This window comes from Mucilaginibacter dorajii, from assembly GCF_024808255.1.
Classification (GTDB): Bacteria; Bacteroidota; Bacteroidia; order Sphingobacteriales; family Sphingobacteriaceae; genus Mucilaginibacter; species Mucilaginibacter dorajii.
Map to the genome: position 1 here is coordinate 57,672 of NZ_JANTYS010000001.1, position 230,686 is coordinate 288,357.

At 43.3% G+C, this 230,686-nt stretch carries 151 protein-coding genes, 2 tRNA genes, 1 pseudogene and 1 riboswitch (2 of these 155 only partly in view); of the genes and pseudogenes, 99 read left to right on the forward strand and 55 right to left on the reverse strand.

Features of this window, described 5'->3' with window-relative positions:
• The 6 genes from metQ to FHS10_RS00220 form a co-directional block, all read right to left on the reverse strand.
• Positions 1-681: the 5' portion of a methionine ABC transporter substrate-binding lipoprotein MetQ gene (metQ, locus tag FHS10_RS00195; protein ID WP_259086609.1), read on the reverse strand. The gene continues 129 nt to the left of window position 1, outside the view; 681 of the gene's 810 nt are visible here — the first part of the coding sequence; the start codon lies at positions 679-681; its stop codon lies beyond the left edge, outside the window.
• An 8-nt stretch (positions 682-689) separates the two neighbouring features.
• Positions 690-1,346 (reverse strand): methionine ABC transporter permease MetI, encoded by a 657-nt coding sequence (gene metI, locus FHS10_RS00200; RefSeq protein WP_259086610.1) that lies wholly within the window; start codon positions 1,344-1,346, stop codon positions 690-692.
• On the reverse strand, positions 1,339-2,370 hold the full coding sequence (metN, locus tag FHS10_RS00205; RefSeq protein WP_259086611.1) for a methionine ABC transporter ATP-binding protein MetN: 1,032 nt from the start codon (positions 2,368-2,370) through the stop codon (positions 1,339-1,341). Before metN ends, metI begins: the two co-directional genes overlap by 8 nt.
• Positions 2,371-2,451: 81 nt before the next feature.
• A complete protein-coding gene (locus FHS10_RS00210) occupies positions 2,452-3,675 on the reverse strand; it encodes a peroxiredoxin family protein (protein ID WP_259086612.1) in 1,224 nt (407 codons plus the stop codon).
• Between the two features lie 7 nt (positions 3,676-3,682).
• Positions 3,683-4,099 carry a hypothetical protein gene (locus tag FHS10_RS00215; RefSeq protein WP_259086613.1) on the reverse strand — a complete coding sequence of 139 codons (417 nt, stop codon included), beginning with the start codon at positions 4,097-4,099 and terminating at the stop codon, positions 3,683-3,685.
• A 15-nt stretch (positions 4,100-4,114) separates the two neighbouring features.
• A tRNA-Cys gene (locus FHS10_RS00220) sits at positions 4,115-4,190 on the reverse strand.
• A gap of 146 nt (positions 4,191-4,336) precedes the next feature.
• Positions 4,337-4,443, reverse strand: a riboswitch (SAM riboswitch).
• Between the two features lie 519 nt (positions 4,444-4,962).
• Between FHS10_RS00220 and FHS10_RS00225 the strand changes: the two genes are divergently transcribed.
• The 24 genes from FHS10_RS00225 (at position 4,963) to FHS10_RS00340 (ending at position 39,634) form a co-directional block, all read left to right on the forward strand.
• Positions 4,963-5,036, forward strand: a tRNA-Cys gene (locus FHS10_RS00225).
• A 1,024-nt stretch (positions 5,037-6,060) separates the two neighbouring features.
• Complete coding sequence (locus tag FHS10_RS00230; protein WP_259086614.1) at positions 6,061-9,213, forward strand: SusC/RagA family TonB-linked outer membrane protein; 3,153 nt, start codon at positions 6,061-6,063, stop codon at positions 9,211-9,213.
• A gap of 18 nt (positions 9,214-9,231) precedes the next feature.
• Positions 9,232-10,671, forward strand: coding sequence for a RagB/SusD family nutrient uptake outer membrane protein (locus tag FHS10_RS00235; protein WP_259086615.1), 1,440 nt, complete (start codon positions 9,232-9,234; stop codon positions 10,669-10,671).
• Positions 10,672-10,722: 51 nt separating this feature from the next.
• Positions 10,723-12,162 (forward strand): DUF1254 domain-containing protein, encoded by a 1,440-nt coding sequence (locus FHS10_RS00240; protein WP_259086616.1) that lies wholly within the window; start codon positions 10,723-10,725, stop codon positions 12,160-12,162.
• A gap of 165 nt (positions 12,163-12,327) precedes the next feature.
• A complete protein-coding gene (locus tag FHS10_RS00245) occupies positions 12,328-12,513 on the forward strand; it encodes a hypothetical protein (RefSeq protein ID WP_259086617.1) in 186 nt (61 codons plus the stop codon).
• Entirely contained in the window at positions 12,510-13,478 is a 969-nt protein-coding gene (locus tag FHS10_RS00250) for a sterol desaturase family protein (protein ID WP_259086618.1), read from the forward strand. The genes FHS10_RS00245 and FHS10_RS00250 overlap by 4 nt, the downstream gene beginning before the upstream one ends.
• 17 nt (positions 13,479-13,495) lie before the next feature.
• Entirely contained in the window at positions 13,496-15,403 is a 1,908-nt protein-coding gene (locus FHS10_RS00255) for an arylsulfatase (protein ID WP_259086619.1), read from the forward strand.
• On the forward strand, positions 15,400-17,025 hold the full coding sequence (locus tag FHS10_RS00260; RefSeq protein ID WP_259086620.1) for an arylsulfatase: 1,626 nt from the start codon (positions 15,400-15,402) through the stop codon (positions 17,023-17,025). The genes FHS10_RS00255 and FHS10_RS00260 overlap by 4 nt, the downstream gene beginning before the upstream one ends.
• A 1-nt stretch (position 17,026) precedes the next feature.
• Positions 17,027-18,226: a formylglycine-generating enzyme family protein gene (locus FHS10_RS00265; RefSeq protein ID WP_259086621.1), complete on the forward strand. Its 1,200-nt coding sequence runs from the start codon at positions 17,027-17,029 to the stop codon at positions 18,224-18,226.
• 230 nt (positions 18,227-18,456) lie between these two features.
• Positions 18,457-18,657: a hypothetical protein gene (locus tag FHS10_RS00270; RefSeq protein ID WP_259086622.1), complete on the forward strand. Its 201-nt coding sequence runs from the start codon at positions 18,457-18,459 to the stop codon at positions 18,655-18,657.
• Between the two features lie 159 nt (positions 18,658-18,816).
• The gene (locus tag FHS10_RS00275; RefSeq protein WP_259086623.1) at positions 18,817-19,389 is read left to right on the forward strand and encodes an RNA polymerase sigma-70 factor; all 573 of its coding nucleotides are present in this window, start codon (positions 18,817-18,819) and stop codon (positions 19,387-19,389) included.
• 117 nt (positions 19,390-19,506) lie between these two features.
• Positions 19,507-19,857, forward strand: coding sequence for a hypothetical protein (locus FHS10_RS00280; protein ID WP_259086624.1), 351 nt, complete (start codon positions 19,507-19,509; stop codon positions 19,855-19,857).
• Between the two features lie 412 nt (positions 19,858-20,269).
• The gene (locus FHS10_RS00285) at positions 20,270-21,310 is read left to right on the forward strand and encodes a FecR family protein (protein ID WP_259086625.1); all 1,041 of its coding nucleotides are present in this window, start codon (positions 20,270-20,272) and stop codon (positions 21,308-21,310) included.
• Between the two features lie 280 nt (positions 21,311-21,590).
• A complete protein-coding gene (locus FHS10_RS00290; RefSeq protein WP_259086626.1) occupies positions 21,591-24,860 on the forward strand; it encodes a SusC/RagA family TonB-linked outer membrane protein in 3,270 nt (1,089 codons plus the stop codon).
• A gap of 11 nt (positions 24,861-24,871) precedes the next feature.
• Positions 24,872-26,509 (forward strand): RagB/SusD family nutrient uptake outer membrane protein, encoded by a 1,638-nt coding sequence (locus FHS10_RS00295; RefSeq protein ID WP_259086627.1) that lies wholly within the window; start codon positions 24,872-24,874, stop codon positions 26,507-26,509.
• A gap of 452 nt (positions 26,510-26,961) precedes the next feature.
• Complete coding sequence (locus FHS10_RS00300) at positions 26,962-28,938, forward strand: glycoside hydrolase family 127 protein (protein WP_259086628.1); 1,977 nt, start codon at positions 26,962-26,964, stop codon at positions 28,936-28,938.
• A complete protein-coding gene (locus FHS10_RS00305; protein WP_259086629.1) occupies positions 28,938-30,776 on the forward strand; it encodes an SGNH/GDSL hydrolase family protein in 1,839 nt (612 codons plus the stop codon). The genes FHS10_RS00300 and FHS10_RS00305 overlap by 1 nt, the downstream gene beginning before the upstream one ends.
• Positions 30,776-31,156 carry an SxtJ family membrane protein gene (locus tag FHS10_RS00310; RefSeq protein WP_259086630.1) on the forward strand — a complete coding sequence of 127 codons (381 nt, stop codon included), beginning with the start codon at positions 30,776-30,778 and terminating at the stop codon, positions 31,154-31,156. The genes FHS10_RS00305 and FHS10_RS00310 overlap by 1 nt, the downstream gene beginning before the upstream one ends.
• Positions 31,157-31,165: 9 nt before the next feature.
• Complete coding sequence (locus tag FHS10_RS00315; protein ID WP_259086631.1) at positions 31,166-31,315, forward strand: DUF5989 family protein; 150 nt, start codon at positions 31,166-31,168, stop codon at positions 31,313-31,315.
• Between the two features lie 7 nt (positions 31,316-31,322).
• Entirely contained in the window at positions 31,323-33,107 is a 1,785-nt protein-coding gene (locus FHS10_RS00320; RefSeq protein ID WP_259086632.1) for a carbamoyltransferase family protein, read from the forward strand.
• Between the two features lie 901 nt (positions 33,108-34,008).
• Positions 34,009-34,740, forward strand: coding sequence for a hypothetical protein (locus FHS10_RS00325; RefSeq protein WP_259086633.1), 732 nt, complete (start codon positions 34,009-34,011; stop codon positions 34,738-34,740).
• A 50-nt stretch (positions 34,741-34,790) separates the two neighbouring features.
• Entirely contained in the window at positions 34,791-36,239 is a 1,449-nt protein-coding gene (locus FHS10_RS00330) for a family 43 glycosylhydrolase (protein ID WP_259086634.1), read from the forward strand.
• Positions 36,240-36,570: 331 nt separating this feature from the next.
• A complete protein-coding gene (locus tag FHS10_RS00335; protein ID WP_259086635.1) occupies positions 36,571-38,148 on the forward strand; it encodes a glycoside hydrolase family 43 protein in 1,578 nt (525 codons plus the stop codon).
• 205 nt (positions 38,149-38,353) lie between these two features.
• Complete coding sequence (locus FHS10_RS00340) at positions 38,354-39,634, forward strand: family 43 glycosylhydrolase (protein ID WP_259086636.1); 1,281 nt, start codon at positions 38,354-38,356, stop codon at positions 39,632-39,634.
• Positions 39,635-39,978: 344 nt separating this feature from the next.
• Here the strand turns inward: FHS10_RS00340 and FHS10_RS00345 are convergent, their stop codons facing one another.
• Positions 39,979-44,109, reverse strand: a complete 4,131-nt coding sequence (locus tag FHS10_RS00345) for a hybrid sensor histidine kinase/response regulator transcription factor (RefSeq protein ID WP_259086637.1) — start codon at positions 44,107-44,109, stop codon at positions 39,979-39,981.
• 663 nt (positions 44,110-44,772) lie between these two features.
• Between FHS10_RS00345 and FHS10_RS00350 the strand changes: the two genes are divergently transcribed.
• The 6 genes from FHS10_RS00350 (at position 44,773) to FHS10_RS00375 (ending at position 55,208) form a co-directional block, all read left to right on the forward strand.
• Positions 44,773-46,734 carry a family 43 glycosylhydrolase gene (locus tag FHS10_RS00350; protein ID WP_259086638.1) on the forward strand — a complete coding sequence of 654 codons (1,962 nt, stop codon included), beginning with the start codon at positions 44,773-44,775 and terminating at the stop codon, positions 46,732-46,734.
• A 397-nt stretch (positions 46,735-47,131) separates the two neighbouring features.
• Positions 47,132-48,406 (forward strand): family 8 glycosyl hydrolase, encoded by a 1,275-nt coding sequence (locus FHS10_RS00355; protein WP_259086639.1) that lies wholly within the window; start codon positions 47,132-47,134, stop codon positions 48,404-48,406.
• A 31-nt stretch (positions 48,407-48,437) separates the two neighbouring features.
• A complete protein-coding gene (locus FHS10_RS00360) occupies positions 48,438-50,411 on the forward strand; it encodes an alpha/beta hydrolase-fold protein (RefSeq protein ID WP_259086640.1) in 1,974 nt (657 codons plus the stop codon).
• 13 nt (positions 50,412-50,424) lie between these two features.
• Positions 50,425-51,279, forward strand: a complete 855-nt coding sequence (locus tag FHS10_RS00365) for a sialate O-acetylesterase (protein WP_259086641.1) — start codon at positions 50,425-50,427, stop codon at positions 51,277-51,279.
• Between the two features lie 69 nt (positions 51,280-51,348).
• On the forward strand, positions 51,349-52,554 hold the full coding sequence (locus FHS10_RS00370; RefSeq protein WP_259086642.1) for an endo-1,4-beta-xylanase: 1,206 nt from the start codon (positions 51,349-51,351) through the stop codon (positions 52,552-52,554).
• Positions 52,555-53,066: 512 nt separating this feature from the next.
• Positions 53,067-55,208, forward strand: coding sequence for a CRTAC1 family protein (locus FHS10_RS00375; protein ID WP_259086643.1), 2,142 nt, complete (start codon positions 53,067-53,069; stop codon positions 55,206-55,208).
• Between the two features lie 610 nt (positions 55,209-55,818).
• Here FHS10_RS00375 and FHS10_RS00380 read toward each other — a convergent pair.
• The 13 genes from FHS10_RS00380 to FHS10_RS00440 form a co-directional block, all read right to left on the reverse strand.
• Positions 55,819-59,382 carry a VCBS repeat-containing protein gene (locus FHS10_RS00380; RefSeq protein ID WP_259086644.1) on the reverse strand — a complete coding sequence of 1,188 codons (3,564 nt, stop codon included), beginning with the start codon at positions 59,380-59,382 and terminating at the stop codon, positions 55,819-55,821.
• A gap of 69 nt (positions 59,383-59,451) precedes the next feature.
• A complete protein-coding gene (locus tag FHS10_RS00385) occupies positions 59,452-61,011 on the reverse strand; it encodes a RagB/SusD family nutrient uptake outer membrane protein (protein WP_259086645.1) in 1,560 nt (519 codons plus the stop codon).
• Positions 61,012-61,032: 21 nt separating this feature from the next.
• Entirely contained in the window at positions 61,033-64,200 is a 3,168-nt protein-coding gene (locus FHS10_RS00390) for a SusC/RagA family TonB-linked outer membrane protein (protein ID WP_259086646.1), read from the reverse strand.
• Positions 64,201-65,084: 884 nt separating this feature from the next.
• Positions 65,085-65,456 carry a family 43 glycosylhydrolase gene (locus FHS10_RS00395; RefSeq protein WP_310504175.1) on the reverse strand — a complete coding sequence of 124 codons (372 nt, stop codon included), beginning with the start codon at positions 65,454-65,456 and terminating at the stop codon, positions 65,085-65,087.
• Between the two features lie 67 nt (positions 65,457-65,523).
• On the reverse strand, positions 65,524-66,516 hold the full coding sequence (locus tag FHS10_RS00400; protein ID WP_259086647.1) for a glycoside hydrolase family 43 protein: 993 nt from the start codon (positions 66,514-66,516) through the stop codon (positions 65,524-65,526).
• Between the two features lie 165 nt (positions 66,517-66,681).
• A complete protein-coding gene (locus tag FHS10_RS00405) occupies positions 66,682-68,115 on the reverse strand; it encodes an alpha-L-fucosidase (RefSeq protein WP_259086648.1) in 1,434 nt (477 codons plus the stop codon).
• Positions 68,116-68,123: 8 nt separating this feature from the next.
• A complete protein-coding gene (locus FHS10_RS00410; protein WP_259086649.1) occupies positions 68,124-70,055 on the reverse strand; it encodes a glycoside hydrolase family 97 protein in 1,932 nt (643 codons plus the stop codon).
• A gap of 195 nt (positions 70,056-70,250) precedes the next feature.
• Positions 70,251-71,267: a zinc-binding alcohol dehydrogenase family protein gene (locus FHS10_RS00415; RefSeq protein WP_259086650.1), complete on the reverse strand. Its 1,017-nt coding sequence runs from the start codon at positions 71,265-71,267 to the stop codon at positions 70,251-70,253.
• Positions 71,268-71,271: 4 nt separating this feature from the next.
• Positions 71,272-71,607, reverse strand: coding sequence for an L-rhamnose mutarotase (locus FHS10_RS00420; RefSeq protein ID WP_259086651.1), 336 nt, complete (start codon positions 71,605-71,607; stop codon positions 71,272-71,274).
• Between the two features lie 16 nt (positions 71,608-71,623).
• Positions 71,624-72,640 (reverse strand): aldo/keto reductase, encoded by a 1,017-nt coding sequence (locus FHS10_RS00425; RefSeq protein WP_259086652.1) that lies wholly within the window; start codon positions 72,638-72,640, stop codon positions 71,624-71,626.
• 16 nt (positions 72,641-72,656) lie between these two features.
• Positions 72,657-73,925, reverse strand: a complete 1,269-nt coding sequence (gene fucP / locus FHS10_RS00430) for an L-fucose:H+ symporter permease (RefSeq protein ID WP_259086653.1) — start codon at positions 73,923-73,925, stop codon at positions 72,657-72,659.
• Between the two features lie 9 nt (positions 73,926-73,934).
• Positions 73,935-75,584, reverse strand: coding sequence for an alpha-L-fucosidase (locus FHS10_RS00435; protein ID WP_259086654.1), 1,650 nt, complete (start codon positions 75,582-75,584; stop codon positions 73,935-73,937).
• Between the two features lie 463 nt (positions 75,585-76,047).
• The gene (locus FHS10_RS00440; protein WP_259086655.1) at positions 76,048-76,611 is read right to left on the reverse strand and encodes a helix-turn-helix domain-containing protein; all 564 of its coding nucleotides are present in this window, start codon (positions 76,609-76,611) and stop codon (positions 76,048-76,050) included.
• 754 nt (positions 76,612-77,365) lie between these two features.
• Between FHS10_RS00440 and FHS10_RS00445 the strand changes: the two genes are divergently transcribed.
• Positions 77,366-78,226: a universal stress protein gene (locus tag FHS10_RS00445; protein ID WP_259086656.1), complete on the forward strand. Its 861-nt coding sequence runs from the start codon at positions 77,366-77,368 to the stop codon at positions 78,224-78,226.
• A gap of 84 nt (positions 78,227-78,310) precedes the next feature.
• Here the strand turns inward: FHS10_RS00445 and FHS10_RS00450 are convergent, their stop codons facing one another.
• Positions 78,311-80,098 carry a hypothetical protein gene (locus FHS10_RS00450; RefSeq protein WP_259086657.1) on the reverse strand — a complete coding sequence of 596 codons (1,788 nt, stop codon included), beginning with the start codon at positions 80,096-80,098 and terminating at the stop codon, positions 78,311-78,313.
• A gap of 160 nt (positions 80,099-80,258) precedes the next feature.
• Here FHS10_RS00450 and FHS10_RS00455 point away from each other — a divergent pair, with 160 nt between their 5' ends.
• The 11 genes from FHS10_RS00455 to adhP all read left to right on the forward strand — a co-directional run bounded on the left by FHS10_RS00455 (position 80,259) and on the right by adhP (position 90,842).
• On the forward strand, positions 80,259-82,649 hold the full coding sequence (locus FHS10_RS00455; protein ID WP_259086658.1) for a heavy metal translocating P-type ATPase: 2,391 nt from the start codon (positions 80,259-80,261) through the stop codon (positions 82,647-82,649).
• Entirely contained in the window at positions 82,646-82,807 is a 162-nt protein-coding gene (ccoS, locus tag FHS10_RS00460) for a cbb3-type cytochrome oxidase assembly protein CcoS (RefSeq protein WP_259086659.1), read from the forward strand. Before FHS10_RS00455 ends, ccoS begins: the two co-directional genes overlap by 4 nt.
• 81 nt (positions 82,808-82,888) lie before the next feature.
• Positions 82,889-85,015: a cytochrome-c oxidase, cbb3-type subunit I gene (gene ccoN, locus FHS10_RS00465; protein ID WP_259086660.1), complete on the forward strand. Its 2,127-nt coding sequence runs from the start codon at positions 82,889-82,891 to the stop codon at positions 85,013-85,015.
• 7 nt (positions 85,016-85,022) lie between these two features.
• Positions 85,023-85,214 carry a hypothetical protein gene (locus FHS10_RS00470; RefSeq protein WP_259086661.1) on the forward strand — a complete coding sequence of 64 codons (192 nt, stop codon included), beginning with the start codon at positions 85,023-85,025 and terminating at the stop codon, positions 85,212-85,214.
• Complete coding sequence (locus FHS10_RS00475; protein ID WP_259086662.1) at positions 85,211-86,104, forward strand: cbb3-type cytochrome c oxidase N-terminal domain-containing protein; 894 nt, start codon at positions 85,211-85,213, stop codon at positions 86,102-86,104. The genes FHS10_RS00470 and FHS10_RS00475 overlap by 4 nt, the downstream gene beginning before the upstream one ends.
• A gap of 2 nt (positions 86,105-86,106) precedes the next feature.
• Positions 86,107-87,480 (forward strand): cytochrome c oxidase accessory protein CcoG, encoded by a 1,374-nt coding sequence (gene ccoG / locus FHS10_RS00480; protein ID WP_259086663.1) that lies wholly within the window; start codon positions 86,107-86,109, stop codon positions 87,478-87,480.
• Between the two features lie 3 nt (positions 87,481-87,483).
• Entirely contained in the window at positions 87,484-87,906 is a 423-nt protein-coding gene (locus FHS10_RS00485; protein WP_259086664.1) for a FixH family protein, read from the forward strand.
• The gene (locus FHS10_RS00490; RefSeq protein ID WP_259086665.1) at positions 87,903-88,592 is read left to right on the forward strand and encodes a sulfite exporter TauE/SafE family protein; all 690 of its coding nucleotides are present in this window, start codon (positions 87,903-87,905) and stop codon (positions 88,590-88,592) included. The genes FHS10_RS00485 and FHS10_RS00490 overlap by 4 nt, the downstream gene beginning before the upstream one ends.
• 15 nt (positions 88,593-88,607) lie before the next feature.
• Positions 88,608-89,348: a YoaK family protein gene (locus FHS10_RS00495; RefSeq protein WP_259086666.1), complete on the forward strand. Its 741-nt coding sequence runs from the start codon at positions 88,608-88,610 to the stop codon at positions 89,346-89,348.
• A gap of 82 nt (positions 89,349-89,430) precedes the next feature.
• Positions 89,431-89,778 carry a hypothetical protein gene (locus FHS10_RS00500; RefSeq protein ID WP_259086667.1) on the forward strand — a complete coding sequence of 116 codons (348 nt, stop codon included), beginning with the start codon at positions 89,431-89,433 and terminating at the stop codon, positions 89,776-89,778.
• A gap of 26 nt (positions 89,779-89,804) precedes the next feature.
• A complete protein-coding gene (adhP, locus tag FHS10_RS00505) occupies positions 89,805-90,842 on the forward strand; it encodes an alcohol dehydrogenase AdhP (protein WP_259086668.1) in 1,038 nt (345 codons plus the stop codon).
• A gap of 54 nt (positions 90,843-90,896) precedes the next feature.
• Here adhP and hemN read toward each other — a convergent pair whose 3' ends face one another.
• From hemN to FHS10_RS00525, 4 genes are all read right to left on the reverse strand, one after another.
• Positions 90,897-92,270: an oxygen-independent coproporphyrinogen III oxidase gene (hemN, locus tag FHS10_RS00510; protein ID WP_259086669.1), complete on the reverse strand. Its 1,374-nt coding sequence runs from the start codon at positions 92,268-92,270 to the stop codon at positions 90,897-90,899.
• An 11-nt stretch (positions 92,271-92,281) separates the two neighbouring features.
• Positions 92,282-93,301, reverse strand: a complete 1,020-nt coding sequence (locus FHS10_RS00515; protein ID WP_259086670.1) for a 2-hydroxyacid dehydrogenase — start codon at positions 93,299-93,301, stop codon at positions 92,282-92,284.
• Between the two features lie 81 nt (positions 93,302-93,382).
• Complete coding sequence (locus FHS10_RS00520) at positions 93,383-94,435, reverse strand: response regulator (RefSeq protein WP_259086671.1); 1,053 nt, start codon at positions 94,433-94,435, stop codon at positions 93,383-93,385.
• Positions 94,432-95,619 carry a PAS domain-containing sensor histidine kinase gene (locus tag FHS10_RS00525; RefSeq protein WP_259086672.1) on the reverse strand — a complete coding sequence of 396 codons (1,188 nt, stop codon included), beginning with the start codon at positions 95,617-95,619 and terminating at the stop codon, positions 94,432-94,434. Before FHS10_RS00525 ends, FHS10_RS00520 begins: the two co-directional genes overlap by 4 nt.
• A gap of 345 nt (positions 95,620-95,964) precedes the next feature.
• On the opposite strand from FHS10_RS00525, the gene FHS10_RS00530 reads away from it, so the two are divergent.
• The 9 genes from FHS10_RS00530 (at position 95,965) to FHS10_RS00570 (ending at position 109,427) form a co-directional block, all read left to right on the forward strand.
• A complete protein-coding gene (locus tag FHS10_RS00530; protein WP_259086673.1) occupies positions 95,965-97,155 on the forward strand; it encodes an acetate/propionate family kinase in 1,191 nt (396 codons plus the stop codon).
• Entirely contained in the window at positions 97,145-99,529 is a 2,385-nt protein-coding gene (locus FHS10_RS00535) for a phosphoketolase family protein (RefSeq protein WP_259086674.1), read from the forward strand. Before FHS10_RS00530 ends, FHS10_RS00535 begins: the two co-directional genes overlap by 11 nt.
• Positions 99,517-99,927 (forward strand): hypothetical protein, encoded by a 411-nt coding sequence (locus FHS10_RS00540; RefSeq protein WP_259086675.1) that lies wholly within the window; start codon positions 99,517-99,519, stop codon positions 99,925-99,927. Before FHS10_RS00535 ends, FHS10_RS00540 begins: the two co-directional genes overlap by 13 nt.
• 1 nt (position 99,928) lies before the next feature.
• Complete coding sequence (gene glgP / locus FHS10_RS00545; protein ID WP_259086676.1) at positions 99,929-101,581, forward strand: alpha-glucan family phosphorylase; 1,653 nt, start codon at positions 99,929-99,931, stop codon at positions 101,579-101,581.
• A gap of 36 nt (positions 101,582-101,617) precedes the next feature.
• Complete coding sequence (locus FHS10_RS00550; protein WP_259086677.1) at positions 101,618-102,013, forward strand: hypothetical protein; 396 nt, start codon at positions 101,618-101,620, stop codon at positions 102,011-102,013.
• A 115-nt stretch (positions 102,014-102,128) separates the two neighbouring features.
• A complete protein-coding gene (locus FHS10_RS00555; RefSeq protein ID WP_259086678.1) occupies positions 102,129-103,292 on the forward strand; it encodes a L,D-transpeptidase scaffold domain-containing protein in 1,164 nt (387 codons plus the stop codon).
• A gap of 1,030 nt (positions 103,293-104,322) precedes the next feature.
• Positions 104,323-107,730: an ABC transporter permease gene (locus FHS10_RS00560; protein ID WP_259086679.1), complete on the forward strand. Its 3,408-nt coding sequence runs from the start codon at positions 104,323-104,325 to the stop codon at positions 107,728-107,730.
• A 162-nt stretch (positions 107,731-107,892) separates the two neighbouring features.
• Positions 107,893-108,690, forward strand: coding sequence for a carboxylesterase family protein (locus tag FHS10_RS00565; RefSeq protein ID WP_259086680.1), 798 nt, complete (start codon positions 107,893-107,895; stop codon positions 108,688-108,690).
• Between the two features lie 527 nt (positions 108,691-109,217).
• Positions 109,218-109,427, forward strand: a complete 210-nt coding sequence (locus FHS10_RS00570) for a hypothetical protein (RefSeq protein WP_259086681.1) — start codon at positions 109,218-109,220, stop codon at positions 109,425-109,427.
• A gap of 76 nt (positions 109,428-109,503) precedes the next feature.
• Here FHS10_RS00570 and FHS10_RS00575 read toward each other — a convergent pair whose 3' ends face one another.
• Entirely contained in the window at positions 109,504-112,959 is a 3,456-nt protein-coding gene (locus FHS10_RS00575) for an ABC transporter permease (RefSeq protein WP_259086682.1), read from the reverse strand.
• Positions 112,960-113,599: 640 nt separating this feature from the next.
• Here FHS10_RS00575 and FHS10_RS00580 point away from each other — a divergent pair.
• Entirely contained in the window at positions 113,600-115,027 is a 1,428-nt protein-coding gene (locus tag FHS10_RS00580) for a serine hydrolase domain-containing protein (protein ID WP_259086683.1), read from the forward strand.
• Positions 115,028-115,519: 492 nt separating this feature from the next.
• On the opposite strand, the gene FHS10_RS00585 is transcribed toward FHS10_RS00580, so the two are convergent.
• On the reverse strand, positions 115,520-116,572 hold the full coding sequence (locus tag FHS10_RS00585; protein WP_259086684.1) for a right-handed parallel beta-helix repeat-containing protein: 1,053 nt from the start codon (positions 116,570-116,572) through the stop codon (positions 115,520-115,522).
• Between the two features lie 482 nt (positions 116,573-117,054).
• Here FHS10_RS00585 and FHS10_RS00590 point away from each other — a divergent pair, with 482 nt between their 5' ends.
• The 3 genes from FHS10_RS00590 to FHS10_RS00600 all read left to right on the forward strand — a co-directional run bounded on the left by FHS10_RS00590 (position 117,055) and on the right by FHS10_RS00600 (position 122,270).
• On the forward strand, positions 117,055-118,335 hold the full coding sequence (locus tag FHS10_RS00590) for a hypothetical protein (RefSeq protein WP_259086685.1): 1,281 nt from the start codon (positions 117,055-117,057) through the stop codon (positions 118,333-118,335).
• 173 nt (positions 118,336-118,508) lie between these two features.
• The gene (locus FHS10_RS00595; protein ID WP_259086686.1) at positions 118,509-121,235 is read left to right on the forward strand and encodes an ABC transporter permease; all 2,727 of its coding nucleotides are present in this window, start codon (positions 118,509-118,511) and stop codon (positions 121,233-121,235) included.
• A gap of 399 nt (positions 121,236-121,634) precedes the next feature.
• Entirely contained in the window at positions 121,635-122,270 is a 636-nt protein-coding gene (locus FHS10_RS00600; protein WP_259086687.1) for an ABC transporter ATP-binding protein, read from the forward strand.
• Positions 122,271-123,918: 1,648 nt separating this feature from the next.
• Here FHS10_RS00600 and FHS10_RS00605 read toward each other — a convergent pair.
• Both FHS10_RS00605 and FHS10_RS00610 read right to left on the reverse strand, forming a co-directional pair.
• The gene (locus tag FHS10_RS00605; RefSeq protein ID WP_259086688.1) at positions 123,919-124,503 is read right to left on the reverse strand and encodes a TetR/AcrR family transcriptional regulator; all 585 of its coding nucleotides are present in this window, start codon (positions 124,501-124,503) and stop codon (positions 123,919-123,921) included.
• A gap of 48 nt (positions 124,504-124,551) precedes the next feature.
• The gene (locus tag FHS10_RS00610) at positions 124,552-125,163 is read right to left on the reverse strand and encodes a TetR/AcrR family transcriptional regulator (protein ID WP_259086689.1); all 612 of its coding nucleotides are present in this window, start codon (positions 125,161-125,163) and stop codon (positions 124,552-124,554) included.
• Between the two features lie 129 nt (positions 125,164-125,292).
• On the opposite strand from FHS10_RS00610, the gene FHS10_RS00615 reads away from it, so the two are divergent.
• Both FHS10_RS00615 and FHS10_RS00620 read left to right on the forward strand, forming a co-directional pair.
• A complete protein-coding gene (locus FHS10_RS00615) occupies positions 125,293-125,883 on the forward strand; it encodes a carbonic anhydrase (protein WP_259086690.1) in 591 nt (196 codons plus the stop codon).
• A gap of 30 nt (positions 125,884-125,913) precedes the next feature.
• Entirely contained in the window at positions 125,914-126,093 is a 180-nt protein-coding gene (locus FHS10_RS00620; RefSeq protein WP_259086691.1) for a hypothetical protein, read from the forward strand.
• Here FHS10_RS00620 and FHS10_RS00625 read toward each other — a convergent pair.
• The 10 genes from FHS10_RS00625 to FHS10_RS00670 all read right to left on the reverse strand — a co-directional run bounded on the left by FHS10_RS00625 (position 126,090) and on the right by FHS10_RS00670 (position 137,090).
• On the reverse strand, positions 126,090-126,776 hold the full coding sequence (locus FHS10_RS00625) for a GNAT family N-acetyltransferase (RefSeq protein ID WP_259086692.1): 687 nt from the start codon (positions 126,774-126,776) through the stop codon (positions 126,090-126,092). The two genes, FHS10_RS00620 and FHS10_RS00625, sit on opposite strands and share 4 nt — an antisense overlap.
• Positions 126,777-126,870: 94 nt before the next feature.
• On the reverse strand, positions 126,871-127,761 hold the full coding sequence (locus FHS10_RS00630; RefSeq protein ID WP_259086693.1) for a helix-turn-helix domain-containing protein: 891 nt from the start codon (positions 127,759-127,761) through the stop codon (positions 126,871-126,873).
• A gap of 32 nt (positions 127,762-127,793) precedes the next feature.
• Positions 127,794-128,336 (reverse strand): DUF1569 domain-containing protein, encoded by a 543-nt coding sequence (locus tag FHS10_RS00635; protein ID WP_259086694.1) that lies wholly within the window; start codon positions 128,334-128,336, stop codon positions 127,794-127,796.
• A gap of 10 nt (positions 128,337-128,346) precedes the next feature.
• Complete coding sequence (locus FHS10_RS00640) at positions 128,347-129,189, reverse strand: SDR family NAD(P)-dependent oxidoreductase (RefSeq protein ID WP_259086695.1); 843 nt, start codon at positions 129,187-129,189, stop codon at positions 128,347-128,349.
• A gap of 209 nt (positions 129,190-129,398) precedes the next feature.
• The gene (locus tag FHS10_RS00645) at positions 129,399-130,277 is read right to left on the reverse strand and encodes an NmrA family NAD(P)-binding protein (RefSeq protein ID WP_259086696.1); all 879 of its coding nucleotides are present in this window, start codon (positions 130,275-130,277) and stop codon (positions 129,399-129,401) included.
• 77 nt (positions 130,278-130,354) lie between these two features.
• On the reverse strand, positions 130,355-130,909 hold the full coding sequence (locus tag FHS10_RS00650; RefSeq protein WP_259086697.1) for a DUF420 domain-containing protein: 555 nt from the start codon (positions 130,907-130,909) through the stop codon (positions 130,355-130,357).
• 21 nt (positions 130,910-130,930) lie between these two features.
• Positions 130,931-131,395, reverse strand: a complete 465-nt coding sequence (locus tag FHS10_RS00655) for a hypothetical protein (protein ID WP_259086698.1) — start codon at positions 131,393-131,395, stop codon at positions 130,931-130,933.
• A 1,428-nt stretch (positions 131,396-132,823) separates the two neighbouring features.
• Positions 132,824-133,531: a DUF4198 domain-containing protein gene (locus tag FHS10_RS00660; RefSeq protein WP_259086699.1), complete on the reverse strand. Its 708-nt coding sequence runs from the start codon at positions 133,529-133,531 to the stop codon at positions 132,824-132,826.
• Positions 133,528-134,676 (reverse strand): PepSY-associated TM helix domain-containing protein, encoded by a 1,149-nt coding sequence (locus FHS10_RS00665; protein WP_259086700.1) that lies wholly within the window; start codon positions 134,674-134,676, stop codon positions 133,528-133,530. The genes FHS10_RS00660 and FHS10_RS00665 overlap by 4 nt, the downstream gene beginning before the upstream one ends.
• A gap of 11 nt (positions 134,677-134,687) precedes the next feature.
• Positions 134,688-137,090, reverse strand: coding sequence for a TonB-dependent receptor (locus tag FHS10_RS00670; RefSeq protein WP_259086701.1), 2,403 nt, complete (start codon positions 137,088-137,090; stop codon positions 134,688-134,690).
• 225 nt (positions 137,091-137,315) lie between these two features.
• Here FHS10_RS00670 and FHS10_RS29260 point away from each other — a divergent pair.
• From FHS10_RS29260 to FHS10_RS00730, 13 genes and pseudogenes are all read left to right on the forward strand, one after another.
• Positions 137,316-137,624 (forward strand): annotated as a pseudogene (locus tag FHS10_RS29260) (hypothetical protein); the annotation flags it as partial.
• 90 nt (positions 137,625-137,714) lie between these two features.
• Positions 137,715-138,062, forward strand: coding sequence for a helix-turn-helix domain-containing protein (locus tag FHS10_RS29265; RefSeq protein WP_374759818.1), 348 nt, complete (start codon positions 137,715-137,717; stop codon positions 138,060-138,062).
• Positions 138,063-139,615: 1,553 nt separating this feature from the next.
• Entirely contained in the window at positions 139,616-142,360 is a 2,745-nt protein-coding gene (locus tag FHS10_RS00680) for an exo-rhamnogalacturonan lyase family protein (protein WP_259086703.1), read from the forward strand.
• Between the two features lie 10 nt (positions 142,361-142,370).
• On the forward strand, positions 142,371-144,299 hold the full coding sequence (locus tag FHS10_RS00685; protein ID WP_259086704.1) for a rhamnogalacturonan lyase: 1,929 nt from the start codon (positions 142,371-142,373) through the stop codon (positions 144,297-144,299).
• The gene (locus FHS10_RS00690) at positions 144,296-145,015 is read left to right on the forward strand and encodes a DUF6250 domain-containing protein (protein ID WP_259086705.1); all 720 of its coding nucleotides are present in this window, start codon (positions 144,296-144,298) and stop codon (positions 145,013-145,015) included. Before FHS10_RS00685 ends, FHS10_RS00690 begins: the two co-directional genes overlap by 4 nt.
• 140 nt (positions 145,016-145,155) lie before the next feature.
• A complete protein-coding gene (locus FHS10_RS00695; protein WP_259086706.1) occupies positions 145,156-145,749 on the forward strand; it encodes an RNA polymerase sigma factor in 594 nt (197 codons plus the stop codon).
• A gap of 48 nt (positions 145,750-145,797) precedes the next feature.
• Positions 145,798-146,793: a FecR family protein gene (locus FHS10_RS00700; RefSeq protein ID WP_259086707.1), complete on the forward strand. Its 996-nt coding sequence runs from the start codon at positions 145,798-145,800 to the stop codon at positions 146,791-146,793.
• A 169-nt stretch (positions 146,794-146,962) separates the two neighbouring features.
• Positions 146,963-150,430, forward strand: coding sequence for a TonB-dependent receptor (locus tag FHS10_RS00705; protein WP_259086708.1), 3,468 nt, complete (start codon positions 146,963-146,965; stop codon positions 150,428-150,430).
• Positions 150,431-150,444: 14 nt separating this feature from the next.
• A complete protein-coding gene (locus tag FHS10_RS00710; protein ID WP_259086709.1) occupies positions 150,445-151,926 on the forward strand; it encodes a RagB/SusD family nutrient uptake outer membrane protein in 1,482 nt (493 codons plus the stop codon).
• Between the two features lie 8 nt (positions 151,927-151,934).
• Positions 151,935-152,708, forward strand: coding sequence for a rhamnogalacturonan acetylesterase (locus FHS10_RS00715; protein ID WP_259086710.1), 774 nt, complete (start codon positions 151,935-151,937; stop codon positions 152,706-152,708).
• Between the two features lie 19 nt (positions 152,709-152,727).
• Entirely contained in the window at positions 152,728-154,170 is a 1,443-nt protein-coding gene (locus tag FHS10_RS00720) for a sulfatase family protein (RefSeq protein WP_259086711.1), read from the forward strand.
• A 32-nt stretch (positions 154,171-154,202) separates the two neighbouring features.
• Complete coding sequence (locus tag FHS10_RS00725) at positions 154,203-155,582, forward strand: arylsulfatase (protein ID WP_259086712.1); 1,380 nt, start codon at positions 154,203-154,205, stop codon at positions 155,580-155,582.
• Positions 155,583-155,944: 362 nt separating this feature from the next.
• On the forward strand, positions 155,945-156,250 hold the full coding sequence (locus FHS10_RS00730; RefSeq protein ID WP_259086713.1) for a hypothetical protein: 306 nt from the start codon (positions 155,945-155,947) through the stop codon (positions 156,248-156,250).
• 294 nt (positions 156,251-156,544) lie between these two features.
• Here the strand turns inward: FHS10_RS00730 and FHS10_RS00735 are convergent, their stop codons facing one another.
• Positions 156,545-157,072, reverse strand: a complete 528-nt coding sequence (locus tag FHS10_RS00735) for a hypothetical protein (RefSeq protein ID WP_259086714.1) — start codon at positions 157,070-157,072, stop codon at positions 156,545-156,547.
• A 341-nt stretch (positions 157,073-157,413) separates the two neighbouring features.
• On the opposite strand from FHS10_RS00735, the gene FHS10_RS00740 reads away from it, so the two are divergent.
• A complete protein-coding gene (locus FHS10_RS00740) occupies positions 157,414-157,626 on the forward strand; it encodes an RNA polymerase sigma factor (RefSeq protein WP_259086715.1) in 213 nt (70 codons plus the stop codon).
• A gap of 674 nt (positions 157,627-158,300) precedes the next feature.
• On the opposite strand, the gene FHS10_RS00745 is transcribed toward FHS10_RS00740, so the two are convergent.
• Complete coding sequence (locus tag FHS10_RS00745) at positions 158,301-159,863, reverse strand: alpha/beta hydrolase-fold protein (RefSeq protein WP_259086716.1); 1,563 nt, start codon at positions 159,861-159,863, stop codon at positions 158,301-158,303.
• Positions 159,864-159,950: 87 nt separating this feature from the next.
• A complete protein-coding gene (locus tag FHS10_RS00750; RefSeq protein WP_259086717.1) occupies positions 159,951-163,502 on the reverse strand; it encodes an FtsX-like permease family protein in 3,552 nt (1,183 codons plus the stop codon).
• Between the two features lie 964 nt (positions 163,503-164,466).
• Between FHS10_RS00750 and FHS10_RS00755 the strand changes: the two genes are divergently transcribed.
• The 6 genes from FHS10_RS00755 (at position 164,467) to FHS10_RS00780 (ending at position 177,411) form a co-directional block, all read left to right on the forward strand.
• A complete protein-coding gene (locus FHS10_RS00755; RefSeq protein WP_259086718.1) occupies positions 164,467-166,128 on the forward strand; it encodes an alpha-L-fucosidase in 1,662 nt (553 codons plus the stop codon).
• Between the two features lie 96 nt (positions 166,129-166,224).
• Positions 166,225-170,418, forward strand: a complete 4,194-nt coding sequence (locus FHS10_RS00760) for a response regulator (RefSeq protein ID WP_259086719.1) — start codon at positions 166,225-166,227, stop codon at positions 170,416-170,418.
• A 215-nt stretch (positions 170,419-170,633) separates the two neighbouring features.
• A complete protein-coding gene (locus FHS10_RS00765) occupies positions 170,634-173,741 on the forward strand; it encodes a SusC/RagA family TonB-linked outer membrane protein (protein WP_259086720.1) in 3,108 nt (1,035 codons plus the stop codon).
• A 20-nt stretch (positions 173,742-173,761) separates the two neighbouring features.
• On the forward strand, positions 173,762-175,213 hold the full coding sequence (locus tag FHS10_RS00770) for a RagB/SusD family nutrient uptake outer membrane protein (RefSeq protein ID WP_259086721.1): 1,452 nt from the start codon (positions 173,762-173,764) through the stop codon (positions 175,211-175,213).
• A gap of 129 nt (positions 175,214-175,342) precedes the next feature.
• Positions 175,343-176,347, forward strand: a complete 1,005-nt coding sequence (locus FHS10_RS00775; RefSeq protein WP_259086722.1) for a glycoside hydrolase family 43 protein — start codon at positions 175,343-175,345, stop codon at positions 176,345-176,347.
• An 86-nt stretch (positions 176,348-176,433) separates the two neighbouring features.
• On the forward strand, positions 176,434-177,411 hold the full coding sequence (locus FHS10_RS00780; RefSeq protein ID WP_259086723.1) for a glycoside hydrolase family protein: 978 nt from the start codon (positions 176,434-176,436) through the stop codon (positions 177,409-177,411).
• A gap of 647 nt (positions 177,412-178,058) precedes the next feature.
• Here the strand turns inward: FHS10_RS00780 and FHS10_RS00785 are convergent.
• The 3 genes from FHS10_RS00785 to FHS10_RS00795 form a co-directional block, all read right to left on the reverse strand.
• Positions 178,059-178,265 carry a hypothetical protein gene (locus tag FHS10_RS00785; RefSeq protein WP_259086724.1) on the reverse strand — a complete coding sequence of 69 codons (207 nt, stop codon included), beginning with the start codon at positions 178,263-178,265 and terminating at the stop codon, positions 178,059-178,061.
• 76 nt (positions 178,266-178,341) lie between these two features.
• On the reverse strand, positions 178,342-178,857 hold the full coding sequence (locus tag FHS10_RS00790) for a DUF4238 domain-containing protein (protein WP_310504176.1): 516 nt from the start codon (positions 178,855-178,857) through the stop codon (positions 178,342-178,344).
• Between the two features lie 33 nt (positions 178,858-178,890).
• A complete protein-coding gene (locus FHS10_RS00795) occupies positions 178,891-179,331 on the reverse strand; it encodes a hypothetical protein (protein ID WP_259086725.1) in 441 nt (146 codons plus the stop codon).
• A gap of 125 nt (positions 179,332-179,456) precedes the next feature.
• Here FHS10_RS00795 and FHS10_RS00800 point away from each other — a divergent pair, with 125 nt between their 5' ends.
• A complete protein-coding gene (locus tag FHS10_RS00800; RefSeq protein ID WP_259086726.1) occupies positions 179,457-181,370 on the forward strand; it encodes an SIR2 family protein in 1,914 nt (637 codons plus the stop codon).
• A 604-nt stretch (positions 181,371-181,974) separates the two neighbouring features.
• On the opposite strand, the gene FHS10_RS00805 is transcribed toward FHS10_RS00800, so the two are convergent.
• From FHS10_RS00805 to FHS10_RS00850, 10 genes are all read right to left on the reverse strand, one after another.
• A complete protein-coding gene (locus tag FHS10_RS00805; protein ID WP_259086727.1) occupies positions 181,975-183,186 on the reverse strand; it encodes a S41 family peptidase in 1,212 nt (403 codons plus the stop codon).
• A gap of 76 nt (positions 183,187-183,262) precedes the next feature.
• The gene (locus FHS10_RS00810) at positions 183,263-183,433 is read right to left on the reverse strand and encodes a hypothetical protein (protein WP_259086728.1); all 171 of its coding nucleotides are present in this window, start codon (positions 183,431-183,433) and stop codon (positions 183,263-183,265) included.
• Between the two features lie 143 nt (positions 183,434-183,576).
• Positions 183,577-183,879, reverse strand: coding sequence for a hypothetical protein (locus FHS10_RS00815; RefSeq protein WP_259086729.1), 303 nt, complete (start codon positions 183,877-183,879; stop codon positions 183,577-183,579).
• A gap of 75 nt (positions 183,880-183,954) precedes the next feature.
• Positions 183,955-185,346, reverse strand: coding sequence for a serine hydrolase domain-containing protein (locus FHS10_RS00820; RefSeq protein WP_259086730.1), 1,392 nt, complete (start codon positions 185,344-185,346; stop codon positions 183,955-183,957).
• 86 nt (positions 185,347-185,432) lie between these two features.
• Positions 185,433-187,262, reverse strand: coding sequence for a M3 family metallopeptidase (locus FHS10_RS00825; RefSeq protein ID WP_259086731.1), 1,830 nt, complete (start codon positions 187,260-187,262; stop codon positions 185,433-185,435).
• 71 nt (positions 187,263-187,333) lie between these two features.
• Positions 187,334-188,134, reverse strand: coding sequence for a helix-turn-helix domain-containing protein (locus FHS10_RS00830; RefSeq protein WP_259086732.1), 801 nt, complete (start codon positions 188,132-188,134; stop codon positions 187,334-187,336).
• An 837-nt stretch (positions 188,135-188,971) separates the two neighbouring features.
• Positions 188,972-191,011 carry a kojibiose hydrolase gene (locus tag FHS10_RS00835; protein WP_259086733.1) on the reverse strand — a complete coding sequence of 680 codons (2,040 nt, stop codon included), beginning with the start codon at positions 191,009-191,011 and terminating at the stop codon, positions 188,972-188,974.
• Between the two features lie 180 nt (positions 191,012-191,191).
• The gene (locus tag FHS10_RS00840; RefSeq protein ID WP_259086734.1) at positions 191,192-192,736 is read right to left on the reverse strand and encodes a RagB/SusD family nutrient uptake outer membrane protein; all 1,545 of its coding nucleotides are present in this window, start codon (positions 192,734-192,736) and stop codon (positions 191,192-191,194) included.
• Between the two features lie 25 nt (positions 192,737-192,761).
• Positions 192,762-196,115: a TonB-dependent receptor gene (locus tag FHS10_RS00845; protein WP_259086735.1), complete on the reverse strand. Its 3,354-nt coding sequence runs from the start codon at positions 196,113-196,115 to the stop codon at positions 192,762-192,764.
• Between the two features lie 215 nt (positions 196,116-196,330).
• Positions 196,331-197,467, reverse strand: coding sequence for a FecR family protein (locus FHS10_RS00850; protein ID WP_259086736.1), 1,137 nt, complete (start codon positions 197,465-197,467; stop codon positions 196,331-196,333).
• Between the two features lie 156 nt (positions 197,468-197,623).
• Between FHS10_RS00850 and FHS10_RS00855 the strand changes: the two genes are divergently transcribed.
• The 21 genes from FHS10_RS00855 to FHS10_RS00955 form a co-directional block, all read left to right on the forward strand.
• Positions 197,624-198,211: an RNA polymerase sigma factor gene (locus FHS10_RS00855; RefSeq protein ID WP_259086737.1), complete on the forward strand. Its 588-nt coding sequence runs from the start codon at positions 197,624-197,626 to the stop codon at positions 198,209-198,211.
• Positions 198,212-198,777: 566 nt separating this feature from the next.
• Entirely contained in the window at positions 198,778-199,830 is a 1,053-nt protein-coding gene (locus tag FHS10_RS00860; protein ID WP_259086738.1) for an efflux RND transporter periplasmic adaptor subunit, read from the forward strand.
• A 125-nt stretch (positions 199,831-199,955) separates the two neighbouring features.
• A complete protein-coding gene (locus tag FHS10_RS00865; protein ID WP_259086739.1) occupies positions 199,956-203,075 on the forward strand; it encodes an efflux RND transporter permease subunit in 3,120 nt (1,039 codons plus the stop codon).
• Positions 203,065-204,408, forward strand: a complete 1,344-nt coding sequence (locus tag FHS10_RS00870) for a TolC family protein (protein WP_259086740.1) — start codon at positions 203,065-203,067, stop codon at positions 204,406-204,408. Before FHS10_RS00865 ends, FHS10_RS00870 begins: the two co-directional genes overlap by 11 nt.
• A gap of 101 nt (positions 204,409-204,509) precedes the next feature.
• On the forward strand, positions 204,510-205,175 hold the full coding sequence (locus FHS10_RS00875) for an outer membrane protein (protein WP_259086741.1): 666 nt from the start codon (positions 204,510-204,512) through the stop codon (positions 205,173-205,175).
• 41 nt (positions 205,176-205,216) lie between these two features.
• A complete protein-coding gene (locus FHS10_RS00880; protein WP_259086742.1) occupies positions 205,217-205,573 on the forward strand; it encodes a DUF2147 domain-containing protein in 357 nt (118 codons plus the stop codon).
• A 39-nt stretch (positions 205,574-205,612) separates the two neighbouring features.
• Positions 205,613-206,659 (forward strand): sensor histidine kinase, encoded by a 1,047-nt coding sequence (locus tag FHS10_RS00885; RefSeq protein WP_259086743.1) that lies wholly within the window; start codon positions 205,613-205,615, stop codon positions 206,657-206,659.
• Positions 206,660-206,673: 14 nt separating this feature from the next.
• Positions 206,674-207,441 (forward strand): LytR/AlgR family response regulator transcription factor, encoded by a 768-nt coding sequence (locus FHS10_RS00890; protein WP_259086744.1) that lies wholly within the window; start codon positions 206,674-206,676, stop codon positions 207,439-207,441.
• Positions 207,442-207,806: 365 nt separating this feature from the next.
• On the forward strand, positions 207,807-208,922 hold the full coding sequence (locus FHS10_RS00895; RefSeq protein ID WP_259086745.1) for a hypothetical protein: 1,116 nt from the start codon (positions 207,807-207,809) through the stop codon (positions 208,920-208,922).
• Between the two features lie 859 nt (positions 208,923-209,781).
• Positions 209,782-210,861, forward strand: a complete 1,080-nt coding sequence (locus tag FHS10_RS00900) for a glycoside hydrolase family 88 protein (RefSeq protein WP_259086746.1) — start codon at positions 209,782-209,784, stop codon at positions 210,859-210,861.
• Between the two features lie 29 nt (positions 210,862-210,890).
• Entirely contained in the window at positions 210,891-211,928 is a 1,038-nt protein-coding gene (locus FHS10_RS00905; RefSeq protein ID WP_259086747.1) for a family 43 glycosylhydrolase, read from the forward strand.
• 86 nt (positions 211,929-212,014) lie between these two features.
• Positions 212,015-213,844 carry a glycoside hydrolase family 97 protein gene (locus FHS10_RS00910; RefSeq protein WP_259087187.1) on the forward strand — a complete coding sequence of 610 codons (1,830 nt, stop codon included), beginning with the start codon at positions 212,015-212,017 and terminating at the stop codon, positions 213,842-213,844.
• A 12-nt stretch (positions 213,845-213,856) separates the two neighbouring features.
• Positions 213,857-214,801 carry an ROK family protein gene (locus FHS10_RS00915; protein WP_259086748.1) on the forward strand — a complete coding sequence of 315 codons (945 nt, stop codon included), beginning with the start codon at positions 213,857-213,859 and terminating at the stop codon, positions 214,799-214,801.
• Positions 214,798-216,033 (forward strand): L-fucose:H+ symporter permease, encoded by a 1,236-nt coding sequence (gene fucP / locus FHS10_RS00920; protein ID WP_259086749.1) that lies wholly within the window; start codon positions 214,798-214,800, stop codon positions 216,031-216,033. Before FHS10_RS00915 ends, fucP (FHS10_RS00920) begins: the two co-directional genes overlap by 4 nt.
• 133 nt (positions 216,034-216,166) lie before the next feature.
• Positions 216,167-218,791: a family 43 glycosylhydrolase gene (locus FHS10_RS00925; protein ID WP_259086750.1), complete on the forward strand. Its 2,625-nt coding sequence runs from the start codon at positions 216,167-216,169 to the stop codon at positions 218,789-218,791.
• Between the two features lie 130 nt (positions 218,792-218,921).
• A complete protein-coding gene (locus FHS10_RS00930) occupies positions 218,922-220,538 on the forward strand; it encodes a hypothetical protein (protein ID WP_259086751.1) in 1,617 nt (538 codons plus the stop codon).
• 10 nt (positions 220,539-220,548) lie between these two features.
• Positions 220,549-222,162, forward strand: coding sequence for an alpha/beta hydrolase family protein (locus tag FHS10_RS00935; protein ID WP_259086752.1), 1,614 nt, complete (start codon positions 220,549-220,551; stop codon positions 222,160-222,162).
• A 93-nt stretch (positions 222,163-222,255) separates the two neighbouring features.
• The gene (locus FHS10_RS00940; protein ID WP_259086753.1) at positions 222,256-224,283 is read left to right on the forward strand and encodes an alginate lyase family protein; all 2,028 of its coding nucleotides are present in this window, start codon (positions 222,256-222,258) and stop codon (positions 224,281-224,283) included.
• A 204-nt stretch (positions 224,284-224,487) separates the two neighbouring features.
• A complete protein-coding gene (locus tag FHS10_RS00945; protein ID WP_259086754.1) occupies positions 224,488-225,513 on the forward strand; it encodes a LacI family DNA-binding transcriptional regulator in 1,026 nt (341 codons plus the stop codon).
• Between the two features lie 599 nt (positions 225,514-226,112).
• A complete protein-coding gene (locus FHS10_RS00950; RefSeq protein WP_259086755.1) occupies positions 226,113-229,307 on the forward strand; it encodes a SusC/RagA family TonB-linked outer membrane protein in 3,195 nt (1,064 codons plus the stop codon).
• A 29-nt stretch (positions 229,308-229,336) separates the two neighbouring features.
• A protein-coding gene (locus tag FHS10_RS00955) for a RagB/SusD family nutrient uptake outer membrane protein (RefSeq protein WP_259086756.1) crosses the window boundary here: on the forward strand, positions 229,337-230,686 show its 5' portion. The gene runs 411 nt beyond the window's last position; 1,350 of the gene's 1,761 nt are visible here — the first part of the coding sequence; its start codon is at positions 229,337-229,339; its stop codon lies off the right edge, out of view.

The following is a 230,686-nucleotide window of genomic DNA, read 5'->3' on the forward strand; positions in this document are numbered from 1 at the left end:
ATTTACATAAGGTGATTTCTCGTCTTCCACAAATATCCCGTCGCGTTTTGCAACCAAACCTGCAGGTCCGGCAAAAGTATTGTTGATAATAGCTATGGTTACGTTCTGGTCATCGAGTGCCCGTGGTAGTTGCGGAGCCTCAAGTTCCAGTATCTTTAGGTTTTTTGGATTGCTTACTATGTCATTTATTGTGGGCAATAAACCAACACCATCTTTTAACTTAACCAACCCCGTTTTTTGTAAAAGCAGTAAAGAGCGGCCGCTGTTGGTAGGGTCGTTCGGGATAATTATGGTGCTGCCATCTTTCAACTGATCAATGGTTTTTATTTTGCGCGAATAGCCTGCCAACGGATAAACAAACGTGTTGCCTAAGATGGCGAACTTATAGCCCCGTTGCTTAGCCTGTACATCTAAATAAGGTTTATTCTGAAACACGTTCAGATCAATGTCGCCCTGGCTTAAAGCCGCGTTGGGCATTACATAGTCATTAAATTGAACCAGTTCCACGTCAAGTCCGTATTTGTCTTTGGCAACTTTTTGGGCTACTTCGGCTACTTTAAATTCCGGGCCCGATTCAACTCCCACTTTAATATGATTGGTATTGTTTGCCTGCTGTTTTCTGCCGCAGGCTGCAAGGCTTATGGATAGTATGATTATACTGCTTAATATTTTTATATTCATGTTTTAAATTATTTACGATGGTCCACCTTTTTTGCGATGAACTCACCAGAGATTTGGATCAAAAATACCAGGGCCACCAATAAAACCAATACCGTGTTCATTACCACTATATCGTAGCCCACATAGCCATATTGGTAACCAATTTGGCCTAAGCCGCCGGCACCTACCGCGCCGCCCATGGCCGAATAGCCTACCAGGGTAATCAGCGTAATTGAAGCTGCACCAATGATGGATGGCAAGGCTTCCGGCAGCAGTACTTTTAACACGATTTGTAATGGACGTGCGCCCATTGCCCTTGCGGCTTCTATTAAACCGTTTGGGATCTCTACCAGGCTGTTTTCAACCATTCGTGCTATAAATGGTGCCGCACCAATGCTTAGCGGTACCAGGGCGGCCTGTACACCAATGGATGTACCAACCAATGCTCTTGTGAAAGGAATCATCCACACGATGAGTATAATAAACGGAATTGACCGGAATATATTAACAATAACGGATACCACGCCGTTTACCAAACGGTTTTCTGATACCTGTCCCTTACGGGTCATGAACAGCAGCACGCCGGTGGGCAAGCCAATAACAAATCCAAAAAAGCCGGATACAAAGGTCATTACTATGGTTTCAAGCAAGCCTCTTAATATCATCCATACCATCGGTTCAGACATAGCCTAATACCTCCACATCAATATGTTTACTGCTATAATAAGCTAATGAATTTTTTGTGTTCCCGGGCGTGCCGCTTACTTCAATCAGCATAATGCCGTATTTAACGCCGCCTGTGTAATCCATTTGCGCACTGATAATGTTGTTATCTACCTCAAAAAGCCTGCTGGCTTCTGATAGAATAGTAGCTTCGGCCGACCGACCGGAAAATTCGAGTTTTACCACCGGGTGATTTTTGCCGGAAGGTTCTGCTGTTAAACGTTCTTCGTATTCAACGGGCAATGCCGCGTGAAGCGACGATGTAATAAACTGCTTTGCCAGGACGGTGTCGGGGTATGAAAATACATCGCTGACCGACCCGCGTTCTATCAGCCTTCCGTCACTGATCACCGCAACTTCATTACAAATGGCTTTAACAACATTCATCTCGTGGGTGATGAGCAAGATGGTAATATTAAAACGCTGGTTGATATCTTTCAATAAAGCAAGAATTGATCTTGTTGTCGCAGGGTCCAACGCACTTGTCGCTTCATCGCATAGCAATACTTTGGGGTTATTAGCCAGTGTGCGGGCTATGGCTACCCTTTGCTTTTGCCCGCCAGATAAATTTGCGGGGTACTCGTTCGCTTTTTCTTCCAGGCCAACCAATTTCAACAATTCATTTACGCGATCTTTTATCGCCGCTTTTGGGGTGTTATCCAATTCAAGCGGAAAAGCTATGTTTTCAAAAACTGTGCGCGATGACAGTAAATTAAAGTGCTGAAAGATCATACCGATGTGCCGTCTTGCCTTCGCAAGTTCTGATGCAGAGAGGTTGGTGAGGTTTTGCCCGTTAACAATCACCTGGCCACTTGTTGGTTTTTCCAGTAAATTAACACAGCGGATCAGCGTACTTTTCCCCGCCCCCGAAGCCCCTATAACACCAAGGATGCGGCCTTGCGGTACTACCAGGGACACATTTGAAAGCGCGGTTACCTGGCTATTCTTTTTCTTGAATGTTTTGGTAACATTTTTTAACTCTATCATTTGCCGCAAAAGTATTCCATAAGTCCGGTAGATTAGATAAGTTATTTCAAAACTTACATTGGGATTAATTAGGCTGTTTGATCAGGTGGTTTCTTTTTTGAGCAATTGATCTACCTCTTCGTTAAATTCTTTGATGAATTGGGTATAATATTCGCCGGTAGCGGGGCCGGTAAAGCCGGTATAAATTTTATCTACATTGCCTTTTTTGTCGATAAATAGGATGGTAGGGTAGGACAGAAAAGTGTTGAGCGCCGGGAAAGATTCTGCTACTGCTTTTTTATCGGCCAGGCCACCAAATAGCTCGGTATAGGTTACGCCAAAGCGCTTTTTAAAATTTTCCATGGCATTTTTTACATAGGCCTGGTCGGCTTTACGTTCAAACTGTACACCAACAATCTCTACACCACGGTTCTTATTTTTCTGGTACCAGGGGGCAACAAACGCGGCCTCATCCATACAGTTGGGGCACCAGGTACCACCTATGGTAAGGATCACAACTTTATTTTTGAACTTGTCATCTTTGAGGGAAACCTGCTTGCCATCCGCATCTGGTAAAGTAAAATCAAAGGTTTTATAGCCATCTTTTAAATAAGTCAGTTTATATGGGTCGGGTAGGGCCGCGCCGGCATTTTTGGTCGCGGTAAATGCGCCGCCATTGGCGGTACCGGTAATTTGGCCTTGCTCATCAAATGTGCCGGTGTAATAGGATGCGCCGCTGCCGATAAAGGAGGATAGGTAGAACTGATGTCCCTGCACCACACCCTCAAGGTAGCGCGAATCGCCGGTGATACTTAAAAAGGTTGCGGTTAATTTGTTGCCCTGTTGTTTAAAAAGTCCTACTTTTTTTTCATCTGTACCGTTACGGCCTTTGAATACTACATCATACTTACCCGAAAGATCAGCAGCAGGTTCTTCCCCATCGGTAGTAAACCGGTAAGTGTCGCCAAAAGTCGCGTCTACGGGTGTAACACGACCGCTATGATCTTTTTTACGCAGTACGCCGCTAAGCTTTTTATCGTCGATTTTAACTGCCAGTTCGTTATCAAACTGGTCAAAGGCTATAAAAGCTGAATCGCCTTTGGTTGTTATGCTGCTGGCAGCGAAGTGTTCGGGGCCGTTTACCAGGTACAATTTAGCGGTAGCGGCTGTTTTACCTTTTACCTCAAAATTAAAGGGAACTTCGGCACCATTGGCCTGGTGGAAAACACCACGCCAGGGACCTTCGGCAATAAAGGATTGGGCACTTGCGGCAGTTGCAGCAACGGATAGCGCAAAAAATAGGAGAGGGGTTAATGTTTTTTTCATGGTGAAATTAATTCAAGGGTAAAGTTTCCACGGGTACGTCCCAATGGGCTATCACAAGCTCAAATCGCTGTTGTTCAGCTTTGGTATAACTTTCCTGGTCGGGAAAAAGCTGCTTTTTATAAGGGTCAACAATGCTGTAATCCAGCGCGAGGTGTTCGGTTTTAAAGGTAAGTGTAACCTTAAAATCCCAACGGGTATCCTCGCCGCTATGTAGTATCGGTGTTTCGGCTTTGATATCCAGTACATCGCCTTTTTCCTTTAGTTTTTTGAGCAGTGGGTAATGGTTCTTTTTCCACAGTGCGATAAACTCATCCGCGTGCCCCCATTTGATCTTGTAATAGTTTTCGATGGTGAGTGGCTTTTCCTGCGCAAACAGGGCGGTGCCGAAAAATAGCAGCAGAACAACCAGTTTAATTTTTTTCATTTAATTTCTTTTCGTTGGAGGTGTGAGGACGGATTCGAACCGCCGTAAAAGGTTTTGCAGACCTCCGCCTAAGCCGCTCGGCCACTCCACCGTGTATTATTCCTGATTAGGCCGATAACATATTTGACCGTCGACAGTGTGGTGGGATAGTGGCGGTATTATCCAGGTAAATATTCATCTGTTCGTTTTTAATTTTCTTTTGCACTTATCTCCATGAAAACTGCAAGCAGCCGGGCTCTCTTATCTGTACCCCGCAAGGGGGAATGGAGTTAGCATCTTTTATGCAAGGAATATAGGTTACTAATACGTCGCCGGGCCATTCCCTCAGTCTTTCCGGATAAGTTTAAAGAACGTTTCGGCTACAAATATATGTCATATTCTATAAAATCTATGGTTTTTATAGAATTAATTTGCAATGCTTGTTTCTTTCTCTAGATTTGCTGCCATGAACACAGCAATAATTAAAAAGTCACACATTATATTCCTGACCATCCCGGGCCGGTGCCGCTGTTGTTGTTGCTAATCTTTCGCTTCCAAAACAAGCAGTATTCAATTCATCTTCATCAATCATAGGGCGCAACCGGGATTATTATATAAGTATGGCCGCTTTTTTTAATCGTTGTTTTATGATAATGCCAAATGCATGGCGAGTGTTTGTTAACCTACCTGCTTTTTAGGCTAAGTGAAAATGCCGTTGTACAATGAGGAATGCCTCTTTTTTAAATTAATTATTAACTATTAACTGATCGATAAATTAACTGAAGCATGAACATGAAAACGGAACTGAGAATTTAAAATGAAAACAGGTTAGCGCCTGTTTTTTGAATGATTGAATAGTTTGATACCCGGGTAAACCGGGTAATGGTCAGGTGGCCGAGCGGTTAGGCAAAGGTCTGCAAAACCTTCTACAGCGGTTCAAATCCGCTTCTGACCTCCACGCGTGTAGCGTTAAAACTCTTCTCATAATTTAGGTTTATAATTGGTTAGTAAATGCCCCTGCCCATCAGGGGCTTTACTTTTTTTTGGGTGATTAGGTGACGTACTCTTTTAAACCGAAGATTCTGAAAACTTAAATCACGGATATTTAAGTGAAATTTGACATCAGGCGTTAAGGATACCGGGTATACCGGAAGAGTTGAACACGCTATTTCATAACAGATTTTTAGCTATCACATTTGAAAGTAAATCGCGTTAGTTGTATCGCGCAAAGATCGCTAAGACGCAAAGTAGTTTTTTATCTTTTTTTGCGTCTTAGCGATCTTTGCGCGAACTAATTTTTCATTTTTAGTTTGGAATATTTAAAAGCGATTTCCCTGGGGCAAAGTGTAATAGGTGGTTAGTTTATTATTTCAGCATAAGTGGCAACAGCCCCCGGGGCGAGGCAATGCCTTATGCGTGTTGTACAGCTAATATCAGGCACAGCCTGAAAGTCATGAAACGGCTTAAAGCAGTGAATATGTATTCTAAATCTGCCGCATTTTACGTACTTGCTGCCATAGATTGTAAGAAATAAACAAAATAAAAAATATAATTCCTATAGAATTAGTAGTTTATGAAATTTATTCTATATTTGCGATGTAAAAATACCACCATGAATGCTTTTTTAAATCCTGCAACAGGATTAAATAAATTTAGTTCTGCTATTCTCCAACAGCCCATGTGCTGTTACTGCTGTTGTTGTTAACCCAACACAAAACCTTACGATATTTTTTGATGCTTGCTTGTTCCCCTCGGGAAGAGGTGTGCAGTATTCAAAATAAATATCAAAATATTCATTCCACAATATGCTTTAACCCCCTTAAAAAGATGAAATAAGATTTACTCCATATCCTAAAATGACACCGGCAAGGGAGCCTTGCCGGTGATTTGGATGGCAGATCAGCCTGTAACGCCAATCACTAACTGATCTTCATCCCTCCGTTTTACTAACAAATAATCATTAACATAAAACATTTAAATATATGGAAATATATCTCCATGCCAAGTTTTTATATCTTTTCCGCACCTTTAAAGTATTTAAACAATCGGCTATTTTATTGCTGATACTTGTCCCATTTGCCGCTTTTTCGCAAACAGGCAGTCAGTCTGTTATCAACTCCAAACTATATGGTAAAGTGGTTGATGCCACTAATAAACAGCCCATTCCGGGTGTTGTGGTCCGTATTAAAGGGACCACCCATGCTGTGGCAACCAATACCGATGGCGAGTTTAATTTTGTTACCGGCCAAAAATTCCCTTACACCTTACTGGTAAGCTTTATCGGTTATGATAAAGTGGAACTTATAGCAAACGGTAGCCCGGTGCAGATAGAGTTAAAGCCGGCCATAAACCAACTTACCGATGTAGTGGTAGTAGGTTACGGCACACAAAAGAAAAGCGATATTACCGGGTCCATCTCTTCGGTACCTAAAGAAAACCTTAACCAGGTATCATCATCGGTTGATAATTTGCTGCGGGGCGCGGCACCGGGAGTTAACGTAACCCAAAGTTCAGGGCAGCCGGGTGCTTCTGCCAGTATCCGTATCAGGGGCGGCAATTCCATCACCGGCGGTAATGAACCCCTGTACGTTATAGATGGCTTCCCTGTATATAATGATAATGCCAGTGTATCAACAGGTTCGGGTTCAGGCGCGGGCGTAAATGCGCTATCTACCATCAACCCTTCCGATATCGAATCTATCGAGATCCTCAAAGATGCATCGGCAACGGCCATATATGGTTCAAGAGGTGCCAACGGTGTTATCCTTATCAGCACCAAAAAGGGCCGGAAAGGCACAAGCGATGTTTCGTACGGCGCTTATTACGGTCAGCAAAGGATCACTAAAACCTTGCCGCTGCTGGATGCTACCCAATGGGCTAATTTGCGAAATGATATATTAGCCAGCACCGGCCAGGCACCATCATTCACTGCCGATCAGATAGCCGCCCTGGGTAAAGGGAGCGATTGGCAGGACGCCGCGTTTCGCCATGCACCGGTACAAAACCACGAGCTGAGCTTTACCGGCGGCGATGAGCGTTCCCGGTTTGCCATATCAGGTAATTATTTTAACCAGGATGGTATCGTATTGAATACCAATTTTAAACGGTATTCGCTCAGGGCTAATTACGAGCGTGATATATCATCTAAATTTAAGATCGGTTTAAACTCAACCACCAGTTATTCTACCTCAACAGGTGCTGCAACCAACACCGGCTCGGCCAGTTTAAGCAGCCCCAACCTGATCACCAATATTATAACCACATCTCCGGTTGTTCCTATAAAAGACCAGAGTGGTAATTATAACCTGGTTAACCCATACACCAGCGTGCCATCAAACCCAATAAATGATCTGCTGAGCGTGATCAATAAAACAAATATCAACCGCTCTTTAGGAAATTTTTATGGCGAATACACTTTACTGCCGGGTTTAAAAGCTAAAGTTAGCCTCGGTGCCGATCTGTTAAGTACCAAGCAAAACTATTTTGCCGGGCCAAATACCGCCAACGGCTATGCGGTTGTGGGAATTGCCAGTGTTGGTAATGCAACGGTAAATACCTGGCTTAACGAAAATACACTTACCTATGATAAGGTGATAAACGATAAGCACTTTATCAATATCCTTGCCGGTTATACCACCCAAAAATCTACCGGCGAAGCGGCGACAGCCGGTTCTAAAAACTTTGTGAGCAGCGCAACAACTTACAACAGCCTGCAAAGCGGATCGCAAACATCTACACCAACATCAAGCGCGTATAGCTGGGCGCTTAACTCGTACCTGGCCCGTATCAACTACTCGTTCCTGCATAAATACAATTTCACAGTTTCTGGCAGGGCCGATGGTTCATCACGTTTTGGGGCTGGTAACAAATGGGGGTATTTCCCTTCGGCAGGCTTTTCATGGAACGCGGCCGATGAGGATTTTATCAAAAATGTCAAATCCATCAGCAGTCTTAAATTGCGTTTAAGCGCGGGCGAAACCGGTAACCAGGAGATAGGCCAATACCAATCATTAGCTACGCTATCGCCCGTAAATTACGATTTCAATAGCGTGCTCATCACCGGTTTTGCTGCCAACAGGCTCTCAAACCCCGATCTGAAATGGGAAAAAACAAAGCAATATGATGCCGGTGTTGACCTGGGTTTATTAGATAACCGTATTAACCTTACGTTAGATGCTTATTATAAAAAAACCAATGATCTTTTATTGAGTATCCCTATCCCGTTATCAACGGGCTACTCAACCTCACTGCAAAATATAGGTAGTGTACAAAACAAAGGTCTGGAGGTAGGCATCAATACCGAAAACATCAGCGGCGGTGCCTTTACCTGGAAAACATCATTGGTGTATGCTTTAAACCGCAACAAAGTATTAAGCCTGGGCGCGTCACAAACTTCTTTTTTTCCGGCTGTGCCAAATAGCACCCTGGGTATTTTGCAGCCGGTTAACATAAAAGTAGGTTTGCCTTTGGGGACTTTCTGGGGCTATAAAACTGCCGGTATTTTCCAATCGGCGGCAGAAATTGCCAGTTCGCCAACATTGGATACCAAAGCCAACACCAAGCCCGGCGACCGCAAATATGTGGATGTTAACGGTGACGGCCTGATAACTGCCGCCGATAAAACAAACCTTGGCAGCTCGCAGCCTAAATTTACGGGCAGTTTTACCAATAGCTTCTCCTATCGCCATGTTGATTTGCTGGTATTTTTTCAGGGCGCTTATGGTAACAAAATTTATAATGCCTTACGTCAGCAGCTGGAAATCACCAACCTATCTACCAATGCCTATGCCAGCATAGCCGACAGATGGACACCTACCAACCCAAGCAACGACGTAGCCCGCGCAACAAATTCGCCGGTTGCGCAAATGTCTGACAGGTATATCGAGAATGGATCGTACCTGCGCCTTAAAAACGTGGTATTGGGTTACACTTTTAACGGCGAGTTGCTGAATAAAATCCGCGCCAAACAGCTACGCATTTACGTATCGGCCCAAAACCTGGCCACCATCACCAAATACAAAGGCTACGACCCGGAGGTGAACTCTTTTGAGCAAAACAACACTTCGCAAGGGATAGATTTTGGTGCCTATCCAAATTACAAAACATTTTTAGTGGGTTTAAATGTCACTTTCTAACCTAATAATCAAACACAAATGAAAAAGATATATATACTGATGGGCGTGGCAAGTATCCTTTTTTCCTGCAATAAGCTGGATGAAAAGCCCACTTCTGTAATTGTAAAAGAACAGTTTTTTAAAACACAGGCCGATGCCGTTGCCGGGGTAACTGCTGTTTATGGCGAGCTGGTGAGCGATGGAACCGAGCAGCCGCTTTACGGCAGGGAGATCAACTTTTTGACAGATATGACCACCGATGATCTTTCTGCTGGTCCATCGGCAATTAACCCCAATGTAAGGGCGCTTAGTTCTATTACTTACACTACAACCAATGATAGGGTGCAGGTTTTGTGGCGACAATTGTATACTGGCATTAGCAGGGCAAATGTGGCTATTGATCAGATACCAACTATTTCTTTTGACCCCGCAACCCGCACACGGCTGGTACTGGAAGCAAAGTTTTTACGCGCATTATTTTATTTCGACCTGGTACGTTTATGGGGCGATGTGCCCTTGGTGCTGCATGATCCTACATCCACCGATTTGAATAGTTTAAAAACTAACAGAAGCCCGGCTGCTGATGTATATAAACAGATCATAGCCGATTTAACCGATGCGCAAAGCTTGCCCGCAACCTATACCGGTGCAGATATCGGCCGCGCTACAGCTGGTGCCGCAAAAACGCTGTTATTGAAGGTTTATCTTACCCAAAAAGATTGGACTAATGCGGTAGCTAAAGCAAAAGAGATCATCAATGGACCTTATGGCTATGGCCTGGTTACCAATTACGGCGACTTGTTTAACAAGGCTACCAAAAACGGCAAAGAGCATATCTTTTCGGCCCAGTTTGATTCAAACGGTGGCCTGGGTAACAGCAGCGTATTGATGGGCGCGGCGTTTACCGGCTTTGGTGTGAGTGTGCCGGCAGATATCCCGGCCGATAGTTCGGTATACAAACAGTTTAGCGCCAATGATACCCGCAGGGCTGTTACGTTTTATACATCACTTACAAACCCATCAACCGGGGTTGTTAAAGTTTATCCAACCTTTTACTTCGGTAAGTATGTTGATAGAACCGTGTTGTTAACGTCCAATCAAAGTGGTATTAACTTCCCGGTATTAAGATATGCTGATGTACTGCTGATGTATTCTGAAGCTTTGAACGAACTGAGTGGAGCAACTGCCGATGCCTATAGCGGCATTAACCAGGTAAGAAACCGCGCTAACACCGGCGATCTTACACCAGGCCTTTCACAGGCAGCCTTCCGCGATTCGCTTTATGCCGAGCGGAGGCGCGAGTTTGTACAGGAAGCCCAGCGCTGGTTTGACCTGGCGCGTACAGGGAAACTGGTCGAAGCCGTTTCTAAAGTGGCCACAAAAACCAACGTGAGCGCTAAAAACTACCTGTTCCCAATTCCGCAAAGCGAGATCAGTATTAACGCGGGCTTAACGCAAAACACAGGCTATACCAACTAATTAATAAAAAGGCTGCTATCAAAGCCGATGGCAGCCTTAAAATTAAATTGTATGAAAAGATATTTTAAAGCTATTTCTGTGCTGGCATTCGGTGGTCTTCTCGTTTCAAACGTAAACACTTTTGCCGGTAACTCAACTGGTATCGGGGGCGTCGCTGTTAATGATAGTGTAACGCTTAATAAAGCGGCAGTATTAAAGCTGGCGGCTTCGGCATATATTTATGGGCTGCCGGCTGTTTTTACCGATTTTACCCGCCAGGCCAGCGGCGCGCCAAATAATATTTACGCGCACGGTCACAAATTTCCAGATCATACTTCGCGGTTGGTTGTAGCGCCCAATAACGATACCAATTACTCCAGCGCGTTTTTAGACCTGGGCGACGATGCCGTTGTGTTAACCCTGCCCGATACGCATGGCAGGTATTACGTAGTACCACTGATGGATGCCTGGACAAATGTTTTTGCCACTTTTGGCAAAAGAACCACCGGTACCAGGCCGCAAACCTATGTTATTACCGGCCCGCATTGGAAAGGTACACTGCCCGACGGATTAAAACAGGTAAAAGCACCTACAGACCTGGTTTGGATCATTGGCCGCATTCAGGTGAACAGCCCGGATGATCAGGCAAATTTTGTGAGCAAGATACAGGATCAGTTTAAGATCACTTTACTAAGCAACTGGGGCAAGGCCGAGGCTGTTACGCCAAAAAAGATTACTACTTATAATGTTGAGTTACCGCAGCTTAAAGCAGCGCAAACTCACCAGTTAAACGTGGTACAGGCCATTAAGCAATTAGCTGTTGAGGATTATTTTAATTACCTGAATGCGTTATTGGTGAAAAATCCGGGGCTGGCGGCGGATTCGGTTACGCTTAAATCCTTTGCAGCTATTGGTATTGGCGCAGGTAAAAAGTTTAGCCTGGATGATTTTGATGCAGAAACACAAGCCGCGTTAAAGGCTGTACCTGCAAAAATATACGATGCATTTGACGCCCAGAAACGGAATGATTTTAAACCTGCGAACGGCACCAAATTAGGCGATTATAAAACGGATTACCTTACACGCGCCGTTGTGGCCTATAAAGGCCTGGGCGCGCTAACACCCGAGGAGGCAACCTATATAGCGTATGCCGAGGATGCAGATAAGGCACCGCTGGCAGGCAATAATAAATATATAATACATTTTGAGCCTAATAAGTTACCACCGGCAAAAGCCTTCTGGTCGCTTACCATGTATGATAAAGACAGGTACCTCACCGATAACCCCATCAAACGTTATGCAATTGGCGATAGAAACCCGCTAAAATTTAATGCCGATGGATCGCTGGATATTTATGTACAGCATGAAAGCCCCGGCGCTGCAAAAGAAGCCAACTGGCTGCCCGCCCCGGCAGATGTGTTTAACGTTATCCTGCGCATTTATATCCCAACGGATACTTACCTGGCCGATAAAACTACCTGGGTAAATCCTCCCTTAAAAAAACAGCCTTAATAACCCATTAAAACTTACAGATATGACAGCACATGATTTTTCAATACTTGGCAAAAAAGTAATAATAGGCCTGTTGGTAGGCTTAATTCCGCTGGTGCTGGTTACGGGCGGTTTATGGCTTATCACTGCATTATTAAAGTAGTATCATCAATAAAAACAAAGCTTATGAAAATTGACCCGCAAACTCAAAAAAGTATCCTCAGGAACGCGTTGCTGAGCGTATTTATTTACCTGTTGCCCATAGGGCTCATGTTTGGCTCTTTTTATATCACCGGCAAACGCCCATGGAAACAACAGCAACGTACCACATCAATTAACAAAAACATTAACCCAATAAATAAAAAGCCATGATCAAGTTTTTAGAAACCATTTCGCAAAGCTTAAACGGCCTGGGCTTCCCGGCCTTAATATTACTGCTCGGTATCCTGGAGTTTTCACTCGGATTATATGAAAAACGTTGGACTAAGAACGAGCGGATATTGGACATTGTCAGTTTCATTTTTCCGCCATTGGTACTGGCGCCAGTATTGGCCTTTTTGGGTTTGAAATTTTTGCCGCATATTATACCGCAATACCATAACGCGTTTTCATGGGTACCTTTTATCTGGGGCTTTTTTATCATCGCCATTGCCGATGATCTTACCCAATATTGGTATCACCGCTTGCATCACCAAATTCCGTTTTTATGGCGGTTTCACCGTACGCATCATTCGGCACCATACATGGGTATGGCCATGGCCAGCAGGCAAAATATCATCTATACCTTCCTGTTTTCACAAATTTATCTCACTGTTATATTGGTATACCTCGGTTTGGGTTATCCGGCCTTATTTGTAAGGGCGTTAAAAACACTCATCGTAACTTTTGCCCATTCGAGCATTAAATGGGATAAGCCATTTTATAAATACAAGATATTGCATCCGGTCGCCTGGGTATTGGAGCGGCTTATTTCAACCCCCGCTACGCATCACGCGCACCACTCCAGCTCAACCGATGATGGCGTAGGATATTACAAGGGCAATTTTGGTAATATGTTTTTTCTGTGGGATGTCATCTTCGGAACGGCGCATATTTCAAGGCGATATCCAAAAGCTTATGGTATCTCTCATTACGAAGGCGACGAATGGTACGCGCAACTACTATGGCCTATTCTCAAATCGAAGAAGGAGGGCAGCGAACTATCACGCAGAGGGCCGGCTGTAAGGGAGGATATAGTAGCCGAGCCGGTTTTAAGTTCTGCAGATCAACACCAACCGGAGTTTCAAACAGCCACCATTAAGTCCTTAAATAATTTATCACCATCGGCTATAAACTAAATTTTCAACCTAAATACATGAAAACACAAATTAAATCTATCAGCCGGTTATCAAAGGCTACTTTGTTATCCGGGACATTGATTATATCGGGCATAGCATCGGCTGTTGCTCAAAGCAGTCAAACGCCCGTTTACCAGGGTAAGGTTGGCAAAACTTTGGCCGACTCAAAAGAATGGTGGCCAGCACCGGTAAAAGCGCCAAAGGGCGCGCCAAACGTAATCTGGATTTTGCTTGATGATGTTGGCTTTGGTGCTACCAGCGCTTTTGGCGGCGTAATTAGTACGCCAACTTATGATAGCCTGGCCAATAACGGTTTACGTTATACCAATTTCCATACCGCAGCTATTTGCGCGCCAACAAGGGCCGCACTGCTTACCGGCCGCAATCACCACTATGTACACATGGGCGGTTTTGCGCATACGATATTATCGGCAGGGTTTCCTGGCTATGATGGTCGCATCCCGGCAGATAAAGGTACCATTGCCGAGATCCTGCGCGAGAACGGCTACAACACCTTCGCGGTTGGTAAATATGGTTTAACACCAGATGAAGATGCTACAGATGCAGGTCCGTTTGATAGATGGCCAAGCGGTAAAGGTTTCGATCATTTCTTCGGGTTTCTTGGTTCGCAAACAGACCAATACAAACCAGACCTGGTTGAAGACAATGCGCACGTAAAACCAGATGGCAGGCACCTGAGCGAGCAGATTACAGATAAAGCTATCAGTTACATAACTCGCCAGCAAAAGGTAGCGCCCAATAAACCATTCTTTCTGTACTATGCGCCAGGTGCCACACACGCACCTCACCAGGTTGCCAAAGAGTGGAGCGATTTGTACAAAGGAAAGTTTGACGAAGGATGGGATGTTTTTCGCGAAAAAGTATTTGCCGAACAAAAACGCAAAGGGATCATCCCGCAAAATGCAGTATTACCTCCACGCAATGCGGGCATAAAAGCATGGAACACCTTATCGGCAGATGAGAAAAGATTGTATGCCCGTTTTATGGAAGTGTATGCTGGGTACCTTACCTATACCGATCATGAAACCGAGCGTTTGGTAAGCTACCTGAAACAAAGCGGCCAGCTTGATAACACGCTGATATTTGTGGTGATTGGCGATAATGGTGCCAGTAAAGAAGGATCGCAAAACGGCGATATTGACCGCTCGATATTAGTCAACAGCCAATCGGAAGCAGAAACTATTAAATACAATCTCAACAAGATAGATGAGATTGGCACACCCCAAGGTACCGAAGCCAATTATCCATTAGGTTGGGCGCAGGCTGCCAATACGCCATTTAAGTACTGGAAACAGGATGCAAATTCTGAAGGAGGCACCCGTAACCCGCTTATTGTGTTTTACCCTAAAGGTATTAAAGATAAAGGCGGCATCCGCACACAATACAGCCATGTTAATGATTTACTGCCTACCACGCTGGAGTACCTTGGCATCAAAGCGCCCGAATATATTAAAGGTATAAAACAGGATACATTACAGGGAACATCATTGGTTTATTCGTTTGATAACGCCGCTGCACCAACCAGGCATAACCTGCAGTACTATTATATTTTTGGCTCACGGTCTATTTATCATAACGGATGGAAGGCTGAAGCACTGCACAATACAGCTTTTTTTAATCCATCTCGCAATATTGCGGATACCGCCAGGAGCTATGAAAAGGATAAGTGGGAATTATATAACCTGGATAAGGATTTTAACGAACGGATAGACCTTGCCGCAAAATATCCGGAAAAATTAAAAGAGCTACAGGCTTTGTTTGATGAGCAGGCCAAAACCAACAACATCTATCCTTTTATTGATTGGGATGACGTATTTAAGCAAAGGATCCACAAAAAATCGAGCGTAGCGCAATCTACCCAACAATCTATGATCGGTACACCACCAAATCAAATAAATAAATGAAAAAACTAAGTATTGCTTTTATGGTGCTTTTTACAGCCGGTTTAAGCGTTCAGCAGGCACTGGCTCAACAAAAAAAGCCAAACATTATCCTTATTGTGGTTGATGATATGGGCTACGCCGATCTGGGAAGTTACGGTTCCGAGATTCATACACCCAATTTGGATAAGTTAGCACAGCAGGGTTTGCGTTTAAAAGAGTTTTATAATAACGCCATCTGCGCGCCAACCCGTGCCTCAATTTTAACCGGGCAGGATCAGCACAAGGCTGGCATTGGTTATTTCGACCAAAACCTGGGCCTGCCTGCTTACCAGGGTTACCTCAATAAGGAATCGTTAACTTTGGCAGAGGTGTTAAAGCAAAACGGTTATAGCACGCTCATGTCTGGCAAATGGCATGTGGGTAATGATAGCACCGGCTGGCCAAATCAGCGTGGTTTCGATCGTTTCTTTGGCATTATCGGTGGCGCGTCCAATTACTTTAATACCAGTTATATGCCGCTTGGCGGTGCCAAATACCCGGTTATTATTGAAGAAGATAACAAACGCTGGCATAAGCCCGACGATAGTTATTATATGACAGATGAGATTGGCGACCACGCTACCAAATTTTTGGATGAGCAAAGCAAAATCGGCAAGCCGTTCTTTTTATACCTGACTTTTAACGCGCCACATTGGCCCCTGCAGGCATTGCCCGAGGATATTGCCAAATACAAAGGCAGGTACAATATTGGCTGGGATTCACTCCGCAAAGAGCGCCTGGCCCGCCAGGTACAATTAGGGTTGCGAGACCCAAGCCAGCCGCTTGCCCTGCGCGATGCCGAAGTACCAAATTGGGATAACCTTACCTACGATGAGCAACAACTATGGAAAGCCAAAATGGAAGTTTACGCAGCCATGGTTGACAGGATGGATCAGAATGTTGGTAAAGTACTTGATAAATTAAAAGAGCTTAAAAAAGATGACAACACCCTTATCGTATTTATATCTGATAACGGTGCGCCGGCCGAAGATGTAGCGCACGGTAAGGTACACGCGGCCCGTAACATAGGCCCGGTTGGTACATCTGGCTCGTTTGAATCGCAGGGTAAAAACTGGTCGTTTGTTTCTAATTCGCCCTTGCGGTCCTTTAAAGGCGCATTGTATGAGGGCGGCATGAGTTCGCCGCTTATCGCCTGGTTCCCGGGTAAAATAAAGGCCAACACTATTGAGCGGGGTACCGCCCACCTGGTAGATCTTGCACCTACATTTTATGATGTAGCAGGGGCTAAATACCCTGCAGCTTATAACGGCACCAAAACTAACCCGCTGATTGGAAAAAGCCTGAGCGGTTTGTTTTTCCGGGGCGAAGAACTTAACCGTGATAAACCCTTATTCTGGGAATTATGGGGCAACCGGGCTATTCGCGAGGGGAAGTGGAAACTGGTATCGGTATTTCCGGTTAATCAGTGGGAGTTGTATGATATTGATAACGATAGGGGCGAAACCAATAACTTAGCCGCGAAGAACCCCGATGTAGTGCGTAAGCTTTCGTTAGAATACTTGCAATGGGTAAATGCAAATAATGTAGTTTTGGATTTTAATTTGATAAAACCCAAAGCTATACTTGATATTAAAGCAAATTAAGGTGTATAAAATTGAGCCGGTAATGAATGTGTTAAAAATTAAGGGCAGGCATTTGTATAGCGTGGGATTAGGCCTGGTAATAATAAGTTTAGGCTTATCGGTTTCATCCTGTAAACCTAAACCGGCTGCTGCAAGCATTGTTGTTAAACCTGTATTGCCGGCCAAAAAAGCCATCTGCTGCGAGTCTAATATCCCGGCGCGTTTTCCATCGCTGGCAGGTCAACAGGCGGTATCTTTAAATAAAGCGGATGCTGCTAATGTCGGCCATGAAGATATGGTTTTTGTAAAAGCAGGTACTTTTCAAATGGGGGGCGATAATAAACAGGCATCGCCGGATGAATATCCAAAACATCAGGTAAGTGTAAACGGTTTTTGGATTGATGTAACCGAAGTAACCAATGCGGCATTCAGCAAGTTTGTAAATGCAACGCACTACGTTACTACTGCCGAGAAAAAGCCCGACTGGAACGAACTTAAAAAGCAATTACCCCCGGGTACGCAAAAGCCGGCCGATAGTCTGCTGGTGGCGGCCTCGCTGGTGTTTAGCGCGCCAACGCACCCTGTTGATCTGAATGATTATAGCCAGTGGTGGGTTTGGAAAACAGGTGCCGATTGGAAACATCCGCATGGCCCTAAAAGCAATATCAAGGGAAAGGAAAATTACCCTGTGGTACACGTATCATGGTTTGACGCCGTTGCCTATTGTAAATGGGCAGGTAAGCGTTTACCCACCGAAGCCGAGTGGGAGTGGGCCGCACGTGGTGGCCTGCAAAATAAGGTTTATCCATGGGGTAACGAACCTGTTGATGCCGGTAAAGCCAAAGCCAATACCTGGCAGGGCCATTTTCCTGATAATAACACGGTTAAGGATAAGTTTTATGGGATAGCACCTGTTTCCAGCTTTGCGCCTAATGGTTACGGGTTATATGATATGGCCGGTAATGTTTGGGAATGGTGTGCCGACTATTATAATAACGATTATTATAAAACCATTAGCCGGCCCCAGGGTGTTAAAAACCCGGCAGGCCCGGCTAAAAGCTTCGATCCTGATGAGCCTTACGCTGTAAAAAGGGTGATTCGTGGCGGTTCGTTTTTGTGTAATGATAGTTATTGCTCTGGTTACCGCGTTGCCCGCCGGATGAAGAGTACCGAAGATAGCGGTATGGAGCATTTGGGTTTCAGGTGTGTAGCCGATAAGTAGGCCGTTTTAAACAACCGGATGTATGCCAGAAGCTGCCATGCAACGTGTTAGTAATCAAATAAACGAATAAAGCCCCGATGCAAATCCGGGGCTTTATTCGTTTATTTGAGTTTTCCTAAAGATCACATCCCTGATTTTTCAGACTGATCCAAAACTGTATTTGTTTTAGAGTTTCAAACGCTTGATTGTTCTGGCTTTTGAATGTTGCACTTCGATTAAAAAGAGTCGTTATGTTAAAAAAAAGTTTAGGCATATTATTTCATAGAAAGCCGAAAAATTACACGGATGGATTATTGCCAATTTACCTGCGAATTACAATCGAAGCTGCCGCGGAATTAAATGAGCGCTATCCCGGAATATTCAGGAGGCAGGCGACTCTTTTATTAGTGTGTAAAACACAATTATTTTTAAATTTGCGTATTGCGATTTAAAAATATGCTTATATTGCCACTGTTATAAAACCTAAGTAATAGTACTGTAGTAGTCATGGCAGGGTGTGTTGCCCTTTAATTAATTGTAAACTCAACGATTATAGTTTGGGGTTACGACAGTTTAGCTATAGCGGTGTGTGTTGGTAATTATCGTAAAGAATGAAGAAGTTTTGTGACCTTACGGATGTAGAATTGATTGAACTTTTCGAACAGGGTAATATCAGCGCGTTTGAGGAGATCTACAACCGGTATTGGCTTAAACTTTACGCTGCCGCTTATAAACGCCTTAAAGAAAGAGAAACGGCAAAAGAGATTGTACAGGATTTTTTTACCAGCCTTTGGATCAACCGGCAGCAGGTTAAAATAATTACATCGCTACAGGGGTATTTGTTTACGTCTGTCAGGTACCTGGTACTTAACTATAAACGGGCCGAGGCAGTGCGCAATTCATACAGCGAGATTTTGCTGATGGTGAACAACAGCTTCGATAACTCTACAGAAGAAAATTATTACTACAAAGAACTGCTTGAACGTGTTGAGGCCGAGGTTACCCACTTGCCGCCCAAATGCCGCAACGTATTTGAGTTAAGCCGCAATCAGTATAAAACCAATAAGGAAATAGCCCTGCTTTTAGGCATTTCTGAAAAAACAGTAGAAAACCATTTGACCAAGGCCCTGCGGTTTCTAAAGGTACACCTTAATATCCTGGTGTTGTTTTTCCTGCTGCGGTAATATTAAAAGCTGTTTACCTCCCCTGTCATCCTGAGGAAGTTTTATTTGCGCACAAATAATAGCATTGCAAATGACACTAAAAATAGCTCTAATAATCAGTAAGTTACAAATGTGTCAATGGCAGGAACGAAGGATCTATTCTACGCCATGCCTATTCGCCCTGTAAAGTTTGCGAATAGGAGCTTCGTACCTACCCATGACGTTTTGTATTTTACACAAACATTGGCTTTGAACGCCGGCGAAGACTCACCCGGCGAGGCTTCGCCCGCCACCCTCTCTTCACCTGCGGTGGAAAGAGGGGTTTTTATAGTTAATAAATTGATTACGAGCAATGTAAATACAAAAAACTTCCAAACCCCTCTTTCCGGCGAAGCCGAAGAGAGGGTGCCGCGCGTAGCGCTGGCGGGTGAGTCTTCGCCGCCATGCGATCTACGCCATTCATCTTCGTTTTGTAAAGTTCGCGAATAGATGCTTCGTTCCTACCCATGACAAGTCCACCATGTCATTGCGAGGTACGAAGCAATCTCATGCTCTACAGGGCGAATCTGCACAGTTCGCGATTGCTTCGTTCCTCGCAATGACATAGCTTTATACTGTCATTTCACCTTCAGAATTTCGCGAAATTTTACAACTCAGCATGACAGGGTGGTGAGGTCGTTTGGCACATCATTCCGCCTTCAGAATTTCGCGAAATTTTACAACTCAGAATGACAGGGTGGAGAGGACAGTTCTTTATTTGTAACGTCATTCACCATAAATACGCCTGTATTTAGTTCCATAAAAAATTGAAAATATTTTAAACAGGAGTAGGGGATGTGCCTTACTCAGGTTACATCTTATTATATAACCAATATTAACTCTTGTCCAAAACAAGTTCCTAATGAAAAAGAAATTACCTGCCGAGCTATTGGAGAAATTTTTTGCAGGCAACTGTGATGAGCACGAAAAGGATATGATCCTTGCCTGGTATGAGTCGTTTGAACTTGATCGCGACGATGTTACCGAGCTCTCGGCCCGCGAACAGGAGCTGTTTAAAATGCTGATGTGGCAAAACATCAACAGCAATATCAACGCGGCCGAAGGCGATGAGGTAGTTTCAATTAATCGTAACAGGGCGGGCAAATTCAAAACAATGCTGTACTGGCTCTCTGGTGTTGCGGCTGTTTTGATCGCGGTGTTTTTTATCAAACTAAAACAACAACCAGTAAATAATACCTTACAGGCCACAAATACACAGCAGGTTTTTAGCAATACCACTAATGCCATCAAAGATATCATCTTATCAGATGGCAGCCGGGTTTGGGTAAGCCCCGGCTCGACCTTAACTTATACCAAAACATTTGAAAAACACAGCCGTAAGGTTTCATTAACCGGCGAAGCGTTTTTTGAAGTAACTAAAGATCATTCGCGCCCCTTCTCCATTTCAACAGGTAATGTAATTACCAAGGTATGGGGTACCAGTTTCAGGATTCGTGCTTACGCGGCCGATAAAACTACCCAGGTAGATGTGGTTACCGGTAAGGTTTCGGTATCTGTAGCCGGGCAGCAAACTAAGCCCGGTGCAAATAACATGCTTGCTGCAGGCGATGGGGTTATGCTGCTGCCAAACCAGGAAGCTGTTTATGATAAAGCGGCCGATGATCTTAAAAAGAATATGGAGATCAAAGATGCCTCATTGGGCATGTGGAAAAAAGCAAGTCTCTCATTTAACAATACGCCAATAAGTGAAGTATTTAAAGCGCTTAACAAAAGCTTTAACGTAAACATAAGCTCAAAAGACGATAGTATCAATACCGATTTTTTGAAGGCCGATTTTACCAACGAAAACCTGCCCGCCATTATGGAGATCCTTAAAAAAACGCTGAATGCAACCTACAGCGTAAATGGTAACAGCTTTGTGATGGAGAGCAATAAACAATAACCAATTATACAGTTCAATAACCAATAAAACCTAAAGCAGCCCATATGGAAAAAAAAAATCATTACCTAAACCCCATCCCAATTTCCTGAAAAAAAGAATAGGAGTGCTGGAGACACCCCTATAATTTTTACCCCCCGGTGTGCAACGCCTAAAAAGGTGAACCGGGAAGCCTATGTCTCAATTTTTTTAAAAAGAAACACTTAAATGTATGAAGATTTATTTACAAAACCACTTTGACTGGTGTAAAATTATGAGGATCACTTTTAGTCAAATTATAATCATGCTTGTGTTTACAGGCATCTCCTTTGCAACTACCAGCAAAGGGCAGGGCCTGCTTGATAAGCGGGTTGATTATAATATTCAAAATACAAGCCTTACCAACGCTATACAACAACTGGAAAAAGTAACCAGCCTGAAGTTTGTATACCGCAAAAACCTTGTAGAAAATGAACTTGGCCTTTCTATCGATGCCAAACAGGAAAAGCTGGGCACCGTGCTTAGCAAGCTGTTAACGCCAAGAGGTATTACGTACGATATTATTGGCGATCAAATAGTTTTGGCAAAGGCTATAACCGTCACAAAACAACCCGATGCAGTGAATACCGATGAGCCCGAAAATGCATCACTGGCAGTCACCAAAACCATAACCGGTAAAGTAACCGATGATCATGACCAGCCTTTACCGGGTGTTACTGTAAGCATAAAGGGTACCACTATGGGCACCCAAACCGATGCAACCGGTAAATACACCCTGAACATTCCGGATGCCGAAACCGAAAAGGCTATCCTTAATTTTTCTTTTATTGGCTTTAGCTCGCAGGAAATACCTGCCGGCGGCCGTACGGTGATCAATGTGCGCCTGGTAGCATCGCCAAGCTCGCTTAATGAGGTTATTGTTATTGGTTATGGCAGCCAGCGTAAAGGTGATGTAACCAGTTCGGTAGCTACCGTTAAGGCCGAAAACTTTGTAAAAGGCCCGGTGTTAGATGCCGGCCAGTTATTGCAAGGCAAAGTGGCCGGTCTTTCGGTATCTGCGCCCAGTGGCGATCCTACATCGGGCTCCGTGATCCTGTTAAGGGGAAACACTACCTTGTTGGGTGCCAACTCCGATCCTTTGGTATTGGTGGATGGTGTCCCCGGCAGTTTAAAAACCGTAGTGCCCGAGGATATTGAAACCATCGATGTGTTGAAGGATGGATCGGCAGCAGCTATTTATGGTGTACGTGGTACCAATGGGGTTATCATCATCACTACCAAACGCGCCAGCAGCAATTTTACCAACGCGGTTGATTATAGCGGCTACGTAAGTACCCAAACCCTTGCCCGCGAACCCAAATTGTTTACCGCCGCCGATTACCGTGCCCAGATAGCGGCGGGCACCCGGGATAAATCATATGATTTGGGCAGCTCGACAGATTGGCTTAAAGCGATATCAAACAGCCTGCCGGTTACTACGGTACATACCCTTACTTTAAGGGGCGGTAACAGTAAAACCAATTATTTGGCTTCGGTTAATTACCGGTCACTGAACGGGATCTTCCTTAAATCAGATAACCGTACTTTCTCGGGCCGGGTTGATATCAATCATTATATGTTTAATGATAAATTGAAGATCAACTTTGGTTTATTGCAGCAGGATAACGCCTTTACCCAAACAGCGGATGGCGGTACGTTTAATGGTTACACCTACCGCCAGGCTATACTGCAAAATCCAACCGCGCCCGTAAAAAATGCCGATGGTACTTATTTTGAGCAACCAAGTATTTTCAATTACCAAAACCCGGTATCGATGATTTACAACAGTGACGGGAGAACATCAAACACAACAGCAAAATACAACTCAACCATTACCCTTACGCCAATTGATGGCCTTAAGCTATCGGCATTGGGTTCATACACGCGTTTTAACCAAACTGCCGGCTATTCAGAAAATAAGGAGAATATCTCCAACATCCGTGACCACTTGAATGGTTACGCCGCTGTAGGTTCTTTACAGTCAATAGATAGATTGTTGGAGTTAACCGCTGAGTATAAAAAAACAATTGGCGATCATAATTTTTCGGTTTTAGGTGGTTACAGCTACCAGGATAATGATACGTTCTCGTTTTTTGAGCAAAACCACGATTTTCCTACCGATATATTTAGCTATAACAACATTGGTTTAGGCCGTGCCGCGGCAAACGGCTTGGGTGTTGAAAGCAGTACAAGATCAGAAACCAACCTCATCAGCTTTTTTGGTCGGGCTACCTATAACTATAAAGACAGGTACCTGTTATTAGCCAGCGTACGCCGTGAGGCCGCCAGTCAGCTTTATGGTGCAAAAGAACCCTGGGGAACCTTCCCGGCTGTGCAGGTAGGATGGCGGATCACCAAGGAATCATTTATGCAGGGGCAGCAAATTTTTGATGATTTGAAGTTACGTGCAGGTTATGGTGTTACCGGTAACCAGCCGGCACAGGGCTTTTTAGGTGTAGGTTTATTAGGCTATGGCAACTATGTGTTATCAAACGGTCAATGGGTACAAACGCTTGGTCCGTCGCAAAATCCAAACCCAAACCTGCGTTGGGAAGAAAAACATGAAACCGATCTGGGATTAGACTACAGCTTGCTTAAAGGGATGATCACCGGCTCGGTTGATTTGTACAACCGTAAAATAGAAGGTTTGTTATATGATTACGCCGTGCCAAGTCCGCCAAACTTATATCCGTCTACCAGGGCAAACGTAGGTGCCATGCAAAATAAAGGTATCGAGGTTTTGTTAAACATTACCCCAATACGTAAGGCTGATTTTCAATGGACAACCAGCTTCAATTTTTCAACCAATACCAATAAACTCATCAGCTTATCAAACGAAACCTATAAAACAACCAGTAATTATTTTACAACAGGTAGCACCGGCGAGCCGATTCAAACCTTTACCAACATCGTAACCGTAGGTAAAAACATCGGTGATTTTTACGGCTTTAAAGTTACTGGTGTATCATCAGACGGACAATGGATTTATGAGGATAAAGACGGTAAGTCAGTAGCGTATAAAGATTTTACCCACTCGTTTGAAGACAAAAGAGTATTGGGTAACGGTTTGCCTAAATATTATGCCGGCTGGAACAACAACATCCGCTATAAAGATTGGGATTTTAGTGTAACCATGCGCGGTGCTTTTGGCTACCAGATCTTAAACTTTCAACGCATGTATTATGAAAACACCTCTATTCAATATTATAACCGCCTAAAATCGGCCAATGATAAAGTTTTTGGTACCGCGGTGCTTAATAAAACAATGCCGTTGGAGTTTAACAGCTATTATATTGAAAACGGCGATTTCTGGAAAATTGACAACATCAACCTGGGTTATACCTTCAACAGTTTAAAATCAAAGTATATCCACGCCCCACGCATTTATGTATCTACGCTTAACACATTTGTAATAACCGGTTACAAGGGGATTGATCCTGAGGTGAGCCGCAGCGGATTGGATCCCGGTAATGATAACCGTGACAAGTATCCAACCACCAGGACATTTACATTGGGCTTAAGCGCAAACTTTTAATCATTAACATCATGAAAAAGATACATTATATATTAAGCAGCGCGGTAGTTTTAACAGCAGCTGCAATTACATTTTCCTGCACCAAATTAAAAGATAAGGACTACGCCACCATTGTGGCCAGCAATTTTACACCCGGCACAGAAGATATAGCCTCGTTACTTGGGGCAGGGTATACCTATTGGCGCCCGCTGGAGCTTGGGCGCAGTGCCAACTCTGTTTTCAGAACAAACGAAATTTCGGCAGATGAACTGGTAATTCCCGAACGCCCTAATGGCTGGGTAGATGGTGGTATTTATCGCCGGGTTCATGAACATAAATGGACATCTGACGAGGATAACTGCTACCAGATATGGAACAACGCCTACGCCGGTATCACTACCTGTAACCGGGTTATTTACCAGATAGAAAATGGCCTTATTCCTATTACAACAGGCAAAGACGCCGCCCTGGCCGAACTGAAGGTTTTGCGTGCATCGTTTTATTACCCGCTTTGCGATTTTTTTGGCAGCGTGCCCATCATCACCAAATTTGATTTACCTGCGGGCTTTTTACCAACGCAGAGCAGCAGGCAGGAGGTTTATAATTTCATCGTTTCAGAAATTACCACCAATTTACCGCTGTTAAGCAAGGCCAATGATCAAACAACCTATGGTAAGTTTAACCAATGGGCCGCGCATGCATTGCTGGCTAAAGTGTACCTTAATGCAGGCGTTTATACTGGTACAGCCGCATGGGATAAATGCATCATCGAGTGCGATGCCATTATCAATTCGGGCGTTGGTTTTGGTTTGGAAGCAAGCCAGAGTTCGGTTTTCGCTACCGAAAATCAAAACTCAAAAGAGATCATTTTCGCCATTCCTTTTGATGAGAAATTTACTGCTGATGGTGCCAACGCTTTTGCTTTACACATGGAAAGCCTTGAGCCCGAAAACCAGGCTACGTATAACTTCCAATATTCGCCATGGGGCGGTATTTGCGCTATACCACAATTTATCAACACGTTTGATCCGGACGACAGCAGATTAAAAAGTAACTGGATACAGGGGCAGCAATACACCCTGGCCGGTGTGCCTATCAATGGCTCATTGGGCGCTTATACGGGTAAACCGCTTAATTATATTAACGTGGTGCCGGGTGTTGATTCAACCGAAGAAGTACACGGTTTCAGGCTTGGTAAGTTTGAGTACAAGCAAGGTGCTTTGCTGGGCTTAAGCAATGACTTCCCGCTGTTTCGTTATGCCGATGTGTTGATGATGAAGGCCGAAAGTATGCTCCGTTCTGGCGATGCCAACGGCGCGGCTTTGTTAGTTACCCAGGTAAGGCAGCGTAATTTTACAGCTAACCCCGCAAAAGCTACCGTTACCGGTGCCGATTTGCAAAAAGGGAGCACGTATGATTACGGCCTGAGAAATCACCTGAATACTACGCACGAAGGTGGTGCCGATATTCAATACGGCAGGTTTTTAGATGAACTGGCCTGGGAATTTAATACCGAAGGGCGCCGCCGGCAGGATTTGATCCGTTTTGGGGTTTATACCAAAAAATCATGGCTGTCGCACTCGCCCAATGGCGATTACCGCGCTTTGCTGCCATTACCAAGGCAGGAAGTTGTTAAAAATACCAACCTTAAACAAAATACCGGTTATTAATAAATGGAAAGCACAGGGCGTTTTACCAGGTTAAATCGCTTTGGGAATATAAACAAGTGAGTTTTAGGCTAAAGCCATTTTGTTGGTTGCTTTATGAACCGTTGACTAAAGTCAAACGGCAATGAATATAAAATCGGTTAGAAATTCATTGCCGTCCCATTTATGGGGCGGAAAAGTAACAATCGAAAGGTGGCTTTAGCCCAATGTGATTAGGTTAAAGGCCTGAAGGGTTGCTCCATAGGAGCAAAAGCTTTGTAGCATATAAAAATTAAGATTTTGCGTGCCGTTAGGTACGCTACACAGCGTTCCGTACCTACGGCACGGAGCTTCGTTTCTTATTATATGCTACAAAGCTTTACCCCCTACGGGGGATGAAACGCTTTACATAATCACATCGGGCTTAGCCTGATAATCCTGTATTTTATGCCTTGTGCTTTTATAATATAAAAAAGATGAAGAGAATACTAATTGTTTTATCGTTTTACTGTGTGGGTGCTTACGCGCAAAACAAAGATTATCCTATTAAACCGGTATCATTTACCAATGTAAAGTTAGATGATCATTTTTGGTCGCCACGGATTGAAACCAACCGTACGGTAACCATACCGGCATCATTTGCCCGTTGCGAAAACACCGGCCGGGTAAAAAACTTTGAAATGGCTGCTGCCAGGAGCGGTAAGTTTTGTACCAAGTTCCCTTTTGACGATACCGATATTTATAAAACCATCGAAGGCGCATCGTATTCCATGGCCGTTCATCCCGATGCAAGGCTGAACGCTTATGTCGATTCGCTGATCACCATAGTGGGTAAAGCCCAGGAGCCAGATGGTTATTTATATACCGCCCGTACCATCGATCCATTGCACCCGCACCCATGGTCGGGGCCGGAGCGTTGGGTTAAAGAGAACGAGCTGAGCCATGAACTATACAACTCGGGCCATATGTTTGAGGCTGCCACAGCACATTACCTGGCCACCAATAAGCGTAACTTTTTAGATATCGCTTTGCGCAATGCCGATCTGTTGGTTAAAACCTTCGGCCCCGGTAAAAGGCACGTGGCCCCGGGGCACGAAATTGTAGAAATGGGCCTGGTGCGCCTGTACCGCATCACCGGGAAAAAAGAATACCTAAACCTTGCTAAGTTTTTTATTGACGAACGCGGTCATCGTGCCTATGATAAAACCAGTACCGACGAGTGGAAAAATGGGATGTACTGGCAGGATAACTTGCCGGTTGTTGACCAGGACGATGCCGAAGGTCACGCCGTAAGGGCCATGTACCTGTACTCGGGCATGGCCGATGTAGCAGCCTTAACAGGTGATAAGGAATACCTTACCGCTATTGATAAGATCTGGAATAACATGGTGAGCAAGAAAATTTATGTTCAGGGCGGAATTGGGGCCGTACCGGGCGGTGAGCGTTTTGGGGCAGACTATGAGCTGCCCAACGCCACGGCTTATAACGAAACCTGTGCCGCCATTGGCGATGTATATTGGAACCAGCGCATGTTTTTGCTGCATGGCGAGGCTAAATACATTGATGTACTGGAAAAGGTGTTATATAATGGCCTGATCTCGGGTGTGGGCCTTGATGGGCAATCATTTTTTTATACCAATGCCATGCAGGTAACCAACGGCTTTACGCATCCGGCGTTGGAGGCCGGCAGGTCGGGCTGGTTTGAATGTTCCTGCTGCCCAACCAATATGGCGCGTTTCCTGCCATCGCTATCGGGTTATATTTATGCCCAAAAAGATAAAGATGTGTTTGTAAACCTGTTTATAGCGGGCAATGCCGCGCTTGAGGTGGAAGGCAAAAAAGTAAACATAGTACAACGCAACAATTACCCCTGGAATGGCACGCTTGCATTTGAGGTATCGCCAGAGGAACCCGCTACTTTTGCCCTGCGTGTAAGGTTACCAGGTTGGGCCAGGGCCGAGGCTATTCCGTCCGATCTGTATTCATTTCAAAATAAAGCCGCTACCCGTATCAGCATAAAATTAAATGGCAAACCAGTAAGCTATAAAATTGAAAATGGCTATGCTATAATAAATAGGCAATGGAAAAAAGGCGATAACATTCAAATGGATTTGCCTATGCAGGTGAAAAAGGTGGTTGCCAACAAGGCACTGGCCGATGATAAAGGCAAAACAGCTTTACAACGTGGTCCGATCATGTATTGTGCCGAGTGGCCGGATAATAAAGCAAGTGTAAGCAGTATCGTGATCCCTGCTAATGCCACTTTTAAACCGGTAGCTGAGGCTGGCTTATTGAATGGTATAACTGTTTTAAAAGGCGAGGTATTGAGTAAAGGCGTTAATGGCGCGGCGGCCAAAAAGGTTGAGCTTACCGCCATTCCGTATTACTCATGGGCCAACCGGGGTAAAGGCGAAATGACAGTTTGGTTTCCTGAAGCAAATAGCGGTAAATAATGGAGAACGGGAAGCTATCCGGTAAAAAATTAAAATGGTTTAGGGCTGTTGCTTTTTGCCTGCCCCTGGTTATTTTAGTTTTTGCCGAGCTTTTTTTACGCTTTTTTAATTACGGGCATAATACCAGTCTGTTTATCCGCTACCCGGATAACCCCGATTATTGGGTGATCAATAAATACGCGTCTGAGCGGTATTTTACCGATACGGCTAATGCTACCAAGGGGAGCATTGAGCCTTTTAAAGTTGTAAAAGCTAAAAATACTTTCCGGATTTTTGTACTGGGCGAATCGACAACGGCGGGATACCCTTACCTGCATAATGGTTCCTTTCACCGCTGGCTGCAATACCGGCTCATGCATACTTACCCGGGCTTGCAATTTGAGGTGATCAACGTTTCGCTTACGGCAGTAAACTCCTATACCGTGCTTGACTTTGGCAGGCAGGTGGTAAAATACCAGCCCGACGCGGTGTTGGTATACACCGGTCATAACGAATATTATGGGGCTTTGGGGATAGGGTCAACCAGTCACATCGCCAATAACCGCTTGCTGGTAAAAACAGTACTTGCGCTAAAAGAACTGCGTTTAATACAGCTTATAAATAACACAATGAGCAGTTTTAAGCCGGCATCCGCGGATATTGACCAGCGTAATAACCTGATGGAGCGTATGGCCCGGCAGCAGGAAATAGGCTATCAGTCTGACGCGTACAAAGCGGGGATTGATCAGTTTAAAAACAACATGGATGAACTGTGCAGTTTTATGCAGCAGCAAAAGGTGCCGGTATTTTTAAGCACGCTGGTGAGCAATCAAAAAGATCTGAAACCATTTATCAGCGGACAGGGTAAACCGGCAGTTTCTGCCGATAATCAGTTCGCGCTGGCAACGGCATCTTACCAGGCTGGCAATTATGCAGCCGCCAAACAACAGTATATTAAAGCAAAAGAGCTTGATTTATTACGATTCAGGGCGCCCGAGGCCATGAACCAGGCAATCATCGGCCTTGCCAAAAAATACAGTAATGTTCATTTGGTTAACGCGCTTGAGGTTTTTGAACAACATTCGCCCCACGGTATTTTGGGAAACGAAACTTTGCTGGAGCATGTGCACCCCAATTTATATGGTTATGCCTTGCTTTCTGAAGCTTTTTATCAGTCGATCAAAGATTCGCGCCTGGTAAAAGCACATCCAGAAAAGGAGATGAGCCTTGCCGAGCTAATTGACAAAATGCCGGTGACTAAAGTTGATTCGCTTTATGGGGCCTATACCATAATGATGCTGCAGGCTGGCTGGCCGTTCAATAAACCCATCCCCGCCGGGTTTAAACGCGGTAGCAGTATGGATGAGCAGCTTGCAGGGGCACTATCCGTAAACCGCATAAGCTGGCTGGATGCCATGAATCAGCTTTTTAAATACAGCATGCAGGTTAATGATAAAAGAACGGCCCTTAAGGCGGTGGAGGCGGTGATGCTTGAAAAGCCTCAAAATACCACTTACCCGGTTTATGCAGGCAGATTAAGTTTTGAATTGGGCGATACGGCCGGCGCGGTTTATTACTTTAAAAAGGCCTATGAATTGGAGCCGTCATTTGCCAATATCCAGAATATTTACCTGGTGTATTTAAAAAGTGATATGTCTGCCGAGGCGATGCCTTACATCGATATGGCTTTAAAGCAAAACCCGGCCTATGCTGGGCTTGCCAATATGCGGGCTATGGTATTAGATATCATCAGGCTAAAGAAGGCAACAGCCCAAACGCCTGATAAGGCATCAACCCAGCGGATAGCCGCGAACTACCATGCTATGGGGGCCGATGAAGCTGCGCAGAAATATAACTGATGGAACATAAAGTGCTAAATCGAAAATTTGGATTAATAACCGGCGGGGCCTGCCTGTTTATAGCAGGATACCAGCAGGTTGGGCACCATCATTTTTCTATGGTACTTGCTATCGTAGGGATAGTACTTGTGCTCGTTGCTTTGACGGTGCCAGTCGTGCTAAATCGATTAAGAATGGTGTGGACTAAAATTGGCGACATTTTAGGGGTGATCAATACCTCCATCATTTTGTTCCTGGTGTTCTTTTTAGTGATAAGCCCGATAGGCTTAATCATGAGGTTGTTAGGTAAACAAGGCCTGGAGCTAAAAACCAAACCCGGTGATACCTATTGGAAACCAACAAAGCCAGCGGCAAACAGCAGCCTGGAGCAGCAATTTTAAACAGATGTTATGGAAATTATAGGCGAGTTTTTGATGTTCTTATGGTCGCGAAAGCGACTTTGGCTTTGGCCGCTATTTGTTTTTCTGTTTATCCTGAGCCTGTTTTTGTTTTTAGCCCAGGGATCGGTGTTGGCCCCTTTTATCTACAGCATATTTTAAGCCGGGTATGTACACGCTTGGGATCTCGGCATATTTTCATGACAGCGCGGCCTGCTTATTAAGAGATGATCACATTGTAGCCGCTGTACAGGAAGAACGCTTCACCCGCAAAAAGAACGACGAATGCTTTCCGTTAAATTCAATCCTGTATTGCCTGCGGGAAGCTAAAATCACCCTTAGCCAGGTAGATCATATTGTTTTTTACGAAAAACCATTCCTGAAATTTGAAAGACTGTTAGAAACTTACCTAACGTTTGCCCCGGCAGGTTTTGTATCATTTATAAAAGCCATGCCTGTATGGCTAAAGGACAAGCTGTTTTTAAAGAAAAACCTGATTAAGCAGTTCAAAAGCATCGACTGTAACTGGAACCCCAAAACAAACAAGCTGCTTTTTACTACGCACCACCAGTCGCATGCGGCCTCGGCCTTTTATCCCTCGCCATTTACCAAAGCGGTTATATTGACCGCAGATGGTGTAGGGGAGTGGACAACCACCTCGGTAGCTATTGGCACCAATAACCGGATTGAACAGGTAAAGGAGATCAATTTTCCGCACTCCATCGGTTTGCTATATTCGGCCTTTACCTATTACCTGGGCTTTAAAGTAAATTGCGATGAATACAAAGTAATGGGCCTGGCACCTTACGGTGAACCATTGTACATTGACCAGATTTTTAAACACCTGGTAGATTTAAAGGAGGATGGTTCCTTTCGCCTCAGCATGCAATATTTTAACTATTGCACCGGTCTTACCATGACTTCATTCCGCTTTAACCAATTGTTTGGTCAGTCGCCAAGGCAAGCCGGAGCAGAGATTAGTCAGTTCCATATGAATATGGCCAGCTCCATCCAGGCGGCCACCGAAAAGATCATGCTTACCCTTACATCAGCTTTGTACCGGGAATATCAAATTGATGATTTGTGCATGGCCGGTGGAGTGGCCCTAAACTGTGTAGCGAACGGGAAAATATTGGAACAATCTGGTTTTAAACGAATCTGGATTCAACCCGCCGCGGGGGATGCCGGCGGGGCATTGGGAGCGGCGTACGCGGTGTATTACAAGTACTCGCAGGATGCGCGAAAGGATACCGGAGGGAGTGATAAAATGCAGAATTCGCTGTTAGGTCCGTCTTTTTCTAACGATGAAATCAGGAAATGCCTGATAGTAAACGGTATCAGTTTTGAAGAGCTATCAACAGAAAAACTCAATGAAAAAGTAGCCACCTTTTTGGCCGATGGAAAAGTAGTAGGCTACTTTAGGGGACGTATGGAATTTGGCCCGCGTGCCCTGGGTGCCCGTAGTATTCTCGCCGATCCACGGAATGCAGGTATGCAAAGTGTTTTAAACCAGAAGATTAAATTCAGGGAGTCTTTCCGGCCCTTTGCGCCTGCTGTGATGGAAGAACAGGCTGCCGATTATTTTGAATTGGCGGCTAAGAGCCCGTATATGTTGCTGGTAACGCGCATTAAACCCGAACATCGTGTACACATTCCGGAAAACGACGCTGTATTAAAAGGCTTTGACAGATTGAAAAACAGCAGATCGGTGATCCCGGCTGTAACCCATATCGGCTATACTGCTCGTTTACAAACTGTTAATTCAAAGGAAAACCCTGGTTTTTACAACCTGCTTCAGGCTTTTTACAAGCTAACAGGTTGCCCATGCCTGGTGAATACTTCCTTTAACCGTATGGACGAACCGATAGTAAATACTCCCCAAGAAGCCCTTGACTGTTTTATGCTGACTGGTATGGATATTTTAGTATTGGAAGATTTTTTGTTGCGAAAATAGGTATCAGTAGTTTGATGATAATCTTCTTGATCGGGATCTTATAGTTAAGTATCGGTCTTGTGCTTCCCTCCCTGCTGAACCTCGCCTTAAATGGAGTCTCCACAAAATTTGCGGGTGCGGCGGTTGGCGTTTACACTACCTTCCAGCAAACAGCTTTGATATTAGATGTCTATATCATTGGCGGGATTTTTTATACCGTAGCACGGACAGATCCTGGTAGCTGGGATTAATTAAAGGCTATAGCTATCAGGACAATATTTTGATACTATTATTGTCCTGAAACGAAATGAATAGTGTTTTTCATCTAATCGCCTCATTTTCAAGTACACTTAACGATACAGCTATACAATCACTTTTGGGAGGATATTCAGCTTTTAGTGCGTTTAGTCGCATAAAATCAGATAAGGGGACGATACAATTATCCGGACGTGTCCAAAGACTTAGGAAGATATTCAATCGCCGTTGATTATTATTTTATTCCGCCCTTTTGATTATTGGTTGGACATTTTGTGTGCGTTGACCATACAATTCAGTACCAAACGTTTACCCACAAGTTGTGATTTGCTTTCATTCTTTGAACAACTGATAAATGATGGTAAAATTGTTTCTAACGCTGTATTTTATACCACATTATTGACAAAAGTTGACTTTTATTGCTGAATAGTGTCACGCAGTCCTTTTCTGAAGGCATAGTTTTGGGTCAATAATTTATAAGCCATTTTTAAAAATTGGGGAAACATTTTAATGTTGACGCAAAATATCATCAATAATACTTGAAGGTATTAGGCTATCGATGTATTGTAGGTAAAAGATTTCTATGCAATTCACCAACAAGCCAAACTTCAATGTATTTCTGAAAATTCATTAATTATCAAAATTGACTTAAGTTAAAGTATCTACTATGAATATTAAACGCAGTGCATCGTTGTTGGCGGCGGCCTTTGTAATTTTGGCAGGATTAAGGTCACAGGGACAGTCTGCAACTTCAGGCAAGATCGATGTTATAACCGAAAATGATACCGCACGAAGCCTGATACCATTCTTTATCCCAGCGACCGCATCAAAAAAGAACCCGGATTCTGAGGGGTTTATTCGGCGTTGGTTGCTTTTAGAGCCCATTAACAAATCAATACGTAGTAATCTTGTTTTTACAGATAGCTATCTGCAAAAACAATTTGAAACCGATTATTTCCCAAACCAGTTTACCGCTATCCCGAAGGATGGGGAAAAAGTAAAAGTTGGGGAGCAGGAATTGTTATGGCATGCATTGGAAAGCCCCAATTTCAATGTCAAATTATTTCGTTTTGCCTATGGGTTAAGGAAACAGACCTACGCCGTATTGTTTTGGGCAGTAACTATAGTGAACAGTCCGCGCGAAATAAAAAACGTAAGATTGGCCGTAGGCTCAAACGGAGGATCAACGTGGTGGCTAAACGAAAAAGAAGCAGTGGTACTTGATGGCGATAGACGCATGGTGATGGATGATTGTGTCTCAACCCGGTTGACACTTAATAAAGGAAAAAATATAATACGGGGAGCCCTAATCAACGGGCCGGGGCTAAGTGATTTTTGTGTTAGACTGTTGGATGAAAAAGGAGCGCCGGTAAAAGATCTCACCATCACACTGCAATAAATTAACCTATCACCCATTTAACATCGAATTTGAAAAGCAATTGATTCATTATGAAATTAATAGTAAAGGTAATAAGTACTATAGCCCTGTTTTCGTTATTATCAACCAGGCAGGCCAATGCACAAGTTGGCAAACCATTTATACATGACCCCTCCACGATTGCAGAATGCGATGGAAAGTATTACACATTCGGAACATTTGGAGGCGGATTAATATCCGATGATGGCTGGACATGGAATGGGGGCGCGGTAAGACCCGGCGGCGGAGCCGCCCCTGATGTATTAAAAATTGGTGATCGCTACCTTATTGTTTATGGTGCCACCGGCGGTGGCCTGGCCGGCGGTCATAATGGGAAAATATTGACCATGTGGAATAAATCGCTCGACCCGAAATCTCCTGATTTTAAATATTCGGAGCCAGTTGAAGTTGCCTCGTCCGATGGTATAGAGGATAATGACGCGATAGATCCCGGGCTTCTTTTGGACCCAACCGATGGAAGATTATGGTTATCCTACGGCACTTATTTTGGATATATCCGTCTTGTGGAGCTTGACCCCAAAACAGGTAAACGTGTGGAAGGTAATAAAGCATTAAACATAGCCATCGATTGTGAGGCCACAGATCTGTTATATCGGGATGGATGGTACTATTTGCTTGGAACACACGGAACATGCTGTGACGGCCCAAACTCAACCTATAATATTGTTGTTGGCCGCTCCAGGAAGGTAACCGGCCCATATATTGATAACATAGGAAGAGGTATGTTGAAAGGAGGTGGCAAAATGGTAGTTGCAGCCGGCGATAGGCTGATTGGGCCAGGGCATTTCGGCCGTATAGTAATTGCCGACGGCGTTGAAAAGATGTCTTGTCACTACGAGGCAGATTTGGATCAAAGTGGTCGTAGCGTATTAGGCATCCGCCCATTACTGTGGAAAAATGGATGGCCTGTAGCTGGCGATAACCTTAAAGAAGGAACTTATGAGATTGAGTCTGAACGTAGGGGATACGCTCTGGAATTAAGAGTTGATTTTACAAGAATGCCAGGTGGAATGCGATTTAATCGAAATAATGATGAACCGGTAAAACCGGTGCCATCCCAGGAATTGGCAGATGTAGTTAAAAGCTGGCCGACCGGAAACATTGGTGTAAGAATAAATGATTATATGTTTCGTCCGCATCAAAAATGGGCAATTTTACAAGTTCCCGGCGCAGGAGGATACCTGGGCGGACCATATTATAAAATTGTAATTGCCGGAACAGATCGTGCATTAGCGGCAACGGCAGAAAGCGAGCTTATTAGCGTTCCAACGTTTACTGGTGCGCCTGAACAATTATGGCGAATCGATCAACTGACTGATGGAACTTATAGGATTATGCCAAAGGTGGTTCCAAATTCGAAAGAACAGCTGGCTTTAGTGTCGTCTGGAGACAGCACACCGACGCTCGCAAAGTTTGATATGAATAGTGATAATTCCAAGTGGAATTTTAGGGTTCATTAACTTATTAAGTACACTCCCTGAAAGTTTTGTTTATGACTGATGATGCTATTGATTAAAGTTTTGAATATCCTCTTTGTTTTTATTGATTGTGTTTGCAATAAATATAATCAGGAGAAGGTGAAAGCGGCCTGAAAGAACTTGCACCGCTACTGTTTAAACACTGAGCGGTCTTGTAGTGTTAATATATTTTAAGTGCGCTTAATTGTGATTAAAGCAATTAAGCGTGTTTTTTTAACATCTATGCAGATCGTAAAACACTCAAAACATAAAAACGATGTAGTTACCGAATTGTAAATAGAAACAGCTATCCATATAACAGCGCAAACCTACTATGAGTAAAATATTTATTAACCTTTTTTGGGGATCAGCATTTTTTTTATTGGGTTTATCCGCGCCTTTGGCACAAACAGCTCATAATCCCCTTATTTATGCAGATGTGCCTGATATTTCAATAATCAGGGTAGGTAATACTTATTACATGAGTAGCACTACTATGCATATGAGCCCCGGGGTGCCGATAATGAAATCTAAAGATTTAGTCAATTGGAAACTTGTTAACTATGCGTATGATATTTTGGATGATACCGATGACCTTAACCTCAATAATGGCCAAAGTAGTTATGGGCGGGGTTCATGGGCAAGTAGTTTGCGTTATCACAAAGGCCTGTACTATGTATCTACCTTTGCAGGCAATACCGGCAAAACGTATATTTATACCACTCATAATATTGAAAAAGGCCCATGGAAAGCTTTATCCTTTAAACCAAGCCTGCATGATCATTCATTGTTTTTTGACGATGATGGTAAAGTTTATATGATTTATGGAAGCGGGCGCATCATGTTAGCCCAATTGAAGGATGATCTTTCGGGAATAAAGCCCGACACAAAGCCACAGGTGTTGATAGAGAACGCCAGCCTTGCAGCAGGGCCTAATTTAGGGTTGCCCGCAGAAGGCTCCCAGATGTTCAAAGTCAACGGGAAATATTACTTATTCAATATTTCATGGCCGCGTGGTGGAATGCGAAGTGTTCTTATTCACCGGGCAGATAATATTGCAGGCCCCTACCAGGGCCGGTTGGCATTACAGGACAAAGGTGTAGCTCAGGGTGGTTTGGTAAATACACCAAACGGCCAGTGGTTTGCGTATCTTTTCCGCGATTTTGGTTCGGTTGGCCGCGTGCCCTATATGGTTCCAGTAAAGTGGGAAGATGGCTGGCCTGTATTGGGCATAGATCATCATGCCCCCGATACCGTAGCATTACCGGCAAATAAATCATTAATACCAGGTATAATCTCGTCGGATGAATTTAACCGTAGTCGCGGTGAGCGCGAGTTGCCCCTGGTTTGGCAATGGAACCATAACCCGGTTAACCAATTATGGTCGGTGAGGCAGCGTAAAGGATACCTCAGGCTAACTACAGGGAGGCTTGATACTACTTTAATCACAGCGAGAAATACGCTTACACAACGCACGTTCGGCCCCGAATGCTCTGCTATAACTGCTCTTGATGTTTCTGGACTTAAAGACGGCGATTATGCCGGCCTTGCATTGTTACAGCAAAAATTTGGATGGGTAGGGGTAAAGGTCGAAAATGGTAATAAGTTTATCGTTATGGTAAATGCACAGGGTGCTTCTCCAACAGAGTCGGCAAGTATTCCGCTATCCCAAAGCCTGGTGTATTTAAAGGCGGCGTGTGATTTTAAAGACAGGACTGACAAAGCGTATTTTTATTATAGCATCGACGGAAATAACTGGATAGCAATTGGCAGTACGCTTCAAATGGCTTATACCATTCCACACTTTATGGGTTATAGGTTTGGCCTGTTTAACTATGCCACAAAAATCACGGGAGGCTATGCCGACTTCGATTATTTTAGGTTAGGCGATAAGATTGCCACCCCACATTAATCTGCTTGTTTAAAGCAGACAGGGTTTTCATGTTAAATAAAACACCTTATTTTATCTGATTATAAACACCAGTGTTGCAATTGGATGAATCAGTGCTATTCTGAAATTGTTAATCGCTCTACCTTGCAGCACTATTTTGCAGATGATGAAAATTTTTAAGAAATGCTCAGCGCTAATTGCATCAATCTTGTGGTTCAATTGCTTAATGGCACAAAACCCGCTTATACAAAACCAGTTTACAGCCGATCCCTCCGTTCGTGTTTTTAATGGAAAGATATACCTTTATCCCTCGCACGATATCCCTGCAACGCCAGGACATGGCCGGGCTGGATGGTTTTGTATGCAGGATTATCACGTGTTCTCATCGCCCAACCTAACCGATTGGACCGATCACGGCGTAATTGTTAGCCAAAATACGGTACCCTGGGCCGACTCTGCCGCGTATAGCATGTGGGCACCTGACTGTATTGAGCGCGGGGGGAAATACTATTTTTATTTCCCTGCACCAGCAAAATCCGGTGGCCCCAAGGGGTTTTCAGTGGGGGTTGCAATAGCCAATGAACCTTACGGCCCCTTCATACCGCAACCCTTGCCCATAGCCGGGATTCATGGCATAGATCCGAATGTACAAATTGATAAAGACGGACAGGCGTATATTTATTGGGCGCAGGGAAACCTGTACGGGGCCAAGCTTAAAGCAAACATGCTTGAACTGGCATCAGAGCCGGTAAAGCTTGAAGGTTTCCCGGATAAGGGCTTAAAAGAGGGGCCTTATTTATTTGAACGAAAAGGTATTTACTATATGACCTATCCCCATGTAGCTGATAAAATAGAGCGACTTGAATATGCCATGTCGGATAGCCCCCTCGGGCCTTTTAAATATGCCGGCGTGCTTATGGATGAATCGCTTTCCGGCTGCTGGACAAACCATCAATCGGTTATCGAATTTAAAAATCAATGGTATTTATTTTATCATAACGACGATTTGTCTCCAAACTTTGATAAAAACCGTTCAGTAAGGGCCGATAGCTTGTTTTTTAATGAAGATGGCACTATTCGCAAGGTTATCCCAACATTACGTGGCGTTGGCGTAACCGCCTCATCAAAAAAAATACAGATAGACAGGTTTAGTGCTAAAAGCGCGGATGGAGTAGGGGTGGAGTTTCTCGATACGCTCAACAAATTCAGGGGTTGGAAAACGATTTTTAATAAAACCAACTCATGGATAAAATATAACGGTGTGTTTTTTGGTAAAAAAACAGCCGGGCGCGTTAATGTAAATGCCTGTTCGGCAACCGGGGGAACTTTATTAATAAGTACTGAAGATAAACCGGGCAAGGTTATAGCAAAACTTGTTATACCCAAAGGAAATAACTGGAGTGTTGTTAAAAAAGCAGTTTCATTTATGCCTGGCGGAGTCAGAAACCTTGTTGTACAATTAAAAGGCAGCGGCCATGTAGAAGTTGACTGGATAAGCTTCGAATAAGCTTTCCATATAGTAAGTATCTGACAAAACTACCTCTGATTTAAAATCTATTGATATACACCTGTATATACAGGACCTAAATTTGAGTTGTCGAAAAAAAATATCTGCCTGCGGTTTATAGTTTTTTCACTATGCTTGTTTGCTCAAATAAGAAGCTAAAGATCTATTTAAACAAAACTATTGGTCAAATCATCGATGCTGAAACATATGGGGGATGGAAGCCAGGTAGTCAAGCAAAAAAAAGAATGACCGCCGCCCTATGTTATAAGGTACAAGCTTTCAGCGGATAGGGTGTCATCGCCTGGCCTGGGCAAGCACTATAGAAATAGTATAAAAGCCTTTTTCTATACCATTACACTGTTATGCTCTACTTTCCTATAATCGGATGGAAGCATATTAAACTTCTCTCTAAAAGATCGTGAAAAATAATGAGGTGTAGCAAAGCCTGCTTCATAGGCAATTTGTGTAACGGTTAGATCACTTTTCAAAAGCAATATTGCCGCCCTGTCAAGTTTATAGGATCGGATAAATTCAACGGGGGGTAGACCGGTAAGGTCAAATATTTTTGTGTAAAGCGCTCCCCGGCTCATTGACAAATGCTCACTGAGATCTACAACAGAAAACTTTGGATTATTTAAGTTATTATCTATGTAATTGATCACCCTGTTTAAAAATTTTTCCCCGCTTGATTCAACCTCTATGTCGGGGTGGATAACCGTTAATTGCTTCTTATAGGTATTTTTAAGCAAGGTGTTAAGTAGCAATAGATTTTTAATTTTGATATTTAAAATTTCAAAATTAAAGGGTTTGGTCAGATAATCGTTTGCCCCTGATTCAAGCCCTCTAAGCTCCTCTTCTTCGCCTGTGCAGGCGGTAAGCATTATAAATGGAATGTGGCTGGTACGTTTATCGGCTTTTATTTTCTTGCTCAGCGTAATGCCATTCATAAATGGCATGGTTATATCGCTAATGATCAAATCAGGATGGCATGATAGCGCCTTGTCCCAACCTTCTGCGCCATTTGATGCTTCCACAATTTTATATTGCGTCATTAAATGATCTTTAATATAGTAGCGAAACTCATCATTATCTTCCACAATAAGTAGCAAGGGCATGTCTGTAATTGCCTGGGCAATATTTCTTTTTGTACGGGGATCTTTTTCTTTAATATCTGTTTTTACCGGCGGTTGAACTTCAATTGATTGATTGGCAAAAACTTCAAGAGGAATTAACACGCTGAAATCTGATCCTTTTCCTAATTCGCTTTTAACAACAATGCTACCACCATGCATTTCAACAAACTCTTTTGTTATTGACAAACCTATTCCACTTCCCGGGTTTATATTTCCAATGTTCGTATCCTGCGCCTGGTAAAACCGCTTAAATATTAAATCTTTTCTATCCGGCTCTATACCAATGCCGGTGTCAATTATTTTAAATTCCAACATCGTCTTATCTGTTTGGGATGTGGGATGTTGAGTAATATAAACTGATACGGTCCCTCCGGGTAATGTAAATTTAAAGGCGTTGGAGAGTAGGTTAAATAAAATGCGCTCCACTTTGTCGTGATCAAAGCGTACAAATATTTTTTCCTTGGGCGCTTTAAAATTGAAGGTGATGCTTCGCGATTCTGACAGGTCATGAAAAGAATCTACAACGTCACTTGTGAATGAAATTATTTCACCATCGGCCACGCAAAGCTTTAGTTCTTGCTCTTCTAATTTACGGAAATCCAAAAGTTGGTTTACCAAATTCAACAACCTTCGCGCATTTCGTCGTATAACTGCTAATTGGCTTGTAGTTTGCTCGTCCTTATGTTCTGCTAATAGTTTATCTGCAGGTGCCATGATCAGAGAGATTGGTGTGCGAAACTCATGGCTCAGGTTAGTAAGAAATTTAATTTTAAGCGCATCAAGTTCATGCAATCGTTCTGCTTCCCTTCTTTCCTGTTCCAACGCCAGTTTTCCTTTTAGTTTTTTTATACCCCTATAACGGATGAGTAGAAGTGCGCCCGAAGCCATCAGTACATATAGCAAGTACGCGTACCAGGTCATCCATATCGGTGGATGAATTACGATGCGGATTTGTGTCCCAGAGTTGTTCCATATCCCATCGTTGTTGCAAGCCCTAACTACAAACAGGTACTCGCCCGGATCTAAATTGGTATAATACGCAGTAGTAGCCGAACCTACATAATTCCAGCTTTTATTGAACGATTTAAGAATATAGGCGTATCTGTTTTGCTGGGGAAGCGTAAAATTAATTGCAGAATAACTGATTGAAAAGTTTTCCTTATAATCCAGGTCAATCTGCTTTGCTACCGAAATATCTTGTTTAAGCGGCGAGCGACTGCCGGATAATACAATGTTATTATTAACTTTAAGGGTGGTTAAAAACACCGGGGGGGCATTATTGTTATGTTTTACCTCCTGCTGCGGGTCAATATAATTAAAGCCCTTGGCTCCGCCGAAGAATAGAAATCCTTTCTTTGTGCGGATACCGGATCCATCTATAAAAGCATCGTTTTGCAGGCCATTGCAGGCATTATAGCGAGTGAACTTTTTAGATACCGCGTTAAGTGTACATATTCCTTTATCGGTACTTAACCATATGTTACCACTATAGTCCTCCAGCAGTTTGTGTACTACGCCATCGGGCAGTTCGTCTGATGCCGAGTAATTGATGATTTTTTTTTGTTTGGAATCAAAGCAATATAACCCATCTCCGGCAGTGCCAATCCATATGTTGCCATTATGATCCTGCAACAGCGAAAAGGTTCTATCAATTGCCATTCCGGTATTCTTATTATTATACACCCGAAACTTTTGAGTAGCAGGATTTAATACTGCTATTCCACTGCCATAAGTGCCAATCCATATATTCCCCTCACGATCTTCTTCAATAGCTCTGATAAAACCATTAACAGGCAACAGTTTTTCCCCGGCAGAAGCAGGAGTTGATACGTATTTAAAAAAGGTTTTTTTATCGGGGTCAAATATATTAACGCCGCCGCCATTGGTACCTATCCATATCTTTCCCTTGCTGCTTTCCTTTAAACAAAAAATTTCGTTGTGGTTTATATGCGCATTATCTTTTCCAGCATTTAACTGTTGGTACTCACCTGTTTTTGTATTGTAAATGAACAAACCATCCTGAAAAGTGCCGATCCAAAGCTGTTGGCGACGGTCAAGCATCATACTTAATATCGGAAGACCTGCAGAATTACTTCTTGTTTTGGATTTTATAGCAATATGGCTGAACAAACCGCTCCTGATATGAAAAAGATTTAAGCCTCCGCCGTCTGTGCCAACAAACAGATCTCCATCCTTGTTCTCAGCGAATGATGAAACGAAAGCCGCGCTTAGGCCGGCGGGGTCATAGGCATTATTTTGCTTTGAATTAAATAAGGTAAGGTTTTTGTCGTACTTATCTACACCTCCCTGGTAGGTGCCAAGCCAATAAATCCCATCGGGATCATTATAAATGCAGCGGATAGATTTGCTGCTTATGCTAAATTTATCCCGGTCGTCATGATTGTAGCGTTTAAACTTTCCGGACACCGGATCTAAAATATTCAAACCGCCTTCGGTGCCTACCCAAATTTTATCACCGTTTGCGGCTATGCTATAAATCAGATTGCCGCTGATTGTAGTATCGTCATTGGGACTGTATTTGAAATTTCTAAATGTTTTTAAATCCGGCGATAAACAACTTAATCCATCATTAGTTCCTATCCATAACCTGTGCTGGCATTCGGCTATGGTATTTATCCCCTCATTTGGGATACTTGAGGCATCGTTGTTTTCATGCCGAAAGGCAATGAAGCTGTTTGATCCTTCATCATAAAGGTAGAGGCCTTTATCCGTACCAATCCACATTCGTCCCTGGCTATCCCCGAAGATTGATAATATGATGGTCGAGTGAAGTTGCCCAGGTTTATGTTCGTCGGCCTTGTAAAATATTTCTTTTTTTGTTTTAGGGTCAAGTACGCACAGGCCTCCTATCATACCAATCCAGAGACGGCCCCGGGTATCTCCGTAAATAGATTTTATATAGCTGTTTGTGAGGTGGTTATAGGCAGCGCTCTCCGGGTAGGTTTTAAAACGATCGAGGGAACGGTCGAGGTAATACAATCCGCCCCCCATTGTAGCTACCCACAGCTGCCCTGCCTTATCCTCATATATGCTTGTTACCTCTTTAGAGCGATAACCTGATTTGTCCGCCGGATCAAAACGATATGGCTTATGTTCCATGCCGTCAAACCTGTCAAGCCCATCGGCAGTTGCAAACCATAAAAATCCGTAATGGTCTTTGATGATTGCATTAACCGTATTCGAGAGCAAACCGTCGTGCGATGTCATCACAGTAAACCGTATAGCCTGCCCACGGCATTGGATAGTGATACCAAGCGATACCGTTAATACAATTAAAAATAATCGATTAGCTCTGAGTAGTTTATGTGATAGACGTAACATGCCAGGTGTCATTTTTTTTAATTATACAGCCGCCCCGCTTTAACGGCAGGTGGGCGTACTGATAAATACATTTTCGAAAACGTGTGGTTTATAATGGTACGACTTCAAATATTCATAAATATCGTACAACGTAAATCTAAACTATAAATTTATAAAAAACAATCGATTGCGTAAATAAAAAAACTTTATCAGCCCGGATATTTTCGTAGTGGACGATGCATATTTCCGGTTATGTTAGTGATGCCTGGTAATGGGGGAACTTATTTATGGCAATGAGAGGTTGGCAACCTTATTATAATTGATATACGGCGGTAGTATAACGATGTAACCTGCGGCATTGGAAAAGGAGGGCTTAAATTAGTAGTTGATTTACGCGATATAAAATTGTTTGCCTAAGCAAGACATTTGTTGTGCCAAAAACTACTTATTTCAACCAAAGTGTTAATTTCTTCAACATTTGTGGCACGTCGGGTTCTGTTTTAAAAATACTTTTGGTCGAAGTTGTTTTAACAATTGTTGGTTTCACCATTGTCCCATTTTTTATTCAGTATACTAAATTCTGGGGCTTTGGATGATTAATACTTATTCGTATGGTGAACCACCAATTTTTGAACTAACACTTCGATTTAAAACGCCCGGCACAACCTGAAATAACTAAATATCATGAACCAATTCATCCGGCTTACGAGCCTTATTACAATATTCGTGTTCGTCGTTTTATTTGTAAACGGCCAGGAAAAAATACCGGATTCTTCCTTGTTTTATCAAACAGTTAACACCTATGTGAACCCCGTGTTACCTGGCGACCATCCGGACCCCACCTTGCTTAAAGTGGGCGATGATTTTTATCACTGCGGGTCTTCTTTTCATTTTAACCCTTATCTGCCCGTTTACCATTCCAAAGATCTTGTCCATTGGGAGGTAATCAGCAGGGTGCTGCCATCATCAAAGGCCGCCTGGGTTAATGACCGGCCGTCAACCGGTATCTGGCAGGGTGCCATAACCTATTTTTATGGTTCTTACTGGATATATTTTTCGGCCGGAGGGCAGTGGTTTTGTAAGGCAAGTTCCCCTAAAGGGCCGTGGTCCGCTCCTGTACAAGTAAAGTCAAATGCTGAAACAGGTGATCTTGGTTATGACAACTCCATTTTTGTTGATGATGATGGAAAACCTTATATGGTGATAAAAAATGGCCAAAAAATTAATCGTTTGCAAGCCTTGGGCAGGGATGGGCAATTGACGGGTCATGTGATAAACCTTGACTGGGTAAACGCCAGGTTACAATATAGCTGGGCGGAAGGGCCGGTAATGTGTAAACGCAATGGCTATTATTATTACTTCCCAGCGGGTGATGTTACAGGCGGGCAATATGTTTTAAGAGGAAGATCATTAACCGGCGATTCGACAAAATGGGAAAGACTGGGTGATTTTTTTAAACCGGTTACCGATGATAAGGCAGGTTTCCGTCGTCCTAACCACATTTCAGCTCCCGTTCAATTAGCCGATGGAACCTGGTGGACAATAGGACAAAGTTATGAGAAATATAATGGCGACGATTGGTCAGGTACCGGACGCCAAACGTCTCTATACCCGGTGACCTGGGAGGGCGACAGGCCATGGGGTATGGCCCCAACCATCTTGCCGATCCGGAAACCGGAGCTGCCACGGTCAGGTATATCATGGACAAGTGTAAAAACCGATTATTTTGACGGCAGTGAATTAAGCCTGAACTGGCATTTTCTTACCAAAAAAGCTTCTGCCTCTTACTCACTTACCAGCCGGAAGGGATGGATAATACTTGCACCCGATTCTGCCCGTACCCACCTTGTTCAAAAAGAAACAGACCACTATTATTCCGCTGTTACGAAGGTTGACCTGAGTGCAACAAATGACGGGGCCAAGGCCGGTATTTACCTTACTAACGGGAACCAGGCAGTAGTGGCGAGGCTTTACAGCGGCTACAATAACGGTAAGAAAATTGTTTTTACCATGGATACCGCGAGTAGGAGTATGCCGAACATCTTCGGAAACGTGGTTTGGCTGAAACTGGAAAGGTATGGCCACGAGCTAACCGGATATTATAGCGGCGACGGAAAAGCCTGGGTTTCCTTAGGCAGGCCAATTGACGCGGTTAAACTTGATGAAACCCAGCCAAATTTTAATTCGTGGGTGGGGACAAGTGTAGGTTTATTTGCAGAGGGCAAGCCGGCAGACTTCGATTGTTTTATTTGTAAAGACGGAGCCTCGCCGTTGCCCGCAGCAGGCTATCGTAATTACTATGGAACAGCAACTGTAAATAAAGGGAAGTGGAAAACCGTAACCAATACATCCTTGTATGGCGGATGGTTTATGATATCAGGTGTGGAAATTGGGCGCCAATCGCCGTCTTCAGTCCAGGTAGTTGCTTCGTCAAAACGCAAAGGCATGCTTCAAATATGGCTTGATGATCTTCGGGACGGTAAATTGATAGCAACAATACCGTTAAACGCCACAGGCAACGGTATTTATAAAACATTCAGCAAGCAACTTAAAAATGTTATCGGGCAACATGACATTTTTGTGCGATATCCTGCCGGTGTTCCACAAAGCATCTTTGTTAAAAGCATCCAATTTTCTGCTAAGTAAGGTGCCTTTTTTATGAACCCCAAAAAAATACTAGAGCCTGTTTAAAAATAAATAAAAAGATAGTCATTGAGGAGGTACGACGAAGACAACCGATCGAAAAGAGTTCATTAATTCCTATAAAAAACAAATTATCATATGGAGAGCCCAGGGCAAATGGATCTAAAGTGGGTTAACATAACTTAACATATTTCAGATAAAATACGTTATAATTATCTTATAATCAATGTGTTGTATTTTAACAAGGTTAACACTAAACTGATGCATAGCGCAATTTAGGCACATCCAAATACTTGACTGATTGAGCGCTGAATATTCGCCTCATAGATCATATAAAATATTCTTCAAAGAAATTTAAACAGGCTCTAAGACTAAATCTTTATTAAACTACGATGTGAGTATGAAAAAAATAGTGTTATTGTATATAATGATTGCCCTGCTGCCTGCTTTGGCAAATAGTCAAAGTAAGAAAGTTCTTAAAAAAATGCAGGGTAAAGGGGCTTTTGCTTCTGGCTTTTATCCAAATGTTTTTAAGCAGGCCGGATATGGCAAAGAGGATATTGACACCAAAGTGGCAAAGGCTTACCATGATGTGTTTGAAGGCCCCAATAAGGTATACTTCGAGGTGGGCGATTCAATGGCCTATGTATCTGATGTGAAAAACCATGATGCCAGAACCGAAGGCCTTTCCTATGGTATGATGATCGCTGTGCAGCTTAACAAAAAAGATGTTTTTGACCGCATATGGCGGTGGTCAAAAAAATATGCTCAACACCAGGACGGACCAAGTGAAGGATATTTTGCCTGGAGTATTAATCCCGAAACAATGAAGCGTAATTCGGAAGGCTCTGCATCTGATGGGGAATTATACTACGTCACCGATTTGCTTTTTGCCTCCAATAAGTGGGGAAATAACACAGGCATTAATTATTATGGAGAGGCCAGGAGAATACTGGATGCTATGTGGAAAAAAGACGGTACCGGGAATGTTCATCCGTTAATAAATATGGCGGCAAAACAAATTTCTTTTGTGCCCGAAGGTGGCGGGTATGAATGGACCGATCCTTCCTATCATTTGCCTGCATTTTACGAAGTATGGGCGCTTTATGCAAAAGACGGCCATGAACAATTTTACCGGGATTGTGCAGATACCGCAAGAATGTTTTTACACAGGGCCTGTGATCCCGTTACGGCACTTAACCCCGACAATGCCGATTTTAATGGTAAGGCACTTGGTGGGAAGCGAATGCCGTCGGCTTTTCGTTTCGACTCCTGGCGCGTACCAATGAATATCGCGATGGATTATGTGTGGTTCGGGAAGGATAAGAAATGGCAGCAAGATTATGCCAGGCGCTTTCAAAACTTTTTAAGATCAAAGGGAATAAATGATTTTGAGGATCAGTTTAATACAGATGGATCTACGCCTGCCTTTGTTCTTCCAGCAGGGGGAGTCAAAAAGTTACGGCATTCTTTGGGATTGGTGGCCACATCTGCCGCCGCCTCGCTCATGATAGCCGATAATACAAAATTTGATTTTGTGAGGCCTCTTTGGAACGCAAAACTTGAACCCTATACAGATGGATATTTCGATCCGTATTATGACGGCTTGTTGTATTTATTCAGCCTGATGCATCTTAGTGGCAAATACCAGCTTATACAACCACAAACCAATTGACAAATTAATTTACCTATCAACAATATTAACAATGAACAAACTACAACATATTAAACAATTTTTGTTTGCGGCATTTGCCTTTCTTTTGTTTAACATACCTGCTTATTCACAAAACATAATTCACCAGGCGCGAGTGGGTTTTGATGTATTTCGTGCAGATATTCCGCATGGCAAGATTGATACCATCACTTATCAATCAAAAACCGTGGGCAATACCCGCCGCGCGCTTATTTACACACCTCCAGGATATTCTAAAAGCAAAAAATACCCCGTGTTGTACCTTTTGCACGGTATTGGTGGCGATGAAAAAGAATGGTATAATGGCGGCAGTCCCCAGGTGATATTGGATAACCTGTATGCCGAAGGTAAAATTGTGCCCATGATAGTAGTGTTGCCGAACGGCAGGGCTATAAAGGACGACCGCGCGACGGGAAACATTATGGCACCTGATAAAGTGCAGGGCTTTGCCGTTTTTGAAAAAGATTTGCTGAACGATCTGATACCATTTGTTGATAGCAAATACCGCGTATATACCGATAAGGACCACAGGGCAGTGGCGGGCCTATCGATGGGCGGCGGGCAATCATTAAATTTTGGTTTGGGAAACCTCGACGTATTTTCATGGGTAGGTGGCTTTTCCTCAGCTCCCAATACAAAAAAACCTGAAGAATTGCTTCCCAATCCCGAAGCGGCAAAAAGTAAGCTGAAATTGCTTTGGATATCATGCGGATCAAGCGACGGGCTAATTGTATTTAGCAAACGTACGCATGATTACCTGGCAGAGAAAAGCGTGCCGCATATCTATTATATCGAGCCCGGCGTTCATAATTTTAAGGTTTGGAAAAACGGTTTATATATGTTTTCACAACTGCTTTTTAAGCCGGTAGATGTCTCAACATTTCCCCAATATTCTTATAATGAAATTGGTTTACCGGCATCAACTAATATTCCGGGTGTAAAGTACCCTCAGATATTTCCTGATAATACAGTTTTCTTTCGTGTGAAGGCCCCGGAGGCAAAAAGTGTTCAAATAGACCTTTTGAAAAAGTACCCAATGACCAAAGATACCGGGGGATATTGGACTTTAACTACCGACCCAATTGTATTAGGATTTCACTACTATTCCCTGATAATTGACGACGTAGCTGTTGCCGATCCGTCAAGTCAAACATTTTATGGTATGGGAAGAATGGCCAGCGGTATTGATATTCCCGATCCGGAAGGTGATTTTTATACCATTAAAGATGTTCCTCACGGCGAGGTACGCTCAGTGAACTATTACTCAAACATAACCAAGGCATGGAGGCGGGCCAATGTGTACACACCTCCAGGTTATGATACACAAACCGACCAAAGATACCCGGTACTTTATTTACAACATGGCTCGGGCGAAGACGAAACCGGCTGGCCCGCACAAGGCAAAATGAACTTTATATTGGATAATCTCATTGCCGGGAAACAGGCAACGCCTATGATAGTTGTTATGGATAGGGGGTATGCTACAGATCCAACGCAACCGGTAACTACCAGCGCCCGTGGAATGAGCATGGCAGGAAATGTTTTTCCGGATGTGCTTGTGAAAGAAATTGTTCCAATGGTTGATGCAAAATTCAGGACACTTGCCAGCCGCGATCACCGTGCTATGGCAGGGCTTTCAATGGGAGGGTTTCAAACATTCCAAACTACAATGACCAATCTTGATAAATTTGCCTATATAGGAGGTTTTAGCGGTGCCGGTTTTATGCAGCCAGGTACCGATATAACCAAAATGTATAACGACGTATTTGCCGATGCAAATGCTTTTAACCAAAAGGTTAAAGTACTTTACTTAAGTGTTGGAACTACCGAGCAGGAAAGAATGCAAACTATGGTGAAAGGCTTTCACGAGGCACTTGAAAAGGCAGGCATCAAACATGTGTTTTACCAATCGCCGGGCACGGCGCACGAATGGCAATCCTGGAGACGCTCCTTAAATCAGTTCGCGGGCCTGATATTCAAGAATTGAGAGATACATGAAAATGAAGCTTAGATTCATAGTCCTGACATGCCTTACGTTGTTGAGCCTGAAATGTTTTTCGCAAGACAAGAAATTTTACATATTTATTTGTTTTGGCCAATCAAATATGGAAGGTAATGCAAAAGTTGAAGCCCGGGATACTACAGCTGTTGATAGCAGATTTCAGGTGTTGCAGGCTGTTGATTGTGGCGACAAAGGCAGGATAAAAGATAATTGGTATACGGCCGTGCCGCCATTGGCGCGGTGTACTACAGGCTTAACCCCGGCAGATTATTTCGGGCGTACTTTGGTGGCTAACCTTCCCGAAAATATAAAGGTCGGCATTATAAATGTCTCTGTCGCCGGTGCCAGAATCGAAATTTTTGAAAAGGATAGTTATCAATCATACCTTGCAACGGCCCCAGGCTGGATGAAAGGTATAGCCGGTGAATATGGCGGAAACCCATACGCAAGATTGATAGAACTGGCCCGGTTAGCCCAAAAGTCGGGTGTGATTAAGGGCATTTTGTTACATCAAGGAGAATCGAATCCTAATGATACATTATGGACAAAAAAGGTAAAAGGAATTTATGATAATTTGATCAGGGATTTAAACCTGAAGCCTAAAAAGGTGCCTTTACTTGCAGGTGAGGTGGTAAATGCTGATCAGGGCGGGGTTTGCGCTGCGATGAATAAAATTATTGCAACGTTACCTCAGGCCGTTAACAATTCATACGTTATTTCTTCAGCAGGGTGCACCTGTTCGCCCGATCACCTGCATTTTACAGCCGAAGGATACAGGTTATTAGGCAAACGATATGGCGTACAGATGCTTTACCTGTTGGGTTACAAGCCTAAGGAAACCATTAAACTTTAACCGGTTAAAGATGAACATCGCTTAGCGAAATGGATACGTATTATCAATCAATAAAAACATTAATGATCTATGAATTTTTCTACTGTCAATAAAAAAACAGATCGGGGCTTCCTATTGCTGGCTATAGCGTTTATCATTTTATCGTTTGTTCAATGTACACCCAAACACCAGGTGGCCTCATCAGTGCAGGCAGGTACTGCGGCCGATCATGCAGATAAGGGTTTAAAAGATTATTATAAAAAGTATTTCCCAATTGGTGTAGCGGTTAGTATGGCTTCCTTGCATGGCCTTGATTCTGCATTAATTGTAAAAGAATTTAACAGTGTAACGCCCGAGAACGATATGAAGATGGGGCCGATACATCCGTCAGAAAATATCTATAATTGGAAAAATGCCGACAAAATTGTTGATTTCGGCTTGAGTCATCACATAAAAATACGCGGGCACAACTTATGCTGGCATAACCAGGAAGCAGCGTGGATGTTTAAAGGAATCGACGGAAAGCCGGTTACCAAAGAATTATTGTTGCAGCGTTTAAAGGATCATATTTTTGCCGTTGCAGGAAGGTACAAAGGTAAAATTTACGCCTGGGATGTAGTTAACGAGGCGGTTGACGATAGCGATGATACAACGCAGATATATCGTAAAAGCAATTGGTACAACATATGCAATGGCCCCGATTTTATTGAGGCGGCCTTTAGATATGCGCATGAAGCAGATCCGCAGGCCAAGCTATACTACAATGATTATAACAGCGAGCACCCGGTAAAGAGGGAAAAGATATATAAATTATTGAAAAAATTGATTGAGGATCACGTACCTGTTGATGGGGTGGGCATGCAGGCGCATTGGAAGTTGAATGAGCCAGCACCCGACGAATTACGTAAAGCTTTGGATGAAGTAACCTCGTTAGGTTTAAAGGTACAATTTACTGAACTGGATATTACTATACGCTTGCCACAACAAAAAACTGCGACCGCGGCCACAGCCCAACCTACACCTGACCCGGGTTATACGCCAGAATTGGAGGCCCAACAAATAGCGCAATACAAAATGGCGTTTGATATCTTCCGCCAATATAAAAAGTTTATAACAGGTGTTACATTCTGGAATGTATCTGACCGATACAGTTGGCTGGACGGGAGAGGAGGTGGACTAATGGGCGGAGCAGCCGCAGGCTTGAACGCACCCCGCGCGGTTATTAAAGCCTATCCCTTATTGTTTGACGAAAACCGGGAACGCAAAAAGGCCTATTGGTCTGTAGTGAACTTTTAATGGTGGATAGTAGTGTTTACTGACTAACGGAATTAAGGAGCCACCTGAAGTGGAAATAAAGACCTTGCCGAGATCGATAATGCAGAATAGCAATAAATTTTGCGGACAAAACTAATTACGAATCACGACTTACGGTTGTCAATATCAGGTTGCATTAGTCTGATGGTTTTACAAGTTCAAAACAATTTTAAATTCTATCGAAAGAGGGTTTCAGAAAATTTATACAGATGTTATATGAATATAAACAAACGTTGTGTTTGCAGTTATCGTTGCTTTTTATCTTTGCTATTCGCTTTTTAACGATGGTTGTTGGATAAAATAGTATGTTAGCTTTTGGTCCGTTTTACGGGTGAAGCTTGTTATTATATCTGATAGCTTTCCATAGGTTAGGGAACATAAATCCATATCGCTTTTTTTAACAAATTATCATGTTATCACGATTTGCAAAAATGACCATGTTTTTTGCTGCAGCTACTTGCGGTTTAATAATATCATGTAAACCGAATTCTCCGATGAAGATGGCAGACTTGTTGCAACAGCTAAAAAAGCGAAATTATAATCCCCAAAACATCTTTAGCTCAGATGCCCGCCTTGCCGCCTGCGATTCGCTGTTAAAAGTTGATTCTCCAAATTATGATGTTCAATTGCTGGCAAAAAAAGCTTTACTTGAATTGCAGGAAGGGCATGAACAGCAGGCTGTTGACATATATTCAAAAATTTCAAAACTTCCCCGTTATATGAACCCGGTAAACGTTATGCCTGATCAGGCAGTCGCATTTATGCGTTTAGGTGAACGTGCCAATTGCATGCTCGGCCATAACGGATCATCGTGCATATTTCCTATTAAAGGAGCGGGGATACACCAGGTTCAAACAGGATCGCAGCAAGCAATTGCAACACTGGAAAATGTTTTGAAAAGTAATGCCCGCGATCTCCAGTCCAGATGGCTGTTGAATATAGCTTATATGACATTAGGCCGGTATCCAACTCAAGTTCCTGCCCAATATTTGATCCCTAATTTAAATGCCGACGACGGGGCGTACAAAGTGAAGCCATTTACAGATGTAGCAGCAAATGTTGGTATTAACCTGAATAGCAGGGCAGGCGGCTCCATAGCCGACGATTTTGATGGTGACGGTTACATAGACATTATTACCTCAGGGATGGATCTTCAGGACCACATGCATTATTTTCATAACAACGGCGACGGTACTTTTAGCGACCGCACCGCTAAAAGTGGCTTACAAGATGTGGTAGGTGGCCTTAATATTGAACAAACCGACTATAACAACGATGGCCATCCCGATATTTTTGTAATGCGGGGAGGCTGGCTTCGTGATGGTTTTGGCAACCAGCCAAGTTCGTTGCTTAAAAACAACGGCAACGGTACGTTTACCGACGTTACCATTGCGGCCGGCCTTAAATTTATGCATCCTACGCAAACTGCCGTGTGGGCCGATTTTAATAACGATGGCTGGCTTGATGTTTTTATCGGGATGGAGAGTCATGGCGGAACCAACCCTAATAATAACCATCCATCGGCACTTTATATGAATAACCATGATGGTACTTTTAGCGAAATGGCTCAAAAAGCACATTGCGGGATTAACGATTTTGTAAAAGGTGTAACCTCGGCAGACTATAATAACGACGGTTGGCCCGACATTTTTGTTTCTACCATGAGCGGAAGAAAATATTTACTGAAAAATAAATGTAAAGGAGGGAAGAATGTAGATTTTGAAGATGTTACCGAAAAAGCGGGTATCAATATTACACAAAATACATTTACTACCTGGTTTTATGATTACAATAATGATGGATGGCCTGATATTTTGATTGGCAGTTACAATTTTACTACAACGTTGGGTTATTATGCCGCGTTGGAGGCTTTGGGGACCCCTGTGGCAGATAATGGTAATATTTTTCTTTTTAAAAACAACCGCGACGGTACATTTACAAATGTAACCCTTGATGTAGGGTTAAACAAAGCAGTGTTCAGCATGGGCGGTAATTTTGGTGATATTGATAATGACGGCTATCCGGATATTTATTTTGGAACCGGCAATCCGGATTTTGGATCGCTTATACCAAATAAACTTTTCAGAAATATAGGGGGTAAAAAATTTGCCGATGTAACCAGTTCGTCACGTACCGGCAATTTGCAAAAAGGCCATGGTGTAGCGTTTGCCGATTTTAGGAATAATGGCCTGCAGGATATTTTCATAGAAATGGGCGGCGCGTATATAGGGGATGCTTACCCAAGCGCGTTATACCTTAATCCGGGCCAGAATAATAATAACTGGATAGGCTTGAAACTGATTGGTAAAAAGTCAAACAGATCGGCCATTGGCTCACGTATCAAGGTAACCTTTATAGAAAATGGCTTACAAAAAAGCGTTTTTAAAGACGTAAATTCCGGTGGAAGTTTTGGTTCCTCGCCGTTAAGGCAAGAAATAGGGATAGGACAGGCTGGTATCATTGATGATATCGAGATTCGATGGGCAGGGAGTGGCACAGTGCAGCATCTTCAAAAAATAAAGCCTAACCAGTTCCTGGAAATAACAGAAGATGGCAAGGTAGCGCCACTTAATTTGAAGATACTTAAATTTAATACCAGCACGCGGCCGATGTCAATGCCCATGGCTGATATGTAGAAGGCAAAACATGTATTTAAGTTAACGTGAGTTCGATATAAGAAATGGCTATCGTAAATCAAGAAAAGTATGTCATTTCGACTGAGCAACGGCTGGATTGAGCGGTTGTGCGAAAGAGAAATCTTATACGAGCGACAAGCAAACGTGGCCAGGGAAATCGCTTTTAAATTTCAAACACAAAAGGAGGCACCTACGGAGCCTTGTTTTAAGAACTAATTTGGACTATAAACACGCGACTCCGCTGGAGTCTGTTTTAATGCAGTTCAAAACTCCGTTAGGAGTATCGTGTTTATAGGTTTAAAATCATCTGTCTTTTTGACTCCGCAGGCGTCTCCTTTTTAAAAGTGATTTCCTTGCAAACGTGGCCTGTCGCATAAGATTTCTCCACACCCTCCACTCAGCCCACACGCCGTTCGTTGAAATGACATTTGGGAGTTCTTATATCAAACTCGCGTTAAGTTAAGGACATTGTGCGTTTGAATATAAAAAATGCAAATCTAAATCATCGGCCATGACATCATGTATGATGATTTAGATTTGCACTAATAGAACCCCATTTGTTTAGCCCCCCCCCAAAAAAAAATTATATTACCAACAACGATATTTAAGCTTAAAATTTGATAAGCCGGGTTATCCCCGAGTTATTTTTTATTGATACCTGTGCTATTTTATCATTGATAAGGATAAATCTGGAGGATTGCGAAAGAAACGAGCTGCCATAGTAGAATTCCTGTTTGGTATGGCTGCCGTTTTTATAGGTAATAACAGCACTTTGATCGGTATCATCTATTTTTAACATGGATACGTTAGCATTTAATTGAAAAATTTGTAGAGGCCCTAAGTGTTCGCTTGCTGCCATCAAATAGTTATTAGCTGCGCCCCTTAATTTTACAAGTGCCTTTCCATCGCCAGGTAAATATATCCCGCTGCGTGCAATTGATAAAGGGGCAAACTCGCCTTTGCCGTTACCTTTTAGCAACAAACCATTTAAAGCATCATATCTGCCGATTGAAACATCTGTGCCAAAATCATTTCCATTAATCAATAAATCGAGATTGCCGTCGGCATCAAAATCGTCGGCCACCATCCCATTTAATGCTGATACCTGTGCCTCAATAGGCAAGGGAACCATCGTGAACTTACCTTCGCCATCGTTTCTGAAATAGCAGGACTTCAACTCGGTGGCCTTAACGCGTAGCGCATTTTTCATCTGGTCGGCACTAAGTACATCCTGCATAGTAGCCTCCGCATAGGAATGATAGTTAGTGAATTTTACCCGTAAGCTAATCATCTGCTTGAAAGCATCATCTCTCACATTTGCAGGATATTCCCGTTGTATACCATCTTTGCCAGGAAGAAATAATGATGTAAATGCGTCGTACCTGTTTCTTTTATCGAAATCATTTGCTGTTATAAAAGCCGGGAACTCGTCGCTGGCCTGGTAAAGGGTGTTTAATCCAACATTTCCAACTATGTAATCCATTCTGCCTGTATGCCTGAAATCACCTGCAATTATGGAGTTCCACCACCCGGTTTTATTGCCAACGCCACTTTTTGTTGTAACGTTTACAAACTTTCCACCTGTGTTTTTTAAGAAAGTTAGCGGCATCCATTCTCCTGCTAATATCAGGTCTGTTTTACCATCGTTGTCAAAATCACTAAAAATGGCATCGCAAACCAATCCAATCTTTTTTAGGTCGGGGGCAACTTCACTGGTCACATCTGTGAACTTTACCTCCCCGTTTTTTGTGTCATTTCTTAAAATATAGCTATTAACTGGTTCCGGATATCTCCATGGTTCTACCCGTCCCGAAATAAACAGATCTAATTTGCCGTCGTTATTGTAATCAAAAGCCCTTACACATAACTTACTTTTAAAACATACCGGTAAGGCATTTTCTGCAAGCGTAAAATGGCCTTTGCCATCATTAATATACAAGCGATCCTGATATGCCGGATCATTTGCAGGTGTTTTATAACCGCTGCCGGTAATTAATACATCCGGAAATTTATCGCCGTTTGCGTCAAAAATGAGAATCCCACCGTCAAGGTAGGGGTGGTCGTACTTCTTTTCTTGTAAAAGGCCCCGTTGTATAAATGCGCCGTTCTTTTGTTGAAAAAAGATCTGTGCCGGCTCGGTCAAATTCCCACCCACAACGATATCATCTAAGCCATCACTGTTAATATCGCCGACTGATAGCGCTGGATTGTACGCTGAAAGTTTATGTGGCAAAAGTTTTTGGATATTAAAGTCTGTATAATCCGTGTCGCGATGAATGTATTTAACGTCGCTTTTGCTTGTGATATTGGTAAATAACGGGGCTTTTAATTGTAGCGGATTTGGCCATGTATAGGTTTGGCGAGCATTTTTAATGTTTGCAGACAAAGTTTGATCTGCATTTACATTTAAAAATGTTTGCCTGTATTTGTTTGGCCACTTAACAACTACCGAGTCTATGGTTTTGCAGGCACCTAAACCAAAATGTGCTATTGGTTGAATGCTGGTAAGATATCCCCTGTAAGGATTGTTCTCGTAAACCTGGTGTAAACCGTGCTGGTAATATATATCCACAAAAGCGCCAACCCCTTCGTGGTTTTGATTAGGTCCTTCAAACTTTACGTTAAGGTAATGGTGTACATTTTCTTTATCCTCCCCGGCAGTATTTTTATAAATCAGTGCTTCGTCATTAATATTATTAATTACAAGGTCCAACGCACCGTCGTTATTTAGATCGACATATACTGCACCATTCGAAAAGGAGGGAATACCAAGGCCCCAATCCATGCTCACATCCTTAAATTCTAAACCGCCATGGTTGCGAAACGCGTAATTGTGAATTTTGACCGACGGTATCTGCTTGAGAACTTCTTTCTTTGGTGTTATCATAAATGCATTGGATCTGTAAGCAATAAAATCATGGTCTGTAACGTCGCGGGGATAACCGTTTGTGACTATAATATCGCGGTAACCGTCATTGTCAAAATCGGTTACCATCGGTGTCCAGCTCCAATCTGTTTGTGCCACACCACTTAAAAAGCCAATTTCGCTAAAGGCAGGATGACCCAGCTGGTTATTTTCTCCAACAGATGGCCCTTGATTTAGCTGAAGTGTATTTCGAACATATTGATATTGATAACCGTAGTGATCAAAATTTTGAATAGTATTATAGCTGCTCGGTCCCGACATCATTTTTTTTCGGTAATTATCAGCCGGATTCATATCCAGCTCAAATATATCGGCCAGTCCGTCGTTATTGATGTCCTCAATATCCTGCCCCATGGCATTGAAGGAGGTATGCTTAAAATACTCCTTAGATTTGTCGGTAAAAGTGCCGTCATGGTTGTTGATATACAGTATATTATTCGACAGGAAATCGTTTGTGACGTATATGTCTTTCCAGCCATCAAGGTTAATATCAGCAATAGTAGCGGCATGTCCGTATCCCTCTATTTTGATCCCTGCTGCTAATGATACATCTTTAAATACCGGGTGTTTAAGTTTAGGGTCCCAGTCGTTTCTATATAATCGTCCCATGCTTCTGCCCGTACCTGTGATATTAATGGGCCTGAACTGGTTTGGAAATTCGGCGGGGTTTGGCTCATTTACGGTTAAATACATATCAAGGTCGCCGTCATTATCATAATCAAAAAAGCTGGCCATGGTAGAGAATAACTGACTATCAAGACCGTATTCCTTCGCTTCTTCCTTAAATACGGGTACACCGTTTTTATTAACGCCCTGGTTTATATACAGGAGGTTTTGCCTTTTTTGGGGATCATTTGCAAATGAATTACATACATATATATCGGGCAAACCATCGTTGTTAATGTCAATAACAGATACACCTTTTCCCCAGCGTCCTTTGCCATTTACCCCTGCCTGATTGGTAACATCTTCAAACTTGAAATTACCTTTGTTAAGATATAGCTTATTAGGCACCATATTGCCTGTAAAATAAATATCGGGTAAGCCATCGTTATTAAAATCACCTATGCCAACACCTCCGCCATTATACACAGTGGCATTATCGATAGGATTAATCGAATCATTTTCTGTAATCAGGTTATTAAACGTAACGGCGGAAGCAGAAGATGGTATTTGCTCAAATAGCGTATGTTTTTTACAGGAAGAAATTAGTATAGCTACAGTAAAACCAATAAGAAGCCTTTTCATAATTTAACATAAATATAAAGAAAAGCAGGCGGCCTGTAGGCCGCCTGCTTTAAAAATTGGTATAATAAATTAATAGCCGGGGTTTTGGTGCCCCGAAACAAGAGGGTTATTATCCAATTCAGCTTGAGGTATAGGTAATAATTCGTCTCTGTTGGCGTGGAAACCAGCAATTGGCTCGGTAGTGAAATACCCTTTTTTGCGCCATCTTAAAATGTCAATGTTGCGTACTTCTTCATCGCCTAATTCTACCATTCTTTCGTGCATGATGGCTTTAACCACGTCGTTTTTAGAAGTAACCGGAAATTGAACCGTTGGATAAGGGGGCATAGCAACATCTGGCCTTGCACGCACCATATTAAGGTAGGCCACAGCTCCGGCAATGTCACCGGTTTCATTAGCACATTCAGCAAGGTTAAGTAATACTTCCGAATAGCGTATAATACGTTGGTTGTTACCGCCTGGGTGGAAACTTGCGGTAGACGCACTTTCCTGGTATATGATCATAAATTTGCGCCAGCTAATCTTTTTGGTAACACCGTTCAATACCGAAGAGTTTCCGTTTTGATCGGCATCTTTCAAAGTGCTTTGACCATTGTTATAAACGTCGCCGGTTTGATAAACGCTATATGAAAAACGCGGATCTGTTTTTACCGCACCTGTAGCTGTACTTTCAAATTCATTCAGAAATTTGTTTGAAGGAATAAGGTTTCTCCAGGCAACAGGGCAATATTCCTGATTCCTAACTGTCGATTGATCCTCAGTGGCGCTTTCACCGCCCCAGTTGTAACCGTTAGTTCCTTTATCAACAAACACAACTTCAAAAATTGATTCTTTGTTAAATTCGGTGGCTAACTCAAAATTATCAAGATAACGGGCAGTTAATGAATATCCATCGGCCCCGCTGGTAGGTATCTTAAGAAACGCGGCTTTAGCATCGGCATAATTGCCTTGCTGCATTAATACCCTGCCAAGCATTGCATAGGCGGCAGATGCAGTGGCACGCCCCTTATCAGTAGCTGATTTTCCGGGCAATACTGCCGCGGCATCTGTAAGGTCCTTAATTATTTGCGCATAAACGGCGGCAACATCGGCCCGTGGTTTAAAGTCGGTAACGGTTTTAGGAACCGATGTTACCAGCGGCACGCCGCCCCACATGCTAACCAGGTCGAAATAAGCCCAGGCACGTAGAAATTTTGCCTCGCCCACTGATTCTTTGGCATCAGCTGCATTGTCGGTAACATTTGGCGCGTTATCTGTTACCACATTCGCACGGAAAATTACCGTATACCAGCCATTCCATACAGAATTCATTACCGAGTTGGTAGGATCGTCGGTATTGTTAATCAATTGAAGCCTTGGCGCTTCCAATTGCCCGCCGCCAGGTGCTACTTCATCGCTCCTTGTATCATGCAGGTAATACCACTCCCTGGATACAAGATTGTTTTGATGCATAACCGCGTAAATAGCATTAACCGCCGACTTTAGTTGTGCTGCTGTTTTATAATAGTTGCCCGTGGTAAGGTTATTAGGATCAGACGTGTTTAACGCTGTTTTTTTACAGGACAATACGATCATCGTTATCGTTAGTAAGATAATGGTTGACAATAAATAAATTTTTCTATGTTTCATAATATATCAATTTAATGATTGTTAAAATGTTGCCTGTAAACCAACCTGGAACACTCTTGCCGAAGGATATTGACCATAGTCTATACCATTTGTAAGCGTTCCGTTTTTGGAGCCGACCTCTGGATCAAGCCCGGTGTACTTTGTAATAGTGAACAGGTTTGTTGATGATAAATAAATCCTCACTTTGCTTACCAGGTTGTTAGTGGACGTTTTAAGCCATGGCATTGGTAAATTGTAACCTAACTGGAGATTTTTAAGGCGCAGGTATGAGCCGCTTTCCACCCAGCGGGTTGAAGGCCTTACATTTGAGTTGGGATCTCCTGAAATAGCTCTCGGGATATTGGTGTTGGTATTACTGGGAGTCCAGGCGTTTAGCACATTAACATCTGAGTTGAATAACCTCGACATGCCTTCGGCGATAATTCTTTCGGCGTTAAATATTTTATTGCCATATACTCCCTGGAAAAATAAAGCAACGTCGAAATTCTTGTAACTGGCAGAATAATTTAATGAATAAGTGAATTTAGGGAGGTAACTGCCCAGATTAACCCTGTCGTTGGCATCAATTACGCCGTCATGATTAATATCCTTGAATTTTAAATCGCCTGGCGCTGCACCTGTTTGAGTAGCATGACTGCTTACATCTGTAGCATTTTGGAATATACCTTCTACCACATAACCGTAGAAGTATTGGATAGGTTGACCAAGCGAAGTGTTGGTAATTGGACCGCCACCACCAAAATCTGCATCGCCGCCGGCTGTGATGGTACCGTTTGCGGCTCCGGTTAATGAGGTAACTTTATTTCTGGTTAAACCAAACACTGCCGATACATCATATTTAAAGTCGCCATTGGTTTTATGGTAACCTGCGGTCAATTCAATACCGGTGTTTTGCATCGCTCCAACATTAGCAAGTGGGGCGCCAACACCAAAGCTTGGCGGAGACGGTACAGTTAAGATAAGATTCTCGGTCTTTCTTTTATAAACCTCGGCCGATAGCGTAAATGCGTTTTGAAATAGGCCCAGGTCAAAACCAATGTTTGTTGATTTGGTTATTTCCCAATGAAGAAAATAATTACTTAACGAACTGTAGAAAGACCCATTGCCAGAGTTATTACCCGTTGCCAGGTTGTCAAACGGATATGTTGTGCCACCCGCAGAAACATTGGAAACATAAGGGTAATTTCCCAATACAGTTCCGTTTATACCGGTAACGCCATATCCGGCCCGTATTTTCAATTCACTTACCGATTTAAGATCGCGCATGAAACTTTCCTGGTCAACCTTCCAGCCTATTGAGGCGGCAGGGAAGTTTTGATATTTGTGACCCGGGGCCCAAACAGACAAGCCATCGCGGCGTATTGAACCGGAAATTAAATATTTCCCTTCAAAATCATACCCCACCCGCGCTACTAACGATTGCAGAACGTTAGTGCCATAAGTGTAATTGGTAGTTGTATTTGTAGCGTTGTTTAACGTGCGTATAGTGTTGTTATTTTGATTGCCAAAAGAGTTTTGACTGTCACTGCGGTTGGTTTGCACTTCATAAACTGCTAAAGCCGATACGTGGTGTTTGCTGGCGAAAGTGTGGTCGAAAGTTAATTGTTGTGTGTAAAGTGTGGTGGTACCCGATCCGGTATTTTCGGTTATTGAAGCAATCGGGGCACTTGAAGTACCACCATCATTATAAATAGGGGTATATTGTTCCTGCCTGTTTGTTCCGTAATCAAGTCCGTAAGTAGAATTGAATTTGAGCCAGGGTGTAAACTTTACTGTTAAATAAGCATTGCCGCGTATTCCAACACCATAATTACGGTTTTCGTTAATTAGCGCCTGTTCAATCGGATTTACCGGGTCGGCACCATCAAAACTGCTTTGAGGGCCAAAATAACCGCCTTGGTTGTTCGGATTGTAAACAGGTATATATGGCTGCATTCTTATCACATTGGTAATTGGCGTTCTATTGCCCGGGGGAATACCAAAGCGTTGGCGGGTTGACGAAACATTGAATGTTTCTCCAATTGTGATAAACTTGTTTAGATTATGATCAGAATTGATTCGGTAACTTTTACGGCTGAAGCTTGTTCCTACAGTAATACCATCCTGATCAAAGTAACTGGCTGATGTAAATATGCGTGAATTCTCATTTCCGCCGCTTAGCGAAACCGCATGCTGTTGCACTGGTCCTTTTTTGAAGTAGGCGCTCTGCCAGTCGGTGTTGGTTTGAGCGAAGGTTTGCGAGGAGCCCGCGTAGATAGGCTGATTAAAATTTGCCGGTTGTAAGCGCGGTGGTATGCCAATACCCGCGGCTCCGTTTAAAGCCCTTTCATATTGTACATATTGATTGGTATTAAGAAGATCATACCTTTTAGTAGCTTCCTGAAATCCTGCGTACGAATCAAAGCTTAACACAACTTTACCACCAGAACCCTTTTTGGTTGTGATGATAATAACGCCGTTAGTTGCTCTTGAACCATAGATTGCCGCTGCACTTGCATCCTTAAGTACGTCAACTGATTGTATATCTCTGGGGTCGAGACTGCCGATGGAGCCCGGAAAACCATCAATAATATACAATGGGTCGCCTCCGTAACCGATAGAACTTACACCGCGTATCTGTACAATTGGTGCTGTACCCGGCGAACCATTGTTGGTAACAGTTAAGCCGGCCACGCGGCCCTGCAAGGCCTGATCGACACCGCCAACCGGTAAAGCTGATAATGTTTTACCGCTTACTGATGAAACAGCACCGGTTACATTGGCGCGCTTTTGCGTTCCGTAACCCACAACTACTACCTCATTTAGCGATTTAGAATCGCTGCTTAGCGATACATTAATAACAGATTTACCCGAAACTGATACTTCTTTTGAAGCGTAGCCTATAAAAGTAAAAACAAGAACCGACTGATCATTAGGTACCTCAATGCGGAACGCACCGCTGACATCGGTTCCTACCGCAGTAGTTGTGCCTTTTAATGTAACAGTTACACCAGGTAGTCCAGTGCCGTTCTCATCGGTCACTTTACCCGTTATAACCTTACTGGCCTCTGAGTTGATTACACCAGAATTTGTATGCTGCAAATGAGTAAGGCCATTAGCCGCAAACGCGCAGTTTATAATAGTAGCACTTATAAATACTATTATAACCGTCATTCTCATGAAAGTGCTTAGTAAATATCTTTTTTTCATATTTTGGTTTATTAATTGAAAACATTGGTTGGGAAATTGCTAAGATTTACCACTTATTTGCGAATCAGGCTTCCGTATTACATAGTCGTTAGGGGATGAATGAATTAAACTCATTCATAATTATTGACTATACCGTATAAGGAATACTTGATTTACTAAAAGGCGGTTTACTTAAATTGGCCGCTTAGCCGGTAACCTCTATCAGGATTGAATTTATTAGTTATTGAATCCATAATATTGATACCGGTGTAGTTTACCGCGGGGCACAAACTGTGACCGGCAAAACAAGGTCTTAGGGTTTATTCTCTCATAAATATAGCTTATAAAAGGTTTGCAATCGATTGTAGAGCCAGACCGGTTTGTGCTTTTCCTGAATACAACTAACTGTAGTATACAGGTCGATCAAGTTTTAAAAACTTAAATCGCATTTTTGATAAAACTCGCCGGTTGGCCTTATTGGTTTATAATGCAACAGCTATTTGATGATAATTATAGCAGCTTTGCAACGGTAAAATTACTTTTGAAGCAGATTCATGTAACCAATTTTTTACCATAAAAACACAACATTTGTCAATTTATGCCACATTCTGAATCAATCACCCTCGCTGCAAGCTTTAAGACGTGGTTCATCTTTTGAATTAACCTTATTTTTTTGACGGTAAAAAAATGGCCGATTTAAAGACAATAAAAGTTTTTACTATAAATATTTGTTATAATATTACGGTAATGTTTACCATCGAAATGTTTCAATATTGTTGTGGCACGTTTTTATTTAATGTCAATTTTGCCATCAGGTGAAAGTCTCCATTTGAAATAAGCATTTAGTACCTTTAGTGATGCATTGCTTGGAACAGTACCGGTATGCGCGGTTTGTGAAAAGTACATCACAACGGGGGCAGCAGCGCTAAAATGCCAGTACCATACCGGTTCATTCTATCCCAGTTCATTTCTGAAGATATTTGTGTAATATCAGGCACCGCGTGGCTTTTTATCGTCCAGTTTACCAGATCTTTTGAATGAAGGATGATTATTCCAGGAGAATATTGAAAAGTAGATGATATGGCGTAATAATCGTCTCCTACACGGATACAATCAAGATCGCTGTAGTCTGCAGGCAATATAGGGTTCCGATAAGTACCATTGTTCTGATCTCCCCAGGTAGCCCAGGTGTTCCATTTTGGATTTTGATTATCCTGCCCTCTTACCGATTTAAGCGTAGCGATCAGGATGATTACAATAAGAAATTGCTTATACATAAATTAAGATACTTTGATGAATCAAATTCCGGTTTATCATAAGCAACCCCAACCAATTAGCTCTTCATTAATAAATTTCTATTTTATCATTAATTATATGAACCGGGAGCCATAAATAAGTTGATTTCTCAAGGTCGGTTTTATTCCATCTGTCACCCATAAAAATAAATGACCCTGGTTTGTTTGCTACAGGCAGTACAAACCCGCCCTGTGAAAAAAAAGACACTTCGGCATTTACTCCTTTACATGGATTTTCACGTTCTAACCATGGCCCCATTACATGATCGGCAACTGCATAAGAAGCCGCATTAGGCGACCAACCCGAACAGCCGGAAGTAATTAAAAAGTATTTGCCCTGGTTTTTAAAAATAGCCGGACTTTCTCTCCCTTCATTTACCAATATTCGGGTATAAGCTTTTGTTGGCGTCAAATAATCACTGCTTAGCAAACAAATGTGCATAGTGTTATTATTCTCGGACGAATAAATAAGATAAGCCTTTCCGTCATCGTCTTTAAACAAAGTCATATCTCTTAACATTTGATTGTTAGGCTTCACACTGCCCAGGTATTTATAAGGCCCGAAAGGTTTATCGCTTATAGCAACACCTCCCCGTGAATAACTATAGTCATTCTTGTCTATATGCATCCACATAATGAACTTTTTTGTATGCTCATTATAAATCACCTTGGGCCTTTCAATAACCCTGCTGGTATCCAGGTCGTAATCGGGATTGTTTGTAGTAGGCTTTAAAACCACACCCCTGTTTTTCCAATGTTTAAGATCTGTAGAAGAATAGCATGAAACCCCTCCGGCCGGAACCCGGAAGTCTTCCCAATTCTGCTTCGGTACAAGCCAGGTTTTACCTTGCTTCACTTCACCAAAAAGATAATAAACACCCTTGTGATATAATACGCCTGCCCCATGAGCATTAACTGGCTTTCCGTCCGTATCTATCAATTCATCGTCAGTAAAACGCGTGTCATTTTCAGCATGTATGCTATTTGAAAACCAAAAACTGTTATAGGTTATCAACAACGCAATAAGTAGGGTGTGTTTCATTTATTATTAATTTATAAGATGTTTTTGTTATTTTAATAAATTATAAACTAAATGATTATCAATATATTAAGTATTTTCTTAAATGAAAATCACCAAGGGACTCCTAAATTTCAGTGTGCCTGCTGAAGAGGTACGGCTTATTTTAATTCGAAATACCCGTGACCGCTATCTGCCTTTTGTTTTTAACACCAGGGTGGTTACCAGTGAATCTAATTGTACTGTAGCCAGATCAATTGTGATGCCCGCCATATCCTGATGAAATTTAACTTTTTTACCGTTTAGTACCTTACATGCTGTAACAGTCTGCCTGGTTGGCGGTAATTTGACAACCGCAGCCCCAGCCGGAATTTTCAGCAGGTGGATGTATATATTATTACCCCGGTAGGTAGCTCCATAAAAATCATCAACAGGTTGAAAAGGACCAGGACGCGTTTGATATATACCTTCGCCATTTTTCGCTAACCAGTTCCCTACTTCTTTCAGGCGCTCCACATGAGTAGGGGGGATGACACCATCCGGGTCTGGTCCTACGTTTAATAACATATTTCCCCCGCGGTCAACTGTATTGACGAGCATATTTATAATCTGTTTCAAGGGCATCAAGTTCTGAGCCCTATTATATCCCCAGCTTGTTGCATTAAGGTTCAGGCATTTTTCCCAGGGGAAAGGAATAATGGGCCCCTTAACATCAGCACCACCTTCGTCGGTCTGGAAATCTCCAACCATTCCCGACCTTGGGTTAATCACAACATCCGGGTTATAGCTACGTACCATCGCGTTAAGTTTTAACGGTTCCCAAAACCAAGCCGCGTCGGCATCACTACCCTTATGGGCTAACCAGCCGCCATCGTACCACAAAATATCTATTTTACCATAATTTTTCATTAGTTCTTCTACCTGCCCATAAGTTTGTTTTTTGAGCAGCGCGGCATTATCAGGAAGTCCCTTGGGGTCGAAATAACCCGGGAAGCGCCAATCCAGCGGAGAGTAATAAATGCCTACAGAGAGACCTGCCTTACGGCATGCATCGGTGTACTCTTTTACAAAATCGCGATGAGCTGCAGTTTCCCAGCTATCAAAATGCCTATAACTTGAGGGGCTGTTCCAAAGGGCAAAACCATCATGGTGCCTGGCAACCATTACCATATATTTCATACCGGCTTCTTTCGCTACCCTGGCCCATTCTGCAGCACTGAAATGCTTCGGATTAAACTGATCAGCGAGTTTGGCATATTCCTCTGCAGGTATTTTTTGATTAAACATGGTCCATTCGCCCGAAGCCGGGATAGCATATAACCCCCAATGGATGAACATTCCAAATTTCTGATCTTCCCAGTCTTGCATCTTTTCGGGCGGAAGATTGGAACCCGGACCCGATACACCTTGCCCTGCACCTTTTAATGCAGGGTAGATTGATCCTTTCTCCATTGATTTTTTTTCCGCATCGCCCATTTGCTGGCTCTTTGCGGCAAATGAATAACTCATGAGAACTAATACAAGCCCGGCTGCCGTACTATTTATTTTTTGTTTGAACATAAGTTTGGGTTTCATTGCCGGAACTGAAGCTGCCAGATGCTTTAAAAGTTGTCTGCGTTTCATAATATTTTTTATTTAAGTGTGCTTGAGCCCTTCTCGCTAATTACTCCAGCGAAACCACCTCTGGGCAGGCATTGGATTTGCAGCGTATTTGATTTTTTGATACTTCTGGTTTCGCTTGTGATAGCTTTTGTATCTATTCCGTCTTTGAATATTTGGAAAGAATAGCCTGAATTTCCTAAAAAGTTAAACGTAAGATTGAGTGTTTGCTCGGTATCTTTTCCATTAAGCCCGGCAACATACCAGAGTTTACCTTTTCTTCGTGCTATAACAATCATTTCGCCCGGGTAACCATTTATCAGCTTTGTTTCATCCCAGGTTGTAGGAAAGTTTTTTAGAAACCCGCGGGGTTCTTCAGGTAAGTCATAATAGGCAGAAGGCCTGTCTGCAAAATGCTGTAATCCGGATTCAAATACCACTGCCAAAGCCAATTCATGAGCAAAAGAAGTTTTATGTTCATGTTGCGAATTGGAAAAGGTTACGGGCGTGTAGTCCATAGAGCCTACTATATTCCTGGTAAATGGAAGAGTGGTATTATGTGAAGCTGCCTTATCTGTTAAAATGCCGTTGTTATTATACCATTCTGCACCATACACCGCTTCGGTACTCATCAAATTGGGATAGGTACGCGCCCACCCACGGGGTATGGTAGCTCCGTGAAAGTTTACCAGTAGATTGTGTTTTGCAGCATCTTCCAGAATATCAATATAATATTGCATCATAGCCTGCTGGTCGCCCGCAAAAAAATCGACCTTGATCCCTGATACTCCAATCTCTCTCAGCCATGAAAATTCCTTTTCTCTTTTCTCGTGTGTCAGAAGCCTGTCAACCGGTGTCGCGCCAAGCCACTCGGTACCAGAGTTATACCATAAAAGCGTTTTGATGCCTTTGCTCCTGGCATAATTCAACGCGTCTTTTAGCGTACCGCCGTTTGTCATTGTATCCCATTCCCAGTCAATAAGCACATACGGCCATTTCATTTTTACGGCCAGGTCAATGTATTCAATCACCCTTTGATAATCTTTTGAACCGTGATTGTATGCCCAATACACCCAAGCTGCGCTTCCGGGTTCAATCCATTTGGTGTCTTTAAAGGCGGTAGGTTCGCTCACATCAGTAATTAGTGTACTTTCTACCAAATCGGCCAGCTTTCCTACTATCATCACATGCCATTGCGATTTCCATGGTAAAGCGGAAACAACTCCACCATGCATGTCTTTTTTTGCTACAGGATAACTCACCTTATACAGGTTTGTATTTTGTTTATTGTTAAGTTTTGCCCCGCAATTTTGCCTGGTTATACCTGCCTCAGAAATGAGCACCCATAATGACTGGTCATTAACCTTATACAAAGCCGGATATCCCCATTCGCCGCTATTTTTCTCATTAGATCCACTGGTACTAAGCGGATAAAAATTTTCATAAGATTGTTCAAATGGCTGCATCCACCTTGCTGTACCTTCGGGGATAACGTAACCCGTCGCTTCATCTTTAATAGATAAGCTGGAGTCTGAGCGATTGGGAAAAGTATACCTGAAAGCAACCCCATCGTTATAAACCCTGAAAGTGATATTCAGGGGCTGTTTTGAGTCATTCTGATAGTTAAATGTTTTTTCGGTACCAAAGTTTTCGCAAAGCTTCCGCTTTCCGGTCAGCATTTCGTATTTGTCATGAACCGATACAGGTTTGCCTTCACCAATGAGTTTTAGATTTGATGTGAATTGCTGATCCTCTCTTAAAATGCCTAAGGGTGAAGCCGGCAACACTTCAATATAAGCCTCCTTGCTTTTATACAGCACTTTAAAATAGACCTGGCTTAACCCTTTCTGGCCTGCCGGCTGCATTTCTACAACTAACTTAATTTTTTTATTGGGCGATAAAATTTGTTGGGCATAACCAACGGAGCTTAAAAAAAAGCTCAGAACAAAAAAAACGCTTTTCATCTTAATTTTTTATAAAAATTTAATCCTGCAGTTGAAATGTTTTATCCATTACCACCAATTTCTCACGGTCTGTAGTCTGGAGAAGGGGATTCTGAAATTTTATAACGGTTTTATTCTATGTAAAGTGAGGTTCATTATTAATTGGCTTATCATCACTCTGCCGCTACCTTTTTGCTCACCTTACAATGGTTAGCATTAATCAACTTCTACCATAGCCTTAATTACACCATTCGCCGGATCAAGCCATCCTTCAAATTCATCAATAACCTGGTTAAACGATACACGGTGGGTGATATAATTAGCAGGTTGTACCAACCCTTTTTTCATCGACGCAATAACATGTTCAAAATCGGCCCGGGTAGCATTACGACTGCTCATTAACGTAGCCTCGCGCTTATGAAACTCTGGATGACTAAAACTAATATCTCCTTTTTGCAAGCCTACAAGCACATACCTGGCCCCATGCGCCATATATTGAAATCCATTGTTTATCGCTCTCAAACTGCCGGTGGCATCTATAACTACGCTGGGCATATCGCCATTAGTTATGGAAGTTAACCGCGCCAATACATCTTCGGTGGATCCGTTAATAATATGATCTACCTTTAATCTATCCCTGCAAAATTCCAGGCGCTTAGCATTTAGGTCCATTGCAATAACTTTTCCCCCTGCAATACGTGCAAACTCCATAATGCCCAGGCCTATTGGGCCTGCACCAATAACCAATACAAATTCACCAGGTTGTACATCTGCACGCCTGATACCGTGCGCTCCTATTGCCAGGGGTTCTACCAGCGCCAGCTCATCATAACTTAAACCATCGCCATGCACCAGTGAATATTCCGGCACATTCAGGTATTCTGTCATTCCGCCATCCACATGTACACCACAAACATTAATTTGTGTGCAGCAATTAGGTTTCCCAGATCTGCAGGCAATACATAAACCGCAATTAAAATAGGGGATAAATGTCACGGCTTCGCCTTTTTGGAAACCTTGTGCGCCATTAGGCTCAACCAATTCGCCCGAAAGTTCATGTCCCAGGATACGGGGGTAATTAAAATAAGGCTGTGTACCTTCAAAAGCGTGCAAATCTGTTCCGCAGATGCCTATCCTCTTGATCCTTATCTGGGCATAGCCCTCTTTTATCCCAGGTTTTTCCTGCTCTTTGAAAGCCAATTTTCCTGGTTCCTCACAAACTATTACCTGCATATTTTTATAACTGAAAAATCTGTTCCATGATCACCCATTTTTCCCCTTCTTTTGCCCAGGGCAGGGGTTGTTGAAATATCCACATTAGTTTTTCCCACTCCTGTACTTTGGGATTGAGGGCATCCATTTGCTCTTTTTTCTTAGCTTCGTATAGATCGCTTGTTTCCATGATCATAAACAGGCGATTACCCGTACGATAGATCTGCATATCCTGAATTTCTGCATCGAGTATACTTTTTCGTATTTCCGGCCAGCTATTTTCTGTTTTATGCCAGTGTTCATATTCTGCTATTAATTGTGGGTCATCCTTTAAATCAAGCGCCAAACAGTACCTTTTCATAGTGATATTTAATTTTTTACAGATAAATGGAAGCGTATGATTCGTCAACTAAACCATATTGTTTCATTTCTTTCCAAAATTGTGTTGGGATCTTTAAAGAAGCCAACGCAACATTTTGTGAAACCTTGGCGGGATTTGTGGTATTCATGGCTATACTTTTAACGCCTGGTCCATTTAGTCCAAAAGCCACACATGCTTCCGCCGGTTTTATTTTATAATCGGTACATAAGCCATAAAACAACTCCCGCCAACGGTATAAATGCTTGTCTTTTACCGGATCAGTCAACCGGTAATTATAATAAGCCGATCCCGTTAAAAAACCTCCGTTAAAAACCGCGGAATTGATAATAAGGGTACCCTGTTTTTCAAGCTCCTGCATAAATTCAACCAATTCTCCGGGATGGCTGTGAACCGTCATGCTATTGGCTATCATTACCCAATCGAGTTTCACATCATGAGTTATTTTTTTGATGATCCGCCAATCCTTTGACCCAACACCGATGGCCTTCACTTTACCATCCCGTTTTAATTCATTCAACGCACGGTAAGCCTCCAGTATGTCCCGGTAGCGCTGGGCTTGGTCCTGTTCACTTTTTGCTTTGGCAAGGTATTCATCGGGGTCGTGTACAGATACCAGTTCTGCCCGGTAATTGCCCAGCAATTCATTCCCCTGTTCATAACATTCCAGGATACCATGATAACTTATGCGCTGAATGGCATCATATTTCAAATCGCGCCATACACCAGGTTCAAAAGTAGGTTCGGTGGTTTTTAATGCTGTGCGCAGCCACCCTAATTTATTGCTGATCAGTACATCTGAAGGTTTTACGTTCAATTGCGTTAAACACAGCCCCAGCGATTCAAGCGCCAGTCCGGCACCGTATTTACCGGCAGAATCAAATACGGCTGGTTTTGGAGAGCACCTGACGCTTTCGGCAACAATAGCACGTTTAGCATCGTCAGGAAGAGCCACGTATAAATTTCCTAAGCCACTGGTTCCAAAAATTATTTGGGGTAAACTAATTTCTTTCATGTAAAAATGGATTATTTTAAAGGATAGCTGAAACCAGTAAATCTTTAGGTTGCACTTTTACGCGGTAGCCTTTAAATCCGAAAAATGCTACCACCGCAAAACAGACTAATGGCACCACATAGCCGTATTGAATATTACCGGTTATATCGCTGATGTAACCAAATATTCTCGGCAAAATGGCACCACCGACGATGGACATAATGATGAGGCTGCTGCCAAATTCGGTATCAGCTTTTAAATCTTTTATACCCAGCGCAAAAATAGTTGGGAACATAATGGACATGAAAAAGCAGATTCCGATAACCGCGTAAACGGTAATCATGCCATGGCCTAAAATAGCCACAACGCAAAGTAAGATATTGATGCCCGCATAAGCTGCCAGCAAACTTGCCGCGCTGTAGTACCTCATTAAAAATGTACCGATAAACCGGCCTGTCAAAAATGCAGCGCCGCATACCCCCAGGTAGTAGGTAGCCTTTACTTCTGTAAGGTCTGCAGATTTTGGCGCATAAAGGATAAACAAACTAAATACACAGACCTGCGCACCCACATAAAAAAACTGGGCGGCTACACCCCATGCTAAATGGCGGTGTTTTAGGGCATGAAAAATATTTTTACTGGCTGCATGCCCTTCATGCTGCTGAATCCTGGGTAGCCGGGTGAAGGCAAAAATGATAGCGATGATTACCAGTACAGTGCCAAGTATAAAGTAGGGTATTTTCACAGAAGAGGCTTCGGCGGCAAGCGCCAGCTTGCGGCCCTGTTCTGTCATTACGCTCAATTGCGCCGTTGTATAACCTTTGGTAAGTATAATACGCCCACCAATTATAGGTGCCAGGGTTGTAGCCAGTCCATTAAACGATTGTGCAAAATTAAGCCGTTGTGTAGAAGTTGCAGGGTCGCCCAATGACGAAGCATACGGATTGGCAGCTGTTTCTAAAATAGTTAATCCGCAGGCAATAATGAACAAGGCAACCAGGAAAAATGAGTACTGCTGCATGTTGGCTGCAGGTATAAATAAATAGGAGCCAAGCGCAAAAATAAGCAGCCCTGTTATAATGCCTGTTTTATAACCATATTTTTTCATAATAAAGCCCGCTGGCAAAGCCATCAAAAAATAGGCTATGAACACAGCCGAATCCACCAGGGTAGCCTGAACGGTTGTAAGCGTAAATGATTTTTTTAAGTGAGGTATCAATATAGGGTCGAGGTTATGAGCAAAACCCCATAAAAAGAACAAACTGGTAATCAATATAAATGGGAAAAGACTCTTATTTGTTTTCATGACCGGATATTATACAATAGCACCTTCAATTTTAAAAACAAACGCGTCTTTACACGGCGCTTGTTCCGGTAATTTTACTTTTAGGCCTGTTGAGGTTTGCTCAAAACTCAATTTTTCGTTTCCAAGCAGGCTTACGCTGTTTACCTTACCTGTCTCATTGCCTGTGGCCAACTTTTTAATCAGGGCTTCGTTGCCGGTTGGCCAACCTAACATTACCGCATAAAGCGTTTTACCCTTAGTTGTATAACGGATATCTTCGGCTCCAAATGGTTTACCTTTGCCTTCATTAAAGCCCTGCGCATTGATAGGTGCCGCCGAATCTGTTGCCGGGCCTTCACCAAAAACTTTCCAGGGGCGGGTGCCATAAATTGCCTCACTGTTAACATGCATCCAGGAACCTATGCCTTCAACTACAACACGTTCCTCGCTATCAAGGGTTCCATCGCCTCGTAATGGTATGTTTAAGAGTAGATTACCATTTTTACTTACAATATCAACCAGAGTATGCACTACCGTTTTGGCGCTTTTGTAGCCTTTATTATCAAATATGCGTCTATCATAGTGCCATGCACCAATACAGGTATCCGTTTGCCATGGTAAGGGCTCTATCTGGTTGCTCTGTCCACGCTCTATATCCCATATCATGCATTTGCGCTGTTGCTCATTCAATACTTTGCCAAATAGTGCTGCTTGTAGTTTACCATGTTTTTTAATACTGGTATTGTACATATGTGCCGCTATTTTTAAGCCGGCATCACTTACCGGCCAAAGAGGTAAGGCGGTATCGTCAAAATAAATTAATTCGGGACCGTATTTGTCAATTAATTCTATGGTACGATTCAAAAGTTTATCGCAGTAGGCTTTATTTGGTACGCTGGCACCATTGCCCCAGTCCCAGTGCCGGCCCATGCTATCGTCATTAAGACTATCCTGGCTCAAGGGGTGGTTTTGGGCATATAATTCCTGCGGATCATAGCCGTCCCACCACTTGCCAGCGCCATCAGCTTTGGTAAGCTTACCATCATAAGGTATACCCGCGTATGGTCCGGTTTTATCCGCGCGTTGGGCAACCTCGTACCACGTCCATGGGTGCGATGCATGCACCGTTACACCAAAAGGCAGGTTGTGCTCTTTAGCAGCCTTGGCCCAGCCGCCAACCAGGTCTTTTTTAGGCCCCAGTTTAGTAGCGTTCCAGCTTTGGTATTTACTGTCGTAAAGGTCAAAATTATCGTGGTGGTTGGCTAATGCCATAAAATATTTAGCGCCAGCACTTTTATATAATCCAACCAATTCATCGGGGTTCCAGTTCTCGGCTTTCCATTCGTTTATAACATCTTTGAAACCAAATTTTGAAGGATGCCCATATTTTTGCACGTGATATTGATATTGGTCGCTCCCTTCCTGATACATGCCACGGGCATACCAATCTCCGCGTTCGGGCTGGCATTGCGGCCCCCAGTGCGCCCATATGCCAAATTTGGCATCACGAAACCAATCAGGCACCTGGTATTGCGCAAGTGAATCCCAGTCGGGTTTAAAAGGGCCCGAGTTAATTCCGGCGTTTGAATATGGGTGTAACAAGCTGCTTCCATAAAGCTTAGACAGGTATAAGGACGATACCCCTGTGGCTAAACCTTTTATTAATGTTCTTCTTTTCATAATTGGTTTGGTGATTTAATAAATAGTTATGCCTGTTTGCAATAAATAGCGGGAAACGCTATAAATCACCCTATTGTTATAATTGGTTAATCGGCAACTCGCATTTACAATTGATTAACCAAATTTCTTTGAAATAACATCTAAATAATTGACCTAATGGGACTTTTTTTTGTAAAAAACCGACTTTTTGCGTATTATTTCAATAACAGAAATTCGAATTAGTAAAAGGAATCGATTAAGCCACAAGGCTTATATGGAATTAATCATAAATGGGTCATATAATGTATGTTATTATTTTGATAAAGCCGAGCGGCTATTGGTAGCGCCGCGTGTTAATGGGATAGGGGCCTTACATTGAAAAGAAATTATTAAAACGTTTTCTGGGCTTGTTTCAGACTATGATGTGCTCAATGTTGTATCATAGTTGATGATGAAAACGTGCTACTATTGCTGCATTTGGCGACTAATGATTAAAGCCAACCTGATATATCTGTTTTTTATATTCGCTGGGCGACATGCCAGTCAGTTTTTTGAAGGTTTTAGAAAAATAAGAAAGGTTGTCAAATCCGGTTTGAGTGCAAATTTCCGAATAAGACATTCTACTTGTCGCCATCAGATATTGCGCACGCTCAACACGTTTTTGATTTATATAATTTAATGGCCTGGTTCCGGTGTGCTGCATAAACTGCCTTGAAAAGTAATCTACATTTTGATTAGCCCGGGAGGCGAGTAGGTGCACAGAAAGATTTATGTGTAAATTAACAAGGATATAATTTAGGGCTTCTGCAATTTTTACCGGGATAGGCTTATGTTCGGGATGTTTGAATAATTGGGGGTTCAGGAACTTGGCGGTCAGCATCATCAGGATACCCTGGGTTTCCAGGTATGTTGAAATGTTTTGCTGATTGTTAAGTTCTTGATATTCTTTATAATAAATGTCTTTTTCATACACCTTGGGGTTGTCAGACCGGTTAATTCCTCTTCCTGGATTAATTTCAAGAAGTCTGTTAAAAAGGTTAATATCCATTTCGGTAGCTTTTGTTTTCAATACAGCCCTGTTATTAGCAAACAGAGAGCTTCCATCTATTGAATCCTCAAAAAACTGAACAAAAAACTGGCCCAGGTAATTACTGCAGTTTAAATTGCATAAGGTAAAGCTCGGAATAATGTACAAATAGCCTGGTTCAAGCTTCAATGAACAGGCCGCATCTGATATATCACCTTCTCCATCATCTATATAATATATACGGTAATATGGGCTGATCACATTGCTGTAATTCCATTTTGCGTTAAGCCTCACATAGTCAACGTTTAGGAGCGAGAAAGTATGTTTTAAATTTCTTTTAATCATCTGAATCACAAATATGCAAATTGCTTTGATATACCAGGGTGTATATGAATGCTTTAAATATAACAAAGTCGGGTTTTTACAAAACAAAAGTCCATTTCAATCAGATTTTCAGATGGTGGTTTACTGTAGTGGAAAAACCAATTCCGTTGACCCCACTCCGCCAATTTACTACCCTCGACTAAGGCCCTGAACTTAAGCACTAATGGTGGTCATTTTAAAATTGGCCAACTGGGGTCAATCATGTGTGGTTAATCCAATTAATCGTTGTACAACGATAAGAAAATGACTAATCTTAGAGAAATTTGGTAGGTGATTTATTTACAAAGATAACGGAGACGTCTAACTTAATATCATCCCACATAATGACCATCGTCATTATTCTCTCCCAGCGTTTTCCCCAACTTTACAGCAACAAATAAATACTCAAATCATGAAAACCTTACTTGTTGCTACCGACTTTTCGGCCAATGCCAGGCATGCTGCCGAATACGCCTATAAACTTGCCAAGCAGATCAAAGCTGGCATCATATTATGCAATGCCGTTATTATTCCTGCCGAAGTTCCGCAGGCGGGGCTGGTGGTGTGGCCAATGGAAGAAACAGACACCTTGTTGGAGGATAGTTCTGATGAACTTGAAAAGTTAAAAATCCATCTCGAAAAAACGGATCATGGGCATGACTTTAAACCTGCTATCAGCTTTAAAAACGGGCCGGGGACTGTTACCGATGTGGTGCAAAGTTATGTAAGCAACAGCGTGGTTGACCTGGTGGTAATGGGTACCCATGGCAGTAGCGGCTTAAGCCAGTTTTTATTAGGTAACCACAGCAGTAATATGATCAATAATACCACCAAACCACTGATGCTGATATCGCCGGAAACCGAAATCGCGCCTGTTCAGAAAATAGCCTTTGCCACAGATTTTGCAGACCCGGAAAGCGACCTGAAGAGTTTATATCACCTCATTCCCCTCGCTAAACTATTAGGTGCCGATATTTTGCTCACCCACATTTATAGTGAAGACATACAATCGCCGGCAATTAAAAAAACTATTGAGCATTTCATGACAGAGATCTCTAACAAAGCCAATTATCCTCATATCTATTACCGTAGCGTAAAAAACAGCCACATGGAAACAGGCCTGGGCTGGTTATGCGAGCACGGGCAGGTAGATATGCTGGTAATGGTACATCGCCCGCATAGCTTTTTTTATAAATTATTGAAAAGCAGTCATTGCGAAAAAATGGCCGGTCATATCGCCGTTCCTTTACTGGTGTTCCCAGCCGCCGAATAAGTAAAGACAAGTTTTGTTCTAAATAAAAATGGCACCTTTATCGGGTGCCATTTTTTTGTGAGATAGTTTAGCTGACGAACGGCATTAAATAAGTGTGCAGTGCAATTTATGCTCCGCTACCCCAAGTTCGGCATAAAGTGTTTGCATCAGGACCGATGTCTGGTCGTCGGGTAGTAATTCGTTAAAAAGTTGTTTGTAATAGGCTATACCGCTTATCAGCTGCTCTTTAAATTTGCCAAACTGTTTTGTTTTCTTATCTGTTAGTTCCTTCAGGTGTTTTTGCATATCTGTTTGTAAATAATCAATATACAGGTTTAATTCTTTGATAAACATGTGCGGCCGTTTAACCTGGTCAAGTAAATCAAGTTTTCCGTAAATGTGTTTTACCATTTCATCCAGCGAATAGGTGCGGTTAAAATAAGCGAGGTTAGGGCCTGGGCAAACGGCTACCGCTTTATTTTCTTTGGGTTTGCTGATGTTATATTTGATATACGCTGATGCGCACAAACCCTCGCACAGGCAAATTTTTTCGGTAACGGCATCATATTGTTGTTGATATTCGCCGGCTTCAAGTTGAAGCGTTTGTAACTGGTTGATCTTTAAATGCTGATATTCCCTGGAGGCAGTGCAAATGGGCTGTGCCGTAAATTCGGTATTGGTGCACAGGTATTTTTTTACGCAGGGGCTGCCGGGCCTGCCGGCTTCAATTCTGGCTATCCTTTGGGTTTCGGCGCTTGCCGGTTTAAAATTATTAAACAGGATGCCTAATGGAGATGACGCGCTCAGGTAATAATCTGATTCGGCCGCGCCGGTTAAAGCCATTATGGTGTCATCATCAACATTAGTTGTTTCTGGTACCAATAAAAACGGGCTGCCCCAACCAGTTGCATCCACCTGGTAATGCTTTAATAAAAAATCATTTTCGGCAGCCGTGCCTATGCCGCCCTGAACGCTCAGTTTTTGTTTAGGCACCATTACACAGGTGATGCCTTTTTGTAATAACACAGGTTCATATAACTGGAATAGTTCAAGCACCATGTCATCGCGTTTTTGTTTAAACTCTTCCAGTATGGGCCCCAGCAGATAACCTTCGGTTGCAAAAGCATGCCCGCCGCAGTTCAGACCCGATTCAACCCGGAACTCGGATACCCACAAGCCTTTTTTTGCCAGGAACTTGGCCTGGATTAATGCCGACCGGAAATCGCTTACTTTTAAAACGATCTTTTTTTTCAGGATACCTTGTTCATCCGGAAAAAAACTATCAAAAGTTTCCAGGTAGCTGTACAATTTGGGATTCATACCTGCCGATAGTATAACCGAGGAATGCAGGCTACTATTGGCAAATCCGCGCAAGGCCGCCTGGGCATCGGTGTTTTCATCACCCATATAGTCGCCATTGGCGCTAAAATTCATCCGGTCTACTTTCGACATGATATTTACATCGATAGCGCCCTTGGTCATCATGCGTCGCAGAATCAGTTGAAACAATTCTTTATTTTCACCTTCGGGATAATCCATCATCAAATCATAACCGGCCTTTAACTGCGAACCTTCGGGCAATAGTTCAAAGTACCTGCAAATGTCACTGCCTTTTTCGAATGGCTGGCTGAGCAGGTAATCAAATTGTTTGTCCACCAAATCGGCTACCAGGTCAAGATAGGCCGTGATCCGTTTCGCACGCGCATCCGGTGCCGACTTTAGTATCGGCATAAACGGCCTCTCATTTTCTAACGAATGGTATTCGCGCATGCGCTCTATCAGTTCATCATCAACAATGGATACTACGGAAGCTATGCCGTAACGGGATACTTTAAGCGGGGTATCAATAGAATAGCCCAAACCTAAAACAGGGATATGAAAAGTATGGCTCATAAATAATATTAATTGAGTACCTGCTTTTATCGGCAGATACCATTGCCAAAGCTATGTGGTACCACGGCTTCTAAAATTGACGAAGATCACTTTCTGAAGTATTGATGGTCACGCATTGATAGGTTATAAACCGGCAGCTTTGGATATTAAAATCCAAAAGATGACCGAAAGCAAGACTCTGGAAAAAGTTGCCTGTTACCATTGCGGCGATGATTGTTTAACGAGCAGTTATATTATTGAGGATAAAACCTTTTGTTGCCATGGATGTAAAACCGTTTTTGAGGTACTCGCTTCCAGTAAACTGGCCAATTATTATAGTTATAATGAACATCCTGGCGCTACCAGGGCACGTACAGATAAACGCTTTGATTATTTAAGCTCGGCAGATATCATCACCGAACTGGTAGATTATACCGATAGCCAGATCACCATTGTAACCTTTTTTATCCCGCATATCCATTGCAGTTCATGCCTTTGGTTGTTAGAGCAATTGAACACCATCAATCCGGCTATTCATTACTGCCGGGTTGATTTTTTGAAAAAGCAACTCAACATTCGTTTTGATAACCAAAAAATAAACCTGCAGGAGGTGGTTGAATTGTTGTACGATATAGGCTACGAACCGCTCATCAGCCTGCAGGATATCATCAAAAAGCAAAACGGGCTTATTAAGGATAATCTGGTGCAAAAAATTGCTGTTGCAGGTTTCTGTTTTGGTAATGTGATGTTGCTGAGCTTCCCTGAGTATTTTGGGCTATCAGATTACGAAACCACTTTTAAACACTTTTTTGGCTGGCTCAATATTTTGTTTACGTTACCTGTTGTGTTTTATAGCGGAAGGGGATATTTCATAGCAGCCTGGCAAAACCTGAAGCAAAAAATAGTAGGGATTGATTTTCCGCTGGCATTGGGCATTGGGGTATTGTTTATCCGTACCTGTGCCGAAGTTATTACACGCAGTGGTGCCGGTTTTGCTGATACCCTTTGTGGGCTGGTTTTCTTTTTATTGGTAGGCAAACTGGTACAGAGAAAAACATATCACCACATTTCTTTTGAGCGGGATTACCGGTCATTTTTTCCGGTGGCGGTTCATATTATTGAAGATAACGTAGATAAGCCTGTTTCGTTGGCTCAACTAAAAACCGGTCACCGGATGCTTATCCGTCATAACGAGATCATACCTGCCGATGCTATATTATTAAAAGGAGAGGCCCTTATTGATTTTAGTTTTGTAACCGGTGAAAGCATCCCGGTAAAGAAAACCTGGGGCGAAGTAGTTTATGCAGGAGGAAGGCAAACCGGCGAGGCAATTGAACTGGAAGTAGTAAAGCCCGTTTACCAAAGTTATCTTACCCAACTGTGGAACAATGAAGCCTTTACACGGCAAAAAGATAACCGGATGCAAACTTTTAATGAAAAGGTTAGTCGGTATTTTACGGTGGTGTTGCTGGCAATCGCCTTTGGCTCGCTGTTTTTTTGGCTGCCAACGGATGTACGACGAGGCTTTGCTGCTTTTACAGCGGTGCTCATAGTAGCCTGCCCATGCGCGCTTGCCCTTAGTACACCTTTTACCATGTCGGCGGCGCTGTCCATATTTGATCGTAATTTCTTTTACCTTAAAAATGTGGCCGTGGTGGAGCAAATGGCGGCAATTGATACCATTGTTTTTGACAAAACGGGCACCATCACCACTGGAGGGAGCCAGGAAATAAAAATAGACGGGCTTTTATCGGCAAAAGAACAGTTGCTTATTTACAGCGCCTGTATCAATTCCACCCATCCCTTAAGCCGTATAATTTGCCAGTATCTGGGTAACCAGCAAAGGCTTGCTATAACCCGCTATGCCGAAATTCCTAACCTGGGCATCCTGGCGACTATAGAGGGTCACCGGCTGCGCATAGGCAGTTCAAAATTGGTTTTAGGTTATAAAGAAATAGAAGACAAGGTTAGTAAAGTTTACCTGATGCTGGACGAAGAAATGCTTGGCTTTTTTGAATTTACGCATCAATACCGCGATGGTATGGATAATATAAGAAAACTTGAACCAGCCTATCACACCTTTTTACTTTCGGGCGATCAGGATCATGAACGCGAAGAGTTGACTCGTTTTTTTAAAACGCCCAACACTATGCTTTTCAGCCAATCGCCGCAAAGTAAGCTTGACTTTGTACAAACCCTGCAACAACAGGGGAGGCAGTTGATGATGGTAGGAGATGGCCTAAACGATGCCGGCGCTTTAAAACAAAGCGATTTGGGAATTGCCGTTACCGACGATGTTAACAATTTTTCGCCAGGTAGTGATGCTATTATGGACGGACGGTCCTTTCATAAATTACCGGCATTCCTAAGGTTCTCTAAAGATACTGTGAACATCATCCGCTTTTCATTCCTGATATCCCTCACTTATAACCTTATCGGGCTGAGTTACGCGGTAACGGGTAAGCTTTCGCCCTTAACAGCGGCTATACTAATGCCTTTAAGTACGGTAACTATTATAGCATTCACCAGCCTGGCAACGCATTTGGCGGCCAGAAAAAGGAAACTGGCATGAGCATTATTTACTTACTCATTGGCTGCAGCGTATTGCTGGCCCTGGTTTTTTTAGCTGCCTTTTTTTGGGCGCAGCGCAGCGGGCAAAACGATGACCTGTACACACCATCTATGCGCATCCTGTTGGATGACGAGGAAGAACCGCCCGCAGAAAAGTGACCGCTATCATGTTTCCAGGCAATGCCTGTCATTCGTAACCAACGCAGCTCCATCTAATTTTACAACATCATAAAAACAACTATGCAGCCCGAAAAATTTTACTACGATAATAAGATCGTCCGCAATTTTGGTATTGCAACCGTGATCTGGGGGATCATCGGCATGACGGTAGGTCTCATCATTGCCATACAACTGTATGCCCCCGGCATGAACATGAATAATCAATATACTACCTATGGCCGCATCCGCCCGTTGCACACCAACGCTGTGATTTTTGCTTTTGTAGGTAATGCCATTTTCATGGGCGTTTATTATTCATTGCAGCGCCTTTTAAAGGCCCGCATGTATAGCGACTGGTTAAGCAAAATTCATTTCTGGGGCTGGCAGCTTATTATTGTATCGGCAGTAATAACACTGCCCTTAGGCTTTACTACCTCCCATGAATACGCCGAACTGGAATGGCCCATAGATATCGCCATCACCCTCATTTGGGTAGTGTTTGGCGTAAATATGTTTGGTACCATATTTAAACGGCGCGAGCGGCATTTGTATGTAGCTATCTGGTTTTACATCGCCACATTTGTAACCATTGCCGTTTTACACATCGTTAACTCGATGGAGCTGCCCATATCGGCCTTTAAAAGTTATTATATCTATGCGGGTGTGCAGGATGCCCTGGTACAGTGGTGGTACGGCCATAACGCGGTAGCCTTTTTCCTAACTACGCCTTACCTGGGCATGATGTATTACTTTTTGCCCAAAATGGCCAACAGGCCCATCTATTCTTATAAGTTAAGTATCCTGCATTTTTGGGCGCTGATATTCATTTATATCTGGGCCGGGCCGCACCATTTGCTGTATACCACTTTACCGGGTTGGGCGCAATCATTAGGCATCGCTTTTTCTATTATGCTGATAGCGCCAAGCTGGGGGGGCATGATCAATGGCTTACTAACCCTGCGTGGTGCATGGGATAAGGTACGTGATGATGTGGTACTGAAATTTATGGTGGTTGGTTTAACCGCTTACGGTATGGCCACCTTTGAAGGCCCCATGTTATCGTTAAAACAGGTAAACGGTTTTGCCCACTTTAGCGACTGGATCATTGCGCACGTACACGTAGGTGCACTGGGATGGAACGGGTTTTTAACTTTTGCAATCCTGTACTGGGTTATTCCACGCATTTATAAAACGGAATTATTCTCTAAAAAGCTATCTGCTTTTCACTTTTGGATTGGCACGCTGGGGATCTTGTTTTATGCCATACCCATGTACTGGGCAGGTTTTACGCAAAGCCTGATGCTGAAGGAATTTACTCCCGAAGGCATGCTGAAGTATCCTAACTTTTTAGAAACTACTTTGCAGATTTTGCCCATGCACATGATGCGGTCTGCAGGTGGGGCTATGTATCTGTTAGGAGTTATTGTGATGGCCTATAACCTGGCCCGCACCATGATGCAGGGAAGTTTGGTTGCCAATGAGGCGGCGCAGGCCATGCCATTAGCACCTGCAAACACCGTGGTAAAAGAACATAGCTGGCATCGCACACTGGAGCGTAAACCTATCCAACTGATGATTGCGGCACTGGTGGTGATATTGGTAGGCACCTTTGTGGAGCTAATGCCAACACTTACCATCAAATCCAATATCCCAACTATAGCAAGTGTTAAATCTTATACTCCGCTGGAACTACAGGGGAGGGATCTATACATCCGCGAAGGTTGTTCTAATTGCCACTCGCAAACTGTAAGGCCGTTCCGGTCAGAAACAGAGCGGTATGGCGAATACAGTAAAGCCGGTGAATTTGTGTACGACCACCCATTTTTATGGGGATCTAAACGTACCGGCCCCGATTTAGCCAGGGAGGGACAAAAATATGGCAACGCATGGCATTATAATCACCTGATGGATCCAAGGCTGATGTCGCCTGGTAGTATTATGCCTAATTATGATTGGCTGATCTCGCAAAAACTGGATACTACAACAACACGGTCAAAAATCAATGCCATGCGCACGCTGGGCGTTCCGTATGCCTTAGGGTATGAAGATAAGGCCAATGCAGATTTAGATAAACAAGCCAAAGGTATCTCTGATAACCTGGCGACAGACCATATTAAGGTAAAAAGCAATAAAGAGATCATTGCCATTATAGCCTACCTGCAAAGGTTAGGGGTTGATATTAAAGCCAATAAAACCAACAATAAATAACCACATCATGTTTAAGCAATTCACAGAAAACATTACCGCGAACCAGGGATACCTGCTTTTTTCCCTTGGTATATTCTTTGTATTTTTTGTTGTAGTAACCATAATGCTTATCAGGCTGCGTAAAGAACATGTTGCCCATATGAGCGATATGCCGCTGCACGACGGAATTAATGAACCTAAAAAGCACGGCAGGTTATGAAGCGTTATAGTATAGGTTTAATATTTACACTGATGGGGGTAACAGGCACTGCATCAGCTGATAACCTTATCCCCGGCGATCTTCAGAATTATATCGCCTATGGCGCTATCATCATCATGCTGTTACTTATCGTAATTGCTATGCTGGTATTATTGCGTGCATTTAAGGTAATCACTATGGTGATCCTTAAGTCCCAGGGATATACCAAAGCCGAGATTGAGGCAGAAATGCATCCGCCTAAAAAGGAGAAAAAGCCCAAGGGAGAGGTTTGGAACAAACTGCTTTCGTTACGGCCCCTGGCCGAAGAAAAGGAATTGTTGATTGCGCATGATTATGACGGTATACAGGAGTTGGATAATCCTATCCCGGGCTGGTTTATGTACCTGTTTTATGCAACCATCATTTTTGCCGGGGGGTATTTGCTCAATTACCATGTTTTTCATACCGGGCAGTTACAATACGATGAGTATAAAACAGAAATGGCACAGGCTGATATTGCCAAAAAATTGTACCTGAGCAAGGCAGCCAACCAGGTTGATGAAAATACGGTAAAGCTTGTAAATGATCCGGCTGTAATAAGCGCCGGGCAGGCAATTTTTATTCAAAATTGCAAACCCTGCCATGGTGAACATGCCGAAGGTAATGTGGGGCCAAACCTTACGGACGATTATTGGCTGCATGGCGGTAAAATTAACGATCTCTTCAAGACTATTAAATACGGTGTATTGGCCAAAGGCATGCCTACCTGGGAAAAGCAATTATCGCCAAAGCAAATAGCCGATGTGGCTAATTACGTAAAATCATTGCATGGTACTAACCCTGCCGGGGCAAAAGAACCGCAGGGTACCAAAGAAGCACCGGCAAATGATCAGCTTGTCGCAATCAAATAATTATGGACGGATTACTGGCAGCAAAGGAAACAGGAGAACGGAAGTGGATGTACCCGCTGCTGCGTAAAGGTATTTTATATAAATGGCGCAGTTGGGTAAGTTATTTTTACCTGGTGACTTTTTTTGCCGGTCCGTTTATACGCATCAACGGGCAGCCTTTGCTGTTGCTCAATTTTATGGATCGGCAGTTTGTGATACTGGGACAGGTTTTTTGGCCGCAGGATATTTTTCTTTTTGTGCTGGCCACGCTGGTGTTCCTGGTTTGTATTGTGTTGTTCACCATCGTGTTTGGACGGATATTTTGTGGGTGGATTTGTCCGCAAACTATTTTTATGGAGATGGTTTTCCGCAAGATTGAATTTTGGATAGAAGGGGATGCCGGGAAACGCAGAGCCTTGGATGCAAAACCATGGGATAAGGAAAAAGTAATGAAGAAAACCGGTAAACACCTCTTGTTCCTGTTTTTTTCATTCCTCATTGCAAATACCTTTCTGGCTTATCTTATCGGGAGCGAAAGCCTGTTAAAGATCATTACAGAACCAATCACTTTGCATTGGTCGGGCTTTATCAGTATCTGGGTGTTTACTATCATCTTTTATTTGGTATACAGCCAGGTGCGCGAATTAGTATGCACGGTGATTTGTCCGTATGGCCGTTTACAAGGGGTGTTGCTTGATCAAAATACTTTAGTGGTTGCCTATAATGAGGTACGTGGTGAGCCGCGTGGCAAATTATCCAGGGATGCCGGGCTAAATGCCTCCAAAGGGGATTGCGTTGATTGCGGCTTATGCGTATCCGTTTGCCCCACAGGCATCGATATTCGCAATGGCACGCAGATGGAATGCATCAATTGTACCGCCTGTATCGATGTATGTAACGAGGTGATGATCAAAATTAAAAAGCCGGCTAACCTGGTTGGCTTTTTTTCAGAAAACATGATCCAAAACCGGGTGAAACCCGCGTTTACCGGCAGGATGAAGGCATACACGGCAGTGATAACCGTACTCATCACCATACTGTGCTACTTCATCTTCAGCCGCAGCGATTTGAATATCACAGTTATGCGCGGTGCCGGAATGCTTTATCAGGAACAGCCGGGCGGTTATGTAAGTAACATATACAACGCCGAGGTCATTAACAAAACCAAGACTAATAAACTCGTTACCATACAGCCGGTTGATCCTGCTGTTAAAGTAAAATATATACAGGCACCGGGTGCCATCAATGGAGGTACAGCCGTAAAAACGGTCTTCTTTCTGTTGATCCCGGTAAGCCATATTCATGAAGCAAAAACAATGGTAGGCTTACAGCTTATTCAAAACCACCAGGTTATACAAACGGTAAATACAGCGTTTGTAGGGCCTGTAAACGATTAACATATGAACTGGGGAAAAGGAATTATTGGCGGAATGGTACTTTTTATGCTGTTTATCATCAGCATGTGCGTATATATGTTTATGATACCCGAAGATGGTTACGATCATGAGTATTATGAAAAAGGTTTAAATTTCGACAAAGATTTTAATAAGGAGCGGCGGGTTGAAACCGATCATGCCCGCCCGTTAATTGAGGTAACCGGTAAAACGGTTAAGGTCATTTTTGTAAAGCCTGCATCAGGGTCTATCAGGTTTGTAAGGCCATCAAATGAAGCGTTAGACAATACTGTTAAAGTTGATAGTGCAAACGGGAAAAATATCATCGTTCCTGTTCAAACAATGGTGGCAGGCAAATGGCAGGTAGTATTGAATTGGGAAAGTAACCATAAGGAATATTTGTATCAGCAGGAGATCTACATCAAATGAGCACCAACAGCATCGCTTTTTTTATAGGTTTATTTGGCAGCGTACATTGTATAGGTATGTGCGGGCCGCTTGCGTTGGCTATCCCATCCTTCCAAACCAAATGGTGGTTTATTGTTAGTGATAAATTGCTATACAATATTGGCCGGGTTATTACCTATTCTTTTTTAGGATTGCTTATAGGGTTAATGGGCAGGCAACTCTGGATGGCGGGGCTGCAGCAAGGTGTAAGTCTGTTTAGTGGAATGCTGATCATTATGGCTGGTTTTAGCCGTTTATTCAAGATCAGGTTGGGGCAAAGCATCATGATGAATAAATTATTATCGCCAATTAACCGCTTGCTTGGCTATGCACTGCAACACAAGGCCGGGCATCTGATCATTGGTTTACTTAATGGTTTTTTGCCCTGTGGTTTTGTTTACCTGGCGCTGGTTGGCGCTATTAATACGTCATCATCGTTGGCTGCCGCTCAATATATGTTTTGGTTTGGCATGGGTACTTTTCCGCTTATGTTATTGGCTACCATCAGCTCAGGCTTTATCGGGCCATCCATTCGCCGCCGTATTAACCGTACCATGCCTTACCTTATGGTTTGCCTTGGTTTTTGGTTTGTCCTGCGTGGGTTAAACCTGGATATTCCATACCTTAGCCCAAAGGTGCATTCGACGGGTATTGGCGTTTGTCATTAATAAATTTTAACTTTTATGTTACGGCACCTGGGTACCAAAAGAACTTACGGGCACAATTTTAAACTGGCTTCTCTGCTGGGTTTAACAGCCGGGTTTGTTAACGCAGCGGGCTTTTTAGGGTTTGCGGTTTTAACCACCAATGTAACCGGCCACGTCGCGCTTTTTGCCGAACGTATTGCCTTGCAGGATTGGAAAGCGGCGCGCGTCATCGCGTTGTGGATGTTCCTGTTTTTAGCCGGTGCTTTTGTATCTGGCTCTATTGTTTCCCGTATCGGCCGCAACCAGCGCTTTTCCTACGTTGTGCCAATCCTTATAGAAATTATCATATTACTTGCAGTAGCCTTATTGGGTTACCGGTATAACCATAGTTTGGTGGCAAAAGAGATTTTTGCAGGGAGTTTGCTTTTTGCCATGGGCCTGCAAAATTCACTGGTATCTATGGTGTCGGGTTCGGTTGTACGAACAACCCATTTAACCGGTACCTTTACCGACCTTGGTATTGAGCTGGCACAACTGCTTCAAAAAAATGCTGATGATCGTGCCGCGTTGATATCGCGGGTCAAGCTTCGCTCGGCTATCATTTTGTTTTTTATGGGTGGTGCGCTTGGTGGTGCTTATTTGTTCCGTTTTATTCAGTTTTTTTCTTTTTTTATACCTGCTTTTTTACTGATTTTTACCTTATTGTACGATGTTTTTCGCATAGCAATTAAACGTTACTACCAACAATTACACCACCCGCTGAAAATCGAAAAGTGATGAAGGTCACTTTGTAGTCAGATGCCCGTCATGGTGCAAAACTGCTTTAAAAGCCATCTTTGATCATTAAAACATATCAATCATGGCAACTTTTAAATTGAACGCCCCAACCTGGGAAGTAACAACAACCAATCAAAACAATAATACTACTTTATGGAACAAATGGCTGGCTTTTGCTGATAGCCAGGCGGGTAGCAAAACCGCATGGTTCCTGGTTTCATTGATGATTCAGGGTGTGCTATTTCTGCCTATCCCCGCGGTGCTGATGTATTATTATGATGCACCTATTATTGTATTGGGCATTACGATGATCCTGTTTTTCGCCAATATTATTGCAGGTATGGGTGGCTCCGGTATCAGAACCGTATTGAATTTCTTTGCTGCAAGTGTGCTTATTCACCTGGTAATGCTGGCCTTATTTATATTGTAAATCAATTACATCCCTAACAAAAACATATGCTCCCTAAAAAAATGAAGGCGGCGGTGATCCATGAATTTGGACAGCCGCTGCACATCGAAGAAATGCTGGTAAAAGAACCCGGCGAAAATCAAATAGTAGTGAAAGTGATCGCTTGTGGAGTTTGCCATACCGACCTGCACGCCTGCCAGGGCGATTGGCCCGCCAAGCCTAAACTACCGCTGATACCCGGGCATGAAGCCCTGGGCTATGTAGTAGCCCTTGGCCAGGGAGTTAAAAATGTAAAGGAAGGCGATATTGTAGGTGTGCCCTGGCTGTTTAGCGCCTGCGGTTGCTGCGAATTTTGTATTACTGGCTGGGAAACACTTTGCGATACCCAGCAAAATGGTGGTTACAGTGTAGATGGTGGCTTTGCAGAATACGTTACGGCCGATTCACGTTATGTAGCGCATTTTCCGGCAAATATTAACTTTACGCAAATGGCGCCTATCATTTGCGCTGGTGTTACTGTTTATAAAGGCATTAAAGAAACCGAAGCCAAACCGGGTGAATGGATAGCCATTTCCGGTATCGGTGGTTTAGGTCACCTGGCCGTTCAGTATGCCAAAGCGATGGGGCTGCATGTGGCGGCTATTGATATTGCCGGTGATAAGCTGAATTTGGCAAAGAATTTAGGTGCCGATTTAACTGTTAATGCACTGGAGCAGGATCCTGGCGAATTTTTAAAGAAAGAAACCGGTGGGATGCACGGCGTATTAGTTACGGCGGTTTCGCCTATTGCTTTTAAACAAGGGATCTCGACCTTACGACGAAAAGGTACCATTGCTTTAAACGGATTGCCTAAGGGGAGTTTCGACCTGCCAATTTTTGATACCGTGATTAACCGCTACACTGTTCGTGGTTCCATAGTAGGTACGCGGAAAGATATGCAGGAAGCAATTGAATTTGCATTAGATGGCAAAGTAAAAGCTACTATTCATACAGCTAAACTGGAAGATATCAATTCGGTATTTGACGAGATGAAAAAAGGAGAGATAGAGGGTAGGGTAGTATTGGAAATTGCCCAACCTGATTGATAATGTCAGCTATGTTAATGAAAAGGAGAATCTAAAACAGGTTCTCCTTTTTAATTATATGGCCATGCTAAAAAGCTGCGTGGCTGGTTTATCCGCCCAAAGCCTTGCATCAAGAGCCATGCAGATATTTCTTAAATATCCCTGGCCTAATGGGGTAACTTTTAATCCCCAGGAGTTGAGTTCTATCAACCCGTCATCTACCAGTGGTTGTAAACGTTCCAGACCTTCAAATAGTGAGGGGCAAGGCTCCTGGTGGTGATTCCATGTTGTATTTCCTTTACACATGATATTTTGGATATGCTTGCGGATAATGAGGTCATCAGGTGTTAACAAGTGACCTTTAAACACCGGTAATTCTCCCTGTTTTACCAACTGCAGGTACTCCTCTACATTTTTTACATTTTGAGCAAACGCATATGCCGAATCGCTGATAGCAGATACCCCAAGCCCAATCAATAGTTGGGTGTGCTGGTCTGTATAGCCCATAAAGTTGCGGTACAGTTGGCCATTTTTCATGGCTGTAAACAATTGATCACCAGCCAGTGCAAAATGATCCATGCCTATCTCAAGGTACCTATAGCTATGCAATAAGGCCCGCCCCGTTTCGTGTAATTTTTTTTTGGCTTCGGCATTAGGCAGGTCGTTCTCTGTAAAATGACGCTGGCCAGGTTTTATCCAGGGTACGTGCGCATAACTGTAAAAAGCTATCCTATCGGGCGTTAACTCCGCAACCTGTTGTATAGTAGTGGCTAAACCATGCAACGTTTGTAGCGGAAGGCCGTAGATGAGATCATAATTAACAGATGTGTAACCAATGCGGCGCGCCTGACTGGTTACAGCCTGCACCTGCGCAAAGCTTTGCTGGCGATTAATAATTGCCTGTACCTTTGGGTCAAAATCCTGGATGCCAAGGCTTAATCGCCTGAATCCAAGATCATATAATACCTGTAAATGGTTTACTGTGGTATTAGCGGGATGGGCTTCAAAGCTGAATGCTGCTTCGGGATGAATATCTGCATAAAGAAGGATTGCGCTAATCAGCATTTTCAAGTTTGCTGCACTAAAAAATGTCGGCGTTCCGCCGCCAAGATGAATTTCGCGGATAAGGGGTTTGTGGCCAAAAATATTCTTGTACATAGCCCACTCCAATAGCAGCGCATTAATGTATGGCTCTTCAACACGGTGGTTTTTGGTGATGCGGATATTGCACCCGCAATAGGTGCACAGATTTTCGCAAAAGGGGAGGTGTATGTAAAGACTTATCCCTTCTTTAGGGTTGCTTTCTTTAAAGGATCGTTTTACTGTTTTTTTCCAGTCATTTTTGTTAAACCGGGCAATATCCCAATAAGGCATGGTTGGATAACTGGTATACCGCGGCAAAGCCACATTGTATTTTGCGGTTAGGTTATTGTTTTCAGGAACAGGCATCGCGTAGTGTTTTACAATTGTACTTTATCAACCGCGTTGCAGTCTTTTTGGCAAATGCAGGCTTTACCTACACATTTATTTTGCTGCCATAGGTCGAGGTTTTTGATAGTTTGGTCGGCTATTTCCTGCAGTGCTTCTTTGGTCAAATAGGCCTGGTGTGGGGTAATCAGCACGTTTGGGTAGTTCAGTAAACTGTGCAGCAAAGGATCTTTAACCATGTCGCCTTCATGGTCTTCAAAAAACAGGCCTTTTTCAAATTCATACACATCCAAACCCAAATAACCTATTTTGCCGCTTTTTAATGCCGCTATTGCATCTGTTGTTCGAATGAGTGCTCCCCTGGAGGTATTGATCAGCATCACACCGTTTTTCATTTTCTCTATCGTTTCTCTTTTTACGATATGTTTTGTGGCTGGTGTAAGCGGCAAATGCAAAGAGATAATATCGGCGGTGATTAGCAGCACATCTAAACTCACAGGTTCTACATTCGGTATATCTTCAGGAAAGTCAGGATCGCAGGCAATTACCTTACAGCCCAAACCATTAAATATTTTAGCCACAGCTTTACCTGTATTACCAAGGCCAATAAGGCCTATTGTTTTACCAGAAAAATTAAAACCGATGAGTTCATCGTTCCTGAAATCAAAGTTATGGCTATGTTGGTCTGCGGTTACCAGGTGACGGTTTAGCGCAAAGGCTATGGCAGCCGCGTGTTCGGCAATGGCCTGTGGCGAATAGGATGGTACGTTGGCTATTTTAATACCAAACTGAGCAGCGGCTTCTTTATTGATATGATCGGTGCCGGTAGAACGGGTTACGATATATTTTACACCCGATTTGGCCAGTTTTTCTATCACAACAGCCGATACATCATCATTAGTAAATACAATGACTGCATCTTTGCCTTCCGCGTAAATAGCTGTATCCGGGCTCAGTGCGTTGGATATCAGCGTGATGTCGTGCTTTTTTTCGTTGGCTTTGGCCAGGTACTCTTTTTCAAAAGGTTTGATACTATAAGCTACCGCTTTCATCCTGTTCTGTTTTATTAAACAAAATTAGCGCTTAGATTATACTCTGCCCATGTTCCAAATCAGGCAAAAATATGATACTGGTCAGTTTTTCATCTTTTCCAGCTTAACCAGGTCCAATATACTTATGGTGCCTCCCTTTTTATCAATCAGGCCTTCATCTTTAAAATCGGCCAGGGTGCGACTTACAGTTTCAGTAGCCATGCCGGCCATAGCTGCCAGGTCTTCGCGGGCTATTTTAAAGCTCATGTCTGCTGCATTCTGCTGGCGGTAAATACGTAATATCGCTTCGGCCATTTTTTTCCTTACCGAATGATAAGCCAGTTGCAGCAATTGCGTTTCCTTTTCGCGGATATCATTGGCCAGTAATTTGATAAACGCGCGGGCTACTTCGGGGTACTGGTTCAATAATTCATCTAACTGATCTTTGGGAATCAGGCAAAGCAGGGAGTCTTCTAACGCGGTTGCGGTATCGGGATAAGGTTCGTTGCTCAATATCGCATGAATCCCCAGGTAATCATCTGCTGTGTACATGCCGGTCATTAATTCCCGGCCGTCGTTGGCCTGTTTGATGGTTTTTACCTTTCCGCTGATCACCAGGTAAAGCCCGTAACCTTTATCACTTTCGTAATAAATGACCTGCCCTTTTTTAAATTGCCGGGTTTTGCGTTCGGTAATTATTTTTTTCAGCTCGACCAGTCCATCATTCCTGGCGACCAGGCTTTGCAGGCGGTCCAGGCTTTTGCTGTATAACTGGTGAACGCTATCTTGTTTTTTTAGCCTTGTTTCAATAGCGTTCAGCAACTCCATATCATCAAATGGTTTGGTAAGATAGTCATCCGCACCCATTTCCATTCCTTTGCGCAGGTCAAGCCGCTCTGCTTTAGCTGTTAAAAAAATAAAAGGTACGGCAGCCATTTCGGGATGCTTGTTTAGCATAAAAAGCACGCCATAGCCATCCAATTCCGGCATCATAATGTCGCACAGGATAATATCGGGTTTGCTTTTCAGGGCGATGTCAATGCCAGTTTTACCATTGTCGGCTTCAAATACGGTATAGCCCGCCAGTTGCAAAATCTCGGCTATGTTTTCGCGGATATCGTGGTTATCTTCAATAACCAGTACTTTTTTGCTCATAGTATAGGGAATGAAATGGTGAATAAAGTACCCTTGTTCACATTGCTTTTAAAGTCGATGATGCCATTCATCAGGCTGGCATATCGCGCTACGATGTTCAAGCCCAGCCCGGTCCCCGGGATATTACCAGTGTTGTGCGCCCGGAAAAATGCTTCAAACAAATGCTTTTGATCGGCTTCGGGAATACCGATACCGTTGTCTTTAACCGTGATATGGCAGCCGGCTGCGTTGATCTCGGTATTAAACTCAATGAAGGTATTTTCGCCAGAATATTTGATGGCGTTAGCAATGAGGTTGATGATGCAGTTTTTTAGCAGGTTAGCGTCCAAATTGGCTACGTGGCTAATGCCGGTATGCTGGTAAATAATATTTTGATTTTGTTTGGCCAGCATTTGCATTTCCTCTGTTATTTCTTCTGCCAGCTTAACCAGGTCGAAGTTATTAAAGGAGGGCTCAACGCGTCCAGCTTCCAATTTTTCTAATGAAAGGAAATCATTGAGGATGCCGGTTAAGTTGCCAACCGCGTGTTTAATGCGGGCAACGTGTTTTGTTATATTTGAGTTATCAAATGGTTGCGCATACTTATCAATCAAACTGGCCGAAAGCTGTACCGCGCTTAAAGGGGTCCGAAACTCATGGGAAGCCATGGATACAAATCGGCTTTTTAACTGGCCCAGTTCTTTTTCTTTTTCGAGCGATAGACTCACCTCTTCTTTAGCCTGGCTCAAAGCTTCTACAGTTTGCCGGAGCGATTGCGTTCTGTCTGCAACCAGTTCTTCCAGGTGGGCGGCGTAATCTTTAAGCTGATGCTCGGCTTCTTTTTCCCGGCTCAGGTCATGGATGAACCCTGCGTAGATTTGTCGTCCCGAATACTTAACCTCGCTAACAGCAAGCCGAAACGGAAAGTGAGTGCCGTCTTTTCTTAACCCGGTAACCTCGCGGCCTATGCCTATAATATGGGCATGCCCGGTACGCTGGTAACGGCCAAGATATTCGTCATGTTGCTCCTTATCTGGCGGGGGCATCAATACGGATACATTTTTGCCGATAACATCTTCCGGCGAGTATTGGAACAATTTACAGGCCGCCGGGTTGATCGATTCTATTTGGCCGCGTGCATCAATGGTGATAATACCGTCAATGGCATTGTCAATTATCGCTCGTAAAAGGGCTGCATTCTCCATAAGTAGATTTGGCCGAATGGCCATTGCCCAAATATCAGCATAAGCGATCACTCCACAAGTAATTACTTTCAGGCAAAAAAGTGACGAAGGTCATTTTTTTTGCATCCTGGATTTTTATTGCCTGGAGGACAAAACAAAAGCTATCCCTACTCCTTGGTAGGGTATATTCTTTACACTTCTCCTACAGCGGCTTGGCCGTTTACATGTCCTGTTACAGTTTTACACACCAATAGGTGCAGGCAATTAATGATTGATATCATTTGCTATCGCACCTGCGGTCATTTTTCACAAGCGGTATGGCCGGTAGTTTTGTTGCCGGTTCAGCTGCTATAGATTGCTATTAACATGACAGAAAAACAAACCTCCTATATCTTAAGCATCAACTGTGGCTCGTCAAGCCTGAAATTCAGTTTGTACCAATCCGGTTCGCTGTTGCAGGAATGTAGCGGCAATGTTGATACTATTGGCAGCACCGGCAGCAGTTTAACTATTTATAAAGACGGAAAGTCCGTTTTGCAACAGTCATCTGGCTTCAAAAATCTGGATGGAGCAGTAAAGGCAGTTATCAATTGGTTAAAAACCAGCGAATATAAAAACAGCTTGCTGGCCATTGGGCATCGCCTGGTACAAGGCGGGCCGGATCATCGCGAACCCGAACTAATCACAGATGAGTTAATAAACAACCTACAGGCTTTTGTTTACCTGGCACCCAATCATTTGCCAGACGAAGTCAGAACAATTAAAACATTTGGGCGCGCTTTTCCTGGATTGCAACAGGTAGCCTGTTTCGATACCGCCTTCCATCGCAATATGCCCGACGAAGCTAAATACTATCCACTACCGGCCAAATACCGCGAGCAAGGGTTACTGCATTACGGTTTTCACGGCCTTTCTTATGAGTACATTATGCATCAGATTGATAGAAAGCATATTAAAGTGAGTAAAATCATTATTGCTCACTTGGGCAACGGTGCCAGTATGGCCGCTGTGAAAAACGGCATCTGCATCGAAACAACCATGGGCCTTAGCCCGATAGGTGGCTTGGTAATGGGTACCCGTTCGGGCGATCTGGACCCGGGTGTAATATTATTTCTGCTGAAACAGGGAAAACTTACAACAGCACAACTCGATAAATTGCTCAGTAAAGAATCCGGTTTAAAAGCAATCGCGGGTAAAAGTGACGTGCAGGAATTGCTGCAGCTGGAAGCTGAAGATCCCAAAGCCAGGGTTGCCATTACCGTATTCTGTTACCAGGCCCGGAAGTTTATCGGCTCTTTGACCGCCGCCATGGGCGGGATGGATATGCTTGTTTTTACAGGTGGCATCGGCGAAAATTCTGAAATCATCCGCGAACGCATTTGCGGGGAGTTGGGTTTTTTGGGAGTCAATCTCGATAAAAAATCAAATCACGATAACAAAGAAAATATTTCATCAGCTACAAGCCGTGTAAAGGTACTGGCGATGAAAACTAATGAAGAAGTAATGATAGCACAACATACACAAACCATTATTAAACATCAAACCCATGAAAACTGAATTATCAACTATAGAAGCAGAGGAGTTATCCGCCGAACTATTGCAAAAGATGCACGCTTACTGGCGTGCGGCAAATTACCTGAGTGTAGGGCAATTGTACCTGCGGCAGAACCCCTTGCTTAAAGAGCCCCTAAAGCTGGAGCATGTGAAAAATATGCTGCTTGGGCATTGGGGAACCACGCCGGGGCAGAATTTTATTTATACCCACCTCAACCGCATCATCAATAAGTACGATCTGAATATGATCTATGTTTCCGGTCCGGGTCACGGTGGTCCTGCCGTAGTTGCCGGTACTTACCTGGAAGGAACCTATACGGAGGTATACCCCAATGTTACTGAGGACGAAGAAGGCTTGCGTAAATTGTTCACCCAGTTTTCTTACCCGGGCGGTATTCCCAGCCACGCATCACCTCAAACACCGGGATCCATTCACGAAGGTGGCGAACTGGGTTATTCGCTAAGCCATTCATTCGGCGCTGTGTTTGATAACCCCGATTTGATAGTAGCTTGCGTAGTGGGTGACGGTGAAGCCGAAACCGGTCCGCTGGCTACGGCCTGGCATTCCAATAAATTTTTGAACCCATTAACTGATGGTACTGTTTTGCCTATCCTGCATTTAAATGGTTACAAAATCTCTAACCCAACGGTTTTGGCCCGTATTACGCACGAAGAATTGGAACAATTATTTCGCGGTTATGGCTGGAACCCCATCTTTGTAGAGGGTGATGAACCCGAACAGATGCACCGGGATATGGCCGCTGCGCTTGATTATGCCATCGACCGCATTAAACAGGTAAAATATGATGCTGAACACTCGAATGGCGACCGCCCGCGCTGGCCGATGATCATCCTCCGGTCGCCCAAAGGCTGGACCGGCCCTAAAGAGGTGGATGGTTATAAAATTGAAGGTAACTTCAGGGCGCATCAGATCCCGCTGGCGGTTTCTGCATCGGCACCGCCCCAGCATTTGCAAATGCTGGAGGATTGGATGAAAAGTTATCGCCCCGAAGAATTATTTGATGAGCAAGGTAAACTGATCGCCGAACTGGCCGAACTGGCACCAAAAGGCGAACGCCGAATGGGGGCCAACCCACATACTAATGGCGGCAATTTATTGCGCGACCTGCGCCTGCCTGATTTTAGGGATTATGCTACCGTAGTGGCAAGCCCCGGCGCAGATGGGGAAGGAGATACTTACGTTAGTGGCCGTTTCCTGCGGGATGTGATCAAAGAGAACCAGGAGCAACGAAATTTCAGAATTTTTGGGCCTGATGAAACTGTATCTAACAGGTTGGATGCCGTGTTTGAAGCAACTAATCGCCAATGGGATGCACCTGTGGAATTGCATGATGAGTTTTTGGCAGCAGACGGCAGTGTAATGGAAATGCTGAGCGAGCATCAATGCGAGGGTTGGTTAGAGGGTTACCTGTTAACCGGCAGGCATGGACTGTTTAATTGCTACGAAGCGTTTATTCATATTGTCGATTCGATGTTTAACCAGCATGCCAAATGGCTTAAGGCCAGTTTAGAACTTCCATGGCGCAGGCGGATAGCTTCATTGAACATCTTACTAACCTCAACCGTTTGGCGGCAGGATCATAACGGCTTTACACACCAGGACCCCGGCTTCCTGGATCATGTGGTGAATAAAAAAGCCACCATTGTAAGGGTGTATTTACCGCCCGATGCCAATTGTTTGTTATCGGTGATGGATCATTGTCTGCGCAGCTACCATTACGTAAACGTGATTGTAGCCGGCAAACACCCCGCGCCGCAATGGCTCAATATGGAGCAGGCGGTTGAACATTGTACCCGCGGCATAGGCATCTGGAATTTTGCCAGTAATGACCAGGAGGCCGAACCGGATGTGATCATGGGCTGCAGCGGTGACGTGCCAACTTTAGAAACACTGGCAGCAGTATCTATTTTGCGTGAACATTTACCCGAACTAAGGATTAGAGTGGTTAACGTGGTTGACCTGTTCAAGCTGCAAAAAAGCACCGAACATACCCACGGATTAACAGATAAAGATTATGATGCGCTATTCACAACCAACAAACCCGTGGTATTCGCTTTCCATGGTTACCCGTGGCTGGTACACCGCCTTACCTACAACCGCGCTAATAACGTGAATATGCATGTGCGTGGCTATAAAGAGGAGGGAACCATTACCACATCTTTCGATATGACGGTACTGAACGAGATGGATAGATTTCACCTGGTTATCGATGTGATAAACCGCCTGCCGCAAACCGGTAGCAAGGGCGTTTACCTGAAACAATTATTGTTGGATAAACTGATCGAGCATAAACATTACATCAACACTAACGGCAAGGATATGCCCGAAATACTCGACTGGAAATGGAAAGCATAATTAACAACGGCAGCCCGCAACTAAAACACCGTTATTACTACCGTTACTACAGGGTGGTTAAAAACGATACGGCGCTACAGGCGTTCTCGGCAAATGATTTTCGGCCCCGGCCCGCGGTTATAGCCGGGATTAATTATTCGCTTTTACCCGGCTGGGAAGGTTACGATCAATATGCAGATATAGGCCAGGCCATGGAAAAGGCCAAAGCGGGAGCCTTGAACTATATTGAACAGTTGATAAGTGGGGGAGAGGCGAGCCTGCCAAAACTGTTGCAGTACCGGATGGATCATTACGAGGATCTGCATATCAATCTGGTATACAGTAATATTCAACTGGTAGAGGCGGCCGCTATCAGCAATACACAATTTACATGGCATCCATACCGCATACACAACTAATATGTTTGATACAAAAACACTGTTTGGCTATGAGCCGGACTCTAAATATAATACCCCGGTTGCCTACTTCTCCATGGAGTTTGCTATTGACCAGGCCTTAAAGATCTACAGCGGCGGCCTGGGCTTTTTATCCGGATCGCACCTGAGGAGCGCCTATGAACTGAAACAAAATTTGGTAGGCATCGGCATGCTTTGGAAATATGGGTACTATGACCAGGTACGGGACAGCAATGGTTTTATGAAACCCGAATTTATTGAAAAGCGATACGCTTTTTTGCACGATACCAGAATTGTATTTACCGTACAGGTGCATGATGCGCCTGTACATGTCAAAGCGTGGTTGCTTAAGCCGGAAACCTTTGGCTCGGCACCTTTATTTTTGCTGAGTACTGATCTCCCGGAGAATGACGAGCTCTCCAAATCGATCACGCATAGTTTGTATGATCCCAACGAATCCACCCGCATAGCCCAGACCATTGTTTTAGGAATTGGTGGTGCCATGCTGCTGGATATTTTAGGCATCGAACCGGAGGTTTACCATATGAACGAAGGGCATTCAGTATCGCTGAACTTTTACCTGCATGCCAAATATAAAAGCCTTGCCGAAGTAAAGAAAAGGGTAGTATTTACTACCCACACGCCAGAAATGGCAGGCAATGAGTCGCATAGTTACAGGCTACTGAAAGAGATGTCGTTTTTCTATCATCTGCAGGAGCACGAAGTGAAATCATTGCTTGGCTTGGATGGGGATTATTTTAATTATACACTGGCGGCACTCAAGTTTTCGCATAAAGCTAATGGCGTATCCAAATTGCACGGCGAGGTTGCCCGGCAAATGTGGGGAAATTACCCAGGTGTATGCGAGATTACTGCTATTACTAATGCGCAAAATAAGTTGTATTGGGTTGATCCTGTCATCGACAAGGCTATTACCAAAGGTAATAATGAAGATATCATCAGTCGGAAAAAGGCTATGAAACGCGAGTTGTTTAAAGTGGTGGCCGATCAATGTGGTAAATTATTTGACCAAAACGTGCTCACTATTGTTTGGGCCCGGCGCTTCGCCGGCTACAAGCGGGCCGACCTAATGATGCAGGACTGGGGCAGGTTTATCAGCCTTGTTGAAAATTCCAAATTCCCGGTGCAGATTATCTGGGCAGGGAAACCCTACCCGGAAGACGGCGAGGGGATTGGTTTGTTTAACCAGATTATCAGTCGTGCCCTACCTTTTAAAAACTGCGCTGTTTTAACAGGTTATGAGCTGGAGTTATCGGCACTGCTAAAAAAAGGATCGGATGTATGGTTAAATAACCCAAGGATGTATCATGAAGCATCAGGAACCAGTGGTATGACAGCGGCCATGAATGGGAGTATCAACCTCTCGCTGCCCGATGGATGGGTGCCGGAATTTGCAGTTGACCAGGAGAACTGTTTCCTGATTCCTAATGCGCTGGATAGTCTTTCTGTAGTGGAGCAAGATAAGCTGGAAGGTGAAAGCCTGATGGATGTACTGGAGAACGCGGTAATACCAATGTATTATAATAACTCCGGCAATTGGTTAAATATTATCAAACGTGCGGCGGTGGATATCGTCCCTGGTTTTGCATCGGGGCGTTTGGCTAAGGAATACTACGATCAAATGTATAAGCCATAAACCTGGATGGAAACAAGATATCAAAAAATAAATAAAATGGAAACCCCCGATCAAACAGAACTGATTACAGAAGACTACTCCATTGTGAACGAATGGGCGGCCGACAATACATTTTTCAGAATTGAAACCGTTTTTCTGCATCACATGATGGATGACTACATAGCGCGATGCCTGAAACCTGAGCAGGTTAAAAAAGTCAAACAAGTAAAGATCGACCTATATCAGTTGGAAGCACACGAATTGTACATCGGGGAGGTCCTGAAACAGCAAATGAAAAATCTTGCCGAAATGAGTAAAGAAGGGGCAACAGTGATTGAAAACGACATTGTTGCAAAACACTTACAGCTCAAAAAATTGATACATGGTATAACTTTGGAATACCGGGCATTTAGGCAGGTGTTATATGCGCTTTTAACAGAGAAATGCAAATGAAGGCTTGAATGGACCGCGGTTGAATTCTTTTTCGCTGATCATCAGTATTTTAAATGACGGGCATCATTTATTACGGCGGCTGTAAAGGGGATATTTACAATAAATCCCAATATCGATGAAAAGCCTTTTAAGATCAAGTATATATACTTTCGTTTTTGCTGTTTCCTTCATAGTGCCGGCGTTTGGGGCAACTGTGCCACCCAATAATACAGGAATGGCAGCGGTTATCGACTTGCAAATAAAAAAGCATCAAAAAGAATTGTATTACCCGCTTTCTGTGATGCGTTTTTATAATAGCAACGGCAATAAATTGGCATGGATTGCGCCAGATACTGTTAAAAACCACGCCACTGATGCTATGCTATTGTTGGATTGTGTGCTTCAATATGGTTTAAATCATGCAAATTATCATCCTGGTAAGCTTTTATATGATGAACTCCGTTTGCTTAGATCAAGCACTGCCAGCGTAAGTGATGAGCGAAAAGCGGTGTTTGATATCTGGCTAACAGATGCTATGCTTGCGTTTGAAAATAACCTGCATTATGGCAGGTTTAACCCCAATTATCCGGCGGGGAAGATCGATGTAGACGGGGGAGACGGTTTTAACTCGACTGCAATGTTGAAGGCTGCTCTTATAAGTGAAGAATTTACTACTGCTATCACATCAGCGCAACCTAAATCCAAAATCTACCTCGACCTAAAACGTCAGATGTACCTGGAAACCGGGTTATACACCAATGATTGCTATGAATTCCCGCAGAAAGGGATTCAAAACATGGCCATTAATATGGAGCGTTTGCGCTGGTATAGTGTTGGTGAAAAAACGCCGGTAGAAATCAACATCCCATCACATATATTAACTGCTCACGTGCAGGATAGTGACATTTATTTTAATTTGAAAATGACTAAAGCAACACTTATTGCTTTGGAAAAACTTTTGGGTAGTTCAGCACCAATAACATTGTCGGTTTTACGTGGGCAGGTTATACTCTATAGTTTACCTCTCATCAATGACCATCTAAAGGATTTAAGCGGCATTTCACTGATTGGAGGAGCGAAAGATCTACCTCTTCATATTTCTGTATTGAAGAGTAAAAAATTGGCCAAACTTTTATCGCGCCGGGATTTTCCCCAAATTATCGTAAACGATATTCCTTTAAAACTTACTTATATCACCGGTGAAATTAAAGGAGGCGTTCTTATTAGTTACAACGATATCTACGGTTTAGACAGAGATTTAACACAAACTTTATATCAAACGGTAAAAAAGATAAAATAAAACAATAATTTAAAATCTTATGAAAGAATTAGATTCAATTATGGCGGAAGTCTGCTTGATCCCATAAAATGTTGTGCTATTATTGTCCTGAAACGAAATGAGGCGATTAGTGTCTTTCACCTAATCGCCTCACTTTCAAGTACTCAGAGCGGGAATCGAACATCGCCTGTAAGTCATTGATTGTCAATATGTTATAAAGTATAAATTAGACTACTCAATGAATCGTTCAATAAACACATATCGACCGTTGCCGATAGTCTGACGAAGGTAGTAAAAAGGTCTTTATGGTGAATTAATTCCTCATAATTTATTTTACACACTTATTGCCAACACCTGATCTGGAGAAATGAAATATAAGACAAGAATGGGAGAATACTTGTCTGTGTCCAATTAGTATGTACGAGGGATAGCATCTGGAGAGCTAGGGTTCAGAACCATATGCGTTTCCGTCTTACTGAGACCATTTTTGGTGCTTTTTGAACTTGAACGCTACGAATAGCGCTTTTTTTTTTTTTTCACCTTTGGCGGAGAGTTAGGTTTGTGAACCTTGACTCTTGTATATTGGTAATCAGTATTTTACATTTTCAAAAGTCCTTTACTCTACGAATAACGCAATAGCAAGTGACTCTAATTGTTAATTCAAATATAGAAATAATATTAAAAAAGTAAAAGTCTATTTTCTTTTATCAGCGGGTTGGTTCGAGCCCAGCCTCAGGACTTAAACTTAGGTACTACCGAAAAGTACTTAAGAAAATTAAAAGATGTTTTTAAAGAGGCTACCTTTTCGAGACAGCCTCTTTTTGTTGATTTTATGCACGGGTAGACTAACACTTTGACCACCTCAACTTCTTCAGTGTTAATTGCTATTTCCCTTCTTGTCAAATACAAATCGGGGCACTCCAAACTTTTGTTGTTCAAAACTGAACATTCTGTTGTTCGCTTTTGTTACACCGATCCACTAACGCAGTCGTTAACTCCTTATCTGTTAATATTTTATAAATTTGGAACAGCAATTGACCGGAATGCTTAATTGAGCACAAATAATTTCCATATCAACCCGTATGACATCGTCTCATTAGGAACGCTGTTTGTGGGAATGACGATGGCGCTACTTTTAGGAATCGCCAAAAAAACCGGCCAAAAAACCAACCTGCTATTAAGCTCAGCTTTAAGCGTAGCCGTACTACGGGCCTGCGGATTTACACCTCTTTTTTTACCGATGTTGGGCCCGCTACTGTATTTTTATGTACGACAGCTTACAAGCCCGGACCGGCGGTTCCGCCGGACAGACATGCTGCATTTTTGTTTATTACTTGCAGGGTATTGGATGCCGGCCTGGTTGATTTTAATTTCGGTCAACATTTATTTGTACCTGTCGCGCCGACTGATCGGCCGTTTTTATGATCGTTTACGGCCTGTACTCATGGACCGTCCCCGCTTTGCTTTCCGGCGACTGGATAACAACTTGTTGCTGCTGGGCACATTGTGTCTGGCGTGGTTGTTGGATGATATCTTCTCCTTTGCCGTTGCCTTTGTATTAATCGGAATGGCTGTTGAGGAGATGCTGAAACCAGATAGTAGCGTTACACTGGCAATGCCAATAAATGACCGGTCTGATGCAAGGAAAAAAGGCCGGAGGCTGAAGGAAGCCGTGGCAACAAACCGAATTTACGAGGACGCCGAACTCACGTTGACGACCCTGGCGCTGAAACTAATGATTCATCCGCATGACTTATCCCGGATTATTAATGTTGGGCTGGAAAAAAATTTCAGCGATTTTATTAATGAATTTCGGGTTCGCGAAATTACCAGGAAAATGCAGGATCCAGCCTATGAAAGGCTTACGTTGCTGGGTATCGCTTACGAGTCAGGGTTCAACTCCGAAAGAACCTTCCATCGCGTTTTCAAGGAGATAACCGGCAAAACACCCTTGGCATACAAAAATAGCCTGAGAAAAGAACTGCCAATTGATAAGTTGGCAATCCAGGCACGAATACGCCCGGTAATATTGCGTTCGGAAAGCCCGCCAATTTGGGCTTCAGCAACATTAAAACGCAATGTTATGTTAAAGAATTATTTAAAGATTGCCTGGCGCAACATTAAAGGGAACAAAGTTTACAGCGCACTCAATATTACCGGACTGGCAGCAGGAATTGCTGTAACTTTACTGATCGCATTATGGGCCTGGCACGAATATTCTTATGATCGTTTTCTCCCTGATTACACCCAGCTTTACCAGATCAAACTTAACTTCGACCAAAATGGAGATATCCAAACGCAAAGCGGCGGCTGCCTGCCAATTGCCGGTGCCCTGCGCAGCAGTTTTCCGGAAGTAAAATACGTTGCCGAGACCGGCTGGACTTCAAGGCACAGCCTGACAGTCGGGGATAAAAAACTGTACCAGCAGGGCATGATCGTGGGGAGCGATTTTTTAAAGATGTTTCAGTTTCGTTTGCTTTCTGGCAGTCCCGCTACCGTGCTGAATGAGCCGTTTTCTATCATCCTTACCCAATCCGCCGCTAAAGCCTTGTTTGGCAATGATGATCCGATTGGTAAAGTTTTGCGGATCGATAACGCGCACGATGTAAAAGTGGCCGGTTTGATGGATAATGTGCCGGATAATTCCACCCTGCAGTTCAGCTATTTGTTGCCGTTTGGTTATTGGGAGCAGACGGTACCCTTTGTAAAAGCAGACAGGACGAACTGGACACATTACCCCTTTAATCAGTACGTCGAATTGCAGCCGGGGGTAACTGAAGCGCAATTTGCGCCAAAGATCAAAAACCTGCTGCAAGGACATGATCCCATCCACAAAGTCGAAATCGTTTTGCAGCCGGTAAAAAACTGGCACCTCTATTCCGAGTTTAAAAATGGAAAGGTCTCCGGCGGCTTTATTGTCTATGTGCGTATGTTTTGCATTATCGGTGCGCTGGTCCTGCTTATCGCCTGTATCAATTTTGTTAACTTGTTTACCGCGCGTTCGGAGAAAAAGGCAAGGGAGGTGGGTGTGAGAAAAGCGATCGGTTCCACCAGGGCCAGCCTGATTTTTCAGTTCCTGACTGAATCTGTCCTGGTTACTTTTATGGCCGCTCTTTTTGCTATCGCCATTGTGCAGGTGTCGTTGCCCGCCTTTAATTCGCTAACCGGCAATACGCTGAAGATACCTTACGCTGAACCTCTTTTCTGGATAGTACTCCTGGTGTTTGTTTTATTTACCGGTGTAACGGCCGGCAGCAGGCCGGCTTTTTACCTTTCTTCTTTTAACCCGGTAAAAGTGCTGCGCGGGACACTCCAGGTTGGTAAAGCGGCGGCCTTACCCCGTAAGATCCTGGTCGTCATTCAATTTTCCTGTTCCATCGCATTGATCATCGGTACCATCATCATTTACAAGCAGATCAGCCATGTTAAAAGCAGACCGACTGGCTATGATGCCGACCGCCTCGTAATGACCACCACCACCCCCGACCTTAACCGCAATTATACCGCCCTTAAAAATGACTTATTACAAAGCGGATTTGTAGTAAATGTCACCAGGGCATCCAGCCCTGTCCCCGTGATTGATTTCCAGGCTGGTTGTAACCTCTTAAACTGGCCGGGTAAAAACGGCGGAGAATCCCTCGGCATTTCCTACGCTGCGGTTTCAGAGGATTTTTTTAAAACCGCAGGTATGAAAATGGCAGAAGGGCGGGAATTTACGGGAATGCCTGGTGATACACTCCATGTGATCCTCAACGAAGCCGCCGTCGGAAAATTGCGGCTGAAAGCCCCTGTGGGCCAAATGCTAAGCACGGAATTGTCGAAAGAGCCTGTGCGGATCATCGGTGTGGCTAAGAACGCAGTCATCGGCTCGCCATTTTCGGCGATACAACCCGCCTTGTTTGTTTATAAGCCGGATCAGTCAGGTACAGTGATCTACCGTCTTAAGCCTGATGTGAATGTGCAGGATGCGATAAGCAAACTCGCGCCGATCTTTAACAAATATAATCCTGCCTATCCCTACGATTACCAATTTGCCGATGCAGCTTATGACAGCAAATTTAAACAGGCACAACTGGTCGGTAAGCTGGCTGGTGTTTTTGCGGGCTTAACGATACTGATCTCCTGCCTGGGCCTGTTCGGCCTGGCTGCCTATATGGCGGAACAAAGAACCAAAGAAATCGGCATCCGCAAAGTTTTAGGAGCTTCGGTCAGCAGTATCTGGTTATTATTGTCCAAAGACTTTATGGTGCTGGTATTCATCGGTTGTGTAATTGCCGTCCCCCTGGCACTTTATTTCATGACGGGCTGGCTTCAGCAATATGATTACCGGATCAGCATCGGGCCGGGCGTGTTTATCATATCAGGTATTATGGCGCTTATCATCACTTTATTTACGATCAGTTTCCAGGCAGTCAGGGCGGCCCTGGCAAATCCTGTCAAAAGTTTAAGAAGTGAATGATTGGTGTGGCATTATCCATATTGCTTGTAATCAATTTATTATAGGTGTTTCAGAATAATTGCGAGACTAAAGGGATTTGAATGCAGATTTATTCATCAAACATTGGCCGGGCGGTGAGCAGAAATTAGTTGTTAATTCATAACTCAATTAAAAATAATCCTTATGAAAAAAATCCTATTTCTTATTTTGTTGTTATTTAGTGGTCTTTTTTTGCAGGCGCAGGACACAAGTGCTTACAAGAAAGCGCTATTTATTTCGGGTCATGACACCTTGCGTTACAGGATAATGTATCCTTCAAACTATGAAGCCGGACATTCCTATCCTTTAGTCGTGTTCCTGCACGGTGCAGGAGAAAGGGGGAACGATAATGAGAAACAGCTTTGGCATGGTGCCGATTTGTTTTTAGGGGACTCCGTACGAAAAAAATTCCCGGCCATCGTAGTTTTTCCACAATGTCCTACAGATAGTTCCTGGAGCAGGTTTACGAAAATGACGGATACCACAACTGCGGATGTGCGGAATCGCGCATTAAATACCTATGCCCTTACTACGCCCGAACGTTTGGTGAAGCTATTAATAAACAAGCTGGTCCGGCGTAGGGTGGCTGACAAAAATAGAATTTATCTCGGGGGACTATCATTAGGTGGTTTTGGCGTCTACGATTTGGTGATTCATTATCCAAAATATTTTGCAGCTGCATTTACGATTAGTGCCCAGGCCAATGTAAAACTGTATACACAGAAAGCACGTTACTTTCCGATATGGATTTTCCACGGTGACTCGGATAATACCATTTCCGTACAACCTGACAGGGATTTATACAAAGCCATGCAAGGCGTAGGTGCGAAGAACGTGAAGTACACAGAATACCCGGGCGTACAACACAATAGCTGGGATAACGCTTTCGCGGAACCGAAACTTCTTCCCTGGCTGTTTTCGTTCCGGAAAGGCAATCAATGAGAGCTTCGACCTAACCTTCTTAACTGATTGGAATATATATACACTTCATATCACGCTTTATAACCTGTTTTTCTTCGGAATGATTAGCATACCTGTAATGCAACTGTTGTCCAGCACATACCGGTGCAAAGTTCGCAGGCGGACCGTATCCTGCCCGCCTGCGACCAGCTGGCTACACGTTACTTTGAAGTATTTTTCGGTTTATCAGAAAGTGTATTTCTCTAATTATCGCCAAAATCACAAAAAGGTGTTCAAACCAGATCCCCTTATCCCCCATAAAGAAAGGATATAGGCGACTAAACCCGCCATATGTTTGTTTTTTCAAATTCTCAATAAAACGATAGCTTTATTTGAAAATTTTTAAAGTGTCCTCACCGATATTTCCAATTCGTCTTACTTTTTCTATAAATTGGTTCGAAAACAGCCCACTGTGGGGAAAGCCAGTTTCCTACAGTAATTTTGTAACCATCAAATTTTATATTGTAGACCCGATATTATGTATAGACTTACATAGCAGAAAAATAAAAATGGATTACAAATATTATTTACAAAAGTTTCAGCAGGCGGCTGACCAACTGGACAAAGACCTGCTAGGTCAGTACCAGCTGGAAGTGGCCGTAGGCGTTGTTTTGGATTCCGTTTATCTGAAGCTGTATAAAAAGTCCTGGGCGACGGCGTTACAAGACCCGCTGACTGCCGAATCCCGGATCTTCTTTTCTATCTGGGTCAATGCCTAATTGATATTTGCCTGTTTTGAGTAGCAAGCCCGCAGTATCGGCCGAAGGCCTTGCTGGCTCAAAATCGGATTAAAAATCAGTCATTCCTCAAACTATCCGCCGGGTTAGCGAGGGCCACTTTGATGGATTGAAAGCTTACCGTCAGGATAGCGATCATCATGGCCGTTATACCCGCAGCGAAAAACATCCACCAGCTGATATCAATCCGGTAAGCAAAGGTTTGCAGCCATTTTTGCACCATCCACCAGGTAAAAGGCGTAACGATGAGCACGGACAAGAGTACCAGGTAAATGAAATCTTTGCTTAATAAAGTAGCCAGCTGCGTTACGGTGGCGCCCAGTACTTTTCGAACACTTACTTCCTTCGTGCGTTGCCGGGTAAAGAATGCCGTGAGTGCAAACAAACCCATCACCGAGATGGTAATTGCCACGAGCCCGAAAAACGTAATGATCTTTTCCAGGCGTGCGTATGAAATAAATAAAGCTTCAAAATTCTGATCAACGAAAGAGTAGCGAAGCGGAAAGGCAGGTTCTATCTTTTTCCAGACCTGGCTGATTCCGGCAATAGTTTGCTGAACATGCCGGCTATCCAATTTAACAAGCATGGTGCTCCCAAATTGCATCAGGCAGGGTTGATGGTTACCAATGGTAAACACCACAGGCTGCACCTCGCTTTCAAATCCCTGCACATTAAAATCTTTGACCACTCCTACGATCCGTACCGATGTACTGTCACAACCAGGGAAGGCGATGAGCTCTCCGACAGGATCGGGCAGTCCTAGTTTTTGGGCTGCTGCCTCGTTAATAACAGCTGAACGTGTTTGCTGATCCTGCACCTCATTAGTAAAAAGGCGGCCCTTTTTTAAAGACACCCCGAGGGTTTTGAAATAATCGGCACTGACTTTAACCGACCGCATACGATAGGCTGCACCCTTGTTTTTGAATGGGATCGTCGAGGTGTCAACGCCAAAATTATCGCCCGGTACGCTTGTTGTTTTGGCGACGCCAATAACTCCCGGTACCGAAAGCAGCAAGTTGCGGGTATTATCAAAACCTTGTTCACGGGTTTCCGGCCTCGTTTCCAGGCGCATCAATTGATCAGCCGAAAAACCCCTGTCCCTGTTTTGCATAAAGCTCAGCTGGCTTTTGATGACAATGATGCCGGTGATAAAAAACACCGATACCATAAACTGCACTACGATGAGACTGTTGCGGAATAGTGTTCCTTTACTACCTGTAGAATAAATACCTTTTAAAACTTTGACGGCATTGAATTTCGAGAGATAGACCGCGGGATATAATCCCGACAGCAAGATAATTCCCAATAAACAACTTATTAATTGAAGGACAACACGCAGCATTTCGTGCGGTTGCAAAAAACCGATGTTGATATTGAACGAACGGTTGATATAGGGTATGCCCAAAGCCAGCAGCACAACAGCTAAAATCAAACTTGCCAGACATTGCAGTGAAGTTTCGGCCATGAACTGGAGAATCAATGGTATACGGCCCGCTCCCATTACTTTGCGTATACCAACCTCCTTTGCCCGGCTGATCGATTGCGCGATGGCCAGGTTGCTGAAATTGATGGCTCCGGCCAGCAGCAGCAGTATAGCTAAAACCAAGAGAATGGTTACCGTTGAAAAATTACTGCTGCCATGTTTCGGGAAATTGTGTAAACGTGGCACCTGGTCAACAAAAAGGTTGGTTTTAGCGCCGGCTTTAGTATAGTTTTCGAAAGATACGCCACCGGCTTTGATGCGCTCATTGTAATAAAGCCGGTTGATGGCTGTTTCAATCGTTGTATCGTTTTCCGCCCGCCCGAGCTTAATATAGGTTTGACAAGAATAGTTATCCCAGGTATTATCGTGCCGCCCGAAAGGATCGTGGATCAGCATGCCAACTGGCAAATGGGTTGCCCCCGGCTGATCTTCCAATACACCGGTCACCATCAGGTCAGCACGATCGTTTAGTTTTATCGATCTGCCCATGGGGTCTTCACTGCCAAATAATTTACGGCCCAGGTCCCTGGTCAGTATTACCGTTTTGGGTTCGTTCAGTGCGGTAGCCGCATTACCGGCTGCCAGCTTATAAGGAAAAACCTTTAGGAAATTCGAATCGACCGTAACCAGGTTTTTTTGATAAATTTTACGTTCACCGACAGCAAGCAGACTTTCGCGGTCACCCGACGATTGTAACATGGTTGCCGCTTCGGCATTTTGATATTTTTGTGCCAGGAGACCGGCCAGCGGGGTAGGTGTATTATTTAAAAAGTCTTCGTTTTGGCGTAATGAAACATGATAGACCTTATTCAGTTCCGGGCTCCACTGGTCGTAGCTCAGTTCATAGTTCATATACAGCAGGATGACAATAAAGCTGCACAAACCGGCCGCCAGGCCGATCATGTTAATGGAACTGTAGGTGATGCTGCGTACAGTATTGCGCCAGGCGATTTTCAGGTAATTGCGAAACATAGTCAAACGGTTAATTTTTTGATGCAAAACTACCGGCCTGTTTATCGCAAAACGTTCCAATTTAGAAAATGGTCGCTCTTTTTTATACTCCACCGGGCTTTTCCCGGTCATTTGTTTGAAAGTTCGGTTAAAGGTCGTTTTAGAATTAAATCCCGATTCATAAGCAATGCCGAGCAGGGTGAGATGTTCATAAGCCGGGTCCTGCATTTTTGCCATAACATCCCTGACCCGGTATTCATTAATAAAATCGCTGAAGTTTTTTTTGAGGCCAATGTTAATGATCCGTGATAACTCATGGGCGGGCATATCCAGTTGCTCCGCAAGGGAGTTCACACTGAGTTCCGGATCCTGGTACAGGAGACCGGCCTCGATCTTTTTCTTTAATAAATTACCTTTTTGTTTTAAGCCTGTCGAAAGGGAGGCCCGGGTAAGCAACGCTGTTTCGATAGATCTGAAAAACACCACTACGCCCATTCGGATGACCATCCCGATCAGGAGCAGACACAATGGGTAATAAATTGATGGAGCTAACAGGAAGTGAAAAACCCAATAGTCAATGGCAACAAACGGCAGCCATAATAACAGCATGATGCCTAAACTTACTAATTGTCGATCCAACCAGCGCCATTCATACCGGTAACGATCACCTTCCTTAAATTTCTGACCGGCATAAAAACGTTCGATCAGCCGGTGAGACAGGTATAAGTAAGTGCCAGCTGATAGCCATAGCAATGGTTTGATGACAAGCGTGACGCCTGGTAAAAGAACAGGGAAAAAATGCAGCAGGTCTTTCCAATGGAACCGGCGTTCCGGCCGTGTAGCTTTTCGAACATAAAAATAGATAAATGGCCCAAAGGACAGTGAAAATCGCAGTGGAAAAATGCCTGATAAACCGGCGATTCCTGATACCATGGCCACCAGCGCCAGGGCGAGGAAACGGTTAGCAGCGCGGTTGCTATCTTTTTTGAACCATAGCTGCAGGGCGAAATTCAGGCCGATCAATAGCATCCCGGAGAAGGCCAGGTCATAAAGGGTGATATGAAATGTATAGATTTTCAAGCGTGTTAATTACTCAATCGTTGTTCCAAATTTACAAAACATTAAGTGACAGGCAGTTAATAGACAGCTTGCCTGGCAAGTGTAACGGAAACGGACGAAGGCATGTTCGGTTTTGAAATTTAAATGAGGAAAATATCAAAGGCGTATGGTACCTAAGGTTTGTAAATCAATCACAAAACTTGCAGATAACGAAACCGTCAAGTGTATGATTACCTATGAATAAAATGTATGATAGGTAATGAACAATGACATATGCGTTCAAAATACCAGGACGGGCCATAAGATCAGCAAAAGACCGAATTTCTTCACGGCCTTAAAGATAGGTCCTCTCTGGCCGGTCGAATAGAACAGGATTAGCGCCGGAACCGTGCAGATACGGTCGCTTACCTGTATCGTTAACGAACGTCTGGCCTATGGAATAATTTGTAAGTACTTGAAATGGAGTAATTTATGCAAGTGGCACAAAAATGGATTAGGGTTCCACCATGCAGGGACTCGGCAAAGGACAATATTCGGGAAAAGTAACCGCCATTTATTATGGGCAGAGGGTGGCCTCCTGTATCACAGGTTAATCTCATTCTATTTACCTGTTGCGAATTCCCTGTATGTTTGCAGCTTCCTATTAATAGTAAAACCATAAATGAAACATCTAAAGCTAACTATAGCCTGCCTCTTCCTTTGTAGCGCGATACATGCGCAGACGCCACAAAGCCTGAACGATACCCTTACCGCACGGTTTAACCGGGGCGACTACAAAGGTTTTTATGCACTTGGCTCCGTCCAATGGCAGCAAAACAATAAAGAAGAAGGCATTGAGGGTTGGCTGAATTATATACAGGCCCTGTGCGGCTCCATCAAGACCGCTCATTTTGACCATGCTGCGCATGACACCAGCTATTTCACCTGGGACGGGCAAAAGAAAATGATGAGCTTTCTGTTAAAAACTTCCGGCAGCGGTCATTTCGACAGCTTCGATTTCAGGGACTATCATTTGCCTGCGACGGCAATTGCGCTACAGCCTATCCCGACCGATAATCCCCGAAAGACCCGCCTGGACATGGCTGTCCATAACAGCACAGTTGATTTTATGGTCACACATAAACTGATCGGACTCTCTATTGGCATCGTCAGGGATGGCAAAAAGTACACGTACAATTATGGCACCGTTGAAAAAGGCAAAGCGCAATTACCGGGCTCCACCACAACATTTGAACTCGCCTCGGTCACCAAAACTTTTACCGGAATACTGCTGGCCCAGGCCATATTGGATAAAAAGCTGCAACTGACAGACGATATCCGGAAATATATGAACGGTGATTTCCCCAACCTGCAATACCAGGATCATCCTATCCGCATCGTGGACCTGTCCAACCACACTTCGGGCCTTCCGGTGGAATTGCCCAACCTGGATACTTTTAAAAACGCCTTTGATGTACTCAGGATGTACGACAGTTACACCAACGCTCAATTTTTAGCCGATATCCGCAAGGTAAAGATCGATACCTTACCTGGCACACGCTACGGTTATTCCAACGCCGGGGTAAAACTGCTCGGCATCATATTGGAAAAGGTCTACGGGCAAACCTATGCCGGGCTGCTCAAAAAATACATCACCGGCCCCATGCAGATGAAGCATACCCGTATCGCATCAGCCATCAGCGATACCACCAGTTATACCAAAGGTTACGACGGGCTGAGCAACCCAATGCCTCACGTTAATTTCAACATGTTTGGAGGGGCCGGAAGCATCTTGTCGACGGCTAAAGAAATGCTGAATTACGTCGAACAAAACATCAGCGAACAAATCCCGGCAGTAAAACTAGCCCACCGGCAAACCTTTGCCAGCGCAGACGGCGCGATGGGCCTGTGCTGGCAGATCAACCGGAAAACCGTTAACGGAACCCGTATCTGGAAAAGCGGTGGTGCGCTGGGGTTCAGGAGTTATTTAGCGGTTGTACCTGAAAAAAAAATCGGCATCATCTGGCTTTCAAACCGCTCGGACCTACCGGAAGAAGAACTGAGTGATATGGTGGACAAACTTTTACAGGAGGCGTTAAAAGAAGAATAATAAGAAAGCTTAGCTAAAACGGCATGATAGTGCCATTAATCGATGTAAAAAAGTGTCAATCTAAAGATGTTGATTACACATTTCGATAATGTCAACAGGTTCATTGGCACGATATTCTAACAAATTGTAAATATCAACGTAAGTTTTTGATTATTTCATCTTCGTCGTCGTCAGATGATCAGCAATTTTCGTCTTGGTCTTCGTGGGTGGAGTAGATTTTCGAACTGCACACCGGGCTAAAACACGGTTTCTTATTTCGCCCATTGCCGGATTGGATAACGCCTTCAGCGCTATGAGCCCAACAGCGTTACGGAGAGGTTTGCATCAGCAAATAAATTTTCTGCTTGTCGCCGCTACTTTTATCGCCGTTATAGCAAAAAAACATTCGTTTTAGGATGCTTTGGGATATCGAAGGCGGTTTAACCCGGTCTATCCTGTTCATGTAAAAATCACATGATAGACCGGGCTGCCAGGATCGGCTTCGCCAAACCGTTATTTATTTTTTGAATTCAAAAAAATACCGGCATCAATATCTTTCCCGGCCGAGGCGGGCGAAAGGTTCAGGTAATCCCCTGGTATTCCCTTAGCCGTTACTTCATTCAGCAGCACTGTCCCGGATTTGCGGATACCTTTTTCCACGGGTTTATTCAGCCGGTCGGGTATGATTTCATCTTCATTAAAGCCCATATAAGAGGCATTTCCCGCGATGACCGAATTGCTGAACTGATAATTGGGATGCACACCTCGGTAACCTACCCAGAAATAATTCCCGTCTGCGACAATATTATCATGGAAGGTAAAGGGGCTGTAGGAACTCTGTCCGTAGCCATACCAGACCGCGCCTTCATAAGCGCCATAGATGATCGAATGGGTCAGTGAAAAATCCTTGAGGCCGCTAAATACCATAACGGCGTTTTTGATACCGTAAAAGATGCAGTGGTCAACAGTTATGCCTGCGCCCTGGGCAAAAACGCCCCCTTGCATGGGTGCCGAATTCTTATCCCCGACAAAATAGCACTGGGAAATTTCCAGTCCCGTCAGGGTGCTGTCCCTTCTTTGGATGACATAATAATAGAGCGATGCGGGATTGGGGTTGCCGGTAAATTTCAACCCTTTGATCACAACATCGTTCCGCTCCACTTGGAAAGCAATGCTGGCATGCTTTAATTTACCGGTCCTGTTGGAGTCGGCCACGCATTGAATGACCGGCATTTTAGCAGGTGTCCAGGTTTTGTCACCGGGCATATCCATCGCTTCGAAGGTAAATTTGGTATTGGCCGGTAGGTTGCTTCCGGGGCGGACCACCAATGGATTGACCAGTGTATAAAGGCCCGGCGCGATCTTAATGGTGATCGGTTCTTTACCGCTAAAGGTATTCGCCCTGCTTACCGCTTTGTCCAGGCTGGCCAGTGGTGCACGGAGTGTCCCGGAAGCATCATCCTTGCCTTCGGTTGCATTGACAAAGAGTGTTTGCGCCCTTAAAGGAACGCTCAAAATCAATAAAATCGCAAAAGTTAATAATTTCAATTCGGTGGTTTTCATCATTTAATTTATAATGGTAATTAATGGTTTATTGGCCAAATGTAGAAAGGGCTCCCGGATATGCTTGTTCAATCGGCCTTCAAGTTCGTTCAAAAGCACGCCAAGTTTTATCACGCTGATAATCAAAGCTATTGACAATAAATTCAATCCTGCCATTTTTGAATATTCACCCGTCTATCCAGGCAATTCCAACCCCGCCCAGTCATTCAAGTGCAACGTTCCTGTCTTCCTATTCCTGTGGATACCAGCGTTAATCGTCCTGCAATTGTCTATTAAATCCTGTAAGGGAAGCTTTTTCGCCCGGCCATATTAGCACTGCTGATCAGTCACCGAACAACTGTGGTAAATATTTCTGTTTTTGTCATGATTAGTCTATTTTTAATTGAATAAGTTCGCCCATATGAAAGACAAATTAACAGCCTTTTTTTCCAAGGTTCACTCCACCCGCTCAAGTGCGTACAAGTTTCCCCTTTGATGAATAGAACATGCGAAATAGCCAGGAAATACAAGATATTCAAAAGTGCCTCGAACTGATAGAAACCCGGCTTAACTGGGGACCAAGCCAGGAATGGACCGGTTATGATTTTGAAAAGCTAAGTGTAGAGATCCAGGCGGTTACCAGCGTCATCCTGAGCGTCACCACACTGAAAAGGCTCTGGGGGAAATTGACATATACTTCTATGCCGACCGGCACCACCTTGAATACGCTGGCGCAGTTTGCGGGCTTTAAGGACTGGCGGGAATTTAAACATCAGATACGTTTGGACCAATCACCGGCTGCGGGTTTCGGGGTTCCACCGTTAAACGTGCCGCTAAAGCCTATCAGAACGAAAAAGACCTATTGGCTCACAGCATTGTTGTTGATGCTGATTGCCGGCTGTGCCCTGTTTTTATTCCAGGGCAAAACGACTGCCCCCGTCGACACTAAAGCCTATCAATTCAGCAGTAATAAAATAAAAACGGAAGGGGTCCCTAACTCCGTCATTTTCAATTATGATGCCGCTGCCGCCGGTACCAATGCCGTATTTATTGCCCAGTCCTGGGACCTGCGGCGGAAAGTAGCGGTACCACAACAGGGCCACGTCTATTCTACTCTCTATTATCAGCCGGGTTATTACCGGGCAAAACTCCTCGTTGGTAATCAAATCGTCAAAGAACACGACCTGATGATTTCATCCGGCGGATGGGTGGCCATGATCGCTAAAGATGGCGGCGCTCCGCTTTATTTTAAAAAAGATGAGGTGCTGAAAAATAAAGTCGCAGCCGTTAATCAAGCCATTCTTTCAAAGTATAATGTGCCCCTGCAACCATCATTGCCGGCCTTGCACTTTTTCAATGTCCGGGATATGGGCGGCATTCGGAATGACCGCTTTATTTTTGAAACCACCCTGAAGAGTGATTTCCATCAAGGCTCTGCTGCCTGTCAGCGTGTGGAAGTGCTTATCTTGTGCAAGAATGACGTCATCAATATCCCGCTGAGTTCCAGCGGCTGCGTAGGTGATCTTTCCCTATATGCAGCCGGCACCAAGATAACGAGCAAAAGTGCAGACATGTCCAAGTTTGGCTGCGACCTGGACCAATGGGTGAAGCTGAGGGTGGAAAGCCAAAACGGAAAAATACGTTTTTTCATCAATGGCCGGGAGGCTTATTCCCTTCACGCTACCCCTTTGCCTACGGCTATCGTAGGGGTGGAATATCGTTTCAACGGCACGGGTGCCATAAAAGATACCCGCTTCCTCAAAGACAGGCAGGTCATTAACTTTTAAAGCAAACGACACACTTTTAGAGCCACAACCGTCCCGGCCAGAAGCGAACACCGGCTGTAACGTTTTCGTACAGTTAGTTCAAAAATTTGTTTTTAAATTATTGAAAATCAATTTATTATACAGGTGGCACGATTTTAATAAACTGAAAGTTATAACTAAGGTATACCACAGATATGCATGATCAATTCTGGAACCTTGCATCAAAAAAACTGGATAATGAAGCGACGGAGGAAGAAGAGCTCGAACTGGAGCGGCTGCTGAAAAGTTACCCGCTTTTAAAAGTCACCTACTTCCTATTGTCCGAACATTGGAAGTTAAAGCTGCAACATACAGAAGAAGATAGTGCCAGGCTTTTTGAGGGCATATTAAAAAAAATAGAAGTTAACCCACCAGCAGCTGAACTAAAACCTCGCTTGCAGGAGCAAAACACTGCGAAAAGCCCCTATGCTTTAGCAAACTACAATAAAGTTTACCAATTAATCAATATGGGCATGATCAAGAACTATATCAAAGTACTCCTGCGGCAAATCATCAATCAAAAAGCCTATGCTGCCATCAACATCGGCGGCTTAGCCATCGGGATGGCCTGCGCAGGCCTGATTTTTTTATGGGTGGGTAACGAACTGACCTATGACCATAGCCATAAGCAGCGCGAAAACCTGTATAGTATCCAGGTTAACCAAACCACAGCCGGCAATACCTTCACCATGGCATCTACGCCGCGATTGATGGCGGCCGCTATCAAATCAGAAATCCCTGGGATCGTGAATACCTGCCGCATTTCGGACCAGGATGAACGTTCGCTGTTTACCATCGGGGATAACGGCATATACGCCTCGGGGAAATATGCTGACCCGGCGCTGTTCAGCATGTTCACTTTACCATTTGTTGAAGGTAATGCCAATACGGTATTTTCAAACACCTATTCCGTGGTGCTTACTGAAAAAGCAGCAATCAAATTTTTCGGGCATACCACCAATATTGTCGGAAAAACAGTGAAGATGAATAATCAACATGATTATGTAGTCACCGGGGTGTTGAAAGACCTCCCTGAAAACAGCAGCCTGCAATTTGAATGGCTCGCGCCTTATCAGGCGAATCTCCGGCAGGAACAGATCACCTACGGCCCCCATGAAGAAACCTGGGATAGTTATGGACCGTTTACTTATGTGCAATTAGCCCCTTCCGCAAGCTTGCCCTCGGTCAATAAGCAACTGGCCGCTTTTATACATCAGCGGGACCCTAAACAGACAGCGGCGGCTTTCCTGTTCCCCATGCGCGACTGGCATTTGTACAGCGAATTTGCCAATGGCAAGCAAACCGGCGGAGGCCGGATCAGTCAGGTGCGTATGCTGACAGGGATCGCCTGGATCATTCTGCTGGTAGCCTGCATCAATTTCATGAACCTCTCCACGGCCAGGAGTGAAAAACGTGCCAAGGAGATCGGCGTGCGTAAAGTACTGGGATCGGGCAGGAAGAAGTTGATCTTTCAATTTATTGCCGAGTCATTGATCTTGTCTTTCATCGCAGCGTTATGCGCTTTATTTTTGATGGCTTTGGCATTACCCGCGTTTAATAACCTGGTCCAGGAAAACCTCGTTCTGGGCTTAACTGAACCGATGCACTGGATCGCCTTGTTGTTGATCGTTATGATCTGCGGATTTGTAGCGGGCAGCTATCCCGCGCTTTACCTTTCCTCCTTTGATCCCCTGAAAGTATTAAAAGGGTTGAGGCTGAAAACCGGAAATGCGGCCCTGATCAGGCAAGGCCTGGTTGTCGTTCAATTTGCCATCTCGGTGATCTTTATTATCAGCACCTACGTCGTTTATTTACAATTGCAACATGTAAAAAACCGCAACCTTGGTTTCAATAAAGATAATTTGCTGGAAATAGATATGCAGCACACATTTGCCAGGGATTTCCAGGTGGTCAAATCAGAGTTGCTAAAATCCGGCGCTGTTGCCAATGTCGCTATGGCAGATCATACCACCATTGATGGCGGCAATACCCGCGACGACCTCATGTGGCCGGGTAAGCCTGCGGATAGCAAAATAGCCGTGTCCAGAAGGAACATCAGTGCGGAATTTATTTCCACATCCGGTATGCGGCTGTTAAGCGGTAAAGATTTCAACAGCAATGTCACAGCAGACAACGTTAACGTGGTGATCAGCGCGTCTTTTGCCAAACTGATCGGCAAGGATAGCCCGGTCGGACAAATTATCCGGATGCCGGATAACAATAACCAGGCGGTGATCAAAAATTACACGGTGATAGGTGTTGTAGCCGACTACATCTATGGCAATATGTATGGTAAACCGATGCCGGTCATATTTTTTTGTCAGCCGCCATCGGCGTTTGACGCCAACCTGCTTTACGTTCGCATTAAAGAAGGCCGTAATTCCCAACAGACTTTAGCAGACATTGGCGCAGCGATCAGGAAGATCAATCCGGCCTATCCTTTCCAGTATAAATTTGTGGATGACCAGTTCAACGCGATGTTTGTGGGTGAAATGCTGACCAGTAAATTATCCGGCGTTTTCGCCATACTGGCCATCCTGATCTCCTGTCTTGGTTTATTCAGCCTCGCTGCTTATACCGCCGAAAGAAGGTTGAAAGAAATAGGGATCCGCAAGGTGCTGGGAGCCAGTGTCACCGGTATCGTGGGTATGCTTTCTACAGGCCTGATGCAGTTAGTTGCTATTTCCTGTGTGATTGCATTTCCCATCGCCTGGTGGATCATGCACGGCTGGCTGCAGGGATATGAATACCGGATCAGTGTGGACTGGTGGATCTTCGCCTTGGCTGGTTTATCCGCAACGCTGATCGCCTTAGCGACCATTAGCTTTCAGGCCGTTAAGGCAGCTATTGCCAATCCGGTTAAGAGTCTGAGAAGCGAATGAGTTTGCGGGTTATCATAAAGAGATAAGAGCAATCGAAAAGGGAGCTATCTTGGCGATTTACAGGGAATCGGGCAAGATGGCCTTATATGTCCTATGGTGAAAGACACGAAAAAGAGGTCTGGGCCGCCTTTCAAAAAGAGATATACAGCACCCATAATGATAATTGGGTAAGTACCGGCAATAAGCCGGATCTGCCCGATCAACCTGGATTATGCTGATGGAAACGAGATCAGGGACTTTTTAAAACAATCGGGGTACACAAAGAAATAGCCGCGCTGTATCAGTCTATTTGTTAACCGTAGGCTATCAAACTATTAAAGCGGGCTTTACCGCACCTATAAAAAGTCAAGGATCGAGGTAACAAAAGCGTAATTTAAAAACAGAAACAAATTATTCCGAATGCTGCAATTTCATAAATTTCAAAAGTTCTATGGCCGTTATCTGGCGTTGAAAATTGGTGATGTTCTTATCGAACCAGGCGTTTACTGGGTAAAGGGTGTGAATGGTTCGGGGAAAAGCACGCTTTTGAAAACCATTGCCGGAATATTGTGGTTCGATGGTGACATCTTGATTGATGGAAAATATAGTGTTAAAAAAACGCCGGTTGCCTACCGCAAACTGGTGAACTTTGCAGATGCGGAGCCACTTTTTCCGGAATTTTTAACCGGTAAAGAAATGGTTGATTTATTTCTATACGCCAAGGGCGCATTAGCCGGCCAGGAGAAATATTTTATTGAAAGTATGCAAATGCAGTCATTTATCGACCAGCCAATAGGTGCCTATTCAAGCGGAATGTTAAAGAAGTTATCTTTGATACTGGCTTTCATTGGCAACCCAAAACTGATTTTACTGGATGAGCCTTTAATTACACTGGATACGGATTCGTTAGGTATCCTTTATCAGTGGATCCTTTTCATGAAACAACAAAATGGAACCAGTTTCATTTTATCTTCCCACCAGGATTTGGACAGCAGTAAATTGAGCGGCGCGAAGGAAATTTTAGTTGAAACGCAAATATTAAAAATAACGTCTTGATGCTTTCTCCGTTAACCCGATCTTTAATAAAAATTTTTGCGTATGGCTTTTTCAGGATAAACTCTGGTTTTTTGGTATTTCTTTTTGGAATGCTGATCAGCTACTGCTTTTTTATGAATACGGTTGGCGATGTAAAACTCATCCCTCCTGAACAATTAACCTACTATCATTTTATCATCGTTATTAATTTCATCAGCAGTCCGTTGGTAACACTTATCGTGGGTTTGGCATGGCTTATTTATGCGGTCAAAAGCTGGATTTATGTGACTAAACAGCTATCAGCGCCCGGGAATCAATTTTTATTTTATAGTATAACATCATTAAGTAAAATAAAAGTTTTGAAAAGCTGGTTTTTGACACAATCAGTCATTTTCGCGCCGCTTATCTTTTATTGGATTTTTGCCTTTGCGTTCGGCATTGCTTTTCATCATTATTTTATACCGTTCCTCATCCTGTTGTATCTATTGCTGCTTACACTTGTGAGTGCAGTTATTTATAACCTGTCCATTAATTCCCTGCAAAATGAGCATGCGAGATCTTATTTGATAAACCTGGTCCGGGATTTTAGAAAGCCCTATTATACGTTGTTTATCTATCAGATAGCCGATAAAATGAAGATCGGCTTCATCCTGGTCAAAATAATATCCTATCTTATAATTGCCGTTTCAATTTCTTCGTTTGCCGAACCCTATAGTGATTTACGCGTAGCCGGTTTAGTCATGCTGGCGATCATAACGGGCCATAGCTTTATGATTTACCAGCACCATCGTTTTGACGAAACACGTTTGAGTTTTTTGAGAAATTTACCTTTTAAACGTTACCGGCTTTTTTTTAATCAGACCTTAGTTTACCTATGGCTTATTTTACCGGAAATCGTCTGGCTTTTTAGTAAATTCAATTTTTTTATGTCAATAATCGCATTATTTCTGGGGATAAGCACGGCTCTGTTATTTCGCAGTATTTTATATTGGACAGGGCTTAGAATGAACCGGTATCTCCCATTGGTTTTCTTGCTGTTCATTTTAGAATTTTATACCGTGATGTTTAAATTGAGTGTCCCGTTATTGATTTTCAATTTTGTTCTTTCCTGGATAATATTTTTAAAAAAATACTATAATTCCAACGTTACTATTTCCTAGAAACGCTTTGGCAGCCGCGCTCACCGATGCCGCATACCGGGTAGGTCACCTAAGAAAACTCCGGTTATCCCATAAGGGAGCGGTAACGATAGGTATTTGAAACAGTTATCAAAGCTTTTAGAGGTTTTGGCTGAGATTTCTAAAAACAATGAAAAGAATTGTAGTTCCCGAAAATCATAAGGCATTGAGGGTCAAATAGTTATCGATAATGGCATTTTGCATCCTCCTGATAATGAGATCAAAACGAAATAATAGCAAGTCCGTGCTATTGGGGGAAAGTCTTTTTGGGTTGCTGTAATTTTGAACAGGTGTTGTATTATGGTCATAACAATTAGGTGGTAACCATGGAACGGCCATACTAATGTTATATTCGTATTATTATAATCATACGCCTATCACTACGCATTATGTCTAAGTTACAGAAAAACGACTATGGGTATCTTACATACCAATGTTTACCCGTCATTTTATAATAGAGTTAGCATTCAGTTCATGGATGGCACGATGATCTAAAGGCTGTTTAGGTACTTTTTAAATTCCTGCAAAAACGAAGTATAAGAAGATCTGCCAAGTACTTTGCCCATATAGCGTGCTCCACCGTAGCCGGAGATCACATAGCTTGCGATGTTTTCAGCATGATGTTCCTTTGCCAGTTGCTGCTGGTCCTGGGCTGCACGGATAGCGTTTTCAAGTTCTGCCTGCCAGGCCATGATCACACGGGTCAGCGCCTTATGAAAGTTGGCATTCAGTGAGGCCATTTCTTCGATCAAGTTAACCACCGGGCACCCGAACTCCACCTTAAAGAATTGATGGTTGGATAATAGCGCTTTCATCATCCCGTAGATATTCTCGCGGATATCCCCCGGCTTTTTCAGCGAGTCCCCTAATAGCGGGATCATATTGGGATACATGATCTCATTGATCACTGCCAGGCCCATTTCTTCCTTGTTCTTAAAATGATAGAAAAAAGCACCCTTGGTAACTTGTGTCGTGGCAATGATCTCATCAATGCTGGTAGCCTGGTAACCTCTTTCGTAAATCAGATCAAACGCCTTTTGCACAATCGCCAGACGTGTAGCCGCTGCCTTTGCCATAAAATACTAATTAGTACGTTTGCAAACATAGAAAATTTAACCGCCGGATTAACAACCCGTTAAAATACTTTCGGCTATACGTTTATTTAAAGCGGCTACCTTGACATCGCCGAGGCCCTGCGCCACGATGACCGATCCGGTGATCAGACTTAACAATTGCGGAAAAAGTATCTTTACTTCATCCGGTTCTACAAGTGCTTTGAGACGCGTTTTAATAAAATCTCCCCAATGCTCAAAATAAAGATCGACCTTGCCCCTAAGCTCCTTTACATCCCCCTGGTTAAAATCATTTAAACCACGGGCAAAAGCGCAGCCATTAAAATCATCTTCAGAGAACCATTGTTCCAGGAAATCAAATATTGCCAAAATCTCCGCTTTAGCCCCGCCTTTCACACGCGAAACGTGCTTATCAAGCTCTGAAAACCGGAGCCAGTCCTTAGATTCAAGATAGGCAGCGATAACTTCGTTCTTTGACGGGAAGTGATTATAAAAAGTTCTTTTTGACACGCTGCTTTCTGCAATGAGCCGGTCAATTCCAATGTTATTAACGCCATATTCATTAAAAAGCGCACTCGCTGTTTTCAAAATTCGGTCCCGGGGTTTGAGTGATTCAATTGTATCTGCGCGCAGATCTTTAAGATTTGATGCTTCAGCTTTCATAGATCATCTATTTGTCAATTTATAAAAAGCACACTAATCTGTCTACTTTTTATTGGGAAAGTACACAAATCTGTCTACTTTTGTCAAAGATAATATTAAAATACATTTTCAATAAAGGAGGGAAAAAAAATGACAAATTTCAGCGAACACGAATTCAGGAAACAACCCTGGTTCGATCAAAACAACTTCCCCGGTTTCGATCAGGCTATCCCGATGAAATCTATTGTGATCTATTGCTTTGATCCGCGCGCAGCCAATATTCCGAACGCAATTGCAGCCTACTTTGGGGATGAGGTCTATCCCGGCGAAAACATCCTGGACGAAGCCGGCAACAATGTAGGTTCGACACAAACCTTGTTTACGCTATCAAACGCCGGCGGCCGGGCTATCGGCGCTTTGCAGTCAGTTGCTACGATGAACCACCTGTTCAACAACTTAGAAAGGTTAATTGTGGTGCACCATTCATTTTGCGGGGCGACGTCATTTGAGCCGAACCAGCTTATTGAGAAATTTCATGATCACTATCATGCAGATATCTCGAACATGTGGAATCATGATGACCTGGCGATTCTGGATTACGACAAATCGATCAGGCATGATGTAGAACTGCTAAGATCAAGCCCGGCAACACCGAAAAAAATGAAGATCTATGGTTTCTTCTACGATATCAATTCCGGCAAATTAACCGAGCTGCTGAGCGATATTCCGGTAGCAGCATAAAAATAATAAAACAGAAAGGCTCCCGCCTTCATGACGGGAGCTTTTCTGTTTTTAACAGCCGAAGATTTTGTTATTCGTTTCCCTCTAACAAAACCGCCATGTGATGCCTTTTTTACCAGGCCGCTTTATGAGCACAGGGATAGCGAAGATACGCTCATCAGCTCATTGTTTGGTAATCCCGATGTCCGTTCGCTGTTTCTGCTCAATTAAGCCGGTCGTTGTTTCTGAAGAATATAGAAATACATATCGCTGCGCACTTCAAACCCGATCTTTTTATACACTTCATAAGCCCGGTCGTTGCCGTCAGCGACGTGCAATATCGGGATATTCCCGGCTTGCAGGATCTGGTTGATCTGAAACTCCACCAATTGCTTCGCATAACCCCGCCCGGTATAGTCAGGATGGGTACATACGGCGCTGATCTCGACATATGGCAACGGCTTCATGCGGTGCCCCGCCATGGCAATAAGCCTATCGCCGTCAAATATGCCGTAATAATTACCAAAGTCAATAGTACGGTCATCAAATGGGCCGGGATGGGTCAGTTTGGTTAACACGATCATCTGCGGAATATGCTCATTGCTCAATCTGACCAGGTTGGAGGTATTCACCGCTTTGATATCACCATCATAGATCATTTGACGGCCTTTGATCGGGCTAAGCAATTTCCACATTTCAGGTATTGCTGTTTCAACAGGGGTAACATAGCCGATCGGGCCGTCAAAAGGCAACAAATCAAAAAGCTGCTGAAAACTATCCGGTTGCAGTTCCTTAAATCCAATAAAAGGAGATACTTCCGGAGAGAAATATTTGATGTGGCGGGTACCGTTGGCAAGCTTTGCGTTTCCGGTTGCCAAAGCATTAAATGCGGGATTATCCAATATATGTTTCACTTTTTTGATCGCTTGGTTAACAAATGTAAATTAAAACATACTATTTAGTATGTTTCTTGGTAAAATGGCTCTCATCTAAAGAATGTATGTCAGCTTAATTTAAAAGTTGTTTCTTAAAGTCTTTCGGGGTTTTACCGACTTCTTTCCTGAAAAGTTTGGAGAAATAGGACATATTTTCAAAACCCAATGAAAAGGCGATCTCTGAAACATTTTCCTCTGATTCCCTCAATTTATTCTTAGCCACGGTAATGAGCGCAATATGGATGAGTTCCTGCGCTGTTTTTCCAGTTTCGATCTTTAACGCATTGCTGAGATAGCGCGGTGACATATTCAGCGCTGAGGCCAAATAGGCGACCGACGGCAGGCCTTCTTTCATAAATTTATCTTCGCGTATATAGTTATCCAATAACTTATTGAAGGCGGTAACCGTTTTGCCGTTCAGCGCCTGGCGGTTGATAAATTGTCTTTTATAAAAGCGTTCCGCATATTTGAGTATCGATGATACATTCACCAGGATAATATTCTTGCTGAACTCGTCCTGGTTATTGCCGTATTCGCTATCTATCGACTCAAATAAACGCACAATGGTCTTTTCTTCCTTTGGCGAAAGATGCAGCGCCTCATCAGTTTCATAGTCAAAAAAAGCATAGTGCTGGATCTCTTTCTGTAAGGCGTTACCGAGCAGGAAGTCTTCGTGGAATAACAGGATATAGCCCCCTTCTTCCAGTTCCAGGTTTTCGATTTCGATTACCTGCCGGGGCTTCCAAAACACCATCGATCCTTTTTCATGATCAAACTTCGTACGACCGTAGAGCCAGTGACCTGCTTTGATATGCTTTATCCCAACAAGGTAGCAGTCGCAGGTGAATTCTGAAAAGTTTAAAACCAGGCCTGGCGTGATGCGCAACAGGCTTAACATCGGATGCTCAGGATCCGGCAGGCCGTTCTCGCGGTGCAACTCACTTAAGGATTTAAAATGTCTCATCTTTTTATCTATTAAAAGTAATCATTTTTTGCTTAGGCGCTGAACTGTCTTAAATGATAATCCAGGTGGATCTGCGCTAGTTTGCCCCATTGTTTACGGGTAAGTTTGCCCATCATAGGGTGCGGCCCCCAACCCACTGTTGGGGTATCCCAGGCTTTTTCAAGAATCTCCTGCAAGAGCTTCTTCTCTTCGTCGAAGTCAAATACCTGATCATGCGGTATAACGAAACTTAGGGGCAATCGTAAACCTTTGGGTTGAGCGGGAAAGAAGTCCACCAGGATCCATTTAAAGAGCGCGCGGCTCAGCCAGTAACTTTCATCCGGCAGTGTAAAATAGCCCAGTGCACCGCCGAGTGATAGGGAAAGATGGTGCAGCATCTGCGCTGCACTCATTGTTCCCCATGCTCGTTTCGAATCAGGGGTAATACTTTGTACTCTTGCCCTGAATTCTGCCTGTTTTTCGGGCGTATAAAATAACATCCCATCAACCTGCGGCGTGATGATCGCCCTGGGAATGTATTTGACGATGGCGATAAAGGAATACCATAATTCCTTGTTTAAGATCGAGCGTTTCATGGCGGCAGGTTTAGGCAGTAACTTCAGTTGGTGTAAACTTGTCGGCCCAGGCCTCGATTTCTGCGCTGGTTTTGGCGCTGTTAGTCCGGTAGGTTTGCAGGGAATCCAGGCCTACCGGCAAATGAAGTGGCGGGTTTTCTACATTCGCTAATTCAACGACTACTTTTGCCAATTTGGCCGGATCGCCCGGTTGGTTACCATGCAAAGCATCAGGAACACTTTTCATCTGTCCAACTGCTGTATCATTATAATCCGAAATAGCGTTGGCAGCTGAAGAATATGATTGGGAGTTTAAGAACTGTGTGCGGAACAAGCCCGGTGCAAGCGAAGTAACTTTGATATTGAAGGGCGCAAGTTCAACGGCAAGGCCTTCCGAGATTCCTTCCACGGCGTATTTGGTAGAACCATATAAAGCCCAGGCCGGTAAGGCTCCATAACCAAACAGGGAAGAAATATTGATGATGTGTCCGGATTTCCTTTCCCGTAAATGCGGCAATACGTTGCGTACCACGTTCAGCAAACCAAATACGTTGGTATCATACTGTCTTCTTGCTTCCTCATCCGATGCTTCTTCAATGGCGGCTACGATACCGAATCCGGCATTGTTGACCACCACATCGAGCTGCCCGAAGCGGTCCAGGCCATCTTTAATGGCACGTTTAACTTCTGCTTCGTTGACCACATCCATGGTGACTACCAATAAATTTTCGGGGTTGCCCAGTTCTTTTTGGAGACCGGCTGCGTTATTACGGACAGTAGCTACTACTTTGTCGCCGGAGGCAAGCACTGTTTTTACAATTTCAAGGCCAAATCCTTTGCTGGCACCTGTTACAAACCAAACTTTTGTTTTCATGATTAAAATTTTTTAGTGATTAATTTATACTCAAAGGTAGGCCGCGTGCGAAGGTGAGTGCTAACGCATATTTCCGAATTAATAGCACTTATTTACCTCATCGCATTTGTCGCAAAGATTTCAGACAAAAGGATTTAAAAAAGCAAAGCCCAAGCCGGTTTGCACTTTTCAGCAAACAGACTTGGGCCTATCTTCAATTGCAAGCGAAATTATTGAAACAAAGCGCTGTTCCTCGTAAAGAAATCAGCTAGTGACGCCGGTTTCTTGCCGGTGATCGTTTCAATCAGGTCATTAGTTCCAGCGAATATGCCATTCACACAATCTTCGGCCACATGGGTAACGTGCTGTACAAAGTGTTCACTTGCCGCTCTTTCGGAATTAATTTCAAAGAACTGCTCAATAGATACCGGTTCGTAATTAATTGTCCTGCCTAACGTATTTGAAATAATTTCGCTCATTTCAAATACATCATATTCCTCCGGGCCGTAAAGTTTAAGCACCTGGCCGCCATATTCATCTATCGAGGTGGCAATTCTGGCAACCACGCGGCCCAGGTCAGCCGAATCGACAGGTGCCCAGCGTCCATTGCCAAAAGGCAATACGATGGAATTGTCTTGCCGGATGCCGTCGCGGATATAAAGGAACCAGTCATCAAAAAAGGTAGGTCTTAAATGAACGGTCGGAATGCCGGTCATATTTAAAATTTGTTCTCCAACCCAATGATCCTGCGCTGCATTACTTTTAGCTTCCCGCCTTGCCGATATCTGGGACATATTAACGATGCCTTTTAAGCCGTTTTCTACAGCGGCCTGGGCAAAATAAGCAGTGGCCTGCAGCACACCGGGCACAAGCACCGGGTAACAAAAGTAGGCCGTATCAATTCCCTGCATAGCTTCGGAGATATCGTCCAGATTGAGCAGGTCGCCTACGACTACCTCCACACCTTTGGCAGTAAGCTTTGCTGAGCGGTCGTCCTTGCTATGAACGAGTGCCCGAACCGGGTAGCCCATTGCTAAAAGCTCGTCTATTGCGGCTCCGCCGCTTTTACCGGTCGCGCCGGTTATTAAAATTTTCAATTGCTTTTCCATATCTGAAATATTTATTACACCAAAGGTAGGCCGGGTCCAGAACGCTGCGCTAACGTGAATTTCAGAATTACTGGCACTTATTTACCGTAATAGGGCGATATCAATAAATAGACAACTACGCCGGTTAAGCTTACATACAACCAGATCGGCATCGTCCAGCGGGTGATCTTTTTATGTAAAGCGACTTCCATATTTAGACCCCGCCCGATTGATATAAGGGCTAATGGAACAGTAATTATCGCCAGTGCGATATGCGTAATTAGTATCAAATAATAAACATACCGGATAGCGCCCTGCCCGCCAAATTTTGTGGATGGTGTGGTAAAATGATACAGCAGGTAAGACAGTAAAAACACGGAGGTGCATACAAAGGCGGCAAATATGAAGTTACGGTGCCTTTTGATGTTTTTCTGTTTGATAGCATATAATGCCAGTAAAAGAAAAATGAAGGTTGAGCCGTTCATCACCGCATTCAGTAAGGGCAGATATGAAAAACTGTAGTTTTTAAAACTCTCCTTATTCGGCAGGAAGAAAGCGAAGATGATCAGGCCGTTGATGGCCAGGGTCAGTGCCCATACAAGCGGCTTGTAGTTTTTAGCTTTCGCTGTGTTCTTGTTTAAAGTATATTCCATGATTAGTAGTTTGAATTATGATCAGAACGGTCTGAAGTTAGGGCGGCTGATCAACGGTGAGAAAGACCAGGGCACCGAGCTTAATATGACCAATAGGGCCAGGGTGAACCAGATCGCCATGGTTTTAAATTTCTCCCTGTCAGTTGTTTTACGTTTGGCTTTAGCCGAGCCGATGGTAATTAGTATGATTCCGATAAGCATCATGGTAATATGTTCCATCCCGAAAAATCGTATGGCCCGTTCATGCATAGCCGTGCTAAAGTGTTGCAGAAAATAAGCGACTATCGGACTGATGAAATAAAGCCATAGGCCTAAAATCAACTGAATATGCGTGATAGTGGCGGTCCAGTGCCTTACGTTGTTATCAAAGCCAGAGAAACCACTCTTTAGCAACCAGCCATAGTAGGCGCGGAAAATGGCAAACAATAAACTGGTCAATAAAAGCCATCGAACCAAAGAATGTATAGTTAAAAGGGTTGGGTACATGGTGTGATTATTAATGATCTTCCCGACTTTGCAAAAGTAAATAAAAACATACCAAGTAGTATGTTTTGCGGCAAAAAACCTAAAATGCAGCTTCCGTTTCTTGATAAGTTGCTTTAAACCTTCTACATAACGTCCGAACCATGATTGCTCTCCGGTTCGATCATTCTCCAGATAATCGTATTTACACAGCGATTTTCAGGCTTAGTCCGTAATCAGCATATTTGATTTTATATGAACTTATAAAATAGGCATGTTCAGCTTCAGGATCAATTCGGTGGCCTGGATGTGCTGATCCAATAATGCAGGATCTGCGGTTGTTTACACACTGGGTATAAATGCTGATGCTGCGAGTAAAGCGATAGGTGAATTTGATACTAAATTTCTTCTCGGCAATTTCGTCTGATCGACGAATTGTTACCACTATTATCGGAAACTATTGAGGGGGCATTATCCATCAAAATTCTCCGCCTGATTTTAAAAGGCTGCTTATATATCTTCAACCATTAAAAGGTAACTCTATAAGCTTTTGTAGCACGTAATTGTTAACTCAAAGCCTTTGAATCTCAATAGAATTTTTCTGAAATAATTTTCACACTATGATAACACAGTGTGAAAATTTGTAGCCTTTAGGGGAATCGAACCGATTTAGATAACTTGTAAATCGTTCAAAATCTTCAGTTGCTCGACTAAATGGTTCGAATTATGTCCAAGCCGGGGATATGTAAACCGCTTTACACAGGTAGATAAAGTATGGCGCGTGGGAATAACAGCAATTGGCGAACATGAAAAAAATATCATTATAGCAAATCCCGAAAAGGTATCAGACTCGATATACCTAACCGTTGATATGTATAAAGGGGCCTGGCGCAATGTTGTGCTGAATCAATACACACTCAAACCGGTTCCGGGTGGTAACACGCCTGCAGGATATGAACGCTGTCGACTGGCTGTAGAGAGCCAACTACGGCTTGCTTGTGGGTGCAATAGGCGAGATGACCACCAAGGTCATTTATTTTATGGCCAGCTTGATATACGCCAGTTTACCGGTAACAGGTTTCTTATATGGTATAATTGGAGATGGGGTAAAATGAAAAAGAAGACGTCCCAGATACTTAGCAGGCCGCCGTAATTATTTAACCTGCGAATTGTCTGTATTATGCAGTGGAAGCAAAAAAGATCTCGTAAGCCCCGCCATTGCACTGAAAGCGATTATGGGATGAACCTGCATTTGCTGACAATGAGCTATCGAAAGACGAAGATTTTGCCTCAATCTTTGCTGGATTGGTTAAAGCCGATAATCCCACTTTTTGAAAATAGCAGCTAATTAGATAATAATTCGGTGAGTATCGGCTGCGAATTTTCCTGCATAAGTAGTGCCTGCCCAGCCTGCCCGGATAAAACTCCGAAGCAGGAAAGCAGGGCTTTATTTTATTTATTTACTTCAAAGCTATAAGTAGCGCCTTGCCAGAAAGTTTTATAATTAATTGCACCTACGCTACCGGGAACGTTGTTGAAATTCGTGGCTTCCACTACATATTTGCCGGGCCATAACGGTGTGAAGGTTACGCTGCCATCACCATCGGTGGTTAGTTCCTGAGCCCACTTGTTGGGTGAAAAAACAAGAACAGTACCACCGGCCTTGTTCTCGCCTTTAACCCAAACTTTGATCTTTAGCGGCGAATTTACCTTTGTAGCACCAACGGGTAAGGCTTTGATTTCATTCGTATTCAGGTTTGCTTCCGGCGCAACTGTCGTGCCTACGCTTACATTGGTACTGGCGGAAAACTCCAGTAGCCCCGTCCCGCCTGATAGATCTTTTAGTTTATGACTCACCAATAAGGTATATACGCCATCCTTTTGCGGCGTAAAAGCAGATTCTACTACATTGCCGCCTTGTTTGGTCTCCAATTGCGTTTTCTGGCCATCCGGTGCAATCAGCCATAAGGTTAATGACGGGAGATCCGAACGCCATTTGCTGAGTTCGTCACGCTCATCCTGGGCAAACTCACCGAAATAAAGTTTCACAGATTGGGATTGGCCGATTTTGCCTTTTGCGGCTGTTTCAATCCATAAAGAATGTGCGAACAACAAGCTGGTGCTCAGCGTCAATAAAAATGTTAAAGTTATTGTTTTCATGATTTTTGTTTTAAAGTTCTTTTCCTCTTTTTGCGTTTGCCCCACCAAATGATAAAACCGGTGACCGGCAGGCTGGCCGTAATCAAACTGGTCAGGAAGGCAATGATCTTGGTAGCAATCCCGCCAATGGTGCCCATGTGAATACTCACATTCATGCGCCGCAGTTTATCAGCCATACCGGATTTGTCATAAGTACCGTAAAAGGAACTTTGCACGGATATATCGCGCAGCGTATATTGATCGTAATACCGGAACTCTCTTTTATAGTCTTTCTCCGGATCTGTATTCAGCAGCACCAGCAATGCAGCTTTTTTAGTGGCTGGCCAGATATAATAAGCGCTGGCATATTGACGCTGATGCAAACGAAATAAACTATCTACGCGCTGTGTTGTGAGCGGCGTAGGGTTAGCCATCGTAGTATCCGAAAGAGCCGGCTTAAATGGTTTGGCTGCTTTACCACCGGATGTTAGCCAGTAGATACCTCCCTGAAACCAAGGTAAACTAATGCAAAGACCGGTAATTACGATGATCAGCGCTACAAGGCTCATGTAAAAGCCCAATACATTATGCAGGTCGTAGTTCAGGCGCTTGGTACCTTTTTGCGTTTCAATAGTCAAGCTTTGCCTGCGTTCTCTTGTGGTCCAGCGTTTGGGCCACCATAGGATGATGCCGCTGATCAGCAGCACAAAAAATGCCAGTATAAAACTGCTTTGTATCGGGCGACCGATAGTGAAGGGGAACCATAGCCAGCGGTGCCCATGTTCCGCAAACTCAAAAAAATCGAATCCCGGCTTGCCGGATTTCAGGGCTTTACCGGTGTAAGGATCAAGGTAAGCCTGTCCCGATTGTTTTTTGCCGATGCGGTAATTAACGATCAGCGCATGCCCAGGTCCGGGATACTGCAGGCTGCTTAACATTATCGAATCGGGAATGATCCCTGGCAAATGTTTTACCTGATCTTCCACAGCGGAGGGTAATAGCAAAGGTGCAGATTTAACCTTAGCAAATAAATAGGGCTTGGTGTTAGCTTCTATCTCTTCACGAAAGGCCAGGATACACCCGGTCAGGCCGACAATCAGTACCACCAGCCCGGAGATTAATCCGAGCCAGCGGTGAATGAATAGGGTGGTCTTTTTAAAGGTCATCAGGCCAATAATTATTTAATGCTGCCGAATTTCAGCGCGAACTCTGCGATAAAGGTTCTTGGCAATTGCGGGATGGTTGTACCCCAACCAATAAAGTATTTTTTGCTGGTCAGGTTGTTTACTTTTAACCCAAGACGGTATTTAGGTTTATCATAGGATACAGAAGCGTTAAGGATCGTGTACGAAGGCAGGATGAACGAACTGGTCGTACTCAACGCTGTAATGTTCTCGCTGGCATAATTCCCGCCAAAGCCCAGGCCCAGGCCTTTCAGATCGCCGTTGGTCAAACGGTAACTGGCCCAGGTGTTCACCAGATTTTTCGGCCCGGCACTTGGCGGACGAAGACCGTCCACACTTGGCGCGGATAAGGTATATTTACTATCGTTGTAAGCATAGCCCGCGATCAGGTTAAAACCCTGAAATGGATTAAAATTAACATCTGCTTCGATCCCCTTGCTTAACTGGCTGCCGTTCTGAATACTGAAGCCAGCATGATCAGGATCCTGGCGCACGATATTACTTACTTTGATATCGTAATAGCTCACCGTACCGGCTAATTTGCCGTCCATGGCGCTGAATTTGACACCGCCCTCCAACTGGTAAGCTTTTTGTGGCTGAAATACACTGATACTCTGATCGGGCTGGGTTACCGGCGCGACGTTCTGGAAGCCATTCATATAATTACCGAACAGCGATACCTTATCCTGGATCACCTGGTAAACCAAACCGAATTTTGGCGAATAGGCAGTCTGTGCATATTTACCCGCAGTTGCACGGGTGGTCAGGTTGAAGGTTCCCATGCTGGAGAAACGGTCCAGGCGGATCGCCGCCAGTACACTCAAACGATCAGTAAGGCTCAACACGTCCTGTACATAAGTACTGTAAATATTTTGCTCGCTGCTTGTTTTGTTAAAGGTACTACCTGCAAAAAAGGCCGTCAGCGCCGCACGGGTCATTTTGTTGTAATTGGCTCCCGGATTAACGGCATCCAGCGGCGGCACATCAAATACGCCCGAAGCGGTGCTTGCCCTGGCTTCCACATGGTAGTAATCCAAACCAATCAATAAACGGTTGCGTAAGCCGCCGGTCTTAAAATCTCCGTTGAAGTTTTGCTGTACATCCGTCATGGCGTTACGGGCATACTCGGTCATACTCACATTGCGCACTAATGTTTTGTTACCAAGTCCCATACTCATATAAGCGGAAGGACCGGTGCTGTTGATTGCGTAATAAGAAAAATTGGTCTGCGACTTCCACTGACTGGACAACTGGCGGTCTAGCTGACCGTAGATACCGCCGTTATTAGTTTCGGTAACGATATCATCCAGCACAAAACGACGGTTGAAATCAAAGTCCAGATCTTTAATGCTGTGTACACCGGTAGCATTTGATGCGTCCACGAACAAGCGGTAAAAGCTGTTGTATTTACCGCTCATGTATTCCCCGTCCACATAAAGCGTTGTTTTATCATCAAGCTTATAAGTCAGTGCCGGCGCTACAAACGTATAGTTGGAAAACCCTGCGTCCTGGAAGCTGCCTTCATAATGCTTGGCGGCATTGACACGGAATAAGAGCGTTTTGTCCTCATTTAAAGGCGTATTCACATCCGCCGTTAAGCGGCTCAGGCCATAATTACCGGCAGAATAAGAGATCGTACCGCCAAGATTGTCAAAAGGCCTTTTAGTTACCCGGTTAAATAAACCGCCAAAAGAGCTCAAAGGACCGCCAAATAATGTGCCCGATGGGCCTTTGATGGCCTCCAGCGTTTCGATATTGCTAGGGTCGATTAATCCGGCCGCCATTGCCGGTACGCCGTTCCGTAAAGTGGCAGCAGAGGAGAAACCCCTCGAAGCGACTGTTCCACCTGGTCCGTTAGCGTTATTAGGTAATTGCAGGCTTACGCCCGGTACGTTCTTGATGATATCGGAATACATCGTGATCTGCTGTTGCTGGATCAGTTCTTTAGTGACAGCAGTATAAACCTGTGGGTTTTCCAGGTTTGACAGCGGCATTTTGGCTACGGTAGTACTTGACTGACGGGTGAACTTACTGCCCTTGCTGCCTTTAACCAGTACTTCCTGAAGTTGCTCGTTGTTTTCAGAAAGCATAAAATCCACGGTAGCGGTTTCACCAGCCTTTACTTCCACTTGTTTACTTTGCGGCACGAGACCGATAAAACTTGCGGTTAAAGTATAAGTGCCCGTCGTTACCTTATTGAGTGAATAATTGCCTTTTTGATTAACAACGGTACCTTTGCTCGTGCCTTGCAGGCCGATGGTCACGAACTCGGCAGGCTTGCCGTCGGAGGTTTTAACCGTTCCCCTGATGGTACCGGTCTGGGCGAACAGGATCGCCGAACTAAATAAAAAAAGAAATGTAAAGTAAAATTTTTTACTGCATAGTAAAGAATTCATAAGTTTGTTCAAATGTTTAATGGGTTGAAGGATCTGTTAACTTTAGCCGGTGTGAAGTTTGGCGATGGATCACCGGCTTTTTTATGTGGGAGAAATTGTTACATAGGCGATTAGATTAACATGCGCCGCAAATAACGACATTATTTAGAATCAATCCAAATAAAAAACGAATGCTTTAATAGCTCGTTTGATGTATAATCATTCGGATTTAGTGCGGATGGAAACGCAATAATCAAAGAGAGCTCCATCGTATTTGTGAGAAAGAATCAGTTGATACGAACCATTAAATATCCTTCCAAATCCGGGAAATACCAGTTTGTTTCCATCACTTTGGATAATGAAACACTGCGTCGATATGCGCTCGAAAATAAGATTGTATTGGAAAAGCATCAGCAAATAAAACATAAATTGTTTTTTGAAGCCGATGATTTTCTGAATTCCTATTTTTTTTCACTAAGTCCCTATATCAATAAAATAAAAGAAGCGACCCCAAAATCAGCAAATTTAAAAATCAGGGAAGCGGTTGGGCTTTTGCTTCAAAGCAACCCTGATTTGAAATACATTTTGTTTGATTTTTCAGAACCATACAAGATAAATCTTGAAGAATTTATGAATCAGAACTATATGTTTAATGTATCGGTGGAAGCATTTGCAAAGCTGACTGGAAGGAGTGTTTCCAGCTTTAAGCGGGATTTTGCAAAAACTTTCCAAACAACGCCCAAAAATTGGCTAAGGGAAAAACGTTTGGACGAAGCAATGTACCGCATTAGGCAAAAGCAAGAAAGGCCCGCGGATTTTTATCTTGACCTGGGTTTTGAAAATCTATCACATTTTTATTACGCTTTTAAGCAAAAGTTTGGGTCATATATTAGCTATTTACGATCAAGCTGTTTTAGAGGCAAAAAGCGACAAAGGCAAAGCGTTTTTAATAAAAATGTTTGGAAAAAGCTTTGGTTATCAAATGGCCGATGACCGTTATACGGCATTAATCGAACCACATCTTAGAGCGTTTTCGTTAAAAGAGTTGGAAGCAATTGTTGAAGAGGTGAACGGCAATAGCCAGGTCAACGGTCGAAGACGTGCAAGAACCGATAATTATAATGTTAAAGAACGAATATTAGAGTTGAACAAAAATTTCAGTTTCGCGAAATATCAAAATTTTGTTTAGGCCAGCCGCATGCGGCAAAAGGCATGATATTTTAATTATTAGTGGCAAACCATAAAAGGCCACCATTGTTGGCAGCCTTTTATCCCAAATACAGTTGTTAGATAGGGAGAGTTCTGAACAACGCCTCTTATTTATTGATTATTAGCGATTTACATTAATTGTTGCTCCTTGCTCTACGAATGACGCAATAGCAAAATGACTCTAATTGTTAATTCAAGTATATAAATAATATTAAAAAAGTCTATTTTCTTTTATCAGCGGGTTGGTTCGAGCCTAGCCTCAGGATACTGAAAATCAATTATTTAACCCCACTCGCCAGAGTGGGTTTTTTTTATTTGCACAAAATTTGCACAAAAATGAAGTTTAAATTTTTTTCAAATTTGAATTTTCGTAGATATTCCGCTTGTAATGGTACCTGTCCTTTAAACAATGAGAACCAATTTTACCTTTCAAGAAGCAAATAGTAACATCAAAAAGTATATAATCCGGGTCGGAGCTAATCGGACTATTTCTATGATCGAATTAATGAGATTTGACTCAAACATCTTTATTGAATCGTATGGAAGCGTTGACATTTGAAGAGTTGCCTGGACTCTAACCTGCAACCTTTTAATTGAACGTCCGAATCAACATCAAATCTATTCTAATCGCTTATTGTAGCAATGCTCCTGTATTTGCAGTACGTACAAACTTACAGCTTCCTTAATCTTTTTGATATAAGTATCGAACATTGCATACCAAAATTGAGCACTTTATCTGTTATATAAATTACTGGCCCTGGGTTTAATGTCGTATAGTACACATAAGTCTGAAAAATATTCCCCCATCCTTGTAAAGATAAACGCACGAAACAACGTCCAAGGAAATAAAAGGGTATTGTCCTTACTTGGCATCTTATCTTTAAAGTGATTGGTCTTGTAAACTTTACTTGTTTCAATTGAATAAGTATGGACAGTTACATTTCCTTCGGAATAACTGCCATATATTACGTTGATTGGTTTTAATATATCAATGTCCGAAATCTCAACATAATAAAAGATATAAGTTGCCTCATTAAGATGCTTGAATTTGTCATCCTGAAAATAAATAATGTCAAATCCACCGTCCGAGCTGCTGCGCAAATTCCTTATACTTCTCCTTTCAAAATTGAGAAAAGCCATACAATTTAACAGCGCGCTCTGTTTGCTCTCAGTTATAAGTCAACATGCTGTGGTTTATCTACTCTGGGGGTAAAATACTCTGAAAACATCGGATCAGGCTGACAAATATTAAGAAAGTTTCAACTCTTTTGGGGGCTGGCATAGCTTGAGAACACTATAACTGTAAAAGCTTACAGCTGATACTAACATCTCGTTCAATGAAAAGCAACTACATCCTGTCAAGGAGAGCATTTTTAAAAGATTCCATAATCCTGTCCGGCACCCCATTTGTGTTCAATAAAGATTTTCTAAATGAACTGTTGTTAGATGCACATGTGATTGAGGCGCCTTTGACATGGCTTCAAAAAGCAACTTTTCCATCGTCTTCCGGTTTAACCTGGGGTGTTCCCTGGCCTCAAGGTAAATTAAAAGCTGGTAATTCATTTTACTTAAAAGATGGGCAGGGCAATAAAAAAACGATTCAATCCTGGCCTCTTGCCTACTGGCCCGATGGTTCGCTTAAATGGACAGCCCATGCGGCTACGGGCCTGGTATCCGATACCGATTATTCTGTAGTAGCTGGCAAATTTGCAGGTAATGTTTCAGGCTTGAATGTTGATTCCCTAGCCACGGTGCTAACAGTTGATACCGGGACTATTAAAGCTATTATTCCTAAAACCGGCGATGTGCTTATTCAAAGTTTATCAATTAAGAATAAGGTTATTGCAACAAACGGAAAGTTAATCTCTATTATACAAAATGGTCCCGATGACGAAAACGCTATATCGCTTATTAGGAAGAAACTAACCGGCAGAATTAACCAGGTAGAATTAGAACAGAACGGTCCTGTTAGGGCTGTAATAAAGATTACGGGAACGCACAGCGATGGTGAGATTAACTTTCTTCCGTTTATTGTTCGTCTCTATTTTTTTGGGGGGAGCGATGAGGTGAGGATCATACATACTTTAATCTATAATGCCGATGAGCAAACACAGTTCATCAAAGGTTTAGGGCTTGATTTTAATGTCCCGCTTAGCGGCGAACTGCATAACCGTCATGTACGTTTTGTTAATAGCGAAGGAAAGGGCTTGTTCGCCGAAGCGGTGAGGGGACTTACCGGACTGCGCCGAAACCCGGGTAAAGATATAACCGACGCCCAGCTTGCCGGTAGGGCGACCCCATCTTTTGAACAATTCCCGGCCGAAGTAAAAAACAACCTTAAATATATACCGGCTTTTGGCGACTATACTTTACTTCAAGGAAGTTCATCCGGTTTTACCATCCGTAAACGCACCAAACCTGGGCATGGCTGGCTCGATGCGGGTGCTGGCTCCCGCGCGTTGGGAACGGTTTATTTGGGCTCCCCTAACGGTGGCCTGATAGCGGGCATCCGGAACTTCTGGCAAAGTTTTCCCGCCCAATTGGATATCCGCGATGCGGCCAGCAACACCGGAAAGATTAATCTATGGCTTTGGTCGCCGGAAGTGCCTGCAATGGACCTTCGTTTTTACCATGATGGTATGGGCGAAGATACCTATGAAAAACAGCGGGACGCACTCGATATCACTTACGAAGATTACGAACCCGGTTTCGGAACTTCACATGGAGTTGCCCGCACAAACGAACTGGTTTTAAAAGCAGTCGAGGTAAACTCCGAAAGGGAAAAACTGCTTCAAATAGCCCAGGCTATTGAAAATCCGCCAAGACTTATCTGTGATCATGCCTATTTAATGAAGCAAGGAGTTTTTGGCGCAAACTGGGCAGTGGAAGACCGGTCAACCCCGGAAAAGGCATCTTTAGAGCTTCAGCTTCAGCAATACTTTGAATACTACAAAAAACAGGTTGATGAGCACCATTGGTACGGTTTCTGGAACTATGGCGATTTCATGCATACTTATGATACCGACAGGCACACCTGGCGGTATGACGTAGGAGGTTTCGGTTGGGACAATTCAGAACTATCAACCGATCTTTGGCTTTGGTATTACTATCTCAAAACCCAGCGGGCCGATGTTTTTCATATTGCGGAAGCCATGACCAGGCATACCGGCGAGGTTGATGTTCATCATATCGGAAAATTTGCGCCCTTAGGCTCAAGGCATAACGTGATGCATTGGGGAGATAGCGCCAAGCAGCTCCGCATTAGCACGGCTGCAAACCGTAGGTTTTATTACTACCTCACTGCTGATGAACGGGTGGGTGATTTGCTCAGGGAACAGGTTAATGCTGCTAAAACACTGAGCCGGATCCAGCCCAACCGCAAGTTGGAAGGGATAAGGGACCAGCCGCAACCCGAGTTTTCTGAAAATAAGATCCCCGCAGGCTTCGGTACCGATTACGGGGCCATTGCCGCCGCCTGGCTTACTGAGTGGGAGCGTACGGGTAGCCCGCAGATCAAACAAAAGCTTGTAAATAGTTTACAAACTATTGCCGCACAGCCACACGGTTTTTTTACCGGGCATGGGATACTGCACCTTGATACCGGTAAATTTGATATCACTGCCAGTCAGGAACTCAGCGTTTCTCACCTGAACGCTGTATTTGGCCTTACCGAAATTATTGAAGAATTACTGCCACTGGTTAATGTGCGCGCTTTTGAAAAAACATGGCTGCAATACTGCCGCCTTTACAATGCATCGACACAGGAACAGGGGCAAGAGCTGGGGCAGTCGCTTACAAAACTTAACCTTGGGCAGGGGCATTCGCGCCTCACCGCTTACGCGGCCTATAAAACAAAAGACCCTAAGTTGGCCGCGCGTGCCTGGGCCGAGTTTTATAGTGGCAAAGCAGGTATCAAACCAGGGCATGTTAAAGTACAACAAATAAAAGGACCTGCTGTGCTTAATCCTGTGGAAGAAGATGCAGAGTTATCAACCAATGCGGTAGCACAGTGGGGGCTTGCGGCTATTCAATGCCTCGCCTATGTTGGCGGCGATATCCCGGAGCAGGCAACAAACAAATAAGCTTTTAATCATGAAACATCCCTACATAAAAATACTCTTCTTCTTGTTTTTCATTTGTATTGGTACCCGCGTTCTCGGACAAAAGCAAGTGGAGTACCTTAAACGCGGGTTGATAGCCATGAAATATGATGACAAACACGTGTTCCTGAGCTGGCGTTTACTCACCAGTGAATCTGAGGGTATAGGGTTTAACATTTTCAGAGAGCAGAAAGGACAGCGTATCATTAAGCTGAACAAGCTGCCGCTAACACAAGGAACTAACTACACCGATAGTACGGCTAATTTAGCCACAGACAATACCTGGTATGTAGAGCCGGTTAATAAGCCAGCATCAGCAAGATCAAAGCCGGCAACCATCCTGGCAGGCGCTGCACCAAAACAATATTTTTCTGTACCGATACAGCAGCCTGCAGGCGGCACCCTGGATGGCAGGGCTTACACCTATAATGCCAATGATGCTACCGTTGCCGATCTGGATGGCGATGGGGAATATGAGATCATTTTAAAATGGGACCCCACAAACGCACAAAACCCGCCTCAAACCGGGTTCACCGCCAATCAGATCATTGATGCCTATAAAATGGACGGCACAAGGTTATGGCGTATCGACCTGGGTAAAAATATCAGGTCGGGAGCAGCCTATACGCAAGTGCTGGTTTATGATTTTGATGGTGATGGCAAAGCCGAGTTGATCACTAAAACTGCCGATGGTACGATTGATGGCAAGGGTAAAGTAATCGGTAACGCTGATAAGGACTGGCGTACCTATGATAAAACTTCGGGTTGTTACGGTAAAATTGTTGACGGCCCGGAGTATTTGACGGTGTTTGAGGGGAAAACTGGTGCGGCTTTAGCCACTAAAAGTTATATTCCCGACAGATATCCGCTTAATGGCTGGGGAGGTACAGGAGGTAATGGTGGGAATGATAGTACCGGTGGCCGCCCTGACCGCTTTACTGCCGGCGTTGCTTATCTTGACGGGAAACATCCAAACGCCTTTTTTGTGCGCGGCTGGTACGGCCGTACAGTAATTGCTGCGTGGGATTGGAATGCTGGAAAACTCAGCCAACGTTGGGTGTTCGATTCAAAGAACAGGGAAAATCCTTATTCGGGCATGGCTAACCATAGCGTTAGTGTTGCAGATGTAGATGGCGACGGAAAAGATGAAATTTGCGTGGGCGCTATGACCGTTGACGATAATGGCAAGGGTTTGTATTCTACAGGCTTTGGCCATGGCGATGCGCTTCATGTAGCCAAAATGGATCCGGAAAGTAATAGCGTGCAGGTTTTCGGTATTCATGAAATAGAAGATACGCTGAAAACTCCGCCAAGGCCTGGTGTAGCTTTATTTGACGCGGGCACAGGCAAAGTAAGGTTTGCTATTGGTCGTAACGTTGATGTGGGCAGGGGAGTAGCGGCTGATATCGACCCCACGCATCCGGGTTTTGAAAACTGGGGTGGCCCGGGAGGCCTGCGCGATCTCAACGGCAAAACCATAAGTGATGTGGTACCATCTTCAACCAATTTTGTGGTATGGTGGGATGCCGACCTCACCCGCGAACTGCTGGATAAAAACCGCATTGATAAATGGGATTGGAATAACAACCGCACTGTAAACCTGCTTACAGCTACCGATTGCGTAGCAAATAACGGAACCAAAGCAACGCCATGCCTCAGTGCCGACTTGTTTGGAGATTGGCGGGAAGAAGTGATATGGCGAACAAAGGATAATAAAGAACTCCGTATTTATTCAACAGTAATACCAACAGCGTACAGATTTGCAACCCTGATGCAGGATCCGCAATACCGTACCGCTGTTGCCGGGCAAAATGTTGGATATAATCAGCCGCCGCATCCCGGTTTTTATTTGGGAGCAGGTATGCATAAAGTTGTTAAAGAGCCGGTAACCATAGTTAAACAAAAGCAGGAAAAGAAATGAAGCAATTAATTTATGGTTTAGCAATATTGGTGGTAATCCAAATAACTCAGGCACAAGCTCAGATAGGTTTTAAGCGGCACAAGGTTGATAGTAAGGTAAATGAAACACTAATATTTGAAGATGATTTTTCAAAACCGCTTGATACTACCTTATGGAGAGTAGAACTGGAAAACTCGCCAGGATCATCGGTTAACACTCAAAACGATAAATTGGTGCTCAATACAGGAGCAGGCGTGACGGTATGGCTTAAAAACAAGCTAACAGGTGATTTGCTGATTAGCTATGACCGGAAAATTATCGTTGGGAATGGCGTATTTGACAGGCTTTCTGATCTTAACCAATTTTTCATGGCTTCAGAACCTCATGCTGATAGCCTGGCCCAAAGGAACGGGCAACTTGACGAATATAATTCCTTGAAACTGTATTACGTTGGCATGGGTGGTAACTCAAACACTACCACCCGTTTCAGAAAATATGATGGATTGGGTAACCGAAATCTTCTGGCCGAATACAACGACCAGGAGCACTTGCTAACTGCTGATAAAATTTATCACATTGAAATTAAAGTGCATAACGGCGAATTGAGTTACACCATAAACGGAAAGCTGTTTTTTAGCTTCAAGGATAAGGAGCCGTTAACGGAAGGTTATTTCGGCTTCCGGTCTACAAAATCTCATCAGGAGATCAGTAACCTGAAAATTTACACCATCAATTAGCAGCCTACCAGGGGTTAATTGCCATTATGAAATTGTAAATAAAAGGTCATTTAAATAATAAATCCATAAAAATTAAGTGTTGATAATACAATTGTCTATAAAATCTATAGACTTTGTTATATTTGACCAAAATTACCCCGATGTTACTACAGAAAATTCAGGATCGCACGGATAAGGAGCTGCTTGAACTGCTGAGGCAGGATGATTCTGAAGCATTTGAAGTGATCTACAAAAAGTACTTTAACCGTTTGTATGGTCATGCTTTTAAAATGCTAAGGGATAAAGCTGTTTGTAAAGATATCGTTCAGGAAATTTTCGTTCAGTTGTGGGCAAAAAGGCACACCCAGGATATTCAGGCATTAGATGCTTATTTGAATGCCATTACCCGGTTCCAGGTTTTTAAAACTATTCGTTCATCACGCGTACACGAAGATTTGTTTGATTCGGAACACGAACTGCCTGTCTGTTGTAACACCGAAAACAACGTTACCGAGAAAGAGATCTCGATGGTATTATCCAGCGGTGTTGCGCAGCTTCCTGAAAAATGCCAGGCAATATTCACGATGAGCAGGATGCAGCATCTATCAACAAAGGAGATTGCTTTAAAACTGGCTATAGCCCCCAAAACAGTAGAAAATCAGCTTACCATAGCGCTTAGAAAGCTAAGGGTAAACTTTGCCGATTTTTTACCTGCGCTTATTTTAGTAATCCATTATTCTCTTCGTCAATTTTAATTGATCTGGCTTTGGGGGTAAGGGCTATTCTCAAACACTTACCTACAAATGACCAGGAAAGATTTTCAGGAATTATTAAGAAAAGTAAATTCAGGTAAGGCCAGTCCCGAAGAGGAAAAGGCTTTGTTTGACTGGTATGCGGCTTTTGAACAGGAACCACTCCCCCCGGAGGCGCTGTTAACAGCCTGGGAACAGAAGGAACTACTTGCAGACCTTCGTTCTAAAACCACATCTGCCCATGGTGTCAACAGAAGCTTATCGGTTGTTTACAAAATCGCGGCTACTATAGTGCTTGGTGGTTGTATGTTGTTAACCTGGCAATTCTATAACGGCCGTCAAAAAACAGTAGCGCTCGACTATGCTACGGTCCCAAAGGGAGCAAGGCGCAAGCTTGTACTTTCAGATAGCAGCATAGTTTGGCTTAATGCCGATAGCAAGCTGAGTTATCCGGAACATTTTGGTAATCACAGCAGGGAGATCACGCTTTCGGGCGAGGCTTACTTTGAGATTAAACATGATGCTTCACGCCCTTTTACCGTGCATACCAACAATATTGATATCAGGGTATTAGGAACCGTATTTGATGTTAAAGCTTACCCAAGTGATCCGCAGGTGGAGGCATCACTGATTCGTGGATCTGTACGGGTAACAATCAATAACGGCAGCCGGAGCGGGCAACAGGTGATGTTGCGCCCAAATCAAAAATTTGTTTTGTCGGATGTTTCTCAGGCAGACGGCAAAAAAGAAAATACCGCTGTTGATCCGCAAAATATGGTGAAGGAAACAGCTGCATCACAGTTAGTAAAAGAAACAGGTTGGCGAAACAATAGCCTGAGTTTTGAAAATGAGCGGCTTGCTGACCTGGCCCCCCGGTTGGAGCGGTGGTTTGATATAAAGTTTGTTATACAAAAACCTGAAATGAATAATTTAAGATTTACCGGTACGCTGGATAATGCCAGCCTTGAAACCGTTATGCAGGCTTTAATGCTAAGCGGGCATTTTAATTACAGGAAGGAGGGCGATAATACCATCGTAATTTACTAATACAAAAAGAGGGAAATACCTTGAAGTACTTCCCCTGATTTTAATCAACAGGACCAGAGATCAATTGGCGTTGGAACCGGTCCCCTTTTTAACAAATCATTACAATATTATGCAAAAAATCCGAAAGCCAGGCCGGAGTAGGTCCGCTATGGCTTCTAAAGTTCTTTTAATGACAAAATTGACGTTCGTGTTGATACTGGCCACCTATATGGAGGTATCGGCTAAAGTGTATGCTCAGGATAGTAAAATTACGATCTCTGTAGAAAATGCCAGCCTGGACAAGGCCCTCAAACTGATCGAGTCAAAATCAAAATATAAGTTTTTTTATAGTAACAACCTTTTTCCTTCCGATAAAAAAATAACGGTGAAGGCGCAGGATATTACCGTGGCCGAAGTATTGAAGCAGATGTTGAATAATACAACATTGCATTACAAGCTATTAAATGATAACCTAATTGTGATTGCCGGTGCCGGCGACGCGGTAAACCCGGTTACTGTAAAAGGGCGCGTAACAGATGAAAAAGGAGCGCCTTTGCCCGGGGTAAGCATACGGATAAAGGGGAATACCGCAGGCGTATCCACTAATGCCGACGGTGATTTTCAATTAACTGCTAATGAAAATGCTACGCTTGTATTCAGCTTTATTGGTTTTAAAACCCAGGAGGTTAACATTGGCCAAAATCAGCTAGTAAACGTTAAATTGATACCCGATCAAAGCAGCCTGAATGAAGTATTGGTTGTAGGTTATGGCACCCAAAAACGCAGCGACATTACAGGAGCGGTAGCTTCGTTCAATGCTAAAAACGTAGAGGAAAAGCCTATTGACCGTGTGGAGCAAGCGCTGATAGGACAGATGCCCGGCGTACAGGTACGCCAGCAAACGGGGATGCCCGGAGCCGGTTTAAGTATCCTGGTGCGTGGTTCGGGTTCAATTACAGCTGGAAACGAACCGCTTTACGTGCTCGACGGTTTTCCGTTGGATGTGGCCAGCCAAAGTTCAAACGGCGGATTCAGCAATAACCCCCTGGATGACCTTAACCCCAATGATATTGAAAGCATCCAGGTATTGAAGGATGCATCGGCAGCCGCTATTTACGGTTCAAGGGCTGCTAATGGCGTGGTGATCATCACCACGAAAAGAGGGCAGTCTGGCAAAGTGAAAATAAACCTTAACGCCAAATCGGGCATCAGCAAAGTGGCAAAAAAACTGGACTTGCTTAGCGCCAATGAATGGGTGGATATGGCGACTACCGTAGCCAATACAGCATGGGTAAATTCAGGTGCAGGTCGCACGGCAGATCAAACCAATGATCAACGTGCGGCGATATTAGGGCTGGCCGCTGGTACGGTTAACACCAGTTACATGACCGATCCGAGGTGGGCGCAGGCCGGTCATCCTGGCTTAACTTATGTAGATTGGCAGGATGAAGTGTACCGCAATGCTCCTTATCAAAACTATGAGCTGTCGGCAAGCGGCGGAAACGAAAATGTGAAGTACTTTATATCCGGCAATTATCTTAACCAAAATGGCACGCTGATCAATTCTAACTATGTCAATTACGGTTTAAGGGCAAATGTAGAAGCTAATGCCAGCAAAAAGCTGAAGTTTGGGATAAACCTTGCCCCAACCTATTCTATAAACAACTCACCACCTGCCGAAGGCAAGGATAACCAGCTGATGAAACTGGCGCAAATGGTGCCCGTTGTTGAAAGTTCAACGGGGCTTAATACCGGTGCTTATGGTAATGCAACTTATACCTGGGCCAGCCCTAAGCTGATCAGCCCTTATGCATTTCTTAACACCGCCATTAATGAGGTTAAAACTTCAAGGCTTTTGGCATCGCTGTACGGCGAATACCAGATCATACCGGGCCTCGCTTTAAAGTCGACCGTAAATTATGATGGTGTAGACAGGAACAACAAGAAATACACATCTGACCAGGTTACCGTTGGGGCGGCGTCTTCGTTGCTTACCAATCCCGGCCTGTACTCAACAGGATCTTACGCTACGGTAAAAAAACAAAATTTCCTGAATGAGAATACCCTGAGTTTTGATAAAACTATAGCGCAGGATCATCACATATCAGCACTTGCAGGGGTATCATACAACATCGTTCACTACGAAACGGTAAGCCTTGCAACAGCAGGCGGTTTTGCAAACGACAATATTACCACGTTAAATAACGCTATTGCCAATGCTGCCGGCGTTACCTACACAGGTACCAATACCGAAAGTAACAATACCCTGTTCTCCTATTACAGCCGTTTGCAATATACTTATAAAGATAGGTACCTGTTATCAGGAACAGTAAGGCGCGACGCATCATCAAAATTCGGTTCTGCCAGCCGTTGGGGAACTTTCCCGTCGGCATCTGTGGGCTGGAGGGTATCGCAGGAATCTTTTTTACAAGATGTAAAACCGATCAATGATCTGAAACTCCGCTTTAGCTGGGGCAAATCGGGCAATAACAATATAGGCGATTATAATTCTATCCCAACACTAACCAATGGCAATTACAGCTTTGGCGGCAACACGCCTGTGGCTGCTACAGGGCAGGTTGTTTCGGGCCTTGCCAACCCTAACCTGAAATGGGAAACCTCATCCACCTATAATGCCGGTTTGGACTTAAGCCTGCTAAACAGCCGCATCAATTTAACGGTGGATGCTTATCATAAAAAGAATAGCGACTTGCTGCTTAACCTGCCGGTATTGTCGGCCAGTGGTTTTAGTTCCAGCTTGCAAAACATTGGTGCGGTGGTTAATAAAGGCCTGGAGATTAGCTTGACTACCATTAATATTAAATCGGCGGCTTTTCAATGGTCAATGAATGCCAATATCGCCTTTAACAAAAATACCGTGACTGCTTTAGGGGCAGATCATGCGCCGATTGAGATAGCATCCGCCTATAGCGGCAGCAATGCGCCTTATTTGCTTAAGGAAGGTTTGCCTGCTTTTAGTTACTACGTAACCAAAGTAACCGGCATCCTTACAGCAGCTGATATTGCTAACCCGCAGGTGGCTAAGGTTAAGAATGAAACCGTTGGCGATCCCAAGTTCTTCGATGCCAATAACGACGGCGTGATCAGCGCTGCAGATAGGGTGGTGTACGGGCATCCAACGCCTAATTACACTTGGGGCTGGACCAATACTTTCAAATATCATGATTTTGATCTGAGCGTACTGGTATATGGTCAGCAAGGCGGTTCCATGTTATCGTACCTCGGCAGGGCTATCGATTTTTCGGGCAGTACAACCGCAAACGTTTTAGGTATCTGGCGCGACAGATGGACACCCGATAACCAAAACTACAATGCTCCGCGCGGCAAATTTGGCTCAACCTATACGGTTCCTTACGTAACTTCCGATTGGATCTACTCTACCGATTTTATCCGTGTTCAGAATATCACTTTAGGTTACAATCTTAAAAAGTTGTTTAAGGATACGAAAGGGATAAGTGCCGCCAGAATCTATGTGTCGCTTGAAAATTATTTCGGACATGATAAATACAAAGGCGGTGTAAACCCAGAGGCACAAAATACCAATGTAAGCGGCAACAGCAGCTACGCACTACCCGGCGATTACGGCGCTATGCCCTTAAGTAAAACCGCATCCTTAGGCGTTAACTTCAGCTTTTAACAAAGAACAGAACAATGAAAAATAAGATATATATCCTGTTATTATTAGTAGCTGTGATAAGCAGCTGCAGTAAGCAACTGGACCAGCAGCCGGTATCAAACCTGGCCACAACAAACTTTTTTACCAGTAACAACGATTTTCTACAGGGAGTGAATGGCGTTTATTCGCAGTTAAAATCCGTGCCTGATCAATTGCTTTGGCTCGGAGAGATGCGTAGCGATAATATCAATGCCGTATCTGACGGTAACCGCGATTGGGACGGCATCAATAACTTTTCGCCCAATATCACAACGGTTGCTTTTGTAACCAACGCCTGGAAAACCAATTTTAACGGAATTTTTAATGCCAATACCGTTTTGCAGGCATTAACTGATAAGGGTAGCGTGATAAACAACACCGCCCTCGTAACCCGTTACACGGCCGAATGCCGCTACCTGCGTGCTTTTTATTATTTCCAGTTACTGCGTTTGTTTGGTAAGGTTCCTGTTATTTCCACACCGCTAACAGCTACCGAAGTAAACAGCGTGGCCCGTGGTTCAATAACCGAAGTATATCAGCTGATACTTGATGACCTGCAATATGCTGTTGCCAATCTGCCTGCTTCTTATACCAGTGCCGATGTAGGCAGGGCAACTTCATATGCAGCAAAGGGGTTATTAGGTTTGGTTTACCTTACCCGTTCGGGGCCAAACTATGGTGTAGAAGGTCCCGGTTTAGCCAGTAATGAATATGATAAAGCATTAACACAGTTCAATGATATTATTGCCAGCAACCAATACAGTTTCCTGAGTGATTACACCTCTATATTTTCATATAGTAATGAAGATAATAAAGAAGTGATTTTTGATGTGCAATATGCCAGCAGCATTAACGGGGCTGGTTTCCCGAGCGATCTGGCCCCGGTAGCTTACTGGACCAGTCTTGGCATTTCCAACACCTACGGTAACGGTTATGGTGCCAGCAGCTTTGGTGTCACCAATAATTTAAAAACATCGTACACCGCAAGCGGAACGGATAAACGTTATGCGTTTAACGTGGCAACAACTTATACAAGCAGCCCTTTTATCAAAAAGTATATCGATATCACTAAAAAAGGCACCAGCGGTACCGACTGGCCTATCAATTTTATCCTGCTTCGTTACACCGATATCCTGCTGATGAAAGCCGAGTGTATTCTGCATGGTGCTTCAGGCTCGCAGGTTGATGTGGATGGTATTGTGAACAAGGTGAGGGACAGGGCCGGTTTATCAGCGGTTTCTAATGTAACACTAAGCACTTTAATGGAAGAGCGCAGGCGAGAGTTTGCAGGCGAGGGTTCGCGCTGGAACGATCTGGTGAGGGAAGGGTTGGCAGTTGATGTGATGAATGCCTGGATCAAATCTGACGCGATAACTACCATTAATCCTGTAGTGGCCAATTACGTTATTTACCCGGTTCCCGCATCTGAAATACAGACCAAGGCTGGTTTATATACACAAAACCCAGGGTATAATTGATTTGAGCTATGCTTGTCAAAAACATCACAAAAGCATTATTGCTGATGGTGGTTGCCGGGCTGGTAATGGAATTTTCCTTACCGGCGCGGCCGACCTTATACATCATCGGGGATTCTACGGTGAAGAACACTAACCAGGTTAAATGGGGCTGGGGAACGCTGATCAGCGATTTTCTGGACACTACAAAGATTGAAATCAGCAACCTGGCTATTCCCGGTAGAAGTACACGCACTTTTTTAAAAGAAGGCCGCTGGGCACATATTGATTCGCTTTTAAAGCCTGGGGATTATGTCATGATGCAGTTTGGCCATAATGAAGGCGCTGTTCCTGATACCTCGAAAGCAGGTTATCGTGGAGTGCTTAAAGGAACAGGTAAAGACAGCGTTTTGCTTAACTGGACTGATGGAACCCATGAAATAGTGCATACCTATGGTTGGTACTTACGGAAATTTGTAAGAGCGGCAAAAGCCCATAAAGCAAACCCTATTATACTATCCATGATCCCACGAAATGAGTGGGCTGAAGGTAAAGTGATATTAGCTAATAAGGATTATGGCAAATGGGCTGCAGAGATAGCAAGGGAAGAGCAAATCCCTTTTATTGACCTGAACGGGATAACCGCACGAAAGTACGATGCATTTGGCCCGGAACAGGTTAAAACATATTTCCCGGCAGATCATACCCATACCAACAGGGAAGGAGCGAGGATCAACGCCGAATCGATAGCAGATGGCATCCGGTTAATTCCTGGTCTCAAATTAAACGAGTTCCTAAAAAAGTGAAGAACTTTAAAATCTATCTATGAAAAATAGCATATCAGCGATTTTAAAAAAGCTATTCATTGTTATCGGCTTATTTACAGGTAGCCTGTCCTCCTTCGCCCAAAATAGCGCGCAACGGCCTAATGTGGTGCTGATCCTTTCGGATGATCATAGTTCGATTTTTATGGGCGCTTATGGAAATAAGGATGTGAAAACGCCGCATCTGGATCAGCTGGCCCAGGAGGGTATGCGGTTTACCAATGCATTTACCACTTCCCCGCAATGCACGCCGTCAAGAGCTTCGTTGATGACGGGCAGGGCACCGGTAGATATCCGGATGTCGAGATTTGCCAATACGTTGCCAAGGGATATCATCACTTATCCCGAAATATTAAGGAAAGCGGGTTATTATACCGGCATCTGCGGTCGTAATTATCATTTGGACGGTTCCGGTACCTCGCCCGAAACAGAGGCCGTTTTTAAAAAATACAATCTTCGTACGTTTAAGGATAGGGTAGATTATGTAAAGATAGGGGGCAATTTTACCGCCTTACCCGAAATGAAGGAGATCCTGGATCAGAAACCGCCAGATAAGCCTTTCTTTATCCAGGTAAGTTATAATGATCCGCATTATCCCTACAATGCTTACACTTTTGAACCTGATTCATCTAAGATCAAAATGCCCGCGGGTATGGTTGATCTGCCGGAGGTACGCAAGCATGTTGCCGGACATATGGGTGAGATCTCGAGAATGGATTCCTTAGCAGGCCAAGTAATAGCTGAGCTAAAAGCAAGGAAACTATATCAAAATACCATCATCATTTTTATGGGCGATAACGGCAGCGCAGTATTGAGAGGTAAAGGCACTCTGTATGATCTGGGTCTGCATGTGCCGCTTATTATTAAATGGGATGGGCATATTAAAGGTGGTTCGGTTTCCAATACTTTGATCTCAGGCGAAGACATCGCGCCAACCATTTTGGATATGACCGGTGCTGCTGTTCCCCCGACATTTACGGGGAAAAGTTTCAAAGGTGCTTTCAACAATCCGTCTTTTGAAAACTATGATCACATTTATGCCGAGCGAGGCGCACATGGCACACGGCTTCCAAACTCTACTTTTGATTTCGACTTAAGTCGTACTGTATTCTCCAAAAAATATAAACTTATCTATAACGCGTTATGGCAGCTTCCCTATACCCCGGTTGATTTTGATGAGGGCCCGGCATGGAAAAAGATCAAAGCACTTCACCAGGCTGGAAAGTTGGAGCAACCATATGAGCGGCTTTATTTTAACAATGGCAACGAGCGCCCCATGTTTGAGTTTTATGATCTTGAAAAAGATCCGCTCGAAATGAATAATCTCAACGATGACCCTGCCTATAAAGATGCGGAACATACCTACAAAACGTATCTGAACGAATGGATGATCCTCCAGCAGGACTATATTCCATTGCCATTGCCTCCCGCGCCTGTTAAATAAAATATCTACTGATCAATGAAAAAATCATCCTTATGAAAATTATAAAATACTTGTTGTTATTGCTGCTGCTTGGCCGCTTTAACGCGATAGCCCAAACAACCCAACGCCCCAATATTGTTTTTATCCTGGCCGATGATTTAGGCTACGGCGATGTAGGAGCTTACGGGCAAACAAAAATACTGACCCCTAATATTGACCTGCTTGCAAAAGAAGGTACAAAATTCACCGATTTTTACGCCGGTGCGCCGGTTTGCTCTCCGTCAAGGGGCGTTTTACTTACCGGTAAACATACCGGCCATGCTACTATTCGCGGTAATATGACCATCAAAGGTGGCTTGCCGGGCGGTAAGGAAGGCAAAACTATTTACCGTGCAGGTTTACTGCCGCAGGAGCAGACGATAGGAAATGTACTTAGTAATGCCGGGTACACCACCGGGCTTGTGGGCAAATGGCATGTGGACGGCTTTGATACACTTGCAACTCCATTAGCCCACGGGTTCGATTATTTTTATGGGTGGCTGGTTGCCTATCCCCAAACTTACACCAGCACCTACTGGCCTGACCAATGGTACCGCAATGGGAAAGTAGTTCCCGTACCTGAAAATCAAAATGGACAGCATAAATATTATACAAGTGAGATCATTACCGACGATGCCATTAAATTTATAGATGGGCATAAGAATAATAAGAAGCCTTTTTTTGTTATGGTTAACCATTCCAACCCGCATTCGCCACTTGATGTACCACATAATACAATATATGAAGGGAAGGATTGGACAACTGACGAGAAAACTTATGCGGCCATGGTATCTTATCTCGATAATTCGGTAGGTAAGATCAGGAAGTACCTAATAGATAATGGGCTTGACAAGAATACCATCGTGATATTTACATCAGATAATGGCCCCCGTTCTGAACCAACCAAATCACTAACTGCAGTAGCCGACTTTTTCCAGTCGAGTGGTCCGTTAAAAGGGTATAAGCGGGATGTTACCGAAGGAGGTATCCGGGAACCTTTCATTGTTTGGGGCAGTAAGCTGATCCAACAAGGTGCAACTTCGGCAACCCCAGGGTATTTTACAGATATTATGGCTACACTTGGAGGTATAGCCAAGGCTAAACCTGTGCTTAAAACAGATGGCATCGATCTTTTTCCATACATACAAAACCCACAGTCCCAGCCAAAAGACAGGTTTTTATATTGGGAGTTTTTTGAAGGAGGATATGTTCAGGCTGTACGTTACGGCAAATGGAAAGCCATTATAAAAGATGGTAAGCTATCGCTTTTTAATTTAAGTAAGGATATACATGAAGATGCTGATGTAGCCGCACAGCATCCGGAAATTGTAAAGCAGGTTAAGGGATACCTGCAGACTTGCAGAACTGAATCGCCCTATTGGCCGTTGAAGTAAACTAAAAGGTTTTTGTTGATGCCCAATGACGACTATCCGGACGGAAGTGTATTGAACGCGGTAATTTGTTATGAGTTTAAATAATATATTATAGAGACGTCAGGATTATCGACCAGGGTTAACCTTACATAAGATGTAGCTAGCCAACGCAAACTTGTAAAAAAGTGTTTCAGAAATATTTTATTGGATATTTAGATATGTCACCCCTTACCGGTCTTGATCTTTCTAAATAGAGTTGCTTCTGTAGATATTTGGTTGGAAAATCGCACAATTAGTATTGGGCAATAGCGCTCTAAATCACTCAAAACACGCATTTGGTCATAAGGTGGTTCGAATTCCGCACAGTCAGGGGGATCTAATAAATGAAAAGCGAAGGCCCACTTGATGATTTTTTCAATAGGACTGATTATGCTCCCCCCGCTTTAATACAGATTACCAGGGATAACGGTCGGATGGAAACGGCCGATATCTTCCCCGTTTACCGTCAGGAAAGCGAAGTGTATGTGGCGACGCAGGCCCTTCGCTTATACCAGGGCTATCTGGATAACGATAGCGAAGATTTTGAGGAAAGGCTGGAACGTTACCTGGAATATGTGGATCTGGAGGGCGAAGCCAATCCTGGTTTTTGGGGCGAACTGCATTTTCATGGCATAACCCTGTATGAATGAAATATACCAGGCAGCGCCTGAGCGAAGCGGAAGTATTGCAGGTGCTTGATTTATTACAGGATAAGCAGCCGGTGTTCCTCTTCGGTAATGATCCCGATACAGTGCAATCCTTTACCTATGACCGGTTCTATGAACGCAAATATATCCAGCTGATGGGCAATGATGGCAGTTTCCTGGTTTTCATTAATGGCGGTTTTTCCGCCGAGATCGAACTGGTGGAAACCGAATGGGAAATTACCGGCGGGGATATTTCTGACAACCGACTGGAATGGGAGATCCTGCGCCGATCAAGGCCTATACATCCTGATGGCCAGGTAAGGCCTCAAACGGCACCAGGCTTTCCTCCACGATCAACCCGCTCTTACAGAACCCCAATAAATGCGGCCCCTCCAACAAGGCGTACAATTCTGCCAGGTCTTCATCCGAACCGGTCTTGGAGATCACTAGGCTGTTTTCGCCCATACTGCTCAGGGTTGCTCCGTACTTTGCCATTAATGCCCAAAGCTGCACATTCAGCGCAGCAGCCCGTAAGCGATAAAAGCCGGTCTTTTTCAAACCCTCACCAGCCGGGTAAACTGTCACGGCGTACACTTCAACGATCTTTTTTAGCTTTTCACGGAATGGGATAAGTACCCTTTCCGGCAACTCCGCCTCCAGCGTCACCATTACCAGGTCGCTGATATCAGTACGGGAAACATTCAGGCTCTGCACGTCGTAGCTGGCGCGGTTAAAATAGATTAGGATCTGCCCGATCAGGCCTTTTTTGTCCTCGGCGTAGATGGAAAAGATAAACTGGTTTTCGGATGTTGCTGGCTTTTTCATGATTTTTGAATTAAAAAAAAGCCTCCCGGATTTCCGGGAGGCTCAATATCGTTTTTAAATTTCGGTTACGATCAGGACACTCCCGGTAAAATCGGAACGATAATAATGACAGCTATATTAATCACGTTCAGCAGGCTGGTAGCCGGCTGTGTTTTGGCAATGATATGTTGGTAAGCGTTTGTCATTAAGCGTGCAAGATAGGAATTATTCCATAAAATGATAGCGCAATGATTTTTATAATATTCGATATCAAAATCGTAAAATAGGTTTGATTAATTCATGCCACTGAGTCAATTTTATTTAGCGTGAAATTTTACTATTTTTGAATTTGAGGCATAGCAATGACAGTCTATACGAACCTTAATGATCAACAAATAGTCGCCCTGGTTAAACAGAGTGATGAAATAGCCTATCAAGACGTTTACCTGCGGTATAATAAACTGCTTTTTCTCTTTGCATACCGCAAATTAAGAGATAAAGAGGAAGCCAGGGAAGTGGTACAGGGTATATTTGTTTGGTTATGGAACAAAGAGGGATTCGAACTTTCGCCCTAAAACCCCACTCTACAGCCACTTTTACCCTTGAAAACCTAAAAGTGCCACGATTCTACCACGAATCCGTGTTTTTAAGTTAAAAATGTACCTGGCGGAGAGGGAGATTTCCGAGCCTAAGTTCTATTGTATTAATTATTAAATTTCTAATTTATATTTTCTTCGTAATTCTATGCATGACGCATAAAGTCAACAAAAAATGTCGTTCCCTTGCCTGGTTCACTTTTCGGCGAAATCGGTGCACTATTCATTATCGTTTTGCAAAATCGGCGCCAAAGCCTTCACCAAGGCCAATAAGTGTTCTGAATATTAATCGCCTCCGCTACCTTAAAGGAAGCTTAGTCGGAATTACAAACTCACAGATCGTTATGTTGATAAGCGAATAAACCTCATTTTAAAAATCGCAGATAAATAGCTTAGTGGTTCAAATAATTTAAAAATCATCCCCTAAATTTCCAATTCGTCTTAATTTTTCAATGAATTGGTTTAAAAAAACGCCACTCTGGGGAACCATTTTATTGAAGACTTGAAAAAATTGCCGGAGATTGACTGAGCTCCCAAAGGAGACTTATTGATATGATGCTCACTGCCGCGCTGCGATCTATACAGGCAGCCGTTAAAAAAACAAGGTTTGCAAAGTCAACTATTGATATGTCATCTCCCGCGACTGCCTATTCTTACTTTTTGTTATATTCCAAGTTGGCCGGAATGAGTATCGTGTTTTGGCTCTCCATGATACCTGGGGTCAAATATTGTTGCCAGTCTAATTTATACTCCTCGTGCTGATGAAGGTATTCTATCCGGAATGGGTAAAATCCTTTGGATAAGGGCACTATGGATGTCTTGTAATCACCATCGCAGGTAATGACTAACTTATTATCAATAAATAGCTTGCCTTTATCGCCACCTACTCCAAAAATGTAATATCCTTCTTCCTTCGTTTCGAGTAAGCCGTCGATCACCAGCGCGTAATGATTCTTCCGCGGTAGCTTATCAGGATCAAAATCATTGTCGGTTATACCCGTTTTTGCAGGTTTCAGCTTTGTAAGATCTGGCCATTTATCCCAGGTTCCTTCGTAATAAGCGTAGTTAAATCCACCATGCTGCCAATGCTTAGCGTTCGAGAGCGGCTTCGGCATTTTCTCATCAGTAAAAAGGCCCGTAGTAATTCTATCATACCTGCTTCGGTTAGTCAGGGCCTTATAGGTGACCATAGCCGGGCCGTTAATTGTGGTCGCCTGCTGAATTTTTGGAGAGTTGCGTGTTGGGACCGTTCCGTCAACCGTGTAGTGTATGCGGGTTGTATCCTCATAATAGGAAAGCTTAAAAGGCTTATCTTTTATTACAATGCCGTTCATTGGAGAAAAAAGCATGTTCTTGATATACCCCTCATAGATAAACTTCAGGCCGTCATAGGTGCCTTTAAATTTTACGGACCCGTGTGTTTCGCCTGAATAAACATCGAGCTTCCATTTCAGACTTGCAGGCGCGTTATTTTTTAAGATAGTTTCCAGCGTATCTATTTTCATACTGTTCAAATCACTTTCCCTGCCTGCGATAAAGAACGTTGTATTTTGAAATGGTAGCGTTGACAGTTTAGCTGCAGCCATTTTTAACACATAATTATTATCCCACCAGACACTCGGGTCGATCGCGATAAAAGATTTGAATAGAGTGGGCTCAGTGACCAGTGCGTAAAGTACAAACATACCACTCAAAGAATGCCCCCAAAGGGTGTTGTCCCCGTTGGAGGGATACTGCTTATTAATATATGGGATCAATTCATTCTTGAGGAACCCGAGGAACTTATCGGCTCCGCCTGAATTTTTCCAGGTGTCCAAATGCGTAGGTGCGAGGTCGGCGTTCCGGTCAGGTTCAACGATGCTGACAATAATGGTTGGCGGCATGAAGCCCTGATCCTCGACAAAATGCTGCACCTGTGCGATCGTTCCTGTGTTCCAGTCACTTCCATCCAATACATACATTACATCATATTTTTCAGCACTTCCGGGCTTATAGCCGGGTGGTAGGATCACTTTAAACTGGCGCTCCTGGTTGAGTATGGACGAATGGAGAGAATCCGGCAGACCGTGCTCGCGGATATTGACGTCTGTACCTTGTGCCGTAGCAGAGTTATTCAGACTGCCGGTCGTTATGAACGACATTAAAAAAAACAGGACCGGTGTTACCTTAGTCTTAGCAAGATAAAGTCTTGAAATTATTAGATATTTTTTGAACATTATGTGTTTTTATTAGCGATCTTTTACTTTTATAAATCTCAAATGGCACTTCTTATTTTACCTTACGATTTATTATTTGGCTTAAAACTATTCTGCTCTCAGGCTCTTTACAGGGTTACTTGTTGCCGCCCTTATCGTCAGGAAGCTCACCGTCCCCAGCGCTATCAGCAGCGCAGCTATCCCTGCCAGCACGAACACCCACCAGCTGAAAGCAACCCGGTACGCGTACCCTTGTATCCATCGATGGAGCGCCAGCCAGGCCAGCGGCCAGGCGATCAAATTCCCGATCAGTACCAACCCGATAAAATGTTTGGACAGCAGGAAGACGACATCCTTTACAGAGGCACCCATGACCTTACGGATGCCGATCTCCTTGGCCCGCTTCTCCATGGAAAAAGAAGCCAACCCGTAAAGCCCTAAACAGGAGATGAAGATCGCCAGACCGGTCATGATCGCCACCATTTGGGAGACCTGGGTATCGGTCCTGTATATTTCCTTAAAATGATCGTCCAGGAACTGGTATTCAAAAGGATACTCCGGCAGAACTTTTTTCCAGGTAGATTCGATAAACGCGAGGGCCTGGCGGGCCTGCTGACCGTTTATTTTCACCGACATTGTACTGAATCCCCCGCCTACCGGTTGATTTAGATCGCCCAGGAACATGGGTTCGATCTTATGGTGGAGGGAATTGAAATTAAAGTCTCTGGAAATACCTACAATACTCGACAAAGTATCACCCCCGAAATGTTTTCCGATCAGCGATGACAACGGCATTCCTGGCTGATCTTTGAGCAGTTCCCTGCCCAGGGTCTCGTTGATGATGAATTCTTTCGCGAGCGCGGACTTTTCGTTGGAGAAATTCCTGCCCGCCACCAGGTGTATCTTATAAAGGCTCAGATAATCGTGATCAACGAACAGCCCAGGGGTGAACACCACCCGCATAGGTCCGTTGCCAGGCCAGAATCCGAAACCCAGCTGTCCCACATCACTCCCCAGCTGGTCCTGCGCCCCGGTCACACCTATCACGAGCAAACCGGCTGACAATTCTTCCTTCAGCAAAGCATATTTACCGGAGGTGATGCCATGTAGCCGTATAGTGACAACCTGGTCGCGGTCAAAGCCCGGATCCCGTTTTTCCATATAATTTAACTGACGAAACACGAGAATGGTAGCTACTGTCAGAAAGATGGCGCTGGCAAACTGTCCTACCACAAGGGCACTCCTAAAAGTGCTTTTTTTTCTGCCTAACTCACCGACACCTTTTAACACCTTTACCGGCTGAAAGGAAGATAGGTAAATGGCCGGATATAAACCCGATAACACGCCAAGCAGGATCGTTCCCAAGAACAAAGCCAGCAGCAGTCCGGGGTGCACGAAGAAAATTGCGCTCAGATCGCGCCCGCTTAGTCTATTGATATAGGGCAGCGCCAGGCTCACCAATCCGAGGGCAATAATCAGCGCGATCAGGGATAACAGGACCGCCTCGCCCAAGAATTGGAGGGCCAGTTGTGAACGCATGGCGCCAATGGTTTTACGGATGCCCACCTCTTTGGCCCGTTCTGCCGACTGGGCGGTGGACAGGTTCATGAAATTAATGCAGGCGATGAGCAAAACGAGCAGCCCGATGGCCATGAAAATATTGATATAGCGCTTATCAAATTTCTGGAAATTGATATCGTCATAGATGATATCGACGGCGCCTGCATGAACGTCCCTTAACGGTAGCAGGAACATCCCGTAATGTATATCCTTGCCCGACAGGTGATGTTTTTTCAGGTAGGAGGGGAATTTTTTTTCCAGCGCAGCCACATCGGTATGAGGTGCAAGCTCCACGTAAGTGTTTACCCAATGATCACTCCATTTATCCATCCACTTCGGTTTGTAGATGGTATTAAAAGATTGCAGGGCGTCGAATTGGAATTGGGAGTTGGCAGGCACATCTTTCAATATGCCCGTTACTGTATAAACAAGGGTGTCCTCCCCAAAATGCTGAACCGTCTTGCCAATGGGATCCACAGCGCCGAATAATTTCCGGGCCGCCGATTCCGTTAGCACAATGCTATTTGGTTTTTGCAGGGCAGTTTTCCGGTCTCCTTCCAACAGCGGAAAATCGAACATCCGAAGAAAGGAGGTATCCACAAAGAAGGCCTGCGGAAAGAACACTCTTTTCTCTCCATAAGTCATCTCGTATTGGCTTTTACCATCCACGCGGCTGTAGTTCAGGATTTCGGGGAATTCATCTTTCAGCGTCGGCCCCATCGGGAACATGGTTATGGCTGTCTTTTGGGAAGTTGCTGTGCTGGTAAATGTCTCCACGTCATTAAGCCGGTAAATATTACGGTGGTGTATGCTATCGAAACTCTTTTCGTAAAATACGAATAGCAGGATCACGATGCATGCAGCCATGCCGGTGCCAAGCCCGATGATATTGATCGCAGCATACACCTTGTTCCGGGTCAGGTGGCGCCAGGTGAGTTTTAAATAATTTTTGATCATGAAATTGCGGTTTAATTTCTCAGAAGACCATATTTGGATCGCTTCGTGAGACGAATTTACCGTCGCGAAATGGGGATCGCGCCTCAAGTTATAAAATGGGCGCTCTTTTTTCAGCACTTGTTTATACTCCGCCGGGCTCTTCCCGGTCATTTGCCGGAAAGCGCGGTTAAAAGTGGATTTGGAATTGAATCCCGATTCAAATGCCATGCCCAGCAGGGTAATGTGATCATAAGCGGGGTCCTGCATTTTGTGGGCTACCTCTGCAACGCGAAATTCATTGATAAAATCATTAAAGCTTTTTTTGAGCACCGTATTGACGATCCGGGACAGCTCATGGGTTGTCAGGTCAAGCTTTTCAGCCAGCGCGCTTAAATTGAGTTCCGGGTTCCGATAATACAGACCTGCTTTCACGGCCTTTTTCAGCCAGGTACCCTTTTGCTTCAACTCCACCGGGAGCAGTGGTTTTTGAAACCAAGGCGCTCCGACCGGTACGCCAACTTCCGGTCTTAAGTATGCCACAATTGCTACCCGGGTGAAGCTTACCGCTAAAAGGAAATACAAAGGATAATAAACGTGTATGCTTAATTGACCATGGTAATAAAAATAATCCACGGCAGTATAGGGTATCCACAATAACCACAACAGGCCGAACCTCCTCAGTAAGCGATGCAGCCACCGCAGTTCGTACCGGTACCGATCCCCGCCGTTAAATTTCAGGCCCCGGTAAAAGCGTTCTATCAGCCAATGAGATGCGTACAGGTAGGTGCTGACCGAAATAAACGCCAGCAATTGCAATACCGGGTTTAGTTGCTGAAAGGTCGGCGTATCATAAGTAGCGGCGCCTGTCCTTATGCTCTCCTTAATCTCCAATACCAGGGCCCCTTGTTCCAGTAACAAGGGGCTAAAATGCAGCATATCCTTCCAACGGAATTGGTATTTTGGCCGTGTTATTTTAAGCACATAAAAAAAGATCAGCGGGCCAAGTGCAAGTGAAAATTGCAGTGGCAGCCAGTTCCAATGAGAAAAATAGGCTTCAAGGCCGATGTCCCTGCCCAGTACCCAAAGCAGCCACAGCACAATCGTAATCAGGGCCAAACTCAAAAAGCGGTTTGCAGCCCGGTTGATCCTTTTGGCGAATCCCAACTGCAGCGCAAAAGAAAGCCCGATAAATATCACTCCCAGGAAGGCCAGGTCATAAGGGGTGATATGGAAGATATATGCATTCAGGTTTTTTTTACTTCAATCCCCGTTCCAAATCGTTAACTTACTAATATAAAGCAAATTGTATTTTGCTTGTACGTATTAATGTAACGATAGCGGACATGGGATCGTACGGTTTTGAATTTCTTTAAAAATATGTGACCCGGTTTGTTGTATTGTTGCGAATAAATATACCAAACAAAAAGCCGCTCTACTTTCGTAAAGCGACTTTGTAGCTCAAAGGAATCGAACCCTTTTACGCAACTTGTAAATCGTTTAAAATTTTCAACTGCTCTAACATTTGGTTCGAATTATGTCCAGTTAGGGGAAGCTGAAATAGTTCGGTAGTACCCAAGATTACTGTAAAATCCTCCCTGATTTTTTAAAGAGGCATTGCTATTTACAACTTCATTCACCTTAAATGAATTAACCGCAAGACGAACTATTGATTGTTGAATTGTATTTGCAACTTAAAAATCTCAATATCCAATTGCTTTACTCACCACCAATTTATTTTTCTTCCATGGGCGCTGACAAGGGCACAGATGGTGGTTATTTTAAAATTGGCCAACAGGGATCAATCAAACGTGATTTATCCAATCATGCGGCTTTAGCCATTTGAAAAGTCTTTTAAGTGCAAAAAAAAGTCGTTAAATGTAAAAGTTATCCATTTCAATACCAATATCTTCGAAACGTTAAAATACTAATCAGCAGTAACGATTTACATATAAACCGAACTTTACTGTAAAAAGCCATCAGATGGGAACAATTGATGTGGAAGTATCAACAACCATAGCCTTGGGGTAAGAAGGGGTAACAGTAGAGTTTAAATAAATAAGATTTTTCAATTATAATAATAAAGCTGATCTCGCCCGGCGGGCTTCTATAAACCGATATAATTTCAAAAATGAAACGCAGAACATTAATTAAAGGGCTCGCTGCCACTTTGCCATCGTTATGGTTATCGCGGGCATTAGGCAATAGCTTTTTTGAAGATCAGCTTTTGAATGAGCCAATTGCAAACGGCCCGTTCAAACCTACATGGGAATCGTTGCAAAATTATAAAACACCCGAATGGTTTCGTGACGCCAAGTTTGGCATATGGGCACACTGGGGTCCTCAATGCCAGCCTGAAGCCGGCGACTGGTATGCGAGAAACATGTACCAGGAAGGGTCACCGCAATATAAATTCCATCTTGAAAAATATGGACACCCTTCAAAATTTGGATTTAAAGATGTGATCAATAAATGGAGGGCCGAGAACTGGGATCCTGAAGCACTGGTGAGCTTATATAAAAGCGCAGGTGCACAATATTTTATGGCACTTGCCAATCATCACGACAATTTTGATTTATACGATAGTAAATATCAAAAGTATTGGAACTCGACTAAAATTGGTCCAAAGAAAGATTTGATTGGCGGCTGGGCAAAGGCAGCGCGAAATAACGGGCTCCCATTTGGAGTAAGTGTCCACGCCTCACATGCGTGGCGCTGGTACGAAGTGGCACAACGCTCGGATAAAGCCGGCCCCTACCAGGGCATTCCTTATGATGGAAAGCTCACAAAGGCAAGCGGAAAAGGAAAATGGTGGGATGGACTGGATCCGCAAGAGCTGTATGCACAAAATCACCCGTTGAGCAAGAACAGCTTAGATGATAATTTCGACGTAGAGCAATGGAATTGGAGCAATGGCGTATGTCCGCCGTCCAATGCATACATCGACAAATTTTATAACCGCACTATAGAGCTCATCAACAAATACAACCCGGATGTTGTTTATTTTGACGATGACCGGCTTCCGCTTTGGCCGGCCAGTGATGCAGGTTTACGCATTGCCGCTCATCTTTACAATAAGAGCATTAAAGAACACGGAGACCTGCGGGTAGTACTCAATGGAAAAAAGCTAAATGAAAAACAACGCAAAGCAATGGTATGGGATATTGAAAGAGGGCAAGCCAACCAAATTCAACCACTCCCCTGGCAAACTGACACCTGCATTGGCGGCTGGCATTATGACCGGGCATTGTATGAACGTGATGGATACAAATCAGCGAAAACAATCATTCAAACATTAGTTGATATTGTAAGTAAAAATGGGAACCTTATGCTAAACATTCCGGTACGGGGCGATGGTACCATTGATGAAAAGGAAAGAAAAATAGTTGAAGATATTGGTCGGTGGATGAAAGCAAACAGTGAAAGCATTTTTGCTACAAGACCATGGAAAATATTTGGTGAAGGGCCGGCGCAGGAAGCGGCCACTCACCTGAGCGAACAAGGGTTCAATGAGGGCAAGGGGAAAGAGTTTACCTATGAAGATATCCGCTTCGCAACAAAAGACGGTATACTTTATGCTACCGCGATGGGCTGGCCGGAAGACGGAAAACTAATTATTAAAAGCCTGGCAAAAAACAGTAAATATTTGACAAAAGAAATTCAAAAGATAGAATGGCTGCCAACAAAACAATCTTTAAACTTTGAAAGAAATGAAAGTGGCCTGCGTATTTCTTTACCCGAAAAAACATCTGATGACTTAACTTATGCGAATGCGGTAAAGATTTTTTCATAAAGTATTTTAAACTAATTGCATAGAATAAAAATCTTTAAATTCACTGAACGAGTTGCCTCTGCTAACTGCAGATAAGGATAAAAAAATTTTATGATGATGAGCAGGAGATTAGTAGTTCAGGCCTTTGTAAGATTTAGTGTCATCTTTCTTCTTATTCTTTTTGGAGAAACTGTAGTGCGTGCACAGCAAAACCCGCTAAAGTTCTCTTATCTTACTGTTGATGACGGGCTATCACATACAGATGTGAAAGAGATTAAGCAGGATAAACAGGGATTTATCTGGATTGCTACTTTATTTGGATTAGACCGCTATGACGGTCATACAATAAGGAAATTTTATAATACCAACGTACCTAAAAAAAGCTCCTTCAGAAACAGGATCAGGAGCATGTGCCTGGATGAAAATGATAAAATTTGGTTAGGTTCAGAAGATGGTATCCAGTTTTTCGACCCCCGATCTGAGAAGTATACCGATGTTGATAACGCCCGGCACGACACCGGAAATAAGACCTATACCCGGCTGCTTGCTTTAAAAGGCAACTTGTTAGGTACACTTGCCGAAAATCAATTTCGATTATTTAGGGTTAGTGGTAAAGCCTTAATAGATATTTCATTAAGCTATCCGGCTGGCGTCAAATTTACAGATATGGCGCCCGATAATGCAGGCAACATCTGGTTATCAAGTAACGAGGGTGTCTGGATATTGGATCGTTCTTTTTGTTTCAGGCATGTTGATATTATTGACGGTTTAGGGCATTATTTTAATAATTTAAGTAAAGTATTCCTTAACCGGAAAAACCAGGTATTGGTGGTGGAAGGAACCACCGTTATTTTAGCTAAGGAAAATAGTCTGGAGCTATCGTCGCCTAAAAATGCTTCGGCTATAAAATTAAATTCCGTTCAGCATCTGGTGACCCCGGGTGGCTCACTCATCAAAGACATCATACAGGACAAAAAGCTGAATTACTGGGTTAGTACCGATGCCGGGTTAATTTTATTGGATCAAGCGTTTAATTTAAAGCAGACCATTACCACGCAAAGCTTTGTCAATAGCTTGAACACTAATTACCTGGATAAAATCTTTATTGACCGCTCGGAATGTTTGTGGGTAAGTACTTTTGGCGGCGGAGTTGATTTTTGTGATCTGAATGCTAAACAGTTCTACGCCTTTCAACATAACCCGGAGGTTCCTAATACCCTATCCGGAAACCACATCAGGTCGATCATTGAAGAGGCGGGTGAGAAGGTTTGGATAGGTACCAATGCCAGCGGTTTGAATGAGTATGGTCTTCATACGGGGAAATTTACCCGTTATAACACAAATAGCACTAACATTAGGTTAAAAAGCAATGAAATTGATGCTTTGGAATTGGACAATGATCGTAATTTATGGATAGGTACAGATAAAGGCCTGGAGATCATCAACCAAAAGCTAAATAGCATCTGGTATCCTGCAGGTCATGAAAAATTTCCTGTTCATTCCATTACAAGCATCACAAAAGATTGTTACGGTAATATGTGGTTTGGCAGCTATTATAATGGTTTTGGCTGTATCACACTTGATGAAAAAAAGCTTTACCATGTTAAATATTGGGGATTGGGTTCGGGCTACCAGATTTGGGCCGATAAAAATAAACCTGAGTTACTTATTTCGAGTATACATGGGCTTACCCGGCTGGTTATTGACAGTTCCAGCCGTATTGTCAAAACTTTTCATTACCAGGTCAATAATCGCCCCAATTCTTTAAGTTCTAATTATATTTTCCCCATACAGAAACAAAGTGACAGCACCTACTGGGTGGGTACTATAGGCGGCGGTTTGGATTATCTGACGCTAAAAAGTGATAATACCTATAGCGTAAAAACCTACGGTAGCCAATATGGTGTATTTAATGATGTAGAAACCATGGAACTGGATGATAAAGGCAGGATCTGGATGGGGGGGAATGGCCTGGAGTGTTTAGACGTACGCAATAATAAATTGACCCGGTTTGATAAAAATGATGGTTTGCAGGGCAACAGTTTTAAAGTAGGCGCATCCTATAAAGGCAAAGACGGCAGATTATATTTTGGTGGCATCAATGGTCTCAATTATTTTTTTCCGGATAGCATCAAGATAAACAAAATAGCGGCACATCCTGTATTTACTGACTTGATCATTAATAGTAAAAGGGTAATTGCGGGAGAGACCAGATTTTCAGAAAACCCCTTAGAGGAAACGATCAACTACAGTAGTAAAATCCGCTTAAATTACCTTCAGAATAATTTTGTGATCTCCTTCTCTGCTATGCATTATGCCAATCCGCAAAAGTGCCGGTACAGGTATAAATTGGTTGGCTTTGACAAAAATTGGAGGTTTACGGACGGCAGCAACCCTATAGCCGCATATAATAACCTTGATTATGAAGATTATTCTTTAATGGTGGAGGCAACTAATAATGATGGAATTTGGAGTAAGGATAAAGCAACTATTTTAATAACAATTACGCCTCCCTGGTGGAAATCAAGCATAGCCAAGATAATATACTTCGTACTATTTCTTTCAGTATTGGTTGGCATATATATTTACCAGGCGCGGTGGTACAGGTTAAAAAGAGAGTTTGCCGTACGTGATGTGGAAGAGAAGAAACGTGAAGAGATGCACCTGCAAAAGGAAGAACTTTACCAACAGCAGCTGCAGTTTTTTACCAATATATCGCACGAGTTTAGGACCCCGCTAACACTCATAATTGGCCCGTTAGAAAGTTTAATCAAGGAAAATGCCTATTCGGCATATCAGCATACCTACCAGGTCATGTACCGGAATGCTAAAAGGTTGATCAACCTGATCAATGAGCTGATGAATTTTCGCAAGGTGGCCGACAGTGTTATTAAGCTCCAGGTAAAACAGATCAGTCTAAGCGGGTTTATCAATGCGCTGTTTGATGACTTTGAGAATTTGGCCGGGAATAAACAGATAGTTTATACCTTAAAGCTTCCGGAGCAGCGTACAACAATCTGGCTTGATCAGCAGATCGTTGAAAAGATATTATTTAACCTGCTGAATAACTCATTTAAATATACGGCTGCCGGGGGACAAATTACCCTGGATGTGTTTTTTGCTTTTGATGATTTCAGGCCGGCTTATGGTGCCGAATATCGTTTATTAAGCAAGCACCGGGCTGCATCATATATATACTTCAGGGTTATTGATACAGGTATTGGTATTTCAAAAGAATCCATTAGTGAGATATTTGATCGTTATTACCGCATCAGTAATAATCACCTGGGGTCAGGTGTAGGGCTTGCACTTGTAAAAAGCCTAACCTTGCTGCATAAAGGTGATATATACGTTTACAGTGAGCGTCATAAAGGAACCGAGATCATTATTGCGCTTCCACTTGAAGAGACAAATTATTCATTGACTGAAAGAAACGACCATAACCCTGAGCAACCGGCAACTATGCTGGAAAAAATTGAACATGCGGATGTTCTAATGGCGGCCAAACCTGAACCTTTGCCACAGGAAACCAAGGCGACAACTGCTGCTAAGCAACATATTTTGCTGGTTGAGGATAATGATGAGCTCAGGTCTTTTTTAAAGGATGTGTTACAGCCGCATTATTTAGTGTACGAAGCCGTTGACGGAAAACAGGGCCTTGACCTGGCTGTTGAAACAGTTCCGGATTTAATAATCAGCGATGTGATGATGCCGGTTATGAATGGCGTTGAACTGTGTAAACAAGTAAAAGAGAAATTTGAAACAAGTCATATCCCCTTTTTGATCTTATCAGCAAAGGATGCTTTGGAAGCCAAGCTTGAAGGGCTTGAATCAGGTGCCGATTATTATTTTTCCAAACCGCTAAGCACCGACTTGCTATTATTAACTATACATAACCTGTTTGAGCAAAAACAAAAGCTGAAAATAAAGTACACTAAAGATTATTATGCAGAGGCTACCGAATTAGTGCATTCGGCTAAAGACAAAGAATTTTTAGATAAATTAATTAAGCTTATTGAAACCAATATTCAAACGCCCGAATTGGATGTGGATTACATTTGCAGGCACATGTTCACCAGCCGTTCCAAGCTTTATCAGAAAATAAAAAGTATCTCGGGCCAGTCCATCAACGAATTTGTGAGGACTATCCGATTAAAAAAAGCGGCCCATATCATGACCCATGAAGATGTAACCCAAATTGAGCTCGTCGAACGGATCGGGATCCTGAGTGTTTCTTACTTTCAAAAAGCATTCAGAAAGGAATTTGGGAAAACCCCATCTCAATTTATAAAAGAAGTTAAAGGTAGTTAATTAACCAACAATAACTAAAAAGCCCCATAACGCCCGTTATGGGGCTTTTTTTTAACTATTTGAGCGCATAATATGGACGTTAGAGCGCACTCACCGGCTTGTTTTTTCTATTCATTTGTATCAACCAACTGTTACATCCCGCTTCCTTTAATTGACTGATTTAGCTGGCAGGCATAGTAACATTCGATAACCCAATTATTTACAAATTATTTATTATGAGTAAAAATTTACATTCCATTAATGGGGCTTTACCCATTACATTACCGTTGATTGCCGGTTCCGGGCAAACGTTTCGGCGGAGAAAGCTGACAGCTTTGTGCATCCTGTTATTTGTATTCCATTCATTCATCGCCGGCGCACAAACAGCGGGCGTATCCGGTATTGTAAAAGATGAAAAAGGAATTGCGTTGCCTGGGGTTAGTGTGGGGATAAAAGGCACTACTGTAGGGCAAATCACGGATAACAATGGCCATTATTCGTTGAATGTACCGAAAGAAAGCAGGACACTGGTATTTTCCTATATCGGTTTTTTAAAGCAGGAAGTACAGATCAATGGCCGCTCTACCATTAATGTTGTACTGGTTCCTGATAGCAAAAATCTGTCGGAGGTGGTTGTTATAGGTTACGGTACACAAAAAAAATCAGATGTAACAGGTTCCTTGTCCAGCCTGTCGTCAAAAGATTTTAAAGACCAGCCTGTTACCCGTGTTGACCAGGCCTTGCAAGGCAGGGTTGCCGGTGTGCAGGTGGTTAGCAATTCCGGCGCACCCGGCGGTGATGTTAAGATCAGGGTGAGGGGTTCCAATTCTATACTGGGAGATAACAATCCGCTTTATGTTATTGATGGTTTTATAGGCGGCGATTTCAATAACCTTAACCCTGATGATATTGCCAATATCGAAGTTTTGAAAGATGCATCGAGCACAGCAATTTACGGTAGCAGGGGAGCAAACGGTGTTGTTTTAATTACAACAAAGAAAGGAAATGCAGAAAAGCAGGAAATAACCCTTACACCCATTTTTTATACATCGAGGGTTATCAAGAAAATGGACCTGCTAAGTGCAGCCGACTTTGCTGCCACGGTAAATACACGAAATACAGCTCTTGGGTTGGCACCTTATTTTACCCAGGCGCAGATAGACAATTTCAAGGCCAATGGTGGAACTAACTGGCAGGATCAGGTTTTCAGGACTGCGCCCGGGCAGGAATATAAATTAGGTTACTCCGGTGGCAATGCCAAAACACAATTCTATATTTCCGGTGATTATCTCAATCAAAATGGTATCGTTATCAACTCCAACTATAAACGTTACGCCCTCAGGTCAAATATTAATTCAAAGTTCTCTGATAAACTGAGCACCCGGCTTAATATTTCGGCTATAAGGAGAGAAAACCTGAATACAAATAATCAGGGTACTGGGGGCTCTGTAAATCAGGCTTTGGCATGGGCACCCACTACGCCGGTAAGGACAGCTGCGGGCACATATACCCTTGTAGATCCGCTGGGCTCTATTCGTTATAACCCGGTAGCTTTGGCCAATGACGTAGAAAACATCGTTGACAATTCCAACATAACCTTAAATGGAGGCGCAAATTACCATTTCTTCAAAGACCTGTCGTTGGATGTAAGCTTTGGTGTTGATTATCAAAACATACAGGGTAAAAATTATTCCGGCCCCTCTGTAACCAATAATATTCCAAATGCCAGCCGCACATCTACAGAGCTGTTCAATCTGCAAAATACCAATACGTTAAACTACTCGCATATATTCAACAATGTGCATAGCTTAAATGTTACTGCTGTATTTGAACAGCAAAAGTATACTTCAACAGGTTTTAGCGCCAACGCTAATAGCCTTACATTTGCTAACCTGGGGTTTGATAACCTTGCCTTGTCGACGACGCAGTCGGCTGGTTCAACTTATTCGGGGTCGGCTTTGATTTCCTATTTAGGCCGGGTAAACTATGCTTATAAGGACAAATATTTGCTGACAGTTTCAGTGAGGAGGGATGGGTCTTCAAAATTCCAACCCACTAACCAGGAAAGTACCTTTCCGTCCGTTGCTTTAGGCTGGAAGCTTTCCGAAGAGCCCTTTATTAAAAAACTAAACGTTTTCGACACATTTAAGATCAGGGGCAGCTGGGGTTTAACAGGGAGCCAGGCTATTAACCCATACGCTACGCTGTCCACTTATCTCAGCGATGCCTTTTCGGCCGCCAATAGCTTTAACAATACGTCGGTTTCTTCAGGGATCGTGCTTGGTAATGCCGCCAACCCTTTCCTGAAATGGGAAACAACACAGGCAGAAGACCTGGGCTTAGACCTGTCCTTATTTAATAATCGGTTAAGTTTTACTGCTGATGCCTATATGAAAAACACCAGGGACCTGCTTTTATCCCTTCCGTTGCCGGCTTATGCAGGCGGAGGTAACATTATTAGTAATGTCGGGAAAATGAAAAACAGCGGGCTTGAATTTAACATTGGGGGTACGCCTGTTCAATCGGGTAAGTTTACCTGGTCAAGCTCCTTTAATATAACATTTCAAAAAAACCTTGTTAAAAGCTTAGGGTCGTTAGCCAGCGTGTTTTCAGACAAAAGCGTAGCAAACGCGGGTGCGGGCCTGTCTACCCAACCCGAATTTATAATTAAACCAGGCTATGCGCTCGGATCATATTGGGGGCTCAAATATTTGGGCACCTGGAAACCCAGCGAAGCGGCTGAAGCAGCAAAATATGGCAATAAGCCAGGTGATTCACATTACCAGGACCTGAACGGCGACAACGCGATAAATGGCAGTGATTTTCAGATCATCGGCAACGGTACGCCTAAGCAATCGCTGGGCTGGAATAACACCTTTACCTATGGCGATTTCTCGGTAAATATTTTCGTACAATCCTTATTGGGCTTTAGTAAGCTGGATTATACTTACGCCAGTTCTATAACCGCTAATGCTGATGCCAAGCAAGCTACCAACGTAGGGGTTTTGAACAGGTATATACCCGGTGTTAATGAAACTTCAAACATCCCTGCATTCAGTTCTACCAATAAGGACTATTTTGAATCAAGCCGTTTTTTGGAGAACGGAAATTTTGTTAGGCTTAAGAACTTGAACGTTTCTTATCACTTGCCAAAGGGCACCATTAAAGGTGTTGACCTTAAGTTATTTGTAGGTGCCACCAATCTGTTTACCATAACCAAGTATAAAGGATTTGATCCGGAATCAACCAATGCCGGTTCGGGATCGGATGTTACCCAAAGTATTGATTTTGGCTCATATCCCAACTCTAAGACATTTAATGCAGGCGCGGTATTCAAGTTTTAAAACATATTGAAAAGTTAATTATGAAAAAGATTTTAATTATATCAATGATCCTTTCTGTGCTTGGTTGTAAAAAAGCGCTGAAAGAAGATCCCAAAGGGCAGGTTGTAGGAGCACAGGCCTTAAGTACGGTAGCCGGTTTAAATGCAGCATTGGTGGGGGCTTATAAGCCATTATCAACTACCTGGGTAAGCGGCTTTACCACGGCAGCGGTGTCTGCTGTGTTAATGGGTTCGGATGATCTGACCACTCATCCGGCCAGTAATAAAGCCGATCTGAGGGAGTTTGATCAATATCATGTTTCCAGTTTAAATGGCAGGATGCTTAATATCTGGAACGGGTGTTACAAATCTATACAGGGCTCCAATAACATCATCAACAATTATAAGTCAACAACAGGCGATGTTGCCTCTATAAATCAGATCCTGGGCGAAGCTTATTACCTGCGTGCGCTTGATTATTACTGGCTTATCAGGTTATGGGGAAAAATCCCGCTGATCACTTCAGAAGTTTACAGCCCAGAAGTTTTAAAGGTTGCCACATCCGCTCCGGCCGAAGTATATAAGCTGATTGAAAGTGATCTTTTGAATGCTGAAAAACTGATGCAAAATAAAAAACTGGATGCAGGCAGGGCTTCCAAAGGTGCCGCATCGGCACTGCTTGCTGATGTTTACCTTACAGAAGGCGGCTGGCCCATTAATGATAATTCAAAATATGCACTGGCCGCTGCAAAAGCAAAGGAAGTAATAGATAATAAAGCTGCTTATGGTTTCGATCTGGTGTCTGACCTGAACACCTTATGGCAGAATACCAGGTTAGGAACAACAACCGCCGAAGAGGTTTTTGCTATTCATAATTGCGGTACCTGTAATTGGTTTAATTCAAACGCGCTTTATGGTTCTTCTGCAATGCCGGGAGAAGAAAACGGCTGGGATGACTATTTTACTGAGATCAAATTTTTCAATGATTTTCCGGCCGGCCCAAGAAAGGATGCCACTTTTCATACGGTTATTAAAAAGTCTGATGGTACTACCATACCATGGCAGAACGATGCAGTAAAACATCCTTATTTTGAGAAATTCAGGGCTCCTGTTGAGGGAAGTACCGATGGCTCAAGCGGTACCGTTCAAATGATGCGGTATGCTCATGTTTTATTGATATATGCTGAGGCCCAAGCCCGGACCGGGGCTGTTAATGACCAGGCATATGCAAGTGTTAACGCCATACGGTCGCGCGCGGGCTTAGCTCCCCTGGTAGGTTTATCAAGTACCGATTTTGTAAAAGCGGTAATTAGTGAAAGAGCATGGGAATTTGCGGGTGAATATACCAGGTGGTTTGATATAACCCGCTTGCAGCTATTAGCACAGGTTATTGCGAGCAGAGACCCGTCAGAAAATGCGGTGATCGGAACGCCGCAATATTATTTACCTATCCCTGCCGGCGACCTTCAGTTAAATCCTAACTTAGGAAATTAACAAAAATGTCAACCAGGGAACAGGGTTTACGCCTTGCCTGAAAAGAAAAATAATAAAAGTTAAATAAAATGACTGGAGCCAACGTACCGGTGGTTCCAGTCATTTTATATCCTGATAACATCAACCTTAATGAAAAAGAAACACATCTCACTTATTGCATTATTAATAGTTATTAAAAGTTTAGCCTTTGCAAATACAAACAGCCTCATTGCTGATACGCTTGTACACGGTAAGGTATTATCTGATACAGATGGGAAACCTGTTAACGCCCACGGGCCGGGTGTAATGTATCACCAGGGTGTTTATTACCTTTTTGGTGAAATAAAAAATGGAAAGACCTGGCTTGTTCCAGGTCAAAACTGGGAAGATTACCGCGTTCCGGCGGGAGGGATATCCTGTTATTCATCTGTTGATCTTAAACATTGGAAATATAGGGGTGTGGCTTTAAAGCCCACAGTCAATGACCCGGGCAGCGATCTGGATACCGGCAGGGTGATAGAAAGGCCTAAAGTGATCTATAACGAACGTACAAAGAAGTTTGTGATGTGGATGCACATAGATAAAAATGATTATAACTACTCGCGGGGCGGCGTTGCCATAAGTGATAGCCCTGTTGGGCCATACCGGTACCTGGGCAGTGTTAAGCCGAATGATCAAATGTTAAGGGACATGACCTTGTATAAAGATGATGACGGGAAAGCCTACCTCGTTTATTCATCCGAAGATAACAACACAATGCATGTTTGCCTGTTGAGCGATGATTATTTAAAACCAACAAAAACATATTCAAGAATATTTGAGAACCAAAAAAGAGAGAGCCCTGCTATTTTTAAGAATGAAGGGAAATACTATTTAATTACTTCTGGTTGTACGGGCTGGTCGCCGAATGCAGCATCATACGCAGTTGCTGATAAAGTAACGGGTCCCTGGACGCAGCAGGGTAATCCATGCAAGGGATTAAATGCAGAGGTAACTTTCTTTTCGCAGGGCGCGTTTGTTCTGCCTGTTATTGATAAGCCGGGAAGGTTTATTTTTATGGGAGATGTCTGGAATAAAACTGATCTGGAGAGATCTACCTATCTGTGGTTGCCTCTCCATGTAAATAATGGGAAAATAGAAATTTATAACCCTTAGCTTATTGTATGGCTTTTCAGAACTAAGCTTCCCGAAAACAAAAGAATGTTAATATGAACCCGATCAATAAAATTGTCAGGCCATGTATGGTGATATTATTTATCGCAATGGTTAGCAGCCTGCATGCGCAAACAAGAGCAGTGTCGAAACCTTTGTTTGATGATCCTCTTGAGCATGGAGCTGCGGACCCCGTAGTGATCTATAATAAACAGCAAAAAATGTGGTGGATGTTTTACACCAATCGTCGCGCCATGTTAAATGACTCAACCGGGGTTCAATGGGTGCATGGCACTAAAATTGGGATAGCCGAATCAAAAGATGGCAGGGTGTGGAAATACAGGGATACGGCAAATATGAATTACCGCGTTAACGCTGGTTATACATTCTGGGCCCCGGATATTATTGAAAATAAAGGTTTGTATCATATGTATTTAACCTATGTGCCGGGCATATTTACTGATTGGGACCATCCCCGGGAAATTGTTCATTTAACCAGTGCCGACCTGATCAATTGGAGGTTTGAAACCATTTTACCATTAGGTACCCATCACGTAATTGACGCTTCTATTGTTAAAGTTTCAGATGGTTTATGGCGGTTGTGGTATAATGACGAAAAGAAAGGCAAAGCAATATCATATGCCGAAAGTACCGATCTGTATAACTGGACAGATAAAGGCATCGCCATTCCGGCACATGGTGAGGGCCCCAAAATTTTCAGGTGGCAAAATAAGTATTTCATGATCGTGGATGTGTGGAAAGGGATGGAGGTTTACAGCTCTGATGATTTATTGAAGTGGACCAAACAGGAGGGCCGTATTTTAGAGCAACCGGGTAAGGGTATGGACGAGCAGGCCATTGGCGGCCATTGCGATGTAGTGGTAAATAATAACAGGGCATATATTTTCTATTTTACCCATCCTGGCCGAGCAAAAGATAAACCGGCTGCTAAAGGCTCGTTCGGGGATAAGCGGAGTGTAATCCAGCTAGCCGAGTTACATTATAGTAATGGCGTAGTATCCTGTAATCGTGATGAGCAGGTTGTTATCCATTTAGTTAATAAATAATTGCATAATTTTTAATGTCCTTGAATTTTTTGGCTGATAGTGTTGTTTTTCATAGATTTTCTTTAATAAAATTATAATTGTTTATTCATTTATTAAATAAAGAGAGTATTTTTTGCTTTGGCTGTGCCGGTAAGGGTAATGCAGCCTGCTCGTGAGATAATCTTTTTAAACCGCGAAAGATCTACCTTAGTTTGATTAGCTAAATGTCCTACATTTACAAGCTTCACTATAATGTCTCCTATTTTGCTATCCTTGATTGGGATAAAATAGATATGATCAATACTCTTGCTTAAAAAAAATACGATTTTTACAAAATGTTGATCTCAATGTTTAAATATTTAAATTGGTTCGAAAAAATGCCATTGTCGGGACAAAATTTATGCCTGAATTTTAGTGTAGTTACATATTGGAGAGAGTAGGTGGAAAGATGCAGCATAAGCATTCAGACCTTATTTTACTGTAACAATAATATCGGAGTACTGAAAGTGATAGCTGCAAAGCAGTAATTTTAGTAAAATGAAATCAGACTGGAAAAACCATTTTGATTGACCCTCTTCGCCAATTTCGTCCGCATTCTTAACTACTTGGTTACTTTGATAGTAAGTGGTCAAAGTTAAATAGGCCGAGAGGGGGCAATAGGATGTGGTTTATCCATCTTTCAGCCAGAGCAGATAGTCTTTAGCTACATAGCAAACATACTCCTGGGCCTGCATCAACTGCAGCATATCGATATAAAATTTAATATTCGGCGCGAATATTTCCTTCATGTCCCGTATGCGGAACAGCTCTTTATTCGGAGCCAGCGGAAAGATGACATCGTCCGGAAAAGGGTCGGCCTTTTCCGGGTGGCGCAAAATGACCGGGTTGTCACCACAGATGGGCGGAAAGGCCCCCGGAAAGTTTTAACCGTAGCCGGCCAAGTGCAATCCTTCAGGTTCCAGTAAGTGGTTGCGGTATAACATTCCGCAGCCTCTGAAAATAGGATGGATCAGCTTTAACCCACTCTGCAAATTGCTCCGGCTTGACTTGCTTAAGCGTCTTTCTGTCAATGACAGCGACGTATAGTTCGTTCAGTCGCTGTAGATCGGTAACCTCATTGATCACCGGCCGTTGCGAAGGGACCCTCCAGAACAATTCTCCTGCAAGGTAATTCAGCCATACCACATCCTGGTTATCAAGCCCGAAACCCTGGTCGACTGCCCGGATCTTTTTAAGAATCTGCGTATACCTGCTTTCGTTTTCGCTGTAGATCCTTTCCAGGTAATCATCCGGCATCCCATCTGTCTGCACCGTGTTATCATTCGGCAAAAAGAAGTGACTGGCTGGCGAAAAGTATTTGGCGTTTCCTTTGAACCTGCGGTCTTTGACCGACCAGATCAAGAAACGCCCCTCATTATTGGTAAAACCCTTTAGATAAAATTGTGGCAGGTAATAGTGTTTGCTTATGGTAGAAAATGCAGTACCGTTTTTCCCATTTTACTATAGCTCATCTAATTTTCGCTGTTCATCTTCCGAAAACCGCACATGCTGCGATAAGTCTTTCACCATTTTTCTGGCAAAGACAGCGCCGGGATCATCGCTTTTCATCACATCATCCTTTCCAAGATCGGCATCAGGTCCATAAATAGCCCGTTTCAGGTCGCGCCGCTGCTCCATTTCCTTTACCTTGCTGTCCGCCTTTTCTATCATTGAGTGATCAGGTATGCCATTTTTCGTCAGGTCTTTAAAATCCCGGTAGGGCTGCAGGTTTACTTTCATCACCTTTTGCATGACCTCGCCCCATTGCAGCAATTCTTCCATACTGTATTCCGGGTTATTCTTCCCGGCCATGTATTGTACCATAGCCAAATACTGCTCCGGCGTACCACTGAACCTGCGGCCCTGGCCAAGTAACTTGCTGATGAAAGACAGGAATCCCATAGGCGTAATTGTTGATTTAAGTAAAATTAAGGATTTTTTCCTTTGGGTACTTTTGTGAAGAATTAATCCGGATTTGCGTAAACAAGCTTATCTGTATACCTTTAGGATTCTTGTCAATTGATAACTTGGAATTAGCTGAAGTATTTGACCTTATCCGTAAAGAGCCTGTATGCCTGTTTATTGGCTCGGGCTTTTCCCTGTATACCGGCATGCCGTCTGCCCACCGGCTGATTGGACTGTTACATGATTCACTTTCTTTGCAACACCAAAAAAAGATCACCAAAAGTGACGATTTGCGAAAATACACGCAGGATTTTCAAACCTTATTTGGCCGGGCAAAACTTATCAAAATACTACAAGAACATTTTGACGTAAAACCAGAGGATACCCATATCCATGATTTGTTTGGCAAAATCGCGTACTTTAGGTCGGTGATCACCACGAATTATGATCGCTTGATCGAGGATGGTTTTGGGGAACGGGCGACAGTCATCGTCAATAATCAGCAGGTCTTCGGCACCAAGCGCGCTAAAACCCGTATCCTGAAAGTCCACGGCGATATCAGGGACGGTAAAAGTATCGTGATTACCACAGAGGATTACAGTAACCAGTACAACCGGCTGTTCAAGGACCCATTCTGGGCTACCGTGATCTCCGAAATTTCTGCCCAGCATATCATTTTCCTGGGCTTTGGCTACGAGGATGAAAATATTCAGGCTGATTTTGATTACATTGAGAAGAAACTCAAAAATAAGTTCAAAAAGAGGATACTCATTTCTCCGGGCACCGACCCCATCAAACTTAAGCGGTATAGGCAATTGGGCATGCAACATATCCCTGCCACCGGTGAAATATTTATCAACGGCCTGATAAAAGTATTGAAGGCACATGTGAAAAGCGACATGGAGGACGGGATCGTAGAACAGCAAACGGCAATGGATTTTATTACAGCGTTTGACATGGAAGTCAATATCAAGGCCACCCAGAATGCCACACAATTGATTGACATTAAAAAGTCCAGCGGGCCTACCCAGCACTCCCTGAACATCACTACCTCGGACGAGGAACTGAAGTTAGCGCTGGAGAAATTCACCACTGGGTATACACTTCGTGAATTGCAGATCCTTCCCGAGCAGCTCGAAAGCTTTGCCTTTTTGATCGAAGGCTTCCGTATTCTGGACAAGGCATCGCTTGGAATGCTTAATGTGTCCCTCCATCCTAAATATGAGGGTATGGTCAGGGTCAGGTTCCCGGCAAAACTATTCACATTACATAAAGTGAATTGCCGGGTTTTCAATAATATTCCGGGCAAAGCCCGAATCGAGGTCGAAGTGACAGGGTTTGAAGCCGCCTTCAACCTGGAAATTAGGGAAGGTCATGTCGAATTGAACTTTACAGCGCGGGAACCGGAATTTCCTATGGCGGTGAATAAGTCGTACGAGGTGTTTCGGGCATTTTATTTGCTATTCACCGGGGAACTGATGGAAATTGTGGCAAAAGACGGTTCGGTATATCAGCAACGATTGACTGCCCAGGCGCAGGCTGCGGAGTTTAAAAAACAAATGGAGTTTTTCCATACCCTTAAAAAGATAGAAAAATCCTTTGCTGTGAAATTTGACCCGGTGAAGATTGGCGATGTGACCGATGACGACCGGGAGAAGATTGAAAAGCTACGCGCCTTGATGGATCATGGCTATTATGCATTCAAGCGTGATGACGGCATAATCATTGAACAAATGCCGGATTCAAAAGAAGTCTTTGAAAGCTTTGGCAACCTGGTACCCGGCACCTATGTCAGCCTGGTAACTAAAAGTCATACTAGTTTGGATCTGTTTGGTAAAACACTCTTTATGGGTAATGAGCAGATAACGCTCAGGGACCCTGCCGTACCTGTTCTGGATTACGAGGCGCTGCGCATGCAGCTTATTCCTTCAGATGATATCCTGATTTATCACTACAAAAAATTCGGTCTGAGCAAATTGAAGGGCGCGCAAAGCGTTTGGCCGCTTGGTGAGGATGACGAAGAACCCCTTATTTGACGACTTCCCCGCTGGTATTTACAAGTCTTTGATCCTGAAGTGGATAAATCAATTGCACTGACCCTTCTTCGCCAATTTTCTTTCTTTTCCTAAAAGCCTGAATTTAAGTACTAAAGATGGTCGTTTTGAAATTGGCCAAACGGGGTCAATTAAGTGTGGTTTATCCACTACAGGGAAAATTCGCAATTTCAGTCGCGATATTATCGCCCTTCAGGGAGGCTATAACCAGGTGTTGGCTACACAAAATAAAAAGCCACTTCTCGAAATAAACGTCGCGGCCGAAATCGATTGGGCAACTAATTGGGCAACTAAGGGATATATTATAAAAACCGATGATAAACGTTTTTATTTAGACGCTTATTTTCGCGCTCGGCTGCCAACTACTCCCTGGCTGAAATTTAGCCTGAAATATGATCCAAAGGGGGGAATGTCTTTGGCTTTTTCGACTTAACTTACAATTTGGATAAGTAATAAAGGACTTATCGTCATGCAGCACTATCCTGCCTGCCGGAAAATATTAAATAATAAATGACAGTTCGATACAACATGGAGTAAGTGCAACGATTGCTAAATATGGCGCATTCGCTGATATTTTGGGCAGACTTTACCATGTTTTATCAGTATAAACCAGTGCCTCATCAATTCCTTTCGAATAGTTTTTTACCGAATAGGCAATGGTTACATCCGGCGTCAGCGGTCCGTTATGTCCTTGCCAGTTTTCCCAGTACCGGGTAGAATAGCCAATAACAATTTTGGTATGGGGCAGTCTGAAGCCCCTTACTTCTCCATAGTGATTTACGCTGCCACTAGTTGGTTGACCTACTAAGGTGGCGTATGTGCCCCGCTTAAGTTCAATCGCATTCATCAAGGCTGATGAAAAGGTTTCCCGGCCAATAAGCACAAACAACTTTCCTTTGCTGTTCAGGTAACTTCGTTTGATGCGTTCGATAAAGGGGCCTAAAATAGTAGAGTTGCCTCCACTGTTATCACGCAGATCAATGACAAGACGCTGGGGCTTACTTTTTATGATCATGGCAAGGAGCTCATCGTTAAACACGGAAAACGGATGCCCGTCCTGCTCCTGGCAATTGTTGTAATTAAAATAAAGCGTACCACTCCCGGGATCAAAGGCATACCAATAATTTTTGTGTTCCTTTGGGGAAAGCTGCCTGTTTTTTACACCGACAAGAGGCAGGCTGCCGGCGTCTTTGCCGGTTACAGACCTGATGGCGCGTTTAATCGTTTTACCATCAGGAGCGGTTAGCTCGAACCTGGTTTCCTCCGTGTTGCCGGTGATCCCCAACCCTTTCAAAATGACCGGATTATTAAGAAAATTCAGGAGCCTCGCATCAAAAAAGGACGGGTTCCCGCTTTGAATAATCTCCTTAAAACGGTTGATCACCTCCGTGATCGCATGTCCATTGATGCCGGTTAGCTGATAGAGTAGCACATCCGTGTTGGTTGTATCCGTTGCCGTTACATATATCCCCTCGGCAAACTTGTTAAACCTGATAGGTATCACCTTCGTGAAAATCGGTTCAATGTGGGTATGCTCGTCGCCAATCGCAACCGTAAGTTTAAAAAGTTCTGTGGTGAATGTCTCATAGTCCGGCTCAATCAGACGAGATTCAATTGCTGCAATGTTTTTATCGAAATCAGCTTTACTGATTCTGGCAAACAGATTAATATGCCTTTTCGGGAGCGTATCTTTTAAATATTGCAGATCTTCCAGATAATCTGCTTTCGATAGCTGCTGGCAAAAAACCAAACCGCTGTGAAGGAGCATAAAGCAAAGGCCAATTGTTCTTTTTGTCATATACCTCTATAAGATATCAGATATGCGCTAAACGTTGCAGCATATTCAATTTTAATAGCTGGATTGTGTGATCGTTTCACTGCCTCACCCCGTTCCGCTCATCTTCCGCGCCATTCGCTTCGTGTTGCCGCTGACCGGCTATTACCTTGCCAAAACGGTAGCTGAAAGAAATGACCGCGGTAACTTTTTTATTTACTTCATCAATATGTATAGGATTGTCAAAATCATCGGACTCAATTTTTAGCATACTCCCTGTTTCTTCATCATCGGTACGAATGACTAATTTTTTATCAGCGGATTTATAAGTCGGTACCCATTCTTTTGTTTTTCTGGCACTAAGGCTGCGGGGCGCCCCTATAAAATTAGCCAGGTCAGTTTCATAGTAACTAATTAAGTGGTTGCAGGTATCTCATTCGAAGTCGGACACCAGTGGGCTTCTTCCCAATAGTTCAGGAATAACGTGGGCTTTTTTCTGAATGTAACTTCCGGATAAGATTTCTTGCAGAACGGCACACTCGTTCGCGCCTTGGTTTCAACAACCACTTTTTGAAGCTTATTCGGTTGCATGTTCGCGATCTGGTATAAGCCGAAGAAATGGTTGTATTGTTCTTTATACTTTTCAAGCAAGGTCATCACAAAATTGATGTCGTAAACACCTGTTTCTTCATTTAACGAGTTGATAATTTTAAACATGCTTTATAATATAGTATGGCCTACTTTTTTCTCTTTGGAACATAGCTTGAGATGGAATCGAATTTGGGAACAGTATCAGCGCTGTACCTTTTGAAGCGTTGCCAGTATACCTTCCGCGTTCTTATTTGCAGGATCAATCTCCAGCGCCTTTGCATAGTTTTCTGTAGCATGGGGCCTGTCGCCTTTTTTGAAATAACATTCGCCGATCAGTTCATAGCCATACGAAATATCCGAAGGTTTGCCATTTAAAGCAACAGCTACCGAGAATACTTTAACCGCATCATCCAGTTTATTCCGCCGCTCCAAATATTTACCGGTGCTGATCAGGTCGGGGATCTCGGATGAAAAATCATATTTGTCCTGGTGGTTAGCTTTCAGATCCCGGTAAAAAGCAAGCCCCTGGTTAGGATCGGCCAATACCTTAGCCCTCATTTCCAGGTAAAGAGATTTTTTTGGCACCATAACGGGTTCGCCTTTCAGGGCAGCTAAAATGGCCGATTTAATTCCATGCACTTTCATTTGCTGGTTGTTGGTCATCATCATAATGGTCACCTGGTCTTTTAAATTACTGTAAAAAAGGGCTTCGTAATTGTTATTGGACCCCTGGTGCTGATGCCATATTAATTCACCGTTTTCAAATCCAGACGTTCCCAGGCTGCTTTCGCCACCCGGAAAGTTAGCCGCCAGTTCGTTCACCGATGCTTTGGAGATCACTTTATAACTGTCCAGGCATGCTGTCCATTTGTACAGGTCGGTTATTGGTAAGCGCACCCAACCAGTCATGCCCGGGGGGTAAGGGGTGTCCTTGTATTCGCTGTCAAAGGCTTTCGCTGCATCTTCCGCAGTTAAAGGATAATCAATTGCTGATGAAGTCATGCCGCAGGGGATCAGGATATGCGCTTTAATAAAATCTGCATAAGGCATCCCGCTTACTTTTTCAATGATCCGCATCTGGAGGTATACATTGTAGTGGTTATAGATATAGGCAGAGCCCGGTTCAAAACTCAGCGCTTTTAACCACATCAGTTTAGCCAGGATCACGCTGTCAACTTCCGGTGAGCTGCCTTCAATGGGAGGGATACCGCTCGTGTAATTGATCAGGTTCCTGATCTTCACTTTGGCCGACCAGGCGGGTAGCCCCTGTAAAAATTTATTGATCGGGTCATCCAGGCTGAGCAGGCCGCGTTCCTTTAAGATCATGATCGCGGTACCGTTGAACTCTTTACTTATTGAACCGATATCAAAACGAAGACCGGGTGTCAGCATTTTTGTCCTGCTGCCATCCGCATAGCCCCAGGATTGCTGGTAAATAACCTTGCCCTTTTGGGCCACCAGGATATTGCCATTGAATATACCCCGCTCATTGGCAGTTCGCATAATGGAGTCGATTTGTTTATAAGTGCCCGACTGGGCCCGGGATAGCTGAACAGCAACACAAAAATTGAATAAGAGGAAAAGGTAGCGCATGACAGTTTTTTTTACAAGACACCCAAAAGACGGTTTGGTTACTCTTATTTCGAATTTTGATCGGACCATACCATAGACCTTTAGCACTAGAACGATTGGTAAAGTGTTTGAAGAAGAGCAGTTTTACTTTTCATAAGCCCGAGGGCGCCCTTCAGTAAAGCCTCGTGATCCAGCCCAAAGCCCATGATTTTTTTCAGCAAGTCTGTAGCCGGGGCATCAAAGCCATTTTTAAGCAAGGCTGTATATTTTAGGGCAAAGCCCTGTTGATCCTGATGCACCATCGTATATAATTTACAGGATACCAATATCGCATACAGGTAATTGACGTTATAAATGGGATCATCATAAAGCAGGCGTTTATTGGTCCATTCGCTGCGCCTTTCGGGCTCGCCTGCAAAATAAATGTCATATGGATTCATGATACTGGCATAGAGGTTGTCTATATCTTCCCGGTTATGAATGTTTCCGTCAGCAACCCCATCATAAAGCCCCTGTTCAAAAGTGCCTTCTTCGACCGATGTGAATAATTCCAGCGAAAGCTTATCCAGGAACATTTTGGTATAATAAGCTTTGTTTATGGGCGTTTTTGCACGCTTTTCCAGCTCATCCATCAGCAACAATTCATTGAATATGGCATAGGCCTCGAATAAAAAGCCTGGCCCCTTGCTATAGGAAGGTACAGCCAGGTGATCACCCATGAGCTGTTCATGAACGGCGTGGCCACCTTCGTGGGCGAGGCGCGAAACCTCCCTTTCGCTGCCGCTGAAGCTTTTCATATAAAGGCTTTCCGGCACGCCGGGGAAACCGACCGAAGTAAACTCGGTCACCCGGTCAGGGCCTCCGGCAATATCCAGTTTGCCATTAGCCGGGTCAAGTAAATGGGCAAAAGCCTGTGCATACTCGCTGCCCAACGGAGCCAGCGCCGCTAAAATCAAGGTTTTAGCCTGTTCGTAGGACATGGGCTGTGTGACCAAGCCGGTGGGCAAGAAGGTATCCCAGCTATGCACCTGCCCGAGCCCGGTTACCCGTTTTACCTGGCCGCTTTGCAGCCGCTGGTAATCCTGTAGTACGCCGGCATGTTCGGTGATCTCGACAAGCAATTGTTTAACGCTGGCCTCCGGCAGCTGCAAACTCCGCTGGTATGCCCTTTCGGTAGCGCTTTTAAATCCTCTTAATTTTGCCTGTGCTGTTTTTTGCAGGGCGATATCGATCAGCGTAGCCGCAAATAACTCGCCGTGATCATCGTAGGCTTTATAATAAGCAGCCATGCCCGTTCTCCGCGATACGCTATCCGGGCTTTTTAAAATGGCTGACCGGTTGCCTGCCTTGATCTGGTCCATCAGGTCATCGTAACGGTCGGTCAGATGGCCGGTCATGGCATCAGAAAGCCGGTTGATGACCGCTTCTTCCTGATCCGTCAGGTTATGTGTTGCTTCCCGGGCGGACTGTTCGAGGAGGTACCGGTATTTTGTTTCGGTACCCGTAACTTTAACAATATTAGGCCTCAGCAACATGCGGCTCACCATTCCCTGTAAGGAACCGATGGAATCACCCAGTTGGCTATAAACCTGTTTGGATAGCGTGTCTTTGTTATTGACATAACACTTGAGTGTAAAATATTGATAATGCCTTTCTATGGATACCAGCAGCTTTTCATATGCATCCAGATGCGACCGGAGGTTACCCGGTGCCCAGGCCGAATCACGTTTAAAACGGGATACACTGTCTATCACTATGATTCGTGAGGCTTTTTCATCGACACCGCTTTTAAAATACCGGCTGAATTGCACATGAAACTCCACTGCTTTACCATTGAACGGATCAAACTGCTGGGCGAAGGCATGAAAGGAGAGGCATAACAGGCTTAATATGAACGTTGCGCTATATTTTCTGTTAACAATTTTGAAAACCCGCATATGATCTTTTTTCCAAAATTAGTTTATGGATCAATGATAAAATTGAATGAAATTAACCCAGTCCATAAATATTATAGCTTCCGGAATGCTTTTGGTAAACAGCCGGTAATGGATTTAAAGGTACGGGTAAAGTGCGCCTGGTCGGCAAAACCGCATTTATAAGCAATGGCTGTTAAGGGTAATGGTGTGCTTTTGATCAGCCCCAGGGCCTTATCCACCTTAATCTGGTTCAGGTAAATACCCAGGGTCGATGAAAAATACAACGGGAAGTAACGCGATATGGTTACCGGGTGAACGCCCAGCCTTACCGACAGATCGTCCAGATGGAAAGGCTTGTCCCACTCATCATGCAGCAGTTCCTTTAACCTTGTCGCCCATTCCGGGGCGGCTTTTCCGGCTTTTACAGCCGAAGTCGATACGGGGCTAAACAAGGTATACAGCAATAATTCTGCGGATGCATCAGTATGTATCGGATTATCATCCAGCTCACGATAAAGCTTTAACAAGGTAAATTTAGTAGTGATGGTGTTCGGTACGATATGAGCCAATTGTTCCTCGGTCACGGCCATTCGGCGGATAAAGCTTTCATTAAAATCAACATTGATCTTACGGGTACCGGCCGCATAGTTGCTACAGCGGTGCAGCTCGCCTGCGGGTATAAATTTAAGATCACCCGGTACCCTTTTATGTTTCTTACCCAGCAGGTCTTCGCCGTGCGTGCCGCTTAGCAGGAAGCTGATACCGGAGTTTTCGTGTGCGTGCCATGCTTCAAAAGCAGTGTTACCGGCGTAGCTGGTGAGGGCAATGTTGCAACCATTCAGCAGCCTGCTTTGCCTGTTATCCCCCAAAAAAGTACTTATCTGTTTCATCATCTGCCTTTGTTAAATAAGCGCACTCTTTAAAAGACCTAATTTATTAAATAGTGTTACAGCAAATAAAGAACTTAATTAAGTTAAACTCAATTTCAATTACTTGTGATTTTCAAGGCAATTACTGTCTAAATAGTCGCCTAAATTAAAAAAGGTGGTACTAATGTGGAAAAACTATTTTGGTTGATCCCTCATCGCCAATTTCGTCTGCATTCCTAACTACTTGGTTACAATAATAGAGAGTGTTCAAAGTTAAATCGGCCCACTACAACAAGTTTAAATCACTAACGAGTTGATTGTTAATGATTTACTTGTTTTTTAGCTAAGATGTTTTTCTGTCAAGCTTTTCCAGAATTAAAGTAATGTCCTGTTAATAAGCCACTTGAATTGTTTTTCAAGTGTTCTAATCCCTTTTGGGGATTTGGTTCGAATACTCTTTAAATTTCCGAGTCTAAATCTTTATCATTTTCATCGTCATCCATTATTATTTCTACTATAAGTTGGGCGATTAGATCTATTAAGTCAGTTTCGTTGTTATCATGCTTCGATTCTCCTTTTTTTACAATTCTTTTGGCTGGTCTTTTTTTGACATTTTAAATAATATTAGTTAAAGGCTAATATAGCTAAGCCAAAGAAATAATTCTATTTTATACAAACTGATTATAAGTGTATTAATTAACCCTGTATTGAAAATACCCCACTATACAAAAAAGGCGTTCCGTATCTCACCCCGGAACGCCATCAACTAAATCCAGATCAACCTCATTATTGATCTTTTGCTTACCATCTTTCTCAAGGATGGGAGATCTTAAATCCACCTAAACTCACTGTTCAGACTGTTTATTTTACTAAATAAGTTTTCTTATCAATTCCTATTCCAGTCAGCTTTAAGGACTTCCACAGGTCAGGCAATTTCGATTTTACCTGGATAATTCCGTTGGGAGTAATCTCCAGTCCTCCAAAACCGTTGAGCATTGCCTGTATCAATCCACCCGCTCCCGTAGCAAAGTATGGGTTGGTTGCTCCCGCTGATTCAGCGAGCACCCCAAACGGCGGCAAAGCGTTGGGTTTGTATCCATTTTTAAAAGCGAGGAACGCTTTCTCCCCATCGCCAAGTCTTGAATACAATATGGAAAAGATTGCATGCGTCATAGCCGGGCCATTACCCACTTTGGATTCATAATATTCAAGGTCTTTTCTGATACCAGCAGGGTCGGTGATCTCATGGAGCGGATAAGCAAGCAGGTTAACGTCTGCCTGCTTAATATTTTCACCTTTGTAGGTATCGAATTCCTTAGTTACTCCATCAGGGAATTTTGATAGCGGGATGTTTAACGCGACTGCTTCCCAGTCGGGATCATAGTTTATACCTAATATTTTTGCAGCAGCCGCAGCGTCTCGCAGGTTGGCTTTTGCGGCAGCATTAGTAAAGGCATTATTATCTATATTTTCTGCATATTCATCAGCAGCAACAACATTTTTAATATCATAATGGCCCGGACCATTTCTTTCTACCCTGCTTGCCCAAAAATCGGCAGTTGCCGACAGTATCGGCCAGCCTTTTTCCCGCAACCATTGCTTATCCTGCGTAACGCAATAATAATTCCAGGCGGCAATGGCAACGTCGGCAGTAATGTGGTGTTCAAACGGGCCGGTTAATGCCCAAACCGGTGTTTCTTCTACACCGCTATCGGCACTTTCCCAGGCAAACATGGCCCCTTTATAGCCATGCGCAAAGGCATTTTGTTTCGCTGCAGCCAAACGCTGATAACGGTATTCAACAAAAGATTTGGCTATCTCCGGATGCAATAGTAACAAGCCGGGATACATCCACAGATCAGCATCCCAAAATACGTGGCCATTGTAGCCAAGCCCCGACAGCCCCATTGGCGAAGGCGCATAAGCGCTGCCGGCGCGGGAAAAGGAATACAAATGATATAGCATGCTATGTACATCCTCCTGCGCCTGCGGATCTCCCTCAATTTTGATATCACTCTTCCACAAGTCGTCCCAGGCTTTTTCATGAAATTTGATCAGACGGTTCCGGCCTTCCAGTTTGGCAAAGATGGTTAAACGTTCGGCCTGGTTCAGCGGGTCGGCATCATGCGCCGACGTAATTGATGACCCGGCAACTGCATACTGATAAGTTTGTCCTGCGGCGATAGCTTTGCTGAATTTCATCTGGTGCAGATTATTGTCCCACATTTCGTGTGTCACCCGTGGTTCCTGCCCGCGTTCTTCATCAAACAAAAAAGTATTCGAGGCGCAGAGCAGCAACTTGCCGGTCGGGCTTTTTGCTGTTGAAGTAAGCAGACTAATAGGTCCAACCTCGTTATAATAGTTTTGAACATCGCGCAAAGCATCCGGTGTTTCCAGGGCACTGGTAGCATTGATCGTAATATTTTTTTTAGCAGTGATATAAATATCCATCAAAACCGTAAAGGGCAGTTGTCTTAGCGCATAATAAGTGTATTTTACCGAAGCTTCATCTCCAAGGTCAAACGTTGCGGTAAAGCAGCCGTGCTGCATATCAAGTTCCTGCTTATAGTTGCTGACGCTCCTGGCCTCGGCACGTTTGCCATTGATGTCGAGCGACATGTTCAATAAATTAAAACTATTCAGAAAATTGCTTACCCTTCCCCGGCCATATAAATCATAGGCACCGGCAAGTGTTACATTTTTGATCTTAAACACTTCCGGCGACGAAACCATACCAATCATTCCGTTGGCAACGGTAACCCCATAATAGTTTGACGGGTCGATGTTTGTCGCGGTTATTTTCCATGGGTCTGGCGTTTGCGCGAAGCAAATTGTATTAACTAAAGTTAAAAAAATAATATAGAGGAGCCGTTGTTTACTTGTCAGGCCTGTTGTTTTCATATTTTATGATTTAGTCTTTCAAATTGGCTAGTATAAGCATACGCCAACTGCCCCGCTGTTTAAAGTGCGGTTACTATTCTGGAATTAAAATTTATGCTGAAAATCTATACCATGGATCGTTATTCATAAGACTGCCGGCATTCCTCCGGCAGTCTTGTATAACAAACTATCCATTAGCCATTATTTGGCATAACCAGGATTCTGAACCAGCTTGGTATTGGCAAGCTCAGTAAGCGGGATAGGCAAAATTTCGTTTTTACCAGCTATGAAACCCTTAAAGGCAAGCGTCGAGGCTGCATCGCCCCACCTTACCAGGTCAAACCAACGGTGCCCTTCGGTAGCAAGTTCTAAACGGCGCTCAGCTTTAATGTTAGCCATTGTTGCTGCTACAGGAGTCAAGCCAACGCGGGCACGCACCGCATTTAACAAAGCTGCGGCCCTTGTTGCATCGCCTCCACCTTGTATTAAAGCTTCAGCTTCCATCAGGTAAGTATCGGCTAAACGGATCTCAATATAGTTGTTTGGATAGTTAAGGTCAATCACGCCTTGAGTTGCTTTATACTTATTAAGCGGCGCATACTTTAATGTAAAGTAGCCGGTATTCTGGTAACTTGGCGTGTAGCTGGTGTTTTGTACTTTGACCAGGCTGTCCATATTCAGTATAGTGTAACCATACCTTGGGTCTTTAACGCTGCCATAGTAAGGTGCAGTAAATGCAGACACCAACTGCGTAGTAACCGGGTTAAAGCCCCAGCCGCTTCCATATACAGGGCCACTATAATCTCTTGCGCCCACCATCTGAACGTAAACATCACCTTTAACAGTACTCCAGTGGTCCCAGTCATAAGCCTGGTTTGGCGTAAAATTCCACTCAAAAATAGATTCGCTGTTGAACTTATTATCCGGGTTGAATATCTGGCCATAATTTGCTTGCAAATGATAACCATAAATAGCTGTTGTGCCACCCGGTGTACCATTGACAATGGCCAGTTGAGTTGCTGCCTGGGTATATTTTTTATCATACAAATAAACTTTGCCAAGTAACGCAATTGCAGCCCCTTGTGTAATGCGGCCCAGTTCGCTACCGCTCACTGTCGCAGGCAGGTTAGGGATTGCTGCCTGCAAATCAGCCTCAATTGAAGTGTAGACAGTTGCGGGATCAGCTTGTGGTTGCATGTAAATATCCGCAGGTGCCAGGGTTTTGGTTATTAACGGGATATTTTTAAATAACCTAACCAGATCGAAATAGTAGTGCGCACGCAAGAAGGTGGCTTCGGCAATGTACCTGTTTTTGGTAGCGTCGGCCAGGCCTGCAATCGTAGTAGTTTGCAATACATCAATAATGGTGTTGGCCCTGCTCACTCCCAGAAAATCGATACCCCAGAAGGCTAGTTGTGGCCCTGCACCTGCAGTCATTTGGTAATTGTTAAACAATTGCCAGTTAGCGATGTCGCCTGAACCTCCGCCGCCTGCGTAGCAATCGTCTGAACCCGAGTTTAACAGTCCACGCGGATCAGAATAACTCGCATCCATGCCGCCTATTTCGGTTACCAGAGGGCTATACGCTGCTGCCAGGCCTGCAAACGCTTCATCGGGTGTAGAATAATAGTTCGCCTGTTGAAATTGTCCCTTAGGTTCAGTTTCCAGGAATGATTTTTTGCAGGAAATGAGTGTGGATAAGCCCAGCAAAAAAACAGCTATATATTTAACATCAATTTTTTTCATGATAATATTTTTAATAATTTAATAATTATAATGCCACATCTAAACCAAACCGAATAGTTCTAGCTTTTGGATACACTCCCTGATCAACACCGCCTGATATTTCAGGATCGTAACCGTTATACTTTGTTACAGTAAACAGGTTATCGCCGCCTATATAAATATGTACGCGATTAACATCCCATTTGCCGGTAAGAGATTTTGGTAATGTATAACCAAGCTGTAATGTTTTTACACGCAGATAAGCACCGCTTTGCAGATCGAAGCTCGAAGGAACATGGTAGTTGCCGTTTGGATCAGAATCTGTCAGCCTCGGATAGCTTGTATTGGTATTGCCTGGTGTCCAGGCGTTCAGGGCCGCTATCGGATAATTGGCAGCGGTTACATCCAGGCGGCGGTATTGCTGGAATATTTTATTGCCCCACACACCCTGGCCAAATACATTAAGGTCGAATTGTTTGTAGTTTACAACAAAATTAAAGCCGTATTGCCAGGTGGGGATCGGACTGCCCAGGTTTTGACGGTCACTTGGGCCGATCGGGCCTGCGCCTGTGGTGCTGGCATAGATCAGATCGCCGGATTTCGCATTAGGCTGTAGCAGGTTGCCGCTGGCGTCTTTATACGCGTTTACCTGAGCTTGTGACTGGAATATGCCCAATACCTTGTAACCGTAGAAATAGTTAAGAGGCTGGCCGACTGAAATGCGCTGGATGGTGGAAGGATTAGCACTATGCCAGTCGCCCGTGTTGATAAATGGAAGCACATTCAGATTAGTAACCGTGTTTTTGTTATAGGAAATATTTCCGTTTAATTTTAAAGTGAAGTCACCAAATTTATGATTATAGCCTAACTGCAGTTCGACACCCTCATTGGTGATGCCACCTGCATTTGAATAGGGGGCACTGCTAACACCTACATACGAAGGAAGCGGTACCTGCATCAGCAATTGGTCGCTAACTTTTTTATAATAGTCAAGTGTTATGGTAAGATCCTGAAACATCGTCATATCAATTGCCAGATCGGTTGATTTGTCCCGTTCCCACTGCAAATTCGGATTAGCCAATGTTTGCGGGCCATAACCTGTAACCAATGTCTGGCTGCCAGCAGGGCCAAAAACATAACTGCCGATACCACTTACAATTGGCGAATACTGGAAAGGGGCCAATGCCAGTTCATTACCTAATACACCATAAGAAGCACGGACTTTCAAATAGTCAATAAAAGTATTTTTAGGGAACCAGTTTTCTTTGGTAACAACCCAACCTGCCGATACTGAAGGAAAATTACCATAGATGTTATCAGTGCCGAATTTTGAAGAGCCATCGCGGCGAAAGCCAGCCTGGATGAGGTATTTCTGATCGTAATCATAAGTAACACGACTGAAATAGGAAGCATGTTTGATGGGTTGGTTATCACCGGCAGAGCCAAATCGTTGTGACTGCGGCAAGCTAAAATTGAATGAAGCCTGTTGATAGGTAGAAATAGGCTCCCCATAGTAGGTAGTGCCAACCGACCCGCCGCTTTCCTGTTCAGCACTTGTACCCGCTAACACCGTAAAATTATGTTTACCGATTAAACGGGTATATGTTGCTGTGTTGTCCCAATTCCATTCGAGGTTTTGGTTAGATGAGCGCGACTGGCTGTTTTGCGCCAGGTTACTGTTGGTGGGAGTTAAATAATAAATCGGCTTGAATGATTCCGTACCATAAAATGCCTGCCTGGCGGCAATTTGTGTTTTTATTGACAAACCTTTTATCGGGCTAAGTTCAGCATACACATCGCCAATCAGGCTATGCGACCAGTTATAATTACCATCGAATAGTTTCACTTCTGCCAATGGATTAAGTAAAGGCGCATAGTTTGATATGCCATAAGGCAAGCCTTGTGCATTTCTTAAAAGGTACGCCGCATTGTTGTTATATATGGCAGCATTAGGCTGTGAATTGATATCGGTAACCACTGCAGGGGTAATTGGGTCAAGATTGATCGCATCGTTCAGCGGGCCGCTGCTCCAGTAGTTGGTATTAAAGAATGTTGTGCTCCTGGTATAACTATAGTTAAAGTTTTCACCAAACTTAATATACTTTTTGGGCTGGAAACTGGTGTTTACCCGGAAGTTCATCCGCTTATAATCAGATTGATCGGTCGCAACAATACCTTTCTGATCCAGGTAGGCTACCGATGTAAAATAGTTTGATGTTTCGGTACCGCCACTTACCGACAAATTATGGCTCATCATAGGCGCTGTTCCAAATATTTCGTCTTGCCAGTTTGTACCGGTACCAAATTGCGATGGATTTGCAAATGGCGCAGTACCGCCGTCATTAGTAACAGCTTGGTTTCTTAGTTGGGCATACTGGGTAGCATTAGCTAATTTGAGCTTATTAGCAACTGTTTGAGAACCGTAATAAAAATTATAGTTAAGCTTTGGTGTACCAGGTTTGCCTTTTTTAGTGGTGATCAGGATAACGCCATTTGCTGAGCGCGAACCATAAATGCCAGCAGAAGCATCTTTCAATACCTGGATCGATTCAATATCATTTGGATTAACGGAATCATAACCACCATTATCCCATATCTGTCCGTCAATTACGTACAAAGGACTGGAGTTGGTTAGTGAGTTAACACCCCTTATGATAACGCTTGGGCTAGCCCCCGGAGCGCCTGAATTTTGCGTAACCGCAACGCCCGCTGCACGGCCTTGCAGCGCATCATCAACGCGGGTGATCTGCTGGCCCTTCATGTCATCTGAGCTAACGCTCGAAATGGCACCGGTTAATGTAGCTTTCTTTTGCGTACCGTATCCAATAACAACCAATTCATTTAGCCCGCTGGTGAGCGTTGTCAACCTAATTTCAATATTTGTTTGAGAGCTAATTTTAATCTCCTGGGTTTGAAATCCGATGAAAGACACAACCAGTACATCACCCGGTTGGGTATCAATCGAAAATTCTCCGTTGTTATTGGTAATGACGCCTTTCGATGTACCTTTTATAGTAACGGATGCACCGGGCAAAGGTGCGCCCTTATCGTCGGTAACTGTTCCCTTTATGGGGGTGGCCTGCTCGACCGATACCTTTACAACTTCGGTTTTTCTTTTAATAATAACAGTATTGCCGTTAATCAAAAAGGTAAAAGGCTGGTTAAAAAAACACTTTTCCAACACATCATTAAGCTCTGCATCTTTTACAGAGATGCTTACAAGTTTTGCCGTATTAAGTATATCTGAACTATAAATAAAATTGTAATTGGTTTGCCGGGTAATTTGATCTAAAACATCAATAAGGGGTTTGTTTTTGACATTTAAACTGGTTTTTTGGGCATATGTTGAAGCGCTTACCTGCATAAAGGCAACTACCCATAAAATAACAGTTAATTTCATTACTCTCAAAAATTTGGATAACGCGCAGGAAGTACTCCCGCAAGTAATTCCGGTAAAAATTTTATACATTTGAATGTTAGGTTAAATTAGTTGTACGAAACGATTAATATTAGTTACCTGGCCCGGCTTCTCATTGCCGGAGATCATCAGGAGCGGTACCAACGCTTCTGGTGATTTATTTGATAACCATAATTGTTGTTATTTTTAGTATTTTTTTATTTCAACACAGTTATCCTCCTTCCTTCAATTTTAAAGTGAATAGTTCCGGTTAATTCCATGTTTTTCAGCAGTTCGGAGATGTTTTTATATTTTGAAACCCGCCCGCCGAATTTTTTATTCTTAATATCGGCATCATAGGCAACGTCAACATCGTACCATCTTGCTGCAGTTTTCATTACACTTTCAATACTGGCATCATGGAATATAAAATAACCATTTTTCCAGGCAAGTGCTTCATCCATGTTCGCCGGTGAGACTTCCAAATTACCAGCCGATTTTGATACAACAACCTGCTGGCCCGGCACCAACATCTTTTGCTGGCTGTTTTTGCTGATTTTTATTGACCCTTCTGCTAATGTGGCTTTGGTTTCTTCATCATCGTAAGCCTTTATATCAAAATGGGTTCCTAAAACCTCAATACTGGCATTGTTAAATTTTACGATAAAAGGCATTCCCTTATTTTTTGTAACTTCAAAATAAGCTTCGCCTGTTAATTCAACGGTGCGGTTTCGGCCAACAAAGGATGACGGGAATTTTAAGGACGATGCGGCATTGAGCCATACTTTTGTTCCATCGGAAAGTACCAACTGATACTGCCCGCCACGAGGAGTGGATATTGAATTTGTTACCGGATTTTTATCTTCAGCTGAAGCAACATACTCCACTATCCTGCCCTGTTGTTTTTTTACAGTAAGATCTTTCCGTTTGCTGATTATTCCGTTAGCAACATCGTTTAATGAAATTACCTTTCCGCTTGCCAGTGTGAGTATCGCTTTGTTTGATCCGGGTGCAACATCATGAACCGCAATAGCTGGCTTATTATTTTTTAAAGGCTTTACCGACTGATTATTTTTTAGAAAAAGCAGCCCGACAGTACCAAAAATTAAAATAGCCGCTGCCGAAGACCACCACTTTATTCTTTGGAGCTTAACAATCATCGGTTGACCAGTGCTTTTATTAAGTTTGTTGAATATCCTTCTTTTTGTTTCACTATACTCATTGGCTTCATCATCCTTTACAACCACATACATTTCAAATTCATCACGGTAAAGCAACACCTCTTTTATTTCATCGGGTGTTGCCTCTCCGGCAATGTATTTTTCATACAGCAACAGGTATTCTGCTTGGGTCATTTTATAATGGTTTATTAATTGGCTTATATTAATATAGAGGTACTTTCGTGCCATGCACACACTTTATTTTTGAAAAAAAATCACGCAACATCTATATATTGATTTCAATATCTACCTTTAAATCTTATAATTGTATTTTTATTGTTACAACCAATTATGGCAAAAAGCTTCCCAAGCGACGCCGATCTGTGGGAAAAGATCGTTAACGATGATTATCGTGCTTTTACAGCGCTCTTTGAACGCCATTGGTATATACTATATAAAACTGCGAATAAATATATTAAAGACCCTGATACCTGCGAGGAACTAGTTCACGACCTGTTCCTTAATATCTGGAACAGAAGAAAATATCTAAACATCGCCGATTTTAAAAGCTACTTAAAAACCTCTACCCGTTACCTGGTCTATAGTTCTTTAAAGAAAAGTGAAAATCTGTCTGTTGTGTACCTGGAATCCTACCCGGAGGAGACAAAACTAACCCAGGAAAACAGTGGCCAGGAAAATATGATCTACCACGACCTAGAAAATGAAATGGAGGCCTGTTTAAAACAACTGCCCAAGCGTAGTTGTGAAATATTTTTATTAAGCCGGAAACACCACCTCACCAATAATGAAATTGCTGAACGGCTTGGAATATCAAAGCGTTCTGTAGAAAACCAAATCACTCAAGCCTTAAAACATTTAAGATTACACTTTAAGGATATAGCGATATTCATTCTGTGCAATGCTTTTTTTAGGCGATGAAAGGATAGGAAATAACTTTCAATTTCCGCCGATATGTTTTAGGTCGTGAAAGATGGATCTTTCTAACACAGAATGGTTTTTGAATTTAAATGTTTGGAATGGAGATTTTAATCTCTTTCAAAATTGGCTCAACAGCCTCCAAAAACTCAAATAAGCGTTCTAAGAATTTCCCTTTTTGGCTACTATGGTCAATATGTTGTAGTTTATCCAATATGGCTAAAGTTCATTCAATCTTTGGGCGCAATAGCATCAAAATTCATAGGGTTAAAGCAAATCAACAAGGGCTATATAGTTTTGCGGAGTCAGAAATTGGAACTGCTTTTTTTAGCTGTTCGGACGAGTTGGTATCGGTAACCTGGCCGGGTATCTCTTCTAATAGAAATAGGGGGACGCATTTTATTCTCTTTGGTTGTTAAGCAAATGTCTCTATTTTGAACTTTTTTCCCGTCAATTCAGCTGCGAGTCTAGCATTTTCAGTCTTCATTTTCGTCAACTCAGTCAGTTTTAAATAAATAGACCTTTCATCAGCTACATTTTTGCATCAAAATAATTGCAAGATGGAACTGATGACAACAAAAAAACATGCTGCGCTGAATATATTGATAGGCCTAACCGTAGTGCTATTTTTTGCGGCTTGCGCCGGCAAAACACACGAAACCGATAGTGGAGCTGATAGTACTATATCGGTAAAAACAGAAACTGTTACCACTACCCCTATTACTAACGAGATAACGCTCAGCGGCAATATTGAAGGAACCACCACTGTAAAACTTGGTTTTATGGTGCCAGGTAAAATCAACCTTATATCAAGCAAGGTCGGGGAGTTTGTATCCAAAGGTCAGTTGATAGCAAGCCTTGAGGCAACTAACTATGCCCTAAACAAGCAGCTTGCCGATGTACAGATGAATGAGGTGAAAGATGAATACAACCGCTTAAAGCTTCTACATGGCAGGGGTAGTCTTAGCGAAAGCGATTTTTCAAAAATGAATGCCTCGCTGCAAAAGGCACAGGTACAACAGAAGTTAGAAATGAAAAATCTGAACGATACCAGGCTATACACCCCCATCAGTGGGGTACTGCTAAGCAAGCAGGCAGAAGCAGGTGAGATCATCGGCGCAGGTACCCAACTGTTCGTTGTCTCGGACATTAGGAAAGTAACTGTGCTGGCATTTGTACCTGAAGGGGAACTTGGCGGATTGCATATTGGGCAGGAGGCAAGCATCAGTATTACGGCGCTGGGCAAAACCTTTGCCGGCAAGATAACAGAAGTTGGCGCTGTAGCCGATGCTGCATCCAGGGCATTTACCGTAAAAATAGGGGTAGACAATGTCGGATTGCATATACGCCCCGGCATGATTGCGGAAGCCAGAATTTCTGCCAGTGGTCAAAAAGAAGGTATTCTGCTGTCAGCCGAAAGTATTATAAACGATTCAGGTAACCAAAGCTATGTTTACGTAACTGATAAAGCCGGCCGGAAAGCTTTCAAACGTAAAGTAAGCCTGGGTAAAATGTCAGCAAACAAAATCGAAATACTGTCCGGCCTGTCTATCGGCGAATCGGTCGTTGTATCGGGTCAAAGCAAGCTCTCCGATGGCTCTTCAATAACTATTATGAAATAAACGGTTCGGTAAGATCGACAGATCGCACGGATCCGGTTTTTGCAGCAGTCTCCTTTTATTTTTAGTATCAAACCGGTTATCATTTGTGATCCCCTCAGCTATTGAAAAACAAAAAAATTAAGAATATGAATTTTATAGAAGCAGCACTTAAATATAAACAGGTTACGCTGGCCGTTTTGCTGATGCTATTTGCGGTGGGGGTCAACTCGCTGTTGAATATGCCGCGTCGTGAAGATCCTAAGATAACGATTAGAACAGGCCTGGTCATCGCTTCATTTCCCGGCGCATCATCTGCTCAGGTAGAAGAACAGGTTACCCAAAAACTGGAACAGTATCTTTTTCAGTATGAAGAGGTGGATAAAACGAAAACCTACTCTACCTCAAAAGACGGTAATGTGGTCATCAATGTAGAGCTAACCGAAAATGTAAAACAGCCGGATATCTTCTGGAACAAACTAAGACACCAGCTCCTGATTGCCAAAGAAGTAGATCTGCCTGCAGGAGTGCAGGGCCCGATTGTTGACTCAGACTTCGGCGACACCGAAGCAATGGTCATTGCGCTGGAGAGTAAGGATGCCAGTTATGAACAACTGAAAAGCTATACCCAGAAAGTAGAAGAGCAGATACGCACGCTGACACAGGCTTCAAAGGTTAAGCGGATCGGTGAACAAAAAGAAGAAGTCGTGGTTTCCTCAACGTCAGGTAAATTAGTGCAATACGATGTCAATGTGATGCAGGTGGCACAGTCACTGAAAGCCCAGAACAGTATTAATGCCTCCGGCGAAATCAAAACCGAGGGTAACAAGGCTCCACTCTACACCAATGGTTATTTCCATACCGAAACTGAGATGGCCGGCCTGATCGTGGGCACTTCGCCTACCGGTTCACCTGTGAAACTCAGCGATATAGCTACCCTTAAAAGGGGGTACGCAGAACCCGAAAGCGCCATTACAGTTAATAGCAACAGAGCCATGCTGTTATCCATACAAATGTACGAAGGAAACAACATTGTGGATTTCGGGAAAGATGTAGAAAAAAAGATAGCAGAAGCAAGAAAACTGATCCCCGCAAATGTAAAAATCGTTACACTCGTATCACAGCCAACGCTGGTAGATGAAAGTATATCGCATTTCATCAAAGAATTTTTTCTCGCTATCGTATCGGTTATTGTAGTGGTTATTTTGCTGCTCCCCCTGCGCATAGCATCAGTAGCGGCCATGGCCATTCCGATGACGGTGGCCTTAACGTTTGCCATCCTAAATGCCTTGGGCGTTGAGTTACATCAGGTATCGCTTGCCGGGCTTATACTGGTGCTGGGTATGGTAGTGGATGATGCGATAGTAATTGCTGATAACTATGTAGAGCTGCTGGATGAAGGTGTAGAGCGCTGGACAGCAGCATGGCGCAGCGCACATGATCTGCTGATACCTGTACTTGCCGCTACTGTTACCATTATTGCTTCGTTCATGCCTTTGGTGCTTATTAAAGGCTCTACAGGGGAGTTTATATTTACTTTGCCCATTACAGTAGCTGTTGCCCTTGTTTCATCTTACTTCGTGGCCTTGTTCCTTACACCCCTGCTTTGTTATACTTTTATTAGAAAAGGTTTACATCAGCACAGTACCCAACCGGGCGGGCATTCCCCAAAAAAGGAGAAGAAATCGGTGCTAACCTATATGCAGGATGGTTACAATGCAGCATTGAGTTGGTGTGTAGGGCACCCTAAACTTACAATTCTTACCAGCATTGTATTTGTGTTGCTGACGGGTGCCGTGTTTAAGATAGGGGTTCGTGAATTGTTTTTTCCGCCTGCTGAACGCAACCAGTTTGTCGTAGAACTATGGATGCCCACTGGTACTAAACTGGAGAAAACCAATGCAACTATTTTAAAGGCAGAGCAGTTGATAAAAGGTGATAAAAGGGTACTATCCTACGCCACATTTACCGGCACATCAGCACCGAGGTTCTATTACAACTTTACGCCGGAGGTACCTACAAGTAATTACGCATTGATCCTGGTAAACACTACTGATGCTCAAACCACCGAAGAAATGGCAGAAGAGCTCAGCGGGAAAGTGAAGGAGCTGGCGCCTGACGGAACATTTTTTGTAAAACTGATGCAGCAGGGGACGGATTTAAAAGCCCCGGTAGAAGTGCGCATCATTGGTGATGATGTTACCCGGTTAAAAACCATAGCGGAACGGGTAGAAGACATCATGAAGAAAGCTAAGGGGAGTCGCCTGGTGCGAAATGATTTTGGCGAAGACCACTATGGTATACAGATTACTCCTAAAGAGGAAGGCAGACGCCTGGGCTTTACCACAGCCAGTATAGCAGAATCGGTATACATGGGCTTTACAGGTGCGCCCATATCTACTATGTACGAGGGGGACAGCCCTATAAATATCTTGTTTCGGCTAAACCCGGATGTTCGCAAAAGTACAGGTGATTTGCAAAACGTGTACATCACCTCGCCGGTAAGCAATGCGACTGTACCGTTAAGACAGATAGCCGATTTGGCCCCCCAGTGGCAAAGCGGTAAAATCATTCACCGCAACGGTGTGAAGACACTAACCGTCCAAAGTGAAACCAAGCCCCATGTATTACCGGCCGAATTGCTTGAGGAAATAAGACCGGCCGTAGACAGTCTGAAATTGCCCAACGGTTATCGCATAGAATATGCGGGCGAAGAGGGCGGAAAAGCAGAGGTGGAAAACGACCTGGTCACTGCATTATCAATAAGCATGTTATTGATATTTTTTATCCTTTTGTTCCAGTTCAGAAACCTAAAAGAGGTATTCATTATTATGGCAACCATTCCGCTGAGTTTGTTTGGCGCCATTCTCGGTCTTGCAGTTACCGGCAATAATTTCAGCTTTACCGCATTTATAGGACTTGTATCACTATCGGGTATTGTGGTGCGCAACGCCATTATATTGATAGATTATACCAATGTACTGCTCAAACAGGGGCTGGATATAAAAACCGCAGCCATCGAGGCAGCCAAACGGCGATTGCGCCCTATTTTTCTTACTGCCATGGCAGCAGCAGTCGGCGTACTCCCCATGATCATTTCTAAATCGCCCATGTGGGCACCACTGGCCAGTGTGCTATCCTTTGGGGTGGTCTGGAGCATGATAATGGCTTTGCTTACTGTACCTGTGATGTACATAGGCATGATCAACACCGGTGATAAAAAAGACATTTTACAGGACAATAAAACAAATACAGCACATGAAGCATAATATAAAACCTCGCCTGCTGCTATTGATGGTATTACTTTTCGGTTCTTTCCGATTATCTGCTCAGTCAGGGTATTCACTGCAACAGCTGATAGAAGCTGCCAACAAGAACAACCACCTGCTTGCTATAAAGGATTACCAGGTGCAGGAAAAAGTCAGCAAGCTAAAGGAAGACGAAATAAAAAAATATCCTTCACCTACGCTTGACGGAAATTATCAATACAATTTTACCCTGCCAGATATAACTATACCGGCGGGAGCATTGGGTGCTGTAAGTACTGGGAATGGGAGCAGCCAGCTTTTGCCTGCCCAGGCCAGTAAATTCAGCGTTGGCCAAAAGGGAAGCTATAATGTAGGGCTTAATTTTTATCAGCCCATATTGCAGCAATTTAAGATCAATACGGGCCTTGCCATTGATAAAACCGACATCAAACTATTGCAAAAAGAAAAGGAAAAAACAGCGCTCCAATTGCAGCTGGCAATTGAGCAACTATACTACGGGACACTCATTGCCCAAAAACAGACAGAAGGCGAAACGGCGAAACTGGAACTGGCAAAAGCCAAACTGTATGACACAGAAGGTGCATTGGCAGCGGGGAAAACCACAAAAGTAAACATTGCCGGCCTGCGGGCGGACATTGCCGGCCAGGAGCAGAACCTGCTAAAACTTAGTATACAGATCCAGGATTATTTAGGTGAATTGAGCAGGCTTACCAACCTGAGTATTGATGGGTTAAAATTACAGGAGGCTGAGCCGGATAAGACATCACTTAATCCAATAGATGAATACAAGAGTGCGGCCTCCGGCAATCCCGATATGGAGATAGCCAGACTGAACAAAGAAAAGGCGCTATTGGGAATAAAGGCGGCCAGACAAAGCAATCTGCCCGATTTCGGGATTGTAACGGGCTACTATGTGCAACAAGGAAACCCAATATTGCCAACCAGCAGCCCATATGTTGGCATCAGCCTAAAATGGAACCTGCAGGACCTTTTCTCCAATAAACAAGTGCAGAACCAAAGGCTTTTCCAGCTAAAGCAGGCGGAGGAAACTATGGCTTATACAAAGAGGCAGGTTGACAGCGACATAGACAAAGCCTGGCGTAAGATAAAACAGTCGGACGCGCTAATTCTGTCAGCAGAAAAACTGGTAGGCTACCGTAAAGATGCGCTAAAAGAGCAATTGGACAAGCAAGCTGCCGGACTTGACATCAAAACCACTACCCTGGAAATAAAATCGCAGCTGGCAGAGGCTGAAGTGAACTTGTATGCCGCACAATTATCGAATGCGATAGCCATTGCAGAGCTCGAAAATTTAACCGGGCAAACAAAGTAATGCTGGTCGCCACATCGATGAAGCCAGGACGATCACTTAAAAACGGAGTACTAAAAAAAGCAACTACAAAATAAATACTTTTTAAATTTTATATAGGACTAATGAAAATCAGGAAACAGCATTCAATAACCGGACAAAAAATAAGAACTAAATTTTTTATTACACTGGTATGTATTGGCGCATTAACCTCCGCCGCCCGTGCACAAAATAATGATGACCCGACAGCACGGAAATTGTACCTGGATTTTGGAGGTTCGGTGGGCGTGTTTATACCTTATGATCAGGTAAAAGGCCAGAAGACGCTGACCGGCTCCAACGCAATGACTTCACTGCAACTTAATTACCATCAAAATTATTTTATCAAATTGCAATTCGGCCAAACCACGGTCAATTTCAAGTCCCAAAACGCTTTTGGAACGTTAAGCTCGTTGATCGACGCAAAAACAAATAGTACCAACCTCGGTTTAAACATTGGTTACCAGCGAAGTTTTGGTCGCTGGCAGCCATTTGTCCTGGCCGGTGCCGGTGCCTCCTTCATTGACGTTCCGGCCACCTCCTTTGATAAGGTTTCCAACACTGTCAATTATACCACCTTTTCCGGTACTTACCTCTATATCAACGCAGGTGCCGGTATCAATTACAAAGTATCCAGATCCTTTACATTTTACCTGGAAGGGCAGGGATCTACTATACCCAATCTTCCTAATAAATCAAGTACCCATTTGAGCGGAATCAGCGCGATGATCGGTATCAAAGCGCCTTTATAATTCACCATTTTAAATTTATAGCCGTGTACAAACAAATTATTATGAGCACCGTATTCTCCGTGTTTTTTGGTTTAATTTCCCATGCGCAGCAGGTAGCCATCATCGGTAAATGGGAAACCCCGGATAAAGATATTATCGAGTTTTATCCAGAAGGACAGGTGTTAACCGCTAAACAGATCAGTTCTGAAACGGAGAAAGATAAAATTAATAACAATAAAATTATTGCGAAAGAGCTTAAATCGATGACTACAAAGGTTTTTGAGGGTATTGTGATCGACCCGAAAGACAATAAGACCTATCGAGGTCGTTTCACGATCAACGATTCGGGTACACAGTTGAATCTTAAAGTAAAGTGGGGTTTTTTGAGCTTTAATGAGACCTGGAAACGGGTAAATTGATCGTTTACCGTATTTATAGGTTTATATCTATTTTAGCATATGCATAAACACAGTTATCGGTTATACAGGATATATGGTTATCCGGGCTTCGGGTTGGTTTTGTACCTGATCCTTACATTAATCAATCCTTTTGACCGTACTTTTAACAGCTGGCGATATTATGCGTTCGGCGATTTTATCCTGGAGTTTCTATTTAGTGTAGCTTATGCAACTGCCCTGTTTGAGACAGGTATCCAGCTGACCTCATGGCTTAATAAATGGTATCCCTGGGAAGGTCGTATCAAAATCAGGTTTGGTATACAGTTTTTTTTACATGTCATCATTGTTTACCTGGTGCTTACCTTGTTTTTTAAGATCAACTTTCCTCATTATTTTGGTTATGATGAGTTGATGTTCAGACAAACGCTTATTGTCGGTGTAATCTTCTCTTTGCTGATCACTGCTGTTTTTGCAGCAGAGTATTTCTTTTATCGTTGGAACGACGCAAAATTGAAGTCACTGGAAATGGAGCAGCTTACTACACAAGCGCAGCTCGATGCATTAAAATTACAGCTGGATCCACACTTCCTGTTTAATAACCTGAGCATCGTAACTGCATTAATCGATGATCGGCCATCAACGGCTGTTTCCTACATCGCCAAATTGTCGTCCATTTACCGATATATGCTGACCAACCGGATACAGAACCTGATACCCCTAAAAGAAGAACTGGAATTTATTAAAGCTTATTTGTTTTTGTATCAGATCCGGTATGGGAACGGTATCAACGTCAGAATCGATGAGGTAAGAGTAGCTGAATTATCCTGCCTGCCTCCTTTGACATTACAATTGCTGATAGAAAATGCGATCAAGCACAATGTATTCAGTACAGATGCACCATTGAATATTCACATTTATTTTCCGGAGGGCAAATTCCTTGTAGTGGAGAACAATAAAATGCCCAAATTGATACCGGAGCCAAGTACAAATATGGGCATTAAAAACATCAGGGAAAGATACCGTCTGCTGAACGCCCCTGCACCTGTCATCACGGATGGTGATCTCCTTTTCCAGGTGAAGATACCATTGATCAATTTAAATAAGTAAAAAATAAAATTCCTATGCCCAATGTTTTAATCATCGAGGATGAGCTCCCGAATATACAAAGACTTGAAAAGATGCTTCATGCCTTAGACATGGACATTAGTATTGCAGGAACTCTCCAAACGGTTGAGGCAAGTGTCAAATGGCTGAAGACGCATGGGCAGCCGGATATTATCTTTATGGATATCCGGCTTACTGACGGCTTAAGTTTTGAGATCTTTAACCATGTAAAGATCACAGCTCCCGTGATATTTATCACCGCTTATGACGAATATGCGCTCAAAGCCTTTGAAGTAAACGGTGTAGATTATTTGCTAAAACCTTTGGAAGCCGATAAACTGGAAAATAGTTTATCCAAAGCAAAGGCGATTGCTGGATTAGAAAGCAACGAAAGTATATTGAGCCTTGTCAAAAGTATGCAGACCAAACAGCCGATATATCGCTCCCGGTTTTTAATCGCTTATAGAGACAAATACATATTGGTGATGGCAAATGATTTCGCTTATTTCACTTCGGAAAATAAAGCAACGTTCCTAATCACACATGATGCACAACGGTATATGATCGATCAAACTTTGGAAATCCTGGAGAAAGAACTTGACCCTGATGTATTTTTCAGGATAAGCCGCCAGTTTATTGTTTCCCTAAAATCTATCCATAAGATCCATCAATCCTTTAACGGCCAGTTAAAAATTGAACTTGTCCCTCCCTCAAATGAAGCTATCCTGATAAGTCGTGAAAAGTCAACCCAGTTAAAAAAATGGTTAGATCAATCAGATTTGTAAGCTAGGAGGCTTCGCAGTTGAGATGGGGTCTTTGCACGTTCAGTGCCCAATTTAGGCACTTCAGTCACTTAAAAAGAAGAATACCGACTATCCATTACATTTTTGCATCAAATAAATGCAAAATGTACCCGCAGTCTGTAGATAGATTATATAAGAAAGCGCTATTGATAGGCCTTTCCGCGCTGGTAGTAGTTGCCCTGATGCGCACTTTACACAGCAAGCAACATCCCGTTCAACATACTATTAAAGTAAGGTCTAAAGTAAAGTCCGGTATTTCAAAAGACTCCGTGTATCCTCAGCATAATAATTGAATTAGAACCCTGACATTCCTATTGTTTAAGAAGTGCTAATATTTTAACACGAAAATGATTAAGATAAAATCCATAACCCCCCAGGAAGGACTAAGCGCCTTTATTGATTTTCCACATGATCTGTATAAAGGTGATCCTAATTATGTACCTGAACTTTTTATTGCCCAGCGAGAGCTGTTTACAAAACATCCTTTCCACGAACATTCAAATGTACAATGCTTTTTGGCCTATGAAGGAAATAAAGTTGTTGGAAGAATTGCGGCTATTCTTAACAATCGGCATAATCAATATAATCAGGCCACCGATGGCTTTTTCGGTTTTTTTGACTGTATCAATGATCAAATAGTTGCTGGTCTTCTTTTTGATGCTGTCGTCGAATGGTTGAGGGAAAGAAACGTAAGCCAGGTTATCGGCCCAACTAACTTTTCGTTCAATGAAACATGCGGGTTGCTGGTAGAAGGCTTTCAATTCCCGCCGATAGTCATGATGCCTTATAATGCTCCCTATTACCCGGTTTTGATTGAAAACATAGGCTTCGTCAAAAAGCTGGATTTACTTGCTTTTCGTTTTGGAGAAGACGGCTATGATGACAAGTCGTTAAGGCTACTTGACCAGTTGCGTGAGCGCCTGAAACGTAACCGGATTTCTTTGCGCAAGATCAATATGAAAAACTTTAAGCAGGAAGCTGTCAGCATCCGCGAAGTATATAATAAAGCGTGGGATAAAAACACGGGGTTTGTACCCATGACGGATCATGAATTTGATCATATAGGGAAGGAAATGAAAATGATTCTTGACCCTGACTTTTGTCAGTTAGCTGAGCAGGATGGTAAGATTGTTGGATTTGCATTAGCCATACCAGACTTTAACCAGGTGCTGAAAAAGGTAAAAAGAGGGCGGTTGCTTCCAACTGGCCTCTTTAAGATCCTGCTCAACAGGAAGAAAGTTTCCGGTATAAGGATTATTTTACTGGGGGTGATTGATGGTTACCGAAAAATGGGGATCGAAGCCTGCTTATACGGAACAATCATTAAAGAATACCGTAAGAAGAGACTAAAGTATGCGGAGGCGTCCTGGACATTGGAGGATAATTTCCTCATCAACAACGCAATCACGGCAATAAAAGGTGAACCGTACAAAAAGTACCGTATATATAAAAAAGATATCTGAGCAATGTACTGCTTTCGATATAGAAAGATTGTGTGACTATGATATCTTTTTGAAAAAAAATCAATTCAATGAAATGCCTTCCAGTTTTTGAATAGTGCCAGCAAAAGATTAGATTTTTATTTAACTATTCTTATATTTTGTCAATCTAAGTTCATTAGAATCTTCAGCTAACGTGGCGTTTGGGATTTACTCCGGAATAAATGGCTACTATCTTATTCTGGGAGGCATGTTTTTTGAAGGCCCAACAGCCGAATCATGTACTTTCATTACCTGAAAATTCCTTATTCAGGCAAAGGCAGCCACGTACCATCCAAATGTGCCCTCTCCGGATTGAATACCATTCTGTCCATTGATGGAAATACATGACTTTAAGGCTGTACAGGTATTCCATAATCAAGATTAGGTCTACCATAGAAAAGCCATCAAGCTTGGACTATATGGGTGGGCATTGAGGTAATTTGGGGTATTTTATTAAAATATAATTGAATTTCTATATAATTCATTTCTTCTCCCCCTTGTTTGACCTGTTTACCTACCGTGTAAATCTTTGTTTTGCTCTACTTTCGAAACGCAATTATAAATGATTTTTCCGGATGTGCTTTTGCGCGTATCATTAAATCAATTTAGTAACCATTAATCCACCTGTTATTAGGCAAACGCCTTTATATAATATTAATTAAATGGGTGCATGCATGGGAATATGGCGAGGAGAAATGATAGTAATATTATGAAAGATAATTATTTGAAAACCCATTCTAATATCATTAGGTCAGCCGCAGTATTCATTTTTGTGAGTGCAGGATTTAAGGCGAATGCTCAAAGCAGTTTGAAGATATTACCCAATATAAATTATTGTGCAGTGCAGGCGCAAAAAACATTAAATGCTATTCCTGCAAACAATAATAACCTGCCTCGTAATATAGACAAAGGTAAAACAGACTGGCGCTATGTAAACTATAAAGATTGGTGCAGCGGTTTCTGGCCCGGGGTTTTATGGTATTTGTATGAAGGCACCCAGGATGAAAAATGGAAAATAGCTGCAGATAAATTCACACAGGAGTTAAAGCCACTTGCTGAGCATAGCGGGTTTGATCATGATTTGGGTTTTATGGTCTTTAACAGCTTCGGCAACGGATACCGGCTAATTAAAGATCCGGCATATAAACAGGTGATACTAAAATCGGCAGATTCACTGGCTACATTGTTTAACCCTAAGGTGGGTACTATTTTATCATGGCCGGGAATGGTGAAAAAGATGAACTGGCCCCATAATACCATTATTGATAATATGATTAACTTGGAGTTGTTATTCTGGGCTTCAAATAATGGCGGTAGCAGGCGTTTATATGATATTGCTGTTAAACACGCGGAAACTACGATGCACAACCATTTCAGGCCCGATTATACTTCTTATCACGTAGTAGTGTATGATACTGTTACCGGTAAAAAATTAAAAGGGATAACCCATCAGGGTTATGCAGATAACAGTATGTGGGCCAGGGGACAGTCATGGGCAATATATGGCTTCACCATGTGCTACCGCGAAACCCGGAAAGCGGAATTCTTAAATTTTGCACAAAAGGTGGCCGATGTGTATCTAAACCGTTTACCAACTGATCTGATACCCTATTGGGACTTTGACGACCCGGCTATCCCAAATGCTGTTAAAGATGCTTCGGCTGCATGTGTAACAGCTTCTGCATTGCTGGAACTATCGACCTTTATAAAAAATAAACCCAAGGCCCGGATTTACCGGCAAAAGGCAGAAGCTATGCTGCAAACACTTTCCACATCAGCATACCAGAGCCGTGGTGTAAATGATGCCTTTTTGCTGCACTCTACCGGGCATCACCCAGCGGGAACCGAAATAGACGCATCGATTATTTATGCTGACTATTATTACCTAGAAGCTTTAGTGCGGCTGGAGAAAATGAAATAACCTAACAAAATCATTCAGACAATTCAACTATGAAAAAAATAATTTGGTTAATAATCCTGCTTTGCTCCACAAAGTATTTGTGGGCTCAAACCGACACCATTAAGCCCAGCGCAATCTGGCCCGATACCCATGGTGGACATATTCAAGCCCACGGCGGTGGTGTTATTAAAGTAAAAGACACCTACTTGTGGTATGGTGAGCAACGAACAAGGGATCTAGATACGGCTTACCGCTACGTAAGCTGTTATGCTTCAAAAAACTTGGTTAACTGGACATTTAAGGGCAATGCGCTGATCCTGACGCGACCTGATCAAAATTTGCGCAATTGGGTATTAGAACGCCCCAAAGTTTTTTACAATAAAAAGAATAAGCAATATGTGATGTATATGCACATAGATGGTCAGATGGTGGATGCCAACGGGCAGGTGAATACAGCATCTGGCTACAGCTATGCCCGCGTAGGTGTAGCTGTAAGTAACCGAGCCGAAGGTCCATTTAAATTTATACGCACTTTCAGGCCGTTGGGCTATCAAAGCCGGGATATCGGTCAATTTATTGATGATGATGGCAGTGCCTACCTTATTTTCGAAGACCGTCCGAATGGCTTCCACATAGCCAGGCTATCAGACGACTACCTGGATGTTGAAAAGGATGTTTGCCTGATACCAGAGCATATGGAAGGCGGAGCCATTGTACATTATAAGGGCTTGTATTATTGCATTGGTTCCCTGCTTACGGGATGGACGCCTAATCCCAACAAGTATGCAACCGCTATTAGCCTGGCGGGGCCGTGGAGCGATTTTAAAGATATTGCCCCTCCTGAACAAAGAACCTACGGATCGCAATCTACTATGCTTTTAAAAGTTGAAGGTGCCAAGCAAACTACAATAATCTATATGGGCGATATCTGGAAACCCAGCGCCCAATGGGATTCCAGATACCTGTGGATGCCGCTACATATAGGTGACGGACAATTAGCACTTCCCCAACCACGACCCTGGACAATCAATGTGAAAACCGGCCAAACCAATACGTCCCAACCAGCGGGTAATACCATTCAACATTAGACTTTGAGATGTACATGAAACGCTTGCCTTATATCATTTTTTTTGTTACTATAACTCTGCCACAACTGCTTTGGGCTGGAGAGACGATTCCTGGTACTGTAGTTCGCGTCAGTTCTCCTGACCGACAATTGGTACTTACCTTTTATCAGAAACAGCTACAGCCTCAAAAAAGGGCTATGTATTACCATCTTGAACGCAATGGTAAGCCGCTGGTACTGGAATCTCTGCTCGATGTAAGGATGGACAACCGGTTGTCGGAAAACGCTATGGCCTTAAAAGTTGATGAACATGCTGATTGGTGCGAAAATTTGGTCGTGGAAGGAATAAGGACCGGCGCACATGATTCTACCTGGACGCCGCTAAACGGCGAAAGCGCTACTGTCAGAGACCAATACAACTATGCTAATGTAGAACTTAAGAAAGATGATAACCCAATCTACGAAATGCATGTGCAGATTAGGGTTTATAATCAGGGCGCGGCTATCAGGTATTATCTGCCGGAGAATCCTAAAGGTACTTATTATAACATTACAGACGAAAAAACTGAGTTTTCACTACCTGAGGGAACCATGGCCTGGGTAGCCAATTGGGCGCAGGCTCCTTATCAGAAACTGCCCTTGCACAATTGGCCAGGTGAGAGCGAAAGACCGCTGACCGTAGAACTACCGGGCCAGCAATACCTCTGCCTGGCAGAAGCCGGATTGGTAGATTATGCCCGTACCAAATATAAACTCAGTGATAAGCCCAGTACTATAGTTACATCTATGTTTGGAGAGGCGCAACTCATCTCGCCTATTGCCACACCTTGGCGAGCCATAATTGTTGCTGACCACCCAGGTGGACTGATTGAAAACAATTCACTATTGCTCAATCTGAATGAGGCTTGCCGGATCAAAGATACCGGTTGGATACAGCCTGGCAAAATTATGCGTGTGATGACCCAGACAACTGTTGATGCTCGTGCCAATATAGACTTTGCTGCACAGCAAAAACTGCAATATATTCTATTTGACTGGAAATGGTACGGCCCGGCCTTCAGTTTTCAGTCAGATGCTACACATGTGGCTATTCCGGACTTTAATCTGCCAGATATTATTGATTATGCCCGCCAAAAAGGCATAGGAGTATGGTTGTATGTTAATCAGCAAGCCTTGCTAGCCCAGAGCGATAGTCTTTTCAGGATTTATCAGCGCTGGGGCGTAAAAGGCGTAAAGTTTGGCTTTGTGCAGTCCGGTTCCCACAGGTGGACAACTTGGATTGAAAAGGCCATAAGACAAGCAGCAGACAGCCACGTGATGGTAAATATACATGATGACTGGAGACCTACTGGCGAGCAGCGCACCTGGCCTAACTTAATGACAGCCGAAGGCATCAAGGGCAACGAAGAAATGCCGGATGCTACACACAATACTATTTTACCCTTTACCCGGTATATAGCTGGTCCGGCTGATTATACGATTTGTTACTTTGATCACCGGATAAAAACTACCCATGCTCATCAATTGGCATTGGCAGCCATCTACTATAGCCCGATTCAAACCTTGTTTTGGTACGATCATCCCTCGCAGTATCATCAGGAGCCTGAATTGGAGTTCTGGAGCGAGATCCCTACTACCTGGGATGAAACAAGGATAATACAAGGTATGCCCGGTGAGTATATCACTACTGCAAGACGGAAAGGAACGGAGTGGTTTGTAGGTACCATTACCAATAACGAGGCCAGATCACTTAAAGTCGCTCTTAGCTTTCTGACGCCAGGAAAAAAATATAAGGCTAAAATATATAGTGATGATTCCAGTATTGCTACAGCTACACATGTGCGTGTGGGTAACATGTTGGTTAATAGCAAAACGGTTTTAAGCATTAGTCTGCAACCATCAGGAGGTGAGGCAATGCAGTTAGAAGAAATTAAATAAGCCTATTCAATAATGGATTTAACAATAGAAAATAATCTGGACATGCCAATTAAAAACATATTTACCCCATATATTCTAAGCGCGGATATAGGTGGTTCACATGTAACAGCTGCAATATGTAATTATAAAGAAAACAAGATCATAGAGCAAAGTCTGATCCGGGTTGATATCAACAGCCGGGCTCCGGCAGAGGATATTTTATTTACCTGGAGTAATGTGTTAAAACAGACCATGGAAAGAGCCAATGTTCATATATCGGGTTTATCGATGGCTATGCCCGGGCCCTTTGACTATGAGAATGGAATTTCTTATATCAAAGGCTTGAACAAATATGAATCTATCTACGGTGCTAACATTAAACACCTCCTGTCCGAAACCCTGCAAATTCATCATAACCGTATTAAATTCAGAAATGACGCAGAAGCTACCATCGCTGGTGAATGTATTGTTGGGGCCGGAAAGGAATATAGTAACGTAATGGGTGTTACCCTTGGAACGGGGTTTGGTTCCGCTCATTTTATAAATAGAGAAACGTGGGACTTGAATTTAGGTAGTTTACCGTTCAAGGAAACTATTTCCGATGATTATTTATCAACAAGGGGGTTCGTAAAACGATATAACGAATTATCTGGCAAAACCGTCGAGAATGTAAAGGAACTTGCTGTCAGGGCTGTTAATAAGGACCAGGATGCAGCCCAGGTATTTGAGGATTTTGCTCAAAACTTAAGTGATTTTCTAAAACCACATGTCCTTACGATATCTCCAGAATGCTTAATCCTATGCGGAAACATCGCACTTGCCGCTGACCTTTTTTTACCATCCTTGAAGAGCTATTTAAGTGGTGTAAAAATAGAATTGGCCCAAGTGGGGGAGCATGCTGCACTCTTGGGAGCAGCCGACCTTTTTAGACCATTTGATAAAACAGAGGCTCCAACAAAGAAAAATAAAATCCGATGACCAATAAACCAGCTTTTACCGAGAAGAAATTTATCGTGACCTTTGTTTTCGTCACCTCTCTTTTTTTAATGTGGGGATTGCTCCATTCCATGAGCGATGTGTTGAACAAACATTTCCAGAATGTATTGAGCGTTTCCAAATCACAGTCAGGGCTGATACAACTATCTGTTTTTGGCGCCTATTTTATCATGAGTATCCCGGCGGGATATTTCTTAAAGAAATTCGGCTATAAACCTGGCGTTATTTTAGGTCTGATTCTGTTTGCCACTGGCACCTTTTTATTTGTGCCTGCGGCAAACGCGGCGTCGTTCAATTTTTTCCGGATCGCCCTGTTCATTTTAGGATGCGGTATGGCAACGCTTGAAACCGTGGCACACCCTTTTGCCGCATCTTTAGGCGATCAGCGAACCAGTGATCAGCGTATTAACTTTTCGCAATCATTTAACGCAGTAGGCACTATCATCGGCCCGGCGCTTGGGTCATATTTTCTGCTGCGTACCGCAGGTGAACATTCTACCGATCTGGCCTCTGTTAAATCGTTATATGTTGGCATAGGGTGTGTGATTGTGTGTATAGCTATCGCTTTCCTGTTTTTAAAAGTTCCAGTATTAACAGATCATCATGTTGCCGTATCAGAAACTAATGCCGATGCCATAAATGTAAATGTTGCCCCAACAAAAAAACTATACGAGCACAAGCATTTTGTATGGGCAGTAGTGGCCCAGTTCTTTAATGTAGCAGCACAAGGCGGAACCTGGGCCTATTTTATTAATTACGGGCACGATGTAATGGGTTTCAGTAATGAAACTGCTGGCGGATATATGAGCGTTTTTATGGCCATGATGGCTGCCGGTCGTTTTGCAGGTACTTACCTCATGAGGTTTGTAGCTCCTAATAAATTATTGGCTGCATTTGCATCAGGAAGTGCTGTAATGTGTGTTATTGTGGCCCAGGGCTGGGGATGGACATCATATGTTGCCTTAATGATGATCAACTTTTTTTTCAGCATCATGTTCCCAACTATTTTTAGTTTAGGTCTGAAAAACCTGGGTAAACATACCCAGCAGGCCTCTTCCTTTATTTCTATGGGGGTGGTTGGGGGTGCATTCTTCCCGCTGCTGATGGGCCAGATCGCCAACCATGATGTGGCTAAAGCTTATTATTTGCCGATTGTTTGTTATGTGATAATCTTTTTGTTTGGCATTAAGTTTTATAAAGTGAGATTTCAATAAATGAAATCAGCGCTTTACTTTATAAAGGTATTCGTTGTTTTTGTAAATGTGTGCATTATATTTTATGGTATAATAAATTGGTTTCGTGACGATAATTAGAGAAAAATATAGTTTTAGCCATCTTATGATAATTATGCAGATATTATCATTAATGGTGATGAGCATAAGCCTTTTTGCCCAAAGCAATGAAAACTCTCCAAAATATAATTTTTCATATCTCGATAGGAAAGTTCAAGCTTGGGTAGATAGTGGATATTATACCGGAGCGTCCATCCTCATAGCAAAAAATAATCTGGTAATTCATGAAAAATATTTTGGCAGCTATACGCCCGGATCGGCTGCTTATATAGCATCAGCAGGTAAATGGCTGGCTGCAGCAACCATAGCGGCTGTAGTTGATGAAGGTAAGCTTTCATGGGATGACAAGGTGAGTAAATGGCTACCGGAGTTTAAGGATATCAAAGGCAAAGCTACTTTACGACAACTATTGTCGCACACAGCCGGATATCCGGATTATCAACCTGAAGGGCGACATCGCGATAACTACCAGACTTTAAAAGAATCAGTTGCTCATATTGTGAATTTACCGGCAGACACGCTACCCGGAACTAAATTTAAATATGGCGGGCTGGCGATGCAGGTAGCGGGTCGTATAGCTGAGCTTGCAACCGGAAAAGACTGGGAAACAATATTTCAGGAAAAGATAGCCCGGCCGCTACAAATGAAATTAACCCATTTTACACCTGTGAGTGAGGTTGATGGGCAAAGTCCTATGCTTGGCGGCGGAGCCAGGGCGGGTTTGGAAGATTATGGGAATTTTTTAAACATGATCATTAACGATGGTGTTTTTAAAGGCAAAAGAATATTATCTGTAAAGTCGATATATGAAATGCAGGCCAATCAGGTTGGCGAAGCGAAGGTGGCACCTGGTGAATTTGTTGAGAAGGCACGTGCCTCAAAACGTAAAGATATTTATGGCTTGGGTGAATGGCGCGAAGAAGTGGATGTCCAAGGGAACCCTGTATTGATTAGCAGTCCAAGCTGGGCTGGTGCGTATCCCTGGATTGATAAAAAGAATCATGTTTATGGCTTCTTTCTGGCCCGCGTAGCAACTAATAAAAACGGTTTTAATCCGTTTTTGGCAAGTCCGGTGCTACCGTTGTTGGTACGGGATGTATTAGATGTAGATTACAACCCAATATCCAAAGTATGGGTTGCAGATCAGGGTAATGGCACATATAAGAACCCTGTTTTATATGCAGACTATTCTGATCCCGATGCAATAAGAGTAGGAGATAATTATTACCTGGTATCTTCCAGCTTTAATTGTATGCCCGGATTGCCCGTTTTGCAGTCGAAGGACCTGGTTAACTGGAAGCTGATCAATTATGCGTTGAACAGGCAGGAACCAGCTGCGGTATATGATCAGCCTCAGCATGGTAAGGGAGTTTGGGCTCCGTGTATCCGATACCACAAGGGAGAGTTTTATATTTATTACCCCGACCCTGATTTTGGGATTTATATGGTTAAAGCCAAAGACCCGGCAGGGAAATGGTCAAAACCAATACTGGTGCTTCAGGGTAAGGGTATCATAGATCCAACCCCTATCTGGGATGAAGATGGCAAAGCATACCTGGGCATTGGTTGGGCCGGAAGCAGGGCAGGGGTAAATAGTTTAATTACAGTTTTTACCATGAACAGCGAAGGCACAAAAGTTACCGATGATGGTAAGCATGTTTACGATGGTCATGATCATAACCACACTATTGAGGGGCCCAAGTTTTATAAACGTAAGGGTTATTATTATATACTGGCACCTGCAGGTGGTGTAACTACCGGTTGGCAGCTTGCACTGCGATCAAAGCATATATATGGCCCGTACGAAGCTAAAGTAGTGATGAACCAGGGCAGTACCACGGTAAATGGTCCACATCAGGGTGCGCTGGTGGAGACACAAACAGGTGAGCCCTGGTTTATTCACTTTCAGGATAAAGGCGCTTATGGCAGAATTGTTTACCTGGAACCCGTAAAATGGGTAAATAACTGGCCGGTAATAGGAAAAGACGATGATGGTGATGGAACAGGAGAGCCGGTATCTGTTTATAAAAAGCCCAGCACTGGTAAAAACCACCCCATTGAAACACCGGCTGAAAGCGACGAGTTTAATACTGATAAGCCTGGTTTGCAATGGCAATGGAACGCGAATCCCAAAATTCAGTGGGGTGCACAAATAAAAGGATCAGGTTTTTTAAGGTTGTTTGCGTATCCGCAAGATAAGAATACGGTAAACCTTTGGACTACACCAAACTTGTTACTGCAAAAATTGTCTGCACCTGATTTTACCGCAACTACCAAAGTCGATTATAAAGTGGAGTGGGGGATATGGCAGGGGAAAAAGGCAGGCTTGCTCATCATGGGAAATGATTATTCATATCTGGCTATTGCCAAAGATGAAAAGGGATTTAAAGTAAGTCAGGTTATTTGTAAAGGAGTATTAAACGGGAATGCGGAGGAAATCATAGCCGAAGACCGGATTGGTCAGTCTACAGTTTACCTTCGGGTTTATGTGAGTGGGCCCGATGCGCGGTGTAGTTTTACTTACAGCGAAGACGGCATGAATTTTAAAAAGATTGGAGTACCATTTATCGCACAGCCCGATAAATGGATAGGGGCGAAGGTGGGCCTGTTTTGCATCAGTAAACCTGATGTACGTACGGGAGGATATGCTGATTTTGATTGGTTTAGGATAACGCCATAAATCTAATCAGGATGAATTTATGAATTAATGGGAAAGTACTGAATAGGCTTGTTAAAGACTCGATAAATCAGTTAATGGATAGTCCGAAATGAAAAAGCATCAGATATATGCCTTTCTATGTATATTACATATGTGTTTATTGTCTACAGCTGCTATTGCACAAAATGCGGTATGGCAATGGTCAGTACCGGTAAAGGGGGCTAAAGACAATACAGGTAAAGCAAGGGCATTCTTATGGATACCGCCTGATTGCAAAAAGGTTAAAGCCTTCATATTCGCACAAAATAATATGGAGGAGCAATCCATATTGGAAAACCCGGGTTTCAGAATGGAAATGGGAAAACTGGGTATTGCCGAAGTTTGGGTAAGTCCGGCTTATGATCTTTTGTTTCATTTTGACCAGGGTGCCGGCGAAACTTTTAATAGTATCATGATTGAGTTGGCCAAAGTATCCGGCTATTCCGAACTTGCATATATTCCTTTTGCCGGTATGGGGCATTCGGCCGCAGCAAGCAACCCCTATTATATGGCTGCATGGCACCCTGAAAGAGCGTTGGCGGCCATTTCGGTTAGTGGGCAATGGCCATATTTCAGGCATGCTTCTTTTGCTCCAGACATATGGGGAAACAGAAATATTGATTACATCCCATGTCTGGAAACGATGGGTGAATATGAGGCTGCCAATAGCTGGTCTGAAGAAGGACTAAAAGAAAAGCAAGCCCACCCCTTGATGCCTTTGAGTATGCTGGCTTGCCCGGCGGAGTTCCATTTTGCAAGTACTGACAGTAAGGCCGCTTATATTGCGTTTTACCTAAAAAAAGCCTTGCAATACCGGATGCCTAAAAATACCCCTAACGGACAAGCACCTAAACTAATACCAATTGATCCCACAAAAAGCGGCTGGCTGGTTGATAAATGGCGCTTTGATCAGGCCCCGATGGCAAAATCGGCCCCTATCGATCAATATCTGGGTGATCGTGCGCAGGCTTTCTGGTACTTTGATGAGGAACTGGCTAATGCGACTGCTGATTACCAGGCTCGCTTTCGCAATCAAAAGGCACAACTGATCGGTTATGTGCAGGACGGTAAATTATTGGAGCAGTATAATGTGCATCAGCAGTTTAACCTGAAATTTGAACCAGAAGCTGATGGCATTACCTTTAAAGTGCATACTGCTTTCTGTGATACGGTACCTGGCGGTAGCCCAAGACCTGCCGTATGGACGCATATGCTGATTGGTTCTCGGATTGGCCATGCTAAAAACAATTTGCCCATAGCTGTTGATCGCATTACCGGGCCATTCATTAAAGTTAATGATTCCACATTCAGGGTTCATCCTCAAAGAGGGTTTTATGAATCACCCCATAGCTATGAACTATGGTTTTCGGCCACTCACCCGGGTGATGGTGAATATAAACCGGCGGTGCAGCAGGCTTTAATGGCTATCCTACCAAGAAATACACAAGGAAAAGAACAGCACATTAGCTTTTCGGCTATACCCAATCAACACCCGGATAAAAAGAGGATAAAACTAGATGCCTCGTCAGATGCCAATGTTCCTGTTAAGTTTTATGTACTTGATGGCCCTGCAGAAATAATGGGTGACCGTTTAAACCTTACTGCAATACCGCCAAGGAGTAAATTTCCGGTAAAAGTAACGGTAATTGCCTGGCAATACGGTAATAGCAATAAACCAAAACTACAAACAGCAGAGTCCGTCGAGCGTATATTTTGGATTAATAAATAACATAATTGTAATGACCTTTAAGATCACATTTCTATTGCCGGTTATTTTTATTTTGATGAGTAACTGTAAAGCTCATGATAGATCTGAAGACCATGTTTACCAGTATAGCCTAAAGGTCGGTACCCGGAATGCTTATTTATGGATCCCACCAGATTGCAAGCAGGTTAGAGGCGTAATCATATCCCTGGCCAACTTATTGGAACGTAACTGGCTGGAAGATCCGTTAATACGTCGTACCGCCGCAGAAATAGGTCTGGGCATCATATGGGTTGGCGCTGCAGAAAAAGGTGATCAATTTTTTACTGCAGATATGAAACCAGGGATGAAACCCATTTTTCAGCAGATGATGGATGATCTGGCGCAGGAATCGGGCTACCAGGAATTAAAAAATGCTCCCGTTATCCCTATGGGACATTCAGCTAACGGGCAGTTTGCCTGGACATTTGCCAATGCTATGCCTGAGCGTACCATTGCCTGTATTCCTGTTAAAACCATGCCGTTTCCAGACTCGTTAAAGTTTAAAAACATTCCGATTTGTTATGTTGTGGGACAAACCACCGAGTGGCCGCAATACCGTGTTCCTGATCCGGCGACGAAACCCGGCGACCGTGACTTTTACTGGCCCGTGGTAAAGCAAAGCGCTTTAGCTTTACGTGCACTTGATGCCGATAACCTGGTCAGTGTAGTGACTGATCCGGGAGGGGGGCATTTCGATTGGTCGAATTATTTGGCAAAATTCATTGCGCTGTATATCCGTAAGGCATGTGACTACCGCCTGCCGAAACAGGGGCAATCTGCTTTAAGACCAATTGAAAGATTTTCAGGTTGGTTAACAGGTACAGGTGGGATGGAAAAAGATGACTTTAAGCCCGTGCCCTATAGATTATTTAAGGGGATGGATGCAACCAGTTATTGGTTTTTTGATAGGGAAACGGCAATGGCTGCAATGAAGTTTGAAGGAGATCGAGTAAGACGCAAAAAACAAATGCTTACGTTTATACAGGACGGTAAGCTATTGCCTGTAGCTAAACTGGGTTATGCTGCTTTAAAGTTTCAACCGGAACAAGATGGTGTTTCTTTTCGGTTGAAAGGAGGTTTTTTGTCCGAGATGCCTCCAGAACTTATTGATGCAGGTCAAAAGCTTGGCCATGCATCAAGCCCCATTAGCTTTAGGGTGATTGCCGGCCCGGCCATACAAACCGGTCTCTCTTCGTTTAGGCTGAAGTTTGACCGGGCAGGAATGGGCGGCGAACTTTGGATACAGGAAGAAAACGCAGGCGACGCGGAATATCGTCATGCAGTGCAGCCAGGCAAGATGACCATACCCGCTAAACTAACTGCGGGAAAGCCTCAGAGAATAACCTTCAACAAGCTAAAGAATGTAAAAGATGGCATAAAAGAACTGGCTTTACATGCCAAATCAGATGCACGATTACCTATCGATTATTATATTATTTCGGGACCGGCATATATAGAAAATGGTACGATTAAATTTACAACTACCCCGGTTAAAAGTAGGTACCCCGTCAAAGTTAAGATCGTAGCCTATCAATGGGGAAGAATGACAGAACCCTTGTTCCAATCCGCGGAACCTATTGAACAAGTTTTTTATATCACCAGATAATGAACCTAACTGTTATTAATAGAAAATAAAAAATAGAAGGTTTTTAGCTGCTTAAAATCGTCTAATGACCATCTCCAATAGCATAAATAAACCATGAACTATATAAAAAGAATATGTTTACTTCTATGCAGCTTTTTATCAATGTGCTTAGCAGATCTTGTCCACGCACAGCCGTTCATGCACCCTGGATTGTTGCAAAATGTGCGGGATATAGCGCGAATGAAAACCGCAATAAAAGAAAAACAGGATCCTATATATAGCGATTTTCTGTTTTTTCAAGAGCATCCGCAGTCACAAAGTACCTATCACATGCAAGGCCCTATGAAAATGGTGGGCAGAAATCCAACTGTTGGGCAAGGGATATATGATGCAGATGCCAATGCTGCTTACCAAAATGCATTGATGTGGGCGCTTACTGGTGAGCAAAGTTATGCAGATAAGGCTATTGAAATTATTGATGCATGGTCGTCAACATTAAAATCAATTACAGGGCGAGACGCGGTATTAATGGCCGGACTTGGTCCGTTTAAAATGGTGAACGCTGCCGAAATTCTGCGATATACCCATTCGGGCTGGTCCTCATCATCTATCGAAAATACAGAGAAACATTTTCGGGAAGTGATCTATCCGGTTATCAAAGATTTTGCTCCTTTTGCCAATGGCAACTGGGATGCTGCCGCCATGAAAACCATGATGGCGATAGGTGTTTTTTGCAATGACCGACCCATATTTGAGCGGGCTTTACACTATTACATCAATGGCGCAGGTGATGGCAGTTTGTTGAATTATATCATTAATGAAACCGGGCAATGCCAGGAAAGCGGACGGGACCAAAGTCACACCCAACTGGGGATAGCTCATTTAGGCGATTGTGCTGAAATGGCCTGGCATCAAGGATTGAATTTGTATGCTTATGCAGACAATCGCCTATTAAAGGGGTTTGAATATACGGCGAAATATAATCTGGGATATGATGTGCCCTATACCCCGGCAATAGATATGACCGGTAAATATTTGTATCAGCAACTGTCAACAGAAGGTCGTGGAAGACTCCGGGCTGTGTACGAGCAGATCTATAATCATTACGTAAATCGTGTGGGTTTAACTGCACCCTATACTCAGCAGGCTGCAGAAAAGGTCAGGCCTGAGCAGCAGGGTTCACCAGGCGCCGATCATATGGGCTTTGGCACCCTTCTTTATTCCAGAGTAGCGGCAATGGGAGACGAAGATAATATCAGATCTATTCCCGCTGCGCCGGCGGGTTTATTAGCCAAGACATCCTCAACAAATGGTAATATTATAACATGGATAGCATCAATAGGAGTTAAATATTATACCGTAAAGCGAGCAGAACGGAAAAATGGACCATATTCTGTTTTAGCCAGACAGATACCTCATTCATTATATCGTGACAACAATGTAGTAGCGGGGCGGACTTATTACTATACTGTTTCTGCATTCAATAAATCAGGTAAAAGCGCAAACGCGTATCCGGTCAGCATTACATCGGGTTTCAGAATTAACTGGAAACAATCAGTTTTTGGAGGCGAAGAAGGATTGAAAGATACAGCGGTTTTCGATGGTCGGCAATTTACCATTATTGCTAAAGGAATAGGGATTGATAGTTTACATAATCAATTTAAATTTATCTATACCCCTTTAAATGGTGATGGCGCGATCACATTTCGTTACATTCCGCAAATCAGTTCACAGTTTACTGGTTTTGGCCTGGTTATACGCGAAGGGCTACTGGATTCTGCTCCACAAATAGCCCTGATAATAAAGCCTGAATCGTCAGGACAGGCAGAGGCTCCACGCTGGCACACCGTGCTCCTTTTTCGGGGGGGGGCAGGGAATAAAGTGAAAACTATCGCGTCAGGTTCGATACTTTCTGAACCGGTAGTTACCTTTAGTCGCCTAACGGGTTATTATTGGCTCCGTTTGCAGCGAAAAGGGGAGGAATTCGTCGGTTACTCATCGGTCGATGGAAAAAACTGGGCGAAAATAGGTTCAGTAACCGACCGAATAAAAAAACGGGTATTAGCCGGCTTAGCTGTTTCTTCCGGTTTATCAGGGAACGCTACTATTGTTAGTTTTGATCAGGTTAATCTAGAGGAATAAATAATCCCCCTTTTAATTGACCAGATAACCCCCTTTGTGACCATTTATATAGAATTATTTTTGGTCACATTTTTATAAGTCTTTAGTATAAGTCGCATTTGCTTTTTGAAGTGTACGTTTTGTTCCCTTACAAGTTTATAACATAAGGTGTTGACGCTGCATAATATTTAGGAGAACCATGTTATTAATAACCTATTGGTAATTATGAAGAGGAAAATAACGATCAATGATATAGCACGGGACCTGAATATATCTAAAACGACAATCTCCTTTGTTTTGAATGGTAAGGGTGCGGAAAAGGGAATCAGTGAATCATCTCAAACCCGGATACTTGATCATGTAAAAAAAATCAGCTACATGCCCAATTTTTCAGCGCAAGGATTGAGGACCGGTAAAACAAAAACAATTTGTATGATGGTGGAAGATATAGCCGATCCTTTTTTTTCTTCGATTGCCAGGGCGATGGAAGAAATTGCTTATATGAAAGGCTATAAAATTTTATATAGCAGCACTGAAAATAATACGCAGAAAGCTAAGGATCTGATCCAGTTTTATCGCCGCAGGCAGGTTGATGGTTATATTCTTGCACCGCCTCCCGGCATTGAGGAAGATATCAATGAATTAATAGATGATAATCTGGCTGTTGTATTATTTGATAGAACCTTAATTGGCATTGAGGCCGATAATGTGCTGGTTGATAATTTCGATATCAGCTATAAGGCGGTTAAACACCTGATTGAAAATGGTTACCGTAATATAGCCATGATCACATTATATTCAGAACAGATACAAATGACGGAACGCGAGCGCGGCTACAAGGAAGCCGTCGATGAAATCAAAAATACATATTTTATAAAAAATATAGGTTTTTATGATCATCCTGCCAGCAATGTTCAGGAGATTCAGCGGTTTATTGACCTCAACAATAATATAGATGCTGTATTTTTCACTACCAATTATTTAGCGGAAATGGGACTCGAGGCAATTCGAAATTTAAAGCTGCGTATTCCTGAGGACCTGGGAATTGTAGTTTTCGATGATGATAAACTTTTTAGATTATTTAGTCCGACCATTACTGCAATTGCCCAGCCCATCGGTGAAATCTCAGAACACGTTATTAAGTTAATGTTGATGCTGTTATCCGGTAAAGGAGTAAAAAAAGCGAAAAAAAGTATTGTCCTTCCTGCCATCTTGCAAATCAGGGAATCATCCAGGCCAAAGTCAGATTAAGTTTGGTGCCGGGCAGGGAATGTTTTGATCAGTACGTTAAACAGAATAATTGCATACATAAGCATCATTGTAACTCCTTGTCAGGATAGCAACTACAAAGTTATTGGGGCCAATTTAATTTATCGTTGCCCAATGAATGTTTTTATCGTCTCTTCTTATAGTTGGTTTATGGCCCTTGACTGTCTCTCCGGCAGTGGGGCCATATTTATTTAGTCTTTAATTTTCTAAATCAAGTTCGGATTTAAGTTTATTAGAACACCGTTGGGATACCGCTAAAGGATATTGACAAAGCCAGCAAATAGTCTGAAAAACGAAGGTTGAAAGAGGAATTCTGCTTTCGTTATAAAAAGAAAGGTAATCGAATTATAACACGAAGTCATTTCAAAAGCAGAATGAATTGATCAAGATAAAAAAACATAAAATTTTAAAAAAAAGCAAGTAATCTCCCCCCTGTTTGACCAGCTATTCCCCCTCTTAATTTTTGCGACACTATACCTTTGATGCCAATTATAGCCATTAATTAAGGACTTGTTTGGATGGCGTCGGTTTATAAACCGTTTTAGTAACCAATTATTATTTATACACTAATTATTTAAATTATGGAAAATTCTACTCTTCAATCTGGGGTCAAGATCAGGGCCCTTATGCTTTTTCTATCCTTGTTGTTTTCGCTTAATTCCATGGCACAAACCATATCGGTTACAGGTAAGGTACTTGACGCTAAAACCGGGGAGGCAATCATCGGTGCTACTGTGAAGGAAAAGGGAACACAAAAAGGTGCGGTTACTGATGTTAATGGGACGTTTAATTTAAACGTTGCCAGCTCAGCAGTCCTGCAGGTAAGCTACATCGGATATGCCACTATGGAAACGCCGGCAACCGGCGGCAAACCTTTAATCATTAAACTAATTCGTGGTAATAATGATCTTAACGAGGTAATCGTTGTTGGATATGGTACGCAGAAAAAGCCCACAATAACAGGAGCGGTAGAAGTAGTAACTGCCAAAGCCTTTGAAGACAGAGCGGTGACCAATGTTGGCTTATCACTTCAGGGACAAACTCCCGGGCTGCTTGTGACCAGATCTTCCCCAAGGCCTGGTAACGAAGGTTTGGCCTTTCAGATACGCGGTGCCACATCTGTAAACGGTGGCTCGCCGCTTATTGTTGTGGATGGTGTTCCGGTTATTAATTATCAATCATTTCAAAATATGAACCCTGATGATATTGAAAGTATCAGTGTATTGAAAGATGCATCAGCGTCAATTTATGGAGCAAATGGGGCAAACGGGGTTATTTTGGTAACTACAAAAAAAGGGAAGGGCCGGAATGGTAGTCCCAAAGTGGATTATACCGGAAACCTTCGTTTTACCACCGATGGCATTAAAGGTTATTCTGCCTCTGCTCAGCAATATGCGCAGATCTGGCTTGATGCGAACAAAGAGGAAACCACACCGAATTGGTGGGGCTGGGATACCCAAGCTAATATGCAAAAATTGGCTAACGGTTACGAAGGTATTATCACTACACGATATTGGGGAGATGCCTATGTGGGAAAAGGCAATCGCATTGATGAAATGTTTGCTCGCAGGTACTCTTATCAACATAACTTAAGTATTGCCAATAACACAGATAGGACCAGTTACCGTATTTCAGCGGGCTATGCAGATAATCAGGCTACACTGGCTACAGCCTATGATGGTCAGAAGCAATATAACTTTCGTCTTAACTATGAATATAAATTATCTGACAGAATTAAGTTAACGACGGATTACAGCTTTATCGATGCGAAAACCTCAAGCCCCTCTGTTGGCCTTGGCTCGAACCTGTATGCCAATGATATGCCATTTTGGCCAGCCAAGAATCCATATGGCGAATGGAATGCAAATTTTGGCAACGTAGGCAATCGTAATGCGGCGGCTACCACGGCTGATGGCGGACGAAACAATATTAATGATTTTACAAACAGGTTGGATCTGGCTGCAACGATAGGAATCGTAAAAAATCTGGACTTTATAGGTACAGTAAATTTTCAGGACGAACAGTATCGTCAGGAAATTTATCATACACCAGTTCAACTCTATGATTGGTATGGGAATAAGTCGCAGGAAGCTAACCAGGAAACTACGCAGAGTACAGGTAATCCCGGTTATGTTACCACGTCGAACCATGTGTTTTCCCAATACTACTCGGCATTGTTAAAGTATGGCAAAAGTATTGGATCGCACAATTTTTCTGCTACAGGTGGTATCGAGGCCAAAAAATATAACTATCAAAATCTATCGGCCAGACGTATATATTTTACAGATAATGGAGTAGAGGACTTAAACCTCGCCGACCCTACTGTACAGGACAACTCTGGAGGAAAAGGACATAGCGGGACATATTCATACCTCTTAAGGGCAAACTATAATTACGCGGAAAAATACTTGTTAGAATTATTGGGACGCGATGATGGCGCATCAAATTTTGCTCCAGGCTACCAATTTATAAAATATGGGGGAGGTTCGCTTGGTTGGGCGTTTACAAAAGAGGACTTTCTAAAAGGCATTACGTCAATAGTTAATTTTGGTAAAGTTCGTGCCAGCTACGGTATTTCCGGCAATAATGCCGGTGTTGGAGCCTATAATTACCTTGTTGGAGTTAATAACGGTACCGCTGTTTTGGGTAACCCGCCGGCCAAACAAACCACCTCATACTTATCGAATAACGATATATTTAGCAATACCACAACCTGGGAAAGCGTTTCCCAAAAAGATATCGGTATTGATCTTAATTTTTTAAATAATCGCCTTTCCACCACTTACGATTATTATATAAAGGAAAATAACCATATGCTCCAGTCCACCCAAAGACCGGCGCTGTTAGGAGGGAGTTCGCCTTTGACAAATTCCGGACAATTGAGTGTTAAAGGCTGGGAATTTACCATAGGCTGGAATGATCATGCCGGGGATTTCAATTATAATGTCAGATTGAATATAGGAAACAGCAAGTCGCTGTTGAAAAAACTCGAAAACGCTGATGCCTATAGCGCAGGTAAGAACAATTTTGTAAACGGCTATCCATTACATTCCTGGTTTCTGCAAAAAACCGGTGGATATTTTCAAAGCCAGGCTGAAGTTGATGCCTACTATGCAAAATATGGTGCAGGCGGTGGCCTCATTTCCAGGGTACCGCCCAGCGGTAGTTCAGCACTTCGTCCTGGCGATACCAAGATCATAGATGTAAACGGCGATGGGATACTAAGTAACGGCGGTGGAAATGTCAATGGCAACACCAGTGACCTGGTTTACATGGGAGATGGGGATGCACATTATCAATTTGGAATTAATTTAGGCGGTTCATGGAAGGGCCTTGATTTTAATGCTTTCTTCCAGGGCGTAGGGAAACAATTAATTATGCGTCAGGGCTATCTGGCCTACCCGTTTGCCACGATATATACCAACCAGCCTACCAGCTTTGAAGGTAAAACGTGGACAACGGATCATACCGATGCGCCTTTCCCTCGCCTCACAGTCGATCAGAACCGTGCCGCATGGAATTACCAGAATAATGATTTTATGTTACAGAACAGCAGATATATCCGGCTGAAATCATTAGTAGTAGGGTATACCTTGCCCTCAAATTGGACAAAAAGAGCAAAACTGAATAGAGTGCGTATTTATTTCTCAGGGAATGATTTATGGGAGTCTACCAGTATTAAGGACGGCTACGATCCGGAAATGGGTGAGACTTCACAAAACGTGGGTTATCCGTTCTACAGGACCTGGTCTTTCGGTTTGAATGTAGGTCTTTAAATAGTATGACAATGTTAATTTTTAATCACATGAAAAAATATATATATATAATTTTGTTGGGTGGCCTTGCTTTGGGATCAGCTTCATGCAAAAAAGATTTTATAGACCTCAAACCCCAGGACCAGCTGACCGATGCAGCCTATTTCAAACAGCCATCTGACTTTCGGGCTTATGCAACCGGGTTCTATGGCCAGTTGATGGGTTGGGCATCTCCTTACGGTGGCAATGATGTGTTTAATCATATGGATGTCTCATCCGACCTATCCACCTACTATGCGTTTTCATCAGATGTCGGCCGCGGAACAATCGTAGTTCCGGCAACTGACCCGGCATATTCGAACGCCTATTCATGGATCCGTTCGCAAAATATTCTGCTAAAACAGGCTGCTGTATATAGTGGTAATGCGGCTGACATTAAACAATATGTTGGTGAAGCCTATTTTTTCAGGGCCAATGCACATTATAGCTTATTAAAGAGATTCGGCGGTGTTCCGATTGTTACTACTGTTCTCGATGTAAACGATTTAACTCCTGCCCGAAACAGTCGTTATGAGGTTGTAACCCAAATTTTATCCGATTTAGATAATGCTATTGCCGATTTGCCCATTGAGCAGGCAATTTCTTCCGCAGATAAAGGACGTATCAGTAAATGGGCGGCAGAATCATTAAAAGCTGAGGTTGAGTTATATGAAGCAACCTGGCGGAAATACAACGGTGCGGTTACTGACTTTGCTGGCTCCGGAAAACCCTCATCTGATCAAACAGCCCAGTTTTTCAGCGAAGCTGCCTCACTGGCTAAAGATGTGATGGACAATGGCGGTTATACATTATGGAATTATAATACCTCACTTTCGAATCAGAGCTCATTTTATTTATTTAACCTCGAGGATGCTGGCAGTAATCCGGCTGGGTTAACCAAAGCAAGCAATAACGAGTTTATTTTATATAGCGTTTATGACTATGTACTTAAACAAGGAGGAGTAAATCTATCATTCACCTCTTACATGATGACCCCAAGCCGGAAAATGATGGATATGTATTTGTGTACGGATGGTTTACCGGCATCAAAATCTCCGTTGTTTCAGGGCTATCATAACCCTGGGGATGAATATAAAAACCGAGATTTTAGAATGACGAGTTATGCAGGTGGTATACCAACTACCGTTGACTTGACTAAGGGCGGTCCTGGATATGCTAATGTGAAATTTGCCAGTTATAACTATGGTTCTTACCGTAATGCCAACCAGGAATCACCGAACTTCCCGATTATTCGACTTGCTGAAGTGTATTTGATTTATGCAGAAGCGTTATATGAAAAAAATGGGAGTATAACTGATGCCCAGTTGGACGAATCAATTAACAAAATCCGTGACCGAGCC

Bases quoted from the DNA above. Each gene is read 5' to 3' on its own strand.
- FHS10_RS00880 (WP_259086742.1), top strand. From the start codon at position 205,217: ATGAGCACCGTATTCTCCGTGTTTTTTGGTTTAATTTCCCATGCGCAG.
- FHS10_RS00210 (WP_259086612.1), bottom strand. From the start codon at position 3,675: ATGAAAAAAACATTAACCCCTCTCCTATTTTTTGCGCTATCCGTTGCT.
- FHS10_RS00825 (WP_259086731.1), bottom strand. From the start codon at position 187,262: ATGCGGGTTTTCAAAATTGTTAACAGAAAATATAGCGCAACGTTCATA.
- FHS10_RS00295 (WP_259086627.1), top strand. From the start codon at position 24,872: ATGAAAAAGATACATTATATATTAAGCAGCGCGGTAGTTTTAACAGCA.
- FHS10_RS00875 (WP_259086741.1), top strand. From the start codon at position 204,510: ATGAAAATCAGGAAACAGCATTCAATAACCGGACAAAAAATAAGAACT.
- FHS10_RS00620 (WP_259086691.1), top strand. From the start codon at position 125,914: ATGACGGGAGCTTTTCTGTTTTTAACAGCCGAAGATTTTGTTATTCGT.
- metN (WP_259086611.1), bottom strand. From the start codon at position 2,370: ATGATAGAGTTAAAAAATGTTACCAAAACATTCAAGAAAAAGAATAGC.
- adhP (WP_259086668.1), top strand. From the start codon at position 89,805: ATGCTCCCTAAAAAAATGAAGGCGGCGGTGATCCATGAATTTGGACAG.
- FHS10_RS00855 (WP_259086737.1), top strand. From the start codon at position 197,624: ATGGCAAAAAGCTTCCCAAGCGACGCCGATCTGTGGGAAAAGATCGTT.
- FHS10_RS00405 (WP_259086648.1), bottom strand. From the start codon at position 68,115: ATGAAACGCAGACAACTTTTAAAGCATCTGGCAGCTTCAGTTCCGGCA.
- FHS10_RS00945 (WP_259086754.1), top strand. From the start codon at position 224,488: ATGAAGAGGAAAATAACGATCAATGATATAGCACGGGACCTGAATATA.
- FHS10_RS00860 (WP_259086738.1), top strand. From the start codon at position 198,778: ATGACAACAAAAAAACATGCTGCGCTGAATATATTGATAGGCCTAACC.
- FHS10_RS00330 (WP_259086634.1), top strand. From the start codon at position 34,791: ATGAAATTAATAGTAAAGGTAATAAGTACTATAGCCCTGTTTTCGTTA.
- FHS10_RS00885 (WP_259086743.1), top strand. From the start codon at position 205,613: ATGCATAAACACAGTTATCGGTTATACAGGATATATGGTTATCCGGGC.
- FHS10_RS00420 (WP_259086651.1), bottom strand. From the start codon at position 71,607: ATGAAAAGGTACTGTTTGGCGCTTGATTTAAAGGATGACCCACAATTA.
- FHS10_RS00570 (WP_259086681.1), top strand. From the start codon at position 109,218: ATGGATTACAAATATTATTTACAAAAGTTTCAGCAGGCGGCTGACCAA.
- FHS10_RS00745 (WP_259086716.1), bottom strand. From the start codon at position 159,863: ATGTTCAAAAAATATCTAATAATTTCAAGACTTTATCTTGCTAAGACT.
- FHS10_RS00845 (WP_259086735.1), bottom strand. From the start codon at position 196,115: ATGAAATTAACTGTTATTTTATGGGTAGTTGCCTTTATGCAGGTAAGC.
- FHS10_RS00350 (WP_259086638.1), top strand. From the start codon at position 44,773: ATGAACCAATTCATCCGGCTTACGAGCCTTATTACAATATTCGTGTTC.
- FHS10_RS29265 (WP_374759818.1), top strand. From the start codon at position 137,715: ATGTTTAATGTATCGGTGGAAGCATTTGCAAAGCTGACTGGAAGGAGT.
- FHS10_RS00255 (WP_259086619.1), top strand. From the start codon at position 13,496: ATGAAAACACAAATTAAATCTATCAGCCGGTTATCAAAGGCTACTTTG.
- FHS10_RS00290 (WP_259086626.1), top strand. From the start codon at position 21,591: ATGCTTGTGTTTACAGGCATCTCCTTTGCAACTACCAGCAAAGGGCAG.
- FHS10_RS00765 (WP_259086720.1), top strand. From the start codon at position 170,634: ATGAGTAAAAATTTACATTCCATTAATGGGGCTTTACCCATTACATTA.
- FHS10_RS00935 (WP_259086752.1), top strand. From the start codon at position 220,549: ATGACCTTTAAGATCACATTTCTATTGCCGGTTATTTTTATTTTGATG.
- FHS10_RS00475 (WP_259086662.1), top strand. From the start codon at position 85,211: ATGAAGCGTTATAGTATAGGTTTAATATTTACACTGATGGGGGTAACA.
- FHS10_RS00755 (WP_259086718.1), top strand. From the start codon at position 164,467: ATGAAACGCAGAACATTAATTAAAGGGCTCGCTGCCACTTTGCCATCG.
- FHS10_RS00360 (WP_259086640.1), top strand. From the start codon at position 48,438: ATGAACAAACTACAACATATTAAACAATTTTTGTTTGCGGCATTTGCC.
- FHS10_RS00810 (WP_259086728.1), bottom strand. From the start codon at position 183,433: ATGCTAAAAATTGAGTCCGATGATTTTGACAATCCTATACATATTGAT.
- FHS10_RS00665 (WP_259086700.1), bottom strand. From the start codon at position 134,676: ATGACCTTTAAAAAGACCACCCTATTCATTCACCGCTGGCTCGGATTA.
- FHS10_RS00720 (WP_259086711.1), top strand. From the start codon at position 152,728: ATGAAAAATAGCATATCAGCGATTTTAAAAAAGCTATTCATTGTTATC.
- FHS10_RS00690 (WP_259086705.1), top strand. From the start codon at position 144,296: ATGAAGCAATTAATTTATGGTTTAGCAATATTGGTGGTAATCCAAATA.
- FHS10_RS00585 (WP_259086684.1), bottom strand. From the start codon at position 116,572: ATGATGAAAACCACCGAATTGAAATTATTAACTTTTGCGATTTTATTG.
- FHS10_RS00355 (WP_259086639.1), top strand. From the start codon at position 47,132: ATGAAAAAAATAGTGTTATTGTATATAATGATTGCCCTGCTGCCTGCT.
- FHS10_RS00605 (WP_259086688.1), bottom strand. From the start codon at position 124,503: ATGGCAAAGGCAGCGGCTACACGTCTGGCGATTGTGCAAAAGGCGTTT.
- FHS10_RS00655 (WP_259086698.1), bottom strand. From the start codon at position 131,395: ATGTACCCAACCCTTTTAACTATACATTCTTTGGTTCGATGGCTTTTA.
- FHS10_RS00640 (WP_259086695.1), bottom strand. From the start codon at position 129,189: ATGAAAACAAAAGTTTGGTTTGTAACAGGTGCCAGCAAAGGATTTGGC.
- ccoN (WP_259086660.1), top strand. From the start codon at position 82,889: ATGCAGCCCGAAAAATTTTACTACGATAATAAGATCGTCCGCAATTTT.
- FHS10_RS00450 (WP_259086657.1), bottom strand. From the start codon at position 80,098: ATGAGCCATACTTTTCATATCCCTGTTTTAGGTTTGGGCTATTCTATT.
- FHS10_RS00780 (WP_259086723.1), top strand. From the start codon at position 176,434: ATGGTGATATTATTTATCGCAATGGTTAGCAGCCTGCATGCGCAAACA.
- FHS10_RS00930 (WP_259086751.1), top strand. From the start codon at position 218,922: ATGTGTTTATTGTCTACAGCTGCTATTGCACAAAATGCGGTATGGCAA.
- FHS10_RS00715 (WP_259086710.1), top strand. From the start codon at position 151,935: ATGCTTGTCAAAAACATCACAAAAGCATTATTGCTGATGGTGGTTGCC.
- FHS10_RS00525 (WP_259086672.1), bottom strand. From the start codon at position 95,619: ATGGAGAATGCAGCCCTTTTACGAGCGATAATTGACAATGCCATTGAC.
- FHS10_RS00590 (WP_259086685.1), top strand. From the start codon at position 117,055: ATGCGAAATAGCCAGGAAATACAAGATATTCAAAAGTGCCTCGAACTG.
- FHS10_RS00415 (WP_259086650.1), bottom strand. From the start codon at position 71,267: ATGCAGGTAATAGTTTGTGAGGAACCAGGAAAATTGGCTTTCAAAGAG.
- FHS10_RS00485 (WP_259086664.1), top strand. From the start codon at position 87,484: ATGAACTGGGGAAAAGGAATTATTGGCGGAATGGTACTTTTTATGCTG.
- hemN (WP_259086669.1), bottom strand. From the start codon at position 92,270: ATGCCTGTTCCTGAAAACAATAACCTAACCGCAAAATACAATGTGGCT.
- FHS10_RS00260 (WP_259086620.1), top strand. From the start codon at position 15,400: ATGAAAAAACTAAGTATTGCTTTTATGGTGCTTTTTACAGCCGGTTTA.
- FHS10_RS00555 (WP_259086678.1), top strand. From the start codon at position 102,129: ATGAAAAGCCTTTTAAGATCAAGTATATATACTTTCGTTTTTGCTGTT.
- FHS10_RS00270 (WP_259086622.1), top strand. From the start codon at position 18,457: ATGTTAAAAAAAAGTTTAGGCATATTATTTCATAGAAAGCCGAAAAAT.
- FHS10_RS00425 (WP_259086652.1), bottom strand. From the start codon at position 72,640: ATGAAAGAAATTAGTTTACCCCAAATAATTTTTGGAACCAGTGGCTTA.
- FHS10_RS00305 (WP_259086629.1), top strand. From the start codon at position 28,938: ATGGAGAACGGGAAGCTATCCGGTAAAAAATTAAAATGGTTTAGGGCT.
- FHS10_RS00245 (WP_259086617.1), top strand. From the start codon at position 12,328: ATGAAAATTGACCCGCAAACTCAAAAAAGTATCCTCAGGAACGCGTTG.
- FHS10_RS00840 (WP_259086734.1), bottom strand. From the start codon at position 192,736: ATGAAAAAAATTGATGTTAAATATATAGCTGTTTTTTTGCTGGGCTTA.
- FHS10_RS00770 (WP_259086721.1), top strand. From the start codon at position 173,762: ATGAAAAAGATTTTAATTATATCAATGATCCTTTCTGTGCTTGGTTGT.
- FHS10_RS00805 (WP_259086727.1), bottom strand. From the start codon at position 183,186: ATGACAAAAAGAACAATTGGCCTTTGCTTTATGCTCCTTCACAGCGGT.
- FHS10_RS00925 (WP_259086750.1), top strand. From the start codon at position 216,167: ATGCAGATATTATCATTAATGGTGATGAGCATAAGCCTTTTTGCCCAA.
- FHS10_RS00710 (WP_259086709.1), top strand. From the start codon at position 150,445: ATGAAAAATAAGATATATATCCTGTTATTATTAGTAGCTGTGATAAGC.
- FHS10_RS00775 (WP_259086722.1), top strand. From the start codon at position 175,343: ATGAAAAAGAAACACATCTCACTTATTGCATTATTAATAGTTATTAAA.
- FHS10_RS00340 (WP_259086636.1), top strand. From the start codon at position 38,354: ATGGCACAAAACCCGCTTATACAAAACCAGTTTACAGCCGATCCCTCC.
- FHS10_RS00650 (WP_259086697.1), bottom strand. From the start codon at position 130,909: ATGGAATATACTTTAAACAAGAACACAGCGAAAGCTAAAAACTACAAG.
- FHS10_RS00325 (WP_259086633.1), top strand. From the start codon at position 34,009: ATGAATATTAAACGCAGTGCATCGTTGTTGGCGGCGGCCTTTGTAATT.
- FHS10_RS00535 (WP_259086674.1), top strand. From the start codon at position 97,145: ATGAAAACTGAATTATCAACTATAGAAGCAGAGGAGTTATCCGCCGAA.
- FHS10_RS00240 (WP_259086616.1), top strand. From the start codon at position 10,723: ATGAAAAGATATTTTAAAGCTATTTCTGTGCTGGCATTCGGTGGTCTT.
- FHS10_RS00230 (WP_259086614.1), top strand. From the start codon at position 6,061: ATGGAAATATATCTCCATGCCAAGTTTTTATATCTTTTCCGCACCTTT.
- FHS10_RS00455 (WP_259086658.1), top strand. From the start codon at position 80,259: ATGACCGAAAGCAAGACTCTGGAAAAAGTTGCCTGTTACCATTGCGGC.
- FHS10_RS00495 (WP_259086666.1), top strand. From the start codon at position 88,608: ATGTTACGGCACCTGGGTACCAAAAGAACTTACGGGCACAATTTTAAA.
- FHS10_RS00870 (WP_259086740.1), top strand. From the start codon at position 203,065: ATGAAGCATAATATAAAACCTCGCCTGCTGCTATTGATGGTATTACTT.
- FHS10_RS00250 (WP_259086618.1), top strand. From the start codon at position 12,510: ATGATCAAGTTTTTAGAAACCATTTCGCAAAGCTTAAACGGCCTGGGC.
- FHS10_RS00705 (WP_259086708.1), top strand. From the start codon at position 146,963: ATGACAAAATTGACGTTCGTGTTGATACTGGCCACCTATATGGAGGTA.
- FHS10_RS00645 (WP_259086696.1), bottom strand. From the start codon at position 130,277: ATGGAAAAGCAATTGAAAATTTTAATAACCGGCGCGACCGGTAAAAGC.
- FHS10_RS00320 (WP_259086632.1), top strand. From the start codon at position 31,323: ATGTACACGCTTGGGATCTCGGCATATTTTCATGACAGCGCGGCCTGC.
- FHS10_RS00285 (WP_259086625.1), top strand. From the start codon at position 20,270: ATGAAAAAGAAATTACCTGCCGAGCTATTGGAGAAATTTTTTGCAGGC.
- FHS10_RS00905 (WP_259086747.1), top strand. From the start codon at position 210,891: ATGAAAAAAATAATTTGGTTAATAATCCTGCTTTGCTCCACAAAGTAT.
- FHS10_RS00345 (WP_259086637.1), bottom strand. From the start codon at position 44,109: ATGTTACGTCTATCACATAAACTACTCAGAGCTAATCGATTATTTTTA.
- FHS10_RS00615 (WP_259086690.1), top strand. From the start codon at position 125,293: ATGACAAATTTCAGCGAACACGAATTCAGGAAACAACCCTGGTTCGAT.
- FHS10_RS00435 (WP_259086654.1), bottom strand. From the start codon at position 75,584: ATGAAAAGAAGAACATTAATAAAAGGTTTAGCCACAGGGGTATCGTCC.
- FHS10_RS00940 (WP_259086753.1), top strand. From the start codon at position 222,256: ATGAACTATATAAAAAGAATATGTTTACTTCTATGCAGCTTTTTATCA.
- FHS10_RS00280 (WP_259086624.1), top strand. From the start codon at position 19,507: ATGGCAGGAACGAAGGATCTATTCTACGCCATGCCTATTCGCCCTGTA.
- FHS10_RS00735 (WP_259086714.1), bottom strand. From the start codon at position 157,072: ATGAAAAAGCCAGCAACATCCGAAAACCAGTTTATCTTTTCCATCTAC.
- FHS10_RS00915 (WP_259086748.1), top strand. From the start codon at position 213,857: ATGGATTTAACAATAGAAAATAATCTGGACATGCCAATTAAAAACATA.
- FHS10_RS00310 (WP_259086630.1), top strand. From the start codon at position 30,776: ATGGAACATAAAGTGCTAAATCGAAAATTTGGATTAATAACCGGCGGG.
- FHS10_RS00410 (WP_259086649.1), bottom strand. From the start codon at position 70,055: ATGAAAAGCGTTTTTTTTGTTCTGAGCTTTTTTTTAAGCTCCGTTGGT.
- FHS10_RS00530 (WP_259086673.1), top strand. From the start codon at position 95,965: ATGACAGAAAAACAAACCTCCTATATCTTAAGCATCAACTGTGGCTCG.
- FHS10_RS00600 (WP_259086687.1), top strand. From the start codon at position 121,635: ATGCTGCAATTTCATAAATTTCAAAAGTTCTATGGCCGTTATCTGGCG.
- FHS10_RS00580 (WP_259086683.1), top strand. From the start codon at position 113,600: ATGAAACATCTAAAGCTAACTATAGCCTGCCTCTTCCTTTGTAGCGCG.
- metI (WP_259086610.1), bottom strand. From the start codon at position 1,346: ATGTCTGAACCGATGGTATGGATGATATTAAGAGGCTTGCTTGAAACC.
- FHS10_RS00395 (WP_310504175.1), bottom strand. From the start codon at position 65,456: ATGTATAAGCAATTTCTTATTGTAATCATCCTGATCGCTACGCTTAAA.
- FHS10_RS00835 (WP_259086733.1), bottom strand. From the start codon at position 191,011: ATGAAAACAACAGGCCTGACAAGTAAACAACGGCTCCTCTATATTATT.
- FHS10_RS00815 (WP_259086729.1), bottom strand. From the start codon at position 183,879: ATGTTTAAAATTATCAACTCGTTAAATGAAGAAACAGGTGTTTACGAC.
- fucP (WP_259086749.1), top strand. From the start codon at position 214,798: ATGACCAATAAACCAGCTTTTACCGAGAAGAAATTTATCGTGACCTTT.
- FHS10_RS00850 (WP_259086736.1), bottom strand. From the start codon at position 197,467: ATGACCCAAGCAGAATACCTGTTGCTGTATGAAAAATACATTGCCGGA.
- FHS10_RS00390 (WP_259086646.1), bottom strand. From the start codon at position 64,200: ATGAAAAAAAGATATTTACTAAGCACTTTCATGAGAATGACGGTTATA.
- FHS10_RS00595 (WP_259086686.1), top strand. From the start codon at position 118,509: ATGCATGATCAATTCTGGAACCTTGCATCAAAAAAACTGGATAATGAA.
- FHS10_RS00365 (WP_259086641.1), top strand. From the start codon at position 50,425: ATGAAGCTTAGATTCATAGTCCTGACATGCCTTACGTTGTTGAGCCTG.
- FHS10_RS00445 (WP_259086656.1), top strand. From the start codon at position 77,366: ATGAAAACCTTACTTGTTGCTACCGACTTTTCGGCCAATGCCAGGCAT.
- FHS10_RS00820 (WP_259086730.1), bottom strand. From the start codon at position 185,346: ATGCGCTACCTTTTCCTCTTATTCAATTTTTGTGTTGCTGTTCAGCTA.
- FHS10_RS00680 (WP_259086703.1), top strand. From the start codon at position 139,616: ATGAAAAGCAACTACATCCTGTCAAGGAGAGCATTTTTAAAAGATTCC.
- FHS10_RS00315 (WP_259086631.1), top strand. From the start codon at position 31,166: ATGGAAATTATAGGCGAGTTTTTGATGTTCTTATGGTCGCGAAAGCGA.
- FHS10_RS00760 (WP_259086719.1), top strand. From the start codon at position 166,225: ATGAGCAGGAGATTAGTAGTTCAGGCCTTTGTAAGATTTAGTGTCATC.
- FHS10_RS00565 (WP_259086680.1), top strand. From the start codon at position 107,893: ATGAAAAAAATCCTATTTCTTATTTTGTTGTTATTTAGTGGTCTTTTT.
- FHS10_RS00695 (WP_259086706.1), top strand. From the start codon at position 145,156: ATGTTACTACAGAAAATTCAGGATCGCACGGATAAGGAGCTGCTTGAA.
- FHS10_RS00700 (WP_259086707.1), top strand. From the start codon at position 145,798: ATGACCAGGAAAGATTTTCAGGAATTATTAAGAAAAGTAAATTCAGGT.
- FHS10_RS00520 (WP_259086671.1), bottom strand. From the start codon at position 94,435: ATGAGCAAAAAAGTACTGGTTATTGAAGATAACCACGATATCCGCGAA.
- FHS10_RS00890 (WP_259086744.1), top strand. From the start codon at position 206,674: ATGCCCAATGTTTTAATCATCGAGGATGAGCTCCCGAATATACAAAGA.
- FHS10_RS00635 (WP_259086694.1), bottom strand. From the start codon at position 128,336: ATGAAACGCTCGATCTTAAACAAGGAATTATGGTATTCCTTTATCGCC.
- FHS10_RS00730 (WP_259086713.1), top strand. From the start codon at position 155,945: ATGAAAAGCGAAGGCCCACTTGATGATTTTTTCAATAGGACTGATTAT.
- FHS10_RS00400 (WP_259086647.1), bottom strand. From the start codon at position 66,516: ATGAAACACACCCTACTTATTGCGTTGTTGATAACCTATAACAGTTTT.
- FHS10_RS00385 (WP_259086645.1), bottom strand. From the start codon at position 61,011: ATGAAACATAGAAAAATTTATTTATTGTCAACCATTATCTTACTAACG.
- FHS10_RS00375 (WP_259086643.1), top strand. From the start codon at position 53,067: ATGAAGATGGCAGACTTGTTGCAACAGCTAAAAAAGCGAAATTATAAT.
- FHS10_RS00335 (WP_259086635.1), top strand. From the start codon at position 36,571: ATGAGTAAAATATTTATTAACCTTTTTTGGGGATCAGCATTTTTTTTA.
- FHS10_RS00300 (WP_259086628.1), top strand. From the start codon at position 26,962: ATGAAGAGAATACTAATTGTTTTATCGTTTTACTGTGTGGGTGCTTAC.
- FHS10_RS00725 (WP_259086712.1), top strand. From the start codon at position 154,203: ATGAAAATTATAAAATACTTGTTGTTATTGCTGCTGCTTGGCCGCTTT.
- glgP (WP_259086676.1), top strand. From the start codon at position 99,929: ATGTTTGATACAAAAACACTGTTTGGCTATGAGCCGGACTCTAAATAT.
- FHS10_RS00670 (WP_259086701.1), bottom strand. From the start codon at position 137,090: ATGAATTCTTTACTATGCAGTAAAAAATTTTACTTTACATTTCTTTTT.
- FHS10_RS00660 (WP_259086699.1), bottom strand. From the start codon at position 133,531: ATGAAAACAATAACTTTAACATTTTTATTGACGCTGAGCACCAGCTTG.
- FHS10_RS00865 (WP_259086739.1), top strand. From the start codon at position 199,956: ATGAATTTTATAGAAGCAGCACTTAAATATAAACAGGTTACGCTGGCC.
- FHS10_RS00500 (WP_259086667.1), top strand. From the start codon at position 89,431: ATGGCAACTTTTAAATTGAACGCCCCAACCTGGGAAGTAACAACAACC.
- FHS10_RS00610 (WP_259086689.1), bottom strand. From the start codon at position 125,163: ATGAAAGCTGAAGCATCAAATCTTAAAGATCTGCGCGCAGATACAATT.
- FHS10_RS00550 (WP_259086677.1), top strand. From the start codon at position 101,618: ATGGAAACCCCCGATCAAACAGAACTGATTACAGAAGACTACTCCATT.
- FHS10_RS00740 (WP_259086715.1), top strand. From the start codon at position 157,414: ATGACAGTCTATACGAACCTTAATGATCAACAAATAGTCGCCCTGGTT.
- FHS10_RS00470 (WP_259086661.1), top strand. From the start codon at position 85,023: ATGTTTAAGCAATTCACAGAAAACATTACCGCGAACCAGGGATACCTG.
- FHS10_RS00895 (WP_259086745.1), top strand. From the start codon at position 207,807: ATGATTAAGATAAAATCCATAACCCCCCAGGAAGGACTAAGCGCCTTT.
- FHS10_RS00235 (WP_259086615.1), top strand. From the start codon at position 9,232: ATGAAAAAGATATATATACTGATGGGCGTGGCAAGTATCCTTTTTTCC.
- FHS10_RS00630 (WP_259086693.1), bottom strand. From the start codon at position 127,761: ATGAGACATTTTAAATCCTTAAGTGAGTTGCACCGCGAGAACGGCCTG.
- FHS10_RS00540 (WP_259086675.1), top strand. From the start codon at position 99,517: ATGGAAAGCATAATTAACAACGGCAGCCCGCAACTAAAACACCGTTAT.
- FHS10_RS00950 (WP_259086755.1), top strand. From the start codon at position 226,113: ATGGAAAATTCTACTCTTCAATCTGGGGTCAAGATCAGGGCCCTTATG.
- FHS10_RS00370 (WP_259086642.1), top strand. From the start codon at position 51,349: ATGAATTTTTCTACTGTCAATAAAAAAACAGATCGGGGCTTCCTATTG.
- FHS10_RS00215 (WP_259086613.1), bottom strand. From the start codon at position 4,099: ATGAAAAAAATTAAACTGGTTGTTCTGCTGCTATTTTTCGGCACCGCC.
- FHS10_RS00490 (WP_259086665.1), top strand. From the start codon at position 87,903: ATGAGCACCAACAGCATCGCTTTTTTTATAGGTTTATTTGGCAGCGTA.
- FHS10_RS00830 (WP_259086732.1), bottom strand. From the start codon at position 188,134: ATGATGAAACAGATAAGTACTTTTTTGGGGGATAACAGGCAAAGCAGG.
- ccoG (WP_259086663.1), top strand. From the start codon at position 86,107: ATGGACGGATTACTGGCAGCAAAGGAAACAGGAGAACGGAAGTGGATG.
- FHS10_RS00275 (WP_259086623.1), top strand. From the start codon at position 18,817: ATGAAGAAGTTTTGTGACCTTACGGATGTAGAATTGATTGAACTTTTC.
- ccoS (WP_259086659.1), top strand. From the start codon at position 82,646: ATGAGCATTATTTACTTACTCATTGGCTGCAGCGTATTGCTGGCCCTG.
- FHS10_RS00685 (WP_259086704.1), top strand. From the start codon at position 142,371: ATGAAACATCCCTACATAAAAATACTCTTCTTCTTGTTTTTCATTTGT.
- FHS10_RS00440 (WP_259086655.1), bottom strand. From the start codon at position 76,611: ATGGATATTAACCTTTTTAACAGACTTCTTGAAATTAATCCAGGAAGA.
- fucP (WP_259086653.1), bottom strand. From the start codon at position 73,925: ATGAAAACAAATAAGAGTCTTTTCCCATTTATATTGATTACCAGTTTG.
- FHS10_RS00515 (WP_259086670.1), bottom strand. From the start codon at position 93,301: ATGAAAGCGGTAGCTTATAGTATCAAACCTTTTGAAAAAGAGTACCTG.
- FHS10_RS00380 (WP_259086644.1), bottom strand. From the start codon at position 59,382: ATGAAAAGGCTTCTTATTGGTTTTACTGTAGCTATACTAATTTCTTCC.
- FHS10_RS00795 (WP_259086725.1), bottom strand. From the start codon at position 179,331: ATGGGATTCCTGTCTTTCATCAGCAAGTTACTTGGCCAGGGCCGCAGG.